This is a genomic window from Pseudomonas sp. BB438 (genome assembly GCF_057180225.1).
The window spans coordinates 4040706-4264332 of the sequence record NZ_CM170001.1 but is presented as its reverse complement, the minus strand read 5'-3'; the positions used below and the strand labels follow the sequence as shown (position 1 = coordinate 4264332).

205 protein-coding genes, 1 other RNA gene and 1 pseudogene are annotated in these 223627 nt (G+C 66.3%); 97 read left to right on the top strand and 110 right to left on the bottom strand.

Annotated elements, in window-relative coordinates:
* Positions 1-25 precede the first annotated feature (25 nt).
* Positions 26-304, top strand: a complete 279-nt coding sequence (locus tag AC1ZV1_RS19475) for an HU family DNA-binding protein (RefSeq protein ID WP_024763913.1) — start codon at positions 26-28, stop codon at positions 302-304.
* A gap of 74 nt (positions 305-378) precedes the next feature.
* Positions 379-756 carry a hypothetical protein gene (locus tag AC1ZV1_RS19470; protein WP_484293190.1) on the top strand — a complete coding sequence of 126 codons (378 nt, stop codon included), beginning with the start codon at positions 379-381 and terminating at the stop codon, positions 754-756.
* 5 nt (positions 757-761) lie between these two features.
* On the opposite strand, the gene AC1ZV1_RS19465 is transcribed toward AC1ZV1_RS19470, so the two are convergent.
* Positions 762-1130, bottom strand: a complete 369-nt coding sequence (locus AC1ZV1_RS19465) for a hypothetical protein (protein WP_484293189.1) — start codon at positions 1128-1130, stop codon at positions 762-764.
* A gap of 241 nt (positions 1131-1371) precedes the next feature.
* Between AC1ZV1_RS19465 and ffs the strand changes: the two genes are divergently transcribed.
* Positions 1372-1468, top strand: an RNA gene (ffs, locus tag AC1ZV1_RS19460) — signal recognition particle sRNA small type.
* A gap of 59 nt (positions 1469-1527) precedes the next feature.
* Here ffs and AC1ZV1_RS19455 read toward each other — a convergent pair.
* Complete coding sequence (locus AC1ZV1_RS19455; RefSeq protein WP_484293188.1) at positions 1528-2250, bottom strand: substrate-binding periplasmic protein; 723 nt, start codon at positions 2248-2250, stop codon at positions 1528-1530.
* 152 nt (positions 2251-2402) lie between these two features.
* Here AC1ZV1_RS19455 and dnaX point away from each other — a divergent pair, with 152 nt between their 5' ends.
* From dnaX to recR, 3 genes are all read left to right on the top strand, one after another.
* Entirely contained in the window at positions 2403-4550 is a 2148-nt protein-coding gene (gene dnaX, locus AC1ZV1_RS19450; protein ID WP_484293187.1) for a DNA polymerase III subunit gamma/tau, read from the top strand.
* Between the two features lie 37 nt (positions 4551-4587).
* Complete coding sequence (locus AC1ZV1_RS19445; protein WP_017516839.1) at positions 4588-4914, top strand: YbaB/EbfC family nucleoid-associated protein; 327 nt, start codon at positions 4588-4590, stop codon at positions 4912-4914.
* Positions 4915-5049: 135 nt separating this feature from the next.
* A complete protein-coding gene (recR, locus tag AC1ZV1_RS19440) occupies positions 5050-5649 on the top strand; it encodes a recombination mediator RecR (RefSeq protein WP_301535084.1) in 600 nt (199 codons plus the stop codon).
* Here recR and AC1ZV1_RS19435 read toward each other — a convergent pair.
* Together AC1ZV1_RS19435 and AC1ZV1_RS19430 are read right to left on the bottom strand one after the other, a co-directional pair.
* Positions 5646-6125, bottom strand: coding sequence for an N-acetyltransferase family protein (locus AC1ZV1_RS19435; protein WP_484293186.1), 480 nt, complete (start codon positions 6123-6125; stop codon positions 5646-5648). The two genes, recR and AC1ZV1_RS19435, sit on opposite strands and share 4 nt — an antisense overlap.
* Positions 6113-6556: a rhodanese-like domain-containing protein gene (locus tag AC1ZV1_RS19430; protein ID WP_484293185.1), complete on the bottom strand. Its 444-nt coding sequence runs from the start codon at positions 6554-6556 to the stop codon at positions 6113-6115. The genes AC1ZV1_RS19435 and AC1ZV1_RS19430 overlap by 13 nt, the downstream gene beginning before the upstream one ends.
* A gap of 93 nt (positions 6557-6649) precedes the next feature.
* Between AC1ZV1_RS19430 and ftrA the strand changes: the two genes are divergently transcribed.
* A complete protein-coding gene (gene ftrA, locus AC1ZV1_RS19425; protein WP_484293184.1) occupies positions 6650-7618 on the top strand; it encodes a transcriptional regulator FtrA in 969 nt (322 codons plus the stop codon).
* Positions 7619-7693: 75 nt separating this feature from the next.
* The gene (locus AC1ZV1_RS19420; RefSeq protein ID WP_484293183.1) at positions 7694-8842 is read left to right on the top strand and encodes an acyl-CoA dehydrogenase family protein; all 1149 of its coding nucleotides are present in this window, start codon (positions 7694-7696) and stop codon (positions 8840-8842) included.
* 24 nt (positions 8843-8866) lie between these two features.
* Here the strand turns inward: AC1ZV1_RS19420 and AC1ZV1_RS19415 are convergent, their stop codons facing one another.
* The 3 genes and pseudogenes from AC1ZV1_RS19415 to AC1ZV1_RS19405 all read right to left on the bottom strand — a co-directional run bounded on the left by AC1ZV1_RS19415 (position 8867) and on the right by AC1ZV1_RS19405 (position 12062).
* Entirely contained in the window at positions 8867-9406 is a 540-nt protein-coding gene (locus AC1ZV1_RS19415; protein ID WP_484293182.1) for a CbrC family protein, read from the bottom strand.
* Between the two features lie 177 nt (positions 9407-9583).
* Entirely contained in the window at positions 9584-10474 is an 891-nt protein-coding gene (locus AC1ZV1_RS19410; RefSeq protein WP_484293181.1) for an SDR family NAD(P)-dependent oxidoreductase, read from the bottom strand.
* Positions 10471-12062: pseudogene (locus AC1ZV1_RS19405) on the bottom strand (flavin-containing monooxygenase). The gene AC1ZV1_RS19410 and the pseudogene AC1ZV1_RS19405 overlap by 4 nt, the downstream one beginning before the upstream one ends.
* Positions 12063-12138: 76 nt before the next feature.
* Between AC1ZV1_RS19405 and AC1ZV1_RS19400 the strand changes: the two are divergent.
* Both AC1ZV1_RS19400 and AC1ZV1_RS19395 read left to right on the top strand, forming a co-directional pair.
* A complete protein-coding gene (locus tag AC1ZV1_RS19400; protein WP_484293180.1) occupies positions 12139-12834 on the top strand; it encodes a TetR family transcriptional regulator in 696 nt (231 codons plus the stop codon).
* Positions 12835-12863: 29 nt separating this feature from the next.
* Complete coding sequence (locus AC1ZV1_RS19395; RefSeq protein ID WP_484293179.1) at positions 12864-13259, top strand: GFA family protein; 396 nt, start codon at positions 12864-12866, stop codon at positions 13257-13259.
* A gap of 16 nt (positions 13260-13275) precedes the next feature.
* Here AC1ZV1_RS19395 and AC1ZV1_RS19390 read toward each other — a convergent pair whose 3' ends face one another.
* From AC1ZV1_RS19390 to ccoN (AC1ZV1_RS19285), 22 genes are all read right to left on the bottom strand, one after another.
* A complete protein-coding gene (locus AC1ZV1_RS19390; protein ID WP_484293178.1) occupies positions 13276-13575 on the bottom strand; it encodes a cyd operon YbgE family protein in 300 nt (99 codons plus the stop codon).
* Complete coding sequence (gene cydX / locus AC1ZV1_RS19385; RefSeq protein WP_484293177.1) at positions 13562-13669, bottom strand: cytochrome bd-I oxidase subunit CydX; 108 nt, start codon at positions 13667-13669, stop codon at positions 13562-13564. The genes AC1ZV1_RS19390 and cydX overlap by 14 nt, the downstream gene beginning before the upstream one ends.
* 12 nt (positions 13670-13681) lie before the next feature.
* Positions 13682-14818, bottom strand: a complete 1137-nt coding sequence (gene cydB / locus AC1ZV1_RS19380; protein WP_484293176.1) for a cytochrome d ubiquinol oxidase subunit II — start codon at positions 14816-14818, stop codon at positions 13682-13684.
* 10 nt (positions 14819-14828) lie between these two features.
* Positions 14829-16406, bottom strand: a complete 1578-nt coding sequence (locus AC1ZV1_RS19375; protein WP_484293175.1) for a cytochrome ubiquinol oxidase subunit I — start codon at positions 16404-16406, stop codon at positions 14829-14831.
* Positions 16403-16609: a cytochrome oxidase putative small subunit CydP gene (gene cydP / locus AC1ZV1_RS19370; RefSeq protein WP_484293174.1), complete on the bottom strand. Its 207-nt coding sequence runs from the start codon at positions 16607-16609 to the stop codon at positions 16403-16405. The genes AC1ZV1_RS19375 and cydP overlap by 4 nt, the downstream gene beginning before the upstream one ends.
* A 171-nt stretch (positions 16610-16780) precedes the next feature.
* The gene (locus AC1ZV1_RS19365; RefSeq protein ID WP_484293173.1) at positions 16781-17611 is read right to left on the bottom strand and encodes a metal-dependent hydrolase; all 831 of its coding nucleotides are present in this window, start codon (positions 17609-17611) and stop codon (positions 16781-16783) included.
* Positions 17612-17896: 285 nt separating this feature from the next.
* Positions 17897-18445: an adenine phosphoribosyltransferase gene (locus tag AC1ZV1_RS19360; protein ID WP_138521687.1), complete on the bottom strand. Its 549-nt coding sequence runs from the start codon at positions 18443-18445 to the stop codon at positions 17897-17899.
* 116 nt (positions 18446-18561) lie between these two features.
* Positions 18562-19296: a transcriptional regulator Anr gene (gene anr / locus AC1ZV1_RS19355; protein ID WP_484293172.1), complete on the bottom strand. Its 735-nt coding sequence runs from the start codon at positions 19294-19296 to the stop codon at positions 18562-18564.
* Positions 19297-19555: 259 nt separating this feature from the next.
* A complete protein-coding gene (hemN, locus tag AC1ZV1_RS19350) occupies positions 19556-20938 on the bottom strand; it encodes an oxygen-independent coproporphyrinogen III oxidase (RefSeq protein WP_484293171.1) in 1383 nt (460 codons plus the stop codon).
* A gap of 72 nt (positions 20939-21010) precedes the next feature.
* Positions 21011-21736: a sulfite exporter TauE/SafE family protein gene (locus AC1ZV1_RS19345; RefSeq protein ID WP_484293170.1), complete on the bottom strand. Its 726-nt coding sequence runs from the start codon at positions 21734-21736 to the stop codon at positions 21011-21013.
* Positions 21729-21950, bottom strand: coding sequence for a cbb3-type cytochrome oxidase assembly protein CcoS (gene ccoS, locus AC1ZV1_RS19340; protein WP_484293169.1), 222 nt, complete (start codon positions 21948-21950; stop codon positions 21729-21731). The genes AC1ZV1_RS19345 and ccoS overlap by 8 nt, the downstream gene beginning before the upstream one ends.
* A gap of 1 nt (position 21951) precedes the next feature.
* Entirely contained in the window at positions 21952-24429 is a 2478-nt protein-coding gene (locus AC1ZV1_RS19335; RefSeq protein ID WP_484293168.1) for a heavy metal translocating P-type ATPase, read from the bottom strand.
* Entirely contained in the window at positions 24426-24971 is a 546-nt protein-coding gene (locus AC1ZV1_RS19330; protein WP_484293167.1) for a FixH family protein, read from the bottom strand. Before AC1ZV1_RS19330 ends, AC1ZV1_RS19335 begins: the two co-directional genes overlap by 4 nt.
* Before the next feature lie 130 nt (positions 24972-25101).
* A complete protein-coding gene (ccoG, locus tag AC1ZV1_RS19325; protein ID WP_484293166.1) occupies positions 25102-26517 on the bottom strand; it encodes a cytochrome c oxidase accessory protein CcoG in 1416 nt (471 codons plus the stop codon).
* A 210-nt stretch (positions 26518-26727) separates the two neighbouring features.
* Complete coding sequence (gene ccoP / locus AC1ZV1_RS19320) at positions 26728-27693, bottom strand: cytochrome-c oxidase, cbb3-type subunit III (protein ID WP_484293165.1); 966 nt, start codon at positions 27691-27693, stop codon at positions 26728-26730.
* Positions 27690-27881 (bottom strand): cbb3-type cytochrome oxidase subunit 3, encoded by a 192-nt coding sequence (locus AC1ZV1_RS19315; protein ID WP_024763940.1) that lies wholly within the window; start codon positions 27879-27881, stop codon positions 27690-27692. The genes ccoP (AC1ZV1_RS19320) and AC1ZV1_RS19315 overlap by 4 nt, the downstream gene beginning before the upstream one ends.
* A 5-nt stretch (positions 27882-27886) precedes the next feature.
* The gene (gene ccoO, locus AC1ZV1_RS19310; RefSeq protein WP_017516817.1) at positions 27887-28495 is read right to left on the bottom strand and encodes a cytochrome-c oxidase, cbb3-type subunit II; all 609 of its coding nucleotides are present in this window, start codon (positions 28493-28495) and stop codon (positions 27887-27889) included.
* A complete protein-coding gene (gene ccoN / locus AC1ZV1_RS19305; RefSeq protein ID WP_484293164.1) occupies positions 28495-29937 on the bottom strand; it encodes a cytochrome-c oxidase, cbb3-type subunit I in 1443 nt (480 codons plus the stop codon). The genes ccoO (AC1ZV1_RS19310) and ccoN (AC1ZV1_RS19305) overlap by 1 nt, the downstream gene beginning before the upstream one ends.
* 341 nt (positions 29938-30278) lie before the next feature.
* Positions 30279-31202 carry a cytochrome-c oxidase, cbb3-type subunit III gene (ccoP, locus tag AC1ZV1_RS19300; protein WP_484293163.1) on the bottom strand — a complete coding sequence of 308 codons (924 nt, stop codon included), beginning with the start codon at positions 31200-31202 and terminating at the stop codon, positions 30279-30281.
* Positions 31199-31390: a CcoQ/FixQ family Cbb3-type cytochrome c oxidase assembly chaperone gene (locus AC1ZV1_RS19295; RefSeq protein ID WP_017516305.1), complete on the bottom strand. Its 192-nt coding sequence runs from the start codon at positions 31388-31390 to the stop codon at positions 31199-31201. The genes ccoP (AC1ZV1_RS19300) and AC1ZV1_RS19295 overlap by 4 nt, the downstream gene beginning before the upstream one ends.
* Positions 31391-31394: 4 nt before the next feature.
* Entirely contained in the window at positions 31395-32003 is a 609-nt protein-coding gene (ccoO, locus tag AC1ZV1_RS19290) for a cytochrome-c oxidase, cbb3-type subunit II (RefSeq protein ID WP_017516306.1), read from the bottom strand.
* Positions 32004-32013: 10 nt separating this feature from the next.
* Positions 32014-33438 carry a cytochrome-c oxidase, cbb3-type subunit I gene (ccoN, locus tag AC1ZV1_RS19285; RefSeq protein ID WP_484293162.1) on the bottom strand — a complete coding sequence of 475 codons (1425 nt, stop codon included), beginning with the start codon at positions 33436-33438 and terminating at the stop codon, positions 32014-32016.
* A 122-nt stretch (positions 33439-33560) separates the two neighbouring features.
* Between ccoN (AC1ZV1_RS19285) and AC1ZV1_RS19280 the strand changes: the two genes are divergently transcribed.
* Positions 33561-34259 (top strand): alpha/beta family hydrolase, encoded by a 699-nt coding sequence (locus tag AC1ZV1_RS19280; protein ID WP_484293161.1) that lies wholly within the window; start codon positions 33561-33563, stop codon positions 34257-34259.
* A 90-nt stretch (positions 34260-34349) separates the two neighbouring features.
* A complete protein-coding gene (gene cprA, locus AC1ZV1_RS19275) occupies positions 34350-35522 on the top strand; it encodes a cationic peptide resistance protein CprA (protein ID WP_484293160.1) in 1173 nt (390 codons plus the stop codon).
* Between the two features lie 79 nt (positions 35523-35601).
* Here cprA and AC1ZV1_RS19270 read toward each other — a convergent pair whose 3' ends face one another.
* Both AC1ZV1_RS19270 and acnA read right to left on the bottom strand, forming a co-directional pair.
* Complete coding sequence (locus AC1ZV1_RS19270) at positions 35602-37167, bottom strand: methyl-accepting chemotaxis protein (protein WP_484293159.1); 1566 nt, start codon at positions 37165-37167, stop codon at positions 35602-35604.
* Between the two features lie 195 nt (positions 37168-37362).
* Positions 37363-40095 (bottom strand): aconitate hydratase AcnA, encoded by a 2733-nt coding sequence (acnA, locus tag AC1ZV1_RS19265; protein ID WP_484293158.1) that lies wholly within the window; start codon positions 40093-40095, stop codon positions 37363-37365.
* 359 nt (positions 40096-40454) lie between these two features.
* Here acnA and rlmM point away from each other — a divergent pair, with 359 nt between their 5' ends.
* Entirely contained in the window at positions 40455-41522 is a 1068-nt protein-coding gene (gene rlmM, locus AC1ZV1_RS19260) for a 23S rRNA (cytidine(2498)-2'-O)-methyltransferase RlmM (RefSeq protein ID WP_484293157.1), read from the top strand.
* A gap of 100 nt (positions 41523-41622) precedes the next feature.
* Positions 41623-42501, top strand: coding sequence for a MaoC family dehydratase (locus AC1ZV1_RS19255; RefSeq protein ID WP_484293156.1), 879 nt, complete (start codon positions 41623-41625; stop codon positions 42499-42501).
* Positions 42502-42618: 117 nt separating this feature from the next.
* Here the strand turns inward: AC1ZV1_RS19255 and AC1ZV1_RS19250 are convergent, their stop codons facing one another.
* A complete protein-coding gene (locus tag AC1ZV1_RS19250) occupies positions 42619-44175 on the bottom strand; it encodes an alpha/beta hydrolase (protein WP_484293155.1) in 1557 nt (518 codons plus the stop codon).
* 175 nt (positions 44176-44350) lie between these two features.
* Here AC1ZV1_RS19250 and tusA point away from each other — a divergent pair, with 175 nt between their 5' ends.
* Positions 44351-44590, top strand: a complete 240-nt coding sequence (gene tusA / locus AC1ZV1_RS19245) for a sulfurtransferase TusA (RefSeq protein ID WP_015477744.1) — start codon at positions 44351-44353, stop codon at positions 44588-44590.
* A gap of 130 nt (positions 44591-44720) precedes the next feature.
* On the opposite strand, the gene AC1ZV1_RS19240 is transcribed toward tusA, so the two are convergent.
* The 8 genes from AC1ZV1_RS19240 to AC1ZV1_RS19205 all read right to left on the bottom strand — a co-directional run bounded on the left by AC1ZV1_RS19240 (position 44721) and on the right by AC1ZV1_RS19205 (position 53916).
* Positions 44721-45536 carry an ABC transporter permease gene (locus AC1ZV1_RS19240; protein WP_484293154.1) on the bottom strand — a complete coding sequence of 272 codons (816 nt, stop codon included), beginning with the start codon at positions 45534-45536 and terminating at the stop codon, positions 44721-44723.
* Positions 45537-45548: 12 nt separating this feature from the next.
* Positions 45549-46385 (bottom strand): ABC transporter permease, encoded by an 837-nt coding sequence (locus AC1ZV1_RS19235; RefSeq protein ID WP_484293153.1) that lies wholly within the window; start codon positions 46383-46385, stop codon positions 45549-45551.
* 15 nt (positions 46386-46400) lie between these two features.
* Positions 46401-47516, bottom strand: coding sequence for an ABC transporter substrate-binding protein (locus tag AC1ZV1_RS19230; protein WP_484293152.1), 1116 nt, complete (start codon positions 47514-47516; stop codon positions 46401-46403).
* Positions 47517-47572: 56 nt separating this feature from the next.
* A complete protein-coding gene (locus AC1ZV1_RS19225; RefSeq protein WP_484293151.1) occupies positions 47573-48658 on the bottom strand; it encodes an ABC transporter ATP-binding protein in 1086 nt (361 codons plus the stop codon).
* Positions 48659-48798: 140 nt separating this feature from the next.
* Positions 48799-49722, bottom strand: coding sequence for a LysR substrate-binding domain-containing protein (locus AC1ZV1_RS19220; RefSeq protein ID WP_484293150.1), 924 nt, complete (start codon positions 49720-49722; stop codon positions 48799-48801).
* Positions 49723-50658: 936 nt separating this feature from the next.
* Positions 50659-51972: an NAD(P)/FAD-dependent oxidoreductase gene (locus AC1ZV1_RS19215; RefSeq protein ID WP_484293149.1), complete on the bottom strand. Its 1314-nt coding sequence runs from the start codon at positions 51970-51972 to the stop codon at positions 50659-50661.
* 217 nt (positions 51973-52189) lie between these two features.
* The gene (locus tag AC1ZV1_RS19210; protein ID WP_484293148.1) at positions 52190-53554 is read right to left on the bottom strand and encodes a glutamine synthetase family protein; all 1365 of its coding nucleotides are present in this window, start codon (positions 53552-53554) and stop codon (positions 52190-52192) included.
* Positions 53555-53727: 173 nt separating this feature from the next.
* Positions 53728-53916: a hypothetical protein gene (locus AC1ZV1_RS19205; protein ID WP_484293147.1), complete on the bottom strand. Its 189-nt coding sequence runs from the start codon at positions 53914-53916 to the stop codon at positions 53728-53730.
* A 232-nt stretch (positions 53917-54148) separates the two neighbouring features.
* On the opposite strand from AC1ZV1_RS19205, the gene AC1ZV1_RS19200 reads away from it, so the two are divergent.
* Positions 54149-54418, top strand: a complete 270-nt coding sequence (locus tag AC1ZV1_RS19200) for a MoaD/ThiS family protein (RefSeq protein WP_484293146.1) — start codon at positions 54149-54151, stop codon at positions 54416-54418.
* Between the two features lie 28 nt (positions 54419-54446).
* Entirely contained in the window at positions 54447-55544 is a 1098-nt protein-coding gene (locus tag AC1ZV1_RS19195; protein ID WP_484293145.1) for a WD40/YVTN/BNR-like repeat-containing protein, read from the top strand.
* Here the strand turns inward: AC1ZV1_RS19195 and AC1ZV1_RS19190 are convergent.
* Positions 55523-55666 carry a hypothetical protein gene (locus AC1ZV1_RS19190; protein WP_156160346.1) on the bottom strand — a complete coding sequence of 48 codons (144 nt, stop codon included), beginning with the start codon at positions 55664-55666 and terminating at the stop codon, positions 55523-55525. The genes AC1ZV1_RS19195 and AC1ZV1_RS19190 overlap by 22 nt on opposite strands.
* 22 nt (positions 55667-55688) lie before the next feature.
* A complete protein-coding gene (locus tag AC1ZV1_RS19185) occupies positions 55689-57269 on the bottom strand; it encodes a RimK family protein (RefSeq protein WP_484293144.1) in 1581 nt (526 codons plus the stop codon).
* A 93-nt stretch (positions 57270-57362) separates the two neighbouring features.
* Here AC1ZV1_RS19185 and AC1ZV1_RS19180 point away from each other — a divergent pair, with 93 nt between their 5' ends.
* The 5 genes from AC1ZV1_RS19180 to AC1ZV1_RS19160 all read left to right on the top strand — a co-directional run bounded on the left by AC1ZV1_RS19180 (position 57363) and on the right by AC1ZV1_RS19160 (position 59940).
* Complete coding sequence (locus AC1ZV1_RS19180; protein ID WP_484293143.1) at positions 57363-57812, top strand: GNAT family N-acetyltransferase; 450 nt, start codon at positions 57363-57365, stop codon at positions 57810-57812.
* Between the two features lie 76 nt (positions 57813-57888).
* Positions 57889-58218, top strand: a complete 330-nt coding sequence (locus tag AC1ZV1_RS19175; RefSeq protein WP_484293142.1) for an ArsR/SmtB family transcription factor — start codon at positions 57889-57891, stop codon at positions 58216-58218.
* Positions 58215-58649, top strand: coding sequence for a YeeE/YedE family protein (locus AC1ZV1_RS19170; protein WP_484293141.1), 435 nt, complete (start codon positions 58215-58217; stop codon positions 58647-58649). The genes AC1ZV1_RS19175 and AC1ZV1_RS19170 overlap by 4 nt, the downstream gene beginning before the upstream one ends.
* On the top strand, positions 58646-59080 hold the full coding sequence (locus tag AC1ZV1_RS19165) for a DUF6691 family protein (RefSeq protein ID WP_484293140.1): 435 nt from the start codon (positions 58646-58648) through the stop codon (positions 59078-59080). Before AC1ZV1_RS19170 ends, AC1ZV1_RS19165 begins: the two co-directional genes overlap by 4 nt.
* Entirely contained in the window at positions 59077-59940 is an 864-nt protein-coding gene (locus tag AC1ZV1_RS19160) for an MBL fold metallo-hydrolase (protein ID WP_484293139.1), read from the top strand. Before AC1ZV1_RS19165 ends, AC1ZV1_RS19160 begins: the two co-directional genes overlap by 4 nt.
* 88 nt (positions 59941-60028) lie before the next feature.
* On the opposite strand, the gene aceF is transcribed toward AC1ZV1_RS19160, so the two are convergent.
* Both aceF and aceE read right to left on the bottom strand, forming a co-directional pair.
* Positions 60029-61960 (bottom strand): dihydrolipoyllysine-residue acetyltransferase, encoded by a 1932-nt coding sequence (aceF, locus tag AC1ZV1_RS19155; RefSeq protein ID WP_484293138.1) that lies wholly within the window; start codon positions 61958-61960, stop codon positions 60029-60031.
* Positions 61961-62166: 206 nt separating this feature from the next.
* Positions 62167-64815 carry a pyruvate dehydrogenase (acetyl-transferring), homodimeric type gene (gene aceE, locus AC1ZV1_RS19150; RefSeq protein ID WP_484293137.1) on the bottom strand — a complete coding sequence of 883 codons (2649 nt, stop codon included), beginning with the start codon at positions 64813-64815 and terminating at the stop codon, positions 62167-62169.
* A 417-nt stretch (positions 64816-65232) separates the two neighbouring features.
* On the opposite strand from aceE, the gene AC1ZV1_RS19145 reads away from it, so the two are divergent.
* Positions 65233-67812, top strand: coding sequence for an autotransporter family protein (locus AC1ZV1_RS19145; protein WP_484293136.1), 2580 nt, complete (start codon positions 65233-65235; stop codon positions 67810-67812).
* Positions 67812-68672 (top strand): alpha/beta hydrolase, encoded by an 861-nt coding sequence (locus tag AC1ZV1_RS19140; RefSeq protein WP_484293135.1) that lies wholly within the window; start codon positions 67812-67814, stop codon positions 68670-68672. Before AC1ZV1_RS19145 ends, AC1ZV1_RS19140 begins: the two co-directional genes overlap by 1 nt.
* Before the next feature lie 2 nt (positions 68673-68674).
* On the opposite strand, the gene AC1ZV1_RS19135 is transcribed toward AC1ZV1_RS19140, so the two are convergent.
* On the bottom strand, positions 68675-69646 hold the full coding sequence (locus AC1ZV1_RS19135; protein WP_484293134.1) for a diguanylate cyclase: 972 nt from the start codon (positions 69644-69646) through the stop codon (positions 68675-68677).
* Positions 69647-69927: 281 nt separating this feature from the next.
* Here AC1ZV1_RS19135 and pmrG point away from each other — a divergent pair, with 281 nt between their 5' ends.
* Complete coding sequence (gene pmrG / locus AC1ZV1_RS19130) at positions 69928-70587, top strand: lipopolysaccharide core heptose(II)-phosphate phosphatase PmrG (RefSeq protein ID WP_484293133.1); 660 nt, start codon at positions 69928-69930, stop codon at positions 70585-70587.
* On the opposite strand, the gene AC1ZV1_RS19125 is transcribed toward pmrG, so the two are convergent.
* From AC1ZV1_RS19125 to AC1ZV1_RS19115, 3 genes are all read right to left on the bottom strand, one after another.
* Complete coding sequence (locus tag AC1ZV1_RS19125) at positions 70574-71161, bottom strand: COG3904 family protein (protein ID WP_484293132.1); 588 nt, start codon at positions 71159-71161, stop codon at positions 70574-70576. The two genes, pmrG and AC1ZV1_RS19125, sit on opposite strands and share 14 nt — an antisense overlap.
* A 70-nt stretch (positions 71162-71231) precedes the next feature.
* Complete coding sequence (locus AC1ZV1_RS19120) at positions 71232-71606, bottom strand: NUDIX hydrolase (RefSeq protein WP_484293131.1); 375 nt, start codon at positions 71604-71606, stop codon at positions 71232-71234.
* Between the two features lie 239 nt (positions 71607-71845).
* Positions 71846-72751, bottom strand: a complete 906-nt coding sequence (locus tag AC1ZV1_RS19115; RefSeq protein WP_484293130.1) for a LysR family transcriptional regulator — start codon at positions 72749-72751, stop codon at positions 71846-71848.
* A 100-nt stretch (positions 72752-72851) separates the two neighbouring features.
* Between AC1ZV1_RS19115 and AC1ZV1_RS19110 the strand changes: the two genes are divergently transcribed.
* The 3 genes from AC1ZV1_RS19110 (at position 72852) to ycaC (AC1ZV1_RS19100) (ending at position 75180) form a co-directional block, all read left to right on the top strand.
* Complete coding sequence (locus AC1ZV1_RS19110) at positions 72852-73718, top strand: pirin family protein (RefSeq protein ID WP_484293129.1); 867 nt, start codon at positions 72852-72854, stop codon at positions 73716-73718.
* 97 nt (positions 73719-73815) lie between these two features.
* The gene (locus tag AC1ZV1_RS19105; protein WP_484293128.1) at positions 73816-74502 is read left to right on the top strand and encodes a hydrolase; all 687 of its coding nucleotides are present in this window, start codon (positions 73816-73818) and stop codon (positions 74500-74502) included.
* A 51-nt stretch (positions 74503-74553) separates the two neighbouring features.
* Positions 74554-75180 (top strand): isochorismate family cysteine hydrolase YcaC, encoded by a 627-nt coding sequence (ycaC, locus tag AC1ZV1_RS19100; protein WP_024763520.1) that lies wholly within the window; start codon positions 74554-74556, stop codon positions 75178-75180.
* 97 nt (positions 75181-75277) lie between these two features.
* On the opposite strand, the gene AC1ZV1_RS19095 is transcribed toward ycaC (AC1ZV1_RS19100), so the two are convergent.
* Positions 75278-76564: an OprD family porin gene (locus AC1ZV1_RS19095; protein WP_484293127.1), complete on the bottom strand. Its 1287-nt coding sequence runs from the start codon at positions 76562-76564 to the stop codon at positions 75278-75280.
* Positions 76565-76758: 194 nt separating this feature from the next.
* Between AC1ZV1_RS19095 and AC1ZV1_RS19090 the strand changes: the two genes are divergently transcribed.
* Complete coding sequence (locus AC1ZV1_RS19090) at positions 76759-77049, top strand: DUF6021 family protein (protein WP_484293126.1); 291 nt, start codon at positions 76759-76761, stop codon at positions 77047-77049.
* A gap of 10 nt (positions 77050-77059) precedes the next feature.
* Here the strand turns inward: AC1ZV1_RS19090 and AC1ZV1_RS19085 are convergent, their stop codons facing one another.
* From AC1ZV1_RS19085 to phnD, 12 genes are all read right to left on the bottom strand, one after another.
* A complete protein-coding gene (locus AC1ZV1_RS19085) occupies positions 77060-77632 on the bottom strand; it encodes a hypothetical protein (RefSeq protein ID WP_484293125.1) in 573 nt (190 codons plus the stop codon).
* Positions 77633-77645: 13 nt separating this feature from the next.
* On the bottom strand, positions 77646-78272 hold the full coding sequence (locus AC1ZV1_RS19080; RefSeq protein WP_484293124.1) for a hypothetical protein: 627 nt from the start codon (positions 78270-78272) through the stop codon (positions 77646-77648).
* A gap of 10 nt (positions 78273-78282) precedes the next feature.
* The gene (locus AC1ZV1_RS19075) at positions 78283-86535 is read right to left on the bottom strand and encodes a two-partner secretion domain-containing protein (RefSeq protein WP_484293123.1); all 8253 of its coding nucleotides are present in this window, start codon (positions 86533-86535) and stop codon (positions 78283-78285) included.
* A 43-nt stretch (positions 86536-86578) separates the two neighbouring features.
* On the bottom strand, positions 86579-87097 hold the full coding sequence (locus tag AC1ZV1_RS19070; RefSeq protein ID WP_484293122.1) for a toxin-activating lysine-acyltransferase: 519 nt from the start codon (positions 87095-87097) through the stop codon (positions 86579-86581).
* Between the two features lie 10 nt (positions 87098-87107).
* A complete protein-coding gene (locus AC1ZV1_RS19065) occupies positions 87108-88835 on the bottom strand; it encodes a ShlB/FhaC/HecB family hemolysin secretion/activation protein (RefSeq protein ID WP_484293121.1) in 1728 nt (575 codons plus the stop codon).
* 429 nt (positions 88836-89264) lie between these two features.
* Positions 89265-90092: a phosphonoacetaldehyde hydrolase gene (gene phnX, locus AC1ZV1_RS19060; protein WP_484293120.1), complete on the bottom strand. Its 828-nt coding sequence runs from the start codon at positions 90090-90092 to the stop codon at positions 89265-89267.
* Between the two features lie 98 nt (positions 90093-90190).
* A complete protein-coding gene (locus AC1ZV1_RS19055) occupies positions 90191-91051 on the bottom strand; it encodes a LysR substrate-binding domain-containing protein (protein ID WP_484293119.1) in 861 nt (286 codons plus the stop codon).
* A 56-nt stretch (positions 91052-91107) separates the two neighbouring features.
* The gene (locus AC1ZV1_RS19050) at positions 91108-92403 is read right to left on the bottom strand and encodes an MFS transporter (RefSeq protein WP_484293118.1); all 1296 of its coding nucleotides are present in this window, start codon (positions 92401-92403) and stop codon (positions 91108-91110) included.
* Positions 92404-92529: 126 nt separating this feature from the next.
* A complete protein-coding gene (psrA, locus tag AC1ZV1_RS19045) occupies positions 92530-93618 on the bottom strand; it encodes an iron-containing alcohol dehydrogenase PsrA (protein ID WP_484297590.1) in 1089 nt (362 codons plus the stop codon).
* 216 nt (positions 93619-93834) lie between these two features.
* Entirely contained in the window at positions 93835-94653 is an 819-nt protein-coding gene (gene phnE, locus AC1ZV1_RS19040; RefSeq protein ID WP_484293117.1) for a phosphonate ABC transporter, permease protein PhnE, read from the bottom strand.
* The gene (phnC, locus tag AC1ZV1_RS19035) at positions 94650-95450 is read right to left on the bottom strand and encodes a phosphonate ABC transporter ATP-binding protein (RefSeq protein ID WP_484293116.1); all 801 of its coding nucleotides are present in this window, start codon (positions 95448-95450) and stop codon (positions 94650-94652) included. Before phnC ends, phnE begins: the two co-directional genes overlap by 4 nt.
* Complete coding sequence (gene phnD / locus AC1ZV1_RS19030; RefSeq protein ID WP_484293115.1) at positions 95447-96319, bottom strand: phosphonate ABC transporter substrate-binding protein; 873 nt, start codon at positions 96317-96319, stop codon at positions 95447-95449. The genes phnC and phnD overlap by 4 nt, the downstream gene beginning before the upstream one ends.
* Positions 96320-96430: 111 nt before the next feature.
* Here phnD and AC1ZV1_RS19025 point away from each other — a divergent pair, with 111 nt between their 5' ends.
* From AC1ZV1_RS19025 to AC1ZV1_RS19010, 4 genes are all read left to right on the top strand, one after another.
* The gene (locus AC1ZV1_RS19025; RefSeq protein WP_484293114.1) at positions 96431-97288 is read left to right on the top strand and encodes a LysR substrate-binding domain-containing protein; all 858 of its coding nucleotides are present in this window, start codon (positions 96431-96433) and stop codon (positions 97286-97288) included.
* An 85-nt stretch (positions 97289-97373) separates the two neighbouring features.
* On the top strand, positions 97374-98501 hold the full coding sequence (locus AC1ZV1_RS19020; protein WP_484293113.1) for an MFS transporter: 1128 nt from the start codon (positions 97374-97376) through the stop codon (positions 98499-98501).
* A 39-nt stretch (positions 98502-98540) separates the two neighbouring features.
* The gene (locus AC1ZV1_RS19015) at positions 98541-98918 is read left to right on the top strand and encodes a c-type cytochrome (protein ID WP_484293112.1); all 378 of its coding nucleotides are present in this window, start codon (positions 98541-98543) and stop codon (positions 98916-98918) included.
* Between the two features lie 119 nt (positions 98919-99037).
* On the top strand, positions 99038-99934 hold the full coding sequence (locus AC1ZV1_RS19010; RefSeq protein ID WP_484293111.1) for a sterol desaturase family protein: 897 nt from the start codon (positions 99038-99040) through the stop codon (positions 99932-99934).
* A gap of 200 nt (positions 99935-100134) precedes the next feature.
* Here AC1ZV1_RS19010 and AC1ZV1_RS19005 read toward each other — a convergent pair whose 3' ends face one another.
* From AC1ZV1_RS19005 to AC1ZV1_RS18995, 3 genes are all read right to left on the bottom strand, one after another.
* Positions 100135-100818 carry a helix-turn-helix domain-containing protein gene (locus AC1ZV1_RS19005; protein ID WP_484293110.1) on the bottom strand — a complete coding sequence of 228 codons (684 nt, stop codon included), beginning with the start codon at positions 100816-100818 and terminating at the stop codon, positions 100135-100137.
* A complete protein-coding gene (locus AC1ZV1_RS19000; protein WP_484293109.1) occupies positions 100805-101365 on the bottom strand; it encodes a GNAT family N-acetyltransferase in 561 nt (186 codons plus the stop codon). The genes AC1ZV1_RS19005 and AC1ZV1_RS19000 overlap by 14 nt, the downstream gene beginning before the upstream one ends.
* A gap of 85 nt (positions 101366-101450) precedes the next feature.
* Positions 101451-102341, bottom strand: coding sequence for a LysR family transcriptional regulator (locus AC1ZV1_RS18995; RefSeq protein ID WP_484293108.1), 891 nt, complete (start codon positions 102339-102341; stop codon positions 101451-101453).
* A gap of 171 nt (positions 102342-102512) precedes the next feature.
* Between AC1ZV1_RS18995 and AC1ZV1_RS18990 the strand changes: the two genes are divergently transcribed.
* Positions 102513-103502, top strand: coding sequence for a zinc-dependent alcohol dehydrogenase family protein (locus tag AC1ZV1_RS18990; RefSeq protein WP_484293107.1), 990 nt, complete (start codon positions 102513-102515; stop codon positions 103500-103502).
* Positions 103503-103507: 5 nt separating this feature from the next.
* Here the strand turns inward: AC1ZV1_RS18990 and AC1ZV1_RS18985 are convergent, their stop codons facing one another.
* Genes AC1ZV1_RS18985 through AC1ZV1_RS18975 form a run of 3 tightly spaced genes read right to left on the bottom strand, consistent with a single transcriptional unit; the run spans position 103508 to position 105752 of the window.
* Positions 103508-104569: a flavin monoamine oxidase family protein gene (locus AC1ZV1_RS18985; protein ID WP_484293106.1), complete on the bottom strand. Its 1062-nt coding sequence runs from the start codon at positions 104567-104569 to the stop codon at positions 103508-103510.
* Positions 104570-104628: 59 nt separating this feature from the next.
* A complete protein-coding gene (locus AC1ZV1_RS18980; protein ID WP_484293105.1) occupies positions 104629-104964 on the bottom strand; it encodes a carboxymuconolactone decarboxylase family protein in 336 nt (111 codons plus the stop codon).
* A gap of 14 nt (positions 104965-104978) precedes the next feature.
* A complete protein-coding gene (locus tag AC1ZV1_RS18975) occupies positions 104979-105752 on the bottom strand; it encodes an SDR family NAD(P)-dependent oxidoreductase (protein WP_484293104.1) in 774 nt (257 codons plus the stop codon).
* Positions 105753-105931: 179 nt separating this feature from the next.
* On the opposite strand from AC1ZV1_RS18975, the gene gcvA reads away from it, so the two are divergent.
* Entirely contained in the window at positions 105932-106864 is a 933-nt protein-coding gene (gene gcvA, locus AC1ZV1_RS18970; protein WP_484293103.1) for a transcriptional regulator GcvA, read from the top strand.
* Here gcvA and AC1ZV1_RS18965 read toward each other — a convergent pair.
* The 7 genes from AC1ZV1_RS18965 to AC1ZV1_RS18935 form a co-directional block, all read right to left on the bottom strand.
* Complete coding sequence (locus AC1ZV1_RS18965; RefSeq protein WP_484293102.1) at positions 106853-107494, bottom strand: cupin domain-containing protein; 642 nt, start codon at positions 107492-107494, stop codon at positions 106853-106855. The genes gcvA and AC1ZV1_RS18965 overlap by 12 nt on opposite strands.
* Positions 107491-108234: an SDR family oxidoreductase gene (locus tag AC1ZV1_RS18960; RefSeq protein WP_484293101.1), complete on the bottom strand. Its 744-nt coding sequence runs from the start codon at positions 108232-108234 to the stop codon at positions 107491-107493. Before AC1ZV1_RS18960 ends, AC1ZV1_RS18965 begins: the two co-directional genes overlap by 4 nt.
* A 124-nt stretch (positions 108235-108358) precedes the next feature.
* Positions 108359-109297 (bottom strand): LysR family transcriptional regulator, encoded by a 939-nt coding sequence (locus tag AC1ZV1_RS18955; protein WP_484293100.1) that lies wholly within the window; start codon positions 109295-109297, stop codon positions 108359-108361.
* Positions 109298-109346: 49 nt separating this feature from the next.
* Positions 109347-110321 (bottom strand): quinone oxidoreductase family protein, encoded by a 975-nt coding sequence (locus AC1ZV1_RS18950; RefSeq protein ID WP_484293099.1) that lies wholly within the window; start codon positions 110319-110321, stop codon positions 109347-109349.
* Positions 110322-110436: 115 nt separating this feature from the next.
* Entirely contained in the window at positions 110437-110781 is a 345-nt protein-coding gene (locus AC1ZV1_RS18945; RefSeq protein ID WP_484293098.1) for a VOC family protein, read from the bottom strand.
* A 30-nt stretch (positions 110782-110811) separates the two neighbouring features.
* Positions 110812-111222 carry a hypothetical protein gene (locus tag AC1ZV1_RS18940; RefSeq protein ID WP_484293097.1) on the bottom strand — a complete coding sequence of 137 codons (411 nt, stop codon included), beginning with the start codon at positions 111220-111222 and terminating at the stop codon, positions 110812-110814.
* Positions 111223-111318: 96 nt separating this feature from the next.
* Positions 111319-111978 (bottom strand): hypothetical protein, encoded by a 660-nt coding sequence (locus AC1ZV1_RS18935; protein WP_484293096.1) that lies wholly within the window; start codon positions 111976-111978, stop codon positions 111319-111321.
* 279 nt (positions 111979-112257) lie between these two features.
* On the opposite strand from AC1ZV1_RS18935, the gene AC1ZV1_RS18930 reads away from it, so the two are divergent.
* Complete coding sequence (locus AC1ZV1_RS18930) at positions 112258-114183, top strand: LTA synthase family protein (RefSeq protein ID WP_484293095.1); 1926 nt, start codon at positions 112258-112260, stop codon at positions 114181-114183.
* A gap of 89 nt (positions 114184-114272) precedes the next feature.
* The gene (locus tag AC1ZV1_RS18925; protein ID WP_484293094.1) at positions 114273-115220 is read left to right on the top strand and encodes a LysR family transcriptional regulator; all 948 of its coding nucleotides are present in this window, start codon (positions 114273-114275) and stop codon (positions 115218-115220) included.
* On the opposite strand, the gene AC1ZV1_RS18920 is transcribed toward AC1ZV1_RS18925, so the two are convergent.
* The gene (locus tag AC1ZV1_RS18920; RefSeq protein ID WP_484293093.1) at positions 115211-115654 is read right to left on the bottom strand and encodes a GlcG/HbpS family heme-binding protein; all 444 of its coding nucleotides are present in this window, start codon (positions 115652-115654) and stop codon (positions 115211-115213) included. The two genes, AC1ZV1_RS18925 and AC1ZV1_RS18920, sit on opposite strands and share 10 nt — an antisense overlap.
* Positions 115655-115656: 2 nt before the next feature.
* The gene (locus tag AC1ZV1_RS18915; protein ID WP_484293092.1) at positions 115657-117000 is read right to left on the bottom strand and encodes a metal-dependent hydrolase family protein; all 1344 of its coding nucleotides are present in this window, start codon (positions 116998-117000) and stop codon (positions 115657-115659) included.
* A gap of 262 nt (positions 117001-117262) precedes the next feature.
* On the opposite strand from AC1ZV1_RS18915, the gene AC1ZV1_RS18910 reads away from it, so the two are divergent.
* Positions 117263-117643, top strand: a complete 381-nt coding sequence (locus AC1ZV1_RS18910; protein ID WP_484293091.1) for a nuclear transport factor 2 family protein — start codon at positions 117263-117265, stop codon at positions 117641-117643.
* Between the two features lie 382 nt (positions 117644-118025).
* On the opposite strand, the gene AC1ZV1_RS18905 is transcribed toward AC1ZV1_RS18910, so the two are convergent.
* Positions 118026-119183 carry an alpha/beta hydrolase family protein gene (locus AC1ZV1_RS18905; protein ID WP_484293090.1) on the bottom strand — a complete coding sequence of 386 codons (1158 nt, stop codon included), beginning with the start codon at positions 119181-119183 and terminating at the stop codon, positions 118026-118028.
* A gap of 181 nt (positions 119184-119364) precedes the next feature.
* Complete coding sequence (locus AC1ZV1_RS18900) at positions 119365-120303, bottom strand: LysR family transcriptional regulator (RefSeq protein WP_484293089.1); 939 nt, start codon at positions 120301-120303, stop codon at positions 119365-119367.
* A gap of 281 nt (positions 120304-120584) precedes the next feature.
* Here AC1ZV1_RS18900 and AC1ZV1_RS18895 point away from each other — a divergent pair, with 281 nt between their 5' ends.
* The 20 genes from AC1ZV1_RS18895 to AC1ZV1_RS18800 all read left to right on the top strand — a co-directional run bounded on the left by AC1ZV1_RS18895 (position 120585) and on the right by AC1ZV1_RS18800 (position 141100).
* Positions 120585-121526, top strand: a complete 942-nt coding sequence (locus AC1ZV1_RS18895; protein WP_484293088.1) for a VOC family protein — start codon at positions 120585-120587, stop codon at positions 121524-121526.
* Between the two features lie 3 nt (positions 121527-121529).
* A complete protein-coding gene (locus AC1ZV1_RS18890; protein WP_484293087.1) occupies positions 121530-121877 on the top strand; it encodes a Rieske (2Fe-2S) protein in 348 nt (115 codons plus the stop codon).
* Between the two features lie 140 nt (positions 121878-122017).
* Complete coding sequence (locus AC1ZV1_RS18885) at positions 122018-123142, top strand: FAD-dependent oxidoreductase (protein WP_484293086.1); 1125 nt, start codon at positions 122018-122020, stop codon at positions 123140-123142.
* A gap of 100 nt (positions 123143-123242) precedes the next feature.
* Complete coding sequence (locus tag AC1ZV1_RS18880; protein WP_484293085.1) at positions 123243-124913, top strand: DUF1302 domain-containing protein; 1671 nt, start codon at positions 123243-123245, stop codon at positions 124911-124913.
* A 14-nt stretch (positions 124914-124927) separates the two neighbouring features.
* On the top strand, positions 124928-126295 hold the full coding sequence (locus AC1ZV1_RS18875) for a DUF1329 domain-containing protein (RefSeq protein WP_484293084.1): 1368 nt from the start codon (positions 124928-124930) through the stop codon (positions 126293-126295).
* 103 nt (positions 126296-126398) lie between these two features.
* Positions 126399-127460 carry a WD40/YVTN/BNR-like repeat-containing protein gene (locus AC1ZV1_RS18870; RefSeq protein ID WP_484293083.1) on the top strand — a complete coding sequence of 354 codons (1062 nt, stop codon included), beginning with the start codon at positions 126399-126401 and terminating at the stop codon, positions 127458-127460.
* A gap of 3 nt (positions 127461-127463) precedes the next feature.
* On the top strand, positions 127464-129950 hold the full coding sequence (locus AC1ZV1_RS18865; protein WP_484293082.1) for an efflux RND transporter permease subunit: 2487 nt from the start codon (positions 127464-127466) through the stop codon (positions 129948-129950).
* A 120-nt stretch (positions 129951-130070) separates the two neighbouring features.
* Positions 130071-131261 (top strand): MFS transporter, encoded by a 1191-nt coding sequence (locus AC1ZV1_RS18860; protein WP_484293081.1) that lies wholly within the window; start codon positions 130071-130073, stop codon positions 131259-131261.
* Positions 131258-132031 carry an SDR family NAD(P)-dependent oxidoreductase gene (locus tag AC1ZV1_RS18855; protein ID WP_484293080.1) on the top strand — a complete coding sequence of 258 codons (774 nt, stop codon included), beginning with the start codon at positions 131258-131260 and terminating at the stop codon, positions 132029-132031. Before AC1ZV1_RS18860 ends, AC1ZV1_RS18855 begins: the two co-directional genes overlap by 4 nt.
* Positions 132032-132042: 11 nt before the next feature.
* Positions 132043-132615, top strand: coding sequence for a cupin domain-containing protein (locus tag AC1ZV1_RS18850; RefSeq protein ID WP_484293079.1), 573 nt, complete (start codon positions 132043-132045; stop codon positions 132613-132615).
* Positions 132612-133604 (top strand): fumarylacetoacetate hydrolase family protein, encoded by a 993-nt coding sequence (locus AC1ZV1_RS18845; protein ID WP_484293078.1) that lies wholly within the window; start codon positions 132612-132614, stop codon positions 133602-133604. The genes AC1ZV1_RS18850 and AC1ZV1_RS18845 overlap by 4 nt, the downstream gene beginning before the upstream one ends.
* A complete protein-coding gene (locus AC1ZV1_RS18840) occupies positions 133595-134578 on the top strand; it encodes an NAD-dependent epimerase/dehydratase family protein (protein WP_484293077.1) in 984 nt (327 codons plus the stop codon). Before AC1ZV1_RS18845 ends, AC1ZV1_RS18840 begins: the two co-directional genes overlap by 10 nt.
* Entirely contained in the window at positions 134575-135357 is a 783-nt protein-coding gene (locus AC1ZV1_RS18835; protein WP_484293076.1) for a cyclase family protein, read from the top strand. Before AC1ZV1_RS18840 ends, AC1ZV1_RS18835 begins: the two co-directional genes overlap by 4 nt.
* Positions 135358-135427: 70 nt before the next feature.
* Entirely contained in the window at positions 135428-136006 is a 579-nt protein-coding gene (locus tag AC1ZV1_RS18830) for an NAD(P)H-dependent oxidoreductase (protein ID WP_484293075.1), read from the top strand.
* Positions 136007-136073: 67 nt separating this feature from the next.
* A complete protein-coding gene (locus AC1ZV1_RS18825; RefSeq protein ID WP_484293074.1) occupies positions 136074-136454 on the top strand; it encodes a MerR family transcriptional regulator in 381 nt (126 codons plus the stop codon).
* A gap of 85 nt (positions 136455-136539) precedes the next feature.
* Complete coding sequence (locus AC1ZV1_RS18820; protein WP_484293073.1) at positions 136540-136884, top strand: cupin; 345 nt, start codon at positions 136540-136542, stop codon at positions 136882-136884.
* A 96-nt stretch (positions 136885-136980) separates the two neighbouring features.
* Entirely contained in the window at positions 136981-137640 is a 660-nt protein-coding gene (locus AC1ZV1_RS18815) for a hypothetical protein (RefSeq protein ID WP_484293072.1), read from the top strand.
* 153 nt (positions 137641-137793) lie between these two features.
* Positions 137794-138687 carry a LysR substrate-binding domain-containing protein gene (locus tag AC1ZV1_RS18810; RefSeq protein WP_484293071.1) on the top strand — a complete coding sequence of 298 codons (894 nt, stop codon included), beginning with the start codon at positions 137794-137796 and terminating at the stop codon, positions 138685-138687.
* 178 nt (positions 138688-138865) lie between these two features.
* Positions 138866-139792 carry an AEC family transporter gene (locus AC1ZV1_RS18805; protein ID WP_484293070.1) on the top strand — a complete coding sequence of 309 codons (927 nt, stop codon included), beginning with the start codon at positions 138866-138868 and terminating at the stop codon, positions 139790-139792.
* Positions 139793-140074: 282 nt separating this feature from the next.
* The gene (locus AC1ZV1_RS18800; protein ID WP_484293069.1) at positions 140075-141100 is read left to right on the top strand and encodes an ATP-grasp domain-containing protein; all 1026 of its coding nucleotides are present in this window, start codon (positions 140075-140077) and stop codon (positions 141098-141100) included.
* 14 nt (positions 141101-141114) lie between these two features.
* Here the strand turns inward: AC1ZV1_RS18800 and AC1ZV1_RS18795 are convergent, their stop codons facing one another.
* Complete coding sequence (locus tag AC1ZV1_RS18795; protein WP_484293068.1) at positions 141115-141984, bottom strand: LysR substrate-binding domain-containing protein; 870 nt, start codon at positions 141982-141984, stop codon at positions 141115-141117.
* A gap of 156 nt (positions 141985-142140) precedes the next feature.
* Here AC1ZV1_RS18795 and AC1ZV1_RS18790 point away from each other — a divergent pair, with 156 nt between their 5' ends.
* The gene (locus tag AC1ZV1_RS18790; protein WP_484293067.1) at positions 142141-142794 is read left to right on the top strand and encodes a DUF998 domain-containing protein; all 654 of its coding nucleotides are present in this window, start codon (positions 142141-142143) and stop codon (positions 142792-142794) included.
* A 59-nt stretch (positions 142795-142853) separates the two neighbouring features.
* Here the strand turns inward: AC1ZV1_RS18790 and AC1ZV1_RS18785 are convergent, their stop codons facing one another.
* The 7 genes from AC1ZV1_RS18785 to AC1ZV1_RS18755 all read right to left on the bottom strand — a co-directional run bounded on the left by AC1ZV1_RS18785 (position 142854) and on the right by AC1ZV1_RS18755 (position 154311).
* Entirely contained in the window at positions 142854-145325 is a 2472-nt protein-coding gene (locus AC1ZV1_RS18785; RefSeq protein WP_484293066.1) for a TonB-dependent siderophore receptor, read from the bottom strand.
* 113 nt (positions 145326-145438) lie between these two features.
* Positions 145439-146395, bottom strand: a complete 957-nt coding sequence (locus tag AC1ZV1_RS18780; RefSeq protein ID WP_484293065.1) for a FecR domain-containing protein — start codon at positions 146393-146395, stop codon at positions 145439-145441.
* Positions 146392-146901: a sigma-70 family RNA polymerase sigma factor gene (locus AC1ZV1_RS18775; protein ID WP_484293064.1), complete on the bottom strand. Its 510-nt coding sequence runs from the start codon at positions 146899-146901 to the stop codon at positions 146392-146394. Before AC1ZV1_RS18775 ends, AC1ZV1_RS18780 begins: the two co-directional genes overlap by 4 nt.
* 883 nt (positions 146902-147784) lie before the next feature.
* Positions 147785-148474, bottom strand: a complete 690-nt coding sequence (locus AC1ZV1_RS18770; RefSeq protein WP_484293063.1) for a GNAT family N-acetyltransferase — start codon at positions 148472-148474, stop codon at positions 147785-147787.
* A 110-nt stretch (positions 148475-148584) separates the two neighbouring features.
* Positions 148585-149964 carry an efflux transporter outer membrane subunit gene (locus AC1ZV1_RS18765; RefSeq protein WP_484293062.1) on the bottom strand — a complete coding sequence of 460 codons (1380 nt, stop codon included), beginning with the start codon at positions 149962-149964 and terminating at the stop codon, positions 148585-148587.
* The gene (locus tag AC1ZV1_RS18760; protein WP_484293061.1) at positions 149964-153113 is read right to left on the bottom strand and encodes an efflux RND transporter permease subunit; all 3150 of its coding nucleotides are present in this window, start codon (positions 153111-153113) and stop codon (positions 149964-149966) included. The genes AC1ZV1_RS18765 and AC1ZV1_RS18760 overlap by 1 nt, the downstream gene beginning before the upstream one ends.
* A gap of 10 nt (positions 153114-153123) precedes the next feature.
* Entirely contained in the window at positions 153124-154311 is a 1188-nt protein-coding gene (locus AC1ZV1_RS18755; RefSeq protein ID WP_484293060.1) for an efflux RND transporter periplasmic adaptor subunit, read from the bottom strand.
* A 164-nt stretch (positions 154312-154475) separates the two neighbouring features.
* On the opposite strand from AC1ZV1_RS18755, the gene AC1ZV1_RS18750 reads away from it, so the two are divergent.
* The 3 genes from AC1ZV1_RS18750 to AC1ZV1_RS18740 all read left to right on the top strand — a co-directional run bounded on the left by AC1ZV1_RS18750 (position 154476) and on the right by AC1ZV1_RS18740 (position 157897).
* The gene (locus AC1ZV1_RS18750; protein WP_484293059.1) at positions 154476-155870 is read left to right on the top strand and encodes an ATP-binding protein; all 1395 of its coding nucleotides are present in this window, start codon (positions 154476-154478) and stop codon (positions 155868-155870) included.
* Positions 155867-156535 (top strand): response regulator, encoded by a 669-nt coding sequence (locus AC1ZV1_RS18745; protein WP_484293058.1) that lies wholly within the window; start codon positions 155867-155869, stop codon positions 156533-156535. Before AC1ZV1_RS18750 ends, AC1ZV1_RS18745 begins: the two co-directional genes overlap by 4 nt.
* Positions 156536-156802: 267 nt before the next feature.
* Positions 156803-157897, top strand: coding sequence for an NAD(P)-dependent alcohol dehydrogenase (locus AC1ZV1_RS18740; protein WP_484293057.1), 1095 nt, complete (start codon positions 156803-156805; stop codon positions 157895-157897).
* 600 nt (positions 157898-158497) lie between these two features.
* Here the strand turns inward: AC1ZV1_RS18740 and AC1ZV1_RS18735 are convergent.
* On the bottom strand, positions 158498-159514 hold the full coding sequence (locus AC1ZV1_RS18735) for an AraC family transcriptional regulator (RefSeq protein WP_484293056.1): 1017 nt from the start codon (positions 159512-159514) through the stop codon (positions 158498-158500).
* Between the two features lie 185 nt (positions 159515-159699).
* Between AC1ZV1_RS18735 and AC1ZV1_RS18730 the strand changes: the two genes are divergently transcribed.
* A complete protein-coding gene (locus AC1ZV1_RS18730) occupies positions 159700-160716 on the top strand; it encodes a PNPOx family protein (protein ID WP_484293055.1) in 1017 nt (338 codons plus the stop codon).
* 341 nt (positions 160717-161057) lie between these two features.
* On the opposite strand, the gene AC1ZV1_RS18725 is transcribed toward AC1ZV1_RS18730, so the two are convergent.
* The 7 genes from AC1ZV1_RS18725 to AC1ZV1_RS18695 all read right to left on the bottom strand — a co-directional run bounded on the left by AC1ZV1_RS18725 (position 161058) and on the right by AC1ZV1_RS18695 (position 167781).
* Positions 161058-163157 (bottom strand): TonB-dependent siderophore receptor, encoded by a 2100-nt coding sequence (locus AC1ZV1_RS18725; protein WP_484293054.1) that lies wholly within the window; start codon positions 163155-163157, stop codon positions 161058-161060.
* Positions 163158-163370: 213 nt separating this feature from the next.
* Positions 163371-163916, bottom strand: a complete 546-nt coding sequence (locus AC1ZV1_RS18720) for an arsinothricin resistance N-acetyltransferase ArsN1 family B (protein WP_484293053.1) — start codon at positions 163914-163916, stop codon at positions 163371-163373.
* Positions 163917-163923: 7 nt separating this feature from the next.
* Positions 163924-164625: an arsenical resistance protein ArsH gene (arsH, locus tag AC1ZV1_RS18715; protein WP_484293052.1), complete on the bottom strand. Its 702-nt coding sequence runs from the start codon at positions 164623-164625 to the stop codon at positions 163924-163926.
* 12 nt (positions 164626-164637) lie between these two features.
* A complete protein-coding gene (locus tag AC1ZV1_RS18710; protein ID WP_484293051.1) occupies positions 164638-165108 on the bottom strand; it encodes an arsenate reductase ArsC in 471 nt (156 codons plus the stop codon).
* Between the two features lie 27 nt (positions 165109-165135).
* A complete protein-coding gene (locus AC1ZV1_RS18705) occupies positions 165136-166419 on the bottom strand; it encodes an arsenic transporter (protein WP_484293050.1) in 1284 nt (427 codons plus the stop codon).
* Positions 166420-166440: 21 nt separating this feature from the next.
* Positions 166441-166788 (bottom strand): metalloregulator ArsR/SmtB family transcription factor, encoded by a 348-nt coding sequence (locus AC1ZV1_RS18700; protein ID WP_484293049.1) that lies wholly within the window; start codon positions 166786-166788, stop codon positions 166441-166443.
* Between the two features lie 225 nt (positions 166789-167013).
* Positions 167014-167781 (bottom strand): sulfite exporter TauE/SafE family protein, encoded by a 768-nt coding sequence (locus tag AC1ZV1_RS18695; RefSeq protein WP_484293048.1) that lies wholly within the window; start codon positions 167779-167781, stop codon positions 167014-167016.
* A gap of 105 nt (positions 167782-167886) precedes the next feature.
* Here AC1ZV1_RS18695 and AC1ZV1_RS18690 point away from each other — a divergent pair, with 105 nt between their 5' ends.
* From AC1ZV1_RS18690 to AC1ZV1_RS18670, 5 genes are all read left to right on the top strand, one after another.
* Positions 167887-168801, top strand: coding sequence for a LysR family transcriptional regulator (locus tag AC1ZV1_RS18690; RefSeq protein ID WP_484293047.1), 915 nt, complete (start codon positions 167887-167889; stop codon positions 168799-168801).
* Positions 168802-168984: 183 nt separating this feature from the next.
* Positions 168985-170967: a protease modulator HflK gene (hflK, locus tag AC1ZV1_RS18685; RefSeq protein WP_484293046.1), complete on the top strand. Its 1983-nt coding sequence runs from the start codon at positions 168985-168987 to the stop codon at positions 170965-170967.
* The gene (gene hflC, locus AC1ZV1_RS18680) at positions 170964-171995 is read left to right on the top strand and encodes a protease modulator HflC (RefSeq protein WP_484293045.1); all 1032 of its coding nucleotides are present in this window, start codon (positions 170964-170966) and stop codon (positions 171993-171995) included. Before hflK (AC1ZV1_RS18685) ends, hflC begins: the two co-directional genes overlap by 4 nt.
* Positions 171982-173022 carry a protease modulator HflK gene (hflK, locus tag AC1ZV1_RS18675; protein ID WP_484293044.1) on the top strand — a complete coding sequence of 347 codons (1041 nt, stop codon included), beginning with the start codon at positions 171982-171984 and terminating at the stop codon, positions 173020-173022. The genes hflC and hflK (AC1ZV1_RS18675) overlap by 14 nt, the downstream gene beginning before the upstream one ends.
* A 55-nt stretch (positions 173023-173077) precedes the next feature.
* Positions 173078-175039: a heavy metal translocating P-type ATPase gene (locus AC1ZV1_RS18670; RefSeq protein ID WP_484293043.1), complete on the top strand. Its 1962-nt coding sequence runs from the start codon at positions 173078-173080 to the stop codon at positions 175037-175039.
* Positions 175040-175329: 290 nt separating this feature from the next.
* Here AC1ZV1_RS18670 and AC1ZV1_RS18665 read toward each other — a convergent pair whose 3' ends face one another.
* Entirely contained in the window at positions 175330-175527 is a 198-nt protein-coding gene (locus AC1ZV1_RS18665; protein WP_484293042.1) for a hypothetical protein, read from the bottom strand.
* 517 nt (positions 175528-176044) lie between these two features.
* Between AC1ZV1_RS18665 and AC1ZV1_RS18660 the strand changes: the two genes are divergently transcribed.
* A complete protein-coding gene (locus AC1ZV1_RS18660) occupies positions 176045-176596 on the top strand; it encodes an ATP-dependent Clp protease proteolytic subunit (RefSeq protein ID WP_484293041.1) in 552 nt (183 codons plus the stop codon).
* A 131-nt stretch (positions 176597-176727) separates the two neighbouring features.
* On the opposite strand, the gene AC1ZV1_RS18655 is transcribed toward AC1ZV1_RS18660, so the two are convergent.
* Genes AC1ZV1_RS18655 through AC1ZV1_RS18640 form a run of 4 tightly spaced genes read right to left on the bottom strand, consistent with a single transcriptional unit; the run spans position 176728 to position 179095 of the window.
* Positions 176728-177195: a DoxX family protein gene (locus AC1ZV1_RS18655; RefSeq protein ID WP_484293040.1), complete on the bottom strand. Its 468-nt coding sequence runs from the start codon at positions 177193-177195 to the stop codon at positions 176728-176730.
* A gap of 10 nt (positions 177196-177205) precedes the next feature.
* Positions 177206-177961, bottom strand: coding sequence for an HvfC/BufC family peptide modification chaperone (locus AC1ZV1_RS18650; RefSeq protein WP_484293039.1), 756 nt, complete (start codon positions 177959-177961; stop codon positions 177206-177208).
* Complete coding sequence (gene bufB, locus AC1ZV1_RS18645; RefSeq protein ID WP_484293038.1) at positions 177958-178791, bottom strand: MNIO family bufferin maturase; 834 nt, start codon at positions 178789-178791, stop codon at positions 177958-177960. The genes AC1ZV1_RS18650 and bufB overlap by 4 nt, the downstream gene beginning before the upstream one ends.
* Before the next feature lie 16 nt (positions 178792-178807).
* Positions 178808-179095, bottom strand: a complete 288-nt coding sequence (locus tag AC1ZV1_RS18640) for a BufA1 family periplasmic bufferin-type metallophore (RefSeq protein ID WP_484293037.1) — start codon at positions 179093-179095, stop codon at positions 178808-178810.
* 229 nt (positions 179096-179324) lie between these two features.
* Here AC1ZV1_RS18640 and AC1ZV1_RS18635 point away from each other — a divergent pair, with 229 nt between their 5' ends.
* A complete protein-coding gene (locus AC1ZV1_RS18635) occupies positions 179325-179915 on the top strand; it encodes a sigma-70 family RNA polymerase sigma factor (RefSeq protein ID WP_484293036.1) in 591 nt (196 codons plus the stop codon).
* Positions 179902-180543 (top strand): DUF1109 domain-containing protein, encoded by a 642-nt coding sequence (locus tag AC1ZV1_RS18630; RefSeq protein WP_484293035.1) that lies wholly within the window; start codon positions 179902-179904, stop codon positions 180541-180543. Before AC1ZV1_RS18635 ends, AC1ZV1_RS18630 begins: the two co-directional genes overlap by 14 nt.
* A 114-nt stretch (positions 180544-180657) precedes the next feature.
* Here AC1ZV1_RS18630 and AC1ZV1_RS18625 read toward each other — a convergent pair whose 3' ends face one another.
* Positions 180658-181401, bottom strand: coding sequence for a class I SAM-dependent DNA methyltransferase (locus tag AC1ZV1_RS18625; protein ID WP_484293034.1), 744 nt, complete (start codon positions 181399-181401; stop codon positions 180658-180660).
* A gap of 484 nt (positions 181402-181885) precedes the next feature.
* On the opposite strand from AC1ZV1_RS18625, the gene AC1ZV1_RS18620 reads away from it, so the two are divergent.
* From AC1ZV1_RS18620 to AC1ZV1_RS18610, 3 genes are all read left to right on the top strand, one after another.
* Positions 181886-183265 carry an APC family permease gene (locus tag AC1ZV1_RS18620; RefSeq protein WP_484293033.1) on the top strand — a complete coding sequence of 460 codons (1380 nt, stop codon included), beginning with the start codon at positions 181886-181888 and terminating at the stop codon, positions 183263-183265.
* A 99-nt stretch (positions 183266-183364) separates the two neighbouring features.
* The gene (locus tag AC1ZV1_RS18615) at positions 183365-184267 is read left to right on the top strand and encodes a LysR family transcriptional regulator (RefSeq protein ID WP_484293032.1); all 903 of its coding nucleotides are present in this window, start codon (positions 183365-183367) and stop codon (positions 184265-184267) included.
* Between the two features lie 98 nt (positions 184268-184365).
* Positions 184366-185466 (top strand): M14 family metallopeptidase, encoded by a 1101-nt coding sequence (locus AC1ZV1_RS18610; protein WP_484293031.1) that lies wholly within the window; start codon positions 184366-184368, stop codon positions 185464-185466.
* Positions 185467-185475: 9 nt separating this feature from the next.
* Here the strand turns inward: AC1ZV1_RS18610 and AC1ZV1_RS18605 are convergent, their stop codons facing one another.
* Positions 185476-186384, bottom strand: a complete 909-nt coding sequence (locus AC1ZV1_RS18605; RefSeq protein ID WP_484293030.1) for a LysR substrate-binding domain-containing protein — start codon at positions 186382-186384, stop codon at positions 185476-185478.
* A 171-nt stretch (positions 186385-186555) separates the two neighbouring features.
* Between AC1ZV1_RS18605 and AC1ZV1_RS18600 the strand changes: the two genes are divergently transcribed.
* The 6 genes from AC1ZV1_RS18600 to mrdA all read left to right on the top strand — a co-directional run bounded on the left by AC1ZV1_RS18600 (position 186556) and on the right by mrdA (position 193870).
* Positions 186556-187854 (top strand): NAD(P)/FAD-dependent oxidoreductase, encoded by a 1299-nt coding sequence (locus AC1ZV1_RS18600; RefSeq protein WP_484293029.1) that lies wholly within the window; start codon positions 186556-186558, stop codon positions 187852-187854.
* A gap of 53 nt (positions 187855-187907) precedes the next feature.
* A complete protein-coding gene (locus AC1ZV1_RS18595; RefSeq protein WP_484293028.1) occupies positions 187908-189014 on the top strand; it encodes a polyamine ABC transporter substrate-binding protein in 1107 nt (368 codons plus the stop codon).
* Positions 189011-190279 carry an NAD(P)/FAD-dependent oxidoreductase gene (locus AC1ZV1_RS18590; protein ID WP_484293027.1) on the top strand — a complete coding sequence of 423 codons (1269 nt, stop codon included), beginning with the start codon at positions 189011-189013 and terminating at the stop codon, positions 190277-190279. Before AC1ZV1_RS18595 ends, AC1ZV1_RS18590 begins: the two co-directional genes overlap by 4 nt.
* A gap of 37 nt (positions 190280-190316) precedes the next feature.
* Positions 190317-191216, top strand: coding sequence for a DMT family transporter (locus AC1ZV1_RS18585; RefSeq protein ID WP_138214579.1), 900 nt, complete (start codon positions 190317-190319; stop codon positions 191214-191216).
* Positions 191217-191267: 51 nt separating this feature from the next.
* On the top strand, positions 191268-191666 hold the full coding sequence (locus AC1ZV1_RS18580; RefSeq protein WP_484293026.1) for a heme-binding protein: 399 nt from the start codon (positions 191268-191270) through the stop codon (positions 191664-191666).
* 311 nt (positions 191667-191977) lie between these two features.
* Positions 191978-193870: a penicillin-binding protein 2 gene (gene mrdA, locus AC1ZV1_RS18575; protein ID WP_484293025.1), complete on the top strand. Its 1893-nt coding sequence runs from the start codon at positions 191978-191980 to the stop codon at positions 193868-193870.
* Between the two features lie 44 nt (positions 193871-193914).
* Here mrdA and AC1ZV1_RS18570 read toward each other — a convergent pair whose 3' ends face one another.
* From AC1ZV1_RS18570 to AC1ZV1_RS18555, 4 genes are read right to left on the bottom strand one after another with little or no spacing between them, the layout of a single operon-like run.
* Entirely contained in the window at positions 193915-194136 is a 222-nt protein-coding gene (locus AC1ZV1_RS18570) for a formate dehydrogenase subunit delta (RefSeq protein ID WP_484293024.1), read from the bottom strand.
* The gene (gene fdhF / locus AC1ZV1_RS18565) at positions 194133-197024 is read right to left on the bottom strand and encodes a formate dehydrogenase subunit alpha (RefSeq protein ID WP_484293023.1); all 2892 of its coding nucleotides are present in this window, start codon (positions 197022-197024) and stop codon (positions 194133-194135) included. The genes AC1ZV1_RS18570 and fdhF overlap by 4 nt, the downstream gene beginning before the upstream one ends.
* Positions 197021-198580, bottom strand: coding sequence for a formate dehydrogenase beta subunit (locus tag AC1ZV1_RS18560; protein ID WP_484293022.1), 1560 nt, complete (start codon positions 198578-198580; stop codon positions 197021-197023). Before AC1ZV1_RS18560 ends, fdhF begins: the two co-directional genes overlap by 4 nt.
* Positions 198574-199056 carry a formate dehydrogenase subunit gamma gene (locus AC1ZV1_RS18555; protein ID WP_484293021.1) on the bottom strand — a complete coding sequence of 161 codons (483 nt, stop codon included), beginning with the start codon at positions 199054-199056 and terminating at the stop codon, positions 198574-198576. Before AC1ZV1_RS18555 ends, AC1ZV1_RS18560 begins: the two co-directional genes overlap by 7 nt.
* 383 nt (positions 199057-199439) lie before the next feature.
* Here AC1ZV1_RS18555 and AC1ZV1_RS18550 point away from each other — a divergent pair, with 383 nt between their 5' ends.
* From AC1ZV1_RS18550 to AC1ZV1_RS18520, 7 genes are all read left to right on the top strand, one after another.
* Positions 199440-199808, top strand: a complete 369-nt coding sequence (locus tag AC1ZV1_RS18550) for a c-type cytochrome (RefSeq protein ID WP_484293020.1) — start codon at positions 199440-199442, stop codon at positions 199806-199808.
* A 16-nt stretch (positions 199809-199824) separates the two neighbouring features.
* Positions 199825-201219: a D-arabinono-1,4-lactone oxidase gene (locus AC1ZV1_RS18545; RefSeq protein WP_484293019.1), complete on the top strand. Its 1395-nt coding sequence runs from the start codon at positions 199825-199827 to the stop codon at positions 201217-201219.
* Between the two features lie 85 nt (positions 201220-201304).
* On the top strand, positions 201305-202513 hold the full coding sequence (locus AC1ZV1_RS18540; RefSeq protein WP_484297589.1) for a DSD1 family PLP-dependent enzyme: 1209 nt from the start codon (positions 201305-201307) through the stop codon (positions 202511-202513).
* A 173-nt stretch (positions 202514-202686) separates the two neighbouring features.
* Positions 202687-203730: an AraC family transcriptional regulator ligand-binding domain-containing protein gene (locus AC1ZV1_RS18535; protein ID WP_484293018.1), complete on the top strand. Its 1044-nt coding sequence runs from the start codon at positions 202687-202689 to the stop codon at positions 203728-203730.
* Positions 203731-203820: 90 nt separating this feature from the next.
* Positions 203821-204273 carry a universal stress protein gene (locus AC1ZV1_RS18530; protein WP_484293017.1) on the top strand — a complete coding sequence of 151 codons (453 nt, stop codon included), beginning with the start codon at positions 203821-203823 and terminating at the stop codon, positions 204271-204273.
* A 157-nt stretch (positions 204274-204430) separates the two neighbouring features.
* Positions 204431-204682, top strand: coding sequence for a hypothetical protein (locus AC1ZV1_RS18525; protein ID WP_484293016.1), 252 nt, complete (start codon positions 204431-204433; stop codon positions 204680-204682).
* A 133-nt stretch (positions 204683-204815) separates the two neighbouring features.
* Positions 204816-205418, top strand: a complete 603-nt coding sequence (locus AC1ZV1_RS18520) for a hypothetical protein (protein ID WP_484293015.1) — start codon at positions 204816-204818, stop codon at positions 205416-205418.
* A gap of 9 nt (positions 205419-205427) precedes the next feature.
* Here the strand turns inward: AC1ZV1_RS18520 and AC1ZV1_RS18515 are convergent, their stop codons facing one another.
* Positions 205428-206327, bottom strand: a complete 900-nt coding sequence (locus AC1ZV1_RS18515; RefSeq protein WP_484293014.1) for an acetoacetate decarboxylase — start codon at positions 206325-206327, stop codon at positions 205428-205430.
* A gap of 121 nt (positions 206328-206448) precedes the next feature.
* A complete protein-coding gene (locus AC1ZV1_RS18510) occupies positions 206449-209256 on the bottom strand; it encodes an ATP-binding protein (protein ID WP_484293013.1) in 2808 nt (935 codons plus the stop codon).
* 462 nt (positions 209257-209718) lie between these two features.
* On the opposite strand from AC1ZV1_RS18510, the gene AC1ZV1_RS18505 reads away from it, so the two are divergent.
* A complete protein-coding gene (locus tag AC1ZV1_RS18505; RefSeq protein WP_484293012.1) occupies positions 209719-210129 on the top strand; it encodes a helix-turn-helix domain-containing protein in 411 nt (136 codons plus the stop codon).
* A gap of 183 nt (positions 210130-210312) precedes the next feature.
* Positions 210313-210942, top strand: coding sequence for an isochorismate family cysteine hydrolase YcaC (ycaC, locus tag AC1ZV1_RS18500; protein ID WP_024765864.1), 630 nt, complete (start codon positions 210313-210315; stop codon positions 210940-210942).
* A 130-nt stretch (positions 210943-211072) separates the two neighbouring features.
* On the opposite strand, the gene yghU is transcribed toward ycaC (AC1ZV1_RS18500), so the two are convergent.
* Entirely contained in the window at positions 211073-211909 is an 837-nt protein-coding gene (gene yghU, locus AC1ZV1_RS18495; RefSeq protein WP_484293011.1) for a glutathione-dependent disulfide-bond oxidoreductase, read from the bottom strand.
* Between the two features lie 252 nt (positions 211910-212161).
* Here yghU and AC1ZV1_RS18490 point away from each other — a divergent pair, with 252 nt between their 5' ends.
* The 7 genes from AC1ZV1_RS18490 to AC1ZV1_RS18460 all read left to right on the top strand — a co-directional run bounded on the left by AC1ZV1_RS18490 (position 212162) and on the right by AC1ZV1_RS18460 (position 221147).
* Positions 212162-213694 (top strand): sugar ABC transporter ATP-binding protein, encoded by a 1533-nt coding sequence (locus AC1ZV1_RS18490; protein WP_484293010.1) that lies wholly within the window; start codon positions 212162-212164, stop codon positions 213692-213694.
* Positions 213687-214730, top strand: a complete 1044-nt coding sequence (locus tag AC1ZV1_RS18485) for an ABC transporter permease (protein ID WP_484293009.1) — start codon at positions 213687-213689, stop codon at positions 214728-214730. Before AC1ZV1_RS18490 ends, AC1ZV1_RS18485 begins: the two co-directional genes overlap by 8 nt.
* A gap of 28 nt (positions 214731-214758) precedes the next feature.
* Complete coding sequence (locus tag AC1ZV1_RS18480; protein WP_484293008.1) at positions 214759-215814, top strand: substrate-binding domain-containing protein; 1056 nt, start codon at positions 214759-214761, stop codon at positions 215812-215814.
* Between the two features lie 3 nt (positions 215815-215817).
* Complete coding sequence (locus AC1ZV1_RS18475) at positions 215818-216501, top strand: sulfite oxidase-like oxidoreductase (RefSeq protein ID WP_484293007.1); 684 nt, start codon at positions 215818-215820, stop codon at positions 216499-216501.
* Positions 216502-216873: 372 nt separating this feature from the next.
* Complete coding sequence (locus AC1ZV1_RS18470; RefSeq protein ID WP_484293006.1) at positions 216874-219255, top strand: TonB-dependent receptor plug domain-containing protein; 2382 nt, start codon at positions 216874-216876, stop codon at positions 219253-219255.
* Positions 219256-219318: 63 nt separating this feature from the next.
* On the top strand, positions 219319-220695 hold the full coding sequence (locus tag AC1ZV1_RS18465; RefSeq protein ID WP_484293005.1) for an APC family permease: 1377 nt from the start codon (positions 219319-219321) through the stop codon (positions 220693-220695).
* A complete protein-coding gene (locus AC1ZV1_RS18460) occupies positions 220695-221147 on the top strand; it encodes a DUF3574 domain-containing protein (protein ID WP_484293004.1) in 453 nt (150 codons plus the stop codon). The genes AC1ZV1_RS18465 and AC1ZV1_RS18460 overlap by 1 nt, the downstream gene beginning before the upstream one ends.
* Here AC1ZV1_RS18460 and speE read toward each other — a convergent pair.
* Positions 221132-221998, bottom strand: a complete 867-nt coding sequence (gene speE, locus AC1ZV1_RS18455) for a polyamine aminopropyltransferase (RefSeq protein WP_484293003.1) — start codon at positions 221996-221998, stop codon at positions 221132-221134. The two genes, AC1ZV1_RS18460 and speE, sit on opposite strands and share 16 nt — an antisense overlap.
* On the bottom strand, positions 221998-222456 hold the full coding sequence (locus AC1ZV1_RS18450) for a DUF3574 domain-containing protein (protein WP_017519126.1): 459 nt from the start codon (positions 222454-222456) through the stop codon (positions 221998-222000). The genes speE and AC1ZV1_RS18450 overlap by 1 nt, the downstream gene beginning before the upstream one ends.
* 436 nt (positions 222457-222892) lie before the next feature.
* Between AC1ZV1_RS18450 and AC1ZV1_RS18445 the strand changes: the two genes are divergently transcribed.
* On the top strand, positions 222893-223408 hold the full coding sequence (locus AC1ZV1_RS18445; RefSeq protein ID WP_484293002.1) for a hypothetical protein: 516 nt from the start codon (positions 222893-222895) through the stop codon (positions 223406-223408).
* Positions 223409-223627 lie beyond the last annotated feature (219 nt).

Here is a 223627-nt window from a genome sequence, read left to right as displayed (position 1 = left end):
GATCAACGCATCAAGGAGTCATTCCATGCCCATGACCAAGGACCAACTGGTTCGCGACATCGCCGAATCCCTCGACCTGACCCAGGCCGCCGTGCGCGGCGTGTTCGAGCAACTGGCGCAGATCGCCCAGGACGCCCTGGAGAACGACGGTGAGCTGACCCTGCCGGGAATCGGCAAGCTCAAGGTCAGCGAGCGCGCCGCTCGTACCGGCCGTAACCCGCAGACCGGCAAGACCATCGAGATCGCCGCGAAGAAGGCGGTGCGCCTGGTGCCTGCCAAGGCCCTGGTCGACAGCCTGAACTGATCGGTCGGCCCGTTCCGCTTCAGCGTTGCGCTGCGATGCAGGGTGGGGCGGGCTATCCGTGAGCGGAGAGTCAGATGAGCAAGGCAAGAAAGCAGCGCCTGATGGGCGTGGCGGCGCTGGTACTGCTGTTCGGGGCCTACGTGGCCTGGACCGAGCGCCCGCAGATCGTCCTTCACTACGAAGGCGTGGGTGGCCCGGCGGTGAGCTACAGCTTCAAGGAAAACGGTGAGGAGACCCTCGCGGGCGATATCAAGCCGGGCGAGGCACGTGCCTTCCCGCTGCGCCTGCTGCGCTCGGGCGAATACCGCGTCGCCTTCCAGTTCCACCAGGGTGCGGAGCGCTACTCCACCTTCAGCACCCGTCCGGGCTACAGCAAGATGGACCTGTTCATCGGGCCGAACCTGGAAGTCTCCACCCAGCCACGGCCCGAAGGGATGTTCCAGGCGCAATAAGCCGGTTACAGGTACTCGGCCACCAGCACCACATTGCGCTGGCCTGCGGCGGCGCCACCCGTGGTGATCGCGCGGATCATGCTGTCGGTGTCGCCGGTGGTCGTGATGCCCTTGCCCAGGGGCTTGCCGTGGGCATCGGTGAGCCGGTAGGTCACGCTGGGTGTCGCGCTGTGCGGCTCGTTCAGTGTCATCTGCATGGGCTGCCGACAGCCATTCAGCTGCACATGCGCACTGCGGGCAGTCATGTCGGTCAGCTCGACCTGGCAGGTCGGCTCGACCACGGCGCCGCTGAAGTGAATGATGCCGTCGTAGGCCATCAGCGGGGCTGAGAAGAGCAGGGCAACGAGAGTAGTGGATCGCAGTGCAACGGACATGCTGGCATTCCTCGCTCGGTCATGACCCGTCTTTTACCGACGGGTTCTCCCTAAGCGTCGGCGCGACTGGAATTTTCTGAATGGCTTTCAGGATGATTCTTTCGAAGAGTCATCATTTTCGTGATTGGCATCAGGAATTGCTTGAAGGGCGCCGCTAAGTGCTTGAAGTACTTGTAACTTGCGCTCAAGCCGCTACAATGGCGCGGCTCGCTGATCTGGCGAGCTCTCGTGATGGTGGCCCTGTCGGTCCCCCCGCAACGATTACTCGCTTACCTGGTCAGGTCCGGAAGGAAGCAGCCAAGGCGGGGACATTGTGTGCCGGGGTGTGGCTGGCGGGGCCGCCTCCATTTCGGGGCCAGGAAAATCCATCGCCCCACCTGTCGATGCAGCTGTCGCCTCAGCGATAGTGATCCAGGATCTGCTCGATCTTCCCTGACGCCTTGATCTTCGCCAGCACCGAAAGCACCTCGTCGGCGAGGACTTCGGGCGTGTCCAGCACCATGCACGATAACGGCGTCTCATCGATCACGCTGGCGATTCTCAGGCGTTCCGCCTCCGGCAATTCACGATTGAACCAGTTCAGGGCGAACTCGCTGCTGATCGCATACTGGTAGCGGCCGATGCGCAGTTTCTTTAGCACCAGTTCCTGATTGCGTGCGTCGTCGCGGGCCAGCCAATGGCTGTCCAGCAGTGGTTGCAGGCGCGGGTAGTGGTAGCCCAGCACGGTGCCGACGGATTGGCTGGGAAGGGTTTCCAGCCGGTCGGCCGGAGCATCGCGGACCACCAGCAGATCGCGCTGCACCATCAGCGGTGCCGTCCACCGGTAGTCCGTGAACTCGTGCTCGATCCAGGTGCGCGAGACATAGCAACGCACGTCCACGGAATGAGTGAGCAGGGCCTGCTCGATGCGGGCCCGAGGCACGATGTGGAAGGCCGCCGGGCGGCCCAGTTCGTGGGCTGTCTCGTTGAACAGCTCGAACATGATGCCGCCGGTCAGTTCGCCATTCTCGATCTGCGCCAGCGGCATCGCCCAACTGTCGACCACCGAGAAGCGCAGGGGACGGTCGTCGGCCTGGGCGAGGGTGGCGGTCAGCAGCAGGGCGGTAGCAAGGAAGCGCATCAAGGCTCCGTTGATGGCAGAACGACGACACAATGCCGTGTAGCCCGGCCCTTGCCAAGATGCGACAGCGACCGGTGCGGACATCGGGTGCAATTTACGGTCCGCTTCGCTAGGATTAGCGCACTTCTGCTCACCTGTCGCGATGGATTTCAATGAGTTATCAGGTTCTTGCTCGCAAATGGCGTCCACGCTCGTTCCGCGAAATGGTCGGCCAGACCCATGTGCTCAAGGCCCTGATCAACGCGCTGGACAACCAGCGACTGCACCACGCCTATCTGTTTACCGGTACCCGTGGCGTGGGCAAGACCACCATTGCGCGCATCCTGGCCAAGTGCCTGAACTGCGAGACCGGCGTCAGCTCGACTCCCTGCGGCCAGTGTTCGGTGTGCCGGGAGATCGATGAAGGCCGCTTCGTCGACCTCATCGAAGTGGACGCCGCCAGCCGCACCAAGGTCGAGGACACCCGCGAGCTGCTCGACAATGTGCAGTACTCGCCGAGCCGCGGGCGCTACAAGGTCTACCTGATCGACGAAGTGCACATGCTCTCCAGCCACAGCTTCAACGCCCTATTGAAGACCCTGGAGGAGCCGCCGCCCCATGTGAAGTTCCTGCTCGCTACCACTGACCCGCAGAAGTTGCCGGTCACCATCCTCTCGCGCTGCCTGCAGTTCTCCCTGAAGAACATGCCGCCGGAGCGAGTGGTGGAGCACCTGACGCACGTCCTGGGCGCCGAGAACGTGCCGTTCGAGGACGATGCACTGTGGTTGCTCGGCCGTGCGGCCGACGGCTCTATGCGTGACGCCATGAGCCTCACCGACCAGGCCATCGCCTTCGGCGAGGGCAAGGTGCTGGCCGCCGACGTGCGCGCCATGCTCGGCACCCTCGATCACGGGCAGGTCTACGGCGTGCTCCATGCATTGCTGGAAGGCGATGCCCGGGCACTGCTGGAAGCCGTCCGCCACCTGGCCGAGCAAGGCCCGGACTGGGGTGGTGTGCTGGCCGAAATGCTCAACGTCCTGCACCGCGTGGCCATCGCCCAGGCGCTGCCGGAAGCGGTGGACAACGGTCAGGGCGATCGTGAACGCGTGCTGGCGCTGGCCCAGGCGCTACCGGCCGAGGACGTGCAGTTCTACTACCAGATGGGCCTGATCGGCCGTCGTGACCTGCCGCTGGCGCCCGATCCCCGTGGCGGCTTCGAGATGGTCCTGCTGCGCATGCTGGCGTTCCGCCCAGCCGATGCCGACGGCGCGCCCAGGTCGCCACTAAAGGACCTGGGGATCAGCAAGGCCACGGCTGATTCCAACCCGAACCCAGTGGCCGGCGCCGCCGTTGCAGCGCCGGTTGCATCCATTGCTCCTCTGCCGGGCGCTCCTGCAGCTCCGGTCGCCGAGGTTGCACCGACCGTTGCAGCACCGCAGCCTCAAGCGGCTCCGGCTCCGGCTCCGGCTCCGGCTCCGGCTCCGGCTCCTGTCGTGGAGGCCGAGTCTGTTGTTGCTACGCCTGCCGTCGAAGCGGCTCCCGAGCCAGTCGAACCGCAGCCGGAAGTGGCCGCAGTAGCAGAGCCTGTTGCTCCGGCTGTCGAGTCGCAGCCGCCGGTTGCCGAAGCGCCTGTCGACCTGCCGTGGGATGAGCCCGGTGCACCAGTTGCTTCCGCGCCCGCGCCGGTGGAGCCTGCTGCACCTGCACCTGCACCTGCACCTGCACCTGCACCGGTAGCGCCTGCCCCGGTGGAAACCCCCGCGTCGATCGTGGCTGAAGTCCCGGTCGATGACGATGACCGCGACGACGAGCCGCCGCCCGCCGAGGACTACTACGAAGTCGACATGGAGTCCTACGGCTACCTCGAGAATGAGGCGCCGCAGCAACAGGCCGAGCCGGAGCCCGAGCCCGCCGCCATGCCTGCGACCGGGCTGGCCGCCGAGTGGCTGGACCTGTTCCCACGCCTGGGCCTGGCTGGCCTGACCGCCAGCATCGGCGCCAACTGCACCCTGGTGGCCGTGGATGGCGACAACTGGCACCTGCACCTGGACCCGGGTCAAAGCGCGCTGTTCAACGCGACCCAGCAGCGCCGCCTGAACGATGCGCTGAACCAGTTCCACGGGCGTACCCTGACCCTGCAGGTCACCCAGCAGAAGCCCGAGCAGGAAACCCCGGCCCAGGCGGCCGCGCGCAAGCGCGCCGAGCGTCAGCGCCAGGCCGAGGCATCGATTGCCGCAGACCCGTATGTGCTACAGATGAAGCAACAGTTCGCCGCGGTGGTCCGCGACGGTACTATCGAACCCCTGGAGGTCAAGGCTTGAGCCTTGGCCGACGACTGAACGAATCGAGGAACTCGACATGATGAAAGGTGGCATGGCCGGCCTGATGAAGCAGGCCCAGCAGATGCAGGAAAAGATGCAGAAGATGCAGGAAGAGCTGGCCAACGCCGAAGTGACCGGTCAATCCGGCGCCGGCCTGGTGAGCGTGGTGATGACCGGTCGTCACGACGTCAAGCGGGTCTCCCTGGATGACAGCCTGATGCAGGAGGACAAGGAAATCCTCGAAGACCTGATCGCCGCCGCGGTGAACGACGCCGTGCGCAAGATCGAGCAGAACAACCAGGAGAAGATGTCCGGTATGACAGCCGGCATGCAGCTGCCGCCCGGCTTCAAGATGCCTTTCTGACCCAGGCATCCGGCTGACCTGTAGGAGCGAGCTTGCTCGCGAATGCTCTACCGGCCCATGTGGCCGAGCAGGGTTCGCGAGCAAGCTCGCTCCTACAGTCGTTCTACCCCCTGAAAAATATCCCGAGACCGCCCCATGAGCTTCACGCCGCTGATCCGTCAACTGATCGATGCCCTGCGCACCCTGCCCGGCGTAGGGCAGAAGAGTGCCCAGCGCATGGCGCTGCAGCTGCTGGAGCGTGATCGTAGCGGTGGCCTGCGTCTGGCCCAGGCGCTGACCCAGGCGATGGAGGGCGTCGGTCATTGCAAGCAGTGCCGCACGCTGTCTGAGGACGAGTTCTGCCCGCAGTGCACCGACCCACGCCGTGACGACAGTTTGCTGTGCGTGGTGGAAGGCCCGCTGGACGTATTCGCCGTTGAGCAGACCGGCTACCGCGGCCGCTATTTCGTGCTCAAGGGGCACCTGTCTCCGCTGGACGGCCTCGGCCCGGAGGCTATCGGCATTCCTGAACTGGAAGCGCGGATCAAGGCCGGCAGCTTCAGCGAGATCATCCTGGCCACCAACCCCACCGTGGAAGGTGAAGCAACCGCCCATTACATCGCCCAGCTGCTGGGCGGCGGCGACTTGGTGTTGTCGCGTATCGCCCACGGCGTACCGCTGGGTGGCGAGCTGGAGCTGGTGGATGGCGGCACCCTGGCCCATGCACTGGCAGGGCGCCGCCCCATCAGCAGCTAACCGCTGGCAAGACGCAGCAATTCCCGATCATCCATCCGGTACGCGATCCACTGGCTCTCTCGCCGGCCGCCCAGGCGCGAGTAGAAACGCTCTGCTGCATCATTGCCGGCCAGCACGTCCCACAGCAGGCGGCCCGCACCGCGTTCCAACGCCCATTGCGCGACGCGCCGCAGCAACGCTTCGCCGACGCCGCAGTTGCGCTGTGTCGGGACGACATACAGCTCCTTGAGTCGAACGCTCGGGCGTAGATCGTAGGTGAAGGCAAGCGTCTGCACGACGGCGTAGCCGCAGAGCGCGTCGCGCTCGGCGACGAACACCTGGCATTGCGCCGCTGTGCCGAAGGCGCGGGCGAGCAGGGCGTCGGCGTCTACCGCGAAGTCGTCGAGATAACCTTCAAACGTCGCCAGCGCGCGCATCAGATCGAGCACGCCGGGAACATCCTCTGGCCGAGCCTCGCGAATGCTCAGCAGGCGCATGAGATGCCTTCTGTCTGGCTACGTTGCTCGCGGCCCCCGGCGCCGACCAGTGCCAGGCCTTCGTCCAGCCAGCCGGTCACCCCGCCGATCATCTCCTTCACCGGCAAACCCAGCGCCGCGAGCTTCGCGGCAGCGCGATGCACGCCGTTGCAATGCGGCCCAGCGCAGTAGACGACGAATAAGGTGCCTGATGGAAACTGCGCCATGCGCCGCGCATCGATCTCGCGGGTGGGCAGGTTCAGCGCGCCGGGGACGTGCCCGCGAGCGAAGGCAGCAGCATTGCGCACATCGAGCAGGACGAAATCCTGCTCGCCGTTCTGCAGGGCGTCGTTGACGTCCGAGCAATCGGTCTCGAAGGCCAGGCGGTGGCTGAAGTGGGCGAGGGCGTCGACGGGGAGGGCGGCAGGGAACTGGCTGACGAGGCTGGGCATGGCAAGGCTCCTGTGAACGATGGGTGCACTGTATGTGGCCGGTCGATTCGGCTACAGTGGCGGTCTTGACAGTGATCGGAAGTTTTCCGCCAAATGCCGCGCAATCCCCTGGAAGTTGCCGTTCTTGCCTACGACGGCCTGTGCACCTTCGAATTCGGCATCGCCGTGGAGATCTTTGGTCTGCCGCGCCCCGAGTTCGACTTTCCCTGGTACAACCACCGGGTCGTTGCGGTCGATGAGGGACCAATGCGTGCGTTGGGCGGCATCCGCGTGCTGGCCGATGGCGGGCTCCAAGCGCTCGACAGTGCAGGCACCCTCATCGTGCCGGGCTGGCGCGATCGCGCCGAGGCGCCGTCCGCCGAGCTGGTGAAGGCACTGCGCAGGGCCCACGATGAAGGCGCGCGGTTGTTGTCGATCTGCTCCGGGGTCTTCGTTCTGGCCGCGACCGGATTGCTGGATGGACAGCGGGCGACCACGCACTGGCGCTATGCCGAGGAGTTGGCGGCGCGCTTCCCCGCGATCGAGGTTGATGCCCAGGTGCTCTACGTGGATGCCGGGCAACTGATCACCTCTGCCGGCAGTGCGGCGGGCATCGATGCCTGCCTGCACCTGGTAGCGCGGGACTTCGGCGCGCAGGTCGCCAATACCGTCGCCCGGCGCCTGGTGATGTCGCCACAGCGCGGCGGTGGCCAGGCGCAGTTCATCCCTGCGCCAGTGGCGCAGGCACCCCGGCATGACCTCGCCGGGTTGCTGGACTGGGCCCGGCAGCGGCTGGACCGGTCGATTGCCGTCGGGGAGCTGGCGAGCCGCGTGGCGATGAGCGAGCGCACCTTCCTGCGCCGGTTCAGCGAGGCGACCGGCATGACCCCAAAAGCCTGGTTGCAGCACGAGCGCATGTTGCGAGCCCGCGAGCTGCTGGAAAGCAGCGCGGACAGTGTCGAGCGGATTGCCGAGCAGTGCGGCTTCGGCACCGTGGAAAGCTTCCGCAACGCCTTTCGCAGCGCCGCGGGTCTGGCGCCCTCAGCCTACCGCGAGCGGTTCGGGACGGCGCATCTGTCCTAGCCGATGGCGGGTGTCTCGCCTTGAAAACCAAGCAAGCGCTCGGTAAGTTTCAGGCAAACCGTCTGGAGCCTTGCCATGTCCGTGTTCGCCGAGTACTTCGATGACAACCACCGCCTGGTCCGCGACAGCGTGCGGCGCTTCGTCGAGCGAGAAATCCTGCCCCACGTCGCCGACTGGGAGGAGGCCGAGGCGTTTCCCCGCGAGCTGTACCGCAAGGCGGGCGAGGCCGGCATTCTCGGCATCGGCTATCCGGAGGCGCTCGGCGGCAGCCATGAGGGCGACCTGTTCGCCAAGGTGGCGGCCAGCGAGGAGCTGATGCGCTGTGGTTCCGGCGGGCTGGTGGCGGGGCTGGGGTCGCTGGATATCGGCCTGCCGCCGCTGATCAAGTGGGGGCGCCCGGAACTGCGCGAACGCATTGCGCCGCAGGTGCTGGCCGGCGAGAAGATCATGGCGCTGGCAGTCACCGAGCCGTCCGGCGGCTCCGACGTCGCCAGCCTGAAGACCCGCGCCGTGCGTGACGGCGACCATTACCGCGTGAGTGGCAGCAAGACCTTCATCACCAGCGGCGTGCGTGCCGACTACTACACCGTGGCCGTGCGCACCGGCGGCGATGGGTTTGGTGGCGTCAGCCTGTTGCTGGTGGAGAAGGGCACGCCTGGCTTCACCGTCAGCTGCCAGCTGAAGAAGATGGGCTGGTGGGCGTCGGACACGGCCGAGTTGTTCTTCGACGACTGCAAGGTGCCGGTCGAGAACCTCATCGGCGCTGAAAACATGGGTTTTGCCTGCATCATGGCGAACTTCCAGAGCGAGAGGCTGGCGTTGGCGATCATGGCCAACATGACCGCGCAACTGGCGCTGGACGAGGCGCTGGCCTGGAGCCGCGAGCGCGAGGCGTTCGGCAAGCCGGTCGGCAAATTTCAGGTGCTCAAGCATCGGCTGGCGGAAATGGCCACGCAGGTCGAGGTTTCCCGCGAGTTCACCTACCGCCAGGCGGCGAAGATGGCCGCCGGCAAGAGCGTGATCAAGGAAATCTCCATGGCCAAGAACTTCGCCACCGACGTCGCCGACCGCGTGACCTATGACGCGGTGCAGGTCCTGGGAGGCATGGGCTACATGCGCGAAAGCCTGGTGGAGCGCCTGTACCGCGACAATCGCATCCTCTCCATCGGCGGCGGCACGCGAGAGATCATGAACGAGATCATCGCCAAGCAGATGGGGCTTTGAGCGGCCTGCGGCAACGCTTTCGGTTCAGGTGAAATCCATTCCGTAGTGCGTCTTGCCGCAGTGCAGGCAACTGAAATGGTAGATCGCCGGGTTGCCGGCTGGCTGGTAGTGCTCGACCACCTGTTGCCAGGTCTTCTCTGGCCAGCCGAAGTCGGGAAAGTGCCCGGCCAGCCCGTCGGTGCCAAGGTTGACGATTGCTTCGCGCCTGGCGTCGCCGTGGAAGGCGCAGGCGTCGCCGCAGCAGCTCAACCAGTGTTCCTGCTGCCAGGAGACGAACCCCGGCGTGCGCTCGCAGACCTCTCGCACCACGGCATCCGGCACGCCGGCATCCAGCAGCGGGTAGTCATCGGCGAAGCTCGCCTCGAAGCGTTCAGCCGCGCGTCCGTCAGCGATGCACCAGGGGCACAGGCAGTTTTCCGGCAGGTCGTGACGGGTGTAGATCGAGGCGGTATAGACGTAGCCGCGCTGCTGTTCGCAGCACAGGCAGGTATCGTCCGAGGCAATCAGACTGCCGGTGGCCAGCGGATCGGGGTGGTAGCGGAAGGTGGGGAGCGTCTGGCTCATGGTGGTCATCCTTGATCGTGTTCACGGGCAGCAGCGTGCCAGTATAAACAGCGATTCGCGGAAGGCAGAGCTCCTCCTGTGCAGGAAAAAAACGGCGCCCATCCGGGGGTAAAGGGGAGGGGCGCCGGCCCGACAGGGAAAAAGGGACTCGTTGTCTGGAGGCGTTGCGCAGACGCGTTACTTGGCCTCGTAGCCTTCAGCGGCGGATTTGCGCTTGGGCTTGGGCGCGAAACGCTTGGCCAGCTTCATGCTGCCGGTGACCACGTTCTGGTACCAGACCGGCAGCAGGCGCAGCATCACGTCGATGGCGTGGGCATCCGAGCCGATGAGGATGCGCCGCGAGTCGCGCTCGACACCGCGGATGATCACCTGCGCAGCTTTCTGCGGGGTGGTGCGCAGTAACTGGTCGTTGAACTGGGTGCGCGCCGCTTCCGCGTTCTGCCCGGTCACCTTGACCATGCTGTCGTTCATCCGCGCGGTCTTGGCGATGTTGGTCTTGATCCCGCCAGGATGCACACAGCTGGCGGAGACGCCGCTGCGCTCCATGTCCAGTTCCTGACGCAGCGACTCGGTGAAGCCGCGCACGGCGAACTTGGTGGCGTTGTAGGCGCTCATGCCCGGTTGGGAGAACAGGCCGAACACACTGGACACGTTGACGATATGGCCGTCACCGGATGCCTTCAGGTGCGGCAGGAAGGCCTTGGTGCCGTAGACCACGCCCCAGAAGTTGATGTTGGTGATCCACTCGTACTCTTCGTAGTCGCTGGCTTCCACGGTGCCGGCATGGGCAACACCGGCGTTGTTGAACACCAGGTTGATCTTGCCGTGCTCGCGGGCGGCCTTGTCCGCCCAGGCATGCACCTGCTCGCGGTCAGCGACGTTCACCGTGTCGATGGACACGCGCACGCCGGAGGAAGAGAGCAGTTGGCGGGTTTCCTCGAGGCCGGCGGCATTCACGTCCGCCAGGGCCAGGTGACAGCCACGGGAGGCGAGTTCCACAGCCAGGGCGCGGCCGATGCCGGAGCCTGCACCGGTGATGGCGGCGACCTTGTTCTCGAAGTGCTTCATGCCGGTACCTCCTCGGCGTGGCGTTGCGGTTGGACGACTGGACTGCTCAGGGGTTTGGCCTTCAGATGATAGGCGCTGGGGTCGAACTGGCTGGTCAGGGCCCGGAAGCGCCAGGTGAAGCCCGGCCACAAGGTGCAGTTGCGCCCGCTCACCGGGTGCAGGTACCAGCTCTTGCAGCCGCCGGTGTTCCACACGCTGTGGTTGAGGCCGCGCTGCAGTTTCTCGTTCCAGCGCTCCTGCACGTCTTCCTTCACTTCGACGCTCTGCAATTCGCGGCGATCCATCAGCTTGATGGCGCCGAGCACGTAGGCGATCTGCGATTCGATCATGTAGACCATGGAGTTGTGGCCCAGGCCGGTGTTGGGGCCCATGAGGAAGAACAGGTTGGGAAAGCCTCGGGTCATGGTGCCCTTGTAGGCTTCCGGGCCGTTCTTCCAGGTGTCGAGCAGGTCCACGCCGCCCCGGCCGAACACGACGCCGCGCGGGATCGGATCGTTGGCGGTGAAACCGGTGCCGAAGATGATGGCGTCCACCTGACGCTCGCGGCCGTCGGCGGTGATGATGCTGTTCGCTTTGATCTCGCGGATGCCGTCGGTGATTACCGAGGCGTTGGAGGCGGCCAGCGCCGGGTAGTAATTGTGCGACATGAGCACGCGCTTGCAGCCGATGGTGTAATCCGGGGTCAGCTTGCGGCGCAGGTCCGGGTCCTTGACCTGCTGGCGGATGAAACGCTCGGCCAGCTTGCCCACCAGCTTCATCGCCCAGGGCGCGAAGGTGAAGCCCAGCACGCGGCCTTCGAGCATGCTGTAGAGGGCGCCGCGCCAGAGTTTCTGCACCGCCGGGAAGTGGCGGAAGCGCGCGCGCTCCTTCTCGCTGATGGCACGGTCCGGCTTGGGCAGGATCCACGGTGCGGTGCGCTGGTAGAGCTCGAGCTTGGCCACCAGCGGCTGGATTTCCGGGACGAACTGGATGGCCGAGGCGCCGGTGCCGATCACCGCGACGCGCTTACCCTTGAGGTCGTAGTCATGGTCCCACTGCTGGGAGTGGAAGGCCTTGCCCTGGAACTTTTCCAGGCCCTTGAGCGCCGGGATCGACGGGATCGACAGCGCGCCCATGCCCGAAACCACGGCCTTGGCGGTGTAGTGGTTGCCGGCGGCGTCGAAGAGGTGCCAGAGCTGCTGTTCCTCGTTCCATTCGAAGCGCGCCATCTCGGTATTGAGCAGCGTCTTGTCTTCCAGGCGGTACTTCTTCCAGCAATTCTCCAGGTACGTGCGGATTTCCGGCTGACGGGCGAACATGCGCGTCCAGTCCGGGTTCGGCTCGAAGGAGAAGGAATAGACGTGGGATTGCACGTCGCAGGCGCAGCCCGGGTAGTTGTTGACCCGCCAGGTGCCGCCGACGCCGGCGTCCTTCTCGAACAGCAGGAAGTCGTTCTCGCCTTCCTGCTTCAGGCGGATCGCCATACCCAGCCCGGAGAACCCGGTACCGATGATGGCGACCTTGCAGTGTCTGGGGGCAGTCTTTGGTTGGGTACTCACAACCGTACTCATGGCCACGCTCCTGTTATGATTATTGCTGGCGTATACAACTGTCTACGTGGTGAAATGTAGACATCTGTATACCTCAGGAACAACCAACCTTAGATGGGGGCTGGCGCCAGGCACATGGAAATCGGACAGGAAGAACGACCAGCGGAAGCTGCTGGCAAGCGCGCGCTGATCGATGCAGCGCTGCGCCTGGCGGAGAGTCGGCGCAGCCTCAGCAGCCTCGGGCTGCGGGAGTTGGCGCGGGAGGCGGGGTTGAACCCGAACACCTTCTACCGGCACTTCGGCGACGTGGATGACCTGGGGTTGGCGATCATTCGCGACATTGCCACGCAGTTGCGCCAGCCGCTGCGTGACCTGCGCCGCGAAGCCGCCGAGCGCGCGCAGCCGGGGGCGACCGCTGCCAACGTGCCCTTTGGCCTGGACCTGGAGCGCGGCCAGCGCGTAACCCGCGAGACGGTGCGGCTGTTCTTCGACTTCGTGGCAGGCAACCCGCAGGCCTTCATTATCGGCGTGCGCGAACTGCACGGGCCGTCGCCGGCGCTGCGTGAAGCGCTGGCGCGAGTGATGGACGAGTTCGGCGACGACATGGCCGAGGATATCCGCCAGTTCCACCTGCTGCCGGATGTCGACGAGGGCGAGCTCAACCAACTGTCGCGGCTGATCAGCCGGCAACTGTTCCAACAGTCGCTGGATTATCTGGAGCGTCCGCCGGGCCAGCGCGAGGAAGTCTGCGCCCTGGCTGAGCGACAAATCCTGTTGCTCTTCACCGGCGTTGCGGTGCTGCAGACCTTCGGCATGCTGGCTAGGCTCTGAATCCTTCTCATCGAGCGGAGACCACAGCCATGTTGCCCTTGCCCCTGTTTGGCGGCTGCGCCTGCGGCGCGGTGCGCTACCAGGTAGAGGCCGAGCCGGAGGAGACCGGCTACTGTCACTGCCGCATCTGCCAACGCTCCAGTGCTGCACCGGCGGTGCCCTGGGCGGTGATTCCGCTGACGGGTTTCACCTACATTGCCGGCGAACTGGGGATGTGGCGCTCAAGCCCGGACGGTGAGCGGCGCTTCTGCGTGAAGTGTGGCACGCCCCTAGAGTTCCGCCTGCGCAATGGCGAGACGGTGGGGCTCAATACCGTGACCCTGGACGAGCCGGAACTGATCCAGCCGCAGTGCCATGTCTGGTGCTCATCGCAGCTGTCATGGTTCGACACGGCGGACACTCTGCCGCGTCGCTCCGAGGGCTGAGGCTGGCCTCTCGCTGCTAGTGGCCCATTTGTGCCGTCAGCAACAGGGCGTATCCCAGCGCCATGAGTGCCCAGCCGCACAGCGGCCCGAGCACCCAGCGCCAGGGGAGTCCGCGCGGGTCGAAGCCCACGCCGTGGACGAAGCCGGCGCTGACGCCGAGCATCGCCAGCATCAGCAGGCCATGGCTGTAGCGGCCCTGGGTGTCGAGCATGGCGGCGGGGTGGATGAGCAGCACCAGGGCCTGCGGTGCCGCCAGCAGCAACGACAAGGTGCGGCTGGCGGGATGGCGCAGCAAGGGCGCGTCAGTCCTCGTCACTGTCCAGGTCCTGGGTGGTTTCCAGCCACAGCGCGTTGATGATGCCGAAGCTGCAGGCCAGCAGGACGCCAAGTATCCAGGTGAAGTACCACATGCTCTCGCTCCTTCAGTAGAGGCCGTGGGAGTTGGCTTCGATGTGCTTGCGGGTCAGGCGGCCCCACATCTTCACGTAGCCCCACAGCGTGTAGCAGAGGATCAGTGGCACGAAGACACAGGCCACGGCAAACATGATGCCCAGTGTCTTGTGGCTGGACACTGCATCCCACACGGTGAGGCTTGCCGCCGGGTTTTCGCTGGACGGAAATACGAACGGGAACAGCGCGAAGCCTGCCGTGCACAGGGTGCCGACGATGGTCAGGGCGCTGCCGAGGAAGGTCAGTCCGCCGCGTCCGCCACTGGCCGCGGCCAGGGCCAGCAAGCCGCCAAGGATGCCGACGATGGGGGCGGCGATGGACGCGGGATAGGCGTGGTAGTTGGCCAGCCAGCCGGCGTTGGACAGCGCGACCTCCTTGTTCAGCGGGTTCATCACGGCGTTGCCGTCGATGGCCGAGAGCAGGGCGAAGCCGTTCATGCCCAGGCTGACCCAGACGCCGGCGCCGATGAAGGTCAGCAGGTAGACCAGCGCGCACAATTGTGCCGCTCGCCGCGAACGCTCCGCCAGGTCGCCGTCCGTGCGCAGCATCAGCCAGGCGCCGCCGTGCAGGCAGAGCATGCTCAGGCTGACCACGCCGGCAAGCAGGGCGAAGGGGTTGAGCAGGGCGAAGAAACTGCCGTGGTAGGACGGCCGCATCAGCTCGTCGAGGGTAAAGGGAAGGCCCAGGAACAGGTTGCCGAAGGCCACGCCGAACACCAGTGCCGGCACGAAGCCGCCGACGAACAGCGCCCAGTCCCAGACAGTGCGCCAGCGCTGGTTCTCCAGCTTGCTGCGGTAGTCGAAACCGACGGGGCGGCAGAACAGGGCGAAGAGCACCAGCAACATCGCCCAGTACAATCCGGAGAAGGCGGTGGCGTAGACCATCGGCCAGGCGGCGAACAGGGCGCCGCCTGCGGTAATGAACCAGACCTGGTTACCGTCCCAGTGCGGGGCGATGGTGTTGATCGCCACCCGCCGCTCGCTGTCTGTCTTCGCCACGAAGGGCATCAGCGCCATGGCGCCCATGTCGAAGCCGTCGGTGAGGGCGAAGCCGATCAGCAGTACCCCGATCAGCACCCACCAGGTCAGTTTCAGCGTTTCGTAGTCCATGGTCGTCTCCTTACGCCGTGGCCGCGCCGCTGCCGGCATGGCCCTGCTCGAAGTGATAGCGGCCGGTGTGCAGGCTGGACGGGCCGAGGCGGGCGAATTTGATCATCAGGTACATCTCCACCACCAGCAGCAGGCTGTAGAAGGCGATCAGCGCCAGCAGCGAGCCCCAGACATCGCCGGTACTGAGGCTGGAAGCCGACAGGTGTACCGGCAGCACTTCACCGATGGACCAGGGCTGGCGGCCGTGTTCGGCGACATACCAGCCGGTCTGTGCGGCCAGCCAGGGCAGTGGCAGGCTCCACAGCGCCCATTTGAGCAGCCAGCGCTTGCGCTCCTCGTTCTTGCGCGCCGAGGCGTAGAACGCGCAAGCGAACAGGGCGAGCATGAGGAAGCCGCAACCCACCATGATGCGGAAGCTGAAGAACAGGGTGAAGACGTCGGGAATGGTGTCGAGGGTGGCCAGGCGGATCTGCTCCTCGGTCGCGTCTACTACATCGGGCGTGTACTTCTTCAACAGCAGACCGTAGCCGAGGTCGTTCTTCACCTGATTGAACTGCGCCAGGGTGGCCTCGGACTTGTCGCCGGCGCGCAGCTTCTGCAGCAGGGCATAGGCCGTCATGCCGTTGCGGATGCGCGCCTCGTGCTGCACCAGCAGGTCCTTGATGCCGGTGACCTCCTTGTCCAGCGAGCGGGTGGCGATCAGGCCGAGCACGTAGGGAATCCGGATCGCATAGTCGGTGCGCTGCTCCTCCTGATTGGGGAGGCCGATCAGCGTGAAGCCGGCGGGGGCGGGATGGGTTTCCCATTCGGCCTCGATGGCAGCGAGCTTGGTCTTCTGTACGTCGCCGATCTCGTAGCCCGACTCGTCACCGAGGATGATCACCGAGAGTATCGAGGCCAGGCCGAAGGCCGAGGCGATAGCGAAGGAGCGCCGGGCGAAGCCCTGGTCGCGTTTCTTCAGCAGGTAGTAGCTCGAGATGGCGAGGACGAAGATGGCACCTGTGACGTAGCCGGCGGCCACGGTGTGCACGAACTTGACCTGGGCCACCGGGTTGAACAGCAGCGCGCCGAAGTCGGTGAGCTCCATGCGCATGGTCTCGAAGTTGAACTCCGCGCCCACCGGGTTCTGCATCCAGCCGTTGGCGATCAGGATCCACAGCGCCGAAAGGTTCGAGCCCAGCGCCACCAGCCAGGTCACCGCCAGGTGCTGGACTTTCGACAACCGGTCCCAGCCGAAGAAGAACAGACCGATGAAGGTGGACTCGAGGAAGAAGGCCATCAGGCCTTCGATGGCCAGCGGCGCGCCGAAGATGTCGCCGACATAGTGGGAGTAGTAGGCCCAGTTGGTGCCGAACTGGAACTCCATGGTCAGCCCGGTGGTGACGCCCAGCGCGAAGTTGATGCCGAACAGCTTGCCCCAGAACTGGGTCATGTCCTTGTATACCTGCTTGCCGGTCATCACGTAGACCGATTCCATGATCGCCAGCAGGAACGCCAGGCCGAGGGTTAGCGGCACGAACAGGAAGTGGTACATGGCGGTCATCGCGAACTGCAGGCGCGACAGGTCAACGACGGCTTCGGAAATCATCGGGCACTCTCCTTCTCGGTGTCGCTCGGGCGGCTGTCGCCGAGCAGGTGCTGGCTGGTGACGCGGGAACCGTCGTCGGGGACGGTGGGCTGGTCGAACCAGACGGCCTTGATGACCAGCAGCAGGGCCAACTTGATCAGCAGGATGACGGCCAGTTCGCGGACGAGCGGGGTCTTCCACGGGGAGGGGGCTTGGGCGGGCATCTAACCTCCTTGGTTCGCAATTCGTGATGTGGTTCTGCTTGAATTGCGCGCTCCATTGGGCTCCAGAAACCCTGCTCAGTGTAGTGACTGGTTGTCGCGGTGCGCGGTGAATAATGAAAAACGCCAGGCGATGCCTGGCGTTTTCCGAACTTCAGCGAGGTTTGGCGGGGTTCAGCCAGCGAAGTCCAGCTGCTCTTTCCAGCGGGTTTCCAGTGCTTTGGTGTCGTGGTCGAAGGGATGGAAGCCGGGGCGGAAGTAATCCAGCCATGGGCGGATCAGATTGACGAAGTAGCCGCGGCGCGGGTGCAGCAGCACGCCCAGACCATGCTTCCAGCTGCGCCAGTTGAACAGTTGGCCATCGCGGCGCAGCAGGTTGATCTGGAAGCCGCCTATGACACTGAGGAAGATCACGGTGGTCAGCAGCATCACCGCGGTGCGGGTGAAGTAGCCGCCGTAGACCTGCTGGTAGACGTCGTAGGCCACCGCCTTGTGCTCATTCTCCTCGACGGCGTGCCACATCCACAGCTTGTACATCTTGTCCGATTTCATCTGGCTGCTCAGGTCTTCGCGCTTGAGCAACTGTTCGGCCATGGTCGCGGTGAAGTGCTCCAAGGCGCAGGTGATCGCCAGTTGGTGCTTCTTGGTGGTGACCTTGCTGATGGATTCGAGCAGCACCTTGATGCGCAGTTCCAGGGTTTCCAGGTCGATCCCGTGTTCGTCGGCGTACTCGTTGTAGGCCGCGTGCTCCTTGGAGTGCATGGCTTCCTGGCCGATGAAGGCACTGACATCTTTCTGCAGTTGCGGGTCCTGGATGCGTTCGCGGACGGCGCGCACACTGTCGACGAAGAATTTCTCGCCGTAGGGGAACAGCGAAGACAGGTTGTTCATGAAATGGGTCATGAAGGGCTGATCGTCCCACCAGTACTTGGGTGTTTCGCTGAAGCTGAAATCCATGCGGCGGACTGGAAAGTTGGCGCGGATCGGCGTGGTACTGGCGTTCATGACTAACTCCTTCTTGTTGTTCGGGAGGTCGCGCGGCAGGTGCGCCGACCCAGGCAAGCCCTGTCGTTAGTGCGCGATGCCACCGTCGAATGTGTCATCGCTTGATGTCATGTTCGGAGTCTTGTCGGACAATCGCCAGGTCATATCCGGCCGTGGCTGGGTCGAATCAGGCCAAGCCGGTCACGACCAGCCATTGGATGGGGCGGCGCGTTCGGTTGATTGCGCAGGCGGTGGTGCGTAAATGAAAACGGGCGCCGAAGCGCCCGTTCTGCCACCAACGGCCTATCACGCCTCGTCGAGGGCGAAGGCAGTCAGGCTGTAGGTGGGAATTTGCGCGTCGTTGAGCTTGGTCGAGCCACCCAGTTCCGGCAGGTCGATGATTGCGGCAGCTTCGAACACGCTGGCGCCCATGCGGCGCACCAGTTGCGCGGCGGCCAGCAGGGTGCCGCCGGTGGCGATCAGGTCATCGAAGATCAGCACGCTGTCGCCTTCGCACAGGCTGTCGGCGTGCACCTCCAGCAGGGCTTCGCCGTATTCGGTCTCGTAGGCCTGCGCCAACACGTCGGCCGGCAGCTTGCCGCGCTTGCGGAACAGCACCAGGGGCTTGTTCAGTTCGTAGGCGATGATCGATCCAATCAGGAAGCCGCGCGCATCCATGGCGCCGATGTGGGTGAAGTCGGCCTCGACGTAGCGCTGAATGAAGCTGTCGGCGACGAAGCGCAGGGCTCGCGGCGACTGGAACAGCGGGGTGATGTCGCGGAACATGACGCCGGGCTTGGGAAAGTCGGGAACGGCACGGATCACGGACTTCAGGTCGAGTTGGTTGAGGATCATGCTGGATGTGCACCTGATGCGGTTTTTTGCAGAGGCCAAAGTATAACGGGCCCGCCAGTCGGCGAGCCCGTTTTCGATGACTGGAAAGTCAACCAAATGGTCAGCTTCCGTAGCTGTCAGCTTTCCAGCTGGCCGCCCGCCAGTGCGCACAGCTCGATGGAGTCGAGAATGTGCACTTCCTTGCCTTCGGCGGCGATCAGGCCGTTCTGCTGGAAGCGGGTGAACACGCGGGAAACGGTTTCCACCGCCAGGCCCAGGTAGTTGCCGATCTCGTTGCGCGACATGGCCAGGCGGAACTGCTGGGCCGAGAAGCCGCGGGCGCGGAAACGCGCGGAGAGGTTCACCAGGAAGGTGGCGATGCGCTCGTCGGCGGTCTTCTTCGACAGCAACATCATCATCTGCTGGTCGTCGCGAATTTCGCGGCTCATCACGCGCAGCAGCTGGCGGCGCAGTTGCGGCAGTTGTTCGGACAGTTCGTCCAGGCGCTCGAAAGGAATCTCGCAGACCGAGGTGGTTTCCAGGGCCTGGGCCGATACCGGGTAGCTCTCGGTGTCCATGCCGGACAGGCCGACCAGTTCGCTTGGCAGGTGGAAGCCGGTGATCTGTTCCTCGCCGCCGTCGGTGATGCTGAAAGTCTTCAGGGCGCCGGAGCGCACGGCGAAGACAGAGCCGAAGGCGTCGCCCTGACGGAACAGGAACTCGCCTTTTTTAAGCGGTCGGCCGCGTTTGACGATTTCATCGAGGGCGTCCATGTCGGTGGTGTTCAGCGACAGGGGCAGGCAGAGGGGAGCCAGGCTGCAATCCTTGCAGTGCGCCTGGGGAAGTGCGCGCACTTTGATGGTTTCGGCCATGAGTGTTCCTTGAATGGGATGGCACACAAAAACCAAGGGTACCGCAGACCACAAGTCGCGCGCCAGTTGGCGACCTGTCTGAATCGCTGGTTTCAGCGACGGGGATGAGTGTTTACGAGGGGTGTGTCGAGTCTCGAATCCTTTCGAAAAGTGCCGGTTCAGGGCTGTTCCTACACCATGGGACGACAGACATATCCTGTATCAATGGGGTGCGACAGTTGGCCCCGTACCGTCGGTCGTGCGAAGGGGAACCCGCGGGTCAGATGACCCGCGAGAAGCGTTGCAGGTTCTGCATTGGCAGGTAACGGTCGAACAGCATGCACAGCGAACGCACCAGCAACCGGCCAGACGCGCTGACATCGATGCCACGCGATCCGAGGGTGATCAGCCCGTCCCGCGCAAAGCGCTCCAGGTCGTCCCAGATCTCCGCGAAGTAGCCGCGGAAGTCGATGTTGTAAAGATCCTCGATGTCCTCGAAGTTCAGCTGGAAATGGCAGATCAGCTGCTGGATAACCGCGCGGCGGATCAGATCGTCCTTGTTGCAGTGCAGGCCGCGGCGGGTAGCGAGCTGGCCCTGGTCGAGGGTGTTCTGGTAGTCGGCGATGTCATTGCTGTTCTGGCAGTAGAGATCGCCGATCTGGCTGATCGAGGAAACGCCCAGGCCGACGAGGTCGCAATGGCCGTGGGTGGTGTAGCCCTGGAAGTTGCGCTGCAGGGTGCCATCTTCCTGGGCCATGGCCAGTTCATCGTCCGGCAGGGCGAAGTGATCCATGCCGATGTAGCGATAACCGGCGGCTTCCAGTTGCTCGGTGGTGCGGTGCAGCATTTCCAGCTTCTGGCCGGGGGAGGGCAGATCCTCGGCCCTGATCCGCCGCTGTGGCGGGAAGCGCTCTGGGAGGTGTGCGTAGTTGAACACGGACAGCCGGTTGGGCTGCAGCGCGATGACCTGCTCGACGGTGCGTGCGAAGGTGTCCGGGGTCTGTCGGGGCAGGCCGTAGATCAGGTCGATGTTGATCGAACGGAATTGCAGGGTGCGCGCCGCGTCGATGATGGCGCGGGTCTCGTCGAGGCTCTGCAGTCGGTTGATGGCCTGTTGTACGTCCAGGTTGAAGTCCTGCACACCGATGCTGGCGCGGTTGAAGCCTAGTTCGCGGAGCAGGCCCATGGTCGACCAGTCGGCCTCGCGTGGATCGATCTCGATGCCATAGTCGCCGAAGTCGCCCTCGACGAAATGGAAGTGGGTGCGCAATTGCGCCATCAGTTCGCGCAATTGGCCGGGGCTCAGGAAGGTCGGGGTACCTCCGCCGAAATGCAACTGCTCGACTTGCTGCTGGCGACCCAGGTGACGGCTGACGATCTCGATTTCATGGATGAGACGGGCGAGGTAGGGGGCGCTGCGGCCACGATCCTTGGTGATGACCTTGTTGCAGGCGCAGTAGTAGCAGATGTTCGCGCAGAACGGGACGTGCACGTACAGCGAGAGCGGGCGCTGGGCCTTCTGGCTATCGCGCAGCGCGTGCAGCAGGTCGAAGGGTCCGACTCCTTCGTGAAACTGCACGGCTGTGGGATAGGAGGTGTAGCGCGGGCCGGACAGATCGTATCGGCGTATCAGATCTGCGTCCCAGCGAATATTGTCGAGCATGCCGATGTTCCCCGGTGGCGAGCTTTTCCTGCGCAGTCTAGGGAGAGTCCGATAGAGGCCTGTTGACCTGTATCAAGCGGCTTTATGGTGGGGAATGCCGGTGCTCGCGTGCATGTCGTGGCCCATGATCCAGGTCTGGTGCGGTCCGGGAAGGGTCCACAGGCCGAAGAGGATCACCAGGATGCCGCCGGCCATGCGCACGCTGCGCTTGCGCAGCAGGGCGGTGATGCGCTCGGCGGCAAGCCCGGTGGCGAGCAGCACCGGCCAGGTGCCGAGGCCGAAGGCGAGCATCAGCAGGGCGCTGTCGATGGCCGATCCCTGGCTGGTGGCCCAGAGCAGAGTGCTGTAGACCAGGCCGCAGGGCAGCCAGCCCCACAGTGCGCCCAGCAGCAGCGCGCGCGGCAGTGTGGCGACTGGCAGCAGGCGGCTGGCGAAGGGCTGGATGTGCCTCCACAGGCCACGGCCCAGGGCTTCGATGCGGGTCAGGCCGCTCCACCAGCCGGCCAGGTACAGCCCCATGGCGATCAGCAGCAGGCCGGCGATGACCCGCAGTGCGGAGGCGAAGGGCGTGCGTGCCACGGCCCAGCCGGCGAGGCCGAGCAGCAGGCCGGCGCAGGCGTAGCTGAGGATGCGGCCAAGGTTATAGGCGAGCAGCAGGCGCAGACGTCGACCGCGCTGCTCCGGCGGGATGGCCATGGTCAGTGCGCCCATCAGGCCTCCGCACATGCCCAGGCAGTGACCACCGCCGAGCAGGCCGAGGATCAGTGCGGACGCCAGCAGCGGCGCCAGATCAGGCATCGCGCTTGTCCTGCTTCTGTCCGGCGTGGGAGTCGTCACCCTCGGCTTCGTCGATGCCGGCCTGGTGCTTGGGGTCTTCGTCGTCGAACAGGATGCTGTGGGCTGGCCCATCCATGTCGTCGTACTGGCCGCTGTTCACCGCCCAGAAGAAGATCGCGATGCAGATGCCGACGATCACCACGGCGACCGGAATCATGATGTAGAGAGCGGGCATTTCAACTCCGTGGCAGCGCTTGCGTCGCGTGCGGTGCGACTGGCAGGGCAGTGGTCGCTGGCGGGGCACCTGCGGCCCTGGGCAGTCGGGTCAGGCGCAAGGCGTTGAGTACCACGGTCAGCGAGCTGATCGACATGCCCACCGCGGCCCACACCGGCGTGATCCAGCCGAGGGCGGCGAAGGGCAGCATGAGCCCATTGTACAGGCCTGCCCAGACCAGGTTCTCGATGATGACTCGACGGGTGCGGCGGGCCAGACCGAAGGCCTGCACCACGCTGTCCAGACGGTTGGACAGCAGCACGGCATCGGCGCTGGTCTTGGCGAGATCCGTGGCTGAGCCCATGGCGACACTGATGTCGGCGGCGGCCAGCACCGGCACGTCGTTCACGCCGTCGCCCAGCATCAGCACGCGGTGGCCTTGCTGGTGCAACTGGCGCAGGACTTCCAGCTTGTCGTCCGGACGCAGGCCGCCGTGGCAGTCATCGATGCCCAGTTCGGCGGCAACGCGGCCGACCATCGGCGAGCTGTCGCCGGACAGCAGCAGCGTGCGCCAGCCACGGGCGCGACAGGCGTCGAGCAGGTCGGTGGCGTCTTCGCGGATGCGGTCGTCCAGCACCAGCCAGGCCAATGCCCCGCTGTCGTCACCCAACAGCAGCCACTGGCCGGGCTCCTGCGGGTGTTCGGGCGCGACGCTGCCGCTGAGGGCGCAGACGAAGGACGGTTCGCCGATGCGCAGGCGGCGCTCGCTGACCAGGCCTTCCAGGCCCAGCCCGGGATGACTTTCGACATTCTCGGCGGGCTGCGGGGCGCGACCGAAGGCGCGGGCGATGGGGTGTTCGGATCGGTTCTCCAGCGCGGCGGCGAGGGCCAGACAGGTATCGCTGTCCAGCGCGCCCAGCGGTCGGACGGCACGCAGCGTCAGCCGGCCCTCGGTGAGCGTGCCGGTCTTGTCGAAGATCACCGTGTCGATGTGGTTCAGGCCTTCCAGCACGTGGCCGCGGGTCACCAGCAGGCCAAGCTTGTGCAGGCTGCCAGTGGCGGCGGTCAGTGCAGTCGGCGTGGCGAGGGACAATGCGCAAGGGCAGGTTGCCACCAACATCGCCAGGACCACCCAGAAGGCGCGTGAAGCGTCGTGCTGCCACCAGAACAGGCCGACCACGGCGGCGAGCACCAGCAGGGCGATGAGGAACCATTGCGCGGCCTTGTCGGCGAGCTCGGCGAGGCGCGGTTTGTCCGACTGCGCGCGTTCGAGCAGGCGGACGATGGCGGACAGCCGGCTGTCGCCACCCAGTGCCTTGACCTGCACGGTCAGCGGGCCTTCGACATTCAGGGTGCCGCCGGTCACGCTGTCGCCGCTCTGGCGTGCCTGCGGCAGATACTCGCCGGTGAGGAGGGATTCGTCGACGCTGGACTGTCCGTCGAGAATCAGGCCATCGGCGGGAATCACTGCGCCGGGCTGAACCAGCACGCGGTCGCCGACGTTCAGTTCGCTGAGCAATACGCGGCTGCTCTGGCCACTGCCGTCGAGGCGCAGACAGGACGCGGGCAGCAGGTTGACCAGTTGGGCGGTGGCGGCGGCGGTTCGCTCACGGGCGCGGCGTTCGAGGTACCGGCCGGCGAGCAGGAACAGGGCGAACATGCCGACGGCGTCGAAGTAGAGGTCGCCATGGCCAGTGACGGCGGTCCAGATGCCGGCGAGGTAGGCGCCGCCGATGGCCAGGGACACCGAGACGTCCATGGTCAGGTGGCGGGTGCGCAGGTCACGCACGGCGCCGCGGAAGAAGGGCTGGCAGGAGTAGAAGACGATGGGCGTGGTGAGGAACATCGCGACCCAGCGCAGGATCTCGTGCAGCTCGGGGCTCAGGTCAATGTTGAATTCCGGCCAGGTGGCCATGGTTGCCATCATCGCCTGGAACCAGAGCAGGCCGGCGACACCCAGCTGGCGCAGGGACTTGCGGTTCTCCTGGTGCAGTTGCTCGGCGGCGCGGTCCGGCTGGTAGGGGTGGGCGGCGTAGCCGATCTTGCGCAGCTCGGCGAGCAGTTCGCTCAGTGGTAGCTCGCTGTCGGACCAGCGCACGTGCAGGCGATGGTTGGACAGGTTGAGGCCGGCCTCGGCGATGGCGGGCAGGCCCTTGAGGTGCTTTTCGATCAGCCAGCCGCAGGCGGCGCAACTGATGCCTTCCATGAGCAAGGTTGTCTCGGCCAGTTCACCCTGGTGCTGGACGAAGGGCTGCTGCACGTCCGGGCGGTCGAACAGCTTCAGCTCGTCGGCGAGCTGTTCGGGGAGGGCGTCAGGGTTGGGGGCAGCTTCGGTGCGGTGGCGGTAATAGCCTTCCAGGCCGCCGGCAACGATGGCCTCGGCGACGGCCTGGCAGCCCGGGCAACAGAATTCGCGGGGCTCGCCCAGTACAGGCGCAACGAAACGGCTGCCGGGCGGTACCGGCAGCGCGCAGTGGTAACAGAGCAGCGGGGCGCTCATGGGCGCTCGGCTTCATCTCCGCTGAGGGGCTCGTCGCCGAGGTCGAAGGAGGCGCCGGGGGCGACCTTTTCTTCCTCGAACAGACGCCACGTCTTGCCGTTCTCTTCGCCGAGCAGTTCGACGAAGCGGCGACCCGTCACGGAGGCATCCAGGCTGGCAGTGTAGCGGCCTGGTTCGGCGGGGCTGGCGCGCATTTCCAGGTGCTTGTCCTGGGATTCCAGGGTAGGGGAGAGCAGGTTCAGGATCAGCGTGGTCGGACGGCTGTCGCCGGTCAGGCGCAGGTCCACTTCGCCGGTCAGTTCGTCGAAGCTGATCTTCGCGCGCAGCTTGAGCTGCTGGGCCAGGTGCTCGCGGTCCAGCGAGCGATTGATACCCTTGCCGGCTTCGTAATAGTTGTCGCTGACCAGGGAGTCCTGATTGTTCACGGCGATGTTGACCATCGTCAGGCTGAGGAAAATCGACGTGGCCAGCATGGCGATGATGATCCACGGCCAGAGATGCTTGTACCAGGGTTCCACGGGCGTTTTCAGGGCCGATTGCATGGTCTTGTTCTCTCGCTGGCAGTACCCCCGCAGGGCGCTGCCCGGTGAAGGGGCGGGCGAAATTCTACGTGCTTCGATCAGTACTGGCACCCCATGCGCAACATGGGGTGCCAATTCGTTCAGCGTTGGTTCAACGAACGCGTGGGCCAATGAAGCGGCTGGTGGATTCCTTGCTGATGGACGGGTCGTCCACCGACTGGATGGTGAAGCTGATCTCGTTGGTGGTAGAGGGGAGTTTCTCCGGGTCGATGGAGAGTTCCACCGGCATGGTGAAGATGTCTCCGGCTGCGACCGAGATTTCCTTCTTGCCTTCCAGGATCAGGCCGTCCATGCCCTTGGCGCCGAGCACGTAGGTGTGGTCTTTCTGGTCCTTGTTCATGATCTTCAGGCTGTACACGTTCTCGATGCGGCCTTCGGCGTTCTCGCGGTAGAGCACGCGGTCCTTGCTGACGTCGAAGCCCACCAGCGGGCGGATGACGATGGCGGTGATCAGCAGGCCGATCATGATGCACAGGGCGATGGCGTAGCCGATCAGGCGCGGGCGCACCAGGTGGGTCTTCTGGCCCGACAGGTTGTGCTCGGTGGTGTAGCTGATCAGGCCGCGCGGATAGTTCATCTTGTCCATGATGCTGTCGCAGGCGTCGATGCACGCGGCGCAGCCGATGCACTCGATCTGCAGGCCGTCACGGATGTCGATGCCGGTCGGGCAGACCTGTACGCACATGGTGCAGTCGATGCAGTCGCCCAGGCCCTGGGCCTTGTAGTCGACGGTCTTCTTGCGCGGGCCGCGCTTCTCGCCTCGACGCGGGTCATAGGAGACGATCAGGGTGTCCTTGTCGAACATTACGCTCTGGAAACGCGCGTAGGGGCACATGTAGATGCACACCTGCTCGCGCAGCCATCCGGCGTTGCCGTAGGTGGCGAGGGTGAAGAAACCGACCCAGAAATAGGCCCAGCCGTCGGCCTGGCCGGTGATCAGGTCGCTCAGAAGCTCGCGCATGGGGGCGAAGTAGCCGACGAAGGTCAGGCCGGTGATCAGGCCGATCAGCAGCCAGAGGCTGTGCTTGGCGATCTTGCGCAGCAGCTTGTTGCCGCTCATGGGGGCCTTGTCGAGCTTCATGCGCTGGTTACGGTCACCCTCCGTGACTTTCTCGCACCACATGAAGATCCACGTCCATACGCTCTGCGGGCAGGTGTAGCCGCACCAGACCCGGCCGGCGAAGACGGTGATGAAGAACAGGCCGAAGGCGCTGATGATCAACAGGCCGGAAAGAAGGATGAAGTCCTGCGGCCAGAAAGTCGCGCCGAAGATGTAGAACTTGCGCTCGGGCAGGTCCCAGAGAACCGCCTGACGACCGTTCCAGGTCAGCCACACGGTACCGAAGTAGAGCAGGAAGAGGAGGGCGCCCCCGGCCATGCGGAGGTTGCGGAAGAACCCGGTGAAGGCTCGGGTATAGATCTTTTCCCGGGAGGCATAAAGGTCGACGCTTTCACCCTTGCCCTTGGTGGGCGGAGTGACGTCCTGGACCGGAATTTGTTTGCTCATCAGTGCATTCCACGGCAGCGGGAGGGCGCCCTGTCGATACATGCCGAGAGGGTCAGAAATATGCTTGCACGCCTAACAATGATACGGCGTGGTGGGTGTTGCAACCGTGCGACAGTTGGTCGCGCAAGGAATTATGGACCCAGAAATAGAGCGGCGCCGGTGTAGAAACCGGCGCCGCTGGGTGTCGCAATGGGTGTAGGAAGGAGAGGCTTATTCGGCGCTCTTCTCGCCTTCGCCATGGGACAGGCTGTACACGTAGGCAGCGAGCAGGTGAACCTGGTCTTTGCCCAGACGCTCCAGCTGAGCCGGCATCTGGCCCTGACGGCCGTAGCGGATGGTCTGCTGCAGCTGGGCGAAACTCGAGCCGTAGATGAACGCGGCCGGGTGGGTCAGGTTCGGCGCGCCCATTGCGGCGGTGCCTTTGCCTTCAGCGCCGTGGCAAGCCACGCAGTTGGTGGAGAAGATCTTCTGACCGTTGGCAACCTGGTCGTCCGTCACGCCTTCGGGCAGCTTGCGGCCGTCCAGCTTGGTGGTGACGAAAGCGGCCACGTCGTGAACACCCTGGTCGCCGATGACTTCGCCCCAGGCCGGCATGGCCGCGTGGCGACCGCCTTCGATGGTGGCGATGATGTCCTTCGGCTCGCCGCCCCAGCGCCAGTCTTCGTCGGTCAGGTTCGGGAAGCCGTGGGCGCCCTTGGCGTCGGAGCCATGGCAGACGGAGCAGTTGGAGGCGAACAGGCGGTTACCCATTTTCAGGGCCTGCTCGTCCTTGGCCACTTCCTCGATCGGCATGGCGCCGAACTTGGCGTACAGCGGGCCGTACTTCTCATCGGCCTTGGCCATTTCCTTTTCCCACTGGTGCACACCGGTCCAGCCTTTTTCGCCGTTGGCGAATTCGGCGTTGTCCTGGTAGCCCGGCAGCAGGCCCTTCCAGTTGCCCAGGCCCGGGTACAGGGCGAGGTAGGCGAGGGCGAAGACGAAGGTGGCCACGAACAGCATGAACCACCACTTCGGCAGCGGGTTGTCGTACTCCTCGATGCCATCGAAGGCGTGGCCGACGGTTTCATCGGTGGCTTCGTTGCGCTGACCGCGACGGGTGGCGAACAGCAGCCACGCCAGGGCGAAGATGGTGCCCAGGGTAAGTACGGTGACGTACAGACTCCAGAAGGTTGTCATTCTTTGTTGCTCCTAGAAGCTTGCTCTTGCTCGACGTGCTTTTTGGCGACCGGGTCATCCGCGAAGGGCAGCAGGGCGTCTTCGTCGAAGCGCTCCTTGCGTTTGCCGCCATAGGCCCAGAGCAGGACGCCGACGAAGGCGACCATGACTACTACAGTGCCGATACCGCGAATGGTCCCGATATCCATCACTGTCACCGTTTGCTCTTGATGATGGTGCCGAGGCCTTGCAGGTAGGCGACGACAGCGTCCATCTCGGTCTTGCCTTTGACGGCGTCACGGGCACCGGCGATGTCTTCGTCGGTATAGGGCACGCCCAGCGTACGCAGGGCTTCCATTTTCTTCGCCGTGTCCTTTCCGTCGAGCTTGTTCTCCACCAGCCAGGGGTAGGAGGGCATCTTCGATTCCGGCACTACGTTGCGCGGGTTGTACAGGTGCGCACGATGCCAGTCGTCCGAGTAGCGGCCGCCGACGCGGGCCAGGTCCGGACCGGTACGCTTGGAGCCCCACAGGAACGGGTGGTCCCAGACGCTTTCGCCGGCAACGGAGTAGTGGCCGTAGCGCTCGGTCTCGGCGCGGAACGGGCGGACCATCTGCGAGTGGCAGCCTACGCAGCCTTCGCGGATGTAGATGTCACGGCCTTCCAGTTCCAGCGCGGTGCGCGGCTTCATGCCTTCGACCGGCTTGTTGGTGACGTCCTGGAAGAACAGCGGAACGATCTGGGTCAGACCGCCGATGCTCACCGCAATGACCATGAAGAAGGCCAGAAGGCCGATGTTCTTCTCGACTACTTCGTGCTTCATCAGTGAGCTCCTACAGCGGGGATCTGGGCAGCGGCATCGGCGTCAGCCTGTTTGAAACCGCGCACAGTACGGAAGGTGTTGTAGGCCATCAGCAGCATGCCGGAGGCGAAGAAGGCGCCGCCCAGTGCACGGACGATGAAGCCCGGGTGGCTGGCCTGCAGGGCTTCCACGAAGGAGTAGGTGAGGGTGCCGTCGGCGTTGATGGCGCGCCACATCAGACCCTGGGTGATGCCGTTGACCCACATGGAGGCGATGTACAGCACGGTGCCGATGGTGGCCAGCCAGAAGTGCGCGTTGATCAGGCCAACACTGTGCATCTGCTCGCGGCCAAAGACCTTCGGGATCAGGTGGTACAGGGAGCCGATGGAGATCATCGCGACCCAGCCCAGAGCGCCGGCGTGTACGTGGCCGATGGTCCAGTCGGTGTAGTGCGACAGGGAGTTGACGGTCTTGATGGCCATCATCGGGCCTTCGAAGGTGGACATGCCGTAGAAGGCCAGGGAAACCACCAGGAAGCGCAGGATCGGGTCGGTGCGCAGCTTATGCCAGGCGCCCGACAGGGTCATCATGCCGTTGATCATGCCACCCCAGCTCGGAGCCAGCAGGATCAGGGACATCACCATGCCCAGGGACTGGGCCCAGTCCGGCAGGGCGGTGTAGTGCAGGTGGTGCGGACCGGCCCAGATGTACAGGGTGATCAGCGCCCAGAAGTGCACGATGGACAGGCGATAGGAGTAGATCGGACGCTCGGCCTGCTTCGGAACGAAGTAGTACATCATGCCGAGGAAGCCGGTGGTCAGGAAGAAGCCCACGGCGTTGTGGCCGTACCACCACTGGATCATGGCGTCGGTGGCGCCGGCATAGACCGAGTAGGACTTGAACCAGGTGACCGGCAGTTCAGCGCTGTTGACGATGTGCAGCATGGCGGTGACGAGGATGAACGCGCCATAGAACCAGTTGCCCACGTAGATGTGCTTGGTCTTGCGCTTCATCACGGTGCCGAAGAACACCAGTGCGTAGGTGACCCAGACGATGGCCAGCAGGATGTCGATCGGCCATTCCAGCTCGGCGTACTCCTTGGAGGAGGTGTAGCCCAGCGGCAGGGTGATGCCGGCCAGCACGATTACCGCTTGCCAACCCCAGAAGGTAAAGGCCGCGAGGCTGTCGGAGACCAGGCGGGTCTGACAGGTGCGCTGTACGACGTAGTAGGACGTTGCGAAGAGAGCACAGCCGCCGAAGGCGAAAATCACCAGGTTGGTGTGCAGCGGACGGAGGCGGCCGAAACTGGTCCAGGGCAGGTCCAGGTTCAACTGGGGCCAAACCAACTGTGAGGCGATGTAAACACCGAGCCCCATTCCAAGTATCCCCCAGACCACCGTCATGATGGCGAACTGGCGGACGACCTTATAGTTATAAGCAGTCGGACTGATTGCTGTGCTCATTCTAAGGTTCCACGGTTTTTGGATTTTATGGACAAAAAAACGGCGGCAAGTATGGAGAAAGCAGGTGGCCATTGCAACGCGCCGGGCCTTGGCGCGGTGCCGGTTCGACGCCTGCTCCGAAGCGCTTTGCGCCGCTGTTTGCGCCTGTTTCGGATCGCACGTACCAACCTGGGAAGTGGGGCAGGTTAGTCGCGTTGCAGGTTTGCGAATGGAATCCAGCTTAGACGTGAACCGGATGGGTGTGAAGAAAGGAGATAGAGAGGGTGCGACACTTCGTCGCGATATTGCGGAGGTAAGAAACTCGCGCCCGTTTTAATGGGCGCGAGTTGGGGGCGGGGAGTTTACTTCGCCTGGCCGGAGATGTTGTAGATGTAACCGGCAAGAATGTGCACTTTATCTTTGCCCAGGTATTGCTCCTGCGCCGGCATCTGGCCCTGGCGGCCGTGACGGATGGTCTGCTGCAGTTGCGCGTAGCTGGAACCGTAGATGAAGGCGCCCGGATGGGTCAGGTCAGGCGCGCCCATGATCGGGTTGCCCTTGCCTTCCGGACCGTGGCAGGCGACGCAGGTGGTGGCGAACAGCTTGCCACCGTTGTCGACGTTCTCCGCGGTCACGCCTTCGGGCAGCTTGCGGCCGTCCAGATTGGCAGTGACAAACGCGGCGACGTCCTGAACGCCTTTCTCACCCAGTACTTCGCCCCAGGCCGGCATGGCAGCATGGCGACCGCCGAGGATGGTGGTCTCGATGTCCTGGGCGGTGCCGCCCCAGCGCCAGTCGCTGTCGGTCAGGTTCGGGAAGCCCTGGGCACCCTTGGCATCCGAGCCATGGCAGATGGAGCAGTAGGTGGCGAAGAGGCGTTCGCCCATTTTCATGGCTTGCGGGTCTTTCGCCACTTCTTCCACGGGCATGGCAGCGTATTTGGCGAAGATGGGGCCGTATTTTTCCTTGGCCAGGGCTTCTTCGCGCTCCCATTGCTTGTCCTGGGTCCAGCCGCCGTCGTAGCCCGGCAGGATGCCTTTCCAGGTGCCCAGGCCCGGGTAAAGGACCAGGTAGCCGGCAGCGAACACGATGGTGCCGACGAACAGCAGGAACCACCACTTCGGCAGCGGGTTGTCGTACTCCTCGATGCCGTCGAAGGCGTGGCCCATGGTCTGGTCGGTGGTGTTCGACGACTGCCCGCTGCGGGTGGCGAATACCAGCCACAGCAGGGCGATCAGCGAGCCGACTGTTAGAACGGTGATGTACAGACTCCAGAAGGTAGTCATGCGTTGTTGCTCCTAGAAGCTTGCTCTTGCTCAGCGTGACGCTTGGCTGCCGGGTCATCCGCGAAGGGCAGCAGCGCATCTTCATCGAAGCGCTCCTTGCGTTTGCCGCCGTAAGCCCAGAGCAGTACGCCGACAAAGGCCACCATCACGATGACGGTGCCGAGGCCGCGAATGGTCCCGATATCCATGCTGTCACCGCTTGTTCTTGATGGAGGTGCCGAGGACCTGCAGGTACGCGACCACCGCGTCCATTTCGGTCTTCCCCTTGACGGAATCGCTGGCGCCAGCGATGTCGTCGTCCGTGTAGGGCACGCCCATGACACGCATCACTTCCAGTTTCTTCGCCGTGTCCTTGCCGTCGAGCTTGTTCTCGACCAGCCAGGGGTAGGCGGGCATTTTCGATTCCGGCACCACGTTGCGCGGGTTGTAGAGGTGCGCGCGGTGCCAGTCGTCCGAGTAGCGACCGCCGACGCGGGCCAGGTCCGGACCGGTACGCTTGGAACCCCACAGGAACGGGTGGTCCCAGACGCTTTCGCCGGCGACGGAGTAGTGGCCGTAGCGCTCGGTCTCGGCGCGGAACGGACGGATCATCTGCGAGTGGCAGCCGACGCAGCCTTCGCGGATGTAGACGTCACGGCCTTCCAGTTGCAGCGCGGTGTAGGGCTTCATGCCTTCCACCGGGGTGTTGGTGACGTCCTGGAAGAACAGCGGGACGATCTGGGTCAGGCCGCCGATGCTCACCGCGACAGCCATGCACAGAGCCAGCAGGCCGACGTTTTTCTCGAGTACTTCGTGTTTCATGTCGGTCTCCTCAGGCCATCTGCGCCGCGGCTTGCATTTCAGCCGGCTTGGCGGCAGCGACGGTACGCCAGACGTTGTAGGCCATGACCAGCATGCCCAGCAGGAAGATGGCACCACCGATCATCCGCACGATGAAGCCGGGGTGGCCGGCGGCCAGGGCTTCGACGAAGGAGTAGGTGAGGGTGCCGTCGGAGTTCACCGCACGCCACATCAGGCCCTGGGTGATGCCGTTGACCCACATGGAGGCGATGTACAGCACGGTGCCGATGGTGGCCAGCCAGAAGTGGGTGTTGATCAGGCCCACGCTGTGCATCTGCTCGCGACCGAAGACCTTCGGTATCAGGTGGTAAAGCGAGCCGATGGAGACCATGGCTACCCAGCCCAGAGCGCCGGCGTGTACGTGGCCGATGGTCCAGTCGGTGTAGTGGGAGAGGGCATTGACGGTCTTGATGGCCATCATCGGGCCTTCGAAGGTGGACATGCCGTAGAAGGCCAGGGAAACCACCAGGAAGCGCAGGATCGGGTCGGTGCGCAGCTTATGCCAGGCGCCGGAGAGGGTCATCATGCCGTTGATCATGCCGCCCCAGCTCGGAGCCAGCAGGATCAGGGACATCACCATGCCCAGGGACTGGGCCCAGTCCGGCAGCGCGGTGTAGTGCAGGTGGTGCGGACCGGCCCAGATGTAGACGGCGATCAGCGCCCAGAAGTGCACGATGGACAGGCGGTAGGAGTAGACCGGACGCTCGGCCTGCTTGGGAACGAAGTAGTACATCATCCCCAGGAAGCCGGCGGTCAGGAAGAAGCCCACGGCGTTGTGGCCGTACCACCACTGGATCATGGCGTCAGTGGCGCCCGAGTACAGCGAGTAGGACTTGGTCAGGCTGACCGGGATTTCCAGGTTGTTGACCACGTGCAGGATGGCCACGGTCAGGATGAAGCCGCCGAAGAACCAGTTGCCCACATAGATGTGCTTGGTCTTGCGCTTCATCAGCGTGCCGAAGAAGACGATGGCGTAGGAAACCCAGACGATGGTGATCAGGATGTCGATCGGCCATTCCAGCTCGGCGTACTCCTTGGACGAGGTGTAGCCCAGCGGCAGAGTGATGGCGGCACACAGGATCACCAGCTGCCAACCCCAGAAGGTGAAGGAAGCGAGCGGGCCTGCGAACAGGCGGGTCTGGCAGGTACGCTGCACCGAGTAGTAGCTGGTGGCGAACAGTGCGCAGCCGCCGAAGGCGAAGATCACCGCGTTGGTATGCAGCGGACGCAGGCGGCCGAAGCTCGTCCACGGTAAGCCGAGGTTAAGGTCCGGCCACACCAGTTGAGCGGCGATCAGGACACCGACGGCCATGCCGACGATCCCCCACACCACTGTCATAATGGCGAACTGGCGGACCACCTTATAGTTATAAGCGGTCTGATTGGTTGTGCTCATTTATGGGCTTCCATCCACGGTTATGGGCTATGCCCATCCCGGCAAGGTTTTTTACGGCTTACGGCGTATGCCGCCCCTCCCCCTTGGGATAGGTACTAATTTCGAAATTAGCGGAGTGAAGGATGGATAAAGGCACTTCCCGGAATATTGATTCGGATCAACTGGCGCCTGAGACCTCTGTCGCGCACGCCTGCGGTGCTTTGTCGCTGCTGCGGAACCCGGCACGCGGCGAACTGTCTGCGACGCTGGTTCTGGCCCATGGCGCAGGTGCGCCGATGGACAGTCCATTCATGGACGATATCGCCGCGCGGCTGGTCGAACGGGGTATCTCGGTGGTGCGCTTCGAGTTCCCCTATATGGCTATGCGCCGGGAGGACGGAAGGCGTCGGCCGCCGAATCCGCAGAACCAACTGCTGGCCTGCTGGCGGCAGGTCTACGCGCAGATGCGCGCCGAGGTGCCGGGCATGCTGGCGATCGGCGGCAAGTCCATGGGCGGACGGATGGCCAGCCTGTTGGCGGACGAACTGGGTGCCGATGCGCTGGTCTGCCTCGGCTATCCGTTCTATGCCGCCGGCAAACCCGAGAAGCCGCGCGTCGCTCATCTCGCCGAGCTGAAGACGCCGACCCTGATCGTTCAGGGCGAGCGTGATGCGTTGGGCGATCGCCCAACGGTAGAGGGCTACTCGCTGTCATCGGCAATCCAGCTTTACTGGCTGGCTGCCGCTGACCACGATCTGAAGCCGCTGAAGGCCTCTGGGCTCACCCACGAGCAGCATCTGGAAAGCACTGCCGCACGGATCGAAGCGTTCCTATTGCGCTAATCGGTCCTTAATGCAGGCGCTCCTATCCTCGCCGGCGTCGGCTCCCAGCAGTCGACGCCCCCGCTTCCAGAGGACAGGCTGAACGCTGCCATGAACCACGATTACGCTGAACGCATTGCCACCCAACCCCACCGATTTTCCCCCGGCGCCGCGCACAGCCTGTTGCTGACTGGCGCGACTGGCTTCCTTGGCGGGTCCGTCGCCGCCCACCTGATCGCCGACGGCCACAGTGCGGCGCTGCTGTTCCTGGTCCGTGCCGAATCACCGGCCCAGGGCCTGGAGCGGTTGCGCGACAACCTGCGCCTGCATTGCGTGCCGGAGGCCGCCCTGGATCGCCTGCAGGACAGCCAGATCCTCTGCGGCGACCTGCTCGACACCGCCTGGATGCAGGGCGAGCGTGCCCGCCTGATGCGCGTGGAGCAGGTAATCAACTGCGCGGCGGTGGCGTCATTCTCGAAGAACCCGAGCATCTGGCCGGTGAATGTCGAGGGGACCTTCGCGTTCGCACGCCTGCTCAGCCAGTCGCGCAATCTCAAGCGCTTCCTTCATGTGGGCACCGCCATGTGCTGTGGTCCGCAGCGTGAGTCGCCGGTGCGCGAGTCCTGGGATTTCCCCGACAGCGACGAGCAATTGGTGGACTACACCGCGTCGAAGGCGGAGATCGAACGCCGCATGCGTGAAGAGCTGCCGTCGCTGCCGTTGGTGGTGGCACGTCCCTCCATCGTGGTCGGCCATCGCGAGCTGGGCTGTCGCGCCTCGGGGAGCATCTTCTGGGTGTTCCGCATGGGCTTCGCCCTGGAGAGCTTCACGTGCGGCCTGGATGAGCAGATCGACGTGATTCCGGTGGACTACTGCGCCGAAGCGCTGGTCGCCCTGGCGCTCAAGCCGACGCTGAGCCACAGCCTCTACCACATCTCCGCGGGCAACGGTTCGGCGTGCACCTTCGGCGAGATCGACCAGGCCTATGCCGACGCCCGCGGCGAGGAGCCGGTGGGCCAGCGCTACCGCAAGGTCAGCAGCGAAGACCTGCGCGAACTGGCCGGCAGCTTCGAGAGCCGCATCGGCAAGGCCAACCCGCGCCTGGTGCTGCGGGCGCTGCGCCTGTACAGCGGTTTCGCCGACCTCAACTACCTGTTCGATAACCAGCGCCTGCTGGACGAAGGCATCGCTGCACCGCCGCGCTTCACCGACTACGTCGACGTGTGCGTACATTCCTCGCGGGACGTGAGCATTCCGGCGCAGATGCAGTGGGATTTCAAGTAGCGCTCAGACCCATGCCGTGGGAGCGGGCTTCGCCCGCGATCGCGCGCTGGGCTCGCTCCTACAGGTAGTCTCGACTGAATCAGCGGTTGAATCGCTCCACCAGCGAATACTGGCGGTGCGCCGTCTGCGTCAGCTCTTCGCTGAGCAGGGCCGTACGCTGAGCTTCGCCGGAGGTCTGGTCGGCGAGGTTGGCGATGGTGCTGATGTTGCGGTTGATCTCTTCGGCCACGGCGCTCTGCTCCTCCGCAGCGGCGGCGATCTGGGTAGTCATCTCGGTGATATTGGCGACCGCGTCGCTGATGCCCACCAGGGCGCTGTCCGCCTGCAGCACACGCTCCACGCCTTCGTCCGCCTGACGACGACCGGAGTCCATGGCGCGCACCGCCTCGGTGGCAGTGTTCTGCAGGTTGGCAATCAGCTGATGAATCTGCCCGGTGGACTCCGCGGTACGCTGGGCCAACTGGCGCACCTCGTCGGCCACCACGGCAAACCCACGTCCCATCTCGCCGGCGCGGGCCGCCTCGATGGCCGCGTTCAGGGCCAGCAGGTTGGTCTGGTCGGCGATGCCCTTGATCACGTCCACCACGCCGCCGATCTGCTCGCTGTCGCGGGCCAGTTGGCTGACCGCTTCGCCGGTCTCGCCCACGGAGCTGGACAGGCGCTGCATGGCCTCGCGCGTCTCGGCGGCGATCTGCCGGCCTTCGGTAGTCAGGTCGTTGGCCTGGCGGGTGGCGTCGGCGGTGCGCTGCACGTTGTCGGCCACCTCCTGGGTGGTCGCTGCCATCTGGTTGACGGCGGTGGCGACCTGCTCGGTTTCCTGGCGCTGGCGGTCCAGGCCGGCGGAACTGTGGTGGGCCAGCGAGTCGGCTTCCCGGGCCTGCTCGGTCAGGGTTTCGGCGGTGTCCTGTAGACGGGTCAGGCAGGTCTTGAGGCGTGCCTCCTGGCTGAGGATCGACATTTCCAGGCGTGCCTGGGCACCACGGCTGTCGGTGTACATCTGCGCGATCAACGGGTCGGAGGTGGTCTGCTCGGCCAGGCGCAGCAGGCGCTTGAGCCCCCGTTGCTGCCAGCCGAGGCCGGCCAGGCCCAGCGGAATGGAGAGCAGGGCGGCCAGCAGGAAGCCCCAGGAAGAGTTCAGCCAGACGCCGACGAGGAAGCCGATCTGGCCGACCAGGATGAACGGCAGCCAGTCCAGTAGCACCGGCAACCAGCGATCACGGGCGGGAATGGCCGACTTCCCGGCATTGATTCGCGCATACAGCGCCTCGGCGCGGCGTACCTGTTCGGCGGTGGGTTTCACCCGTACCGATTCATAGCCGACGATCTCGTTGCGCTCGTAGATGGGTGTGACGTAAGCGCTGACCCAGTAGTGGTCGCCGTTCTTGCAGCGGTTCTTGACGATGCCCATCCACGGACGGCCCTTCTTCAGGGTTGCCCACATGTGCGCGAAGACCGCCGAGGGCACGTCCGGATGGCGTACCAGATTGTGCGGCGCGCCGACCAGTTCCTCGCGGGTGAAGCCGCTGATGGCGGTGAAGGCGTCGTTGGCGTAGCTGATGACGCCGCGGGCGTCGGTGGTGGAGATCAGCCGCTGTTCGGCAGGGAAGGTGCGTTCACGCTGGGTGATCGGCTGGTTGTTGCGCATCAGGCTGGGATCCCGGAGAAAGGCGAATTGGTACGTCTGTCCAGCTTATCGGCCGCCGGATCGGAAATTTGATGGCAATCACAAAAAAATGTCAGAAGAGTGACGCCGAGAGAATGACGATAGCGCATCGCCACTGGTCACGGAAATGAAACGAAAGAAGGAGGGCGGCGGCCCGTTGCAGGCCGCCGCACCGCTTTAGATCAGGCTTCGCAGCACGTAGTGGAGGATGCCGCCAGCCTTGAAGTACTCGACTTCATTCTGGGTGTCGATGCGGCAGAGCACCTCGAAGTTGTCCTGGCTGCCGTCTTCGCGTTTCACGTCGACCTTGAGGTTCATGTGCGGCTTCAGCTCGGCCGACAGGCCGCTGATGCTGAGCACTTCCTTGCCGGTCAGCTTCAGTGCCTTGCGGTCCTGGCCGTCCTTGAACTGCAACGGCAGTACGCCCATGCCCACCAGGTTGGAGCGGTGGATGCGCTCGAAGCTCTCGGCGATCACCGCCTTCACCCCCAGCAGGTTGGTGCCCTTGGCGGCCCAGTCGCGGGACGATCCGGTGCCGTATTCCTTGCCGGCGACGATGACCAGCGGCGTGCCGTCCTGCTGGTAGCGCATGGCGGCGTCGTAGATCGCCAGCTTGTCGCCGGTGGGGACGTAGAGCGTGTTACCGCCTTCCTCGCCGCCGAGCATCTCGTTCTTGATGCGGATGTTGGCGAAGGTGCCGCGCATCATCACCTCATGGTTCCCACGGCGCGAGCCGTAGGAGTTGAAGTCGGCGTAGGCCACACCATGCTCGCTGAGGTAGCGACCGGCCGGGCTGTCCTTCTTGATGTTGCCGGCGGGGGAGATGTGGTCGGTGGTCACCGAGTCGCCCAGTACCGCGAGGATGTTGGCGCCCTTGATGTCCTCGACCTTTGGCGGTGCTTCGGCGATGTGCTCGAAGAACGGCGGATGCTGGATGTAGGTGGAATCGTTCTGCCAGGTGTAGGTCTTGGCGTCCGGCACCTGGATGGCGCGCCATTTCTCATCGCCCTGGAAGACTTCGGCGTACTCCTTGTGGAACATTGCCGTGTCGACTTTCTGAATCGCCTCGGCGATTTCCTGCTGGGTCGGCCAGATGTCCTTCAGATAGACCGGCTTGCCGTCCTTGCCGGTGCCCAACGGGTCTTTCGTCAGGTCGGTGCGCACCGTGCCGGCCAGTGCGTAGGCCACTACCAGTGGCGGCGAAGCCAGCCAGTTGGTCTTCACCAGCGGGTGCACGCGGCCCTCGAAGTTGCGGTTGCCGGAAAGCACCGAGGCGACGGTCAGGTCCGCCTGCTGGATGGCCTTCTCGATGGGCTCCAGCAGTGGGCCGGAGTTGCCGATGCAGGTGGTGCAGCCGTAGCCCACCAGGTCGAAGCCCAGTTCGTCCAGGTAGCGGGTCAGGCCGGCGGCATGGAAGTACTCGGTGACCACCTTGGAGCCTGGGGCCAGCGAACTCTTCACCCAGGGCTTGCGTTGCAGCCCTTTCTCCAGCGCCTTCTTGGCCAGCAGGCCGGCGGCCATCATCACACTGGGGTTGGAGGTGTTGGTGCAGGAGGTGATGGCGGCGATGGCCACGGCACCATTCTTCAGCCGGTAGGTATGACCGTCGTGCTGGTAGTCGGCCTCGCCGGTCTGGGCTGCCGCGCCCACGGCGGCGCCACCGCCACCTTCGCTGAGCAGACGGCCCTCCTCGGTGGAGGCGGGTTTGATCTGCAGACCGAGGAAGTCATCGAAGGCCTGGCTGACATGGCCGAGGGCGACGCGGTCCTGCGGGCGCTTGGGCCCGGCCAGGCTGGCTTCGACGTCGCCCATGTCCAGTTGCAGGGAATCGGTGAACACTGGCTCGTGGCCTTTCTCGCGCCACAAGCCCTGAGCCTTGCTGTAGGCCTCCACCAGTCTGACGGCGTCGTCCGGTCGGCCGGACAGGCGCAGGTAGCCCAGGGTGATGTCGTCCACCGGGAAGAAGCCACAGGTGGCGCCGTATTCCGGCGCCATGTTGGCGATGGTGGCGCGGTCGGCCAGTGGCAGGTCGGCGAGGCCGTCACCGTAGAATTCGACGAATTTTCCGACGACGCCTTTCTTGCGCAGCATCTGCGTGACGGTCAGGACCAGGTCGGTGGCGGTGATGCCTTCCTTCAGCTTGCCGGTGAGCTTGAAGCCGATCACCTCGGGAATCAGCATCGAGACCGGCTGGCCGAGCATGGCCGCTTCCGCCTCGATGCCCCCCACGCCCCAGCCGAGCACGCCGAGGCCGTTGATCATGGTGGTGTGGGAGTCGGTGCCGACCAGGGTGTCGGGGAAGGCGTAGGTGCGGCCGTCCTCGTCCTTGGTCCATACGGTGCGTCCCAGGTACTCCAGGTTGACCTGGTGGCAGATGCCGGTGCCCGGCGGCACCACGCGGAAGTTGTCGAAGGCGTTCTGTCCCCAGCGCAGGAAGGCGTAGCGTTCTCCGTTGCGCTCCATCTCGATCTCGACGTTCTGGGCAAAGGCGGACTGGCTGGCGAACTTGTCCACCATCACCGAGTGGTCGATGACCAGGTCGACGGGGGACAGCGGGTTGATCTTCTGCGGGTCGCCGCCGGCCTTGGCCATGGCGTCGCGCATGGCGGCGAGGTCGACCACCGCCGGCACGCCGGTGAAGTCCTGCATCAGCACGCGGGCAGGGCGGTACTGGATCTCGCGTTCGGAGCTGCGAGTCTTCAGCCAGCCGGCCAGGGCTTTGAGATCGTCGCCGGTGACGGTGTTGTCGTCCTCCCAGCGCAACAGGTTTTCCAGCAGGACTTTCAGGGACATCGGCAGCTTGCCCAGGTCCCCCAGGCTCTTCGCCGCTTCGGGCAGGCTGTAGTAGTGATAGGTCTTGCCGGCGACCTCCAGGGTGCGCAGGCTGTTCAGGCTATCCACTGCGGGCATGACATTCTCCTCAGGCTTGGATTCTGCTCGTGATCGGCAGCGCGGCCGATACGACGGTGCACTGGCGATACTTGGCGAAGCAGGGCGCTAACGTCCTGATCTATCGCAGGCCTGTTCCATCTGGACAGGCCGCGATCGGTGGCACTCTTCGCCAGGCAGGGCAATCTCGGGCAGTCTTCTGGCGGGCTGGGCCAGATCACTCAAGCTAGACCGCCCGAAGGGGTATTGCCATCTGTTCTGGACCCTCGGTTCTCGGCTGGGGTTCAGAACAAGTGACCTTGCTCGCGGGAGATTTCCGGCGAATCTGCATGAAACCTTCGCGGGCAGCCTCTATAGTGCGCGGCCGAGGAGACACGCCGATGAATACCCTGTTACTGCACTGCCGCCCGGGCTTCGAGAATGAGGTTTGCGCGGAACTGTCCGAGCACGCCGCGCGCCTGGACATTCCCGGTTACGCGCGGGCCAAGCCGGCCACCGCCTATGCCGAATTCATCTGCATGGACGAGGACGGCGCCGATCGCCTGATGCGTCAATTGCGCTTCTCCGACCTGATCTTCCCGCGCCAGTGGGCCCGTGGTAACGGCTTCACTGCGCTGCCGGAAACGGACCGCATCGGTGCGATCCTCGAAGCCCTGGCCGGCTTCCCGCCGTGCGGCAGCCTCTGGCTGGAGGTGTTCGACACCAATGACGGCAAGGAGCTCTCGACCTTCTGCCGCAAGTTCGAGAAGCCTCTGCGCACTGCGCTGATGAAAGCCGGCAAGCTGGTGGAAGACCCGAGCCTGCCGCGCCTGCTGTTGACCTTCCGCTCCGGCCGCGAGGCCTTCATCGGCCTGGCGGAGGCGCGCAACTGCGCCATGTGGCCGATGGGGATTCCGCGTCTGAAGTTCCCCCGTGAGGCGCCCAGTCGCTCCACGCTGAAGCTGGAAGAGGCCTGGCACCACTTCATTCCCCGCGCCGACTGGGACCGCCGCCTGGCGCCGGACATGCTGGCCGTGGACCTGGGCGCATCGCCCGGCGGCTGGACCTGGCAGCTGGTCAACCGGGAGATGCGCGTCGTCGCCGTGGACAACGGGCCGATGGCGGAGAACCTGATGTATTCCGGCCTGGTCGAGCACCAGCGCGTCGACGGATACGCCTTCCGTCCGCGCCAGCGCATGGACTGGATGGTCTGTGACATCGTCGAGAAGCCCGCACGCACCGGAGCGATGATCGAAACCTGGATCGGCGAAGGGCTGTGCCGCGAGGCCATCGTCAACCTCAAGCTGCCGATGAAGCAGCGCTACGCCGAGGTGCGACGCATCCTCGACCGCCTGGAGGAGTCCTTCCGCGAGCGTGGCCTGAAGGTGCAGGTCGGCTGCAAGCAGCTCTATCACGACCGCGAGGAAGTGACCTGCCACCTGCGTCGTCTCGAGAAGGGCGACCGCTAGCGACGCGGAACTGCCCGGTCACGCCACCCGACCTTCGGTGACTTGCCGTGCCGCCCGGCATTGCCCATGCTGTGCGGCGCGAGATCCTCCGGAGACCTTCGTGAAGCGAAAGTTGCCCTCCCTCCTGGGCAGTTACAGCCGCATGCTGCTGCCACGCCGCGGCCTCGGCCGCGATGAGCGCGTGCCCTACCTGGCGATGGACAGCCGCACCCTCACGTTCGACCTGCGCCACCTGCGCGCGTATCGCCAGCACTTCGGCCTCGACCCGGCGCTGGGCGTGCCGTTCCTCTATCCGCAGGTCATCAGCCTGCCGCTGCACCTGCGCCTGCTCAGTCGTTCGCGCATGCCGCTGTCGGTGGTCGGCCTGATCCACCTGCGCAGCCATATCCAGCGCTACCGCATGCTCGACGAAAACGAGCCGCTGCAGTTCGACTGCCGCATCCTCACCAGCCGTCGCAGCGAGTTGGGCCTGGAGGTGGATCTGGTCACCGAGGCCTGGCACCACGACATGCTTTACTGGCAGTCGATCACCACCTACCTGCGCCGCGGCGACTTCCTCGATGACGGGAGCGAGCCCGACCCGCTGCCGGAGCGCGCCCAGTGGCATACCCTGGACGCGCCAGTGCATTCCGGCGTGCAGTGGCGCGTGCCGAAGATCGTCGGCTGGCGCTACGCGGGGTTGAGCGGCGACTTCAACCCGCTGCACCTGTCGCGGCTGATGGCCTCTCACTACGGTTTCGGCAAACCCTTTGCCCACGGTATGTGGGGGCTGGCGCGCAGCCTGACCGGCCGCCGCCTGGCCGAGAACGTACGCCTGGATGCCCACTTCAAGGCACCGCTGCCGCTGGGCAGCCAGGTGAAGCAGAGCTACCGGCGACTGGGCAAGAAGGAGCAGTGGGCACTGCTGCCCGCCGAGGGCGACGGCCAGCCGATGCTGCTGGCACAGCTGGACGAGGCGCCGGACGGGCCGCTGCGCTAGTCGTATCTCAGGGACGAGCGGCTGCGGCTTTGTTCGCGAGCACGCTCGCTCCTAGGAAGAGCGTCCCGACGCACACCTGTAGGAGCGAGCGCGCTCGCGAACCACACGGCAGAGGCGTCAGCGGCGTGCGGCGACGCGAGGATGCAGCGGGATGAGGCTGGGTAGTTGCACTTCGCCCTCCAACTGCACTGGCGAGAAGCGCCAGGAACTGTTGAACAGGTACTGGTCGCTGAATCCGCTCAGCAGCAAGCCGATCTCATCCCCTGGCGCGAGGCTGGTGCTGACGGCGTTCAGGCGTGTGCTGCCCTGATTCACCAAAGGCTTCACCTGTTCGTCCAGGCGGCGCGTGCGGCCATCGACGCTGCGGATCGCCAGCGCTGCGAATACCTGCGCGTCGGGGCGCTCGGTCAGCGGCTGGCTGAGGTGGATTTCGGCGCTGCCGAGCAGGGCGCTGGGCTCGCTGACGTGCAGCAGGGGGACGAAGCGCGACGGTTGCAGCAGGCCGCTTACCGCCGGGCGGATGGCTGTGGCCGGTAATGCCACGGTGGGGCCGGGAGACGGCAGGTCGTCCAGTGCGACGCCCTGGTCGAGATCGAGGCTGATGCACAGGTCCGGTACGCCATCGGCGGCACCGGGGCGCTTGCGCAGTTTCTCCTCGTACCAGGCGACGATGCCGGTATAGAGGTTGATCGCCCGTGAGCCGCAATGGATCACCGGCTCGTTGTTGAACGGCGGCAGCCCGCTCCACGCTTGCAGCGGCGGTGGCAGGATGTGCCCGCCCTGCATGCCCAGCAGGCGCACGTCGGCCGGGCCCTGCTTCAGGCATTGGCGGATCTGCAGGCCCTGGTCCAGCGGGAACAGGGTGTCGCGCAGGCCCTGGATCAGCAGGGCGTCCGCATGGGGCAGGCGACCGGCCGCGCAATAGCTGGCGAGGCTGTTGGCGTGCAGCTCGGCCTGTACTGGTGGCGCCATGCGTCCGCCGGTGGTGTGCAGGTAATCGGCCTGGACAAACTTGCCCAGGTCATAGCCGGTGGCCAGGCCCAGGCTCACCAGCACGCCGCCCCAGCCGATCTTCAACTGGCCGTCCGGCGCCAGGGCATCGGCCAGGTCGTACCAGGTGGCAATGGGCACGATGGCGTCGATGCGCGGGTCTTCCGCCGAGGCCAGCAGTTGCACGGCGCCCCCGTAGCTTTCGCCGAGCATGCCGACGCGCGGATCGTTCGGGCCGTCCAGGGTCAGCCGCGCCAGGTGTGTCGCGGCCCAGTCGATTACCGCGCTGGCGTCCTGCACCTCGAACTGCGGGTTCATCATCTCGATGCGCCCGTCGCTGCCGCCCCAGCCGCGCTGGTCGTAGCTGACCACCCAGAAACCGGCCTTCCAGGCACGCAGCGCAGCGCGACCGGACATCATGTTCTTGCCGTAGTAGCCGTCCGGCCCGGTCACCCGCCAGCCGCCCCAGCCATGGGTGTGGACGATCAGCGGAGCGCTCTCGCCGGCTTTCAGCGCCGGCTGGAACACGGTGGCGGAGAGCCGGGTACCGTCGCGGGCGATGATGACGGCTTCGAACCAGCTGGCCGGCAGGTCCTGGCCGGCGCTGGCGTTGAAGTCGGGGACCTGGTCGCGGGCGGCGCAGCCGGCGAGCAGCACGAGACACAGGCAGAGGAGGGCGCGCATCGGGGCTCCAGTCGAGAGGCGGCTATCCGGGCGGACAGCGCAGGCGAATGCGCCAGCATGCCCGGCGTGCGCAGCGCCTACCCCCAACCAAGGTTCGGTGACCCGGACGGACGCGGGGTGACCGCGCGGTGCGCTTTGCGCGAGAATATGCCATTCGTTTTTCTGGAGTTCCGCGATGTCCCAGCCTGTCGATGCGATTCTCGACGCCACCGGCCTGAACTGCCCCGAGCCGGTCATGATGCTGCACAACAAGGTGCGCGACCTGCCGGCCGGCGGCCTGCTCAAGGTGATCGCCACCGATCCGTCCACCCGCCGCGACATCCCCAAGTTCTGCGTCTTCCTCGGCCACGAGCTGGTGGAGCAGCAGGAAGAGGCGGGCACCTACCTGTACTGGATTCGCAAGAAGGCGGAGTGAGTACTGCGCTGAATCTCAGCCGCAGGACCTGCCGGATTTTGTAGGAGCGAGCTTGCTCGCGAACCGCATAGCGCATGCGCCGCCAGGGAATATGTTCGCGAGCAGGCCCGCTCCTGCTGGGTTGGGTTCTTCAGCTGCCTACGGGCCGCGCGGCGATGCGCTGGGCGATCATCCGGCCGATCAGCGCGACGAAGGTCAGGGCGATCAGCACCACCGAGATGGCCGCCACGGCCGGGTCGATGTTGTCGCGCAGGCCGGACCAGATCTGCCGGGGCAGGGTGTTGACCTCGGTGCTGGTGACGAACAGGGTCACCGCGATCTCTTCCCAGGACAGCGCAAAGCACAGCAGCGCCGTGCTCGCCACGCCCAGCTTGAGGTTCGGCAGCACCACCATGAAGGTGGTCTGGCCCAGGCTCGCGCCAAGGTTTCGCGCGGCCAGCTCGATGCGCCGGTCCAGTTGGCTCAGCGCCACCAGCATGGTCACCACGCCGTAGGGCACGACCATCACGATGTGCGCGATGGTCAGGCCGAACAGGGTGTCATAGCCCAGGCCGGGGGCGAACTGGCTGACCTTGGTTTCCATGAAGTACAGGACCATCGCCGAGATCATCGGCGGGATCGCCATGGGCAGTAGCACCAGGCCGATCAGCAGGGTCGCCAGGCGCGAGCGCAGGTACCAGATGCCGAGGCTGAAGCTGACGGCCAGCGCCGTCGCAATCACACAGGTGGCGGTGGCGACGACCAGGCTCTGGCTGATTGCCGAGAGCCATTCCGGGCTGTCCAGCAACGCCTGATAGTGGCGCAGCGACCAGTTGCCATTGGGCATCGACAGGAAGCGCTTGCTGGTGAAGGACACCGGGATCACCGCCAGCAGCGGGAAGACCATGAAGATCATCGCCATGGTCGCCAGTAGGCGGCTCGGTGCCTTGGTTTCGTGTGCATTCATCTCTGCGGCTCCTTATCCCACCAGCTTGTCGACGCGGGTCATGCGCAGCAGCGCCCAGATCATCCCGCTGACCAGCGCCAGCAGCACCACCGAGAGCGCGGCGCCCAGGCCCCAGTTGCTGGTCTGGAACATCTGCAGGTAGACATACTCGGCCACCATCACGGTCTGTCCGCCGCCGAGGATCGCCGGGGTGATGAAGAAGCCCAGGCAGAACACGAAGACGATGATGAACGCGCCGAGGATGCCGGGGATGGTCTGCGGCACGAAGATGCTCCAGAAGGTGCGCATCTGCCCGGCGCCCAGGCCGCGCGCGGCCAGCAGCACGCGCGGGTCGAGGCGACGCATGGTGGAGACCAGCGGGAACAGCGCGAAGGGCACCATGAAGTGGACCATGCCGATCACCACGCCCAGCTCGTTGCGGGTGAGCTGCAAGGGCTCGCTGGTGATCCCCAGGTACTGCAGCCAGTCGTTGAGCAGCCCGTTGCTGCGCAGGGCGATCAGCCAGCCGAAGGCGCGCACCAGCACCGAGAGCCAGAACGGGATGAACACGCAGATTTCCACCACGCGCTGCCAGAACGGCGGGCTGTAGACCCAGCAGTAGGCCATCAGGTAGGCGATCAGCAGGGACACCACGCTGACCGTGGTGCACAGGCGGAAGGTCCGCCAGAGCACGTCGTGGATCGCCGGGTCCGTCATGATCCGCTGGTACTGCTCGATCCCCGGTTCCGGCAGGGTCACGCTCCAGCCGAGCACGCCGAGAAAGGGCAGTACGTAGAACACGAACAGGACGATCGGCAGCGGCAGCAGCAGGGCGCCCAGCTTCAGCCGCGAGGGGGCGTTATCGGCCATGACCTGCGCTCCGCATCACTTGGAAATGTGGGTCAGGTATTGCTCCAGGGTTGCCGCGTAATGGTCGGTGTACCACTCGTGGCTGAGCATTACCTGCTTGGGCAGGTTGGACGGATCGGTGCAGTTCAGGTGCTTGCGGTCGTCCGGGATCAGCGCGGCGGCGGCGGGGTTGGCCGGGCCGTTGCCGAACATCTTGAACAGCTCCACCTGAGACTGCGGGTCCTGGGCGTAGGCGATGAACTTCATGGCGGCTTCGGTGCCGGCCGGATTGCCCTTGAGCACGCCCCAGTTGCTGCAGCCCAGCAGGGCGTTGTCAAAGGTCCACTTGATGCGGTCTTCGCTGTCCTCGGTGATCACCTGGGCGCGGGTGTTCCAGATGGCACCCATGGAGACTTCGCCCTCGATCAGCAGTTGCTGGGTCTCCGCGCCCGAGCCCCAGAAGGCCAGCACGTGGGGCTTGAGCTCCTCGATCTTTTTCATGGCGCGCGGGACGTCCAGCGGGTAGAGCTTGTCCGGCGCCACGCCGTCGGCCAGCAGCGCGGCCTCGAGCATGCCGTTCATCCACTTGTAGAGGGTGCGCTTGCCGGGGAAGGTCTTCACGTCCCAGAAGTCGGCCCAGGTCTTGGGTGCCTTGTCGCCGAAGCGCTCGCTGTCGTAGGCGATCACGTAGCTGAGCATGTAGTCGGCGATCCCGTATTCGTAGGCGAAGCCGGGCAGCACCTTGTCCTTGGACACCACGTTGTAGTCGATGGGCTGCACCAGGCCTTCCTTGCCGAGGTTCTGCAGGATCGAGCTTTCCGCGTCGACCACGTCCCAGCTCACCCGGCCGCTGGACAGCTGGGTGCGGATGGCGCCCTCGGTCGGGCCGCTGCCGTCGATCTTGGTGGGAATACCGGTGGCCTTGGAGAACCCCTCGGTCCAGGCCTTGCCGAACGCCTTGATGGCGTCGCCGCCCCAGTTCACCACCACCAGCGGCTTGTCGCCGGCGGCGAAGCTCACACCGCTGCGCAACGCCAGCGGCAGGGCGGCCATCAGGCCCATGCCCTTGAGGAAGGTGCGGCGGTCGATCTGCCCGCGGCGGGTCTTTTCGATGAGGACTTCGATGCAGTCTTGCTGGTGCGGATTGAACATGGAGGCGGCTCCCGATCAGGTGGGATAGCAAATAAGGGACGAACGCGTTCGGCGAATCAGGCGATCAGCAGGCTTTTCTCGATGGGCCAGCTCAGCCAGACCTTCGCGCCCTGTTCCAGGCGTGAGGCCTGGTGGTCGGCGTGCACGGCCAGGCTCATCGGTTGCTTGCCCTCGGTGCCGGCACCCAGGCACAGCTCGGTGCTGGCACCCTGGTAGGTCTTGGCGGTGAGCACGGCCTGCACCACGTTATGGCCATTCACCTGGGGCGGCGCGCTGTGCAACTGCATGTGTTCCGGACGCACCGCCAGCAGCGGCGCATCGGCCTGCACGGCCGGGGAGTAGCCGGCACGCAGCTCGGCTTCGCCGAAGCGTCCGCAGGCCAGTTCGCCGGCACGGCCCACCTGGCTCAACGGGAACAGGTTCATCTTGCCGAGGAACTCGGCGACGAAGCGGTTGCTGGGCTGGTTGTAGATGGTCTGCGGGTCGTCGACCTGGGCCAGTTGACCACGGTTGAAGATGGCGATGCGGGTGGACAGGGCGAGGGCTTCGTTCTGGTCGTGGGTGACGAAGACGAAGGTGGTGCCGACCTGGCGGTGGATGCGCTGCAGTTCGGCCTGCAGCTGCTCGCGCAGGTTCTTGTCGAGTGCCGAGAGGGGTTCGTCGAGCAGCAGCATGTCCGGTTCGAACACCAGTGCGCGGGCGATGGCCACGCGCTGCTGCTGGCCTCCGGAGAGTTCGCCGGGGCGTTTGCCCAGGTGTTCGCCCAGGCCGACCACCTCGAGCATATGGCGCACACGGCGATTACGTTCTTCGGCCTTCACGCCACGGATCTTCAGCGGAAAGGCGACGTTGTCTTCGATGCTCATGTGCGGGAACAGGGCGTAGCCCTGGAACACCATGCCGAAGTTGCGTTTCTCGGCGGGGCGCCGGGTGATGTCGGCGCCGCCCTCTTCGAGCTTGCCGCGGGACGGGTCCTGGAAGCCGGCGAGGATCATCAGGAAGGTGGTCTTGCCGGAGCCCGAAGGCCCGAGGAGGGTGAGGAACTCGCCCTGCTGGATGTCGATGGACACGTTGTCCAGCGCGTTGAAACTGCCGTAGCTCTTGCCGATGCCGATCGCACGTAGTTGGGGCTGTCGCTCCACTGCATTTACCTCGATTTCTTGTTCTTGTTCGAGCAGCCGCCGGGTGAGGATCGGGGTAAAAATCAGCGGCCTTTTTTTAATGCAGTATTGTTAAATCTCTCTCCGCATCAATCGCGTTTTTTTGCCCTCATTGTTCGAAATCATTCACCTATCACCGCGCTGCGGCCGCTGTGGCGAAACTGCTCGGACATCCGCAGCTCGGCCTTCATCCAGGCCTTGAAGGCTCGCACGTCGGGGCGTTCGGACTTGGCCGGGTCAGTGACGAAGTAGTAGCGGTTGGGCGGTTCGATGGCGACGTTGAACAGCCGCACCAGTTGCCCCTTGGCCATGGCGTCGCCGCTGACCAGGGCGTCGCCCATGGCCACGCCTTGCCCGGCGATGGCCGCGGACTGCACCAGGTGCGCGTCGGAGAAGACGATGCCGTTGCGCACGTTGAGGTTCTTCACCCCAGCGGCGGCCGTCCACAGCAGCCAGTCGGAGTGATCGACCATGTGCAGGAAGGGCAGGCTGGCGAGGTCTTCCGGCGAATCGAGGCCGCCCACCGAGTTGATCAGCGACGGGCTGCACACCGGGAAGGTGTCGAGGGTAGCGATCAGGTCCACGTGCAGGTCGGTCCAGTCGCCCACGCCGTAGGCGATGAACAGGTCGACGTCGCGGTCGCTGACGTCGTCGGGTACCCGCGGCGAGACGAGGTTCAGCTCCACCTGCGGGTGGGCGCGCTGGAACTTGCCGATCTGGTGGCACAGCCAGTAGGTGGCGAAGCCGGGCGTGCAGCTCACGCACAGGCGGCCGGCGACTTCCTCGGCATTGGCGAAGCGCCGCGCTTCGTTGAGGATCGCCAGGGCGCGCTGGGTTTCGCGAGCGAAGCATTCGCCGTGGTAGGTCAGCGCAATGCCGCGGCCGACCCGTTCGGTGAGCGGGATGCCCAGGCAGTCTTCCAGGCTGTGCAACTGGTGGCTGACGGCGCTGCGGGTCAGGCTCAGTTCGCTGGCCGCGCCGGACAGGCTGCCCAGGCGGGCGACGGCGTCCAGCACGCGCAGGGCGGTCATCGAGGGGAAACGCATGGCTCACTCCAACGGCGAAGTGGAGCCTTTATCCCTGAGCGCGGCGGTGGTGTCGAGTGGCTGCGGGTGCGGGCGGAGATGCGGGGCGCTTCATTATGGGTACGCCGTTGTGTCAGGGCGGAACCGTGCGTGCGGCACGGAATCAACGCTTCTGCCAACCAGCGTAGGAGCGGAATCCGTCCGCGATGTGCCTGCCTCGCGCCAGGGTTTTCTGCGTCGCTTTGGCGTGCGCGTGGGATTTTTGGTTTCGCCCCCTCGGGCGACCCACTTTGGCAAACGACCCAAAGTGGGCAAAGGTCTTGCCCCCATCATCCGGTTTTTCGCTTGGGGCGAAAAATACCCTCGTTGAAGCGCAGTTTCAGGGGCGCGCCGCGAAGGGCCATCCCTGGCCCATCGCTGCTCTCGCGACATCCATGTCGCTCAACCCCTGAAACTGCGCTTCAACGAGGCCTCCTGAACGGGGCCGTTCGGAGTGCGCGGGTGTTTCTCTGGAAGACGTCAAGAGCAAGAGCTAAGCCCGAGTCGGGGCACTGCTTTCCTGTAGGAGCGAGCTTGCTCGCGAACCGCTTGGCACCGTTGTCTGCCTGTTGTCCGCAATCGGACTCCCCACTTGGTTCGACATAACGGCGAAGCACGAACGTAGGTTGGGTGGAGCTTGCGATACCCATGCTGCCGGATAGGCCGGCAGAGTTCGGTTCGCGAGCAAGCTCGCTCCTACCTGAAAATCTTGCCGGGACATGCCCTCTCCCCCCGCCTTGGCTGCGCGCCCCGCTCCGAAGGGAGAGGGAGTTGTTCGTGCCGGCTGACGCCATGGATACATCCTGCACCGACCGGTCCCCTCTCCCTTCAGGGAGAGGGTTAGGGAGAGGGAAAATCCCAGGCACAAACTGTCAGAGAAAGACAGTTGCTCCTACAGGTCGTTGTCGAAGCCGGCTATCAGCGCAGCTTCTCCATCATCTGGTAGTACCACATGCCCGCCGCCAGCATCGGGTTGCCGAACACGTCGCCCATCGGCACGCGGATGTGCTTGCACTGGGCGAAGGTGTCGAATTTCTCCAGGTCGCCGGTCATCGCCGTGGCCATGATCTCGCCCATGATGTGAGTGGTTGCTACGCCGTGGCCGGAGTAGCCCTGGCAGTACCAGACGTTCTCCGACAGCTTGCCCAACTGCGGGATGCGGTTCATCACGATGCCCATGGCGCAGCTCCACTGGAACTCGATGTCCACGCCCTTGAGTGCCGGGAAGGTGCGCTCGATGCACGGGCGCAGCTCGCCGGCGATGTCGCGCGAGTCGCGGCCGGAGTAGTTGGCGCCGCCGCCGAACAGCAGGCGACCGTCGCCGGTCATGCGGTAGTAGTCGAGCACGAAGCGACAGTCATAGACCGCCAGGTCCTGCGGGTTGATGCGCTTGGCCAGTTCGCCCAGCGGCCTGGTGGTGACGATGCCGCCCATGGCCGGGAAGATCATGCCCTTGAGCTGCTTGCGCTCCAGCTTGTGGTAGACGTCGCCGGCGAGCATCACCTGGGATGCGTTGATCCGTCCGCCCGAGGTGACCACCGCCGGGCGCGGGCCGTGGATGATGTCCAGCACCTCGGAGTGCTCGAAGATCAGCGCGCCCAGGCTGACGGCGGCCTTGGCTTCGCCGATGCACAGGTTGAGTGGGTGCAGGTGCATGTTGCGGGTGTTCTTGATGGCGCCACAGTAGAGGTCGCTCTCCAGGTGTGCGCGCACGCCGGCGCCATCCAGCAGGCTGATCTCGTCGCCCATGCCACGGCGCTTGGCGTCGTCGAAGGTGGCCTTCAGCTCGTCCATGTGCGAGGGCTTCATCGCGGCGTGCAGGTGGCCGAACTTCAGGTCGCACTGGATCCCGTACTTCTCCACGCGGCTCCTGATGATCTCGTGGCCGCGCCAGCGCAGGTGCCAGATGAAGTCGTCGACGTCGTCGCCCAGCCACTGGCGCATCTGCTTCTCCATGGCCGAATCGCCCGAGAGGCTGCCGGTGACCTGCCCGCCATTGCGCCCGCTGGCCCCCCAGCCGACCTTGTTGGTCTCGACGATGGCGACCTTGTAGCCGCGCTCGGCCAGTTCCACGGCGGTGGCGACGCCGGTGAAGCCGCCGCCGATGATGGCGATGTCGACGTTCACCTCGCCTTGCAGCGTGGGGTAGCTGGTTTCCTCGTTGAGGCTCGCGGAGTAATACGACTTCGCGCGCTCGGGGGCGGGAGTGGCGGGGTTCAGTGCAGCGTTCATTGTTCGTGTTTCCTCGTTGTTCCTTTCCCTCTCCCTGACCCTCTCCCTGAAGGGAGAGGGGACTGTTCGGAGCGGGTCGATAAATCGTCGTTTGCCGGCAGCGTGGTTGCATCGAGAGACGCAGATTTCCTCGCGGCTCGAATACTCCCTCTCCCTTCGGAGCGGGGCGCGCAGTCAGGGCTGGGGAGAGGGGCTCTCAAACTTGCGCACGAGTCCCTCACGCCTGCGTCAGGTACCAGCGCCAGTCCTGCTCGCCGACCTCGCCCATGAACTGGCGGTACTCGGCTTGCTTGACCTTCAGGTAGACGCCAAGGAATTCGTGGCCCAGCGCATCCCGCGCCCAGCTGGAACGCTCCAGCGCGCGCAGCGAGGTGAGCCAGTCGGTGGGCAGCAGCTCCTTGGCCTGGGCGTAGCCGTTGCCTTCCACTGGTGCGCCCGGGTCGATCGCATCGCTGATGCCGCGATGGATGCCGGCAAGGATGGCGGCGGCCGCCAGGTAGGGGTTGGCGTCGGCGCCGCAGATGCGGTGCTCCACGTGCCGGGTATTGGCCGGGCCGCCGGGCACGCGCAGGCTGACGGTGCGGTTGTCGCAGCCCCAGGTCGGTGCCAGCGGTGCATAGCTGTTGGCCTGGAAGCGGCGGTAGGAGTTGGCGTTGGGGCAGAACAGCAGCAGCGAGTCGAGCAGGCTCTTCAGCATGCCGCCCACGGACTGGCGCAGCAGCGGAGTGCCCGCCGGGTCTTCGCTGGCGAACAGGTTGTTGCCCTCGGCGTCGGCCAGCGATACGTGCATGTGCATGCCGGTGCCGGCCAGGTCGTCGAACGGCTTGGCCATGAAGCACGCCTGCATGCCGTGCTTGTGCGCCACGCCCTTCACCAGGCGCTTGTAGCGCACGGCCTGGTCCATGGCGAGCAGCGCATCGCCGTGCTCCAGGGTGATTTCCACCTGGCCCGGTGCGTACTCGGAGATGGCGGTGCGCGCTGGAATGCCCTGGGCCTTGCACGCGGCATAGAGGTCGGCGAGGAAGGGCTCGATCTGCTCCAGCTCGCGCAGGCCGTACACCTGCGTGGCGCGCGGGCGGCCGCCATCGGCGTCCAGGGCCGGTTGCGGGCGGCCATTGGCGTCGCGCTTGGCGTCCAGCAGGTAGAACTCCAGCTCGCAGGCCATGACCGGGTGGTAGCCAGCGGCCTTGAGGCCGTCGATCACGCGGATCAGGACATGGCGCGGGTCGGCGATGTCCGCCGGCTTGCCCTGCTCGGGGTGCATGCTGACCTGCACCGCCGCCGTGGGAATCTGCCGCCAGGGCAGGCGCACCAGGCTGCCTTGCAGCGGGTAGGCGCGGCAGTCGATGTCGCCGACGTCCCAGACCAGCCCGGAATCCTCCACATCCTCGCCGTGCACGGTGAGGCCGAGGATGGTGCTGGGCAGCGGCCGGCCGGACTGGTACACGGCGAGCAGTTCCTCGCGGTGCAGCAGCTTGCCGCGCGGCACGCCGTTGGCGTCGAGGATGAACAGCTCGACCATCTCGATATCGGGGTTCTGGGCCAGGAAATACTGGGCTTCTTGCACGGAGGCGAAATTCATGGGGCTCTCGTTAGCATCCACGCGGATGCGCTGACGACCTGCAGGCCAGGGCCGCGCCGAAGGACACGGGGTTGAAGGCAGGCAAGCGATGCAACGGGCTACGTCTTGTTCGAGAACGGCGTTTTGCCAGTCCTGAGCGTAGTTCCGTCGGGCGAGTTCGGGCGGGTGCCCGGTCAGCGAGAGGCGCTATCCGGCGGGCGCGCGTGGCGGCAATGCCAGAGCGCCCAGAAAGCCAGTTCCAGAGGCAGGGTCAGCGGTTGCAGTTCGAGCCAGCGGGCATGTTTGCGCGGCAGGCGGACGACGCTGCCGGCCTTGCGGGCGGCGACGGGTTCCAGCGGTGCGGGCGAAACGAGCAGGTGCATGTCGAAGGATTTGGCTGACGATTCCCGCAGACTCGCACGGCATATGGGTTTGTTAAATGTGATTTTCACGACGTTTGGTTTTGCCAAATCGAAACTGATTCTGCATTCCCGATTATCGTGAGGGCCGCCCCAGAGGTGTTCCGCTCGTCTTCGAGCATCCTGTCGAAGTGGCCGGAGTGCCCGGCGTGTCTGCCCTAGACTGGGGTAGTCAGGGTTCATCAAGGGCTTGTCCATGTGCCGCATCGTCTTCGCCCCGTCGATCCAGCGTCACGTTCCGCTCGAGGCGCTTGAGTTGCCTGCCGTGACCCTCGCCGGCGCGCTGGAAGCGGTATTTGCCGACGCGCCTGAACTGCGTGGCTACCTGCTCGACGACCAGGGCGCGCTGCGCCGGCACCTGACGATCTTCATCGACGGCCTGCGCCTGCGCGACCGTGCCCGGCTCAGCGATGCGCTGGCGGCGGACAGCGAGGTGTACGTGGTCCAGGCCCTGAGCGGCGGTTGAGAACCCAGCGGTATTTCAGGAGGGCAGGATGGACGATCGATTGCTGGTGGCGACCCGCAAGGGGCTGTTCACCTTCCAGCGTGGTGTGGATGGCTGGCAGGAAACCCGCCGAGACTTCATCGGCGAACCGCTCAGTACGGTGCTCGCGGACCCGCGCGACGAAACCCTCTACGCCGCCCTCAATCTCGGCCACTTTGGCTGCAAGCTTTGGCGTCAGCGCGCGGGGGAGGACTGGCAGGAAATCGCCGTGCCGATGTATCCGCCGCAGCCCGACCCGTTGCCGGCATCCAGCGAGGGCGAAGGCGCGCCCTGGGTCCTGCAACAGATCTGGTGCCTGGAGACCGGCGGCGCCGCCGAGCGCGGTGTGCTCTGGGCCGGGACCATTCCCGGCGGCCTGTTCCGCAGCGACGATGGCGGTGACAGCTGGGCGTTGAACCGCCCCTTGTGGGACCGCCCCGAACGTTCGCGCTGGATGGGCGGTGGCTACGACTGGCCGGGTATCCACTCGGTCAGCGTCGACCCGCGCGATAGCCAGCACCTGACCGTCGCGGTGTCCTGCGGCGGCGTCTGGCAGAGTGACGATGGCGGCGCCAGCTGGCGTGTCACCACCCGCGGCATGTACGCCGACTACATGCCGCCGGAGTTGCGCGAGGAGGGCGCCATCCAGGACCCGCACCGCCTGGTGCATTGTCCTGCGCAGCCGCAGCGGCTGTGGGTGCAGCACCACAACGGCATCTTCAGCTCTTCCGACGGCGGCGAACACTGGAGCGACGTGCAGGTCGAGCCGTCCAGCTTTGGCTTCGCGGTCGCCGTCCACCCGACCCAGCCGGACACGGCCTGGTTCGTTCCCGCCGTGAAGGACGTCTGCCGGATTCCGGTGGACGCCCGCTTCGTCGTTACCCGCACCCGCGACGGCGGTTCCAGTTTCGAGGTGCTCGACAGCGGCTTGCCGCAGGGCGCGGCCTTCGACCTGGTGTATCGCCACGGCCTGGCGGTGGATGACGATGGCGTGTGCCTGGCCATGGGCTCCACCACCGGCGGATTGTGGCTGTCGGAGAACAGCGGCGATCACTGGCAGTGCCTGTCGGCCAACTTGCCGCCGATCTACTGCGTGCGTTTCGGCTGAGCCTTGCGCCTGGCCTGCTCACGCACCTCGCGCGGCTTCATGCGATGGTCGAAATAGTTGATCGCGGTGCCGAATACGACGATGGCGATCAGGATGGTCAGGCCGATGTGCGTGGCTTCCATGGGAATCTCCTTGAGGGCTGGATCAGAGCGCCTGGCCGCGCCGCTTGAGTTCCAGGCGGCGGATGAATTCCTCCAGCACCTGGCGGTAGAGGTCGTCCTTGAGGCAGGCGTCCTCGATGCCGGCGTCGAGGTTGGGGTTGTCGTTCACCTCGATCACCACCACCTCGCCACCGACCTGCTTGAGGTCCACGCCATAGAGGCCGTCGCCGATCAGGCTGGCGGTCTTCAGCGCCAGCTCCACCACGGCGGGCGGCGCGCTTTCCACGGGCAGGGTGCGGCACTCGCCAATCACCTCGCCGCCGGCCTTGTGCTCGACGATCTGCCAGTGCCCGCGGGACATGAAGTACTGGCAGGCGAACACCGGCTTGCGGTTGAGGATGCCGATGCGCCAGTCGTACTCGGTGTAGAGATACTCCTGGGCGAGCAGCAGCACCGAGTGCTCGAACAGTTCGGCGCTGACGCTGCGCAGTTGCTGGGCGTCCTCGACCTTGTAGACGCCACGGGAGAAGCAGCCGTCGGGGATCTTCAGCACCAGTGGGAAGCCCAGCCGCGCGCCGACGCGCTCCAGTTCCTGGGGGTTGTCCTTGTAGAGGATTTCCGTGTCCGGCATGCCCAGGCCCCGGCTTCGCAGCAGGTCGGTCAGGTAGACCTTGTTGGTGCAGCGCAGGATCGAGGCCGGATCGTCCATCACGATCAGCCCCTCGCGCTCGGCCTTCTTGGCGAAGCGGTAGGTATGGTCGTCGACGCGGGTGGTCTCGCGGATCAGCAGCGCGTCGTACTCCGCCAGGCGCGCGTAGTCCTTCTTCCCGATCAGTTCGACGTCGACGCCCAGTTGCCGGCCGACGCGAACGAAGTTATCCAGCGCCGCGGCGTTGGACGGCGGCAGGGTCTCGGCCGGGTTGTGCAGGATGGCCAGGTCATAGCGCGCCAGGCGCCGCGAATTGGGCTGGCGCCAGACGCGCCGGCTGAAGCGGTCGAGGGCATCGGCGAAGTGGTCTTCCTGGTTTTCCCGCAGCTTGTGCAGGGCACCGGGGCGCACGCCGGCGATATGCCAGGCATCGGTGCGGCGGAAGTCCACCAGCAGGATGGGGCAGGGGAAGGCCTCGAACAGCTGGCGGGCAATGGGCTGCAAGGGCTCGAGGTCGGTGCGGCCGAAATACAGACGGAGGGTGAAGCCGTCGGTACTGGCGCAGGGATGCTGGTCGAGGGCTTTCTCCAGGGTCTTTTCCAGGCCGTCCAGGGCCAGCCCGTAGAGGGATTTCTTCGCCAGTTCGCTGATGGTGCGCACCGACGGAATGACCTTGTGCCCGCGTGCTTCGGCAAGCAGCGAACAATAATAACCGTGGCCAAGATACTTGTAGTTGCGACACAGGTTTATCACCTGGAAGCCTTTTCCCTGATCGAACTGTCGGGAATCTTCCAGATATTCCCGTGCGCTAAGCATATCTTCGCTGGGAATATACGACGCCCAGTCTTCCTTGCGCTCGACGATGATCAGGACCTGGCTGGAACGGGCTGAAGGCGGCTCCGTTGAGGCGTCTGAGACGATCTTGAGAGAACTTGCATTCAACTTTTCATGGAAGTTAGTGTGTAGCGAAGACATTGTTCACGGACCTGTCTGAAAGTTGCCGTGTGTCTATTAAGCAGTAACTTTCTGAAATGTCCCGGTTCATTACGAAAGTTTTACGGAGAACCCATGTCGCTGTTATATCGCCTTGCCACGCGTGCCGATTTACCGGCTCTCCTGGCGTTGGAGCAAGCCACGTTCGACGAGGACCGCCTGAGCGCACGCAGCTTCCGTCACCTGATTGCAGCGCCGAGCGCCGAACTGATCGTGGCAGAGGCAGGTGGTGAGCTGCTTGGCTACGCCTTGCTGCTGTTCCGCCGGGGCGCCACGACGGCGCGCTTGTACTCGCTGGCGATCTCGCTCCGGGCCCGTGGCCGGGGGCTGGGCAGTGGCCTGCTGGAGCAGGCGGAGCGTGGCGCCACCGGCCATGGCTGCAGGGCGCTGCGGCTTGAGGTGCGTGTCGATAACGGCATCGCCATCGGTCTCTATGAGCGGCGCGGTTATCGTCGGTTCGGCCAGATTGCCGGTTTCTACGAAGACGGCGCCGACGCCTGGCGCTACGAGAAGCCGCTGATCTGAGGAGCGGGCGAGGGGCTGGTCAGGAGGCGAAAAACAATCTATAAAAATATAGATTGTTTATTTGTAGATCATTGCCATGACCGCCACCCCGCGCGATTCCGCCGATGCACTGCGTCTGCACCAGTCCGCAGAATCCGCTTGCCAGTTGCTCAAGGCGCTGGCCAATTCCGATCGCCTCATGCTGCTCTGCCAACTGGCGCAGGGCGAGTTGAATGTCGGTGAGCTGGAAGCCCGTACCGGCATCGCCCAGCCGACCCTGTCCCAGCAACTGGCGGTGCTGCGCCGCGAGGAACTGGTGGAGACCCGCCGCGAGGGCAAACAGGTCTACTACCGCATTGCCAGCCAGCAGGCGCTGGCGGTGATCGAGACGCTGTACCGGCTGTTCTGCGCGGAGCAACCGGCATGATCGACTGGACACACTTCACGCCCTGGAGCGGCCTGGCCGGCGGCGCGCTGATCGGCCTGTCGGCCGGGCTCTATGCCGTACTCGATGGCCGCGTCGCCGGCATCAGCGGACTGCTCGGCGGGCTGTTCAAGAGCGCTGGCTGGCGCGGCGAAGGGCTGTTCTTCCTGCTTGGAATACTGGCAGCGCCGCTGTTGTGGGCGGCGCTGCGTCCACTACCGGAGATCCACGTCGAGGCCGGCTGGATGACCCTGGTGGTGGCAGGACTGCTGGTCGGTCTCGGCAGCCGTTTCGGCTCCGGCTGCACCAGCGGGCATGGTGTCTGCGGGCTGTCGCGATTGTCCGGTCGATCGCTGGTGGCGACGCTGTGCTTCATGGGTGCCGGCTTCGTCACCGTGTTCATTCTGCGTCACTGGCTGGGGAGTGGAGCATGAGCCGGATCGTTGCGTTGCTGGCTGGCCTGCTGTTCGGCTTCGGCCTGCTGCTGGCGGGCATGGCCAACCCGGCCAAGGTGCTGGGTTTCCTTGACCTGGCCGGGCACTGGGACCCGTCGCTGGCGCTGGTGATGGTGGCTGCCATCGCTGTTGGGCTACCGTTCTTCACGTGGGCGCGACGGCATGATCGTTCGCTGCTGGGTGGCCTGATGCAGTTGCCGCAGCGCCGCGACCTGGATGGCCGCTTGGTCGTCGGCAGCCTGCTGTTCGGCGTTGGCTGGGGTATTGCCGGCATCTGCCCGGGCCCGGCGTTGGTGACCTTCGCCGCCGGCTACTGGCAGGGCGCGCTGTTCTGCCTCGCCATGCTGGTGGGGATGGCACTCCACGCCGCCTGCGAATGGCAACGCAAGACCCAGAGGAGACCCGCATGAGCGCCACCATCCAGCACTTCTTCGATCCGGCCACGTCCACCTACAGCTACGTGGTGGCGGATCACAGCACCGGGTGCTGCGCCATCATCGATCCGGTGCTGGACTACGATGCCGCCTCCGGTCGTGTGAGCAACGCCAGTGCCCGGCGCATCCTCGAGTACGTGCGCGAGCAGGCGCTGACGGTGCAATGGTTGCTGGAGACCCATCTGCATGCCGACCACCTGTCTGCGGCCGCCTGGCTCAAGGCCGAGCTGGGCGGGCAACTGGCCATCGGTTCGAGCATCACCCTGGTGCAGCGCACCTTTGCCGGCCTGCTCAACCTGGGCGACGCGTTTCCCTGTGACGGCAGCCAGTTCGACCATCTGTTCGAGGATGGCGAGTGCTTCCGCATTGGCGAGCTTCAGGCCCAGGCACTGCACACGCCCGGCCACACGCCGGCCTGCATGACCTACCTGATCGGCGAGGCGGCATTCGTTGGCGACACGCTGTTCATGCCCGACTACGGCACCGCCCGCTGCGACTTCCCCGGCGGCGATGCGCGGCAGTTGTACCGCTCGATCCAGCGACTGTTCGCGCTGCCGGGCGAGACTCGACTGTTCCTGTGCCACGACTACCTGACGCCGGGGCGTGACGAGCACCAGTACGAGACCAGCGTGGCGCGCCAGCGCGAGGCCAATGTGCATGTGCACGATGGGATCGGGGAGGACGCGTTCGTTGCCATGCGCAACGAGCGTGATGCGACGCTGCAGGCGCCGGCGCTGATCTGGCCGTCGATCCAGGTGAACATGCGCGGTGGCGTGCTGCCGGAAGCGGAAGCCAACGGCATGCGTTACCTGAAGATTCCGCTGGACCGGATGTAACAGGCTTCCGGACGAGCGCGCTCCTGGAGCGGGGCGGACGTGCTTCGCACAGGAGCGAGCTGGCTCGCGAGCTGCGCCGAGAAGGGCGCTAGAGCAGCAGGCTGCGAATGTCTCCCAGCACCTCGCCCAGCCTACGGGTGAACCGCGCCGCCGCCGCACCGTTGATCACGCGGTGGTCGTAGGACAGCGATAGCGGCAGCATCAGCCGTGGCTGGAAGGTCTTGCCGTCCCACACCGGCTGGATGGCCGCCTTGCTCACGCCGAGGATCGCCACTTCCGGCGCGTTGACGATCGGCGTGAAGCCGGTGCCGCCGATGTGCCCGAGGCTGGAGATGGTGAAGCAGGCGCCCTGCATGGCGTCGGCGGAGAGCTTCTTGGTGCGCGCCTTCTCCGCCAGTTCGGCGGCCTCCAGCGCCAGCTGCAGCAGTCCTTTCCTGTCGACGTCGCGGATTACCGGCACCAGCAGGCCGTCCGGCGTGTCCACGGCGAAGCCGATGTGCACGTACTGCTTGCGGATCAGCGCCTTGCCACTGGGAGCCAGCGAGCTGTTGAAGTCCGGCAGCTCGCGCAGCAGGTGGGCGCAGGCCTTGAGCAGGATCGGCAGAATGGTCAGCTTGGTGCCGGCCTTCTCCGCCGCTGCCTTCTGTGCGAGGCGGAAGGCTTCCGCCTCGGTGATGTCGGCGGACTCGAACTGGGTCACGTGGGGTACATTCAGCCAGCTTCGGTGCAGGTTGGCGGCGCCGACCTGCATCAGCCGGGTCATTGCCACTTCCTCGGTTTCGCCAAACCTGCTGAAGTCGATTTCCGGGATCGGCGGGATGCCTGCGCCGCCGCTTGCGCCTGTCGGCGCGCCGGATTTGCTTCGTTGCAGTTGCTCCTTCACGAACGCCTGTACGTCTTCCTTGAGAATGCGGCCCTTGGGCCCGGTCCCGGTCACGTGCGCCAGGTCGACACCGAACTCGCGGGCGATCATGCGCACGGCAGGACCGGCATGGACCCTGGTGCCGTCGCGACTGGGCGCGCCCACCGGGGCGACGTCCGGTGCCTTCGGTGATTCGGCATTTGCGGCGGGTGCAGCCGCTGGTGTTTGTGCGGAGGCAGCCGGTACTGGCGCTCCGCCGGCGACCTCCAGGTCGAGAATCTCGTCACCCTCCCTGAGGGTGTCGCCGATCTTCACCTTGATGGCTTTCACCACACCGGCCTTCGGTGCAGGAATCTCCATGCTGGCCTTGTCGGACTCCAGCGTCAGCAGGCTCTGGTCGGCTTCGAGGATGTCGCCCACCTTGACCATCAGCTCGATGACATTGCCCTGGCCATTGCCGATGTCCGGCACGCGGATGGTCTCTACGCCACCGCTGGCAGCGGGAGCGGGAGCCGATTTCTCTTCCCTTGCCGGAGCCGACGCAGAGGCGGGTGCCGCCGCGGCTGGAATGTTGGCCGGCGTCGCGCCGCCCTCGGTCTCCAGTTCGAGGATGTCGTCACCCTCCTTGAGCGTGTCGCCGATCTTCACCTTGATGGCTTTCACCACACCGGCCTTCGGTGCAGGAATCTCCATGCTGGCCTTGTCGGATTCCAGTGTCAGCAGGCTCTGGTCGGCGTCGATGCGGTCACCGACCTTGACCATCAGCTCGATGATCTCGCCCTGGCCATTGCCGATGTCAGGCACCTTGATGGTTTCCGTGCCGCCGCCGCTCCTACCAGGTGCAACGTCTGGAGCGGCGGCCTTCTTCGGTTCCTCGGCGGCCGGCGCGGCCGGTTCGGCCGACTTGGCTTCGGCGGCGCCGTCACCGTCGGCTTCCAGTTCTAGGATGTCGTCACCTTCCTTGAGCGTGTCGCCGATCTTCACCTTGATGGCCTTCACCACGCCGGCTTTCGGCGCGGGAATTTCCATGCTGGCCTTGTCGGATTCCAGTGTCAGCAGGCTCTGGCCGGCTTCGACGCGGTCGCCAACCTTGACCAGCAATTCGATGACTTCGCCCTGGCCATTGCCGATGTCGGGTACGCGAATGGTCTCGCTCACTGTGCCTCTCCTCAGAACCTATTCAATGTCTGCCTGCGCTTGCTCATACGGCGTTGAAAGCAGGCTCAAAATGCGCATTTACCGCTCGTGAACTGGGCTTTTTCGCCTTCGCCTGACTCGCTACGCTCGCCCTTCGGGCCAGCCTTCGGCGGTTACTCCCGCTGGTCGTTTGCCTGAGCTGCGCTCGGCAAGACCTTGAACAGGTTCTAGCAGTCCAGCGGGTTGGGTTTTTCCGGGTCGAGACCGAACCTGGCGATGGCTTCCGCCACCACCTTCGGCTCGATGTCGCCACGATCGGCCAGGGCCTCCAGCGCAGCGAGCACCACCCAATGGCGGTCCACCTCGAAGAAGTGGCGCAGCTTGGCGCGAGTGTCGCTGCGGCCGAAACCGTCGGTGCCCAGCACCTTGTATTCCTTGTTCGGGACCCACTGGCGAATCTGTTCGGCGTAGACCTTCATGTAGTCGGTGGACGCCACCACCGGCCCGCGCCGTCCGCCCAGGCACTGCTCGACGTAGCTGGGCCTGGGTTTCTGCCCCGGGTGCAGGCGATTCCAGCGTTCCACCGCGAGTCCGTCGCGGCGCAGTTCGTTGAAGCTGGGCACGGACCAGACATCCGCACCAATGCCGAAGTCCTCGCGCAGCAGTTTCGCCGCCGCTTCCACCTCGCGCAGGATGGTGCCCGAACCCAGCAACTGGACGTGGTGCGCGGCGCCGCGCTTGTCCTCGTCGAGCAGGTACATGCCCTTGATGATGCCTTCCTCGACACCCTTGGGCAGGGGCGGGTGAGGGTAGTTCTCGTTCATCACGGTGATGTAATAGAAGACGTCCTGCTGCTCCTGCATCATCTGCCGCACGCCTTCCTGGATGATCACCGCCAGCTCGTAGGCGTAGGTCGGATCGTAGGTGCGGCAATTGGGGATGACCGAGGCGAGCACATGGCTGTGGCCGTCCTCGTGCTGCAACCCTTCGCCGTTGAGCGTGGTGCGTCCTGCGGTGCCGCCGAGCATGAAGCCGCGGGTCAGGCTGTCGCCGGCGGCCCACGCCAGGTCGCCGATGCGCTGGAAGCCGAACATGGAATAGAAGATGTAGAACGGCAGCATCGGCTGGCGATAGTTGCTGTAGGCGGTGCCGGCGGCGATGAAGGACGACATGGCGCCGGCCTCGGTGATGCCTTCCTCGAGGATCTGGCCCTTCTTGTCCTCGCGATAGAACATCAGCTGTTCCTTGTCGACCGGCTCGTAGAGCTGGCCCACCGAGGAGTAGATGCCAAGCTGGCGGAACATGCCTTCCATGCCGAAGGTGCGGGCCTCGTCGGGGATGATCGGCACGATGCGCGGGCCCAGCTCCTTGTCCTTGACCAACTGCGAGATGATCCGCACGAAGGCCATGGTGGTGGAAATCTCGCGGTCCCCCGAGCCGTCCAGCAGGGCCTTGAGCGTCTCCAGCGGAGGTGCCGGAATGCGCTGGCTGTTGCCGTGGCGATGGGGCATGAATCCGCCCAGGGACGCGCGGCGCTCCTTCAGGTAGCGCGCCTCGGCGCTGCCTTCGTCGGGGCGGTAGAAGGGCAGCTTGGGCAGGTCGGCGTCCTTGATCGGGATGTCGAAACGGTCGCGGAACGCGCGCAGGCTGTCCACATCGATCTCGTGGATATTGTGGGCGATGTTCTTCGCCTCGCCGGTGCCGGTGCCGTAGCCCTTGATAGTCTTGGCCAGCACCACGCTGGGCTGGCCGGTGTGGTTCACCGCCGCGTGGTAGGCGGCGTAGACCTTGTACGGATCGTGGCCGCCGCGGTTGAGCTTCCAGATTTCCTCGTCGGAGAGGTCCTTGACCATCTCCAGCAACTCGGGCCGTGCGCCGAAGAAGTGTTCGCGGACGAAGGCACCGTCCTTGGCCTTGTAGTTCTGGTAGTCGCCGTCCACCGCCTCGTCCATCCGCGCCTGCATGAGGCCGGCGTCGTCCTTGGCGAACAGTGGATCCCAGAAGCGTCCCCAGATGACCTTGATCACGTTCCAGTTGGCGCCGCGGAACACGCCTTCCAGCTCCTGGATGATCTTGCCGTTGCCGCGCACTGGGCCGTCCAGGCGCTGCAGGTTGCAGTTCACCACGAAGATCAGGTTGTCGAGCTTCTCGCGCCCGGCCAGGGAGATCGCGCCGAGGGATTCCGGCTCGTCGGTCTCGCCGTCGCCCAGGAAGCACCAGACCTTCTGCTTGCCGGCGGGAATGAAACCACGGCTTTCCAGGTACTTCATGAAGCGCGCCTGGTAGATCGCCTGGATCGGCCCGAGCCCCATCGATACGGTCGGGAACTGCCAGAACTGTGGCATCAGCCGCGGGTGCGGGTAGGAGGAGAGGCCCTTGCCGTCGACTTCCTGGCGGAAGTTTTCCAGTTGCTCGTCGCTGAGCAGGCCTTCGATGTAGGCGCGGGCGTAGAAGCCCGGCGAGGCGTGGCCCTGGAAGTAGATCAGGTCGCCGGCGTGTTCCTCGGTAGGGCCGTTGAAGAAGTAGTTGAAGCCAATGTCGTAGAGGGTCGCCGAGGAGGCGAAGGTGGAAATGTGTCCGCCCAGCGACGGGTCCTTGTGGTTGGCGCGCATCACCATGGCCAGGGCGTTCCAGCGCACCAGCGAGCGGATGCGCCGCTCCATGAACAGGTCGCCCGGCATGCGGGCCTCGTGGCCTACCGGAATGGTGTTGCGGTAGGGCGTGGTGATGGCGTAGGGCAGTTGCGTGCCGGTTCGGCTGGCCAGCTCGCCGAGGCGAGTCATCAGGTAGTGGGCGCGATCTTCGCCTTCTTTCTCCAGTACGGATTCCAGCGCGTCCAGCCATTCCTGGGTTTCGACGGGGTCGATGTCGTGCATGGTCAGAGATCCTGGTTACGGGGTCGGCTCTACGCAATGCCGGCTCCGGGCCAGGTCTACCACCAGCTTGGCGGGAGTGGCAGTGGCCCTCGTGAGGCCGCCGCGCTGCCGCCGGCACGCGCGTGTGGCTATAGAGCTTAGACAGCTCTGGCGCAGGTGCCCGGCTTAATGCCCCGCGGCAATCGGTCGCCTAGGTGGCAGAAGCTCCAGAATATCGGCGATGCCGCCCGACCTTGGTCGTATAGCCGGCATTTTGGCGTCAACAAGTGCTGGCCATAGGCCGGCACGTGCTCTATCTTCCTCCCCCGCTTCTGCTGTGTGGCAATGGGCCACTCTGCAATGCAACTGCATTTCGCGGCAAACCGGTCACGCATGGAAGCGTTGGAACCCCAAAAAGGTCATTGAAGGATCAAACCCGTGTCGCTCCCGATGTATCGCAAGACCCTGCTGGCCCTCGCCATCTCCGCCACCGCCTTGCCGGTTGCAGCCCTGCCGGTCGGCAACTCCGCCACCAGCCTGACGCTCACCAACGGCGGCCTTCACACCGAGTACGAACGCTACACCGCGCCCAGCGTCGAGCTGAATGGCAGCTTTACCAGCGGTGACAGCGCCCGCACCGCGTTCGAGTCCTATAGCGATTACTACGCGGGCGACCTGGTACTCAATGCCGCTATCAACGCCAATGGCGATGACGCTGGCGGCATCGACTTCACCATGGCCGGGGAGGACGGCGGCAGCGTCTTCGGTCCGTCTACCGAGATTGAAGGCAACCTGGTCAACAAGGGCAACATCAGCGTGCGCGGCAAGGGTGTCTCCGGTCTGCTCGCCGATGCCCTGAGCGTCCACGGCAACCTGGTCAACGAAGGCACCATCAGCGTCAAGGGCGATACGGTATTCGAAGGTTCGACCCGCGCCATCGAGTTCTCCGAACAGTCCAAGCTGGGCGGTGATTTCATCAACGCCGCCAGCGGCCAGATTCTCGCCGAAGGCTTCATGGCCACTGGCATCGAGCTGGCCGGCGGCAGCATCGGCGGCAAGCTGATCAACAACGGCCTGATTCAGGTGGTCGGTGAGAACGCCACGGGCATCTCGGCCTCGGACTATCGGTCCGACCGGGTCGATCTGGGCGGTATCGTCAACAACGGCCGCATCGTTGCCCGTGGTGACGACGCCTCGGCCATGGAACTGTTCGATGCAAACTACATCGGTGAAGGTCCGCAGATCGTCAACAATGGCGTGATCGAGGCGGACGATGCCGGCGTCCTCGTCGTCGACTACCACCTCGATGGCGCCAAGAACAGCGGCTTGTGGATCGAGAACACTGGCAGCATCATTGCCGGCGATGAAGCCATTGACGCTTCCCAGGCCACTCGTGGTGTCTACCTGTCCTGGAAAGGCGGCAACATCACCGGCAACCTGATCGATCTGAGCAACATCGAGGTCTATGGCACTGCGCTCTTCAACGGCACCGACGCCAGCGAAGACGGTGCCAACATCCGCATGAAGGATGACGGCTGGGTCGACGTCGGCAGCGACTACTCCAACCGTCCGGCGCACCTGGAGCTGGGGCAGCCGCACACCAGCCTGCAGGGCAATATCGACGTGGCCGGCAACTCCTCGCTGGATCTCAACCTGAGTGGCGCCACTGACCCCGCCAAGGCCGTGCTCACCGTCAGCGGCACCGCCGAATTCGCCCGGGGTTCGCAGATCCGCCTGGCCGCCAAGGGCGAGGACTTCCGCGCCGAAGGCAGCCGCTACACCCTGGTTGAGGCTAGCTCCCTGGACGACCGCGGTGTCAGCGTCACCAGCCGGTCCAGCCTGCTGAACGTCGACAGCTACAGCGTCGACGGCAAGCAGGTCGTCGCCACGGTCACCGCCAAAAAGGGCGAGGCAGTGGGCGAGGTGGTGCAGCAGATCGGCGGTTCGCGAAATGCCCAGCGCGCCAGCGGCGCATTCAGCAACGTGATCGCCGGCCTGGCAGGCAGTAACCCGAATGACCGTGTATTCCAGGCCTACGTGGCCGCCTCGGAAAATCCCGAAGCGCTGCGCAAGCTGGCTGAGCAGCTGAGCCCCGAGGTCAACCGTGGCGCCACCCAGGCTGCCACCACCGGCCAGAATCTCATCAGCAACGTCACCAGCAACCGCACCAGTTCGCTGCGCGGCGCCTCGTCGGGCGATGTGCTGAAGGACACCGGCGTCTGGGTGCAGACCCTGTACAGCGAAGCCAACCAGGACCTGCGCGATGGCGTCGAAGGCTACAACGCCTACAGCCGCGGCATTTCCATCGGTGCCGACGGCAAGCTCAACGACCAGTTCACCCTGGGCGTGGCCTACAGCAACCTGCGCTCGGACGTGAACAGCGAGGGTGGCAATACCACCGAGGTCGAGAGCAACGCCTTCACCGTCTACGGCAGCTTCGAGCAGGACAACTACTTCGTCGACGCCAGCCTGACCTACGGCTTCAACGACAACGAAAGCAAGCGCCACATCGTCGGCACCACCGCCAAGGGCGACTACGACAGCGACCTGCTCGGTGTGAACCTGGTCGGTGGCTACACCTACCACCTCAGCCCGCAGTTCCTGGTCGAACCGCGCCTGGCCGCGCGTTATAGCCTGGTAGACATCGACGGCTACCGCGAGAAGGGTTCCTCGGCGGCGCTCAAGGTCGACTCGCAGCGCTACGAAGTGGCTGAACTGGGCGCCGGCGTGCGCATGGCCGGCAGCTTCAACCTGGGCCAGGGCACGCTCGAGCCGGAAGCACGTCTGATGGCGTTCCACGACTTTGCCGCCGACGAAGCCAGCAGCACCTCCACCTACGTACTGGGCAACACGCCTTTCGTCACCTCCGGTGCGAAGGCCGTGCGCAACAGCTACGAAGCGGGCGTGGGGGCGGACTACAAGCTCGGCGCGGTGACCCTGGGTGTCAGCTATGACTACGTCGGCAAGACCGACTTCGACGCCGACACCTTCACCGCCAAAGTGCGTTACGACTTCTGATGAAGTCCGGAATGTTCGGCCTGCGTCTGCGGGCCGGCGTTCTGCGCTGGGGGATGGCGCTGCCGGGTGGCGCCATCCTCGCCGGTTGCCAGACGCCTCTGGACACCCTCCAGCAACTGGCCCACGAGCAGAACCGGCGACTGGAGCGCCTGCAGGCCGGTGATTTTCCCCTGGCCGTGCTGGAACCGCTGCAACGCCTGCCCGGTGAGCGTCTGCGCATCTATCTCGAAGGCGATGGCCATGCCTGGGCCACTGCCTGGCAGCCCAGTCTCGATCCCAGCCCAGGCAACCTGCTGGTTGCCCGGCTCGCCGCAGACGACCCGCAGCCCAGCGTCTACCTGGCGCGACCCTGCCAGTTTTACCGCGGGGCACTCTGCACGCCGGCGCTTTGGACCGACCAGCGCTATTCGCCGCAGGTGCTCGCGAGCCTGGACCAGGCGCTGGACCAGTTGAAAGAGCGCCACGGCAATCAGGATTTCGAGCTCATCGGTTATTCAGGCGGTGCCGCACTGGCGTTGTTGCTGGCGGCCACTCGGGACGATGTCAGCCAGGTGCAGACACTGGCCGGCAACCTCAGCCCACGCCTGTGGGCCCAACTCAAGCAGTACACGCCGCTGAGTGGTTCGCTGGAGCCGCTCGATTACCGTCAGCGCCTGGCGCGACTGCCGCAAAGGCATCTGGTGGGCCTGGACGACACTGTCGTGCCCACCGAGCTGTCGCGGCGCTATTACCAGGCACTGGGCAAGGCGCCTTGCCTGAGCGTGATCGATTTTCCCGGGGTCAGCCACGACCGCGGCTGGGAGGGTGCCTGGCGGCAGTGGCGCGGGTGGCCGCTGCGTTGCGAGCCGCCGCGCCGCTGAACTCAGCGCACTGAATCGTGCCGCAGGTCATCACCGCGGTTCCACTGTGCTGTCACCAGTCGATCGCGGCCGGCCTGCTTGGCCTGGTAGAGCAGGCGGTCGACCGCCGCGACGAAGTCCAGCGGGCGGTCGCTGGCGGAGGGTACGGCGGTGCCGACGCCCAGGCTGATGGTCAGCAGATCGGAGACGGCGGACTTCGCGTGGGCGATGTGCTGTTCGCGCAGTACGCTGCGGCAACGCTCGGCGATCTGCCGGGCGGCTTCGCTGTCGGTTTCCGGTAGCACCAGCACGAACTCTTCGCCGCCAAAGCGCGCGATGAAGTCGCGCGGACGGAGCAGGGCGCCCGCCAGCGCCTTGCCGACAGTGCGCAGGCAGTCGTCGCCCTGGATGTGCCCGTAGTGGTCGTTGAACTGCTTGAAGTAGTCGATATCCAGCAGCACCAGCGAGAGTGGCTGGCCGCTGCGCTGGGCGCTGCCCCATTCGGTGTCCAGCACCGAGTCGAACATGCGCCGGTTGGCGACACCGGTCAGGCCGTCCTTGTACGAGTATTCCTCCAGCTGGCGCTGCAGCATGATCAGCTGCTCTTCGGCGCGCTTGCGCTCGCTGATGTCGAACATGAAGCCGACCAGCGAATCCACTTCGCCGCTGTCGTCGCGCACGACGTGCACCACGTCGCGGATCCACACGTAGTCACCGGACGAGGTGAGTGCCCGGTAATCCGCCTCGTGGTCGGTACCCTCGCGGGACTGCGATACGCAGAAGTTCACCACCCGCTCGCGGTCCTCCGGGTGCATGCGCTCCGCCCAATCGTTGGCGCTGATCCAGCTCTCCTGGCTCCAGCCCAGCAGTTCTTCGATCTGCGGGCCGATGTAGGCAAAGGTCATGGATCGCCAGTCGATCTTCCAGGGAATGGCGCGGGTCGATTCGAGGAGGGTCTGGTAGATGGGGTTTTCCGGGGAGGCGTCGTACGGCATGGCGGCGGCACTCTGATGGCACTGTGCCTTGTTCTACCACGAAAGCCATGACGCCACGTGGGCCGAACGCGCCCGCCGGGCGCCTGAGGGCGACAGGTCGACCAACGGTCATTTCCCGGGGATACGGATTCTTCAGTAATTCATAACGGGATCTTCACGATTCCGGCGATAGGGTTTGATCGCCCGCCATCTGACAACCCCGCAGTGCGATGGAAACCCCAGGGATGGGTCGGGCCTCCCGTGCTTGTTGGCGGGAGACGGATAGCGGATCACTTCCCTGCATGACGGCCAAACCTATGCCCATCCCGAAACTGTTCAGATCTCTGCCGCGCGGTTGGCTGTCGCTGCTGGCGATCGTTCCGGTCATCGCCTTGCTCAGTGGTTTCCTGCCCCTGGACTTCTCGCGACCGACCCCGCTGGTGGGCGATGCCCAGCGCCAGGCGGAGCTGCGCGAGCACTGGCAGCAGGGTGACCTGATCGTCCTGGTGCGCCACGCCGAACGTTGTGACCGTTCCAGTGCGCCCTGCCTGGACAAGGCCAGCGGTATTACCGTGCGCGGCGGCGAGAGCGCCCACGCGATCGGCCAGGACTTCGCCGCCCTTGGACTGGCCAACGCCGACATTCTCAGCAGCGAACAACTGCGCGCCGTGCAGACCGCCACCTCGATGTTCGGCCAGGCGCCGCAGGAGCAGGAATGGCTGTACAACTGCGAGGGTTCGATGCTGAGCCAGGCGTTGCAGCACAAGATCGCGCACCGCAACCTGATCCTGGTGACCCACAGCGAATGCATCGAGGATCTGGAGCATTCGGTGAGCGTCAAGGACCCGGCAACCCCGGACTATGCCTCGACACTCTTCGTGCTCACTGCCGCGGACCAGTCACCGCGCCTGCTCGGCTACCTCGACGCGGACCAGTGGCCGCTGAACCTCAGCGGGCGCTGATCTGGCTGGGCGTTGCGCCCAGTCCGTAGCGCTGCAGCTCCTGCGGCGTCAGCACGCGCATGCGCTGCGGGTCGATGCCCTGCATGGCGTCGGCCAGCTCCAGCGGAATGTCCATGTCGCGGAAATAGGTTCGGGCGTTGTAGCTGCCCACTGCCTGGGACGAATCGCCCGCGGGGTAGTAGGGGCGGTGCAGGCCCACGTAACCGCGCACCGTGCGGTGCTTGCCGGCGGCCAGCAGGTAGACGCAGGAGCCCTGGCAGACGCTGTTGGTCGGTACCAGGGTCTCGAAGCCTGATTCGCGCAGCAGGCGACCCATCTTGATCGACTCCGCAGCGCTGCCACCGATGCTGTCCAGCAGCGCCACCTTGCGCGCAAACTTGCCGGGGTTGGCCATCAGCCCGCGGAACAGGCGCTCATAATCGCCCGGAGCGATGTCCTCGCTGATTCGTACCGCCAGTACCTGGCCGACCTTGGAATGCTGCACCGGCTTCACCTCGACCTGGGCGAAAGCCAGGCCGGAACCCATCGCAGTGGCAAAAAGCGCAGTGGTGCAGAGCAGGGCAGCGCGAAGCATGGGCGAGCGAATCCTGGGGCGTTGTAGGAAGGCGCTGAAGATACCTTGATCCGCGCCGTCCGTCAGCCGGTCAGCCGGCCTTCAGGCAGGTACGCAGCAGGCGACGTGCCGATTTGTTGACCCGTCGACGCTCCAGCTCTTCGGGGGCGAACCAGCGGCAATCGGCGATTTCGTTCAGCGGAGTGGGTTGCAGCGTCGGATCGACCGGCGTCTCGAACACGTAGTGCAGCGTCTGGTACAGCTCCAGCGGCGCCACGTAGTTCATCTGCTCGATGGCCAGCCCGGTTTCCTCTATCAGCTCGCGCGTGGCGGCCTGGCCGGGGCGTTCGTCGTCCTCGATGCGGCCACCGGGAAGGTTCCACTTCGACTTGGGCTTGCGCACGAAGAGGATCTTGTCGTCGAGGCGGCAGATGACCGTTGCACGCTCTTTCAAATTCTTAGCCATTCCGGCTGCTCCTCGATCCTCTTCCAACAATTTTCAGGGTAGACATTAATCAGAGATTCCCAACCAGATGAACTGGTTACGGCGGTTATGTCGACAAATGGTAAGGATTGGTCGCTGGAAAGGTATGTCAGACCTTTCTGAAGAAAAGCTCGTCGAATTCTCGACTCGCATTTGCTTCAGGGTGGACCGGTGTCTGGGATTGAAGTGCGAACTTTCTCTCCTGTGAGAAGGACGCCTACTCAGGACATGTCGCTCTTCTCGAATTCTTCTCCCAGAAAGTCCAGCAAGGTCCGTACCGACGGCAGCAGCCCGCGTCGCGACGGAAACACCGCATGGACCACGCCAGTGCGCGGCGCCCAGTCCGGCAGCAGGTTCACCAACTGGCCGGTGTTCAGGTCGTCGCACACCACGACAGCGGGCAGGTGCGCCGCGCCTGCGCCTGCCAGTGCGGCCTGACGCAGGGCGACCAGATCGTCGGTGACCATCCGCGGCTGATAGCGCACCTGCGCGCTGGCGCCCTCCGGGCCGTCCAGTAGCCAGTGGTACTCGCGCTGCACCACGCCCCAATGCAGCGTTGGCAGGGCGGCCACATCGGTGGGTGTCGGTCGCGCGGGCAGGCGCTCGCGCAGCGCCGGGGCACCCACCACGCGCTGCCGGCTTTCGCCCAGCACCTTCATCACCAGGTCGCTGCTTTCCAGGGGCGGGAAGCGCACCCGCAGGGCGATATCGATCCCTTCCTGAATCAGGTCGACCTGGCGATTGGTGCTCTGCACATGCAGCTCCACCAGCGGGTACTGCACCATGAAGCGCGCCAGCATCGGGCCGACCCAGAAATTCAGCAGCGCCGTGGGGCAGCTCAGGTTCACCACCCCGCGCGGTTCGGAGCGGTGCTGTTCGATGGCTTCGGTGGCTGCCGCCGCTTCCACCAGCATCGCCACGCAGTGCCGGTAGAACACCTGGCCGATCTCGGTCACCGAGAAATGCCGCGTCGAACGCTGGATCAGCCGCACGCCCAGACGCTCCTCCAGCGCGGCGATACGCCGGCTGAGCTTCGACTTGGGCTCGTCCAGAGCGCGGCCGGCCGGGGTGAAACCGCCGTGTTCCACCACCTGGGCGAAGTAATAGAGGTCGTTGAGATCGTCCATTCCGGTGTTCCTTATATGGAACACTGATAGTAGTTTTTGCCAGCTACCGGTGCAATTGTTGCGCCCGTATCGTGGCCTCCATGCATAACAGGAGGCATCCATGAAACAGATTCTTGGCATCTACAGCGCCGCGCGGCCGCACTGGGTCGGCGACGGTTTCCCGGTTCGCACGTTGTTTTCCTACGACAGCCTGGGCGTACACCTCAGCCCGTTCCTGCTGCTCGACCACGCCGGTCCCCACGCATTCGGCCCCAGCACGGTGCGCCGTGGCGTCGGCCAGCACCCGCACCGCGGCTTCGAGACCGTGACCCTGGTCTATGAAGGCGAGCTGGAACACCACGACTCCAGCGGCGGTGGCGGCCGGATAGGCCCCGGCGACGTGCAATGGATGACGGCTGGCGACGGCATCCTCCACGAGGAATACCACGCACCGGACTTCACCCGCAGCGGCGGCAACCTGCACATGGCCCAGCTCTGGGTGAACCTGCCGGCGCGCCACAAGCGCACTGCTCCGGCCTACCAGACGCTGCTGGCCGGCGACATCCCGCGCATCGAGCTGGCCAACGGCGCCGGCAGCCTGCGGGTGATCGCCGGTGACTACGCCGGTCAGGCCGGCCCGGCCCATACCTTCAGCCCGCTGGATGTCTGGGACCTGCGCCTGCAGCCCGGCTGCCCGCTGGACCTGGCAGTCAAGGCCGGACGCAACACCGCCCTGGTGGTCTTGCGCGGCAATGTCCGGCTGGGCAGTGGTGAAGCGCTGCATGAAGGGCAACTGGCGCTGTTCGACCCGCGCGGCGACAGCCTGCTGCTGGAAGCCGAGAGCGACGCCCTGGTGCTGCTGCTCAGCGGTGAGCCGTTGAACGAGCCCATCGTCGGCTACGGCCCCTTCGTGATGAACAGCGAAAGCGAAATCCGGCAGGCCATCGACGACGTCCAGAACGGACGTTTCGGACAGATGACTCGCTGATGTCATACCCCCGACTCAGGCGTCGCCTAGTCTGGATAAACGCCCGCGCAGGAGGCGCGGGCTACATGGGCCGGATGCCCTTCGTGGAGACCCCGAAATGAGCCACTTCTCCCAGATTGCCAACTTCCATGGCCAACGTCCGGTGATCGATCCCGCCGACACCGCCATGCTGCTCATCGACCACCAGAGCGGTCTGTTCCAGACGGTCAAGGACATGCCCATGACCGAGTTGCGCAACAACGCCATCACCCTCGCCAGGATCGCTACCCTGGCGAAGATCCCGGTGATCACCACCGCCTCGGTGCCGCAGGGCCCCAATGGGCCGCTGATTCCCGAGATCCACGAGGCCGCGCCCCATGCGCAGTACGTGGCGCGCAAGGGTGAGATCAACGCCTGGGACAACCCCGAGTTCGTCGCCGCGGTGGAGGCGACCGGCAAGAAGACCCTGGTCATCGCCGGCACCATCACTAGCGTGTGCATGGCCTTCCCGGCGATCGCCGCGGTCAATGCCGGCTACCGGGTGTTTGCGGTGATCGACGCGTCCGGCACCTATTCCAAGGCCGCGCAGGAAATCACCCTGGCCCGTGTCGTCCAGGCCGGCGTGGTGCCGATGGATACCGCCGCGGTGGCCTCGGAAATCCAGCGCACCTGGAACCGCCCCGACGCCGCGCAATGGGCCGAAGCCTACAGCCTGATCTTCCCGCACTACCGCCTGCTGATCGAAAGCTATGCCAAGGCCCAGCAGGTAGTGACCGAGCACGAAGTGCTGGATTCCCAGCGCTGATATAACCCTTGCCCGGCCGCGACCGGGCTTTCACTGCAACGAGGAAATGCCATGAGCAAGCCCTACGTCCGTCTCGACAAATCCCAGGCCGCTGTGTTGCTGGTCGACCACCAGGCCGGTCTGCTCTCGCTGGTGCGCGACATCGAACCGGACAAGTTCAAGAACAACGTCCTGGCCCTGGCCGACCTGGCCAAGTACTTCAAGCTGCCGACCATCCTCACCACCAGCTTCGAGAACGGTCCCAATGGCCCGCTGGTTCCCGAGCTGAAGGATCTCTTCCCTGACGCGCCGTATATCGCCCGCCCCGGCAACATCAACGCCTGGGACAACGAGGACTTCGTCAAGGCGGTGAAGGCCACCGGCAAGAAGCAGCTGATCATCGCCGGCGTGGTAACCGAGGTCTGTGTGGCGTTCCCGGCGCTATCGGCGCTGGAGGAGGGCTTCGACGTGTTCGTGGTGGCCGATGCGTCGGGCACCTTCAACGAAGTCACCCGTGACGCCGCGTGGCGCCGCATGGAAGCCGCCGGCGCGCAGATGATGACCTGGTTCGGTGTGGCCTGTGAGCTGCACCGCGACTGGCGCAACGACATCGAGGGTCTGGCCGCGCTGTTCTCCAATCACATCCCCGACTACCGCAACCTGATCACCAGCTACAGCACGCTCACCGCCAAGAAGTGACGGGCTGCTCGCCGGGCCGGCGCGTCGACGCCGGCCCGGCGGGGCACCTCTTCCATGCGAAACCGCGCCATGCCTAATGGCGCGCTCCTGGCTCGCCTCAGAGAATCGAGAAGTTGTAGCTGGCGATCAGTCGCACCTCATCCACGTCGCGCGCCGACTGCTCGTAGTTGGTGCGGTAGGTGGCGTTGCGCAGGCGCAGGCTGAGGTCCTTGAACGTGCCGGTCTGGATGACGTACTTGAACTCCACGTCACGCTCCCATTCCTTGCCTTCGTTGCCGTTGGCCAGGGCGATGTGGTCGCCGTTGACGTAGCGGGTCATGAAGCTCAGGCCGGGCACGCCGACGCTGCGCAGGTCGAAGTCGTAGCGCAGCTGCCAGGAGCGTTCCTGGGCATTGGCGAAGTCGTTCACCTGCACGTAGTTGGCCAGGTAGGGGTTGCTGCCGTCGAGGTAGGGCATGGAGCTGTCGCCGGTCATGCGTTGCCAGCCGGCGCTGACGATGTGGCCGCCCTGGGCGTAGGACAGCAGCAGGCTGAGGGCGCGGTTGTCGATCTCGCCGGCGCGGGCCGAGCCGTCGTCGTCGCTGTCGAACCAGCGCAGGTCGGCGGTGACCTTGCCGGCGCCGACTGCCTGCTTGCCGACAACACCGACGTAGCGCTGGCGGTAGACGTTTTCCAGCCCGCCCTGGGCGTATTGCAGCAGGAGCTGGTCGTTGACCTGGTAATCGGCCTGGTAGGAGTCGAAGCGGTTGCCGGTGGTGTCGCAGGCGTAGCGCTTGTTCTTGCAGTTCAGGCGCACGTCCTGGGCGTCGGTGGAGTCGCGGGCGGTGTAGCGCTCCAGACGCGTGGCGGTGAGCTTGAGGTGGGCGATGTCCTCGCTGGTCAGCTGCGCACCGTGGAACATGTTGGGCAACAGGCGGCCGTCGTTGTACTTGAGCAGCGGCATGTCCGGCAGCATGGCGCCGTACTTGAGCTGGGTGTGGGAGATGCGCAGCTTGCCGGTGACGCCAGCCTTGGCGTACTGGTCCTCGGAGTGCCGCGGGTCGTGGCCGCTGGAAGGCAACAGGCCGCTGTTGCTGTCGGCCGGACTGGAGTCGAGCTTGACGCCAAGCATGGCCAGCGCATCGACGCCGAAGCCGACGGTACCTTCGGTGTAGCCCGATTGCAGGTTGAGGATGAAGCCCTGTGCGGTTTCCTCGCGCTTGGAGGCGCCCTGCGGGTTGGACGAGCTGCCGTCGCGGAAGTCGCGGTTGAAGCAGACGGTGCGCGATTCCAGGCGCGCGCTGCTGTCCTCCAGGAAGTCGGCGCTGGCCGGGGCGGCGAAGCCACCGATCAGGGCGAGGGCGCTCAGGCGGGTGAGCTGGCTGGAGGAGAGGGGCGAGGGCATGCGGTGACTCCGGGACGCTAAAAAAGCGCGCGAAGGTGTCACAGATGCGTGGTCGGGTCTTTGCGACCATGGTCTAGATCGCGGGTTCTGCGCTTAGGCGAACCGCCCGGCAGAACCGTCCGACCATCGGCTGAAACCTTCTCGGTATCCCCGCGTCCACCGCCAGGCCATTGCCCGAATCGCTGGAGGTGAACATGAAAGGCCACGGTGAAATCAGCCAACGTCCCTCGGTCGCGCCCGAGCGCTGGCCGGCACAGTCCGGCCCCGGCGCCAGTCGTGGACTGCCGGGCTACCCACAACGCCCGGGGCCGTTGGGCGGCTCGCGGCACATCGACCCTGAGCTGGGCTTCGACCCGGATTCGCCGGACCTCGCCGACCCGCAGATCGATCCGCCGCATCCACCGCACGTTCCTCAGGACGGCCCCGATCCGCAGGGCCAGCGGCGTGTTCCGGGGGATCGCTATCCGCCGTATTCGCGCCCGTGAGGCCGCTCGCTCAGAGCGCGTCGGACGCCTTGCACAGCCGGGTGTCCTGCAGGCTGCCGCTGAGGTTTTTGCCATCGCCCAGGCGCACCAGGCGAGCCAGGCACTGGCCGCTTTCCATCAGCAGCAGCTCGTAGTCCTGTCCGGCTTCGGGGATGAAGGTCATGGATTGCTGGCAGCTGTACGAGTAGCCGCTGCTGACCATGCCCTGGCTCTGGAAGTTGACCGCGAAGGGCTGGTTTGCCGGGACGTTCACCTCGCTGCTGGCGAACCCGCCCTGGCGCAGCTGCTCGGCCTGACGGCTGGGCGGCATGCCGAGGCTCTGGCCGTTGCGGCTGGCGAAGCCGGATTGCGCGACGGCGATCACCCCGGCGCCGTCGCGGCGCCAGTCGATGCAGGCGCTGGCGGGCACGCCGCGCGCCATGCCGTTGGTGATCACCCGCAGTCGCGCGGTTTCGCCACCGCTGGGCGCGGAGTAGGGCGTGGAATACGACTGCACATTGGCGAGGTTGCCGCAGCCGGATAGCAGCAGGGCGGAGCCGAGCGCGATGGCGCTGGCGTGGTAGGTAATGCGGGGAAGGGCCATGGTGATTCCTGGATCAGCGCTGCCCGGCGGCCTTGGGCGGCGCGCAGCAGGATCGCGTGTCGATGACCTGTCCGCGGCATGCCGGCAGCATGGGTGGGTTCTTGCACAGCAGGTAGTTGGCCGGCCGCGTGAAGTGGAAGCCACGGTCGAGCATGCACAGCTGCGCGGCGGCGATATCGTTGAGCAGCATCTGGTCGACGGGCTCGATCACCGTGGTGTAGCCGCAGGCCTTCATGGCCTGCTGCACGCCCTGGCTGTCGGTGCCGGTTTGCGTCCACTGCGTGTAGGCGGGCGGGCGCTGTGTCGGGCTGGCTTTCTGCGTGGCGCCAGCGGACGTGCAGGCGGGCAGCTGCGGGCGGCTCTCGCAGAGGGTGTAGCGATCCTGGTAGACGAATCCCTTGCCGAGCATGCACTGCTCGCCACGGGCGTAGTCGTTGCTGGTGATGGTGGTGCCGTCGACGTAGGCGGCGTCCGGGAACCCGCAGTCCAGCAGGGCGTTGCGCACACCCTGCTGGTCGACGCCGGACCTGGCCCACAGCTCGTACAGCGGCGGTGTCGGCTGCAATGGCCGGGCCTGGCTGCAGGCAGCCAGGAGGAGGCAGGGCAGGAGCAGCCCCAGGGCGCCGTGGCGCGTCAGCATGTCAGCGCTCTCATGGGGTCTGCGGGTAGCTCTTCACGGGCGTCAGCACCGGCTTCTGGTCGGGCATGTCCTGCCAGAACTTCTGGCAGGCGGCGTCGCCGTTGCCATAGCAGTTGTGCACGGTGTACTTGCCGCCCGCCACGTTCTTGATCTCCTTGAGCGCGTTGCTGTCCTCGGGAATGGTGCCGCCGGTGGCGGGGTTCCAGCCAATCCAGCCGCCCACCGGGTCGGTCTTGTGGTTCTGCAGCTGGACGACCATCTCGTTCTTCTTCTCGTCGCTCATCGCGTCGCGATTCTGCAGCATGGCCAGCAGGTCGTCAGCCTTGGCGGCGTTGTAGGCCGGGCCGTAGAAGTTGAGGGTGGTGTTGCTCAGGCTGCCGCTGGGGTCGGGCAGGCGGGCGATGGACTCCATGGCGTTGCCGGTGGTCATCGAACCGCGGCTGTGGCCGTCGATGTGCAGGCCGGTCTCGCCGTAGCGCAGCAGGGCGTCGCGGGTCTCGACGGTGGCGTTGGCCAGACCCCAGAAGTCGTTCTCCAGGTACTTCTGGTAGCCGGCGATGAGCAGCTCGGCCACGGAGTTGCTGGCGTCGGGGAACCAGATGAAGTACTGCGGGCCGTCGGAGGTGCTGTGCTGCGCCGCGTATTTGGCCGCGCCGTCCTCGTCGTTGAAGATGCCGTTGTTGGCGATGTGCACGCGACCGTCGGAGCCGGCCTGCAGGTTGGCCTTCTCGGTGTCGTTGAGCTCGCGACGCAGCGGTACGCCGTCCTTGTCGCGCCGCACGTTGCCCTCGTCGTCGGTGAGGATGACGAACATCCGCGCCTTCTCCAGGAACATCTTGCGGTAGGCCTCGTCGGTGAACTGCACGGCCTGGCGGTAGGTCTCGTTCTTGATCGCCTGCTCGGCTTCGGCGGTGCGGCGCATCTCGTCGACGTCCTGGCGCTCGGCGGCGGTGTGGGCGTTGGCGGTGTCGCGGTTGAGGCCGGCGACGGTGTCGGCCGCATTCTTGCCGGTGAGCTCCTGCTGCAGGGCGTCGTCGGTGATGACCACGGTGCCGGCGCTGATCGCGCTGCGGGTATCGCCGGAGGACGAGCCCGAATCCTTGCCCGAGTTCAGCGCGTTGCCGACGATGGCCTTGCCGACGCCGTACTTGCCCTGGGTGACCATGTCGGTGCTGAGGTTGATGCCGCTGCTGGTGGCCTTGGCGTCCGCCGCGTTGTGGATGTCCGACTGGGTCAGGGTGCCGGTGCTGAGCTGGTTGCGGCCGGCCGCGATAGCGGCGTCGCTGCTGGCGATCAGGCCGCCCTTGAGGTCGGTGTTGCCATTCACGCGGATGTCGAAGCCGCCGTCTCCGGCCTTGATCCCCGACTGCTCGGTGACGCTGGCGTAGTTGGCGTTCTGCTTGGCGGTGTTGCTGCTGACGCTGCCGCTGGAGGCGCCATAGCAGAAGGGCGGGATACACAGGCTGACGCCCACGCCCTTGCTCGACTGCTTGGCGTCGTAGGTGCTGGTGTCCTGCAGGCTCTCGATGCTCAGGTTGCCGCCGACGTCGGCGGTGACCTGCGGGGCGCTGACCACCGCGCCGTGCAGCTGGGTATCACCGCCGGATTGCAGGTTGACCTGGCGGCCGCCGTCGACGTGGGTGTTGCTCCAGACCAGGTCATTGCCATCGGCGTTGCCGCGACTCTGCGAGGCGCCGGCGTTGATGGTGAAGCCGTTCTGCGTGCCGCCCACGGCGAAGCCGATGCCGATGCTGGCGCTGCTGCCCTTGCTGGTGCTGTGCTGCTCCACGGTGTTCTTCGCCGCGAGCAGGGCGATGTCGCCTTCGGCCTTGAGGTTGGCGTCGCGCCCGGCGCTGATCTGGCTGCCCTGCACGGTGATGTCGCTGTCCTTGCCGGCGCCGCTGGCAGCGATGTTCACATCACGCCCGGCGCTCACGCTGGAGCCGGCGGCAGTGCTGCCGCGCTGTTCGCTGTGGCTCTCGTTCTTGCTCGCGCCAATGGAGATGCTGATGTTGATGCCGCCGGCCTGGGCCGGGTTCGCCATGACGGCGGAGGCGGCGCCGGCGCCTTCCATCGCGACGTTGGCCGCGGCCAGGGCCTTCATGCGGTTGTCGTCGGTGCGTTCAGCGGATTTCTTCATCTGCTGTGCGGTCTGCACGGCGGTGATGATCGGGTTGGTCAGCGTGACGGAGAGGCCGCTCTGCTTGAACTTGCTCTCCTGGGTGCTGAGGTGGGCGTTCTGCGCCTCGACGATGTCCACCGTGCGGCCTTCGATGTTCACGTCGCCGTTAGGCGCGCTGACCTTGCTGCCGACCTGGCGGTAGGCCTCGCCGGCCTTGATGTTGACGTTGCCGTTGATCGAACCGACGGTGCTGGCCGCAGCGCTGTCGCCGTCGTCGGTGTTCTTCACCGATTGCTGCTGGCTGCCGATGGTGAAGCCGATCCCGCCGCCGCTGAACAGGCCGCTCTTCTTCTCGTCGCGGCTGTGCGCTTCGTTGAGGTGGTCGGTGGCGGAGGCGATGGTCACGTTGCGCCCGGCCACCAGCGTGGTGTCGCCGTTGGAGACCACGTTGCTGCCTTCCACCTTGAGGTCGTTGCCGGCGCTGACGTAGGTCGTCTCGCCGCTGAAGGTGCTGCCCTGGGACAGGGTCTCGTTGACCGTGTCGCGGGTCACGATGGTCTTGGACGAGAGCCAGCCGGTCTTGCTCTTGACCTTGTGCGCCTCGTCGGCCATGGCGCTGTTCTGGCTGGCGGTGAGGTTGACGTCGTGGTCGGCGGAGGCCTGCACCGCGCCCTGTTCGCTGGTCACGCTGGCGCCACGGGCATTGAGGTCGTGGCCGGCGATCAGGCGCACGTCGCCCTGGCCCTGCACGCTGCTGCCCACTTCGCCGGCGCTGGACTCTTTGCGCCAGTTGCTGGAGTTCCAGGTCATGCTCTGCTGGTCCTGGACGGCCACGGTGCCCAGGTTGATGTCGTTGCCGGCGCCGAGCGTGGTCTTGCCGCCTTCGCCGTTGTTGACCACCTGCGCGGCGTTGAGATTGAGGTCACGGCCGGCAGTGGCGATGAGCTCGCCGGCCGGGTCGGAGACGAACAGCCCGGCGACCCGCGACACGCGCGTGGCGCTGCCCTGGGCACTCTGGGTGTCCCGGGTGCTGGAGGTCAGGTTGATGTCGCGGCCGGCCACGGCGGTGAGGCTGTGGCTGGCGTCGATCAGGCCGCCGAGGTTGTTCAGGTCGCCGCTGGCCTTCACGGCCACGTCGGTGCCGGTCAGGCGGCCACCCAGGTTCTGGATGTTCTCCGAGGTGATTGACAGCACGTTGCGACCGCCGAGGGTGCCGCTGTTGACCAGGTCGTGCTGGATATTCAGGTCGACGTTCTGGCCGGCCATCAGTGCGCCGGAGCCGTCGATATCACCCTGGCGAACGCGTACGTAAACCTGCGGTACCAGCGCACGGGTCACGCTGCCGTCGGGCAGGGTGACGTCCTTGGCCACCAGCCAGACGATATCGCTGGTCAGTTGCGCCATCTGCTCGGAGGTGAGGGCGACGCCGGGCACCAGGTTCCACGCCTGGGCGTAGGTCAGGCCGTTGTCGAGCAGCGCCTGGTACTGGGTTTCGTCGTTGCCGTAGCCGTCGAGGAAGCGTCGGCCGGTGAGCTGGGCGATCTGCTCGCGGATCAGCTTCTGCTCGTAGAAACCGTCGCCCAGGCGGGTCAGGGTCAGGCCGGGGTTCAGGCTCAGGCGGTCGAGCATATAGTCCGAGGAGAGCCAGGCGCGGTAGTTGGTGAAGCGCGGGTCGCTTTCGATCAGGTAGCCGCTGGTGGCCTGCGGGTTGACGTGGAACAGACTGTTGTCCGGCACGCGGGTGTCGATGCCACCGGTGCGGATGCTCTCGGTGACGCCGGCGTTGTTCTTGGTCTGCACCGCGGTGACTTCCAGTACCGGGCTGATCACCCGGCCGTTGCCGACGTTGACCTGGGCGCCGCTGGCGCCGGAGGCCGGCTGGTCGACGCGGCCCAGGTTGAGGTCGCCGACCTGGGTGCCGCTGCCGGCATGGGCGGTGTTCTGCTGGTAGGCGCTGGGCTTGAGGAAGATGTCGACGATGCTGGCGGCGGGGTTGTACGCCGCACCGTCGGCACCCTGGTTGTCCCGGCCCTTCTTCTGGATACGGTAGAAATGGGTAACGATGCCGCTTTCGGTGGTGGTGCGCGCGCCGGGCACCTCGGTGTTTTCCAGGCGGCCCAGGTTACCGCTGATCGTGCCGCCGGCGATGATCCGGCTCTTGTCGTTGAGCGCGTCGGCGACGTCCAGGCGCAGGTTGCCGCCGGCGAGGATCTGCGCCGGATCGGAGCTGAGGATCTGGGTTTCGCGGGTCACCCGGGTGTAGCTGTAGAGGTTCCAGTCGTCGCGGACGCCTTCCGGGGTCACCAGGTGATCGACCTCGGAGTTGTAGATGGAAATCTGCTCCGGCTTGTAGCGGGTGGTGGAGCCGGTGAGCTGGTACTCGAGGACGCTCTCGCGGCTGACTTCCACTTCCTGGGTGCTGAAGTGCTCGTTGGTGTTGCGCAGCACGGCGCTGGCCAGGCCCATCTCGCCCAGGGCCTCGATGGTGGCGCTGGCGTTGCGGATTTCTCCGGCGCTGCCGGTGGCGTGGCCGTTGGCGTCCAGCGCGCCGCCGATATAGAGATCGCCGGCACTGAAGAGCAGCGCATGTTCGCGGTTGAGCAGCGAGCCGACGCCGAGGTCCAGGCGGTTGCGCGCGGCGATCACCGCGGCCTTGCCGTCTTCCACGTCGTTGCGCAGGGTGCCGGCGGAGACCGACAGTTGGTCGCCATAGATGCGCCCGGTGCCCAGGTTGTTCAGGGTGCCGGCGTTGACGCGGGTGGCCTGGCCGTCGAGCAGGCCGCGGTTGTTCAGGGTGCCGCTGGCGTCGACGGTCAGGTGGGTGGCGCTGAGCTCACCGTTGGCGCTGTTGTTCACGTCGCCGGCATCGACGTTCAGTGCCTGGCCGGCGACCAGCCGGGCCTGGTTGTCCAGGTTGCCGGCGGTCTGCAGGTCGATGGTGCCGTTGGCCTGCAGCTGCCCGCTGTTGACGTAGCTGTCACGCAGTTTCAGGCTGATGTCGCCCAGGCTCAGGGTCTTGCCGTCGCCGCCCAGGCTCTTGCTGTCGATGCTCAGCTTCTGCCCGGCGATCAGCTTGCCGTCGTGGTTGAGGATGGCGAGGGACTTGCTGGCCGCGCCATCGAGGATGTTCAGGTCCTTGCTGGAGCTGATCAGGCCGCCGCTGTTGTCGAGCTGGCCGCTGCTGTTGAGGGTGAGGGTCTCATCCGCGCGCACTGCTCCCGCCTGGTTGTCGATCTGATGGGCGTTGAGTGTCAGCGAGTGGCCTTCGAGGCCCTGGTCGGTGCCCAGGGTGTTGCGGTTGTCCAGGGTGCCGGCGCTGACCACCAGCTTGCCGCCGGCGCGCAGCAGGCTGCCGGCGTTGTCCAGGCGGCCGCTGGTGAGGTCGAGGGTTGCGTCGCCCAGGGTCTGCAGCTGGCCGCCGCGGTTGTCCAGCCCGCTGGCCTTGATCCGCACGTTGCCTTCGCTGGTCAGCAGTCCGCCGCGGTTGTTGGCAATCTGTGCGCTGCTGAGGTCGAGGTCGCCCTTGCCGCCGATGAAGCCGGCGCTGTTGTCCAGGTTGCCGCTGGCGAGAATCACGCCGCCCTTGCCGAGCAGGCCGCCGCTGATGCCGGAGTCGGTGTTGATGATGGCCTGGCCGTGCGCGTCGATGCGCAGCAGGCCGTCGGCCTGGACCAGGCCACCCTGGTTGTTCAGGGCGCCGGTCTGCAGCTCCACGCCATTGGTGGCGATCAGCACGCCGCCCTGGTTGTCGAGGGTCGCGCCGCTGCTGTCGAGTTTGAGGTTGCCGGCGCTGATCAGCCCGTTTCCATTGAGCACGCCCTGGCCGGACAGGGTGATCTGGTGCTGGCCTTCGATGCGGCCACCCCGGTTGTCGAGACGGCCCTGGGTGGCGTCGATGGCGACCGTGCCGTCCACCGAACCGAGGGTGCCGCCCTGGTTGCTGATTGAACCGCCACGGGCGGTCAGGGCGCCTTTGGCGGCAAGGGTGCCGGTGTCGTTGTTCAGGGTGTCGGCGCGGACGTCGAGCGTACCGCTGGCGGTGACCTTGCCCTTGGCGTTGACCAGCTCGCCGGCCTCCAGGCGCGAGTTGCCGGTGGCCGCGAGCGTGCCGGCGCCGTTGTCCAGCTTGCCCTTGACCTTGGCTTGCAGGTCGCCGCCGGCAGCCTGGACAGTGCCGGACTGGTTCAGCAGGGTGCCGGCGTCCAGCTGGACGCCGCCGTTGCCGGCGAGGGTGCCGCTGCTGTTGTCGAGCAGGCCGCTGGTGCTGACGCGCAGGGTGCCGGCACCGGTCTGCAGGATTTCGCCCTGGCGGTTGGACAGCGAGGCGGCGTCGATGCTGATCTGCCGGGCCACGGTGCTGGCGCCGTCGAGCAGTGCGTCGTTGAAGCGGGCCTGCAGCTGGCCGTTGCTGGCGAGCGAGCCGTCGCGGCCGTCGAGGGAGTTGGCGCTGACGTTCAGCGTGCCGTTGCCGGCGTGTTCGACCTTGCCGCGACGGTTGTTCAGGTTCAGCGCGTTGAGCGTCAGGTTGGTGGCGTTGCTGGCGATTCGGCCGTCGCTGTTGTCCAGGGTGCCGGGGAGGGCGAGGGTCATGTCGCCGTTGCCGGTCTGGATGATCTCGCCCTTGCGGTTGGACAGGTCATGGGCCTGCAGCTGAACGCTGGCCCCGGCGAGCTTGGCCGCGTCGCTGGTGAGCGTCTGCGTGGCGCTCACCGCCAGCGCGTTGCTGGCGTCCACCTGGGCGCCGGCGAGGTTGGCGTTGCCATTGCTGGCGGTGAGGCGGACGTTCTGCGCACCGGCCTGGCCCTGGCTCAGGTCGAGGCTGGCGCCGCCGATGTCGAGGTCGCCACCTGCAAGGGTCGCCCCCTGGCTCTTCACCTGCCGGGTGGCCTTGATGTCGAGTCGACCGCTGCTGCCGACACTGCCATCGGCCTGCACGCCGGCGGCGAGGGTGGCCTTGCTGTCGTTGACGATGCCGCTGGCGTTCAGGCTGACGTTCTGCTGCGCCGCCGCGATGCCGCTGTTGTGGATGTCGCCGCGGCTGCTCAGGGCGGTATCGCCCTTGGCGTACAGCGAACCGCTGTTGTCGATGCCGCCCTGGCTGTCCAGGCGGACGTTGGCGGTGGCGTTGATCTGGCCGCTGTTGCCGAGGCGGCCATCGGCGCTGATCACCACGTCGCCGGCGCTGGCGCCGATCTGCCCGGCATTGCGCACGCCGACGCCGGATTCGGTACCGACCAGCATGATCTTGCCGGCGTACATGCCGCCAAGCTGGGCAACGTCGATGGCCACCGAGGGCTTCTCGCCATTGCCTTCGATGGCTCGTGCGCTGGTGTTGTCGGCGTTGACCTGGTTGGCCCCGGCGGTGACACGCAGGTCCTTGGCCCAGACGCCGGCATTGACCTCCACGGAGCGGGCGATCACGTCGGTGAAGTCGGTCTGGCTCGCGTCCAGGCCCTTGCCGGTGATCGCGATGTGGCCGCCGCGGACCTCGTAGCCTTGCAGCTGGCCGTCGACGATCTGCGCGGTGCCGGTGGTGAGGGTCGCGCGGTTGGCGTTGATGAAGCCGCAGCCGTCACAGGCGATGCCGGCGGGGTTGGCGATTACCACCTGGGCGCGGTCGCCGGCGACTTCCACGTAGCCGCGCAGCTGACTGGGATTGCTGCCGTTGACCTCGTTGAGGATCACCCGCGCGGTGCCGTTGGCCAGGTTCTGGTTACCGTCGATCCAGCCGCCAAGCTGGGTCTGCACGCTGTTGCGCGAGTTGTTCAGGATCGCGCCCTGCTGGTTCACGTCGAACTGGCTGTAGGTGTTGCGCGAGACGCCGGCGGCGCTGGGCGTCTGGATGTTGACCTGGGGCACGCCGTTGGCGGAGTTGATCACGCCCGGCTGCTGGTTCTGCGGAGCACCGCGGTCGGCGACGATGTCGGCGTGGGCCAGCGGGGCGGCCAGGCTGACCAGCCCCAGTGTTGCCATCAGCGCGAAGCGCAGCGGACGCAGGCTGACCAGCAGCGAAGCGCCCGGCGCACCCAGCGGGCCGTCGGTGGTGCCCGGTGCCTTGCCCTGGCTGGTGACGTTCTCGGCGACGACCATCAGCTGGCCGCGAGCCTTGTTGAAAACGATGCGGTAGAGGTGCTTGTTCATACAAATCCCTTTGTCGGTTCAGGGCGCAGGCCGCGGGGCGCGCTCAGAGCTGGATGGCCAGCGGGTGGTCGGAGAACCATGCGCGCCCTTCGGCGGGCATGACCGCGACACCCTGGAACTTCTTGATCCTCAGGCCGCGTTGTTCGCCACGGTGGTACAGCGCCCGGCCGCAGCGGTTGGCGAAGAAGTGCCGCTGCAGGACGCGCGACACCGGTACGGAGTGGCCGAACGGCGCCACCCAGTCGTTGAACCAGATGCGCTCGCCGCTGTTCCAGTCGGCGGCCGGCATGCAGATCGCCGGCTGGCTCAGGTAGCGCGCCTCGGCCTCCAGGCTCAGGTTGCTGAAGGCGACGTAGAACACCGGCCGGCCGTTCTGCCGGCCGAGGATGAACTGGCGGTGGCTGATCGCCGGCAGCAGCAGGGCATTCAGGGCATGCAGCGGGATGTCGCGGTGGGACGCCGAGTGCAGCCACAACCAGACCGCCGAACCCAGTACCTCGGCTTCGCTCCAGGGCTCGTCGACGAAGCCCGGCGCGGTGATGTCGAATCCGTCGATATGCATGGGCGCCTCCTCAGAAGGACCAGGTCAGGTTGAAGCCGCCGGTGGTGTTGGCGGTATCGAAGCCGCTGGGCTTGCTGATCGGCTGGCCGACGAAGACGTCGTAGGAGACGCCGCGATAGCCGCCGCGCAGGCCCAGCACGTAGCCGGCCAGGTGGGTGCCGATCAGGTACTTGCTCGATTGCCCGCCGACCTCGCCGTAGTCCACGCCCACGTAGGCTTCCTGGCCGCTCTGGCCGAGGGCCAGGCCCAGATCGTTGCGGGTCAGCCAGCCACGGTCGGCGGAGAGGATCTGCTCGCCATCGAAGCCGCGCACGCTGTAGCGGCCGCCGATGGTGAAGCGGTCCTGGGGCACCAGTGGCGTGCGGTTCCATTGCGCACGCCAGGAGCTGCTGTAGCGCAGGCGCTGGTCGCCCAGGGCGAACGGCACGCTGAGCTGTGCTTCGGCGGTGATGATCTTGGAGCGCGAGGTGCCTTCGTCGAAGGGTTCCTCCGGCGCCGCCATGGCGTTGCGCGCACCGGTGCCGCGACGGTAGCCGGTGCTCAGGTAGAGGGTGGAGGCGCCGATGAATTCGGTGTGGGTCAGGCCGAACGACCAGCCGGCCATGCGCCGACGCTGGATCTCGATCTCGGTGTCGTCGATCCAGTTCTTCGAGCGCCGGCTCCAGCCGCCGAGGCTGGCGGTGGTCTTGCGCACGGCGTCGCGGTAGAGCATGCGGGTAAGGGTGATCTCGTCGTTCTTGCTTTCGCCGCTGTAGCTGTAGTCCTGGTTCGCTCCGGAGATGGTCTGATGGTAGTCGTACTCGCTGGAGGTCACCCCCAGCAGCCAGTAACCGAAGGGCACCGAGTAGTGCAGGGTATGGCCGCGCGAGCCGCGATCGCCGGAGTCGCCGCCGCCCAGGTCGTGGTTGTAGCTGAAGTAGAAGAGGTCGCTCAGGGTCAGGAAGTTGTCGAAGGACACCGAGGTGGTGCCCAGGTACTTGCCGGTCTCGTCGGTGCCCGAGTCGTCGACCGAGAGGCTGAAGCGGACCGGGAATTTCTGCCGCCAGGCGATAACCAGGTCGCTTTCGCCGGGCTGTGCGCCGGCGCCTTCGGCGGCGGTGATCTGAATGTCGGCATCGGCGGTTGGCACCCGCTTGAAGTTCTCCAGCGCCTGTTCGATGTCGCGCAGGTTGAGCAGGTCGCCGGGCTTGGCCGGAACGGTATTCCAGGCATTGGCGCGGTGCGACGTGCCCTCGGCGAAGCGGATCGAGCGGATGCGTCCGGGCACCAGGGTCAGCTCCAGGGCGCCGCTTTTCAGGTCCTGGGGTTGCGCCAGCACACGGGAGGTGACGAAGCCGCGTTCGATGATGGCGTTCTGGATACGCTTCATTGTCAGGTTGATGCCCTGGGCACCGAGGCAATGGCCGGTCGCCGGGTCATCCTTCGGGTCGGCGGCGCGCAGCGCCCACTGGAATCGCTCGGCCGAGTCGCCGACCAGGGTGATCTGGCGGATCGCGAAGCAGGGGGCCTCTTCCTTCGGCAGGCGATTGGCTTCCAGGCCGCTGGGCGGCAGTTTCAGGCGTACGTCGGGCGAAGGCTCCATCTGCTCGCGCAGCGCGCGATCGCGCTCCTGCTGCTGCAGCAGTTGCTGGGCCGGCAGTGGATCGGCGGCGAAGGCGACGCCGCTGCAGGCGCCCAAGGTCAGCGGAGCCAGGATGGCCAGGCGCAGCGCGCTTCGCAGGGGGAGATCGATGCCCATCCATGGGGCTCGCGGAGCAGGTCCGGTATCCACCGGTAGCTCTCTACGGCAAGAGAGAAGAGCCATTTCGCGTCCTTGTGAAATATTTTGCAAAAACTCGCCAGATTATGGCGATGGGTCCGAAATACGACCGTGAATCCGTTCTAATCGCTGTAAATCTGTTGATACATCGCTATCAGATATGTATCGCGCGTAAGACAGTTCCGACGGTTCGAGATGAAAGGACGGAAATTTGTTCCGAGTTTTTACCAAGGGCTGACGAATGGTCTGAAGTGCTATTGCAGTGATGTCACGGGGTGGCATGGCCGATCTTTGAACGAGCGAGCTGGCTCACGAGCGCATTGGTCACGGTGATGTTCGCGAGCAAGGTCGCTCCGACAGAAAGCAGAAGGCCCGCACTGGGCGGGCCTTCTTCATTGATGCCGGGCGTCAGCTGCTCTGCGGCATCTCACCCCGCGCCAGGCGCGCGTTGATGTCGGCGATCACCGCCGGCAGTTCGGCGATGGTGTCGATCAGGTAGTGCGGGCGCGAGCCTTCCAACATCTGGCCGATGCGGCGGCGCTCCTGGTCCAGCTTCTCCGCCGGCAACGCCTTGTACTGCTCGTAGGTCAGGCCCAGGGCGTTGCCCGAGCAGGTCAGTGCCACGGTCCACATGCCGGCGCTGCGGCCTTCGAGGATGCCCGGCCAGGTGTCGTCGACTTTCACGCAGGCGGCCACGTCGTTGATGCCCAGGGCAATCACGTTGGCCAGGGCCTGTGCCGGATGCGGTCGGCCGTTGGGCACGTCATCGGTGGCCACCACGTGGTCGGCGACGTAGCCGTTGGTCTTGGCCAGGGCAACGACCTTTTCCATCACCACGGCCGGGTAGCCGGAGCAGGAACCGATCTTCAGCCCCTGCTTGCGCAGGGTGGCGATGGCGTCCAGCGCGCCGGGGATCAGCGCCGAGTGCTCGGCGATCTTCTCGATCTGCAGCGGCATGAAGCGTTCGTAGATGGCGGTGACGTCATCGTCGCTCGGCACGCGACCGAACTTCGCCTTGTAGCGCTCGGCGATGGCCGGGATGTCGCACAGGGTGCGGATGTGGTCCCACTTGCCCATGCCCATCGGGCCGCGGGCTTCTTCCAGGCTGACCTGGACGCCGAACTCGGCGAAGGCTTCGACGAAGATCTGGGTCGGCGCGAAGGAGCCGAAGTCGACCACGGTGCCGGCCCAGTCGAGGATGACGGCTTGCAGTTGCTGGGGTTGCTGGTAGTGCATGGTGATGCTCCTGTGAGGGGACTATTTGTGGAAATCGAGGTGAGCGCGGCCCGCCCGGCGTCGTGGCAGGCTCGCGGATTCAGCGGGCAGGGCGAGGATCAGGCCGTGGTGTCGAACAGCTCGGCGATGATCGGCCGTTTGCGGCGGATGCCCAGGCAGCACAGGTAGTAGCTGATGTGGAATGGGTCCTCGGCGAAGGCGATCGAGCGCGTGCCCGGCCGGTCGGCATACTCCACCGCCGAGACGAAGCCCACGCCGATACCGTGCACCACCGCATGGACGATGGCCTCGCGGCTGTTCAGCTGCATCGCGCAGTCCAGCGCCACTCCGTGCCGGCGGCAGCCTTCTTCGACCAGTTGGCGGGTACGCGAGGCCGGCTCGCGCAGCACGACGCGTTCCCTGGCGATCTCCCGCACGCTGACCGACTCCTGCCGCGCCCACGGATGGTCGTCGCGCACCACCGCGAGGATCGGGCAGGTGCGGTACAGCTGTGTGCTCAGGCGCTGGTCGAACTCCGAGAGGGCGAGGATCGCCACGTCGATGTCGAAGTTGTACAGCCGCGCCAGGGTGCCGGCCTCGCTGGTGAAGGAGGTCTCCAGCTCGATGTCCGGATAGCGCTGCATCAGCGAGTAGGTCAGGCTCATGGCGATCGGCGGCGATACCGCGCCAAGGCGCAGCATGCCCTGCTTGCGCTGTTGGAAGCTCTGCAGCAGTTGCAAGGCTTCGTCCTCCTGGCCGAACAGGCCCTGGGTGATCGCGTAGAGCTGTTGCCCGGCCGTGCTCAGCTCGATGAAGCGGCCGCGGCGGTGAAACAGCTCTACCGAGAAGCGTTTCTCCAGCCCGCTGACCTGTTCGCTGATGGTCGGTTGGCCGACGCTCAGCAGCGCTGCCGCCTGGGTGAAGCTGCCGGTGCGGGCCACGGCATGAAACGAGCGCAACCACTTGTGGTACTGGTACATGGCTTCTCTTTGTATGGGAGGCGCCTGGCACGAGGGCTTGCAGCATGGCCGTACCCTCAGCGCCGGACGAACAGGGCGACCACCGCGCTGCACACGCAGGCCGTGGTGACCACGATGAAGATCAGGGAAGTATTGCCGGTCGTATCCAGCATGCGACCGATCAGGGGTTCGGCCAGACCCGCAAAGAGGTAAGAGGAGAAGTTCATGATCCCGGTGGCGGTGCCGGCGCGGCGTGCGCCGACCAGGTCCGGGCAGAGCGCCCAGAAGCTCGACGCCGGGCCGTAGACGAAGAATCCGCAAAGGAACAGTGCGAGCAGGCCGACACCGCTGTGCGCCGGCAGGCTCCACATCCACAGGCTGGTGAGGGCGCCCAGCACCATGTAGAGCATGATCGCGCGGTAGCGCTTGCTGCCGAACAGGCGGTCGGAGACCCAGCCGTTGCTCAGCGCGCCGACGGCCATGCCGACCGGCAGGGCGATGGTGATCCACTTCGGGTCGATGAAGCTCTGGCCCTTCTGCCAGTCGGCGCCGAGGAAGTGCACCGGCACCCAGACGATCAGCCCGTAGCGCGCAGCGTTCTGGAAGCCCAGCGACAGCGCCGCCACCAGCAGGCGCGGGTTCTTCAGCACGGCGAGGTAGCGTTGCGTCGAGGTTTCTTCCTCGCCGTGGGCGGCCTCGCTGGCGCGGTCCTCGGCGTTCGCCACGCCGGTGTCGGCGAGCGGTTCGAAGCCCATGTCCTGCGGGCGCTCACGGGCCACCAGGTAGAACACGATGCCGCCGGCGAGCATCAGCAGCACCGGCAGGCGGAAGATCCAGCGCCACTCCAGGTGCATGACGTCGATCACCACCACCGAGGTGACGTAGGACAGCACCGACGCGCAGCCGGCGGCGAACACATAGAAGCCGTAGACCTTGCCGCGCTCGGCGGCGCTCCACCAGTTCGACAGCAGGCGGCTGCCCGGCGCCCAGCCCAGGGCCTGGAAATAGCCATTGATGCCCCACGGCAGGATCAGGCTGCCGAAGCCGCCGGCGAAGCTGGTGACCCAGTTGGCCGCGCAGGACAGCGCTGCGCCCAGGCTCATGATGCGCCGGCCGCCGAACTTGTCGGCGAGGTTGCCATTGATGGCCTGGCCGATGGCGTACATCCACAGCATCGCGCTGGAGGCCCAGCCGAGGGTTTCCTTGCTCAGGCCGAACTCGGCCTGGATGCCGGGAATGGCGAAGCCGAAGGTCTGGCGACCGGTATAGAAGAACAGGTAGCAGAACATCGCGGCGAGCAGCATGCGCCACTGGGCGGCGCGGAACGGGGTGACGGCGGAGACTGGCCCCGACAGGGTTTGGGCACGGTTCATGGCGTTTTCCTTCTTGTTCGCTCGCGCCGGCGCAAGGCTCGGCGTGTCGGCACTCTTCTTCGGTGCGATAGGTTTTCGGTGCAACAGGAGGAGGCGGCCACCGGGGCCGCCCGGTGACGGACGGCGTCAGGCGGCCTGCGAGCCGATGAAGTTGCGTCCGCGGGCACCCTGCATGGCGAAGTCGATCATCGCTTCGGCTTCCGTGGCCGTCACGCCGTAGTCGCCGAACTCGGTCTTGACCCCGAGCCGATGGAGGAATTCACGCAGGCGCTTCTGCGCGCCGGCCAGGTCGCTGCCGAACACTCGTTGCAGGGTGCGGTCGCGATCGGCGTCGCGGCCCCAGGCCAGGCCCAGGACCAGCGGCAGGGTGAAGGAGCAGGCGATGCCGTGCGGCAGGCCGTGGCGCAGGGTCATCTCGTAGGAGATGGAGTGGGCCAGCGCGGTCTTGGTGTTGGAGAAGGCCATGCCGGCCTTCAGTGCGGCCAGCGCCATGCGCGAGCGCAGTTCGCGGTTGGCCAGGTCCTGCTGCAGGCGCGGCAGGCAGTCGAGGATGTCCTCGATGGCGGAGAGGGCGAAGGTGTCGGAGATCGGGTTGGCGTTGTGGTTCCAGATCGATTCCAGCGCGTGGGACAGCGCGTCCAGCCCGGTGGAAACCGTCACGCCGGCGGGCACGCTGAGCATCAGGTCCGGGTCGATCAGCGCGACCTTGGGCCAGGTACAGTCCAGGTGCAGGGAGTACTTCTTCTGCTGTTGCGCGTCCCAGAGGGTGGCCCAGGGCGTGACTTCGCTGCCGGTGCCGGCGGTGGTCGGCGCGGCGATCAGTGTCTTGTGCCGCGCCGGGACGAAGGGCTTGCCGGCGGCCAGCAGGTCGAGCAGTTCGTCGAAGCGCCCGGACGCGGTGCCGACGATCAGCGCCTTGGCAGTGTCGATGGCGCTGCCGCCGCCGAGGGCGAAGACGGTGCTGCAGTCCGCTGCTTCGCGCCAGAAGCGCTCGTGCACATCGCGCAGCCAGGCTACGTCGGGGTTGGGCTGCACGTTGTCGATGACATAGCCGAGGCGCTCGCCGAGCAGGCCGCGGACGCGGTCGATCAACCCCAGTTGCGCGGCTTCGGGGAAGGTTACCAGGGCGACCTTGCCTTCGCAGAGGTCGGCGATGCGGTCCAGGCTGCCGCCGCCGAAAACGGTGGCGACCGGATTATGGAATCGGGCAGGCATGGGCAGTTCCTTGTTGTTGTTTGAACGTGCGGCCATGCTCGGGGCCTCGTCGGTTTCGTTCCAATCGATTGATTGCAGGTGGGCATCGGCCAGACCGATAACGGCGGGTGCGGGCATCGTGCATGAACTCCGGGCGTGAGCCTGCCCGGCGCGCGCCCGGAAGGCGCACGCGGCAGGAAGTTGGGGCGGAAGGGCGAGCGGTTGGGGACGGGGCGGTCAGTGCCGCCCGTTACCCTGGATGGCGTGGCGCAGGCGGTTGGAGAGCAGGTCGGCGAGCACCACCATGACGGTGATGACGACGATGCAGGTGGCCGTCTCCTGGTACTTGAACAGTTTCAGGCTGCTGACCAGTTCGAAGCCCAGGCCGCCGGCGCCGACCATGCCGAGCACGGTGGCCGAGCGCAGGTTGACCTCGAAGCGGTAGAGCACCACGGCGATCCACGCGGTGATCACCTGCGGCAGCACGCCGAAGACGATCACCTGCAGCGGCCGAGCGCCGGTCGCCTGCAGTGCTTCGAGGGGGCCCTGGTTGATTTCCTCGATGCTCTCGGCGAAGAACTTGCCGAGCATGCCCACGCCGTGCAGCGCCAGGGCCAGCACGCCAGGGAAGGGGCCCAGGCCTACGGCGGAAACGAACACCAGGGCAAGGATCAGTTCGTTGATGCTGCGGATGACGTTGAGCAACTGGCGTGTGGCGAGGTACAGCCAGCGGTTGCCGTGCAGGTTGCGCGCGGCGAGGAAGCCCAGCGGCACGGCCAGCACGATGCCCAGCAGGGTGCCCCAGAGGGCGATCTGCAAGGTCTCCAGCGCCGGGCCCCAGAGGCTCGGCAGGATGCTCATGTCCGGCGGCAGCGAGCGGCTGAGGAAGTCGCCGATCTGCGGCAGGCCGCTGGCCAGTTCGCTCCAGCTCAGCTGCGCGCCCGCGGCGCTCCAGTGCAGCAGGTAGAGCACCGCCAGCACGGCGGCGCCGGTGGTCAGCCAGCCGCGCTTGCTCTGTGGTGTGTCGACCATCCACTGGTGGCTGCGCAGGTTCATGCTCCGGCTCCTGTTTCGCTGGCGTAGACCGCGCGGGCGGCCGCCTGGTAGGCGGTTGCCTCGCTGTTCGGGCGTTGCGGGTAGATACGCTGCAGGGCGGCGTCATCCAGTTGCTCGCGGCCGCCGTCGAACACCAGGCGGCCGTTGGCCAGGCCGACGATGCGGTCGCCGAATTCCCGCGCCAGGTCCACCTGGTGCAGGTTGCACACCACGGTGATGCCCAGGGTGCGGGTGGCCTCGCGCAAGTAGTGCATGATCAGCTGCGCGGTCTTCGGGTCGAGACTGGCCACCGGTTCGTCGGCAAGGATCACCTGCGGCCGCTGGGCCAGCGCGCGGGCAATGCCCACGCGTTGCATCTGCCCGCCGGAGAGCGAATCGGTGCGCGCCTCGGCCTTGTGCTCCAGCTCCACCCGGCGCAGGCATTCGCGGGCCAGGGCGACGTCGTCGCGGCTGAACAGCTGCAGCACCGAGGCGAGGGTGCCGACGCAGCCCAGGCGCCCGGTCAGTACGTTCTTGAGCACCGACAGGCGTGGCACCACGTTGTGGTGCTGGAAGATCATCGCCACCCGCCGGCGCAGCTCGCGGGTATCGCGCGCCTGCATGGCGTCGACGCCGGCCACTTGCAGCTCGCCGCCATCGGCCTCGGCCAGGCGGTTCATGCAGCGCAGCAGGGTGGACTTGCCGGCGCCGGACTGACCGAGGATCACCACGAACTCGCCGGCCTCGATGCGCAGGTCGATCCCGCGCAGCACCGGGTTTTCGCCGTAGCCCTTGGTCAGTTGGGCGACACGGATCATTTCAGGCTCCGCAGGTCGAGATCGAGCACCTTGGCGGTGTCGCGCACGACGTTGTAGGCAGCGTCGTCGGTGGGCTGGAAGCCATTGAGCAGGCCCTGGTCGCCCCACGGCACATCCTTGATCGAGGCGAACGCGGCGACCAGTTTCTTCTGCAGTTCCGGGTCGAGGTTCTTGCGCCAGACCATGGGCGACTCGGGGATGTCGTCGGACTTCCACACGACCTGGAGATCGTCCTGCTGCACCTGGCCCGAGCTGATGGCGCCGGCGAGGATGCGGTCGGCGACGGCGGCGGCATCCACCTTGCGGTTCGCCACGGCGAGGATGCTGGCGTCGTGGGAGCCGGAGAAGATCACCCGCGAGAACAGCGTCTTCGGGTCATGGCCCGACTGTTCCAGACCGGCCTTGGGGAACAGATGGCCGGAGGCGGAGCTGGGGTCGACGAAGGCGAAGGTGTGGCCCTTGAGGTCGTCCAGGCTGCGGATGCCGCTGTCCTTACGGGCGATGATCAGGCTGTGGTAGGCGCTGGTGCCGGTCTTCCTGGTCACCGCCACGGCGAAGGCGTGGGCGCCGGCGACCTTGTTCGCCAGGACGTAGGAGAACGGGCCGAGGTAGGCAACGTCGAGCTTGCCGGCGCGCAGCGCTTCGATCACGCCATTGTAGTCGGTGGCCACGAAGGGCTTCACCGGCATGCCCAGGCGTTCCTGCAGCTGGTCGAGCACCAGCTGGCTGCTCTTGATCATGGCCTGGGAATCCTCGGAGGGGATCAGGCCGACGGTGAGGGCGTCCTGTGCCTGGGCGGTCGGCAGCAGGGCGGCGGTGAAGGCGAGCGGCAGCACGGCGAAGCGGAACAGTCTGGTCAGCGAAGTCATGGCGTTACCCGGAGGTTGTGTTCGGTAGCGCCAACGCTAGGGCTGTCATGTGACAGTCACGCCATCAAATCAATATGGGTTAACGCACTAATCCATTGATAGGAGCTATGGATGTCCACTGCCCGCCTGCGTACCTTCCTCGCCGTGGCCCGCCATGCCAGCTTCAGCGGCGGAGCGCGGGCCATCGGCCTCAGCCAGCCGACCGCGACCACCCAGATCCAGGGCCTGGAGCGCGAGTTCAACGTCGAGCTGTTCCACCGCCGTGGCCGACGCATCGAGTTGACCGCCGTGGGCCGGGCGCTGCTGCCCATCGCCCAGCAGATGTCGATGCTCGAATCCGAGGCGACCAACCTGCTGCGTGACTCCGGACAGCTCAACCGTGGCCAGCTGAAGGTCGGCGCCGTGGGGCCGTTCCATGTGATCGAGATGGTCGACCTGTACCGCCGCGACTACCCGCAGATCGATGTGTCGATCCGCATCGGCAACTCCGCCTCGGTGCTGGCCGACCTGGAAAACTACGTCACCGACGTCGGCGTGCTCGCCGGCCTGCATGACGACCCGGCGTTTGTCGCGCAGCTGTACGCGCGGCACCCGGTGATCCTCTTCGCCCACGTCGACCACCCGTTCGCGCGCCACGCCGAGGTACGCCTGCAAGCCCTGCAGGGGCAGCCGCTGCTGCGCCGCGAGCAGGGTTCGACCACCCGCGTAGCGCTGGAACGCGAACTGGACAAGGCCGACGTCACGCCGCGCATCGCCATGGAAATCGGCAGCCGCGAGGCCCTGCGCGAGGCGGCAATCCGCGGCATCGGCATCGGCGTGGTGTCCGAGGCGGAGTACATCGCCGACCCGCGCCTGAAGGCGATCCGCATCAGCGGCGACCCGGTGTGCACCGAGACCTACCTGTACTACCTCGCCGAGCGCCGCAGCAGCCAGGTGATCGCCTCCTTCCTGCGCTCGCTCGCGCCATAGCACAGCTGCCGGCACTGGCGTAAGGCTTGTCCTGCGGGGCGGGGCGCGGGTTATCCTGCGGCCCCGTCGTTGTCACGAGGCTGTCATGTCGTCCGCTACCGCGCCTGCCCTGCAGCGAGCCGACCGAGATTCGCGCAACTCCGCCCAGGTGCTCAGCCTGTGCCTGCCCAGCGACGTGCTGCTGTACCTGCTGCTGCCGATGTACGCAGCGGATTTCGGCGTGACCCTGGTGGAAGCGGGCATCCTGCTGGCGGCCAACCGGCTGGTGCGCATCGTCGGCTACGGCTGGGTGGTGCGCTTCTACGGCCGCCATGGCGACCGCGCCGCGTGCAGCCTCGCGGCCTTCGCGGCGGCGGCCTGTGCGCTGGGCAACGCGACCCTTTCCGGCTTCGCCGCGCTGCTGGTGCTGCGGCTGGTCTGGGGTCTGTGCTTTGCCACGTTCAACCTCAGTACCCAGACCCTCGCCACCGCCGAGGCGCAGGGTGCCGCGCGCCGCGCCGGCCGTTCGCGGGCGACGTTGTCCATCGGGCCGATGCTGTTCCTTCCGCTGGGCGCGGTGATGGCCCAGGCGGTGGGCCCGCGCAGCATCTTCTTCGTCCTCTGCGTCAGCGCCCTGTGCGGTCTCTGGCGTGCCCGCGCGCTGCCCGACAGGGGGCACGACATCCCCAGCAACAGCGGCCGCCGCCTGCGCCTGCCGGACAGCATCGCCACCTGGTCCTTCATCGAAGGCGTTACCCTCGACGGCCTGTTCATCTTCGGCCTGTCGCTCTACGCGCAGACCCACCTGGGCGGCACCGGCGTGCTGGTGGCGGGCGTGCTGATGGCGGTGCGGTACCTCAGCGAGATGCTCTTCAGCCCCTTCGGCGGGCGCCTGGCGGATCGCTTCGGCGCGCTGCGCATGCTGGTGGTGCTGTCGCTGGCCACCTCGCTGGCGCTGCTGATGTTCGGCAGCTACTGGCTGTTCGTCGGCGCCTTCCTGGTGCTGGTGCTGCGCGCGCTGCAACTGCCGCTGGTGGTCACGCTGGTGGCGCAGCGCAACCCGCAGGCGCGCATCCAGGCGCTGGCGGGCAACGCGGTGTGGCGCGACATCGGTGCGGGGCTCGGGCCGATCCTGGCCGGTGTTCTGCTGCCGCAGGTGCCGGCGCTCTGGGCCTATGCGGGCGCGGCGGCGATACTGGCGCTCAGTGCGCTGGGGTGTGCCTGGCGGCGCTGAGTGACTCAGGACTAATTCGTAGGGCAAGGAAGCACGGACGTGAAAGCATTGTTCATCGGTTTGACGGGGATTCTGTCGCTGGCTCAGCTGTCGCCGGCCGGGGCGGATACGCTCAACGGCAAGGCTCTCTTTACCCAACGCTGCGCCGTCTGCCACGGCGCGGATATCAAGGCGACCGGGCCCCTGGCCCACAAGAGCAGTCCGCCCACGCCCGACCTCACGACGCCCGCGTTCAAGAAGCGCCTGAGCGAGTATCCGGGCGTCATCGTGTCCTCGGTGGTGCTGCGCCCCAACGGCAGCCTGATCCCCCGGACCTTGCGTGAGAACGGCGTGAAGATACCGCCGCACGCCTGGAGCATCGACGATCTGCGCGACCTGAACCAGTACATGGTCGGGGTTATCGCCAAGAGCCGCTGAGGCTGCCCGTGGGGCACGGAAATCCGCGCGCGATGGCGGCGCCGAATGCGCGGATTGTTCAAGCGCGACTGACGGCGCGGCGGGAACACTGGCGGCTCTTTCTGACCTGGAGCTGCCCCATGCGACACCTCTACGCCCCCGCGTTCTTCTTCGGCTTCATCGGCCTGGCCCTGTACCTGGTCAGTGAAGGCGTATCGCTGGTGTGCCTGCCGGCGTTGTTGCCGTTGGCGATCCTGCTGGCCTTCCTCGCCGAGCGGTTCTGGCCCTATCGCGCAGGCTGGAACGAGGGCCACGACGACGTTGCCCGCGACCTGATTCACGCGCTGGTCAATGAGACGCTGAATGCGCTGGGCATCGCTGCGATTCCGCTGCTGGCCTTGTGGCTGCCGCACTTCGCGCTGTGGCCAAACGACTGGCCGCTGGCGCTGCAACTGCTGGCGGCGCTGCTGATCGCCGATCTCGGCATCACCCTGGTGCATTACGCCAGCCACCGTTCTGCGCTGTTGTGGCGGCTGCATGCGGTGCACCACAGCGTCACGCGCATGTATGGCTTCAACGGGCTGATGAAGCATCCGTTGCACCAGATGCTCGAAGCCCTCGGCGGAACGCTGCCGTTGCTGTTGCTGGGGATGCCGGTCGAGGTTGCGGCGCTGCTGGCGTTCGCCATCGCCATCCAGTTGCTGCTGCAGCACAGCAATGTCGACATGCGTATCGGCGCGCTGCGCCACCTGTTCGCCTGGGCGCCGCTGCATCGCTTGCACCACTTGAAGTACGGCACGGCGGGGGATGTGAACTTCGCGCTGTTCTTCAGCGTCTGGGATCGTCTGCTGGGGACTGCGCTGTACCTGCCGGACTATGTGCTGGCGGAGGATGATTTGGGGATCGGCGACCGGCCGGATTATCCCATGGCGTATCTCGATCAGTTGGCCGAGCCGTTCCGTCGTGTGGATGTGGCGCATCCGCCGGCGCCGTTGCCGGCGGAGCTTCAGCGTGCGGGAATTGGTGTGCGCGGATAACCCGGTTCGCGAGCAAGCTCGCTCCTACAGGCCAGCTCCGCAGCGACCGTTGGCGTAGGGGCGGACCTTGTTTGCGAAATCTGTCGCGGCGGAGTCCGTCCTCAACGGATGCATCGATTGGCAGGCGTCAATTGTAGGAGCGCGCCATGCGCGCGATCGCGGGCATGGCCCGCTCCTACAGGGGAACTCCGGCGCTGGATTCAGCCCAGCAGTCGTAGCCTCAACTGGCGCAATGTCAGGTCAGCCCGAATCCCGAACTGACTGCGGACACTCCGCGAGAAATGCGCGGAGTCGGCGAAGCCTGCTGCGATGGCGGCGCTGGTCAGGCTGTCGCCGGCCATGGCCAGTCGCAGCGCCTGGCGCAGCCGCTGCCAGAGCACCAGCCGGCGCACCGACAGCCCCAGCGTGCCGCTGAACAACCGCTCCAGCTGGCTCAGCGAGAGCGACGCTGCTTCGGCCAGCGCCTGGGCGGGCAGGGCGCCATCGTCCAGTGCGCGGATGCGTTGCAGGGCCTTCGCCAGGCGCGGGTCGAGCTCGCGGCGCGGCAGCTCGCACAGCCCCGCTGCGAGGTTTTGCAGGTCTGGCCCGGCCTGCCGGCAGAGTCGCTCAAGATCGCCCAGTTCGAAGGCGAGCGGCTCGGCGAACAGGGTGACGGCGCGCTGGTCGCTGTCGCTGATCGCGTGGCGCTGGTTGGACGCGATCACCAGCAGTGAAGCCTGCTGCGGTTGATCGTCGACCAGCGCCGTCACTTCGCCTTCGCAGGCCATCAACAACTGGTGCGCGTAGTGGGCGTGGGCGCGTGCGTGGCCGGTGGTGCCGGCGACCAGGCAGAAGTCCGCACCGAGCCAGAGTTCGCCCTGCCAGGCCTGTTCAGTCGGCTGCATGGCGCGCCAGCCACTCTTCGCGGGTCAGCTCCCAGGTTTCCCGTGGCAGCACGCCGCTGACGAAGTGGCCTTGGTCGCGGCTCACCAGACGCATGCCCTCGCGTTCGGAGATGCGCCGCGAACCCTGGTTGGGGACGGCCTTGGGCACCTGCATCAGCGGTTTTTCCAGCGTCTGGAACCAGAAGCGGCTGACCGCCTTGCAGGCCTCGCTCATGTAGCCGTGCCCCTGCCAGGCGGGGGCCAGCCAGAAGCCACGGTGATTGCCCGGCTGATCGAACAGCGAGATGTTGCCGATGGCGTCGTCCGGGGCGCTGGCGAGGCGGATCATCCAATGCCATTCCTCGCCACGGGCCATGGCTGGCAGCACCACGTCGCGCACATAGACCCGTGCGCCATCGGCCGGGTAGGGCCAGGGCACACGGCGGTCGAGGTAGCGCACCACGTCCCAGTGCGGGAACAGGCGCTGGATGACCTCCGCGTCGGCCAGTTCCATCGGCGTGAGCAGCAGGCGCGCGGTGCGCAGGGTGGGTGTGGGTTGGCAGTCCATGGCAGGTTCCTCGAGGCTTCCGGGACAGTCTGCCGTTCCTCGGAAAGGTAGGCCAGTGCTCCGTTCAGCCCCTGGCCTACCGGCTTCAGACCGGGCGCCCGAAAGCGGCGATGGCGAAGTCGAGGAAGCTGCGCAGCTTGGGTGTCAGGCGCCGGTCCGGGGCGTAGAGGATGTGCATCGGCGAGGTCGGCACGCTGTAGTGCGGCAGCAGTTGCACCAGCGTGCCGCTGCGCACTGCATCACCGACCAGTTCCTGCGGCTGCAGCACCACGCCCAGCCCGGCGATTGCCGCTGCCAGCAGCGGGTCACCCTGATTGATCGTCAAACGGCTTGTAATCGGTACCTCGATGCGGCCGTCCGGACCGTCGAAGGTCCAGCTGGAGCGGCCATCGGAAAAGGCGAAGCCCAGGCATTCGTGCTGGCTCAGGTCTTCCGGCGTGCAGATCGCCGGACGTCGCGCGAGGTAGGCCGGCGCGGCGCACAGGACCAGACGATAGGGTGTCAGCGGCACGGCCTTGAGGCGGTTGTCGGCCAGCTCGCCGATGCGGAACACCACGTCGTAGCCGTCGTTGATCAGGTCCACCAGTTCGTTGGACAGCGTCAGGTCCACCGACACCTGCGGGTAGCGCACCATGTACTCCAGCAGGCGCGGCGACAGGGTGCGCATGCCGAAGGTCACCGGCGCGTTGATCCGCAGGCGTCCGCTGGGCGTGCCACGGGTGACGGCGGCGAGATTCTCCGCCGCCTCCATGTCCGCCAGGATCAGCTTGGCACGCTGGTAGAAGGCCCGGCCGAAGTCGGTGAGGCTCTGCCGTCGCGTGGTGCGGTTGAGCAGCGACAGGCCCAGGTGCTGCTCGAGCATCTTCACCTGCTTGCCCACCAGTTGCGACGACATCTGCAGCTCGTCGGCCGCCGCGCTGAAGGAGCCCAGCTCCACCGCCTTGACGAAGGTGGCCATCTGTTCGAGACGGTCCATTGCAAACCCTGTGTTTCAAGTGTTCGGCCATCCTAGGTCTTTATCCGGCTTCGGCCAACGCCTAGATTTTCCCTCCATGCCGCAGACGGTCGAACATCGCTCCGCGGACTTTCTACACTCCCATTCCGGCCGGCGTTTTGGACGCAGGCCTTTGCTTGAAGAGAGGTTGCCATGGCCCGCATTGTCAGAATCCACCAATACGGTGACGCCAGTGTCCTGAAACTGGAGGCGGTGGACGTTCCCGCGCCGGCGGCGGACGAGGTGCAGATCGCCGTCAAGGCCATAGGCCTGAACCGCGCCGAAGTGATGTTCCGCAACCATGCCTACCTGCAGGAGGCCGAGTTCCCCAGCCGCCTGGGCTACGAGGCATCCGGCGTGGTGAGCGCGGTGGGCAGCGCGGTGAAGGACGTTGCGATCGGCGACGCCGTGAGCCTGATTCCGCCGCTGGATATCGCCCGCTGGGGCACCTACGGCGAAGTGGCCAACGTGCCGGCGTACCTGGTGGTGAAGCACCCGGGCAACCTCAGCTTCGAGCAGGCCGCCGCGTCCTGGATGCAGTACGTCACTGCCTGGGGTGCGCTGGTGGAACAGGCGAAGCTGTCGCAGGGCGAGTTCGTGCTGGTCACCGCGGCGTCCAGCAGCGTCGGCCTCGCAGCCTTCCAGATCGCCCGCATGGTGGGCGCCACCTCGATTGCCGTGACCCGCACCCAGGCCAAGAAGCAGGCATTGCTGGACGCTGGCGCGGATCATGTGATCGTCAGCGACGACGAGGACATCGTCGAGAAGGTGATGGCGCTGACTGGCGGGCAAGGTGCCCGCGTGGTGTTCGATCCCATCGGAGGCCCCGGCTTCGAGGCGCTCACCCAGGCCATGGCGCGTGGCGGCATCCTCCTCGAATACGGCGCACTGAGCCCGGAGCCGACGCCATTCCCGCTGTTCACCGTGCTGGGCAAGAGCCTCACGCTGAAGGGCTACCTCTACGCCGAGATCGTCGCCGACCCGGCGGCGCTGGCGCGCGCCAAGGCGTTCATCGTCGAGGGGCTGGAGTCCGGCGCACTGAGCCCGGTGATCGCGCGGACATTCACGCTGGACGAGATCCAGGACGCGCACCGCTTCCTCGAAGCCAACCAGCAGGTGGGCAAGATCGTCGTCACGGTCTGACGCGATCAGTTCGGCGGTAGCGCCTGGACGGCCCGCTCGACGGCCAGCAGCGCGCCCTCCATGTAGCCGGCCTGCTCGCCGCCGGCTTCGCTGCCGATCAGGCGCAGGCGATGTTGCGCATGGCCATCGAACAGGCCGGTCAGGTCCGGCAGGCCGTGCCAGCGTGGCGGAATCTGGTCGTCCTCGGTGGCGGTCAGCGGTTCTGCCGCCCAGTCCTGCAGGCGGTCATCGAGGGGGTGCGCGGCCGCTTCGCCGAACAGCCGGACCAGCTGCGCACGGCAGGCCGCCACGAGCGCCGGGCCATCCAGCGCCCGGCGCTGTGCGGCGCTCAGCCCGAGGAAGCCGAACAGCGCTGCGCCACCCATATGGCCGGCGTCATGCACCTCGGCCAGCGGGCCGACGCCGCTGAAGGCATCACCGGAGAGTCCTGACTCACGCCAGAACGGCCGCGCATAGCGGGCCACGTACTTGGCGTGGGAGGCCATCCAGGTCGGTACCTTGGCAAGCTGCTTTATCACATCAGCTGGCAATGCCGGGACAAACCTCAGGCGCGCCGCCAGACGTGGTGGAACGGCGAGCCAGATGGCACGAAAGTCACCCTGCATGGGGGCCGAGCCGGCAAGGTGCAGACGCGCTCCCTCGTTATCCAGTTCGATCTGTTGCAGTTCGCTCTGCAGGAAAATACGTTGCGCCGGCAAGTGCTCCGCCAGTGCCTGAACCAGGCGTTCGGTACCGCCCTCGATGCGTAGCGAGAGGTTGCCGGAGGTATAGCCGGGTCGGCGGATCGCCGGGGCGCCCCAACGTTCGACCAGCGCATCGCCGTCTTCGTACTGCGCGAAGGTTGACAGTCCCAGTTCGCCCGCCAGGGCCTGCAGGCGCGGCTGGCAGTCGGGCCAGAACCAGGTCGGACCGAGGTCGATGCCACCGGCAGGCGTCGACAGGATGCGCCCACCAAGGCGCGGACGCGCCTCGAACAGCTCCCAGTCGATACCCAGCCGTTGCAGGCGATAGGCAGCATACAGACCGGCCAGCCCGCCACCGACGATGGCGATCTTGCGCGAGGACATCAGGGCTCTCCGCTTCATGACGATGGATGACCGGGCGCCTGGCGGCGCCCGGTGCATTTTCAGGGCTTGTCGAACGCCGCCACGGCGTCGAACACCCGGGTCGTGTAGGTCAGTGCAGCCCCTGCGTTCAGTGCGATGGCCACGCCCAGCGCCTCGGCGATTTCCTCGCGGGTTGCGCCGTGCTTGAGGGCCGCCTGCACGTGGGTGGCGATGCAGCCGTCGCAGCGGGTGGTGATGGCCACCGACAGGGCGATCAGTTCGTGGACCTTGGGCGCCAGGTGCGTGGCCGGCAGGTTGCCGAGGGTGTTCAGGCCGCGCATGGCGGCCGGGGCCAGGCCGGCGAACTCGCCGACGCGCTCGATCAGGCTGGTGAAGTAGTCGTTCCAGTTCATCATGTTCGGTTCTCCTGTCATTGACGCCCGGCGGTCACGCCGCCATCCACCGGCAACACGGTGCCGGTAATCCACGACGCTTCATCGGAGGCGAGGAACAGGATCGCCGCCGCCACATCACCCGGCTGGCCGTTGCGGCCCAGTGGATGGAAGGCGTTGAAGGTCGGCAGCACCTGCTTGACCTGCTCGGCGTCCATGAAGGTGCCGTAGACGGGGGTCTCCACCACGGCCGGGGCCACGGTGTTGATGCGGATGTTCGAGCCGGCCAGTTCGATGGCCAGGTTGCGGGTCAGCGCGTGCACGCCGGCGTTGGCGGCGGAGTAGGCCGCCGACGGCGTGGCGCCGATGGCCTGGATGGCCCATAGCGAACCGGTCTGCACGATGGCGCCGCCACCGCGTTGCAGCATGGCCCTGGCGGCGGCCTGGGCCATGAAGAACTTGCCCTTGAGGATGGTGTCGAGGAAGGCGTCGTACTCCTCCGGGCTGACGTCCAGGAACGGCTTGGGCGTGAAGATGCCGGCGTTGTTGATGAGGATGTCGACGCCGCCGAACTCGCGTTGCGCCAGGTCGACCAGGGCCTGGGCGGTGGCCGGGTCGGCGATGCTGCCGGCAAGGGTGCGCACACGCTGGGCGCTGGGGTCGATCTCACGGGCTGCTTCGCTCAGCTTAACGCTGTCGCGGCCGCCGATGACGACGCTGGCGCCGGCTTCGACGAGTCGCCGCGCGACTTCCTTGCCGATACCCGAACCGCCGCCGGTGATGATCGCAACCTTGTTAGAAAAACTATTCATGGTGGGAGTCCTCGTTGTGTCTGGGAGGAAAGCTGCTGTTGATCGTCGGAGTCTGTCTGGAGATCCTGTATCTGCTATCTTTCAGGCTCCAACTGGCTCCGGCCTGGTGCGCATTGTCGAACCGGGCGGAGGCCGCAACAACGCAGAAGATCTTCGCTGGCGGAATAGAAAAACTATCCATGACAACACCGGCCTACCTGAATGCACTGCGCGCCTTCGATGCAGCGGCGCGGCACCAGAGCTTTTCTGCTGCGGCGGCGGAGCTGAACGTCACCCCGGCCGCGGTCGGCCAGCAGGTGCGCAATCTCGAGTCGTGGCTGGGCATCGCCCTGTTCGCCCGCGCCAGCAGCGGCAGCGCGCGTCTGGTGCTGACCGATGCGGCGCGCGCGGCGTTGCCGGATATTCGCGAAGGCTTCGAACGGTTGACGGTGGGCCTGGCGCGGCTGAAGGACGCCGGCGTGCATGCCGGGCTGACTATCACCGTCAGCCCGGCTTTTGCCGCCAAGTGGCTGTTGCCGCGCATCGAACGCTTCCAGCAGGCCTATCCGGACCTGGACGTGCTGCTGGACACCAATGCGCGTTCGGTGGATTTCCAGGCCGAGCGGATCGATGTCGGCGTGCGCTACGGCGGCGGCCGATGGCCGGGGTTGACGGCAGTGCGGCTGATGGAAGAGGTGATGTTCCCGGTGTGTTCGCCGGACTTCGCACCGCTCAAGGGCGGCACGCTCTCCGCCGAGGCGCTGCAGGGCTGCACGCTGATCCATGACCTGTCGATGGCCAACGAGCCGGACTACCCGACCTGGCGCATGTGGCTGGATGCGTCGGGCTACCCGCTGATCAAGGCGAACCACGGCCTGCGTATCAACAACTCGGCGGCGGTGTTGCAGGCGGCGATGGAGGGGCAGGGACTGGCGCTGGCGCGCAGCGTGATGGTGCGCGACGACCTGGCAGCGGGGCGGCTGATCCGCCCCTTCGCCGACAAGGGCCTGGATTGCCCGCTGACCCAGGCCTATTACGTGGTCTATCGCCCGGAGTGCGGCGAACTGCCCAAGGTGCGGGCATTCCGCGACTGGGTGCTCGGTGAAGCCGGGGCGTTGGCGTCAGAAGCCTAGGTCGGGCGCCGCGTCCTTGATCCACAGGCGGGCGCCCCGCGTGCCCGCCACGCCGGTCAGGCCCATTCCCGGTGGCAGGCGCATCCAGCTCAGGGGGTGCAACCGCAGCTCGCTGAGCGTCATCCAGCCCTGCAGGACCAGCACTTCCAGCCCGCGCGGATTGGCGTGTCGCCAGTGCCCGCCGGGTTCGATGGCCTGCAGCCAGACCCGTTCATCGTCACTTGCGAACAGCGGCTGGCCATTCCCTGGCAGTGCCGGCACGACCACCCGTTCGCGGTCGTGGTCGGGGAATTGGCGCAGGCGGACGAAGATCACACAGCCCTCGGCCGAGCCCGGCGCGTGCCGGCTGCCGGGCGGGTTGCGCACATAGGTGCCGGCTGGGTAACGGCCGTGCTCGTCCTCGAAGGTCCCTTGCAGCACGAGGAATTCCTCGCCGCCGGGATGGCCGTGGGCGGTGAAGCGGCTGCCCGGTGCGTAACGCACCAGGCTGGTGGCGCGGGCACGCTCGCCGCCCACGCGATACAGCGGTAGCCGCGCCACACCGGGCTGCGGGGAGGCGATCCAGGGCAGGGCGGCACCGTGGCGGATCGCCCGTTGCGACAGGTCATCGTGGAGGCGTTCGGGGATCACAGTTCGGCCCTGCCTCCATCGACGACGATCTCCGCGCCCAGCATGTAGCTGGAGGCGTCGCTGGCGAGGAACAGTACCGCGGCGGCGACTTCCTCGGGACGCCCCATGCGTCCGATCGGCGCCTGGCGGCCGACGCGCTCGGCATAGGCGCGGAAGTCCTCCTCGGTCTGCCCCGGACTGCGGTGGATCGGTGTGTCGATGGCGCCGGGGCTGACCGCGTTGACCCGGATATGCCGCTCCAGCAGCTCCGCCGACAGCGTGCGGGCCAGCGAGCGCACCGCCGCCTTGGATGCCGACAGCAAGGCGCGGCCGGGCGCACCCACCTGGTTGAGCCAGGAGGTATTGAGAATGATCGAGCCGCCGTTGCGCAGAATCGGCTCGACGGCCTGCACGGAGAAGAACAGGCCCTTTACGTTGATGTCCATCAGGCCGTCGTACAGCGCCTCGGTGGTGCTCGCCAGGGGCGTCGCGTAGGCGACGCCGGCATTGGCGAAGAGGATGTCCAGGCCACCGAAGGTTTCTCGGACCTCGCTGGCCATGTGCTGCAGTTGCGCACGCGATCGCACGTCGCAGGCCAGCGTGAGCAGGTCGGGCCCGAGTTCCTCGCGGGCGGCGTCCAGTCGTGCGCTATCGCGGCCGGTGATGGCGACGCGGGCGCCGTTGTCGAGGAACAGGCGGGCCGTGGCCAGGCCGATACCGGAACTACCGCCGGTGATGAGGGCTGTCTTGCCGGTGAGCATGGAAATCTCCTGTCGAGTGGGAAACCGGCGCGAGTCCGGTGCAGGAGCCATGATCGACAGGGGCGGGCCAGGTCGCGACCGATGAAATCTTCGCGCCCGGCATAGAAAAGCTTTGCCGTGCGGACTAGGCCAGGGTGTCCGGCTCACTCGCCCAGGGCGCGCCGGCCGCGAATTGCTGCTCGATCCACGCCTTGAACGCTGTGCCGGTGGCTGAGCTGTAGCGCGCCGAAGGGCGCACGAAATAGATGCCGGCGGCGGCATCCAGCTGCCAGTCCGGCAAGACTCGCACCAGGCGGCCGGCGTCGAGGTCGTGCTTCATCAGCCATTCACCGCCGGCGAGGATGCCCACACCCAGGCGCGCCGCCGAGAGCAGGGCTTCGTTGTCGTTGCTATGCAGGTTGCCGCTGACCCGGACGGCGTGCTGCCGGCTGCCGTTGGCCAGCTTCCAGTCCGGCCAGGAGTGCAGGCCGGTGAAGCCCAGGCAGTTGTGGTGGGCAAGCTCCGCGGGGTTGCGCGGCGCGCCGTAGTGTTCGAGGTAGCCGGGCGCCGCGCAGAGGATGCGGCGCAGGTCGCAGAGCCGCCGAGCCACGAGGCGGCTGTCGGCGAGCTCACCGATACGGATGGCGGCGTCGAAGCCTTCGGCGACGATGTCGACGAAGCGCTCCGAGTACTCCACCTCCAGCGTCACCTGCGGGTGCTCGAGCACGAAGCGCGAGAGGATCGGGCTCAGCCACAGGCGGCCCATGGCCGCCGGAACGGCAACCTTCAGGCGGCCCTGAACCTGGGCCGCGCTGCGGGTGGCTTCATCCTGGGCCTCGGCGATCAGGCTCGCGGCCTGGCGCAGGCGTTCCACCAGGCGCAGGCCCTCGTCGGTGAAGCGCAGGTGCCGTGTGGTCCTTTCCACCAGCCTGACGCCCAGGCGTTGCTCCAGCGCGCCGAGCCGCTTCGACAGCACCGATGGGTGACGCTGCAGGGCGCGGCCAGCGGCGGCGAAGGAGCCGTGCTCGGCCAGCGCCAGGAGGGTGGCGAGTTCGTCGGCCTGGCGACTATCGAACAGATCCATAGGGTTCCCAATTCGGCAAATCCGTCCACGCGGCGGTGCGTGGCGCAGATCAAGGGGTTAGCACGATGGCCCCTTCGGAGCGGCCTTCCTGCAGGTCGGCGTGGGCGCGGACGACATCCGCCAGCGGGTAGCGACGCCACACGCGAGGCTGGATGATACCGTCCGCGACGGCTTGCAGGACGTCCTTCGCGCGCTCCTGGTATTCCGCCGTCGTGGCGGTATGCGCGGCGAGCGAGGGGCGGGTGAGGTACAGCGAGCCCTTGGCGTTGAGCGTGGCGAGTTCCACCGCCGGCGGTGCACCGGAGGCCATGCCGAAGCTCACCAGCAGGCCGCGGGGACGCAGGCAATCCAGCGAGGCGTCGAAGGAGGCGCGGCCGATAGGGTCGTAGACCACGTCGACCTTTTGCCCGCCGGTGATCTCGTGCACCTGATCGGCCAGTGTCGCGGCATCGAACACCAGAACTTCATTGCAACCGGCGGCGCGGGCGCGTTCGACGCTCTGCGGTTTCGACACCACGCCGATGACAGTGGCGCCCAGGTGCCTGGCCCAGGGCACCATGAGTTGGCCCAGTGCGCCGGCGGCGCCGTAGATCAGCACGCGGGAGCCGGGCCCGACCGGGTAGGTGGTCTTGAGCAGGTAGTGCGCGGTGATGCCCTTGAACAGCACGGCGGCGGCCGCCTCGAAGCTGACCGAGTCCGGCAGCTTCACCAGGCGCTCCGCCGGGTAGAGGCGCGCGCTGGCATAAGCGCCGAGGGGCCCGGTGGCGTAGGCGACGCGGTCGCCGACCTGCACGTGGCTGACGCCTTCGCCGATAGCTGCCACCGTACCGGCGCCTTCCAGGCCCAGCGAGGAGGGCAGCGGCACCTTCGCCGCACCGAAGCGTTGGCTCAGGTCCAGTGGGTTGACGCCGATGGCGGCCTGCTCCAGCCACACGCAGCCGGGGCCGGGTCGCTGTGCCGGGGCCTGCTCGGGCTGGAGTACTTCGGGGCCGCCGAAGGCTGCGAACGTGATGCGGGTAATCATGTGGGTGTCCCTGACAGGTGATGGTGCTCACCAGTCTAGGGACGTCGCTCTTTTGCACCAGATGGGCAGGGCGCAGTACATAGCTGCACCTTGTGCAGCAATCGTGAATGCCTGCTCAGGTGGTGGCCAACTCGGCGAATGCGAGGTGATAGCCGTTGCAGTCGCGAATGCCGAACTCCCGCGAGCCATAGGGCATGTGCTGCAGAGGCCAGGCGATCTGCGCCCGGTCCTTCACGGTGTCGAAGTAGTGCGCGACGTCGGTCAGTTGCAGGTAGAGGGTGCCGGAGCAGCCCACGTCGCGGTCCCAGAGATCCTGGGCGGTGAACAGCAGGCGGCAGTCCTGCAGCCGGACGGTGAGGGTTCCATCGGCGGAGTCGCTTACGATGAAGCCGAGCACACCGCGGTAGTGCTCGCGGGTGAGGTTCAGGTCATGGCAGCGCAGCAGCGGGGTCAGCGGCATGGGAGCTCCGGACGGGGGGTGAGGCCGCGATCAGCGCAGTATCACCCGTAGCAATGTGACCAGCGCCGCGCCGAACACCGGCGAGAGCCAGATGCCGAAGGTTCGCAGGAAGAACTGCCGGGCATAGGCGAGCAGGTTCATGTCCGGGGAAGGTACGCCCAGGCTGTGCCGGCAATACGCCAGGATCGCCACGATGAAACAGGCACCGGCGACAACCCCGATCAACCGCCACGCCAAGCCCCGTTCGCTGGCGTAGGCCAGTAGCGCGCCGCAGCAGATGCCGCTGAGGGCCACCAGAATCTCGAAGGTGATTTCCGGTTCGACGAACCACTGTTTACCGTTGAGTCCCAGTACATCGCCGATGAGCCAGCCGCCAAGGCTGCCCAGCAGCAGCGACACGGCGAACCAGGGGAGCGCGCGCAGGGCCGTACCGTTCCGCACAGTCAGGGTCCCCCTGAATCAGGTGGGTGATGGCGATGCAGCAGTATAGCCAGCGTTATCGAAGGCGCCGCGTCCAGCCCGCGAGCGGGCCGGGCGTCACTTGCGCAGGATGTAGACCCGGATGCCGTCCATGCCGGGAATGGCGTTGTAGTGGTGGATCTGGGAGAAGCCCAGGCGCTGGAACTCGCGCTCCAGGGCGCGGGAGCTGGCGAAGTCTGGACCGCCAGGATGCGGGTCGGAGCCGCAGGGGCAGGTGTCTGGGGCGGGCAGGGACGTGCTCGAATGATCCACGCGGGCGAAGAGAATCACGCTGTCGCGGGTCACCGGGATCCACTGGTTCAGCAGCCGGATGTTCTGTCGGTTGCAGGCGCTGCGCGGGATTTCCGGAAGCAGCAGGCAATCGACCGAGCCCTTGCGCAGTTCGGCGTGTTCCTGAGGGGCGGGAAGGTCACGGATGCGTCGCTTCATGGCCTCGGGCAGCTTGCGATGGGCCTCGGCCAGCGAATCGAGGGACGGGCAGGTCGTCACGATGATGCGGTTGCTGTGCTCCAGCAGTACCGGCCAGGCGGCGCCGGGCGACTGCGAGACCTCCAGCATCAGGATCGGCTCCTCGGCCGTGCGCAGCGCGAGGCGCAGCAGACGTTTTTCCCGCCACTGGCGAATCCGCTGGCGCATGGCGCTGCCAAACGAGCTGCCGGCATGGGCATCGTGGTCGCGATGGGAAGCAGAGGCGAACAGGCGTTGTGGGTCGTTCATGGGAGCGGACTCGTCAGTTACCGTCATTGTCGAGTTACGCGATCAAGGACTCGTCAAGGGCGTGTGAAAAAGACGTCGTGAAGCTCGGCGACGACGCTATGCGAACGTTGGGCGCCGGCGTCACCGGTTTCTGCTAGCAGCAGCGGTGAAATTCAGCGATCTGCTCCGCGCTTTTGACAATTTTTTTTCCTTTCACCGAATAGAGTCTCGGCCGAGTGCCGGCCGCTGCGTTCTCCTGCGTTGCCTCGCCCAAATACGGATTACTACAAGGGACACCCCATGCAACTTTTCCGCTCGGCCCCGATGCGCTTCCTGGCGCTGGTTGCCTTGCTCTGGCTGATCGTCTTCTTCCTCACCCGATTGGTCCTTCTGGTTGGCCATTTGCCCGAAGTGGGCGCGGGCCATGTGACGCTCTTCTTCATCGGCCTGCTCTATGACCTGAGCTTCCTCGTCTATGCCCTGTTGCCGATGGGGGTGATCCTGCTGCTGATGCCCGCACGGCTGTGGCGCGCGGCGTCGTGGCGGTGGGTGCTGACAGCCGGGCTGTTCGTCAGTGTCTACGTGATGCTCTTCACGGCGGTGGCCGAGTGGCTGTTCTGGGATGAGTTCGGCGTGCGCTTCAACTTCATCGCGGTCGACTACCTGGTGTATTCGGACGAGGTGCTGAACAACATCCTCGAGTCCTATCCGATCGGCTTGCTGCTGAGCATCCTGGCACTGGTTTCGCTGGGCGTGACCCTGGCGGTGTTCAAGGTGCTGGGCCGTCTGCGCGACGCCGACGTGCCTTCCTTGCCGCGCCGTCTGCTGGGCTGCGTCGGCCTGGTGGTGCTGGCGCTGCTGGCCGGCTTCCTGGTGGATCAGGATTCCCCGCGCGGCCAGGGCGGCAACACCTACGCCCGCGAACTGGCGAGCAACGGGCCGTACCAGTTCTTCGCCGCCTTCCGTAACAATGAGCTGGACTACCCGCAGTTCTACGCCACCCTCCCGGCGCAGCAGGTGACCCGGCAGATTCGCGCGGAACTGACCGAGCCCAACGCGCGCTTCACCGGCACCGAGCCGATGGACATCCGCCGCACCATCACCAGCGACGGCGCGCCCAAGCGCTACAACATCGTGCTGGTCACCATCGAGAGCCTGAGCGCCAAGTACCTGGGCAGTAACGGCGATGAGCGCGACCTCACGCCGAACCTGGACGAACTGCGCCGCAACAGCCTCTACTTCAACAACTTCTACGCCACCGGGACCCGCACCGACCGTGGCCTGGAAGCCATCACCCTGTCGATCCCGCCAACGCCCGGCCGCTCCATCGTCAAGCGCGTCGGCCGCGAGAGTGGTTTCGCCAGCCTCGGCCAGCAATTGAAGAACGTCGGCTATGACGCCGTGTTCCTGTATGGCGGCCGCGGCTACTTCGACAACATGAATGCCTTCTTCGGTGGCAACGGCTACCGCATCGTCGACCAGTCCAGCGTCCAGGAGTCGGATATTCACTTCAAGAACGCCTGGGGCATGAGCGACGAAGACCTCTACGCCCAGGCCATCAAGCTGGCGGATGAAGACCATGCGCGCCAGCAGCCGTTCCTGCTGCAACTGATGACCACCTCGAACCACCGCCCGTACACCTACCCGAACGGTCGCATCGACATTCCCTCGGGCAAGGGGCGTGAAGGCGCGGTGAAGTACACCGACTACGCGATCGGCCAGTTCCTCAAGGAGGCCAAGGGCAAGCCCTGGTTCGACAACACGCTGTTCGTGTTCGTCGCCGACCACACGGCGGGCAGTGCCGGCAAGGAAGACCTGCCGGTGGCGAACTACCAGATCCCGCTGTTCATCTACGCGCCCAAGCTGCTGCCGACCGGGGAGCGCGCGGAGCTGGCCAGCCAGCTGGACCTGGCGCCGAGCCTGCTGTCGATCCTCAACCTGAGCTACACCTCGACCTTCTACGGCCGCAACCTGATGGCGCCGAACACCCTGCCGCCGCGGGTGGTGATCGGTAACTACCAGCACCTGGGCCTGTTCGACGGCCAGGACCTGGCGATCCTCAGTCCGCGTGGCGAGCTGCGCCGGCACAACCAGGCGCTGGGTGAGAGCACGGAAGTCACGGCGACGGCAGACGACCCGCTGGTGGCGCGTGCGATCAGCTACTACCAGTCGGCGAGCTACGGCTTCACCCATCACCTGCTCGACTGGAAACCGGCGGCGAAGTAAGCCCCGGGCCCGGCAGGTATCGCGCGACGCGATACCTGCCAGCGCGAAATACGCCACGTCCGTGCTCGGCGCTTGGGTATAAGTCGCCCATGCGCTACCGACGTCTGGACCTCAACCTGCTGGTCGCCCTGGATGTGCTGCTCGAAGAGTGCAGCGTCAGCCGGGCGGCGCAGCGCCTCAATCTCGGCCAGTCGGCGACCAGCGCCGCGCTGGGCCGCCTGCGCGAACATTTCCAGGACCCGCTGCTGGTGCCGCTGGGGCGAGGGCTTGAGCTGACCGCCCTGGCACGCCAGCTGGCGCCCAAGGTGCGCGAGGTGCTGAGCCTGGCCGGGGAAGTGGTGGAAACCGCTGTCGCCTTCGATCCCGCCGGCTGCGACCGGTGCTTCACGCTGGTGGCCTCGGACTATGTCGCGGCGACGTTGCTGCCGGCTGTCAGCCGTGAACTGGCGCGCCAGGCTCCCGGTGTCTCGCTGGTGCTGCGCGACCTGCCGTTGCCGCGCGATGGCGATGTGGTGGCCGAGGCGCTGGAGTACCGGCGCAGCGACCTGGTGATCGTGCCGCAGCGTCGCATCAATCCGCGCTATCCCCATGGGGCGCTGCTCAGCGACCAGCTCTGCTGCATCGTCTGCGCGTCTCATTCGGCGCACGATGATTCGCCAAGCCTTGGCGACTATTGCGCGGCCGAGCACGTGGTGCGCGAGTTCACCGATGGCCAGAACCTCTCCCTGGATACCCAGCATTTGCGGGAGATCGGCATCGAGCGGCGCGTTGCGGTGGCGGTGCAGAGTTTCTCCCTGATGGCCGAATTCGTCGTCGGCACGCCACGGATCGCAACGCTGTTCCGCCGCCAGGCCGAAGCGCTGGCGCGGCGTTATCCGCTGCGCGTGTTGCCGGCGCCCATCGAGTTCCCGGCGGCGGCGCAGGTGTTGCAGTGGCATCCACAGCAGGCGTTCGACCCGGCGCTGGCCTGGCTCCGGCAGGTGCTGACGGAGCAGGCCGCCGTCCTCGATCGGGCCGCGCTACTCGATCAGGATTGAGTCTCGCCCGTCTCGCCGTACAGGCCGAGTTCGGCGATGGCCAGCAGGGCGCAGCGCTCATCGTTGTCCGAGGTATCGCCGCTGACGCCGATGGCGCCCAGCAGTCGGCCTTCACCATCGCGCAGGAGTATGCCGCCGGCCACCGGGATCACTTCGCCGCCGGTGAGGCTGTTGATCGCATCGAAGAATGCCGGCATGGCCTGGGCGCGGCGCGCCAGTTCGCGGCCGCCGAAGCCCATGCCCAGGCAACCGCGTGCCTTGCCGGTAGCGATCTGCGGGCGGAGGAAGCTGGCCTGCTCATCGCGCAGTACCGCCAGCGGATGTCCGGCGGCATCCAGCACGGCGGCCGCCAGCGGTCGCACGCCCTCGGCGCGGGCGTGTCGCAGGGTGGTAGCGGCCAGGCGCGCGGCCAGTTCGACGTCGAGGGTAGTCATGTTCACTGGCTCCATTTGCCCAACTGGGCGACTCGGTCGCGGGTATAGAGATCGGTCCATTTCAGCGAGTTGAAGTCCGACACCTGCTTGGGGTTGTAGGCGGTGCGTTGCAGGCGTACCGGCTCGCCGGCCTTGTACACGGCCTGCAGGCGGTTGCGGTCCTGAAGGATGCGGATGTCTTCCAGCGGCGAGCCGTCGAGGATCAGCAGGTCGGCCTGCTTGCCCGGTTCCAGGGTGCCCAGGGTTTCGCCGCGAGGCATCAGGCGCGAGCCGACATGGGTGGCGGCATAGAGCGCTTCGGCGGGCGTGAAGTCCAGCCGGCGCACCAGCAGCTCCAGTTCGCGGGCGTGCCATTCGCCATAGGGCGTCACGGCGAACCCGCTGTCGCTGCCACAGGCGAAGGGAATGCCGGCGGCCTTGGCGCGCTTGAGCACCGGGGTGCCCAGTTCCAGCGTCCGTGCGCAATAGCCGGCGTAGCCGGTGGCGATAGCCGGGTCGTGGGGCTGACAGAAGTCCACGGTGTTCTGCGGGAAGGTCATGGTCGGGGCGAGCACGCTGCCGGCGTCGAGCAGCGCCTCGATGCAGGCGTCGTCCATGTAGAAGGCGTGGAAGACCAGGTCGACACCGGCCTTGGCCGCGTACATCACCGCCTCGCGGCCGTAGGCGTGGGTGGCCACGCGACAACCCAGGCGATGGGCTTCCTCGACCATCTCGCGGGTTTCGTCGGCGGTGAAGGCGGCGATGATCTCGCCATTGGGGCGACGGTGCGTGCCGTCCATGGCGATCTTGATCAGGTCGACGCCATCCTTGGCCTGCTTGCGGATTTCCGCGATGGCCTCGGTACGGCTGGTGACCAGTGCGGCAGTGAAGTACTCCGGGGCACCGACGCGGCTGGGGAACCAGTCGTTGAGGCTCTGCCGGTTGGTGATCACGCGGCTGCTGGCGGCTATGCGCGGGCCTTCGAAGAGCCCGGCGTTGACCGTGTTGCGCACGGCGATGCTGAGCTGGCCGCTGTCGCCGGGGCAGACCATGGAGGTGACGCCCGCGGCGAGCACGTGCTGGGCGAAGAACAGGCCCCGCAGGGCGCGGAATTCGTCGCTGGTCCAGATATCGATGTCTTCCTCGCTCTGGGCATTGCCGAAGGCCAGGTGGGTGTGCACGTCCACCAGGCCGGGCATGACGAAATCGCCGCGGACTTCGCGATCACCCGCTGCCGGCCGCGGCGCTTCGGCGGTGGGGCCGACGTGGCGGATCACGCCGTTCTCGATGATCAGCGTCTGCTGTTGGCGGGCCTCCAGGCCGGTGCCATCGAACAGGGTGGAGCAGTGCAGGTGCAGGGCGCCCATGGACGGACTCTCCTCGTCGTGTTGTTTGCCGGCAGGCTAGGGCGGGCGTGGTGGCTGGCACCATCAGATGCTGTCGATGGGCGCCCATCGACGCCGTCGATACCTGGCGGAGGCCACGTGGTGCATGGGATGCAGAGGACGGAGAGGCCTCGCCGGCCGGGTATCGGGAGTGGCGATGCCTGGCATGGCGATCGGCGATTTTTCCTGCGGCCGTGGCGAAGGCGAGGATGCGCCCGCCCATCAACCACCAAGGGAAACTCCCATGAAGGCTATTCGTGATCTGTTGTTGAATCTGGAAGCCGAACGCCAGCGCGCCCTGGTCGAGGAAGACCACGCGCGGCTGGACGAACTGTTCGCCGATGAGCTGCTGTATGTGCATACCACCGGGCTGGTACAGGACAAGACGCAGTACCTGGACTATGCCCGCCACGCCGTGCGCTACCTGGCAGTGGAGCGCGGCGAGCTGGCGGTCCGTCTGTTCGGCGATGGCCTGGCGCTGATGAGTGGCCCGCAGTGCAACCTGCTGCAGAAACGTGGCGGCGGCGAGCCGGTGCGCGCCGAGGGCTTCGCCTCGCAGCTCTGGGTGAAGGGCGAGAGAGGCTGGCGCATCGCGTCGTTCCACGGTACACGCACGCCAGCCTGACCCGGCATTCCCTGTAGGAGCGGGCCATGCCCGCGATCCGCGGACAGGGTCCGCGCCCGGAAGCGCTCGAATGCTTTACTTGGGCCGCTGCTGCCGGTCAGCAATCGCGGATGGAGTCCGCTCCTACGCCTATGGCCTGGGTGGCGTGGGGCGAAGGCGGACTGCGTCCGCGCTGGTTCGGTGCCAGGATCGTCGCAGGCATGGCCAGCTCCTACAGGGCAGCTTCGGCGACAACCGCAGGAGCGGGCCATGCCCGCGATCGCGCCCATGGGGCGCTCCTGCAGGGGGGACTGTGCAGCAGGAAAAACGGCGCCGAGGGGCGCCGTGGAGGGCGGGGCCGACACCCCGCAGGAGCAGCGCCGGACGACCGGCGCAAGGGAGGTCAGGCGGTGTGGCCGCCGAGGGTTTCGGCGATCCAGTCGGCGATGTAGTGGCCGGCGTTGATGCTGTTGTCGAAGCTCGAATGCTGCACGCCACCTTCGCGCTCGGTGAAGATCTTCAGCTCGCGCCGGGGACTGTTCACCAGTTGCTCGTAGGTGCGGTGCGCCCACTTGAGCGGAATCTGCGAATCCTTCTCGCCGTGGGTGACCAGGAAGGGCACGCGGATGCGGTCCAGCACGCCATCCAGGTGCACGTTCTCGGCGATCGCCATGAACTCGTCCATGTCCTTCGCGCCCCAGACCCATTGCACGTGCGCCCAGTAGTGCGGCACCGGGAAGTTGCCTTCCTTTTCCAGGCGGCGCTTCTGCACGTCGCGCCAGTCGTGGTTGGCGCCCCAGACCACGCCGCAGGCGAAGCGTGGCTCGAAGGCCACCGCCCGCGGGCAGTAGTAACCGCCCAGGGAGACACCCTCCAGGCCGATGCGCCTGGGATCGACTTCCGGGTGGGTTTCCAGCCAGTCCACCACGCGGCTGGCCCAGTGTTCGCTGTCGTAGCGTGCGGTCAGGCCGTGCAGGCGCAGTGCCTCGCCGGTGCCGGGCTGGTCGATGATCAGCGAGGACACGCCACGCCTGGCCAGCCAGGCCGGCAGGCCGACGCGGTACTTCATTTCCTTGGTCGAATCCAGGCCGTTGACCTGCACCAGCAGCGGCGCCGGGCCGTCCACACCGTCGGCGCGGACCAGCAGGCCGGAGAGGTGCTTGCCTTCATAGGGAATCTCCACGCGCTCGCAGTTTTCCTTCGACAGGTCGATACCGCGGGCGAAGGTTTCCAGGAAACGCTGGTACAGCGCCTCGCGGCCCGGCGCACCGTGGGCCTGCAGGCGTTCGCAGGTGAGGTAGTAGGTGGCGGCCCGGTTGTACTTCTCGCCGGCGGAGAGGCGTCGGCCGGCGGCTTCATCTTCCTCGGCCAGGGCGCAGAGCTTGTCGGCCATTGTCGACCAGGTTTCGCGGAAGGCCCGGGTGCCGGCGGCGTCGGGCTGCTTGGCGGCCTCCTGCAGCGGAGCGCACATCTCCTCGATCTCGCCCAGGCGGGCGCCCATCTCGATGGCCAGGTCCACCGAGAGATTCCAGACGTAATTGGTGGGGAAGTAACGGAACATTCTTCTTATCCTTCTGCGGTCGTTGAGTCCGGCGCCCGGAAACAGCGGCAGGCACGCAGGGCGCGGTTCGACGGCAAGGTACGCAGGCGGGAAGGGGCGGGGCCAATCGCGAGTGGGGATGCGAGGTATCGTGAAATGCGATGCCCCGGCGCCGTTGCGGCGGCCGGGGCGATAACTGGCGTCAGGCGCTGGCGCGTAGGGCGTCTGGCTGCTGGTCGACGCTCTGGATGAACGCGCGGATGCGCTCGCGCAACCAGCGGTGCATGGGGTCGCCTTCCATGCTGCGGTGCCAGAGCATGAATTCGCGCATTACCGGGATCTTCACCGGCGGCGGCAGGATGCGCAGCGGCAGGTAGCGCGCGTACAGCTCGGCCAGACGCCGATGCATGGTCGCCACGCGCTGGGTGCCGACCAGCAGTTGCGGCAGGGTGTTGAAGTCGTTGGTGATCACTTCCAGGCGGCGGTTGAAGCCGTACTGGTTCATGAACCAGTCCTCGATGCTCAGGTGCCGGTTGCGCCCGAAGCCGACCGAGATGTGGCCCATCTGCATGTACTGCTCCAGGGTCAGGGAGTCGCCGACCGCGGGGTTGTCGCGCCAGACCACGCAGACGTGGCCCTCCTCGAACAGCAGCTGCGCCGGGTGGCCGTCGATGATGTAGCGCTCGGGCACGATCATCATGTCCACCTCGCCGCGCATCAGCAGCTCGGCGCTGTTGTCGCCGGGGCTGACCATCTCGAAGGTGATGTGCGGCGCCTCCTGGTGGATTTTCTGGATCACCTGGGCGAACAGCACGCTGATCAGGTAGTCCGAGGTCACCAGGCGGAAGTGGCGCTTGCTGGTGGAGGGGTCGAACACCGGTTTGGCGGTGATCGAGGAGCGGATGGTCAGCAGCACCTCGCGCACCGGGGTGGCCAGCTCCAGGGCGTATGGCGTGGGCTGCATCTTGCGCCCGACCTGCACCAGCAGTTCGTCCTCGAAGAAGGTGCGCAGGCGCCCCAGCACGCCGCTGGTGGCCGACTGGGTCATGTGCAGGCGTTCGGCGGCGCGGGTGATGTTCTGCTCTTCGAGCAGTACATCCAGCGCCACCAGCAGATTCAGGTCCAGGTGGTGAAAACGCATGGCGATGGCTCACGGTTCTTGTAGTTATTTTCGCGATACCTTCCCGCTGCATTCCCGATACGTCAATAGCACTCTGCCTCCTCTGTGCGGCTAACGCCCCGCGATTCGGGCCGCCAGGCAGGTATCGCGATTGCCGATGCCTCGCATCCCTACACGCGATTGGTCAGCCCGCCGGGCGAGCCATCAACCTGCGCTCCAGTCGAGCGGCCAACGAGCCGCGGCGACCCACCACCGGCGACCCCCTGCCCGGCGCCGAACATAATTTCAATGGAGTGGTAGCCATGAACATTCTTGGACTCGACGCGCTGGTATTCGGCGTCGACGATATCCAGGCCTGTGCCGATTGCCTGCGTGACTACGGCCTCACGGCCGCCCAAGTGGATGCCGACGGAGGCCGGTTCGAGGCGCTGGACGGCACCGCGATCATCATCCGTCGCGGCGATGATCCGAGCCTGCCGCCGGCACTCGGGCCAACCCCGTCGCTGCGCGAAACCATTTACGGCGTGGCATCGACCGCGGACCTGGAGGCCATCGCCGACGAGCTGGGGCGTGACCGTGAGGTGCGCCGAGATGAGAACGGCGCGCTGCACAGCGTCGACGACCTGGGCTTCGCCATCGCCTTCCAGGTTTCCTGGCGCCGCGCCTTCGAGGCGCCGGCCGACCTGACCAACGCCCCCGGCAGCGCGCCGCAGCGCCCGCTCAACCAGCTGGGCATTACCCCGGACATGCCGGCGCAGCCGCGCAGCCTGTCCCATGTCGTCTATTTCGTGCCCGACGCGGCCAAGGGCGAAGCCTTCTACCGCGACCGCCTGGGCTTCGTCACCACCGACAGCTTCGTCGGCGTCGGCCCGTTCATGCGCAGCGCCGGCATGGACGACCACCACTGCCTCTTCATGATCCAGACCCCGCCGCACATGCAGGGCTGCGAGCACTTCACCTTCCATATGGGCAGCGGCACCGAAGTGCTGCTGGCCGGTACGCGATTCCAGCAGAAGGGCTGGACCAGCTTCTGGGGGCCAGGCCGCCACCTGCTGGGCTCCAACTGGTTCTGGTACTTCAACAGCCCGCTGGGCTGCCACATCGAGTACGACGCCGACATGGACAAGCACGACGACGCCTGGGCCGCACGCCAGGCGCCGATGTCGGCGGACAACTCGCAGCTGTTCCTCTTCACCTCGCGGGAGAAATGGGCGCCCAGCGGCCCGCCGCCCAAGCAGGGCTGAGCCGTGGATTGCGTGGCGCTGTGCCGGCTCGATGAGCTGGGCGAGGGGCAGTCGCGCGGCTTCGACCCGCAGGACAGGGGAGCGGACAGCCTGTTCGCTCTCCGTCACCAGGGTCAGGTGCGCGTGTATGGCAATCGCTGCCCGCATCTGTCGGTGCCGCTGGAGTACCGCAAGGACCGCTTCCTCAGCGCCGATGGCCAGTGGGTCATCTGCTACGCCCACGGCGCGCGCTTCCGCCCGGAGGACGGCACCTGCGTGCACGGCCCCTGTCGCGGGGAAGTTTTGCCGGCGCTGCAACACCGCGAGGCGGACGGTTGGCTGCTATTGCCGCTGGCGCAACTGGACGCCTGAGGTATCGCGCCGCGCGATAGGTCGCATCCGCGGACTCGATTAGTCAAAGCCCGGCCCCGCCGGGAAGCTGTGCCCCGGGCACGCAGAACGGCCGCCGCGCAGAGCGGGGCGGACAACAAGAACAAGACGTGAGAGATGCCATGAATACTGTGAGCAATGTGCTGATCGTGGGCGGCGGGATTGGTGGGCTGTGCGCCGCCATCGCCCTGCGCCGCAAGGGCGTCGCGGTCGATCTGGTCGAGCTGAAGACCGAGTGGACGGTCTACGGCGTCGGCATCATCCAGCAGAGCAACGTGGTGCGCGAGATGCATCGCCTCGGTCTGCTCGACGCCTACCTGGACGCCGCCTACGCCTTCGAGGATGTGGCCATCTACACCACGCAGGGCGAGCAACTGGCGCGCATTCCCGGCCAGCGCCTGGCCGGCCCGCAGTACCCGGCCAACGTCGGCATCTCCCGTCGCGCCCTGCACAAGGTGCTGAGCGAGACCGCCATCGAGCTGGGCACCCAGGTGCGCCTGGGCACCTCGGTGGAAAGCCTTGAGCAGGACGCCAGCGGCGTCGACGTGCTGTTCAGCGATGGCGGCCAGGGCCGCTACTCGCTGGTGGTGGGCGCCGACGGCCTGTTCTCCAAGGTGCGTGGCCTGCTCTTCAGCGACCGCTACCAGCCGTGCTTCACCGGGCAGTCGGTGTGGCGCCACAACTTCCCGCGCACGGCCGGCATCGATCACCTGGCCAACTACCAGGGGCCGTCGGGCAACGCCGGGCTGGTGCCGCTGGCCGACGACCTGATGTACCTCTTCACCACGTCCCATGAGCCGGGCAATCCCTGGATGGACCCGGCCAGCCTGGCCGACGGCCTGCGCCAGCGCCTGGCCGGCTTCGGCGGGCTGATCGGCGAGCTGCGCGAGCAGATCGGTGACAGTGCCGAGGTCGTCTACAAGCCACTCGAAGCCGTGTTCGTCGACGAGCCCTGGTACCGCGGCCGCGTGCTGCTGATCGGCGACGCCGCCCACGCGACCACGCCGCACCTGGGGCAGGGCGCCGGCATGGCCATCGAGGATGCCGTGGTGCTGGCCGAGGAGCTCACCGCCGGCGGCGAGCTGGAGGACCAGCTGCAGCGCTTCATGGGCCGCCGCTTCGAACGCTGCAAGTTCATCAGCGAGATGTCCCTGCTGGCCGGCGAAAAGGAAATCCAGCGCGACCCGTCCTTCGACCGTATCGGCCTGGTCAAGCAGATGCTGGAGGTCACCGCGCGCCCCATCTGATCGATCGCGCCCGGCGCGTCCTGCCTTGATGGCGCGCCGTGACCCAGGTCACCCACAACCGCCAACACCGACGCACAAGAACAAGAAAGAGGAAACCCCGATGTTGACTCGCACGCGTGCAACCGCGCGGCCACTGCCGCCGCTCAAACCCATTACCCTGGCGATCCTCGCGCTGGCTGCCAGCCACGCCCAGGCCTTCGAATTCGACACCGGCAACCCAGACCTTCGGGCGCGCTGGGACAATACGCTGAAGTACAGCGCCGCCTGGCGCACCCAGGACCCGAGCAGCAAGCTCACCGAAGGCCAGACCGCGCTGAACCTCGACGACGGTGACCGCAACTTCGACAAGGGCCTGATCTCCAACCGCCTGGACCTGCTCTCCGAGCTGGACATCACCTACGGCAACGTTGGCGCCCGGGTCAGCGGCGCGGCCTGGTATGACGACGTCTACAACCGCGGCACCGACAACAACGATCCCAGCCGCGCCAACAGCTACTCGGTGGACTACGACGAGTTCACCGACGACACCCGCAACCTGCACGGGCGCAAGGGCGAACTGCTGGATGCCTTTGTCTTCGGCAAGACCGAGATTGGCGAGATGCCGGTGTCCGGCCGCCTGGGTCGCTACGCCATGCAGTGGGGCGAGAGCCTGTTCTACGGCATGAACGGCATCGCCGGCGGCATGGCACCGATCGACGTGGTCAAGGGCCTGTCGGTGCCCAACACCCAGTTCAAGGAACTGATCCGCCCGGTGCAGCAGGTCTCCGGCCAGCTGCAGCTGACCCCGGACGTGTCCCTGGGCGCCTATTACCAGTTCGAGTGGGAAGCCAACCGCCTGCCCGCTGCCGGCAGTTACTTCTCCAACGACGACTTCTTCGGCGACGGCGGCGAGCGCATGTTCGTCGGCACACCGGTGATGCCCGGCGGCCAGCCGCTGGCCTTCTACCGCGGCAACGACAAGGAGGCCAAGGATTCGGGGCAGGGCGGCCTGCAGCTGCGCTGGCGCAGCGAGACGGTGGACTGGGGCGTCTACGCCATCCGCTTCCACGACAAGAGCCCGCAGCTCAACGTGCGCCCGGACTTCGCCAACCTCAACCCGTTGACCGGCAAGGCCGGCGAGTACTACTGGGTCTATCCCGAAGGCATTGAGGCGCTGGGGGCGAGCTTCTCCACCACCCTGGGCAACTTCAACGTGGCGGGTGAGCTGTCCACCCGCTGGAACCAGCCGTTGGCCTCCACCAGCCAGCACGCCCTGGCGCCGGGCGAGGCAATCGACAACGACGACGACCCGGTCTACGCCACCGGCCGCACGCTGCACGCCAACTTCTCCTGGCTGGCGAGCCTGGAGCCGAACTTCGTCGCCGCCGAGTCGAGCTTCCTCGGCGAGATCGCCTGGAACCGGGTGATGAGCGTGAGCCAGAACGCCGATGCGGTCGACCCCAACGCAGACCGCGACGCCACCAGCCTGCGCCTGGTGTTCGAGCCCATGTACCGGCAGATCTACCCCGGCCTCGACCTTTCGTTGCCCATCGGTGCGAGCTACACCAACGGCGCCTCCGAGGCGCTTGGCACCGGCTTCGGCACCGACCACGGCGGCGACCTGAACATCGGCCTGAAGGGCAACTACCTCAACACCTGGAGCCTGGGCCTGACCTACACGCACTACTACGGCCCGGAGAACACCTTCCTCGACGCCGACAACCACTACACCTTCGAACAGTCGCTGAAAGACCGCGACTTCATCGCCTTCACCGTCAGCCGCACCTTCTGACCGAGGACTGCCCGATGAAACACAACAAGAAAGTCGTTTCCCTGCTCACCGCCTTGAGTGCCTCCCTGCTGTTTGCCCATGGCGCCTTCGGCGCTGTGTCCGCCGAAGAGGCGGGCAAGCTGAAAACTACACTGACCCCGCTGGGCGGCGAGCGCGCCGGCAATGCCGACGGCAGCATCCCGGCCTGGACCGGCGGCTACACCCAGGTCGACCCGGCCTACCAGGACGGCGGCAAACGCGGCGATCCCTTCGCCAGCGAGAAGCCGCAGCTGACCATCACCGCGCAGAACATGGCGCAGTACGCTGACAAGCTGACTCCCGGTATCCAGGCGATGCTGAAGAAGTACCCGGACAGCTACCGCCTGGAGGTCTACCCGACCCACCGCAGCGCCGCCGCGCCGCAGTCGGTGTACGACGCCACCTTCGCCAACGCCACCAGCGGCAAGCTGGTAGACGGCCCTGCCGGGCCGATGCCCGAAGGCGCGGCCGGGGGCATTCCGTTCCCGATTCCGGCCAACGGCGTGGAGGCCATGTGGAACCACCTGCTGCGCTGGCGCGGCGCCTCCTGGCACGCCAGCTTCAACCAGTACCTGACCACCGCCGACGGCAAGCACGTGCTGACCAACGACTCGCGCGGTGATTTCCAGATGCCCTGGTACCTGCCCGGTGGCAGCGGCGAGAAGGGTGTGTTCTGGTCCATCCGCATGATCAACGATGGCCCGCCGCTGCGTGCCGGCGAGGCCATCACCGGCCTGGAGAACCTCAACGCCGACAAGGCTGCCGTGTGGACCTACCTGCCCGGCCAGCGACGCGTGCGCCGGTTGCCCAACGCTTGTTGCGACACCCCGACACCGGCCACCGCCGGGGTCATGAGTTTCGACGAGCTTTACGTGTTCAACGGCCGGGTCGATCGCTTCGACTGGAAGCTGGTGGGCAAGAAGGAGATGTACATCCCCTACAACGCCAACAAGGTCTTCACCGCCGCCAGCGCCGAGTCGATGCTCGATGCACACCACCTGAAGTCCGACGCCATCCGCTGGGAGCTGCACCGCGTGTGGGTGGTGGAAGCGACCCTGAAGGACGGCCAGCGCCACGTGATGCCGAAAAGCACCTACTACCTCGACGAAGACACCTGGGCCGCCGTGCTCGGCGAGCGCTACGACGCCCGCAACCAGCTGGCCAAGGTGGTCTGGACCTCGCCGGTGGTGATGCCCGACCTGCCCGGCGTGGTGACCCTCACCAACGGCTTCTACGACTTGCTCTCCGGGGCCTGGTTCGCCGGTGACCTGTTCGCTGGCAAGAACGAGCAGTACCGCATCGTGCCGCCCTACAAGGACTCGGTATTCACCGCCGACGCCATGGCGGGTGAGGGCGTGCGCTGATCGTCCGCGGGGCGGGCCCGACGTCTCGGGCTTCGCCCAGCTACAGGGAGCTCCCTAGCGAAACCGTTGTACCGATTACAAGAAAAAAGAAAGGTTGCGTGCGATGAAGAAGAGTCTCTCCGCCTGGCTGCTGGCAGCCTGTTGCGCGGTGCCCGCGGCGTTTGCCGGTGGCAGCGTGGATGTCCTGGCGCAGCCCGCCGTGCATGGCCCGCAGGCCCTGCGCGCGGTGCTGCAGGATGTGGCCCGCGCTGGCGAGCGTCTGGTGGCAGTGGGGGAGCGTGGCGTGGTGCTGCTCTCCGACGACAACGGCACGACCTGGCGCCAGGCCACGGCGGTGCCGGTGAGCGCCGGCCTGACTGCCGTACAGTTCATCGATGCGCAGAGTGGCTGGGCCATCGGCCATGCTGGCGTGGTGCTGCACAGCTCGGACGGCGGCGAGCACTGGACCCTGCAACTCGACGGCAAGCGTGGCGCTGCCCTGGAGCAGCAGGCCGCCGAGGCTTCCGGAGACGCTGCGCGCGTCGCCGCTGCGCAACGGCTGGTGGCCGACGGCGCCGACAAACCGCTGCTGGCGCTGAGCTTCGCCGATGCCCATCACGGCCTGGTGGTCGGCGCTTACGGCCTGGCGCTGAGCACTGCCGACGGTGGTCGCAGCTGGCAGTCCGAGATGGGCCGGCTGCCGAACCGGCGTGGTCTTCACCTGTACGCCCTGGCCCGCGCCGGCAGTGACCTGTACGTCGCCGGCGAACAGGGCCTGCTGCTGCGTTCGCGCGATGACGGCGCCCACTTCGATGTCCTGCCAAGCCCCTACGACGGCAGCTACTTCGCCGCCGCCGTGCTGCCCGGTGGACGCCTGCTGGTGGGTGGCCTGCGTGGCACCCTGTTCGTCTCCGACGATGCCGGTGAGAGCTTCCAGCCGCTGGCCAATCCGATTCCCGCATCGCTCAACGGCATCCGCGTCGCCGACGGCCAACTGCTGCTCGCCAACCAGGCCGGGATGCTGCTGCGCAGCAGCCTGGAGCATTTCGTCGCGCAGCCCGTGCCGGTGTCCGACGGCCTGCCGCTGACGGCCGCCATCACCGCCGCCGACGGCGCCATCGTCGCCGTCGGCATGGCCGGTGTGCGCCGCCTGGCGCCTTCTTCCCAACCCCTTCGCGCGGACTGAGCCATGCACGCCACGAACTCCTCTGCGCCGTCCAGCGGCCGCCTCGACGACTTCGACAGTGCTTCCGGCTCGCTGCTGGAACGTGCGCTGTTCAACCATCGCGCCCTGGTCCTGCTGCTGTGCCTGGCGGCAACCCTGCTGCTGGCCTGGCAGGCCACGCGCCTGACGCTCAACGCCAGCTTCGAGAAGACGATCCCGCGCGAGCACCCGTTCATCCACAACTACCTGGAGCACCGCCAGGAGCTGGCCGGGCTGGGCAACGCCGTGCGCATCGCCGTGGCCAACCCGCGCGGCAGCATCTACGACAAGGACTACCTGCACAGCCTGCAGCAACTCAACGACGCGGTGTACTTGCTGCCCGGCGTCGACCGCGCGGCGATGAAATCGCTGTGGACGCCCTCGACCCGCTGGACCGGCGTGACCGAGGACGGCCTGGAAGGCGGCCCGGTGATTCCCGACGGCTACGATGGCGGCGCCGCGAAACTGGATGAGCTCAAGCGCAACGTCGAGCGCTCCAACGAGATCGGCCAGCTGGTGGCCTTCGACCAGCGTTCGAGCATCGTCTACGTGCCGCTGCTGGAGAAGACCCCGGACGGCCAGGCGCTGGACTACACGGCTTTTGCCCATGAGCTGGAAAATCTGCGCGCGCGCTTCCAGGGGCAGGGCGTGGAGATCCACATCACCGGCTTCGCCAAGGTGGTGGGCGACCTGATCGACGGGCTGAGGCAGATCCTGCTGTTCTTCGCCGCCGCCATCGCCATCACCGCCGTGGTGCTCTACTGGTACACCCGCTGCGTGCGCAGCACCGCGCTGGTGGTGATCTGCTCGCTGGTGGCGGTGATCTGGCAGCTGGGCCTGCTGCCGCTGCTGGGCTACGAGTTGGACCCGTACTCGGTGCTGGTGCCGTTCCTGGTGTTCGCCATCGGCATGAGCCACGGCGCGCAGAAGATGAACGGCATCATGCAGGACATCGGCCGCGGCATGCACCGCCTGGTGGCGGCGCGCTTCACCTTCCGCCGGCTGTTCCTCGCCGGGCTCACCGCGCTGCTGTGCGACGCCGTGGGTTTCGCCGTGCTGATGATCATCCGTATCCAGGTGATCCAGGACCTGGCGGTGATTGCCAGCCTGGGCGTCGCGGTGCTGATCTTCACCAACCTGATCCTGCTGCCGGTGCTGCTCTCCTACCTGGGCGTCAGTGCTCGGGCGGCGCGCCGCAGCCTGCGCGCCGAAGAGGCCGAGGCGAGCGGGGCGGACAAGCACGCGCTGTGGCGCTTCCTCGACCTGTTCACCCGTCGCCGCTGGGCCGCCGCGTGCATCGCCGTGGCCGCGCTGATGGCCGCCGGCGGCTATGCCGTGAGCCTGCATCTGAAGGTCGGTGACCTCGACGCCGGCGCTCCCGAGCTGCGCCCGGACTCGCGCTACAACCGCGACAACGCCTTCGTCACCGCGCACTACGGCGCCAGCAGCGACGTCTTCGCGGTGATGGTGCAGACCCCGGCCGGCGCCTGCTCGGCCTACGACCTCCTCAAGCGCGTGGATGACCTGGACTGGCAACTGCGTGGCCTGCCGGGCGTGGACTCGACCAACTCGCTGGCGCTGCTCAATCGCCGGGTACTGGTCGGCCTCTCCGAGGGCAGCCCGAAGTGGTACGAACTGGTGAACAACCAGGCGACCCTGAACATGGTCACCGCCAACGCGCCCCGTGGCCTGTACAACGACGATTGCAGCCTGCTGACACTCTACGCCTACCTCACCGACCACAAGGCCGACACCCTCGCGCGGGTGGTCGACAGCGTGCAGGCCTTCGCCCACGACAACGACAGCGAGCAGGCGACGTTCCTCCTCGCCGCCGGCAGCGCCGGCATCGAGGCGGCCACCAACCAGGTGGTGAAACAGGCCAACCGCGACATGCTCTGGTGGGTCTACAGCGCGGTGATCCTGCTCTGCCTGGTGACCTTCCGCTCCTGGCGCGCGGTGCTCTGCGCGGTGTTGCCGCTGGTGCTCACCTCGATCCTCTGCGAGGCCCTGATGGTGGCGCTGGGCATCGGCGTGAAGGTCGCAACCTTGCCGGTGATCGCCCTGGGCGTCGGCATCGGCGTGGACTACGCGCTCTACGTCATGAGCATCGTGCTGGCGCAGCTGCGCCAGGGCGCCAGCCTGTCCGAGGCGTATTACCGCGCGCTGCTGTTCACCGGCAAGGTGGTGATGCTCACCGGTGTGACCCTTGCCATCGGCGTGGGCACCTGGATCTTCTCGCCCATCAAGTTCCAGGCCGACATGGGCGTGCTGCTGGCCTTCATGTTCGTCTGGAACATGGTCGGCGCGCTGATCCTGCTGCCGGCGCTGGCGTATTTCCTCCTGCCGCAGCGCCAGGCCCGCGAAGAGGTGCAACCGACCGTGGCAGCGCACCACCTGCAGGAAGTCCACCACGACCGCGACGGCTGCCAGCAGCACGCCACCGCGCGCCTGGCATGCGGCCAGGCGCGCTGAGTCCACACAACGACAACAAGAGGACGAGCCCATGCCCTGCCTGAAGACCCTGTGGCGCGAATTGCGCGCCGGCCTGATCCAGTACGGCGCCACCCACTGCCTGCTGGTGGGAGGTCCGTCATGAGCGCTGAACGCCGCGCCGGCGGCGCGCAAGCCCTGTTGCTGCTGTTCGGCAGCTGCCTGCCGGTGCTCGGTGCGGTGCTCATCGCGCCGGTGCTGCCACGCATGCAGACGCACTTCGCCGAGACCCCCGGTGCCGCCGTGCTGGTGCCGGTAGCGCTGACCCTGCCGGCACTGGTGATCGCCTTCCTGGCGCCATTGGCCGGTGTACTGGCCGACCGTGTGGGACGGCGACCGCTGCTGCTCGCCAGCATGCTGCTCTACAGCCTCTGCGGGGTGCTGCCGCTGTGGCTGGATTCGCTCGGCCTGATCGTCGCCAGCCGTGCCGGTATCGGCCTGGCCGAAGCGGGAATCATGACCTGCTGCACCACGCTGATGGGCGACTACTTCGACGGCCAGCGCCGCGAGCGGCTGTTCGCCCTGCAGATGGTTGCCACCTCGCTGTCCGCTGCGCTGTTCATGGGCCTGGGCGGTGCGCTGGGGGAGAGCGGCTGGCGTACGCCGTTCGTGCTCTACGCCGTGGGCGTGCTGTGCCTGCCGCTGATGGCGCTGCTGCTCTGGGAACCGCAGGCGCGCCGTGCCGAGCAGGAGCCGTCGAGTACCTCGCGCTTCCCCTGGGGGACGCTGGCGCCGCTGTACCTGCTCACCGGGCTGGCCGGCGTCAGCCTGTTCATCGTGCCGGTGCAGGCGGGCTACCTGCTGCAACTGCTGCACGTCGACGGCCCGCAGCAGATCGGCCTGACCATGGGCGCCAACCAACTGGGCGTGCTGGCCGGCGCACTGACCTTCCGCCTGCTGGCGGAGCTGTCGGCACGCCGACTGCTGGCGCTGGGCTTCGCCACGGCGGGCCTGGGGGGCGGTCTGATGGCGCTGTCGTCCAGCCATGCACTCGTGGTCCTCGCCGTGCTGCTCAACGGACTGGGCGTGGGCCTGCTGCTGCCGACGCTGATCACCCAGGTGATGCAGCAGGTCGGCTTCGACCAGCGTGGCCGCGCCACCGGTGGCTTCACCGCGTCGATCTTCGCCGGCGAGTTCGTCAGCCCGTTGCTGGTGCTGGCGCTCACCGGCGGCATCGCCACCCAGCTGCCGCATGCCCTGCTGCTCATCGCAGTTGCTCAGCTGGCGCTGGCGCCGCTGTGCCTGGTGCTGCTGCGCGGTCGCCGCGCGGCATCGGTGGCGGGGGCGCTATGAACGAACTGTTTTCCCTGGCCGGCAAGACCGCGCTGATCACCGGCGCCACCCGCGGCATCGGCCTGGCCATCGCCCGCGCATACGGCCGCGCCGGCGCGCGCCTGGTGATCAGCAGCGAGAATGCCGAGGACTGCGCGCGAGCGGTCGAGACGCTGGCGGAGGAGGGCATCGATGTCATCGCCGTGCCCGCCGACCTGTGTGACGCGCACGCCGTGCACACCCTGGCACAGCAAGCCCTGGCGCACCTGGGGCGTCTCGACGCACTGGTTTGCAATGCCGGTGTCGCGCCGCACATGGGGCCGCTCGGCACGGTCAGCGACGCCGACTGGGAGCTGACCTTCACCGTCAACCTGCGCAGTGCGCTGTGGCTGACCACGGCGCTGCTGCCGGCCATGGCCGAGAACGGCGGCGGCAGCGTGGTGCTGATGGCGAGTATCGCCAGCGTGCGCGGCAATAAGGGCCTGGGCCTGTACGGATTGTCCAAGGCGGGCCTGGCGCAGCTGGCGCGCAACCTGGCGGTGGAGTGGGGGCCGGCGAACATCCGTGTCAACGCCATCAGCCCCGGCGTGATCCTCACCGAATTCGCCCGCCCGCTCACCGATCACCCGGACGTCATGCAGCGCCGCCTGGCGCTCACGCCGCTGCGCCGGGTCGGACGACCCGAGGAAGTGGCGGCCCTGGCATTGCTGCTGGCCGCTCCCGGCGGCGCCTTCATCAGTGGACAGAACCTCATCGTCGACGGTGGTACGACCATCGGTGACGGCAATTGAAAGGAGACACCATGCACCCGCTTCCCACCTTCAAACGCGTGGTCACCGGCCACGACGCCCAGGGCCAGGCGGTGGTCGCCAGCTGCGGCCCGACGCCGAACAACTTCCCGCTCAAGGCCGTGCCGGGCACCCTGTTCTACGAGGTGTGGAACAGCCTCGGCAGCCCCGCCCCGCTGGACAACGGCGACGACCCCACCGCCCAGCCGCTGCAGCTCAGCCCCGGCCCGCTGGGCAGCGTCATCCGCGTAGTCGACATTCCGCCGGACAGCGTGCAGAACCAGGTCAGCGCGGCAGACGCCGCGGCGGTCTTCGCCGAAATCGGTGAATCCCATGCCGGTACCGGCAAGGCCGACTCGAAGCACAAGCTGATGCACCGCACCCAGACCCTGGACTACGGCATCGTCACCGAGGGTGAGGTCTGGCTGGTGCTGGACGATGGCGAGGTGCATCTCAAGCGCGGCGACATCGTGGTGCAGCGAGGCACCAACCACGCCTGGAGCAACCGCACCGAAGCGATGGCGCGGATGGTCTTCATCCTCCTCGACGGTCGTTACGCCGCCGACCTGCAGGAGCTGCTGCCATGAAGCTCGCCACCCTCGACGACGGCAGCCGCGATGGCCGGCTGCTGGTGGTCTCCCGCGACCTGACGCGGGCGGTGGACGCCAGCGGCATCGCCGCCACCCTGCAGGCCGCGATGGACAACTGGGAGCTGCGGGAATCCGACTTGCAGCGCCTGTACCAGCGCCTCAACGCCAATGCGGTCGCCGGCGCCTTCGACCTCGACCCGGCGCAACTCGCGGCGCCGTTGCCGCGCGCCTGGCAATGGCTGGACGGTTCCTGTTTCCTCAGCCACGGCGAGCTGATGCAGAAGGCCTTCAACCTGGAACCCATCGACGGCGTCGAGCGCATCCCGCTGATCTACCAGGGCGCCGGCGACGACTTCCTCGGCCCGCGCGCCGACATCCCGCTGCCCAGCGAGGCCCACGGCATCGACTTCGAGGGCGAATTCGCCGTACTGCTCGGCGCCGTGCCCATGGGCTGCCCGGCGGACCGGGCGCTGAAGCACGTGCGCCTGGTGCTGCAGCTCAACGACGTCAGCCTGCGCGCCCTGGCGCCACGGGAAATGAAGACCGGTTTCGGCTTCCTCCAGGCCAAGCCGGCGTCCAGCTTCGCCCCGGTGGCGGTGACCCCGGACGAGCTGGGCAGCGCCTGGCGCGACGGCCGCGTGCACCTGCCGCTGAGCGTGGAGTGGAACGGTGAATGGTTCGGCCATCCGCACGGCGGTGCCATGCACTTCGGCTTCCATGAGCTGATCGCCCATGCCGCCCTGACCCGACGCCTGAGCGCCGGCACGCTGATCGGTTCGGGCACCGTGTCCAACGCCGACCGCTCCGTGGGCTCGGCCTGCATCGCCGAACGCCGCGCCATCGAGACCATCGCCCATGGCTCGCCGCGCACGGCCTTCATGCAGTTCGGCGACCGCGTACGCATGGAAGCGCGTGGCAGCGAAGGCGAAGTGCTGTTCGGCGCCATCGACCAGCGCGTGGTGCAAGGGGGCTGGCCATGCGCGTGATGGTCAGCGGGGCCAATGGCTTCGTCGGCCGCCTGCTGGTGCGTCGCCTGCTGGAGGCGGGGGTGCTGCGCGGGAAACGGATCGAAGCCTTGCTGTTGCTGGACCAGAAACTCGAAGGCCTGCCCGACGATTCGCGCCTGCGCCGGCATTACGGCAGCGTCACCGATCCGGCCCTGCTGCGCCGCGTACTGGCCGATGGCGTCGACGTGGTGTTCCACCTGGTGAGCGTGCCCGGCGGCGCCGCCGAGGCGCAGTACGAGCTGGGTTACCAGGTCAACCTGCAGGCCAGCCTGGAACTGCTGCATCAGTTGCGCGATGCCGCGCGGCCGCCGGTACTGGTGTACGCCAGCAGCGTGGCGGTCTACGGCGGCGAGTTGCCGGCGCGGATGGACGAGGAGCAGCCGGCGTCACCGCAACTGTCCTACGCGGCGCACAAGCGCATGGTGGAGATTGCCCTGCAGGACCTGTCCCGCCGTGGTGAAGTCGACGGGCGCGCGCTGCGCCTGCCCGGCATCGTCGCCCGGCCGCGCGAGCCCAACGGACTGCGCTCGGCCTTCATGAGCGACCTGCTGCACGCCTGCGCGGCAGGGGACAGCTACACCTGCCCGGTGTCGCCGGACGCCAGCGCCTGGTGGATGTCGGCCCGCTGCTGCGTGGACAACCTGCTGCACGCCGCCGAGCTCCGGGACCCTGGTAGCCAGCGGGTGTGGCAGCTGCCGGTGCTGCAACTGACCATCGCCCAGGTGCTCGCCGGGCTTGCCGCCTGTTTCGGCGACGCCAATTGCGAGCACATCACCTTCGCTCCCGACCCGCAGCTGGAGGCGCTGTTCGGCGCTTACCCGCCGCTGCGCACCCCACACGCCCGCGGACTGGGCTTCTGCCACGACGGTTCGGTGGCCGGCCTGCTGCGCAACGCCCTCGACCTTCCGCCGCGCCGCAGCCGCGCGGCCGCCCGCAAAGGAATTTCCGCATGAGCCTGAACCAACGCCGCCTGCTGGACCTGTCCGTCACCCTGGACAACAACCCCTACACCGACCCGCCGCCCTTGCTGCCGAAGATCGACTACATGGACCACCAGCAGGGCTGGCCGGAGATGGCCGCGATGTTCCCCGGCCTGCGCAAGGAGGACCTGCCCGGCGACGAGTCCTGGGCAGCGGAGCGCCTGCAGGTAACCACCCACAGTGGTACCCACATGGACGCACCGTGGCACTACGCGTCCACCACCGACGGCGGCAAGCCGGCCTTCGGCATCGACGAACTGCCGCTGGAGTGGTGCCTGCAGCCGGGCGTGAAGCTGGACTTCCGCCACCTCCGGGACGGCCACGTGGTGACCGCGGCCGAGGTCGAGGCGGAACTGGCGCGCATCGGCCATGCGCTGCGGCCGCTGGACATCGTGCTGGTGAATACCCGCGCCGGCAGCCTGTTCGGCCAGCCCGGCTATCTCGACGCCGGTGTCGGCATGGGCCGCGAGGCGACGCTCTATCTGCTGGAGCGCGGTGTGCGGGTGGTGGGCACCGACGCCTGGAGCTGGGATGCGCCCTTCAAGTACACCCGTGAGCGCTTCGCTGCCAGCGGCGATGCGTCGATCATCTGGGAAGGCCACAAGGCCGGGCGCGACATCGGCTATGGGCAGATGGAGAAGCTCGCCAACCTCGAGCATCTGCCTGACCACGGTTTCCTGGTCAGCTGCTTCCCCTACAAGATCCGCCACGCCTCTGCCGGTTTCGTGCGCGCCGTGGCGATCCTCGAGTGATTGCCGGCGTTGACTCTCCCCTCAGGGGAAGGCTTTAGGCTCGACGCGCTTTCACAAGGAGTCGAGCAGCATGCAACAGAAACGGATTCTCCTGATCCTCGGGCATCCCGGCGACGACAGCTTCTGTGGCGCCATCGCCGAGCGCTACCGGGAAGCAGCCAGTAGCGCCGGGCATGACGTCAGGCTGTTGCGCCTGAGCGAGCTGGCCTTCGACCCGCTGTTGCGCAGCGGCTACGACGGCGAGCAGCCGCTGGAGCCGGATCTGCTCCAGGCGCAGCAGGCGATTGCCTGGGCCGATCACCTTGCGCTGGTGTTCCCGGTCTGGTGGGGCGGGGTGCCCGCGCTGCTCAAGGGTTTTCTCGACCGGGTGTTGCTGCCCGGTTTCGCCTTCCGTTACCGAAAAGGTTCGCCTTTTCCGGAAAAGCTGCTCAAGGGCCGCACCGCTCATCTGCTGGCGACCATGGATACGCCACCCTGGTACTTCCGCTGGGTCCAGCGCATGCCGGCGCTGCAGCAGATGCGCCGGACCACCCTGGAATTCTGTGGCATCCGGCCGACCCGCACACTGATGCTCGGGCCAGTCATCCATTCTCGGCCGCAGCGACGCGAGGGCTGGCTGCGGCAGGTGCAGCTGCTCGCCGGCGAGTGAATCGCGCTCTGGGCTTTTCTCCCCGGCTGCCGCATCCTTGCCGCCGTCTGCACCGGGAGTGGATCAGATGTACATCGGAAAGGTAGCCGAGCTGTCCGGCACCACGGTCAAGTGCATTCGTCACTACGAAGCCATCGGCCTGCTGCCCACGCCGCGCCGGGAGGGCAAGTACCGCGTCTACACGCAGGAGACAGTCGAGCTGCTGGTGTTCATCAAGTGCGCCCAGCAACTGGGCTTCCGCCTCAAGGAGATGCAGGACATCTTCGAGCGCGGCGACGAGCTGGCGCGCTGGGACCTCGTGCGCGAAGCGATTGCGGCGAAGAAGCAGGAGCTGAGTCGGCGCATCGAGGCACTGCAAAGCCATTACAACGGCCTAGAGGATTTCGAGAAAAGCCTGCTGGACGCCACCGCGCTCTGCGACCTGGAACGCCTGCCAATCGTGGGCTGAACGACCCTTTGTCGCCTCGCTTGGGGCGGTGCCACGCAGCGTCTTTACTGGCACAGAGAACCTGTCGCACAGCGAGGCCAGCGTGATGAACCGCGAAGAGGTGGCACCCGAGACCCGGGGCGTGACGGTGGAGCTGCTGTCCTCGGTTGACCTCGGCCCGGAGATCGACGGCATGGCAGGCCGCCAGCTGCGGATGCGCCGGGTGACCATCGAACCCGGCGGCGTCTTCGGGCCGGTGCATGACCACGTGGACCGGCCCGGCACGGTGTTCATCCTGCAGGGCGTCATCACCGATCACCGCAACGGTATCGCCACGGACTACGGGCCGGGCGTCGGCTGGCCCGAGGACCACACCACCGTGCACTGGCTGGAGAACCGCGGCAGGGTGAGCGCCGTGGAAATCTCGGTCGATATCGTCCGGCAGGGCTAGGCACGGCCGGGCACATTGCTCGCGTTACCGCCCACCCGCGCGCTCAAGGGCACAAAAGACGACCGACGAGCCTCGTCGGCCATCAGGAGGCAAGCGATGGACACAGCGGAGAAGGGCACCTGGCAGCGGGTGCTGGAACCGGTGGATCGCATTACCGAAGTGATTTTCGGCCTGCTGATGGCCATGACCTTCATCGGCTCGCTGAGCGTGGCGACCTCGGGGCGGGAAGAGGTGCGCACCATGCTGATCGCCGCCCTGGGCTGCAACCTCGCCTGGGGGCTGGCGGACGCGGTGATCTTCCTGATGCGCACCTGGACCGAGCGCACCCGCAGCCGCACCCTTATGGAGCGCCTGCGGGGTGGCATTGATTCGCCGGTTGGGCAGCGCCTCATCGCTGCCGAACTGCCGCCGCGTATCGCCATGGCGGCGGGTGCGGAGGGCCTGGAGATGCTGCGCCTTCGCCTGCTGGACGCGTCCGCCCCGGTCAAGGCGCGGATCGGCTGGGAAGACGTGAAGGGCGCGCTCGCAACCTTCCTCCTGGTGGTGCTGGCGACCTTCCCGCTGGTCATCCCCTTCCTGCTGATCGGCCAGACCGGCCCGGCCATCCGTGCGTCGAACGCGGTGGCGCTGGCCATGCTGTTCATCTCCGGCTGGATGCTCGCCCGCTACGCCGGTGGCACGCCCTGGGCGGGCGGCCTTGCGCTGGCGGTGGTGGGGACTGCGCTGCTGTTCGCGATCATCGCCCTAGGCGGCTGACGGCAGCCGGCGCTCGCGCGCGCCCTGCAATGCCCTCGCGCCCGTCGGGGCGAGCTGGCCAGCCGCCAATCCCCCCTGTGTCCCAACGCCGGTCCCCCTGTATCCGGGCGTGCGGGCAGGTATGCTGGGGCGTCCTTCCTGCTTGGAAATCCCATGTCGCTACGAGCCCTTCGCACCCTGGTCGCCATCGCGCAGCATGGTTCATTCGCGCGCGCGGCCGAGGCGGTGCACCTCACGCAGTCGGCGGTCAGCCTCCATGTGCGCAGCCTGGAAGAGGCGTTCAACGCCCAGTTGTTCGACCGCACCCGGCGACTGCCGGTGCTGACCGAGGCGGGGCATCTCGCGGTTGAACGCGCGCGGGAGATCCTCGCGTTGTACGAGAGCATCGCAGCCGAGCTGGGAGACGGCAGCGAGCTGCGTGGCCGCCTGCGCCTGGGAGCGATCCAGACAGCCCTGGCCGGCTTGCTGCCGGCGGCGCTGGCCGCCCTGAGCCAGCAGCATCCGAACCTGCGGGTGAACGTCGCATCCGGTATGTCGGCGGAGTTGGCCATTCGCATCGAGGCAGGGGAACTGGACGCCGCGATCACCACCGAACCGGTCAAACCCTTCCCCCACGGGTTGGTCAGTACGCCGCTCTACGAAGAAGGTTTCTGGATCATTGCCCCGGCCGGCGTCGACGCCAGCGATCCGCGCCATATGTTGCAGCACCAGCCGTTCATCCGCTTCGACCGGCGTGCCTGGGCTGGCCGCACGATCGAGCGCGAGCTGCGGCGCCTGCGCCTGCGCGTGCAGACCAGCATGGAACTGGATAGCCAGGAGGCGATCCTCCAGATGGTCGCCAGCGGCCTGGGCGTGGCGGTCGTGCCGCTGTCCAGGCACAACCTGCGCAACCTCAAGAGCCTGCAGTGCATTCCGTTCGCCGAGCCCCAGTGCAAGCGCCGTGTCGTGTTGCTGGAGCGCACCGACCGACCCGCAGGACGGCTGGTCGGCGCACTCGCCCAGGCGGTGAGGAAGAAGGCGGGGAAGGCGGCCATTCATGAGAATTAATTGAGTCATTGACGATTTAAAATCGTTTTTTCTCAAGCCTGACCGCCGATAACGTGGCCCCCATCATTCCGTGAGAAGAGGGTGCCATGCTCAGCGACGTTTCCCTACCGGCGGAGCCTGCCTCGGCTCCGCGATCCTCCCTCGCGGTCGCACTGGCGCAGTCGGTGGGCAGCGGGTCATGACCGCGACCCTGCTGCTGGCCCTGGTGCCGATTGCACTGCTGATCGCCCTGGGGGCCTGGTTGCGCCAGGCGGGCTTTATGGCCGAAACGTTCTGGCCGCAAGCCGAGCGGCTCGGCTACTACGTCCTGCTGCCCGCCCTGTTCCTGCACGGGCTGGCCACCGCGCAGCTGGGCGAGGTGCCGGTGCGCGAGATGGTCCTGGCGCTGGTGCTCTCCACCGTTGCGGTGTCGCTGGCCCTGGTGCTGGCGCGACGGCTGTTTCCGTTGGATGACGCGGCCTTCACGTCACTGTTCCAGGGCGGTGTGCGCTTCAACAACTATGTCGGCGTCTCCGCCGCGGCCGGGCTGTTCGGTGCCCACGGCATCGCCCTGGCGGCGGTGGCCAATGCGGCGATCGTGCCGACGGTGAACATCCTCTGCGTGCTGGTCTTCGCCCGCTACGGCAACGCCGGCCGGCCGTCGCTCAAGGGCATCCTGAAGCAGCTCGCGCTGAACCCGCTGGTGGTCGCCTGTTTCGTCGGCATCCTGCTGCAGAGCAGCGGCCTGGGCCTGCCGCCGGGGCTGGAACCGCTGTTCAAGGCGCTGGGCCAGGCGTCGCTGCCGCTCGGTCTGTTGTGCGTGGGCGCGGCGCTGAACCTGTCTTCCGCCGGCAGCTGGCTGCGGCCCATCGGCGTGTCCTCGGTGGCGAAGTTTCTCCTGATGCCTGCGGTGACGGTGCTGAGCTGCCACGTCCTCAACCTGCGCGGAGAAGCGGCGATCGCGGCAATCCTTTTCCAGGCGCTGCCGACGGCGTCGTCGTCCTACATCATGGCTCGCCAGCTGGGCGGGGATGCGCCGCTGATGGCGGGAATAATCGCCGGGCAGACGGTGCTCGCCGGCGTCGCGCTGCCCGCCGTCGTCATGGGGCTGGCGGGATTTGTCTGAGGCCCGCCGGCTGCCCGAACCCTGGCCGCTCGGGTTCCCCCGCACGGTTGTTGCGCCGTCACGCGACTGCAATATCCCAACCAGTTCTTCACGCTTTCTTAAGCAACCCGCGCGCAGTCTTCACCCTACAGCGCAATCTTGGACGGCAGGAGTGCCAGGCTGGAGAACTCGGGTTCCGCCTGTTCCATCACGGATGGGGCAAGGGGAGCCAGGTGAGGGTGTGAAAAGAGGGATGCCGTTGTTCTGCCCTGTTTATTGGCGTACTGCTGGCAGAGAATTCGAGTGGACATACATTCGCGCACCGGTCGCTCGCCGACCTATCTCGTGACCGCCATTGGATCGTTCTGTGCCGAGGCGGTCATCCGTTCCCTTCGCCGAGTGACTCCGTCACGGGTGGTGGGGGTCAGTACCCTGCCACGGGAGTGGAGCGCCACGTCGGTCATGCTGGACGCGTTCCACCGTGTTCCGCCCGCCCGTGAAGTCGCCGCCTGCATTGCCCGTGTACTGGAGATCTGCCAGGCGGAGCAGGTGACCCACGTGATTCCGCTCATCGACCTTGAAGTCGATGCCTTCTCGCCACATCGGCAGGCGTTCTCCGAGCGCGGCATCAGCCTGTGCATGGCGCCTGCCGAAACCGTTCGCATCGCCCGCGACAAGTGGCTGGTCTACGAGACGTTCCGCGATCATCCCGTCGTGCACCCGATCCCGACCTGGCGAATGGAAGACCCCGCGGTGGACAGCCTGCCGTTCCCGCTGCATGCCAAGCCGCGTGACGGCCGAAGCAGCGAGGGGCTGGCGCGGATCCTCGATAGCGACGACCTGGCCTACCTGAGAAAGAAGTTGAGGGCGCGTCCCTACGTCGTGCAGCCGTTGCTGGACGGCGAGGTGTGCGTCGTGGACATCGTCCGACGGCGTGCCACCGGGCAGTCGGCGGCGATGGCGCGGCAGGAACTGGTGCGTACCTCCAACGGGGCGGGCGTGACGGTCAGGATGCTGGACGAGCCGGTGCTGATCGAGGCAGCGAATCAGATCGCCGCGGCGCTGGATCTCGACGGCTGCATCAATATCGAGTTCCTGGTCGGTGGTGACTGGCCGCTGGTGATGGACATCAACCCGCGCTTTTCCGGTGGGGTCGGGTTCAGCCACCTTTCCGGTTACGACATGGTGGCCAACCACCTGCGCTGCTTCTCGGGGGAAACCCTCGACCTGCCCGTGATCCCGGCGCCGGCCATCCATGCGCGCCGTTACGTGGAGACTACCTTTGCCATGCCCGACGACCTGAAGAGGCCTTCGTTGCTGGCCAGCTGAACGGTGCCGCTGGTTCAGCCGGCGTGCGCTTCTTCCATCAGCCAGTGCTGGAACTGCGTCAGTGCCGGCGCGATCTCCGTGCCCGGTCGGGTCACCAGCACATAGCGCTCGCACAGCTCTTCGATGGCGGGCCAGGGCGCGACGAGCCGGCCGCCGAGCAGCTCTTCCTCGACGTAGCGGCCGGGCACCAGGGCCATGCCGATGCCGGCCTTCGCCGCCTCGATGAGCAGGGCGTAACGGTCGTAGGTGGGGCCGCTCGCTTCGGCGCTCAGCGACAGTCCCGCGAGATGCGCGTAGCGCGTCCAGCTGTAGGGGCTGGCAAGCTTGTGCAGCAGCGGCATGGTCTCGGGCGGATGACCGGCCAGACGGGGATGACATACCGCGACCATCGGCTCCTCGAACAGCGGTTGCACGTTCATCGTCTGCCAGACGGGATGGTCGTAGTTGATCGCCGCGTGCAGGCCGCTTTCCTCCAGTGGGAAGGGCTGCGTCCGTTCGCGGAGGTTGATCTCGATATCGGGGTGGCGCGCCTGGAAGCGTGTGAGCCGGGGGATCAGCCAGCGACTGGCCAGGGTGGGGATGACGCCGATTTCCAGCGAGGTGGTGCCGCGCGCGTCGGCAATGACCTGGCGGGTGTGCCGTTCGATATCGGCCAGGGAGGTGCGAATCTGCGCTGCGTAGCGCGCGCCCGGGCCCGAGAGCTCCACGCGATTGCCGACGCGGTTGAACAGCCGTATGCCGAGAAAGGCTTCGAGCTTGGCGATCTGCCGGCTGATGGCGCCTTCGCTGAGCGACAGTTCCTGTGCCGCCCTGGCGAAGCTCTGGTGGCGTGCGGCGGCTTCCAGCGCGAGCAGTGCGGAGGTGCTGGGCAGGCGTCTGCTCATCGGGACCATCCAGGGTTCGAGGGGGGCGACAGGATGACGCATGCGCAAGCTGCCTTGCAAAAAAATCGGTAACGCACCGGCAGGCGCGCTCCCTAGCATGGGGCCACGTCGCGAGAGACGACGTCGACCATCGCCATGACAAGGGAGTGCCGTACCGTGAGAACCGTTGACCGGACTTTTCTGGGCCTGGGGCTGTTGATTCCGCTCTGGCTGTTTGCCGGTGTCGCGCTGACTGCGCTGGGCTATCCGGGCTACAGCCATCTGGACCAGGCGATGAGCCAGCTGGGGGCGGTCGGCGCCCCCACGCGTGGCTACTCCGCGTGGGTGAACAACGTTCCCCTGGGTGTGCTGTTCGTGCTCTTCGCCATGGGCGTGGCGCGGCGATTCGCGGGATCGCGCCCGGCCCTGTGCAGTGCTGTCCTGATCCTGCTCCACGGTCTGGCGAGCTTCGCGACCGGGCTGTTCTCCTGCGACCAGGGATGCGCACCGGCGCAACCGTCGGTCTCGCAGCAGGTACATAACCTGGCGGGGCTGACGATGTTCCTTTCACTGACGCTGGCCAGCGCACTGTGGGCTTTCCTGGGTGGGCGACTGCTGTCGTCGCCAGGGTTCGGCAGGTTCTCGGGGCTCTGCGTGATCCTGGCCGTCGTGACAGTCGGCATGATGGGCAAGGCCTTCGCCGATGGGCACGGCTTCGGGCTGTACCAGCGGCTCAACTACGCCGTCTCCGTCATCTGGATCGCCGGCCTGGCGTGGATGGCGTTGCGCGACGGGCCCCGGCGTACCGTGATCGAGCCTGGCCAGGCCTGAAGGGCGTGGGCAATCCCCCCTCGCGCGCGTCGTCAGGGGATTGCCGCGCCGATATCACTTCAGAAGTCGGCCTTCAGGGTGACGGTGTAGTTGCGTGGGTCACCATACTGGTTGCTCGCGTTCAGCCAGCCGATGGAGGAGTAGTACTTCTTGTCGAACAGGTTGTTGCCGTTCAGTGCGACGCTGAAGTTCTTGTTGATCTGGTAGCCCAGGCGGGCGTTCCAGATGGCGTAGCCGGACTGCTTGATATCGCCGACGCCGCCGGTGCCCCCGAAGTTGGTGTTGTAGTTCTCGCTCTGGATGCTGGCGCCCGCGCCGGCGCTCCACTGGCTCAGCTCGCCGGGCAGGTTGTAGTCACCCCAGAAGCGCAGCAGGTGGCGCGGCGTGTAGCTGTTGAAGGTGGAGCCCGATGATGAGGTGCCGTCGCCCGGATCGTTGAGGAACTTGGTCGAGGTGTAGGTGTAGCCGGCGAACAGTTGCAGGCCCCTGAGCACTTCGCCGCTGATCTCCGCATCGAAACCTTCGGCGCGAACCTTGCCGCCGTCTACATAGCAGTTGTCTTCGCCGTTCTGCCCGCACTCCGAGGCATAGTCGTACTGCGCCCGGTTCTCCTGGTCCACGCGGAAGATCGCGAAGCTGGTGTTCACCCGGCCATCCATCAGCTCGCCCTTCAGGCCGATTTCGTAGTTCGAGCCTTCGATGGGCTTGAGCGGGGCGCTGTCCTGGGTCAGTTCGGTCTGTGGCTTGAAGATGTCGGTGTAGCTGGCATAGACCGACCACTGGTTGTTCAGCTCGTAGATGAGTCCGCCGTAGGGGGTGAACTCGCCGGTCTCCTTCGAGTGGGCGGGGGCGGGCGACGAGGTGGTGAAGCGGCTCAACTCATAGTCGTACTGGTAATTGCTGGTTCGTCCACCGACGACCAGGGTCAGCGGCTCCGCCAGCTTGTAGCGCACCACGCCGTACAGCCCGTTCTGGCGGATCCTGCCTTCGGAGGCGCCGGCATAAGTGGTGCTCAGCATCTCTTCGTCGGTCGGTTTTCGCGGGGATACCGGGTCGTAGAGGTTGATCGGACCGAGGTTGAGCAGACCTCCCTGCACATCGTCGGTCTTCAGGTCGCTGGCGTTGGCGCCGACCACCACCTGGTGCTCCAGGTCGAAGGCGCGCCACTTGCCGGCGAGGTTGATGTCGGCGCCCTTGTTGACGTTCTCGAAGTCGTAGAGGTAGGCGCGCGACTGCATGCCATCACCGGTCGCCGGGTCGACCGCACCGCGGCCGAAGCTGTAGAGGATGTCGTTGGTCTCGCGGATGTAGCTGCCCGAGGCGTTCAGGCGCCAGTCAGCGTTGAAGTCATGGGTGACGTCGGCGAAGTACGTGGTCTGCTTGTTGTTCCACTTGTTCCAGTCCGCGCCAGTGAAGGTGGAGCGGCCGGCATGCACCGCGCTGCCATCCTTGTTGCGTGGCAGGCCGCCGAAGGACGGCGTCGAGTGCAGGTCTTCCACGCTGGCGCCCGCGGCCACCCGGGTGTCGTCGGTGAGGTCGTACTCGAGAATCCCGTAGAGCACGTTCTTGCGGCTTTCCGCCGTGTCGTAGAAGTAATCCCGATCCTCGTGGGCGGCGACCACGCGACCACGCAGCCTGCCGTCGGCGGTGAGCGGAGCGCTGCCATCAAGGGTCTGCCGGTAGGTGTCCCAGGAACCCGCGCTGGCGGTGAGCGAGAGCGAGGGCTCGGCCTTCGGGCGCTTGCGCACGAGGTTGATGGCCGCGCCGGGGTTGCCGCTGCCCTGCAGCAGGCCGTTGGCGCCACGCAGCACCTCTACGCGGTCGTACAGCAGCGTGTCGGAGGTGAAGCTGCTGCCGATGGCGTAGTAGCGGCGGTCGAGCGGGACGCCGTCGTACTGGATGGTTTCCACCTCGAAGCCGCGCGAGTAGATGTACTTGCCGCCGGACGGGCTCTGGTAGGTGGTGATGCCGGTGGTTTTCTCCAGTACCTGGTCCAGGGTGTCGAGGCGCTGGTCGTCCATCGCCTTGCGCGTGATGACGGTAACGGACTGCGGGATGTCCTTCAGGCGCTGGGTCGACTTGCCGATGGTGGCTTCGGTGGCGGTGTAAGCGCCGGAGCCCTCCGTCGTTGGCCCCAGGCCCTGGCCGGTCACGACGGTGTCGCTCATTTCGAGGGCTGCCGGGACTTCCTCCAGCACGTAGCTGCCACCCTGATCGATCGCACGCAGGCCGGTGCCGGAGAGGAGGGCGGCGAACCCGGCGTCCCGCGAATAGCTGCCGTGCAGGCCGTTCGATTGCCGGTTGGCGGTCTTGCTGGCATCGAACGAGAGCGCGACCCCGGCCTCGCTGGCGAAGCGGCTGAGCACTTCGGTCAGCGAGCCGGCGGCGATGTCGTACTGCCGGATGCTTTGCACCGCGCCGGACGGCGCCGGCTCTGCGGCCTGAACGGCAGGGACGCCCACGACGGCGATGCTGAAGACGGCGGCCTGCACATGGATGGCGAGCCGATGGCGAACGAACGGATACAGCATGGTCTCTCCCCGGTAATGGTGACCAAGTGGGTCACTGATGCCGGGAAAGCCGAACCAGGGACGAAGAAAGTGCACGGTGGTCAGAAATTTTTTTCGGCGGAATCCGCGGAGCATCAGCGGCGCGGAATCACGGTCACCCAATACCCCGTTCGATACACCGCCGCGACCGGGAAGCTGCGTTCCAGGGCTCGCAGCGCGAGGTTCGTGTCATCCAGCGGGAAGGCGCCGGAAATGCGCAGGCCGCTGATGCGTGGGTCGCACCTCAGCCAGCCGTGGCGGTAACGCCCCAGCTCTTCCAGCAACTCACCGAGCGGGCGGTCGATCGCGATCAGGCTGCCCTGTTCCCAAGCGCCCACCGAGGCATTGTTGGCCTGCGCAGCACCGATGACGCCGGAGGTGATCCGGGCGTGCTGGCCCGCCTCCAGGCGCAGGGCCGTGCGTTGGCCCGGTACGCTGACTTCGACGGCTTTCTCCAGTACCGCCACCTCGGTGCCGCCGTTCCAGCGGCGCACGGTGAAGCGAGTCCCCAGCGCGCGCACGCTGGCATCGGGGCTCTGCACGCGGAATGGCCGGTCGAGCGCATCGCTGGCGGTGCTCACCAGCACCTCGCCGGCGCGCAGGATGATCAGGCGCTGGTTCGCGTCGAAGCGCACATCCACCGCGCTGTCGGTGTTGAGCAGCATCTGGCTGCCGTCCGCCAGGGTGAAGCGGCGACGCTCGCCCACGGCGGTCTTGTAGCCAGCGGTGAAGCGTTGGCGTGCATCGCTGCGCCAGCCCAGGGTCGCCAGTCCGCCCAGCGAGGCGAGCACCACGACGCTGCGCAGTACCTGGCGTCGCGATTGTCCGGCCGAGGCCAGGGTTGCTGCAGCCAGGCGCCCCGGTACCCGGGACATCTGCAGGTTCACCGATTCGATGCGCTGCCAGGCTTGCTGATGGATCGGGTCGGCCGCCAGCCAGCGCTGCCAGGCCTGCTGGTCGCCGGCTGTGGGGGATTCACTGGCGAGTCGCGCATACCATCGCGCCGCTTCGCTGATGGCCTCGCGTTCATTCGGCTTGAGGGTGTCGCTCACGAGATGCCCGCCATGGCCAGGCAGCAGTGTTCCATGGCTTTGGCCATGTATTTGTTGACGGTGCGGATCGAGATGCCCAGCCGCTCGGCAATCTGGCTGTAGGTCAGTCCTTCGAGCTGGGACAGGATGAAGGCCTGCCTGGTCTTCTGCCCCAGCCCCTCCAGCATCCGGTCGATCTCCGTCAGCGCTTCGAGGAGCAGGGCCTGCTCTTCAAGGGACGGCTGGACTGCCTCGGGAAGCAGGGCGAGCGCGTCCAGATAGGCGCGCTCCAGCGAGCGCCGCCGGTACAGGTCGATCACCAGTCCGCGGGCGATGGTCTGCAGGTAGTGCCTGGGTTCGCGAATCACCCCGGCGCTCTTCGCCATTAGCACGCGCACGAAGGTGTCCTGCGCCAGGTCGGCCGCATCGGCGGAGTCGTTGAGGCGTTTGCGCAGCCAGCCGCGCAGCCAGCCGTGATGGTCGCGGTAAAGCATCCCTACCGCCTGCAGCGACGAATCTCCCTGCATTGCAATCCCCTAAGAACAGTTTGCAAACGACAATCGTTATCAAATATACGGGATGTGCGAATGCTTGAAAACTGCAGGGTGGGGCGCCCGTTTCTGGCGGGTCTTCATCCGTCTCGTAACGGCCGGATGGCGGCATACCTTCCAGGCGCAGGACGGGCCGCCAGCCTATCGCTGCCGGCCATGGCTGCTTCGGCGTGGAAGGCGTACCGGTGGCGCAACATTGAAGGGGGACCATACGTCGATCTGTCAGCCTGCGGCTGACAAGCCTCGTTTCAGTGACTCTGCCAAACAGCAGGCGCCCTATGCCCGGTCTCTGGCTGATTGTGTTTCAGGGCGGCTGCAGAGGGGCAGTCATCTTCTGGAGTTCTGCCGGCCCAGTGCCATGGCGCTTTCAACCTGTCAGGCATGCCGCCTGTTGGTGGCGAGGTTACCCACGGTGTGACGCCAAGTCGTCCACGGGAAGCTGTCGGCTGATGAACATCAAGGCTCCGTTGCTGCCGTTGCGATGTGCGATCGTCGAGCGCTTGGACCCCGCTGCGACGATATCGCAGCCATACAGGCTCAAGGCGCGGCCGTTTGGCAGACGCCAGTTTCGGGGCGGCTGGCGGTAAAGGGCGGCGGACCTGCGTTGAAAAACCGGTCCGTGTGCCTTGGGAAGAGGCGACCGCCCGCGTATCGGTCAGTTAGATCGTTACCGCTACGCTGTCATGCCAGCTTCGCCCTGATGCTGGCACTGCGGTCTCCCTGACGCCGATCCGGCGTCGCCCCAGTCGCCCTGCAATTCGAAAGCACTCGTTGAGCCTTTGGCGACCAGGCGCAGGCGGGGGGCGGCGATGGCCTTCTGGCCCGCAGCGGGTGCTCGGGGCTTTGAGTCTCTGGGCTTTCAGTGAACCGTGGGAAAGCGCTCTTTCAGCAGGGATTGGGCCTGCCAGGTCATCTGGTCGAGCAGGCGGTCGCGTTTTTTCTCGGCCTCGCGCATCGCCTTGCTGCCGTTCTGCTTCACCAGGTAGGTGTGGATCTGCCGCACTTCCCTGGATTGGTAGATCGGTGCCAGGTCCTGCACCGCGACCATGCCGTTGGAACGATGGTCGCGGGTGTTCATCAGGACGTGCGGCCCCTGTGCGGCCAGTACCTGGAAGCCCATCGCCTCGAAGACCGGCACCTTGCCGGCCGCGCACGCCAGTTCCGCGTGGGGGCGGTGCTCGATCATCTTCTGCAGCATGGCGCGGGCGATGCCGTGGCGGCGGTGGTGGGGCTGCACGGCAATGTAGGGGAGGGTGCAGGCCTCGGTGTCGTCCTGGCTCGGCAGGTAGAGGGCGAAGCCCAGTACGCGGGACGGGTCCTCATCGTCCAGGGCAAGGATCAGGCGCGCGCTGCTGTCGGCCGTGCCATCCATCGCCTGCAGATACAGGTGCACCTCGAAGCCGATCACGTACTGGTACAGCTGGAACAGCGGGTTGCTTGGCGTCAGCGGCACCGGGCTGATGTCGCGGAAGTGGTCCACCACCATCTGCAGCACCTGGCTTTTCAGGGATTCGGGGGGCGAGGTGTCGAGGGTTACGAGGGTGAACATCTGAAGCGGGCTCCGGGCGTGCCCGATCCGGGGGAATCGGGCTGGGTGCCATTGTAACCTCCGCGGGCGCCGAGCGATTCACCCCGTTCAGCGATGGCACGGCCGGCTGCTCAACCCTGCCAGCCGCCGCCGAGGGTCTTGTACAGGGTCACGCGGTTGACCTGCTCGGACAGCTCCAGGCTGATCAGTGTCTGCTGTGCGGAGTAGAGCGAACGCTGCGCATCGAGCACCTCGAGGAAGCTCTGCGAGCCCTGCTTGTACAGCGCAAGCGACAGGTCGTAGCTCTTCTCGGTGGCCTGGGTCAGGCTGCGCTGGGCGTCGAGGCGCTCGCTGATGTGGCCGCGCACCGAGAGCGCGTCGGCGACTTCGCTGAAGGCGGTCTGCAGGGTCTTCTCGTACTTGGCCACGTCGATGTCGCGGGTGATCTTCGCTGCGTCCAGGCTGGCGCGGTTGCTGCCGGCGTTGAAGATCGGCAGGTTGATCGACGGGGCGAAGCTCCAGGCGCGGCTGCCGGACTTGAACAGCCCGGACAGCTCGCTGCTGGCGCTGCCACCGCTGGCGGTCAGGGTCACGCTGGGGAAGAAGGCCGCACGCGCGGCGCCGATGTCGGCGTTGGCGGCCTTGAGCGTGTGTTCGGCAGCCAGTACGTCGGGACGGCGCTGCAGCAGGGTCGAGGGCAGGCCGGCGGGAACATTGACCAGCAGCGCCGCATCGAGCTTCGCGTCGCCGGGCAGCAGGCTGTCGTCGAGGCGTTCGCCCACCAGCAGTTCCAACGCGTTGCGGTCCTGCTCGACGAGGCTTGCGTAGTTGGCCACGTCGGCGCGCGCCGATTCCACGGTGCTCAGCGACTGCGCCAGGCTCAGCCCGGACTGACCGCCCAGGCCATGGCTCTTTTGCGTCAGCTCGTAGGTCTTCTGCTGGCTGGTGTAGGTTTCTTTCGCCAGGGTCAGGAGCTGCTGGTCGGCGGCCAGGGTCATCCAGGCGCTGGCGACTTCCGCCACCAGGCTGATCTGCGTGCTGCGCCGAGTCTGCTCCAGGGACAGGTAATCCTCCAGCGCAGCGTCCTTGAGGTTGCCCAGGCGACCGAACAGGTCCAGCTCATAGCTGCTTACACCCAGGCCGACGCTGTACTGGCTGCTCACCGCGTTGCTGCCTTCGGACACTGAGCGCTGGCGAGTGCCGTCGGCCGTGGCGGAGACTGCCGGGAACAACGTCGAACGCTGGATGCGGTACTGCGCCTTCTGGTACTCGACGTTCAGTGCGGCGACGCGCAGGTCGCGATTGTTGGCCAGGGCACGGGCCACGGTGTCGCGCAGCCGCGCATCGACGAACAACTCGCGCCAGGCGATATCGGCGCTGGCCTGGCCGGTCGGCGTCGTGCTGGACCACTGGCTGGCCACGGGCGCTTCGGGACGCTGGTAGTCGGGGGCGAGGTTTACGCATCCTCCCAGGGCCAGCGCAAGGATCAAGGGAAGGGGAGTGAGGCGCATCAGGCTTCTCCTTCAGCGGTTTCGGTGGCGTCGGGTGCAGCGTTGGCGGCGGCCATCCGCGCGGCCAGGCGTTGCACCAGCACATAGAACAGGGGAATGAAGAACAGACCGAGCAGGGTGGCGGCAAGCATCCCGCCAAGCACACCGGTGCCGATGGCCTGGCGTCCGCCGGCGCCGGCGCCGCTGGAGAGGGCCAGCGGCAGCACGCCGAGGATGAACGCCAGCGAGGTCATCAGCACCGGGCGCAGGCGCACGCGCACGGCTTCCAGGGTCGCTGCGATCAGTTCCTGGCCGCGCTCAAGGTTTTCCTTGGCGAACTCGACGATGAGGATCGCGTTCTTCGCTGCCAGGCCCACGGTGGTCAGCAGGCCGACCTGGAAGTACACATCGTTGGACAACCCGCGCACGCCGGTCAGCAGCAGCGCGCCGAGGATACCCAGTGGCACCACCAGCATCACCGCGAAGGGAACCGACCAGCTCTCGTACAGTGCTGCGAGACACAGGAATACGAAGAGGATGGAGATGGCGTAGAGCAGCGGCGCCTGGTTGCCGGCCATGCGTTCCTGGTAGGACTGACCGGTCCACGCATAGCCGATGCCTTCGGGCAGCTGCGCCATGATGTCTTCCACCGCGGCCATGGCCACGCCCGAGCTGACGCCGGCCGCCGGCTCGCCCACCAACTCGTAGGAACCGAAGCCGTTGTAGCGCTCCAACAGGGGGGAGGCGGTGCTCCAGCGGGTACTGATGAAGGTCGACATCGGCACCATGGCGCTGTCCGAGTTGCGCACGTACCAGTCGCCGATGTCCTCGGCCTGCATGCGCTTGTCGATATCGCCTTGCATGTACACCTTCTTCACCCGGCCGGCGTCGAGGAAGTCGTTCACATAGCTGCCGCCCAGGGCAACGCTCAGGGTGTCGTTGATGTCACCGGCGGCAACGCCCATAGCGCCGGCCTTGCGATCGTCGATGTCGACGTTGAGCTGCGGGGTGTCTTCCAGGCCCTGGGCGCGCACGAATGACAGGCGCGGGTCCTGGTTCGCCAGTTCGAGGAACCGGTTGCGCGCCTTGAGCAGCTCGGCGTGGCCGAGACCGCCCAGGTCCTGCATCTGAACGTCGAAGCCGGAGCTTTCGCCCAGGCCCATGATGGCCGGCGGCGACATGACGAACACCTGTGCGTCGAGGATCTTCATCAGCGCCATGTTGGCTCGGCGCGCCACCGAGGCAGCGCTGTGCTCTTCGCCCTGGCGTTCGCTCCAGTCCTTGAGCTTGACGAAGGCGCGCCCGGAGTTCTGCGCGTTGCCGCCGTTGCCCAGGCCGCGTACAGCCATGATTGACGCGACTTCAGGCTGCTTGAGCATGTAGTCCTGCACCTGGCGGGTGACTTCCTGCAGGCGTTCATCGGTGCCGCCCACCGGCAGAGTCATCTGCATCATCAGCATGCCCTGGTCCTCGTCGGGGAGGAATGAGGTGGGCAGCTTGTGGAACAATATCGCCACGCCGCCCAGTACCAGCGCGTACACCACCAGCGCGCGCACTGGCCGCCCCAGCACGGCGCTGACGCCGCGTTGGTAGCGGCGGGCACCGCGGTCGAAGGTGCGGTTGAACCAGCCGAAGAAGCCGCGGCGACCGTCGCCATGGTTCTGGCTCGGCTTGAGCAGGCTGGCGCACAGCGCCGGGGTGAGAGTCATGGCCACCAGCACGGAGAGCTCCATGGCGGCGACCATGGTCACCGAGAACTGCCGGTAGATCACCCCGGTGGAGCCGCCAAAGAAGGCCATCGGCACGAATACCGCCGAGAGCACCACGGCGATGCCGATCAGCGCACCGCTGATCTCGCCCATGGACTGGCGCGTGGCTTCGCGTGGTGACAGGCCTTTCTCGACGATGATCCGCTCGACGTTCTCGACCACCACGATGGCGTCGTCCACCAACAGGCCGATGGCCAGCACCATGCCGAACATGGTCAGCGTGTTGATCGAATAGCCCATCAGCGAGAGCACGCCGAAGGTGCCCAGCAACACCACCGGCACGGCGACCGCCGGGATCAGCGTGGCACGCCAGTTCTGCAGGAAGAGGTACATGATCGCGACGACCAGGGCGATGGCCTCGAACAGCGTCATGACCACTTCCTGGATGGAAATCTTCACGAAGGGCGCGGTGTTGTAGGCCACTTCGGTGCGCAGTTGCAGCTTGCTGGGGAAGAACTTCTCCAGCTCGGCCATCTTGTCCTGTACGCCCTGAGACACGTCCAGCGCGTTGGCGCCAGTAGCCAGACTCACGGCCATGCCGCCGGAAGGTCGGCCATTGTGCTCGGCGACCACATCGTAGCTTTCGCTGCCCAGCTCCACACGGGCCACATCGGCCAGGGTCACCACGGCGCCGTTGCTGGAGTGCTTGAGCACCAGCTCGCGGAACTGCGCGGCGGTGGTCAGCTTGCTGCGTGCACTGATGGTGGCGTTGAGTTGCTGGCCGGGCCGCGCGGGAAGGGCGCCGAGCTGGCCGGCGGAGGTGTCGACGTTCTGCGCCTCCAGTGCGGTGGTGATGTCCGAGGGCATCAGCGCGTACTGCTTGAGCTTGTCCGGGTCGAGCCAGACGCGCATGGCGTAGCTGGAGCCCAGGGTGGTCACCTGGCCGACGCCGTCCACGCGGCTGATCTGGTCGTACAGCGTGCTGGAGATGAAGTCGCTGATGTCGGTGGCGCTGACGTTGGGGTTGTCCGACACCAGCGAGAGGATGATCAGGAAGTCGCTGGACGAATTGCGGATCTCGATGCCCTGTTGCTGAACGGTCTGCGGCAGTCGTGCCTTGGCCTGTTCCAGCTTGGTCTGCACCAGCATCTGCGCGGTATTGACGTCGGTGCCGGCCTCGAAGGTCAGGGTGATGCTGGCGCTGCCCGCCGAGCTACTGCTGGAAGACATGTAGACCAGGCCGTCGAGCCCGGTCATCTGCTGCTCGATGACCTGGGTCACCGAGTCTTCCATGGTCTTGGCCGAGGCGCCGGTGTAAGTGGCGCTGAGGGTGATCTGCGGCGGCGCGATGTTGGGATACTGCGCCAGCGGTAGCTGGGTGATGGCCAGGCCGCCACCGAGCATCACCAGGATGGCGATGACCCAGGCGAAGATCGGCCGGTCGATGAAGAAGCGTGCCATGGGTTCTGCCTCAGTCGTGGCTGTCGGTCTGTGCGGTCAGGCTGTTGCTGGAGCTGCCTTCGACGGCCTGGACTTCCTGGCCGACGCGCACCTTCTGCAGGCCCTGGACGATCAGTTGGTCGCCCTCATTCAGGCCCTTGCTCACCCACCAGCGGTTGCCCACCGCGCGGGCCAGGGTCAGCTCGCGCTGCTCGACCTTGCCGTCCACCACCACCAGCGCGGTGGCGTCGCCGCGTTCGTCGCGGCTCACGCCTTGCTGCGGCACGAGGATGGCGTCCTGCTGCACGCCCTCCTGCAGCGTTGCCTTGATGTACATGCCCGGCAGCAGCAGGCCGTCCGGATTGGGCACCAGGGCGCGAAGGGTGACGCTGCCGGTGCTTTCGTCGACGCTCACGCCGTTGAAGGTGAGGGTGCCTTCGTGGCCGTAGGTGCTGCCGTCTTCCAGCTCCAGGCTGATGCGCGTGGCGTCCTTCTGCTCGGCGGGGGCGAGCTTGCCCTCGGCCAGTTCGCGCTTGAGGCGCAGCAGGGTGCTGCTGGGCTGGGTGAAGTCGACGTAGATCGGGTCCAGCTGCTGCACGGTGGTCAGTGCAGTAGTCTGCTCGGCGGTGACCAGCGCGCCCGGCGTGACCGACGAGGTGGCGGTGCGGCCATCGATGGGCGCATTGATCTTCGTGTAACCCAGGTTGATCCGCGCAGTGCGCAGCGCGGCCTGGGCCGATTGCAGGCTGGCGCGAGCTTCGAGCAGGGAGGCCTGGGCGCTTTCGTTGTCCTCGGCGCTGATGGCGTCGATCTTCACCAGTTGCGCATCGCGCTTGGCTTTCAGTTCGGCGGCCTTGAGTGTCGCGCGGGAGGAGGTGACGGTCGCCTCGGCCTGGGCCAGTGCTGCTTCATAAGGCTGCGGGTCGATCTGGTACAGCGGCTGGCCTGCCTTCACCGTGGCACCTTCCTCGAACAGGCGCTTGAGCAGGATGCCGCCCACCTGCGGGCGGATTTCCGCAACCAGATGCGCGCTGGCGCGGCCCGGCAGGGTCATGCTCAAGGCTTGCGGGCCACTGCTGACGTGATACACGCCGACCTGCTGGACGACGGCGGGAGGCTGGACGGGGCCCGAGTCGTGGCAACCGGCCAGGGCCAGCAGGCCGGCGCCCAGCAGGACGGCGCGGGAAAGCGGGGAGAGGTTAAGCGCGAAGGTAGACATCCGAGGGGCTCCGGACCTAATGATTTTCAGGCTCCCAGGCTGCTCGGAGAATGTGCAGGGAATGTGCAGTCATCTGGGAGAAACCGCGGAGATTGCCTGCCGCGCCTTGCTGCGCGCGGGGCGGCGCGCTTCAATGACGGCAGTTTCGATTGCCCGGCGGTGCCATGAAAATCAGCCTTTCCAGCAAGTTCTTCCTGGCCATGCTCGCGGTCTGCGCCTTCGCCGTGCTCGGCATGGTGTTCGCCGCGTACCTGAGCCTGAAGTACGGCTTCCTCGGCTACCTCAACCAGCAGGGCGAGGAGCGCATGGACCTGGTGGTACCGCGCATCGAACGGGCCTATGCCCAACACCGCAGCTGGGACTTCATCCGGCAGGACAAGGAACAGTGGTTCGAACTGCTGCGTCCGGACGACATCTCCCCGGACAAGGCCTTCGACGCCAGCCTGCTGACGGTGTCGGACCTCACCGGCGCGTTCGTCCGTTTCGCGCTGCTGGACGAGCAGCGCCGCCCGATCATCGGCTACCAGGCGGCGCCGGAGGACATGCTGCTACGGCCCATTCGCTTCCAGGGGAGCACGGTCGGCTGGATGGCCCTGGCGCCGTTGCAGTCAGTCACCAGCGTGGGCGACCGGCGCTTCCAGCTCAACCAGCTGCGCTCCAGCCTGCTGGTCGGCCTGGCCTGCCTGCTGGGCACGGCGGTGATCGCCTGGTGGCTCAGCCGCGCGCTGCTGCGGCCCATCCGCGAGGTGGCACGCGGCACCCATCGACTGGCTGCCGGCGACTATGCAATCCAGGTACCGGTGCGCTCCGATGATGAGGCCGGGCAGTTGGCCGGGGACTTCAATCGCATGGCTTCCACACTTGCCAGCAACGAACGCATGCGCCGCGATTTCATGGCCGATATCTCGCATGAACTGCGCACCCCGCTGGCGGTGATGCGCGCCGAACTCGAAGCGCTGGAAGATGGCATCCGCCCGTTGGACGGCGCCGCGATCCGCTCGCTGCAAGCGGAAGTCGGTTCACTGGCCAAGCTGGTGGACGACCTGTTCGACCTGTCGCTGGCCGAAGTCGGCGGGCCGACCTATCGCCGCGAACGCATCGACCTGCGGGTACTGCTGCCGGTGGTGGCAGAGGCCTTCCAGGCAAGCTTCGCCGAGCGCGGCCTGACGCTGCGCGTGGAGCTGCCGGAGCAGCCGCTGTGGGTACTCGGTGATGAATCGCGCCTGGGCCAGTTGCTGCACAACCTGCTGGAAAACAGCCGCCGCTATACGGATCGAGGCGGGCAGACGGTGCTGCGTGCGCTGCGTGACGGCGAGCGCGTGCTGGTGCAATGCGAAGACAGCGCGCCGGGCGTGGATGCCGCCTCGCTGGAGCGCCTGTTCGAGCGCTTCTATCGCGCCGAGCGCTCGCGCAATCGCGCCAGCGGCGGCACAGGGCTGGGGCTGGCAATCTGCCGGGGCATCGCCGAGGTACATGGCGGCAAGCTGAGCGCCAAGGCATCGACGCTGGGGGGATTGCTGCTGACACTCGAACTGCCGGTCGCCGGAGGTGAAGCATGAGCCAGGGACAAATCCTGCTGGTGGAAGACGAACCCAAGCTGGCCGCACTGGTGGGCGACTATCTGCGTGCCGCGAGCTTCGAGGTGGAACATATCGCCGACGGCCTGGAAGTGGTCCCGGCGGTCCGTGGCAAGCATTACGACCTGATGCTGCTCGACCTGATGCTGCCAGGGCGCGACGGCCTCGATATCTGTCGTGAACTGCGTGGCTTCAGCCGCTTGCCGATCATCATGATGACCGCCCGTGTCGACGAGATCGACCGCCTGCTCGGCCTGGAACTGGGCGCCGACGATTACATCTGCAAACCTTTCTCGCCCCGCGAGCTGGTGGCGCGGGTGAAGGCCGTGCTTCGGCGTACCGGCACCCAGGCGTCGAGCTTCGGGCTGGAGCTGGACGCGCGCACCTTCCACGCGCGCTACCAGGGCATCGCGCTGGACCTCACGCCGGTGGAGTTCCGCATGCTCGCCGCGCTGGCGGCGCGACCGGGGCAGGTGCTGTCGCGCGACCAACTGATGAACCACATCTACCAGGACCATCGCGTGGTCGCCGACCGCACCGTGGACAGCCACGTGAAGAACCTGCGACGCAAGCTGACGGCGATCACCCCGGAGGTCGACCCGATCCGCTCGGTGTACGGCGTGGGCTACAGCCTGGAGTGCGAATAGGGGTGTGAATCGCCCCTTGTTTTCTGGCGATCCCGGTCAATGCTCTATCAGGTCGCCAGCCGCCGGCTGGCGCTGCCTGCACGCGTTTCGTGGCAGGCAGGCCGATGACAGAGCGTCCCCCGCGCTTGATATGCATCAACGGGATTTCGCTCCGGCCAAGCACACTGGCGCTGTCGGCCGGGGCCGCGCGGGTCGCTGTGAGCAGTTGCTTTCCGCTGTCTCCGGCCATGTGCACCCATGGCACATTCCAAGCAAGGAGAAAGAACGATGGCAATGATGAAGGCTGCGATCTTCGTGGAACCCGGGCGTATCGAACTGGCGGACAAGCCCATTCCGGAGATCGGCCCCAACGACGCGCTGATCCGGATCACCACGACCACCATCTGCGGTACCGACGTCCACATCCTCAAGGGCGAATACCCGGTTGCCAAAGGGCTGACCGTGGGCCACGAGCCGGTCGGGATAATCGAGAAGCTAGGCAGTGCCGTCAAAGGCTACCGCGAAGGCCAGCGGGTCATTGCCGGTGCGATCTGTCCCAACTTCAACTCCTATGCCGCGCAGGATGGCGTGCCCTCGCAGGACGGCAGTTACCTGGTCGAGAGCGGCCGCTGTGCCTGCCATGGCTACAAGGCCACCGCCGGCTGGCGCTTCGGCAACCTGATCGATGGCACCCAGGCCGAATACGTGCTGGTGCCGGACGCCGAAGGCAACCTCGCACCGATCCCTGACAGCCTCACCGACGAACAGGTGCTGATGTGCCCCGACATCATGTCGACCGGCTTCAAGGGCGCCGAGAACGCCAACATCCGCATCGGTGACACCGTGGTCATCTTCGCCCAGGGGCCGATCGGCCTGTGCGCGACGGCGGGTGCGCGTCTGCTGGGTGCCTCGACCATCATCGCGGTGGATGGCAACGCGCACCGGCTGGATATCTCCCGCAACATGGGCGCCGATGTCACCCTGGACTTCACGACGTGCGACGTGGTGGAGGAAGTGATGAAGCTCACCGGCGGACGCGGCGCCGATTCGTCGATCGAGTGCCTGGGCCTGCCGAGCACCTTCGAACAGGCGATGAAAGTGCTCAAGCCGGGCGGGACCTTGTCGAGCCTGGGCGTGTACTCCAAGGATGTGCAGATACCGCTTTCCGCCTTCGCGGCGGGCCTGGGAGACCACCGGATCAACACCGCCCTGTGCCCTGGCGGCAAGGAGCGCATGCGCCGGCTGATGAGCATCATCGAGTCGAACCGTGCCGACTTCGGCTCGCTGGTGACGCACCACTATGCGCTCGACAACATCGTCGAGGCCTACGACCTGTTCGCCCACCAGCGCGATGGTGTGCTGAAAATCGCCATCAAGCCCTGAGGCGGGGCAGGGCATGACCTTCTGCCGGGTCTCGTTGCCGGCAGAGGGGCTCTTCCCGCCAAGGTTCGCCCAGAGCTTCGAGGCGCGGCAGAAGCTGCCATGCAGGGAACGTGGTCGGCAGACTTTCTGCTCCGGGCCGGCGTCGCCCACCAGGGGCGCGCCCATGTTGCCGCAAAAGGGAGTTTGGCTGACGGCGATACCACCGCGTCGGCGAACCCCAGACCGGTCCCCAGAAGATCGGGATCGCTGCGATGAAGGAGGCAGAAGATGAACTGGAGATATCGTCCCGACCGGGCGCAATACGCATGATCCCGCAGGGCGCGCCGATTTCCAGTTCGATCTGTTCGCCTTGAAGCCTCGGCCCGGCCTCTGCCACCGTGAAGGTGAGCTGCGACACCACTTCGTCGGGGCGTCCCCCAAACTGTCCGCCACGGTTCAGCTTCGATAGCTACCCTGACGAGCGGCTGCACGTGGCCAAAAACGGACCATTTCGCTGCGGGCCAGTCGCCTGCGTCGAGGTTTGCAGGTGCGTACCCTTTCAGGGGCACTTCAGTCGCCTCGCTGATCGTGCCATCGATGCCGAATGCGGCGAGCCTGTCGCTAGACACGAAAGGCTCCCGGGGGGCGATCGAACCAGCGCTTGAAGGCTCGGTGGAACGTGCTGGTATCCCTGAAGCCCAGCCGTTCGCTGACCGTCGCCACCGGCAACCCCTGGCGAAGCAACTCCGCGGACAACTCGCGACGTACCTCACCCACCAGCGTGCTGAAACTGGTGTTCTCGTCCTTCAGGCGTCGGTAGAGCGTGGTGCGGCTGACGTGCAACGCCTGGCAGATTGGCTCGATGCTCATGCCATCGGGCAAGCTTGCGTGAATCAGGCGACGCACTGTGCCGGCAAGCGTCTCTGTGTCTTGCAGCTGTGCAAGTGTCGCCCTGGCACGAGACTCCAGCATCTGTCGCAGGTAGTCGCTGGCACCGCGAATGGGACGCTGCAGGAAGTCGCGCGGCAGGTGAAGGCTGTTTCTATCGCTCTCGAAGTGCAGCTTGCTGCCGAACAGTTCGACATAGCGCGCGCGGTAGGCCGGAGACGGGAAAGCGAACTCACAGGCCAGCGGTCGCAGCTCTACGCCGGTCATCTCCCGGCTCCAGCGCAGCACTGCACTCATGCTGCGTTCGATGGCGGCCTGCGGGTAGGTCTTGCCGGGGGCGAAGGCGATCTCCAGGACAAGGGCATCTGCCGTTTCATGGTACTGCCAACGCTCAGATGGGTTCATCAGCGCTATATGCCGCTGGAACACCTCCAGCGCCTCGCTCACCCGACCGCATTGGCACAACCAACTGGCCAGCACGCCATGGGTGGCGGGGTTGAAGGTCTGCCCGATCAGAAGGCCGATATGCGGCAATTGCGTGTTGTTCGCCGCGAACTGCCACAGGGTCAGCAACTGGGCCTCCTCGGTGCGCTGCTCCTGGATCGGCGACGCAGCAGGCCGCTGGTCAAGAAGCTTGGCACCGTCCACCCCGGCCTCTCGCAGTTGGGTGGCGCTGGCCACGCCCAGATGCAGCAGCTGGTCGTGCAGTTCCAGCACGGCGAGGGCTGATACGCTGGTACTCCTGAGCATCTGGCTGGCTCTTGGTAATTGCCTGGAGAGCGACTCTAACGCACGGTACAGAGCGACGGCCAGCCGCTGGCGTGGCACGTACAGGTTGCAACCAAAAGCCATGCAGATTGAACCGCAGGGCCATGGCCAGCCGTCATCGGACTACCTAGCATCGGCGACACGACCCTGGCACAGGACGGCCTGCCATGCCCGAGCACAGAATAGAATCGCTATCTGCCTTGCGCGCACTGATTCCGCCACCCCCGGCGATGATGCACAAACGCCTGCAGCGCAGGTTGGATGAGTACTGCCTGCTGATGATCCGCCAAGCGGCGGTATGCGCCGTCGGCTTTGCCGACCCGCGGTTGGATATCGAGTACCTCGATCTGCGCCACCATCCAGTGCTGGGGGCGGAGGGCCAGGACATCCTGCTGCCCTGGCCGGCAGACAAAGCGGTCCCTCAGCAGCCGATAGAGAATGTGGCCTGCAGCCTGTACTTCATCCTGCCCGGCGTGGGATTCACCCTGCGCGCCAATGGCCGGGGTTCTCTGCACGCAGGAAAGCGGCTGGAGTTTCGCGCCGAGGCGGTGTTCCTGCACTGCTCGCGAGCCAAGGTGCGCGCCGATTTCTGGCGGGCCAGAGAGCATACCGCGCCCTTTTTATCGGACACCGGGCAGGCATTGTCCGAGCTGGCCCAAGCCTTTATCGCCGCCTCGCCCTACCTGCTGATGCTCACGCAGCGTCAAACCGACGCCACCGAGTTGTCGCCACGAGGTGACCCGGCGGGTTTCGTCCAGGTGCTGGATCGCCATACGCTGCTGGTGCCGGAACGCCCCGGCAACAAGGTTGCCTGCAGCCTGAGCAATATCCTCGTCGATGGCGCCTTGCGCCTGTCCTTCCTGCTGCCCGGCAGCGACACGGTATTGTCCATCGCCGGGCGCGCCGGGTTGAGCAATGATCCGAGCTTGCTCACGCCACTGGCGATCAACGGCAAGTCGCCGCGGGTCGCTACCATCGTGAACGTCGAGCGTTATCGCTTCCAGCATTGCCCCGAACTGCTGGCCGCGGGCCTGTGGGATCGCGCCACACACCTGGATGAAGGGCAGATTCCAGCCTTCTCCAAGATGCTGTCCGAGCACATGAACGGTACGGGGCTGTTGGGCAAGGCGACCACTCTGGTAGTCGATGCAGTGGTCAAGCACGACCTGCGCCATCTGTACTGAAGCGAGGCGCGTACGTTGCACCTCAAGTGCCCTTGCGTATCTTGCCCGGCCGGAACCCTCACACGTTCTTGCGAGGATCTGCTCCAGGCCGTCATCTGGGCACACGGCTGGCTGGTACTGGCAGATTCAGATTGTTCACGGACGACTGCAATGGGTCGAGAAAAGACCAGCGACACACCGGCAGCCGTCATGCCGAGCGCATTCGGGCAAATCAGTACGCATCGATCTGCTGCGTGTCTGCAGCCCTGAGCGCAGGAAAAAGCCCCTGAAAAGGGGCTTTTTCTGGTGCGCGACTCGCCGTGACCGGGTTCGCTTGCAGCGAGCCCGGCTCCATGCGTGGATCAGTACTTCCAGGTGACCGAGGCAGTGAGGTTGCGCGGGGCGCCGTAGTTGGACGTACTGCCGCTTTCCAGCGAGAGCAGGTACTTGCGGTCGGTGAGGTTGTTCAGGTTCAGCGAGGTGCTCCAGTTCGAGTCGATGTCGTAGCTGGTCATCAGATCAACCAGTGCATAGGCGCTCTGGTGCACTGCGCTGTAGGTGTCGCTGTCGACGCCGCTCTGCCAGCTGACGCGCGAGCCGATCTTCACCTTTGGCAGGCTGGGCAGGCGGTAGGTCGCGGTGCCGCGCACGGTGTGCTTGGGCACATACTTGCGAGTGCGGTCGCCGTTGTCGTCATCGATGCGCACATAGGTGTAGCCGGCCAGCAGGTCCAGGCCCGGCAGTACCTCGCCCGACGCCTGCAGCTCGATACCTTTGCTCTTGTTATCGACGCCGTTGTAGACGTAGTGACCGTCCACCAGCCCTGCGTATTCCTGGACATTGCGCTGCTCGGTCTTGAACAGGGCGGCGCTGACGCTCATGCGGCTGTCCAACAGGTTGCCCTTGATGCCGACTTCCTTGCTGGTGCCTTCCAGCGGGTCGAGCAGGCTGCCATCGGTGCCGATCACGTACTGCGGCGAGAAGATCCGCGTCCAGCTGCCGTAGACGGCCCATTCCGGGGTCAGGTCGTAGACCAGACCGGTGTACGGAGTGACCTTGCCGTGCTCGCGGGTGTCGTGGGCGGCGCCATAGCTGTCGCCACTGCCGTCGGCGCTGAGCATGCGCGCACCGACGATCCAGTGCAGGTCATCCATCAGGCTGAAGCGCGCGCCGGCGTAGACGCTCTTCTGGGTGTCCTCGAAGTTCTGCGCGTTGGTGGTGTCGTTGGTGTAGTTCATGTCCGGACGCTGCAGATTGCCGGCCAGGGCGTCGGACAGGTTGGCGCTGTAGTAGCCGTTGGCGCCGATGGTGTTGGCGCCGGCCTTGAGGTGGGTACGGCCGTAGTTCACGCCCAGGGTCAGCTCGTGCTCGCGGCCGAGCAGCTGGAACGGTCCGGAGAGCTGGCCCTCGCCGATCACCTGGTGCTGGGTGCTGGCGGTCTGGTTGGAATAGGCGGTGCCGGCGTCGTCGGTAATGCCGTAGAGGTAGAACAGCTGGGTGTCCTGGTACTGGGTGATGCCGGTCAGCGTGAGCTTGCCGTTCCAGCCGTTGCCGAAGTCGTGGTTCAGCTCGGCGAAGGCCCGCTGAGTGTGCAGGTTCCAATAGGTCCAGTCCTGGCCGACGCTGGAGCTGCGGCTGCTGTAATGGATCGGATTGCCGCTGCTGTCGACCAGCGGCAGGTTGCCCCAGGTGGTGCCGTTGGAGTCGGTGTTGTGCTGGGAGAAGCCGACGGTCAGGGTGTCCGCATCGGACAGGTCGAAGGCCAGCAGGCCGGCGGCGACATTGACCTCGTGGCTGTAGCGGTCGAGCCAGGAATTGCCCTTGTCGTGGGCGTAGATGAAGCGCCCGCGGACGTTGCCGCTGTCGGTGAGCGGGCCGGAGACATCGGCTTCCACCCGGCGGTTGTCCCACGAGCCGACGCTGGCGCCGATCTTCGCCTGGAAGGTGTCGGTGGGGCGCTTGCGCACGAAGTTGATGGTGGCCGAGGGGTTGCCGGTGCCACTCATGAGACCGTTGGCGCCGTGCAGCACGTCGATCTGCTCGTATTCGGCCATGTCCTGGCCGCCGCCCATGAGAGTCTGGGCGAAGGGCAGGCCCATGCCGTCGTACTCGAAGGTGTCGATCTGGTAGCCGCGCGAGGTGAAGATGGTGCGGTCGGTCTCGAATTGTTCCACGGTCACCGTGGGCGCCGAACGCAGTGCATCGCGCACGTCGTTGAGGCCAAAGTCGTTCATCTGGTCGCGGGTGATGGTGGTGATTCCCTGCGGCGTCTCCTGGTCGGTCAGCTTCATCCGCGTGGTAGTGCTGGCCGGCTTGGTCTGGTAGCCCTCGCTCGGTGCATCGGAGCGATCGGGCGCCTGGATCACGCTATCGGACATGTTCAGCACGTCGTCCGCAGCGTATGCCGCAGGGATGGCGCTGCAGGCTCCAGTGAGCAGGAGAGCAGAGAAACGGGGTTTCATGGATGGCGACCTTGTGTCGAAGAAATGGCAGGTAGTGATTATTTGTTGCAAATGGTAATACATCCCATTTGATATTTTCGCCTGCATTTCTTCCTTTTCGTGTATCGGTGCCGATACATGCCATTGCGCGGTCGTTTGTGGGTTTCCGGAATCCGCTGGTTTCACGGCGCGGCGGTCGTCGGAGCCATCGCCGCTCAGGATCCGGGCAACTGCTCAGTCCGACAGTTCCGTGTACCGACGAGGTTCGCTGGGCGGGTTGCCGGGGGCGCAGAGTTCCAGGCGCCAGTAACCCACGTCGTGCCACTGGCCCAGCTTGAAACCGACGCTCGGGAAGGTGCCGATGTGCCGGAACCCCAGTCGCTCATGCAGGCCGACGCTGCCGGCGTTGGGCAGCGCGATTCCGGCGTAGGCGGCATTGAATCCCTGGCGGGAGAGGAGGGGCAGCAGCCGGCTGTAGAGGCTTCGACCCACCCCCGTGCGGCGCTCGCCCTGGGCGACGTAGACCGTGACATCCACCGCCCAGCGATACGCGGCGCGCGCTCGGTGCTGGCTTGCGTAGGCGTAGCCGACAACGCGCTGGTCGCGCACGGCAACGAGGTATGGATAGGTCGGCAAGGTCGTGGCGATCCTTTCGCGCATCTCGTCGATGGTCGGTGGCACTTCCTCGAAGGAGATCGCCGTGCCGGTCACGACCGGTGCGTAGATGGCCTGAATCGCTGCAGCGTCCTCGGGGCGGGCTTCCCTGATTTCGATGGGCATGGCGACCTCAGATCGAACGCTGATTCACGCGCGCGGAAAGTTGCTCGGCGCTTTCCTTGCGCTCCGAATAACGATCCACCAGGAAGTCCTGGCGATCGCGCAGCAGCAGGGTGAACTTCACCAGTTCCTCCATGACGTCTACCACGCGGTCGTAGTACGCCGAAGGCTTCATGCGTCCCGCCTCGTCGAACTCCAGGTAGGCCTTGGGCACCGACGACTGGTTGGGGATGGTGAACATGCGCATCCAGCGGCCGAGCACGCGCAGTTGGTTGACCACGTTGAACGACTGCGAGCCGCCGCAGACCTGCATCACCGCCAGCGTCTTGCCCTGGGTGGGGCGCACGGCGCCGAGCGCCAGGGGAACCCAGTCGATCTGCGCCTTGAACACGGCGGACATTGCACCGTGGCGCTCGGGGGAGCACCAGACCTGGCCCTCTGACCACTGCACCAGATCCCGCAGCTCCTGCACCTTGGGATGCTCCACCGGTACGTCGTCAGGTAGCGGCAGGCCGGAAGGATTGAAAATGCGCGTCTCGGCGCCGAAGTGCTCCAGCAGCCGCGCCGCTTCCTCCACCAGCAGGCGGCTGAAGGAGCGTTCGCGGGTCGATCCGTACAGCAGCAGGATGTGCGGCTTGTGCTCGCTGGTACGGGCTGCCGCTGGCGGCAGGTCGAACAGCGAAAGGTCGAGGTTGGGCAGTTGCTCGGACATGTTTCCTCCTGCTCAGAGCGCGCCGATACGATCCAGCTCACGCTTGAGTTCGTCGCGGCCAAGGGTGTCGAAGGGAAGGGCGAAGAAGGCCCGGCAGCGCAGCTCGATGCGGGCCAGCGTCGTTCGGAAGGCGGCGTCGATGGCGGCTTCGTCGCCGTCCACATCGGATGGGTCTGCCAGTCCCCAGTGCGTTTTCAGCGCCGGGCCGAAGTACACCGGGCAGGCCTCGCCGGCGGCCTTGTCGCAGACGGTGATGACGATGTCCGGCGGATTGCCTTCGAAGGCATCATTACCTTTGCTGCTCAGGCCCTCGATGGAGATGCCGGCCTGCTGCAGCGTGGTGAGGCTGCGAGGCAGCACGTGGCCCTTGGGGAAACTGCCGGAGCTGACCGCCTCGAAGCCTTGAGGCGCCAAGTGGTTGAACAGCGCTTCGGAGAGGATGCTGCGGCAGCTGTTGGCCGTGCACATGAACAGGACTCGCATGGAGGACTCCTCCGCTCAACGCGGACTTCAGAGGCTCAGGCGCAATGCCAGGGCCGACAGGGTGATCAGCAGGACGGGGAGGGTCAGCAGGATGCCGACCTTGAAGTAGTAACCCCAGGTGATGCGCATGCCCTTGCGCGCCAGCACATGCAGCCAGAGCAGTGTGGCGAGGCTGCCGATGGGCGTGATCTTCGGGCCGAGGTCGCAGCCGATGACGTTGGCGTAGATCATCGCCTCGCGTACCAGGCCTTCCGCGCTGCTGCCCTGGATCGAGAGGGCGCCGACCAGCACGCTGGGCATGTTGTTCATCACCGAGGAGAGCAGCGCCGAGAGCAGGCCGGTACCGATGGCGGCGCTCCACACGCCGTGTTCGGCAAGGCGGTCGAGCAGGTGGGTGAGGAAATCGGTGAGGCCGGCGTTCTTCAGGCCATACACCACGAGGTACATCCCCAGGGAGAAGATCACCACCTGCCACGGCGCTTCGCGCAGTACACGGCGGGTAGAGATGCGGTGCCCGCGCGCGGCCACGGCAAACAGGATCGCCGCACAGGCGGCGGCCACGGCGCTGACCGGGATGCCCAGCGGCTCCAGGGCGAACAGGCCGATCAGCAGCACCAGCAGCGTCCACCAGCCGACGATGAAAGTGGCGCGGTCATGGATCGCCGCTTTCGGCTCCTTCAGCGCCTCGAGCGCGTATTGTCTCGGGATATCACGGCGGAAGAACAGGAACAGCATCAGCAGGGTGGCGGCGACGCTGGCGAGGTTCACCGGCACCATCACCGAGGCGTACTTGGCGAAGCCCAGGCCGAAGTAATCGGCTGAGACGATGTTCACCAGGTTGGAGACCACCAGCGGCAGGCTCGCGGTATCGGCGATGAAACCGGCGGCCATGACGAAAGCCAGGGTCGCCGCTGGCGAGAAGCGTAGGGCGAGCAGCATCGACATGACGATGGGCGTGAGGATCAGTGCTGCACCATCGTTGGCGAACAGTGCCGAGACCGCCGCGCCAAGCAATATGCAGAAGGCGAACAGGCGGTAGCCGCTGCCATTGGCCCAGCGCGCTACGTGCAGTGCAGCCCATTCGAAGAAGCCCGCCTCATCCAGCAGCAGGCTGATGATGATGACGGCGATGAAGGTGGCGGTGGCGTTCCAGACGATGGCCCATACGACCGGGATGTCGTGCAGCGAAACCGCGCCCGCAGCCAGCGCGATGATTGCGCCCAGCGCGGCGCTCCAGCCCACGCCGAGACCTTTGGGCTGCCAGATGACCAGAACGAGGGTGAAGACGAAGACAGCAACGGCGACCAGCATGCGGAACTCGCTTGGAAGGGATCAGCAGCACGCAGCGTCACGGACGGGGCGGCCGTCCATGTTCTGCAAACGGAGGGTGTTGTCGGCCAGCCACTGCGCGTTGGCCTGCAGCGTGACCTGCAGCATCTCGTGTACCCAGGCGGGCAGCTCGGGATTGAGGCGGTAATACACCCACTGGCCCTGACGGCGATCCAGTAGCAGGCCGCTGCTGCGTAGCTGCGCCAGGTGACGGCTGATCTTCGGCTGGCTGTCGTCCAGTGCGCACATCAATTCGCAGACGCAGAGTTCGCCAAGGCTGGCGATGAGCAGGGTGGCACGGGCGCGGGTCTCGTCGGCCAGGCTCTTGAAGACTTCGGGTGGAGTGATCATGGTGTCACCTTACATATGGAAATTCGAATATACGGATTTCCATATGCAAGGCGCAAGCCCTGGTCGACCTTGCGCGTTCTCGCCTGGTTGAGCGCATCGCCCAGAAACTCACAGCGGGCGCTACGGGAGCCACCGCCAGCGGATGCACGGGTGCAGTCAGCAGCGCAAGTGAATGCCTGGAAGTGTTTGCCGATCGTCGACGGGACGCTCGATTCCTTCGCGCCTCTACAGGCTCAGATAGCGACCAATCAACGCCAGTCCGCTGGCGAGCACCAACCAGGTCACCAGTCGAATGAACGCCTCACGGGACAACCGCTGCGTCAGCCGTCGCCCAATCCACACGCCCAGCGCCATGACGGGCAACAACACCAGCGCAAGCATCAGCAGCGCGGTGTCGGCATACACCCCCGCCAGCAGGAACAGCCCGAGTCGCACCACCGTGCTGCAACTGATCAGCGCACTCTGAGTGGCGCGTGCCTGCTCGGGAGCGGCCAGTCGCGCATTCAGGTACAGCGCATAGAGAAAACCCCCGCTACCAAACAAGGCGCCGAACAAGCCGCCCACGGTGCCGGCCGGTAGCGCCCACCAGGCATTCAACTGAGCAGGGCGCACCTTCATCGCCAGGCTGTAGATCGCATAGCTGCTCACGAACAGCCCCATCAGCAACAGCAGTACCTGGGCGTTCAGCTTCAGCAGGAACACCACGCCGGCTGCGCAGCCCATGGCCATGCAGGGCAGTAACCGCAGCAGTTCCGCCCGCGCGACAGCCTCGCGGGTGGGCAGCCAGTTGCCAAATGCGGCGACGAAATCCAGCAGTACCAGCAGCGGGATGATCCGCGACAGCGGCATGAAGTGAATCAGAACCGGCCCGGCTACCAGCGCCGTGCCGAAGCCGGCAATGCCAAAGACCACATAGGCCGCTGCAATACCCGACACGACCAGCAACCAGTCGATGGCGGAGAAGGGCAGCAGTGCGAGAGCGGAAGCCAGCATGGGAAACCTGTCGCAAGGAGGAGGAGAGCTGAGGTTAGCCAGGACGAAGCCATGCCGACTAATATGAAAATCAGTCGATAGTCATCTTAAAAAGAGATATCACCCATGACCTCCATTCGCCAGTTGCGCTACTTCGTCGACATTGTCGAATACGGGAGCTTTACCGCCGCCGCCGAGAATCTGTTCATCGCCCAATCCGCCCTTAGCCGGCAGATCAAGGAGCTCGAGCAGCACCTCGGTACCCCGCTATTCGAGCGTACGGCGCGCCAGCCCCGGCTGACTCCAGCCGGCCAGGCCTTTTACGAGCGCGCCCGCAAGCTGCTGGTCGACCTCGACAAGACCGAGCGCCTGACCCGGGAGGTCGGGCAGGGCCTGCGCGGCAGTCTGCGTCTGAACCACTCCAGCACCGTGCCCATTACCGGTCTGCTGCTGGAGCGCATTGGCACTTACCTGGGTGATAACGCCGATGTCTCCCTGGAAATCGCCCAGCAATCCTCCGAGGCGCAACTGCAGGACATTGCCGAAGGCAATCTCGATATCGGCCTGCTGCGCTTACCGGTATTGCGCCAGCACGACGGCGTGGACATTCATATGCTGTTCGAGGAGCCGATGTACCTCGCCGTGGCGGCCCATCACCCGCGCGCGCAGCGTGCCAGCGTGCGACTGGGTGAGCTCAGCGACGAGCGTTTCATCTCCATCCCTCATGGCCAGCGGGGCGGCCTCAGCTACCAGTCCGCCGCCCTGTGCATGCAGGCCGGTTTCTTTCCTCGCGCGGCGCAGGTCGTGTCGCGCAAGACCACGCAACTGCAGTTGATTCAGGCGGGTTTCGGCGTGGCGCTGCTGCCGGAGAGCATGCGCGCGCTGGCTCATGAATCGGTGGTGTTCGTGCCGATCGAGGACAAGGGCTGCACCACCACCGTGGCGCTGGCGTGCACGCGAGCGCGCGGGGAAACGGTGGGTCGGTTCGTCGAGGCCATGAGCGCTGGCGATGTTGCCCGCTGTCGCAATCCGCAAGACTGAAAGGCACGTCAACCTGGATACTGATGCGCTTCGAGTGTCAGGGTGACGTCCGGTTCTGCCTGCCGCGGCGTGTTGCAGACAGATTTTTTACATCTGTTGTTATAACGTTACGGCGCTGGTCGCACAGGTCCACCCGCTCCTTCGAGTGATGCCGAGCGACAGCTGGTATTTCCTGGAGTCTTCATGAGAGTCGATCTAGACAGCGAGGCCCCCGACCTCGATGGATTTCCCCGTTTCCAGCGCGCGAAGATCCACACGCGCTGGTTGGTACTGACCACGTACCTGGCGCTGGCTGTTGTGGTGCTGTTCGCGATGCTGCAGGGGCTGGTCGGCGTCTTCAGCCCTGACTCCCATTGGCTCGTACTGCTGGCCGTCAATGCCGCCGCGCTGCTCTTGCTGGCCGCGACAGCACAGTCGGCCTGGCAGGTGGCGAGCTGGCGCGTGAACGCGATGGGGCAGGAGCCCACGTCGCTGTACGTCTGGCGCAATGCGGCCAACGAGGCGGTTCCCGGCGAGTCGCTCAGCCTGATCGAGCGCTGGTTCGCCCGGATCGGTGGCGCCTTTCGACGGCAGCTGCGCAAGCTCGGCGCCGAGACGCCCTGGCTCATCGGCTTGGCGGGGCTGGCGCTGCTGCTGGTCAGGAGTGCCTGGCGACTTGACCTGCCGCTACCGCAGGCGGCAGGCCGGGTGACCTGGGTTGTCATTGGTGTGCTGGCTGTATTCGCCTTCTGCCTGGTCGTGGTCGAGCGCCACCTGATGGCGGAAAGCGAGACGACGTGGCCAGAGGCGGAATCGCTCGCGGCCATGCTGCGGATGGTCATTGCGGTGCAGGTGCTCACCATTGCCTGCCTGGTGTGCGTCGATGGCGAGCGGCTGTGGCCGGCGCGGATGGCGGTGTTGATCGGCGTACTGCCTGGGCTGGTGGCCATCGAGTTGCTGATGCGGGCGGTATTGGCGATGTTTCGTCCCTCGCGCCCGCGTGAAGAACCCGCCATTGTCGCGCGCAGCCTGATTGGCGGCCTCCTGCAATGGCCACCCCGGCCGCTGGCCGTGCTGCAGAGCGAACTGCACCAGCGCCTGGGCATCGACCTGCGCCAGGTGTGGGCCTTCTCGTTCATGCGCCGGGCATTTCTGCCCGTGGTGGCATTGGTGGCGCTGGTCGGCTGGCTGCTGACCGGTGTCGTTGAGGTACCCATGAGCAATCGTGGCGTGTACGAGCGCTTCGGCAAGCCGGTGGCGGTCTACCAGCCGGGTCTGCACATCGGCCTGCCATGGCCATTGGGCAAGGTGCTGAGCGTGGACAACAGCATCATCCACGAGCTGGCGACCTCGGGCGACGAGGGCGCAGCGGAGCCGTTGGCCGCGGCGGAAGGAGCGGCGCCGGCGACGGCCAATCGGCTGTGGGATGCCACCCACCTGAGTGAGAACTCCCAGGTCATCGCCGGCACCGATGGCGGCCGCCAGGGCTTCCAGATCGTCAACATGGACGTGCGCTTCATTTACCGCATCGGCCTGAGCGACGCGGCGGCACTGGCGGCAACCTACCAGAGTGCCGATGTCGCACAGCTGCTGCGCAGCGTCGCCAACCGCGTGCTGGTCCACGACTTCGCCGGGCGATCGCTGGATGGTCTGCTGGGCGCCGAGCGTGAAGCACTCGGCCGCGATATCGGCCGCGCGGTGCAGGCCGACCTGGACCGCATGGACAGTGGTGTGGAGCTGCTGGCGACCTCGGTGGAGGCCATCCACCCGCCGGCGGGGGCGGCTAACGCCTACCACGCCGTGCAGGCCGCGCAGATCACGGCCCAGGCGCTGATCGCTCGCGATCGGGGACAGGCCGCACAGCAACTCAACCAGGCCCGCCTGACCGCCACCTCAGTCACCGACAAAGCCACGGCGGCCGCCCATGAAACCGCAACCGCCGCCAGCACTGCCGCACTGCGCTTCGACGCCGAGCGCACGGCCTGGCAGCACGCTGGCCAGGCCTTCCTCCTCGAACAGTACCTGGCGCGACTGTCCCAGGGGCTGGCGGGGGCGAACAGCCTGATCATCGACCATCGCCTGGCGGCAAGCCAGGCGCCGACCCTGGACCTGCGCAGCTACACAGCGCCTGTTGACCCTACGCCGTCCAATCCAGCAGCGGGACGCCCGCAGGAGCGTAACCATTGAGTTCCCAGACCTCACACGGCCATGACCATCACCACGACCACGACCACGACCACGACCACCATGATCGTGATCATGATCATGACGGTTCCCACGATCATGCCCGCCCGGCCTGGCTGCGCGTTGGTGCGGCGCTGCTGCTGGTCCTGGTGATGGCGGCGACGGCGTGCTTCGTCCAGGTTCGCGTTGGCGAGGCCACGGTGATCACCCGCTTCGGCAACCCTTCGCGCGTGCTGATCGAACCTGGGCTTGCCTGGCGCTGGCCGGTGCCGTTCGAGACGGCGGTGCCGGTGGACCTGCGCCTACGCACGACATCCAGCGGGCTGCAGGATGTGGGCACGCGGGATGGCCTGCGGATCATCGTGCAGGCCTATATCGCCTGGCAGGTGGCGCCCGATCCGCAGAGCATCCAGTTGTTCATGCGCGCGGTGCAGAACCAGCCTGACGAGGCGGCACGACAGATCCGCACACTGGTGGGATCGGCGCTGGAAACCACCGCCAGCGGATTCGAACTGGCTGACCTGGTCAACGTCGATGCCAGCCGGGTGCGGATCGATGCGTTCGAGCAGCGTCTGCGGGAGCAGATCGAGCAGCAACTGATCAACACCTACGGGGTACGTGTCGTGCAAGTGGGGATCGAGCGCCTGACCTTGCCCAAGGTCACTCTCGACGCCACCGTCGACCGCATGCGTGCCGAGCGCGAGACCATCGCCACCGAGCGCACCGCCGAAGGCAAGCGCAAGGCTGCCGAGATCCAGTCCGCTGCCGAGCGCGATGCGAGGATCCTGGAGGCCGACGCGAACGTCAAAGCGGCGCAGATCCAGGCCCAGTCCCAGGTCCAGGCGGCGGAGATCTACGGCAAGGCCTATTCCGGTGCCCCGGAGCTCTACACCCTGCTGCGTTCACTCGACACCCTGAGCTCGGTGATCAACCCCGGCACACGTCTGGTGTTGCGGACCGATGCGGCGCCGTTCCGTGCCCTCGTCGATGGGCCCGCGCTACCCGCTGGAGCTGCACGTGAGCAGAAATGACAAATCGTCCACCCGACAGCCCGGTGGACCCTGGCTGCAGTCCGGGCGCATCGGCTTCCTGGCGCTGTATGCAGTGACGCTGCTGGCAGCGATCGGCTGGCTATTCGGCAACGTACGCCAGGTGGGGCCCGAAAGCCGCGCGGTCGTGCTGCGGCTGGGCGCGGAGCAGCGCATCCAGAATGCTGGCTTGTTGCTGGCCTGGCCGCGGCCATTCGAGCAGGTGGTCATGCTGCCCTCGTCCGGACGGGTCACCGAACGGCGGGTTGAACTGCTGCTGCGCTCGGAGCTTGCGCAGAAGTCCGATCGGGACGGCTCGCTGGCCAGTGACGCCACGGCGGGTTCCGGCTATCTGCTGACCGGCGATTCCGGGGCGGTGCAGCTGGACGTCCGGGTGTTCTACACGGTGAACGATCCGTATGCCTTTGCACGCCAGGGGCAACACGTTGAGCCTGCCCTGGACCGTCTGGTGGAGCGTAACGCGGTGCAGATCTGCGCCTCGCGCGACATGGATGCGATCCTGGTTGCACGCCCCGAACTGGTCGGTGGAGACGCCGAGTTGGCCGCGCACCGCGAGCAGCTGCGCGGCGACCTGCAGCAAGGCATCAATGCCAGCCTTGCACGCCTGCGCTCGGCCGGTGTCAGCCTGGGCATCGAGATCGTGCGGGTCGATGTCCAGTCGTCCCTGCCCTGGTCGGCGGTCAGCGCGTTCAACGCGGTGCTCACGGCCAGCCAGCAGGCCGAGCAGGCCGTGGCGAAGGCCCGAAACGACGCCGCTCGCCAGTTGCAGCAGGCGACCCAGTCGGCGGACCGGACGGTCCAGGTGGCGCAGGCGGAAGCCAGCGAACGGCTGTCCCGCGCCCAGGCCGAGACCGCCACGATCGTCGGCCTGACGCAACAGCAGGACCCCCAGTTGTTGCTGCGCCTCTACCGCGAGCGGGTGCCGGCGATTCTTGCGCGCGCGGGCTCGGTCACCACCGTCGACAAGGATGACGCCGGCCGCATGATCCTGCCGGGGCCCAAGCCATGAGCGCCATGCCTCGCCGATCCGTTCCGACCCACCGTTACTCCGGGAGCTGCTCGCGATGAGTACTCATCACTGTCATGGCGATCACCACCATGTTCATGCGCACCTGACGTCCGGCTTGCTGTCGCAGGCGGAACGCCGCACTGCGGCGCGCCAGCTGAGCCTGGCAATGCTCGCGCTGGGGCTGCTGGGGCTCGGGCTGGTCTGGCGCTGGCTGGTACCGACGCAGGAGGGCGTAAGCCAATTGCTGCTGGGTATCGCCTCGTTGCTGGTGGCCATCCCGGTCTTGCGCTCGGCCTGGTACAGCCTGATGAAACCCAGTCTGCACGGCCTCACCGACCAGCTCATCGCCCTGGCCATGCTGGGCGCGTGGGCGACCGGTGACCTGGCGACCGCGGCGCTGCTGCCCATCATCATGATCTTCGGCCACATCCTCGAAGAGCGCAGTGTGCTGGGCTCCCAGGAGGCCATCGCCGCGCTCGGGCAACTGACGCGCAGTCACGCGCGACTGATCGACGCCGATGGCCAGGTACGCGAGGTTGACAACGCCAGCCTCAAGCCGGGCGACCAGGTCGAAGTCCGCGCCGGTGACCGCGTTCCGGCCGACGGCCGCGTCCTTGATGGACAGGCCAGCCTCGACACCGCTCCGATCACCGGAGAGGCGGTCCCGCTGGAGGTTTCCAGCGGCATGGATATCCATGGCGGCTCGATCAATCTGGATGGCCTGCTGCGGGTAGAAATCACGCGCGTCGGCGATGACTCCACGCTGGGCAAGGTCATCGCGCTGATGCAACGGGCCGAGCAGGCCAAGCCGCCAATCACGCGTCTGCTCGAACGCCATGCCGGGCGTTACCTGGTATTGGTGCTGCTGATTGCCGCCGTGACCTGGTTCATTACCAGCGATGCGCAGGCCATGCTGGCGGTGCTGGTGGCTGCCTGCCCGTGCGCTCTGGTGCTGTCGGCGCCGGCGACCGCGGTGGCGGGCATCGCCGTTGCCGCTCGGCATGGCATCCTCATCCGCGGCTCTGCCTTCCTTGAGGAATTGGCCGACCTGTCGTCGCTGGTGATCGACAAGACCGGCACGCTGACCTACGGCGACCTGCGCCTGCACAGCGTGGTCGGCACGTCGGATACGATGCCGCGGGCCGGGATCCTGATGCTTGCCGCCAGCCTGGGAGCTGCCAGCAGCCACCCGGTCAGCCGGGCGCTGGCGGCCCTGGTATCGCACGAGCAGCACCTGCCGCTGGGGGAAATTCACGAACGCCAGGGGTTCGGGGTAGTGGCGCGTACGGCGGACGGCGAAGCGGCGCTGGGGCGCCCGGAGCTGTTCCGCCAACTGGGTCTGGAGGTTCCTGCGGTCCCCGAACACGATGGCCCGATTGCCGGCCTGGCGCTGAACGGATGCTTCCTCGCCTGGCTGTTGCTGGCCGACAACGTGCGCGTGGAGTCGGCCGAAGCCATGCAGCAATTGCGTGACCTGGGTCTGCAGCGTCAATTGCTGCTGACCGGCGACCGCCGCCGCGTGGCCGAAACCATTGCGGCGCAGGTCGGTATTACTCGCGTGGTGGCCGAGGCCCTGCCCGAAGACAAGATGCGCGAGGTCAACCAGGAGCTCCAGGCCGGTTTCCGCCCCCTGGTGGTGGGCGATGGCATCAACGACTCACTGGCGCTCAAGGCCGGGGTCGTGGGCGTCGCAATGGGAGCGGGCGGTGCTGACATCGCGCTGGCAGCGGCGGACATCGTGCTGATCAATGGCGATCTGCGACGCCTGGGCACCTGCATCCGCCTGAGCCGCCAGTGCCGCCGCACGCTCCAGGTGAATGTGCTGATCGGTCTGGGCTGGACCCTGGCGATCGTCGTGGCGGCGGCTTTCGGCCTGCTGGGTGCGGCGGGAGCCATGATCGCAGCACTCTTGCACAACCTCAGCACGCTGCTGGTACTGACCAACGCCGGGCGCCTGTTGCGCTATGACGAAAGAATCGTGGAGAACCGTACTACGCAGGCAGCGCAGCCAGCGTAACGCCCGTGCGCAACAGACGATAAAGGCCCGCCGGGGGCGGGCCTTTGCGTACCACTACTGGACGGGCATATCACCCAGATGAGCCTTGGACAATCTATCGCTTCTAGCCAGCGACACTCATGACGGATCCCTCACCCCCTCTCGCTGACACCCTCATTCAAGACGCAGCGCATCTCCTGCGAACGCGCCGGAGGAGTGTGGCTGTGAGCGAGGAGAGAGGTTTTTTCTCTGCTTCCGGCGAATCGTTGCTCTTGGCGAGGGGCAGCTACCGACCCGGAGCGGACGCTCGCTCAATGGGCGCTGCGATGAATCAGCCAGGTAATGAACGCTACGAACGGGGCGAACAAAATCAAACCGCCGACAACGACTGCCCAGCCCCAGGCAAAGCCATTTTCGCCCCTGAACCGGCCACCGCTCAGTAAGCGCAATACGCGGACACCAAGGCGGTGTGCCAGATGGTTGAGTACGAAGTCTTCGAGGAAGTCCATCTGATATCCGGGTTCGCGATTTCCAAGTGGGCGAATGGAGTAAAGCTCAGATTTTAGTTGGTCGGTGGCAGCCGTCCGCTCCTGGCCGATTGCTGACGCTGGTGAGAGGCCGCTACCGACCATAGCGGACGTCCGGTAAGGACCGCGGGGCTGGCTCGTCCTGGCGTGGCGAATAGTGCGGTCTTCCGAGCGCTCGTCCGCTTTCAGGGTTGGTTGCTGGCGATTTCCGCGGGCCAGCTGCCGGCTTCCGCCTCTCCCTGCATTGCCTGAAATCCAGCCGCGCCTCTCGACCGCACAGCTCATGGCGATTCGGGTTCGCAGCGGGTCAGTTTCGAGGCGATTCAGCGTCAGTTATCACGCGCTCCGCTTGGGCCCAGGGAGGCGCGCCGTAGCGTGCGGCAGAAACAGGATGAGTGAGGCTCGAAGGATTGCAACCGCACCATTCGTCGTGACGTTGGTGTGCTTGGGCGATCCACGGACTCAGCAGTACACACCTCTGCCTGACAGGGAGCATGCGATGGCCCGGCACATCATCCATTTCACCGGCCCGATCAATTCGTCTACTTGCGGCAACCTCATCGGCACCTGCACCAAGGCGATTCAACAGGGGGCTACACGCCTGCAATTGAACATCGCAACCATGGGCGGCGACTGCGCCTATGGCTTCAGCTTGTACAACTACCTGCTAGCGCTGCCGATTCCCGTTGATACCCACAATCTGGGCACGGTCGAGTCCATGGGAAATATTCTGTACCTCGCCGGTGAACGGCGCACCGCTTGTCCATTGAGCAAGTTTCTCTTCCATCCTTTTCACTGGACCTTGCACGGCGCCGTCGACCACACGCGGATGCTGGAGTACGCCTTGAGCCTGGAACATGACCTCAAGTTGTATGAAGAGATTGTGCGCCAGCGCACCGGGGGAGCGCCGAATCAGGTGGATGTGCGCCGCTGCCTCACTGCGGAGTCGACGATCATTGAGCCCCTAGAGGCCCTGGCGTGCGGATTGATCCACGCCATCGACCTGGTGCCAATCCCCGAGGGCGCGTCCCAGTGGAGCGTGCATTCCTGAGGGTCTCGGAATGAACGGATGTGGAGCAACCGACAGTTCGAACGATCACCATCACGTGCTTTCAACCTCAGGACAGGCATGTTGACGGAGGCAATGTCTGAGAGACCAAGCCCGAAGCGGCGGATGCCGCGTTACCCTATTCCCAGAGCACGATCCAGCGACCACCTGCCTGCTCCGCGTCCGATCAGCAAGAGCAGCAAGCCCGCCCACACCAGGTGGGTGGGCCAGGCGTCCGGATAGACGAACACTTCGATCACCGTGGTCATCCCGAGCAGTGCCAGCGCCGAAAGGCGGGTGAACAGGCCCAGCACCAGCAGCAGCGGAAAGAGGTGCTCCGCGTAGGTGGCCAGATGGGCGGCGATGTGCGGCGGCACCAGCGGCAGCATGTACTCGGTGCGGAACAGCTCGTAGGTGCTCGGGGTGATGCTCAGGAGTCCCTCGACCTTCGTGCGTCCGGAGAGGAAGAAGGTGGCGGCAATCCCGACGCGCGCTACCAGGCAGAGAAACGCATCGCCGAGCAGGCGCTGCAGGCAGTCGGCAATGCGATTCCAGCGTTGGCGCAGGCCGCTGCCGGGAAGGGTGCTGTGGACAATGTCCATGATGGCCTCCTCATGCGAGGTTGATGGGACGGAAGACGCCGGCGCCGAGCAGGCGGCCGAGCAGATCGTGGAAGTCGAGATCGGGTTGCGCGTCGAGTGCCAGGGCTGAAGCCTGATCGAGGTTGTTGCCGGCCGCGCAGGCGTCGAGCAAGGCACAGCCACCCACTTCCAGGGCCTGCCAGGCGACGCCGTTGGCATGGCCAACCAGTAACGCCCCTTCGCCTTGCCAGGGCAGCTCTTCCGGTATCGGCAGCGCTTCGCGGTTGTGGCGCCAGATGCTGTAGATGGGCTGCTCGGCGAACCAGCGCCAGCGCACGCAGGCGCGTGGCGCCAGGTGGCAGGCGGCAAAATCCGAGGCGGTCATGCCGGCCAGGCTGGCGAGGTCGAGCAGTGCTTCCTGGGGGGCGACGAAGGCCTCTGTCCAGAGTCGGTCCAGGCGCGCGACGGCGCTCAGGTAAGGCAGCTCCCGTGCGGGCTCGAACGTCGCGAGGAAATCGGCAAAGTGCTTGCCGTAAAGGACCAGACGAGCGTCGCCTGGCGGCGTTTCGCGGGCGTGGATGGCCGATGCTGCGCGCATCCACTGCGCTCCGACCAGGCGTTCGACCGTGGGGAAGTTGTCGCACAGGGCGTCGATACACCCCTTGAGCACGGTGTTGCGATACACCTCGAAGGCCGCCTGGGTGGTGACGCTTTGCAGGGCTGGAGCAGGGCGCTGGTAGAGGGCTTCGACAAAGGCATCCTGGAACGCGCCGAGCGAGTTCTTCATGGGTCCACCTCCGCCAGATTGAGGATCGCCTGTGCCAATTCGCGCTCCGCCAGCAGGACGTCGAAGGCCGGCAGGTGATCATCGCGTTCGATCAGTGTCGGCCTCGGACCGATACGCTGGATCAGGTGCTCATAGAGCGCCCAGACCGGTTCGGCGACCGGTGCGTCGTGGGAGTCGATCAGCAGTTCGCCTCCCTCGTCGCAACTGTGCCCGGCCAGGTGGATCTCGAGGATGGCCGCTGCCGGGAAGCGGTCGAGATAGCGTTGTGCATCGAAGCCGAGGTTGTGTGCGCTGACGTGCACGTTATTGACGTCGAGCAGCAGGCCGCAGCCGGTGCGCAGGGTGAGCTCCGTGAGGAATTCGATTTCGTCCCAGTCGTGGCCTTCGAGGTGGAGGTAGTGGCTGGGGTTCTCAATGGCGATGCGCCGGCCCAGGGCTTCCTGGGTACGCTGGATGTTCTCGGCAATGCGTACCAGGGCCGCCTGGCTGCGCGGGAAGGGCAGCAGGTCCGGCAGGTACTGGCCGCGCCAGGTCGACCAGGCCAGGTGTTCGGAAATCAGCGGCGGCTGAACGCGCTCGACCAGCGCGCGCAGGCGCTGAAGGTGTGCCTCGTCAGGTGCGGAGTCCGCCGCCAGGGACAGCGAAACGCCGTGCAGCGACAGCGGATGCCGCGCGGCGATCCGCTCCAGCCAGGCGAGGCGGGGGCCGCCGACCATGTAGTTCTCCGGATGCACTTCGAACCAGAGACCCTCGGCGGAGCAGGCGAGGGCCTGGGCGTAGTGTTCGCCCTTCAGCCCGAGCCCGGCGCCCGGTTGATGGAATGCGCTCATGGTCGGCGGCCTTGGCTCAGGCTTTGGTCGGCGTCAGCGAGCCCATGCCATTGGGCGTCTTGATCGTGGTGCAGGTGCCGGCCGGGACGTTCTTCCAGTGCATGCCGTCATAGTCCTTCTTGGCGCTACCCGCGCAGGTGGTGCCGGCACCGGCCTTGCAGTCGTTCTTGCCGGCCAGGGCTACGCCGTAGCACTTCTCCATGGCCGCGCCGTTGCTGGCCTTGGTGTTCATGTCGTCAGCCAGGGCGCTACCGGTGATGGCGGCAAGGGCGAGGGCGGCGGTGGCGAGGGTCAGGGTTTTCATGGTGCGGTCTCCCGTTCGGTTGAGGGGCCGCGGAAGGCTTTCCGGCGGCTCGATGAGTAGTTCGATGGGGGAGGCGATCCGGTTACAGCACCGCAAAATTATTTTGAGAATTCTTCGGTGCGGCCCTAACGTATTGAACGACGGCCTGTTTTTTCGCGGGCCAATGGCACGCCAGCAGGCTGGGGCGAGATCGGTAAAGAATTCACCTTCGGTGTAACCAGGACGGCCGATGCAACGAACTACCAGCCAGGAAGCGTTGATCGCACGTGAGGCGCAGCTGCAGGCGTTGCTGCTGCGTGGCATGGACGGCGACGGCAAGGCCTACCGTGAGTTCCTCGGCGCCCTCGGCCTGCACCTGCGGGCGTTCCTGGGCCGGCGCTTGAGCCAGCGCCCCGGCGAGGTCGAGGACCTGCTGCAGGAAGTGCTGCTGGCAGTACACAATGCGCGCCACACCTACCGCGCCGATCAGCCACTGACCGCCTGGGTCCAGGCTATCGCACGCTACAAGCTGGCCGACCACTTTCGCGCCTTTGCGCGCAGGGAGGCGCGTCACGATCCGCTGGCGGATGACGAGGGAGAGCTGTTCGCCGTCGAAGATGGCGAGCCGGCACAGGCCAGCCGCGATCTCGGCAAACTGCTGCAAAAGCTCCCTGACAAGCAGCGCCTGCCGATTGTTCATGTGAAGCTGGAGGGGCTGTCCGTGGAGGAAACCGCCACTCTGACCGGGCTGTCCAGCTCCGCCGTGAAGGTCGGCATCCACCGCGGGCTCAAGGCCCTGGCGAACATCATCCGAGGGTTGCGAAGCGATGAAGACCAATGAACTGATCGACCTGCTGAGCGCTGGCGAGGGCGCAGTGGACCGTCACGTCTCGGGCAAGCGCTTCGCCATCGCCCTGCTGGCCGGCGCGTTGGGGGCGTTGCTGCTGATGGCTGCGCTCTTCGGCGTGCGGCCCGACCTGACCGAGGTCGCGCGCACGCCGCTCTTCTGGGCCAAAGTCGCGCTGCCCGGCAGCCTTGCACCGCTTGCCCTCTGGCTGAGCAGCCGCCTTGCGCGACCAGGCGTGAGCGGAGGCGCCGCCTGGGTGCTGCTGGCGTTGCCGGTGCTGCTGGTCTGGATTGGCGGCGCCGTGGAGCTGGCCGGAGTACCCGCCGACGCTCGCGCCAGCCTGATCCTGGGGAAGACCTGGCGCACCTGTCCGCTGAACATTGCGCTGCTCTCGGTGCCGACCTTCGTCGGCGTGTTCTGGGCGCTGCGCGGCCATGCGCCAACCCGCTTGCGTATTGCCGGTGCCGCCGGTGGTTTGTTGGCGGGAGCCACTGCAACCCTGGCTTACTGCCTGCATTGCCCCGAGATGGGCATTCCGTTCTGGGGCGTCTGGTACCTGCTTGGCATGCTTGTGCCGACCGTGGTTGGCGCGGCGCTCGGACCAAGGCTGTTGCGCTGGTAGACGACAAGCACGCCGCGAGATGTGCCCCTTGGGTGGCTGTGGGATGGCGCTGCAGAACGCCAGCATGGCCCGGAGGAGGGCGCATCGAGTGGCGCGTTGCCGCGCGGGCGGGACTCAGCGCTTCACGCAGACGAACAGCGCATTGCCCGAGGTGCCGTTCCACGGCGTGATCCGCTCGTAATCGTGCTCGAACACCTGCACCTCGAAGCGCGGTTCCAGCAGGCGCTGCATCTCGGCAAAGCTCTGCGCGACCATGCGGTGCTCGTCCTGCCAGTTCCGGGTTTCGCCGTCCGTGGCCCTTTCGATGCTCAGGCGCAACGCCTGCTGCTCGCCTGCACCCTCGTAGTACCAGCCCGAGCCGAAGGTGAACTGGCTGCCGTCATGCTCCAGCGAATGGCGCACGAAGGAGCGGTTGTCGATCAGCCCCTTGTCCACGCTGTTGAAGCAGAACACGCCGCCGTCCGCCAGTGCGTCGTGCACGCTCGCCAGGCATGCCCGCAGTTGTTCCACGCCGGGGTTGTAGTGGATCGAGTAGAGGAAGCAGGTGATCAGGTCCAGCGGCTGGTCGACGTGGAAGTTCGCCATGTCCTGTCGGCTGAACTGTGCGTCGGGGCAACGCTGCCGGGCGATGTCCAGCATCGGCTGGTTGATGTCCAGGCCGGCACTCTGGTAGCCGAAATCGAGGAAGTGATGCACGTGCGGCCCGGTCCCGCAGGCGAGATCCAGATGCCTGTTTCCCTGGTTGCCGAACAACTGGTGCAGGCGGCGCACGCAGTGACTCTGCGCCTGGTAGTCGATGTCGGCGCACATCAGGTCGTAGTAGGAGGACAGGTCGGTGTACAGCGCGTTGGAGGACATAGGCAGCCAGAGAGAAGATTCGCCGGAGGTTTCGGCGCGGCATGGTACATCAGCCGCGGGCGTTCTCCGTTGAAATCGGACTGACGCGCAGCGTGCGCGACGGGCCGATACGCGCCCACGTTGCGGTGGAATCGTCTCGATCGGCAGCGCGCGTGGACGGCCGCTCCCGACAGCGAAGCTGCGCAGCGGGTCCGCCATGGACGGCCATTTTTTTCATTGGGCTCGAAGATATTTTTACTAATTTTCCTCGGCCACGCGCTGAAGCACCATGCCGCCTCATTCGAACAACAAGGTCCTTCGAGGCGGTTCAGCAGGAGTGTTTCGCCGCGCCGATAGACCCTCGCTGAATCCCTCCGGCAGCGGCTGCATGGCGTTTCAGATCGGCTGAAACCGCCGCGCAACTACCGCCGCGCAGGAAGCCTCGACCGGCATCACAGCGGTCCTGTCCAACGAGCGCCACACGCTCGCAGTCCAAGAGTCAGCCATGAAAAAAACAACAATCGCCTCTGATACATCCTTGCCTGCCCATCAACCCCACGAGTCGTCTTCACGGTCCTTCCGCAAATCGCTGGGCATCCCGGCGCTGGTGCTCTTCGGTCTCGCCTACATGGTGCCGCTGGCGGTCTTCACCACCTACGGCCTGGTCACCCGCATGAGCAAGGGGCACCTGCCGGCGGCCTATCTCTTCACGCTGGCCGCCATGCTGCTGACCGCCTACAGCTATGGGCGGATGGTCCAGGCGCACCCGTATTCGGGCTCGGTCTACAGCTACACGCGCAAGACCTTCGGCGCGGCCTTCGGCTTCCTGGCGGGATGGACGCTGCTGCTGGACTACATTTTCCTGCCGCTGCTGAGCTACCTGCTGATCGGCATCTACATGACCGACTATTTCCCCTCCGTGCCGCTGTCGGTGTGGATCCTCGGGTCCATCGTGCTGGTGACCCTGCTCAACCTCGTCGGCATCGAATCCATCACCCGGGTCAACTGGGTGCTGATCGTCGCCCAGATGGTGTTCGTGGTGGTGTTCATCGCCCTCTCGCTGAGCCACCTGGGCGCCCAGGCCGAGCCGGTGCCGCTGGTCCAGCCTTTCTACGACGAACATTTCAGCCTGCCGCTGGTGATGTCCGGCGCGGCGGTGCTGTGCCTGTCCTTCCTGGGCTTCGACGCCGTCTCGACCATGGCCGAGGAAACGCCGGAGCCGCGCCGGCAGATCCCCGCGGCGATCATGCTGGTGACCCTGATCGGCGGCGTGCTGTTCATCGTCATGGCCTACTTCGGCCAACTGGTGTTTCCCGAGTGGCAGGCGCTCACCGATGCCGACTCCGCGTCGCTGGACGTACTGCGCCGGGTCGGCGGCGAGTGGCTGGTGACCTTCTTCACCGCCACCTACGTGGCCGGCTGCTTCGCCTCGGCGATGGTGTCCCAGGCCAGCGTCTCCCGCGTGCTGTTCGCCATGGGGCGGGACGGCGCGCTGCCCCGCGTGTTCGGCAAGCTGGTGACGAAGAAGCGCGTACCGGCCACCGCGATCGTGGTGATCAGCCTGCTGTCGCTGATCGCCCTGTTCGTCACCCTGGATACCGTCGCCAACATGATCAGCTTCGGCGCGCTGTTCGCGTTCTCGGCGGTGAACCTCGCGGTGATCAAGCACTACCTGGTCGACGAGCGCCTCACCGGCAGAGGCAACTACCTGCGCTACGGCGCGCTGCCGGCGGTGGGCTTCCTCAGCACCATCTGGCTCTGGTCCAGCCTGTCGGGCATGTCCTTCATGATCGGCTTAGGCTGGATGTGCCTGGGCCTCATTTGCCTGGCCAGCGCCACGCGGATGTTCCAGCAGCCGTTGCCGGACCTGAACATGGCGGAGTGATCGCCGGCCAGCAGGAAGCCGGGCGATGCCCGGCTTCTTTCCTGTGGGACCGATACTGGTTAAGGTGGCGCGACTTCGAGGAACTGGCCGGATCTCGCCATGAAACTGCATCAATTGCGCGCCTTGCGCACCATCGCCGAGAGCGGCAGCCTCCAGGAAGCCTCGCGGCTGCTCGACGTCACCCAGCCGTCGCTGTCGAAGGCGGTGAAGGAGTTGGAAGGCGAGCTGGGCGTGCCGTTGCTGGTGCGCTCGAACCGCGGTGTGACGGTCACGCCCTACGGCGAGCGGCTGGTCAGCATGGCCCGGCTGGTTACCGAGGAAGTGCGTCGGGCCCGCGACGAGATCGATACGCTCAAGGGCGAGATGGCCGGTCGCGTGGCGATCGGCGTGTCGCCGGTGACGCCCAACCGCGCCTTCGCCAACTGCTTCAGGCGTTACCGCGAGTTGTACCCCCATGTGCAGCTGCAGATCTTCGAGCTGCGTTCGGTGCAGCTGTTCGAAGGCCTGAAGGAGGGTCGGCTGGACCTGGTGCTGACCACCCAGCCGTTGCAGGACTCGATCGATGGGCAGGTGTGGTGCGAGCTGGCGCCGCAACCGTCGGCCCTGGCAGTGCGCAAGGGGCATCCCCTGGCCGGTGCGCAGTCGCTGCACGAGCTTCTGGATCTCGAATGGCTGCTCTCCGATCCGCTGGAGGTCGCCCTGGCCGGCCAGTTCTTCCGTGAGCGACAGGTGGAGCCGCCCCGGCGCATCACCGAGTGTTCCTCGTCGCTGCTCTATCTCGAGCTCGCGGCCAGTACCGATGCGGTGAGTTTCTGGTCGCAGCGCATGCTTCACCTGCCCATGGTGGCCCAGGTGCTGGTGCCGCTGCAGATCGCCGAGGCCACGCCGGTGGCGAGCCTGTCCATGGTTACCCGGCCGCAGGAACTGATGACCCGCGAGGCGCAGCTGCTGGCCGAGGAAATGGTGGCGGCGTTCAGCGCGGAGCGCGTGCCGCTGGCATAACCAGCCTCAATGCTCATGTGTAGAGATCATTACGCCGCGTTTTCGCGCTGATGCATCCTGCCGGCCGCCAGATCACCCACGAAACGGCCGGAGTCGCCATGAATGCATCGTCGTATTTCTCCCAGAGCTACGCCCAGGCGCGCAGCACGTTCCTCGACGCCTGCGCGGCCGCTGGCCTGCCGGTGGAGTCCCACGTCCATCCGCTCACCGGGCGCGACGGCGAGACACTGGCGGTGGACGTCGCCCGGGAAGGACCGCTGGACGCAAAGCGCCTGCTGATCATCAGCAGCGGTTGCCATGGCGTCGAAGGCTTCTGCGGCTCGGGCGTGCAGAGCGCACTGCTTGCCGACACGGCATGGCGCGAGCACGCGCTCCGCAATGACTGCGCGGTGCTCTACCTGCATGCCGCCAACCCCTACGGTTTTTCCTGGTGGCGTCGCTGGACTCAGGAGAACGTCGACCTCAACCGCAACTTCCGCGACTTCACCCAGGCCGCGCCGGAGAACCCCGGTTATGCGCAACTGCACACGGTGCTCGCACCGCGTCGCTGGCCCAGTCCGCTGGGGCGTCTGCGGCTGCTCGGCTATGCGCTGCGCCACGGGCGCTGGGAGTTGCAGAAGGCGATCTCCTCCGGCCAGGCCAGCCATCCCGATGGCCTGTTCTATTCCGGTGCGCAGCCCACCTGGAGCAACCGCACCGTGCGCGAGATACTGCGCCAGCACGGCCGGCAATGCCGCGAAATGGCCTGGATCGACGTGCACACCGGGCTCGGCCCGAGCGGCTACGGCGAGTACATCTACTCGGGCGACCCGCGCCCGGAAGCGCTGGTCCGCGCCCGTGCCTGGTGGGGCGATGATGTGCGCTCCACGGAGGAGGGCAACAGCGTCTCGGTGAAGCTCAGCGGCAAGTTGGTCCACGCGGCGTTCGAGGAGTGCCCTCAGGCACTGATGATTTCCATGAGCCTGGAATTCGGCACCGTGCCCGGCCCGCAGGTCCTCGAAGCGCTGCGCGCGGACCAGTGGCTGCACCAGACGCCCGATGCACCGGCCGCCAAAGTGCGGCGGATCAAGCAGCAGCTGCGCGATGCCTTCTACATCGACACGGACGAATGGAAGAGCGCGGTGCTGACGCGCGCGCGGGACGCAGCCTGGCGCGCGGTGGAAGGTCTGTGCAGCGAGATTCCGCCGGGGTTGGCCTGAGACGGCGGGTCAACCCTCCAACTGGCTGCGCTGCTCCTCGAACCAGTCGAGCACTGGCTGGCAGGCCGGGTGGGCGGCGCCGCTGTCGCGCAGCCAGAGGGCATAGCGGCCGCCGGTTTTCAGGGCTTCGCCGAAGGGCACGATGAGGTCGCCGCGCTGCAGGGCGTCATGGGCCAGCAGGCGGTCGGTCATGGCCACACCCAGGCCACGGGCGGCGGCGTCCAGCGCCAGGTCGTCGAGGTTGAACAGCATGTGCTTGAACGGCGTGGGCGGCGGAGCAGCCTGCGCGCGTAGCCATTGCGGCCATTCCAGGCCGCCGCTGGAAGCGTGGATCAGCGGATGGCGGGCCAGTTCTTCCAGCGAGCGCGGAGGTTTCTGGCCGTCGTCCAGGCGCGGGGCGCAGACCGGGATCAGGTACTCATCGTACAGCGGCATCAGCGTGCGGCCCTGCGGGTCGCTGCCGCTGGGCAGGTAGAGCACGTAGGCGTCGCAGTCGCCGCCGTCGTCCACCACGTCACCGCCCACCGTCTCGATGGACAGGCATAACTCCGGGTGCCGCGAGTAGAAGGAACTCAGGCGCGGCAGCAGCCAGCGCACCGCCAGCGAGACGAAGATGCGGATGCGGAAGGGGCGTTCCGCCGAGGGTGGCGCCAGACGCTCCTCCAGGCGCAGCAGTTGCTGCAGCATGCTCTCGGCTACCGCGTAGACCTCGCGGCCGGCGTCGGTCAGCGCCACCTTGCGGCTGGTGCGGTCGAACAGCGGCACGCGGTAGTACTCCTCCAGGTGCTGGACCTGCCGGCTGATGGCGCTCTGGGTCAGGTGCAGCTGTTGCGCGGCCGCTGTGAAGCTGCCGGATTCGGCGACCTGGACCAGGGCCTGCAGTGCCTGCAGGGAGGGAACGCGAAGCAGTTTGTCCATGACCCTTCCGTAGCTGATTCATGCGGCCATCTATGCGAGATGGGAATACAAGGATGAAAAATGAGCGTTGGTGAGATCGGCGCAACTGCCCGTAGATTCTGCTCATGACGCGCCATCGGGGAAATTCGTTTGGATACGCCCGGCGCATGGATTGTGAAGGAGTGCCGGGCAATGAACAATCACTGTGGCTGGATCGCCCTGGCGGGCGAGCTGCCCGTCCGACCGCCGTTGAGCGGAACACAGCGGGCGGACTGGCTGATCATCGGCGGCGGTATCACCGGGCTGTCCGCTGCCCATGCGCTGGCGGCACGTTTCCCACAGCAGCGCGTGGCGCTGCTGGAGCGCCAGCGTATTGCCCAGGGCGCCTCGGCGCGCAATTCCGGGTTCGTCGTCGCGCATGAGTTGCCGGCGGCCAGCGAGCGTCTGGGGCAACCCGGCCATGCTGCCTACCAGGTGGCGTCGCGCATCGGTATCGCTGCTGCGCAGGAAGTCCGCCAGCGCATCGCCGAACTTGGCATCGACTGCGAGCTGTACGACGACGGTTATCACTTCGCCGCGCACCGCGCCGAGCACCTGGGCGATATCGACGGCATTCTCGCCACGCTGGCCTCGGTCGGCGCGAGCGCTCGCTACTACGAAGGCGCGGCGCTGGAGCAACGACTCGGCAGTGCCTTCTACGCGCGGGCCATTCACTGCGCGGGCGGCAATGCGCTGCTGCAACCGGGGCGCTACGTGAAAGGCCTGGCCGAGAGCCTGCCGGCATCGGTGGATGTCTTCGAGCAGAGCGGTGTGACCGACCTGCGCCGCATGGGCCAGGGCTGGGTCGCGCGTACCGCACAGGGCGAAGTCCATGCGCCCCAGGTGCTGGTCTGCCTGGGCGCCTTCATTGCCCGCGCCTGCCTTCACGACAGCGGCGCCTTCCCGCTGGAACTGAGCGCCAGTATCACCCGCCCGCTGGACGAGCCGCGCTGGCAGTCGCTGTTCGGCGAAAGCCAATGGGGCGTGCTTGCGCCATTACCCGGCGGCGGCACCGTGCGCCTGCTGCCGGGGCGCCGCCTGCTGATCCGCAACACCGTCGAGTACCGCCATCGCGACCTCGACCACCACGCGCTGGCCGAGCGCCGTCGTCGTCATCTGGTCGGTTTGCAGAAGCGCTTCCCCGGCATCGTCGACGCCGACATCGCCTACACCTGGACCGGCCACCTCAGCGGCACCCGTTCCGGCGAGCCGTACTTCGCCCGCGTCGACCAGGGCCTGCACGCCGTGGCCGGCTGCAATGGCTCGGGCGTGGCGCGCGGCACCCTGTGGGGCCGCCTGCTGGCGGAAATGGCGGCGGGCGACAGCTCGCCCGTGCTGGCCGATGTGCTGGCACAGGCCAGCCCCGGCTACCTGCCGCCCAGTCCGTTCTTCGATATCGGCGCGTCGCTGCGCATGGCCTGGGAAGTGCGCCGCGCGCGCGCCGAGGCCTGATCCATCGCTTTACCCACGCAAAACAATCCCTACAAAAGAAAAACGAGGGCAGCATGATCAATCGTTCCAAGACTCTGGCCGGCTTCACCCTGGCAGGCCTCGCACTTGTCGCCGCCGCTGGCACCTCCCAGGCGGTACAGACCGTCACCATCGCCAACTGGAGCGGCTACATCGCCGAAGACACCCTGGCGAACTTCACCAAGCAGACCGGCATCCAGACCACCTACGACCTGGTGGACAGCAACGAGACCACCGAAGCCAAGCTGATGACCGGTGCCAGCGGCTACGACCTGGCCAGCCCGTCCAACCACTTCCTGCCGCGCCTGATCAAGGCCGGCGCCATCCAGGAACTGGACAAGAGCAAGCTGCCGAACTGGAAGAACCTCGACCCCAAGCTGATGAAGATCCTCGAGGCCAACGATCCGGGTAACCGCTACGCCATTCCCTACCTCTGGGTGACCGTCGGCATCGGCTACAACGAAGACAAGATCAAGGCCATTTTCGGCAACACCGACGTCACCCACAGCTGGCAGCTGCTGTTCGATCCGAAGAACGCGGAGAAGCTCGCCCAGTGCGGCATCGCGGTGATCGACAATGCCACCCAGATGGTGCCCATCACCCTCAAGGTGCTTGGCCGCGACCCGGCGAGCCAGAACCCGGACGACTTCAAGGCAGCCGAAGCTGCGCTGCTGGCGGTACGCCCGTCGATCCGCTACTTCCACCAGTCGAAATACGTCAGCGACCTGGCCAACGGCAATATCTGCGTCGCCATCGGCTTCAGCGGCGACGTGCTGCAGGCCATGACCACCGCCAGGCAGGCCGGCAATAACGTGAAGATCGGCTACAGCCTGCCGCGCGAAGGCAGCACCATCGCCGTGGACACCGTGACCATTCCCAAGGGCGCGCCGCACCTGGACAATGCCTACGCCTACATGAACTACCTGCTGCAGCCGGAAGTGATCGCCAACATCAGCAATGCCGTGCAGTACCCCAACGGCAACGCCGCCGCGACCCAGTACGTCGACCCGGAACTGCGCAGCAACCCGGCCGTCTACCCGCCGCAGGAAGTGCTCGACACCCTGTTCCCGATCAAGACCCTGTCGCCGTCCGGGATGCGCATGAGCACTCGCCTGTGGACCCGCGTGATGAGCGGCAAATGACCCAGCCCAACGACCTGCGCCGCCACGCCCTGGTGGTCGGCGCCGGCGTGGTCGGCCTGGCCACCGCGCTGCAACTGCAACGCCGCGACTTCCGCGTGACCCTGCTGGACCGCAACCCGCCCGGTCTCGCCACGTCGTTCGGCAATGCCTGCACCTTCGCCACCTACTCGGTGGAGCCGGTGGCCACACCCGGTATCTGGCGCAAGGCGCCGGGCATGCTGCTGCGCCCGGACAGCCCGCTGGCGATCCGCCCGGCCTACCTGCCGCGCATCGCGCCCTGGCTACTGCAGTTCCTGGCGGCCTCGCGGCGCGATCGCGTGGAAGCCATCGGCCACGACCTCAACACCCTGCTGCGCCCCTGCATGGGGGCCTGGCAGGGGCTGTTCGACGAGGCCGGCGCCAACGACCTGATCCGCCACGATGGCTCGCTGTACATCTTCGAAGCCCACGAGCGCGGCGACGCGCAGGCCATGGTGGATTACCACCGACGCTTCGAGGTGCCGATCCGATTCGTCGAGGGCGCCGAATTGCGCGAGCAGGAACCGGCGCTCAACGCCCGAGCGAGCTGTGCGGTGGAGCTGCCCGGCGTGAGCCGCACGCTCGATCCGTACGCGCTGAGCCTGCGCCTGTTCGATCGCTTCCTGGCCATGGGCGGCGAGTTCCGCCGTGGCGAGCTGCTGGGCCTGGAACCGGCCGGGCAGGGCAGGGATGCCGTGCAGGCACAGTTGGCAACCGGTGAGCGACTGGCTGCCGACCGCGTTGCGCTGTGTACCGGGGCCTGGTCGCGCACGCTGGTGGATCAACTCGGCGATGCGGTGCCGCAGGATACGGAGCGCGGTTACCACGTGCTCTTCGGGCATGCCGGGCAGGTGCTCAATCGCCCGGTGTGCTGGGGGGCCGGCGGTTTCTACATGACGCCGATGGCGCAGGGCCTGCGGATCGCCGGCACGGTGGAGTTCGCCGGGCTGGACGCGTTGCCGAGTCCGGCCCGCTACCGCTACCTGACCCGCGGTGCACGGCGCTTCCTGCGCCTGCAGCACGAGCCGGTGTCGCAGTGGATGGGCTTCCGCTCCTCGGTGCCGGATAGCATGCCGGTGCTCGGTCCGTCCCGGCGCCTGCCGCAGGTCTTTTACAACTTCGGCCACGGCCACATCGGCCTGACGCTCGGCGCGATCACCGGCCAGCTGCTCGCCGAGCAGGCCAGCGACGTCGTCACCAGCGTACCGGTGACGCCCTTCCTCGCCAGCCGCTTCAGCGCTCGCTGAAGCGCCGGCGTTCACCCAGCAGCCAGGAGATAACGACATGCCCCAGCTGACCCTCGTCGCCCCCCGCAGCCATGCCATGCGCAGCGTGGGCCTGATGCTGTTGTCGATGTTCTGTTTCGCAGTGGTGGACGCACTGGCCAAGGTCGTGGCGCTGAAGTACCCGGCCAACGAGGTGACCTTCTTCCGCATGGCCTTCGGCGTGCTGCCGGCCTTTCTCCTCTGCCTGCGCGGCCGCCCGCTGGCGGAGCGCTGGCGGCAACTGGACGTGCGCGGACAGAGCATCCGCGCGGTAACGCTGCTGGGGTCTTCGGCGCTGTTCTTCGCCGGGCTGCCCTACGTGGCGCTGAGCGAGGCCATTTCCATTGCCTACTCCGAGGCGCTGCTGGTGATCGTGCTGGCGCCGCTGCTGCTGGGCGAACGCCTGCTGCCGCGCAATGCGCTGGCGGCAGTGCTCGGCTTCATCGGCGTGCTGATGGTGGTCAAGCCGGACAACGCCGAGGCCAGCCTGGTCGGGCCGGGATTGCTGGTGGCCAGTGCCTTCTTCGGTGCGCTGTCGATGATCCAGATCCGCCGCATCCGAGAGACCGACGACTCCACCACCACGGTGCTGTATTTCACCGTGGTCGGCACCCTGGTTACCGGCGCCACGCTGCCGTTTTCCTGGAGCACGCCGAGCCTGCCGGACCTTGGCTTCATGCTCGCACTCGGGTTGCTCGCGACCCTCGGGCAGTTGCTCTTTACCATCGCCGTGCGCCGCGCCCACGCCGCCACGCTGGCGCCGTACACCTACACCAGCATCATCTGGGCGAGCCTGTTCGGCTACGTGATCTGGGGCGAGGTGCTCAGCCTGCTGTCGCTGGTCGGCATCGTGCTGATCGTCGGCAGCGCCGTGGTCGTGGCGGTGCTGGAGCAGCCGCCGGAAGGCTCGGTGGTGTGATTTTTCCGGCTTCCCACTGGGCGCTACGCGCCGTTTCACAAGAGAGATTTCATGCAACAGAAAGCCGTACTCGACCAGGCTGACGTCACCCGCATTGTTGCCGCCGCCACCGACGAAGCCCGGCGCCAGGGCTGGGCCGTATGCATCGCCGTGGCCGACGACGGCGGCCACCCACTGGCGCTGGTGCGCCTGGACGGCTGCGCGCAGGCCAGTGCCTACATCGCCACCGAGAAGGCCCGCAGCGCGGCCATCGGCCGCCGCGAGACCCGCGAGTACGAAAACATGGTCAACGGTGGCCGCACGGCTTTTCTCAGTGCGCCGCTGCTGACCTCCCTCGAAGGTGGCGTGCCGATCCTGGTGGCCGGGCAGGTGGTGGGCGCGGTCGGCGTCTCCGGCGTCCGCGCCGAGCAGGATGCGCAGATCGCCAAGGCGGGGATCGCCGGACTCTGAGGTACATCTTGGGTTTTCCCTGCAGGAGCGGTGTCAGCCGGCTGTGCAGGGGCGCCTGACCGAGCACGTTGCGCGAGGGGAATGATAAAAAAGCGCAAGGGCTGCGCCTCGACTACCGGTCAGAATCCGGCCCGTCAGTCTGGTACCATGCCGCGCCGGTATGCCAGCTGACGCGTGGTCGCTCCGCGCCCGGTGGCGCCTGCTTTTTCGTTCCTACTCTGCTGCAACAAGGCCACATCGATTGGAAAGCCCCCCTGCACGGCAGGGGCGAAGCGCTTTCCGCAGGGTCGATGGGGGCTTCTGGAATCCCGATGCACGATCCGATCAAACTCAAGGACCACCAGCAGGAGTCCACGCTGGTCAATCGCCGCCTGATTGCCTGCGGCGTGCTGGTAGCCCTGATGAGCGTGACCCTGGTGGCGAGGATGTACTTCCTCCAGGTCACCGACTACGCGACCAACGCCACCGTCTCCGAGAACAACCGCATCCACGTCCTGCCGATCCCGCCGGAGCGCGGGCTGATCTTCGACCGCAACGGCAAGGTGCTCGCCGAGAACCTGCCCAGCTTCAACCTCACCCTGACCCGCGAGCGCGCCGGCAATTCCCGGGCGGTGCTGGACCAGGTGACCGATATCCTGCACCTGAGCCCCGAGCAGCGCCTGCAGTGTGACAAGGCGCTGAAGAAGAGCCGTCATCCCTTCGAACCGGTCACCCTCCTGCATGACCTGAGCGAGGAGCAGATCGCCCTCATCGAGGTCAACCGTTACAAGCTGCCGGGCATCGACGTGGACGCCGAGTTCGTTCGCCACTACCCGTATGGCGAGCACTTCGCCCATTCGGTCGGCTTCGTCGGGCGGATCAACGAGCGCGAGGCCGCGCGCCTGGACAGCACCGAGTACCGCGGCACCGAGTACATCGGCAAGACCGGCATCGAGCACTTCTACGAGCCGCAGCTGCACGGCCACGTGGGCTACGAGGAAGTCGAGACCAATGCCCAGGGCCGCGTCATGCGCGTGCTGAAGAAGGTGCCACCAGTGGCCGGCGAGAACATCGTGCTGGGCCTGGACGTGGACCTGCAGATCGCCGCCGAGAAGGCGCTGGGCGATCGCCGCGGCTCCGTGGTGGCGCTGGACCCGAACACCGGCCAGGTGCTGGCCATGGTCAGCAACCCGAGCTTCGACCCGAACCTGTTCGTCAACGGCATCAGCTCGGCGCAGTACGCCGAACTGCGCGACTCCATCGACCGACCGCTGTTCAACCGGGCGCTGCGCGGGCTGTATTCGCCGGGCTCGACCATCAAGCCGGTGGTGGCCATCGCCGGGCTGGACACCGGCACCATCACGCCGGCCACGCGGGTCTTCGATCCGGGCTACTTCCAGCTGCCCAACTACGACCACAAGTACCGCAACTGGAACCACAGCGGTGATGGCTGGGTGGACCTGGACACGGCCATCAAACGCTCCAACGACACCTACTTCTACGATGTCGCGCACAAGCTTGGCATCGACCGCATGCACGACTACCTGACCCGCTTCGGACTGGGCAGCAAGGTGTCCATCGACATGGCCGAGGAGTCGCCCGGGCTGATGCCGTCCCGTGAGTGGAAACGTGCGACCCGGCGCCAGGCCTGGTTCCCCGGTGAAACGGTGATCCTCGGCATCGGCCAGGGCTACATGCAGGTGACGCCGCTGCAGCTCGCCGAAGCGACCTCGCTGATCGCCAGCAAGGGCGCCTGGCACCGTCCACGACTGGCCGAGACGGTGGGAGGCGAGGACGTTGTCGATGCCAATCCCATGCCGGACATCCACCTGAGCAATCCCCGCGACTGGGATGCGGTGAACTACGGCATGCAGCTGGTGATGCACGATCCGGGCGGCGGTGCACGCGCCGCGGGGCAGGGCGCGCAGTACCGGATCGCCGGCAAGAGCGGCACCGCGCAGATCGTCGCGATCCGCCAGGGCGAGCGTTACAACCGCCTGAAGACCAAGGAGCGCCACCGCGACAACGCGCTGTTCGTCGGCTTTGCGCCGGCGGCCGAGCCGTCCATCGTGGTCTCGGTGACCATCGAGAACGGCGAGGCCGGCGGTCGCGTGGCCGGCCCGGTGCTGCGCGAGATCATGGATGCCTGGCTGCTCGACCAGGATGGCAAGCTCAAGCCACAGTACGCCGTGCCCGCCGATACCGCATCGGGCAAGCACGCCTGAGACCTGCTGCGGCCCAGCCCGGTGCGCGGGCTGGGTGCGGCCGGCTAGGCCTGTGCCAGCGTCTCCGTCAGCGCGGCCTGCACCAGGGCATGCAGTGCCGTGCCTGGATGCTCGGCGTGCCAGGCCTTCAGCTCACGGCGCATGGCCGGCGTCCAGAAGTTCTGCAGGTGCTGCTGCACGCCACGGATCGCTACGTTGCGGTCCGGCTCGCTGGCGAAGTACAGGCCGATCTGGTTGGCCATCTTGATCAGGTTTTCGGTGCTCATCGACGGACCTCGGCTCTTTCCTGGCGGCGCTCCTTGAGCAGGCGTCGCTGTTCGTCGCTGAACGCCTGGTAGCGCTTCTGCCATTCCGACGGCTGGAACACGCGCACCACTTCCACCGCGGTGACCTTGTATTCCGGGCAGTTGGTGGCCCAGTCGGAGTTGTCGGTGGTGATCACGTTGGCGCCCGACTCGGGGAAATGGAAGGTCGTGTAGACCACCCCCGGCGCGACGCGCTCGCTGACCTTGGCACGCAGCACCGTCTGCCCGGCACGGCTGCCGACACCCACCCAGTCGCCGTCGCTGATGCCACGGCTCTCGGCGTCGCTGGCGTGGATTTCCAGGCGGTCTTCCTCGTGCCAGGCGACGTTGTCGGTGCGCCGGGTCTGCGCGCCGACGTTGTACTGGCTGAGGATGCGCCCGGTGGTGAGGAGCAGCGGATAACGGGCGTTGACCTTCTCCTCGGTCGGTACGTAGCCGGTGAGCATGAAACGCCCCTTGCCGCGTACGAACTGCTCGATGTGCATGGTCGGCGTGCCGTCCGGTGCGGCGTCGTTGCAGGGCCATTGCAGGCTGCCGTGGCGGTCCAGTTCGGCGTAGCTGACGCGGGTGAAGGTCGGCGTCAGGCGGGCGATCTCGTCCATGATCTGCGCCGGGTGCGTGTAGTCCATCGGGTAGCCCAGGGCGTTGGCCAGGGCCACGGTGGCTTCCCAGTCGGCCTTGCCGCCCAGCGGCTCCATCACCTTGCGCACGCGGGAGATGCGGCGCTCGGCGTTGGTGAAGGTGCCGTCCTTCTCGAGGAAGGAGCTGCCCGGCAGGAACACGTGGGCGAACTTGGCGGTTTCGTTGAGGAAGATGTCCTGTACCACCACGCATTCCATGGCGGAGAGCGCGGCGGTGACGTGCTGGGTGTTGGGGTCACTCTGGGCGATGTCCTCGCCCTGGCAGTACAGCGCCTTGAAGGTACCGCCCAGCGCCGCTTCGAACATGTTGGGAATGCGCAGGCCGGGATCGGGCTGCAGGGTCACGCCCCAGGCCTGTTCGAACTGGCTGCGCACGGTCTCGTTGGAGATGTGCCGGTAGCCGGGCAGCTCGTGAGGGAATGAACCCATGTCGCAGGAGCCTTGCACGTTGTTCTGCCCGCGCAGCGGGTTCACCCCGACGCCCTCGCGACCGACGTTGCCGGTGGCCATGGCGAGGTTGGCGATGCCCATCACCGCGGTGCTGCCCTGGCTGTGTTCGGTGACGCCCAGGCCGTAGTAGATCGCCGCGTTGCCGCCGGTGGCGTAGAGGCGGGCGGCGGCGCGGATTTCCTCGGGCTGCACGCCGCACACCGGGCCGAGCACTTCCGGGGCGTTTTCCGGCAGGCTGACGAAGTCGCGCCAGCGGATGAAGTCGCTGGTCTCGCAGCGCGCGTCGACGAAGTCCTGCTTGACCAGACCTTCGGTGACGATGACGTGGGCCAGCGCGTTGAGCATGGCGACGTTGGTGCCGGGGCGCAGTTGCAGGTGCAGTTCGGCGCGGGCGTGGGGTGAGTCGACCAGGTCGATGCGTCGCGGGTCGATGACGATCAGCTGCGCGCCCTGGCGCAGGCGGCGCTTGAGCTGCGAGCCGAACACCGGGTGTGCGTCAGTGGGGTTGGCGCCCATGACCAGCACCACGTCCGAGTGCATCACCGAGTCGAAGCTCTGGGTGCCGGCGGACTCGCCCAGGGTCTGCTTCAGACCGTAGCCGGTGGGCGAGTGGCAGACCCGCGCACACGTATCGACGTTGTTGTTGCCGAACGCTGCGCGCACCAATTTCTGCACCAGGTAGGTTTCTTCGTTGGTGCAACGGCTGGAGGTGATGCCACCGATGGAGTCGCGCCCGTATTTTGTCTGGATACGCCGGAATTCGCTGGCGGCGTAGGTGACCGCTTCGTCCCAGCTGACTTCCTGCCAGGGGTCGCTGATGTGCTTGCGGATCATCGGCTTGCTGATGCGGTCCGGGTGCGTGGCGTAGCCCCAGGCGAAGCGGCCCTTGACGCAGGAATGGCCGTGGTTGGCCTGGCCGTTCTTGTCCGGGACCATGCGCACCAGCTGGTTGCCTTTCATCTCCGCGCGGAACGAGCAGCCCACGCCGCAGTAGGCACAGGTGGTGATGACCGCGCGCTCCGGCTGGCCGATCTCGACCACGCTCTTTTCCATCAGCGTGGCGGTGGGGCAGGCCTGCACGCAGGCGCCGCAGGAGACGCACTCCGAATCGAGGAAGTTCTCGCCGCCGGCCGCCGCCACGCGGGACTCGAAGCCGCGCCCTTCGATGGTCAGGGCGAAAGTGCCCTGGGTTTCCTCGCAGGCGCGCACGCAGCGGTTGCAGACGATGCACTTGCTCGGGTCGTAGTCGAAGTAGGGGTTGGAGACGTCCTTGGCGTCCGTCAGGTGGTTGGCGCCGTCATAGCCGTAGCGCACTTCGCGCAGGCCGACCTGGCCGGCCACCGTCTGCAGCTCGCAGTTGCCGTTGGCCGAGCAGGTCAGGCAGTCCAGCGGGTGGTCGGAGATGTACAGCTCCATCACGTTGCGGCGCAGGTCCGCCAGTTTCGACGTCTGCGTGCGCACCACCATGCCGTCGCTCACCGGCGTGGTGCAGGAGGCCGGGTAGCCGCGCATGCCGTCGATTTCCACCAGGCACAGGCGGCACGAGCCGAAGGCTTCCAGGCTGTCGGTGGCGCAGAGTTTCGGGATGGTCGTGCCCAGCAGGGCGGCAGCGCGCATCACCGACGTGCCGGCCGGGACGCTGATCGGGCGGCCGTCGATGCTCAGGCTGACCTGCACGTCGCTGTCGCGTGCGGGCGTGCCGAAGTCGATGTCGCTGGTGTTGCCAGCGGAGGTAGAGGGATCGAAGTAGTTGATCACTGGTCGGCCTCCGAAGTCGCCAGACCGAAGTCGGCGGGGAAGTGCTTGAGGGCGCTGGCCACGGGGAAGGCGGTCATCCCGCCGAGCGCGCAGAGCGAGCCGTATTGCATCGTGTCGCAAAGGTCTGTCAGCAGCCGCGCCTGTTCCTCGCGGGCGCTGAGGTCGGTGGCGGCGATCAGCCGGTCCACCACCTCCACGCCGCGGGTGGAACCGATGCGGCAGGGCGTGCACTTGCCACAGGATTCCTCGGCACAGAATTGCAGGGCGAAGCGTGCCATGCGCGCCATGTCCAGGCTGTCGTCGGCGACCACCACGCCGCCATGGCCGAGCATGGCGCCGACGGCGGCGAAGGCCTCGTAATCCAGGGGAGTATCGAACTGCGAGGGCGGCACCCAGGCGCCGAGCGGGCCGCCGACCTGTGCGGCCTTCAGCGGACGGCCGCTGGCGGTGCCGCCGCCGTAGCCTTCCACCAGCTCGCGCAGGGTCAGGCCGAAGGCGCGCTCCACCAGCCCACCGTGGCGGACGTTGCCGGCCAGCTGGAAGGGCATGGTGCCCAGCGAGCGGCCCATGCCGAAGTCGCGGTAGAACGATGCGCCCCTGGCCAGGATGATCGGCACCGAGGCCAGGGTGAGCGCGTTGTGCACCAGCGTCGGCAGGCCGAACAGGCCCTGCAGCGCCGGCAGTGGCGGCTTGGCACGGACCACGCCGCGCTTGCCTTCCAGCGAATCCAGCAGGGCGGTTTCCTCGCCGCAGATATAGGCGCCGGCGCCGACGCGCACCTCCAGTTCGAAGGCACGACCGCTACCGCAGACGTCGTCACCCAGGTAGCCGGCTGCGCGGGCGATCTTCATCGCCTGGTTCAGGGTGGCGATGGCGTCCGGGTACTCCGAGCGCACGTAGACATAGCCGATGCTCGCACCGACGGCGAGGCCGGCGATGGCCATGCCCTCGATCAGCAGGAAGGGGTCGCCCTCCATCAGCATGCGGTCGGCGAAGGTGCCGGAATCGCCTTCGTCGGCGTTGCACACCACGTACTTCTGGCTGCCGGCCGCATCGCGCACGGTGCGCCACTTGATGCCGGCGGGGAAGGCCGCGCCACCGCGGCCGCGCAGACCGGAGTCGAGCACGGCGGCGACGATGTCGGCGCCGTCCATGCCGATGGCCCGGGCCAGGCCCTCGAAACCTCCGTGGGCGCGATAGTCGTCCAGCGACAGCGGCCGGGTGATGCCGGCGCGGGCAAAGAGCAGGCGCTGCTGGCTCTTCAGGTAGGGAATCTCCTCCACTCGCCCCAACGCCAGCGGATGGCTGGCCGGGTCACCGGAAAGCGCATCGAGCAGGGCGGGTACGTCGTCGACCGTGAGCGGGCCAAAGCCCAGCCGGCCGATGTTGCTGTCCAGCTCCAGCAGAGGCTCCAGCCAGTAGAGGCCACGGGAGCTGGTGCGCTGGATGTCCAGCGGCAACTGGCGGCGCTCGGCTTCGGCGACCAGGGCGTCAGTGACCTCGTCGGCGCCCACCGCGCGGGCCACCGAGTCGCAGGGGATGAACAGCGTCAGCATGTGGCGTCCCCCTGGCAGCCTTTCACCAGCTCGCGCAGGCGCTCGGGAGTGAGGCGGGCGTGTACGCGGCCGTCCAGTTCCAGTGCCGGCGAGCAGGCACAGGCGCCCAGGCAGTAGACCGGGCGCAGGGCGATGCGGCCGTCGGCGCTGGTGCCGTGGTCGTCCAGTGCGAGCTGCTTGCGCAATTGTGCGGCCAGGGCTTCGGCGCCCCGGCTCTGGCACGACTCGGCCCGGCACAGGCGCAGTGTATGGCGTGCCGGGGGCGCGGTGCGGAAGTCGTGGTAGAAGCTGATCACCCCGCGCACCTCGGCGATGCTGAGGTTCAGGGCGTGGGCGATTTCAGGGAGGGCATCGTCGGGAATGTAGCCGACGTAGTCCTGGATGGCGTGAAGCACCGGCAGCAGGGCGCCGGGCGTGGCCTTGAGACGTTCCAGCACATCGTGGATCAACGGCAGGTGAAGCGAATCATCAGGCATACAGCGCACCTCGACATCACGGGCGCCACCTGCCGGCGGCGAACCGGAATCCTTCGGCTGCGGCGTACCGGCCACGTCACGGTTTGCGTGGCTCTGCGGAGCGCCATTGTTGTTATGGGGTGTTGCAGTCCGGCCGGGCATCTGTGCGCGCCCGGTCCTCGACAGTAGGAAAGATTGCCATCCCTCTGGATAAGGGATAGCACTCGAACGACCCTTCGCATCCTGAAACCGACAGGGGACCCGAACGCCACCTTGTCCGCACAGAGCCCCCTTGTTGGCCGGCAAAGCCCTCGGGGATCGCAGGTGCCCGACTTAACCTGCCTGCTACCCATGACAACAAGAATCCGCGCAGCCGGTCCGCGCGGGAAGAAAAGGGGAGCACCATGCACAAACTCGCAACACCCTGGCTGCCGCTTGCTTTGCTGGCGCTGTCCGGCTTGCTCGCTGGCTGTGGCGACGATGCGGCGCCGACACCACCGCACAACGCTGCCGCCCTGGCGCCGACTGACCCCGCCTTGGCGAAGATCTACGACAGCAGCTGCAAGCTCTGCCACGCCAACCCGGCTTCCGGCGCGCCGCAGGCCGGCGATGTGAAGGCCTGGCAGCCGCGCGTCGCCCAGGGCGCGGACAGCTTGCTGGACCACAGCATCAATGGCTTCAAGGGCATGCCGCCGATGGGCATGTGCATGCAGTGCTCGGAGGACGAGTTCCTCGCGCTGATTTCCTTTATGTCCGGCCAGTCGGTCCAGTAAGCACGGGGTCCCTTCGATGCCTATTCAACTTACCCGGCGCCAGCTCCTGCAGAGCGCCGGTATCGCCGGCGCCTTCGCCGCGCTGTCGACCAGCCCGCTGGCGGCCGAGCTGGCTCGCGCGCCGCGGCTGATCCCCTGGCGCAACTGGTCCGGCGGGCAAAGCTGTCTGCCGGCGGCGCGCCTGGCGCCGCAGAGCCTGGACGAGCTGGTGCAGGTCATCCGCCAGGCACAGGGCAAGGTCCGCCCGGTGGGCTCGGCGCATTCCTTCAGCGCCCTGGTGCCCACCGATGGCACGCTGGTCTCGCTGGCCTACTTCAACGGCCTGCTCAGCCACGATGCCGCCACGCTGCAGGCGGAGTTCGCCGCCGGCACGCCCATGTCGCTGATGGGGGCGGCCTTGAAGGAGGTCGGCCAGGCGCTGCCGAACATGTCGGACATCGACTACCAGACGCTGGCCGGGGCGATCTCCACGTCGACCCACGGTACCGGCGTCGGCTTCGGCTCGTACTCCTCTCGCGTGAGCGGCCTGCAACTGGTGACCGCCGGTGGCGAGGTGCTGGACTGCGACGCCCAGCGCCACCCCGAGGTGTTCAGCGCTGCACGGGTGTCCCTCGGCGCCTTCGGCATCGCCACCCGCGTACGACTGCAGAACCGCCAGGCGTTTCGCCTGCACGAACGGCAGTGGATCGCCAGTACCGAGGAGCTGCTGGAGGACGTGGAGAAGAACACCCGCGAGAACCAGCACTGGGAAATGCAGGTGCTGACCCACTCCGACTACGCACTGTCCATCGCCCTGAACGAGACCACCGACCCGGCCACGCCGCCGCTGGACCCGGCCAAGGAGGGCGGCAACGAGTACGTCAGCATCATCGAGAACCTCGACAAGTACGGCAGCGACTTCCCCGCCGCGCGGCGCTTCCTGCTCAACAGCCTGCGCCATGTTGCCAGCTTCGACGACCGGATCGGCGACTCCTACGACATCTTCGCCAACGTGCGCAACGTGCGCTTCAACGAGATGGAATATTCGGTACCCGCCGAACACGGCCCGGCCTGCCTGCGCGAGATCCTCAAGCTGATCAACGACAAGGACCTGCGCACCTGGTTCCCCATCGAGTACCGCTACGTGAAGGCCGACGACATTCCCCTGAGCATGTTCGAGGGGCGCGACAGCTGCTCCATCTCCGTGCACCAGCACTACAGCATGGACCACCACAACTTCTTCGCCGCCGTCGAGCCGATCTTCTGGAAGTACGCCGGCCGGCCGCACTGGGGCAAGCTGCACACGCTGAACGCGCGCACCCTGCAACCGCTGTATCCGCGCTGGAAGGAATTCACCGAGGTGCGCCGCGAGCTGGACCCGCAGGGCAAGTTCCTCAATGCCCACCTGTCATCGATCCTGGGCGTGGCCTGACAAGGAAGAACAACCCATGAAACGACGCAATTTCATCGTGGGCGCGGCCGGTGCGGGCGTGCTGCTCGCCGGAGCCGGCGCCTGGCTGCGCCCGACCGACCACGGCGCCCCGTACGACGACTACTTCGCCCGCCTGAACCGTGAGCTGCGCGAGCACGGGCCGATGCGCCCGGTGATGCTGATCGACCTCGACCGGCTGGATCACAACGTCGACGTGGTGATGCAGTCGGTGGCGCGCACCGGCAAACACCTGCGCGTGGTGGAGAAGTCCCTGCCGTCGCCGCACCTGCTCGACTACATCGCCAGGCGCGCCGGCACCCGGCGGATGATGTCGTTCCACCAGCCCTTCCTCAATCATGATGCCGAGCGCTTCCCCGACTCCGACCTGCTGCTGGGCAAGCCGCTGCCGGTGGGCTCGGCGCAGCAGTTCTACGAGAACCTGCGCGGCCCCTTCGACCCGACCACCCAGCTGCAGTGGCTGCTCGACACCCCCGAGCGCCTGCAGCAGTACCTGGCGCTGGCGCAGGGGCGCAATACACGGCTGCGGATCAACATCGAACTGGATGTCGGGCTGCACCGGGGCGGCGTGGCCGATCACGAGACCCTGGGGCGAATGCTCACGATCATCGGCGCCAACCCGCAGCACCTGGAGTTCGCCGGCTTCATGGGCTATGACCCCTTCGTCGGCATGGGGGTCCCCGAGATTCTGGGGTCGTCGCAGGAACTCTTTGCCAAGGTCATGACGATCTACGACGGCTTCGTCGACTACGCCCGCACCCAGCATGCGACCCTGTGGACGCCGGGCCTGACGCTCAATACCGCCGGCAGCCCCAGCTACAAGATGCACGAGAATGAGCGCACCAGCACCGAGGTGTCGGTGGGCTCGGCGCTGGTCAAGCCGACCCACTATGACTTGCCGTCGCTGGTAGAGCACCAGCCTGCCGCCTTCATCGCCACGCCGGTGATCAAGAGCACCGGCGCGGTGCGCATTCCGGCACTGGACGACAAATCGAAAGTGTTCTCCTGGTGGGACCCGAACCAGCGCGAGACCTTCTTCGTCTACGGCGGCAACTGGATGGCCGAGCCCGAGTCGCCAGCGGGCCTGCAGTTCAACGGCTTGTATGGCCGCAGCTCCAACCAGGAAATGGTCAATGGCTCCAGCGCCGTCGGCCTGAAGGTGGACGACCAGATGTTCCTGCGGCCAACCCAGTCCGAATCCATCCTGCTGCAGTTCGGCGACCTGCTGGCGGTGCGTGGAGGGCGCATCGTCGATCAGTGGCCGGTCTACAGCTGACCGGCGGAGCGCCGGCGCAGGACGGGGAGCCTTGCGCCGGCGCTGTTTCACTAGCGGCCTGTAATATTCTGTTACGCCTGCTCTTGGCGGGCCTGTGAACGCGTTATGATGCGGCCATCGTGCGCCAGCCACATAACAAGAATCGCCGGCGCCACCGATCGAGAGCAGCCTGCATGCCCAGTACAAGCATCGATGCGCAATTCGACCTGGCCCTGGTTTCGCCCTTTTTGCTGCAGACCCTGGCCGACGTAGCTGGCGACGAAGGCGTCAGCGGCGAGCGACTGTGCCGCGGACTTGGCTTCACCGCCGAGGAGTTGCAGGACCCGGCCCAGCGCGTCACCTACCGGCAGACGGTGGCGATGATCCAGCGTGCCCTCGCGGCACTCCCCGAGCGCGGCCTGGGGCTATGGGTCGGTCATCGCAACGTGTTGGGCACCCTCGGCCTGCTCGGCCATGTACTGTCCCTGTGCAAGACCCTGCGCGATGCTTTCGAGCTGGGCCGGCGCTTCCAGCACACCACCGGCGGCATCGCGGTCTGCAACCTGATCGAGGGGCCCGAGGAGAGCTTCATCGAAGTCGAATGCCGGCTGCCCTTCGCCGATATCCAGGTGTTCGCCGTGGAGGAGTTCTTCGCCAGCCTGCTGGTCTACAACCGCACCCTGGTCGGTCCCCAGTTCCAGCCGCTGCGCTTCGAGTTCACCCATGCCGCGCCCAGCTATGAAGCCGAGTACCGCCGCCTGCTCGGGCCGAACCTGCAATTCGGCTGCCTGCACAACCGCGTGGCCATCGCCAGTCACTGGCTCGACGTGCAACTGCCCAGCCACCACCCCGTTGCCCTGCGCCAGGCGCTCAACCTGCTGGAGACGGAATCTGCCCAGGTACAGCAGAAGACTGGCCTGCTGGACACGGTGGAGCGCGCCATCGCCCGCGACCTCGCCCACGGCAGCGCGATCGACAAGGTGGCCGGCGAGCTGAACATGAGCAGCCGTACCCTGCGCCGTCGCCTGAGCGAGCATGGCATCACCTTCGACGCCTTGCAGGAGCAGGTGCGCCATGCTCGCGCCATGAGCCTGCTGAACAACCCGGAGATGCCCATCGAACGCATCGCCGAGGCGCTCGGCTACAGTGATGTGCGCGGCTTTCGCCGGGCGTTCAAGCGCTGGACCGGGCAGAGTCCGTCCGCCTGCCGCGACGAGGCAATGGCTCCGGCACCCTGACGGCCGCTCGGCGATTACATTGACGCGGCACAAGGGCGTTAGCGGCCCACGCGGTTAAGGTCGTGTCGACACATCAACGAGGAGCACAGCATGTACGAGCACGTACTGGCCGCCGTCGACGGCAGCCCCGTTTCCTTCCGAGCCCTGGCCGAGGGTGCAAGACTGGTCCGCATGAGTGGCGGCGAACTGCACGTCATCACCATCGTCGACCGCCCCCTCGGGCACCTGCCTTATTACGCCAAGTACTATGACGCCGAGGCCTTGCACGCCGCGGCGCTAAAGGCTGCGGACGATATCCTGGGCAAGGCGCGGGAAGTGGTCGCCGAGTACGCCGTGCCGGCGACTTACCAGCGGGTCAACATGGAAACCACCGGTGAAGAGGTGGCCGATCGCATCGAAGTCGAGGCCGACGCCGTCAAGGCCGATGCCATTGTCATGGGTACCCACAGCCGTCGTGGTGTGCATCGCCTGATGCTGGGCAGCGTGGCCGAAGGGGTGTTGCAGTCGAGCAAGCGTCCGGTACTGCTGGTGCGCGATCACTGACGCTTCAGGTCGGCTGCGGGTGTCGCAGGCACCCGCTGTCGCAGCCGGGACTGCCTTTCGTCGACCTACGCGGCGAACGCTGCGCCGCTAACGGCAAGCCTTCGGGAAATCGGCTGTACTGGATATTCCCGATCCCTGCACGGCAGGAGGTGATGCCATGACCCGTTCCCTGTTCACCGCGATCCTGGCGGCGACGCTGCTTGTCGCCTCGATCGGCTCTGCCTGGGCGACCGAGCAGGCGGATCAGCGACGCCAGGCGCGGGACGTACGCCAGGAAACCCGGCAGGACGCCCGGCAGACCAAGCAGAACTGCCGCGCCGCTGACCAGAAGTACAACGCCCAGTGCCGCCAGGACAAACGCCAGACCAAGCAACAGGGTCGCGAGACCGCGCGGGATATCAAGTACTGAGTAACCCGCGTGGCGCATCAGCGGGCAACGGCTACGCTCGGTGAATTCGTCCGGCCGCGGTGGCCACGCCCGCTCGCCCTGCCTCATGTTCCCGTTACCCGACAGCAAACACCCTGACGCAAGGAGTCGCCCGATGCGTGTGTCCCGTTGGATCTGCCTGTCCCTGGCTGCTGGCGCGCTGGTTGGCTGCCAGAGCCAGAAGAACGATGAGTTGAGCTACCAGTTCGACAGCACCGAGTCGGTCGCCCAGGGCGTGCCGGGCGGTGCCATGACCGAGACGGAGGAGATGCAGGCCAGCGTCAGCGCCATCGATCGCACCAAGCGAACCTTCACCCTCAAGGACGACCACGGCAACAGCCGGACCCTCCAGGCTCCGCCGGAAATGCGCAACTTCGACCAGCTCAAGGTGGGCGACCGGGTCCGCGCCATCGTCGCGCTGGAGCGCCTGGTCTACCTGCGCGAGCCGGGCCAGGAGAGTGGCAGCGGCGCCGCCGGCCTGCTGGCAACCGCACGGCCGGGCAACAAGCCGGGCATGCTGGCGGCCGACACGGTGGAGATCACCGCCACGGTCAAATCCATGGACACCGCCAAGCGCACGGCCACCCTGCAATTCGCCGACGGCAGCCAGCACACGGTCAAGGTTCGTCCCGACGTGGTGATGAAGCCCGAGTACCTCGGCCGGCAACTGGTGATGCGGGTGAGCTCCGCCGTCGCCGTCAGCGTCCAGCCGCAATAGGTCGCCTGCTCAGGGCTGGCTTTCCAGTGGCGCAGGAAGGTGCAGGACGATCTGCGCGTCCTTGACCACGTCCAGGCGCAGGATGCGCGACGCGCCCAGGCCATCGAGCAACTGGCTCAATGGCCCGCCGTTGCGGCTGAGGCGGACGCCGCGCGGCAGCAGCTTCTGTGCGTACGACAGGGTGTTGCTCTGCACGCGGGTCTGGTGCCAGCGGCCGTCGACCTGATGGACCATGGTGGTGGTGCCCAGGCGCGATTGCGGGGTGGCGATCTCCAGGGCGGGCAACGCTGCCTCGAGGACCAGGTCCGCCTTGCCATTGGGCCCCAGGATGCTGGCGGCCACATTGCTGTCGATCTTCACCTCGATGCCGGTGCGCCATTTGGGCAGTTGGTAGCCGTGCACGCCGCGCACCCGCGCAATCTCGGTGGAGACCGGCAGGGCCAGCACGTGGGCGTTAAAGCTGCGCCGGCGCATCGAGTCGAGCAGCTCCAAGGCATGACTGCCCCTGGCGCCCGGTTTGCGGATGACGATGGCGACCGAGACCTCGTCGTACGGGTCGTTGTCGCACACCGCGTAGGAGAAGAAGGTCAGCGCCACCAGACCCTGGCCGAGCAGGGCGCGCAACGGCTCCAGCGGGGCTGGCAACGTGGCGCGCAGACGATCGATGGGCGCGAGGAACAGTAGCTGGATACTGCTGGTGCGGTAGTAGAAGTTCGGCGCCCAGGTATGTCCGACGCGCGAGGCGACCCTCTGCTTGGGAATGCGCCGGAAGTAATCGATGTTGCCTGCGGCGGGGTCCTTCGCTACCTCGTTCAGGTCCGGGTTCATCCGGTAGCGGTCGTAATAGCCGCCCTCGATCACTTCAACGCTGTGGGTGCCGAACTCGACTTCCTTGAACCGCGCCTGCATCTGTTTGACCTTCTGGTTGATCCCATGAGAGCCGCCCGGCGTTTCGAGCCGGGCGGCGAATGGGCTCACCCTAGGTTTAAAGTTAACTTTAATGTCAAGCGGGTTTCGCCAGCGTTGCGCATCATGGGCCCTCGCCAGCGAGGCAGCGTTTCAGGCAGTCGTTGGCGCGGCGCAGGTCGGGCAGGTCGAGGCCTTCAGTGAAGCGCTGGCAGACGGGCTCCAGCAGTTGCCCGGCGTCTACCGGTTTGCCCTGCCTGCTCCAGAGCTCCGCCAGGCAGGTGGCCGAACGCAGCTCCCACGCCAGTGCACCTTGCTGTTGAGCGAGTGACAGCGCGCGCGTGAGCAGGGTTTCGGCGCCCGCAAGGGATTCGCGATCGCCGCGCTGTCGTAGGACGAGCGCCTCGTTGCGCAGGATTTCCGGCGCGCACCAGCCGGCCGCGCCGGTTCGTGCGCGCATCAGTTGCGCCTGGTCGGCGGGCAGCGGACGACCGCCGAGGGTCTGCACGATGTCGCGCACCAGGCCGACGGCGGGCACCGTGGCGTCGGCGGTCTCGTCCAGTTGCATGGCCCATGCGTAATGCCGTGCCCAGTCGGTGAACAGCGGTACGCGGTGGCGCTCGGAGACCTCGATCATTTGCCGGACGCGCTGCCGTGCCTTGTCGAACTCGCCGTTGTAGAAGGCGATGACGCAGCCCGCCACCGCGAGGCTGTAGGCGATGGAGGCGCTGTGGTCCATCTCGCAGGCCAGTTCGATGGCTTGCGCGGCCATGCGTTCTGCCTGCTCGGGCAGGCCGCGCAGCCACAGGGTGCGTGCCTGGGTGGCGAGGGAGGCAACCTGCTGGTCGTACTGCACGCCCAGGCAGGGAGCGAAACGGTTGGCCCGGCGCTGTTGCTCCAGTCGCAGCAGGACTTCATCACCGGCGGCCTGGGCGAGCACCTGATTGCCCGAGTAATGCAGCGCCAGCACCCTCAGGCGCAGGGCGCTGGTGGCGAGCATCTCGCCCTGGCCATTGCTCAGCCGGTCGAAGTGCTGGCTCCGCTCGGCCGCCTGCTGGTATTGGCCGGCCCACAGGAGCACGGCCAGGCCGCCGGACAGCGCGGTGAGTTCGCCATTGAGGTCGCCGATCTGCTGGGCGAGGAAGCGGGCGCTCTGGAAGGCTTCATCCGCCTGGCTGTTGCGCACGTCGTGGTAGGTCGTGTTGCCCAGCGCCAGTTCCAGGCGCATGGCCAGTGGCAGCGATGATGCGGATTCGGCGCTGAGCAGGCCGAGCGCGGCGCTCACGTAGGGGCCGTACTCGTGCAGCAGCGACAGCTCCTGCCAGAGTGGCGACGAGCACGCCGCCAGATGGATCGCCTGGGTGTGTCGAACCTCGCTGTGCAGCCCCCAGTCGAGCGCGGCGCGAATTTCCGCGAGCCAGGGGGCGTGCTGCTTCAGCCAGCCCTCGGAGGCGGAGCGTTCCCATTCGTTCTGCGCGGCCTGCATCACGTTCAGGCAGAGCTGCAGATGGCGCTCGCGGGCCTCATGCAGTTCGCCGGCGGCCTGGAGTTTCTCCAGTGCGTAGAGACGGGTTGGTTCGAGCAGCCGGTAGGTCACCTCGTCGCCGCGAATCTCGGTGGTCAGCAGCGATTTGGCGGTCAGGTGGTTGACCAGCAGGAATGCAGCGCCAGAGTCAGTCGACTGGCCGAGCACCGCGGCGACGGAGGCCAATGGGAAGCTGCCGCGGAACACACTGAGGCGGCGCAGGCAGGATTGCTCCGCCGGACGCAGTAGCGCGTAGCTCCAGTCGAGCATGGCGCGCAGGTGTTCGTGGCGACTGGGGGATTCCTCCGACTGCAGCGGAAGGTCGAGGTAGCCACCCTGCAGCAGTGCATCGATGCTGCCGTCGGCCTGGCCCAGGTGCCCGGCGGCCAGTTCCAGGGCCAGCGGGATGCCTTCCAGGCGCCGGCAGATTTCGCCGATCCGCGGCAGGTCCTCGGGACCCAGTTCGAAGTCCTCGTGGGTCTCTTTCGTCCGTTCGACCAGCAGCGCCACGGCGGGGTAGGCGAGGGCCTCCGTGACACTGCCCACCTGTACCGGCGGGCAGTCGAGCGGCCGCAGCGGCTGGATGTGTTCGCCCGTGGCGCGCAGGCTCTCTCGGCTGGTGGCGAGGATGTGGATCTGCGGCGCGTGGCGCAGCAGGCACTCCACCAGATGGGCAGCGGCCTCGATCAGGTGCTCGCAGTTGTCGATGAGCAGCAGCATCTGTCGGTCGGCGACCTGGGCACAAAGGTGCTCCAGTGATTCACCGGCCAGCCCCGGAATGCCCAGGGCAGCGGCGAGGGTGCTGTTCAGCGGCCGCGCGTCCTGCAACGGGGTGAGGTCGAGCATGCGGATGCCGTGGGGATACTGGCCGATGAAGCGCTCGGCGGCCTGCAGGGCAAGGCTGGTCTTGCCGATGCCGCCGCTGCCCACCAGGCTGATACAGCGACGTCGCGGCAGCTCGGTGAGCAGGCGCTCCAGCTCGGCCTCGCGGCCCAGCAGGCGATTGCGCCGGGGCGGCAGGTTGTGGTTCGTCGCCGCGCCGTCATCGGCGGTTGGGGTGGCCTGCGCCGACGTGGTCAGTGGTTCGACGAAGCTGTAGCCGCGCAGCGCGATCGTGATGATGAAACGCCGGCCGTTCTGACCGTCGCCCAGCGCCTTGCGCAGGGCTGTCATGTGCACCCGCAGGTTGCCTTCGTCGATGTCCTGCCCGGGCCAGGCACGGGCCAGCAGCTCGCGCTTGCTGACCACTTGGCCGGCGCGCTCCAGCAGCGCCAGCAGGATGTCCAGTGCCCGCTGGCCGAGGCGCAGCGGGCGGCCGGCTTCGAGGATCACGCGGGACACGGGGTAGATCTGGTAGGGGCCGAAATGAAGCACGGTTTCGACCGTGGCCACGGACTCGGGAATCATTGTCTGGTAATCGCTTTCGCACGCTGGGGGCAGGTTCCGCGCCGGCCCAGGCGTCAGCCCTGGTGGCGCACGACCATCGACTCTCCGGTCAATTGGCCATTCTTCTGTGAATGACCGTCAGGTTAAACGACGGTCAGCCGTTGGGCCATCCTGCACGGTGCGTGTCGCGCTGGGCCATGGGTTTAATAACGATTAACGCCGGGCATGCCCTATCGCTGTCGCTCCGGGTGTCCCCAGCGGTCCTGTCTCACGCTGGAAGCCCCGTTCGGTAGGGGATGGCGACCGATCCCCGACCACTTTCCGGTAGTCGCAACAGGTCGTGCGGGCCCGTCGAGTGCGTTGTCGGGCCCGCTGGAGCAAGGCCTTGTTCGCCCCCAGGGTTAATGCGGTTTAACCAGCTTTAACTCGCCGTCCCCCCGGCGCCCTCAAAGAATGGGGGCAGACTGCAGGGGAGTGACCAGCATGCTTCAGAGACTTATCAGCCCGATTCCGGTGGAAGCCCCCAAGCGCGATCTGGCGCCCTGGCAGCGGGAGCGCGCGCAGGGGCTGTTGCTCAAGCACCTGGACACTGGCATCACGGTCAGCGACCTGGCCGCCGCCTGCGCTCTGTCACGCAGTGATTTCAGCCGCAAGTTCAAGGTCACCACCGGCCATTCGCCGCAGGCCTGGATGCGAATCCTGCGGGTGGAGAAGGCCAAGCAACTGATGCGCGAATCAACCTTTGCGCTGGCGGAGATAGGCCTGCAATGCGGCTTCTGCGACCAGGCGCATTTCTGCCGGATCTTCTGCCGCATCGAAGGGATCACGCCGCTGAGCTGGCAGCGCCGCTTTCTCGACGGGGAACGCGAGTCGACCTGGCGGCATGCGGGCTAGCTGGCTTCCCTGGCGGCATGCCGTCATATCGTTCTGAAAATAGAACGCTAGAGGCGAATTTTGCAGTCTGGTGCATCAAGGGTGTCGAAATTAATCTTTGTTCCATGCAGTGACGCACTGCACACCGAGTCCAAACCTTCCGGCACTGCCGGTACCCACTGAAAGCAAATCGAGGATTTCACCATGACCAACGCCACCTACAACCGCCTGGACAAAGACAACGCCGCCGTACTGCTGGTCGACCACCAGGCCGGTCTGCTCTCGCTGGTTCGCGACATCGATCCGGACAAGTTCAAGAACAACGTGCTGGCGCTGGGCGACCTGGCGAAGTTCTTCAACCTGCCGACCATCCTCACCACCAGCTTCGAAACCGGCCCCAACGGCCCGCTGGTTCCCGAGCTGAAAGCCCAGTTCCCGGACGCGCCGTACATTGCCCGTCCCGGCCAGATCAACGCCTGGGACAACGAGGACTTCGTGAAGGCGGTGAAGGCCACCGGCAAGAAGCAGCTGATCATCGCCGGCGTGGTGACCGAGGTCTGCGTGGCGTTCCCGGCGCTGTCGGCCCTGGCGGAAGGTTTCGATGTGTTCGTGGTGGCGGATGCGTCCGGCACCTTCAATGAGATGACCCGCGACGCTGCCTGGCGCCGCATGGAAGCCGCCGGTGCCCAGCTGATGACCTGGTTCGGCGTGGCCTGTGAGCTGCACCGCGACTGGCGCAACGACATCGAAGGCCTGGCTGCGCTGTGCTCCAACCACATCCCGGACTACCGCAACCTGATCACGGCCTACAGCACCCTGACCGCTGGCAAGTAATCGCGCGCTGAAATGAAAAACCGGAGCCTCCCGCGAGGCTCCGGTTTTTTATTGCGCGTTGCAGGGACCTCCCTGCAGGAGCGGGCCATGCCCGCGATCCGTCGGCATGGCCGACGTCACGCAGAGGTACTCAGCGCGCGAAGTCCTCCGCGCTGTGCCGCTCCGGCAGGGCGTCGTCGCCCCAGCTGCGGTTGACCCGGCGGCCGCGCTGCACCGCGGGGCGTGCGGCGATTTCGTCGGTCCAGCGGCGCACGTGGGTGTAGCTCTCCACGTCGAGGAATTCGGCCGCCTCGTACACCTGGTTGTTCAGCAGCGCGCCGTACCAGGGCCAGATCGCCATGTCGGCGATGCTGTATTCGTCGCCAGCGATGTAGCGGTTCTCGGCGAGCTGGCGGTCGAGCACGTCGAGCTGGCGCTTGACCTCCATGGCGTAGCGGTTGATCGGGTATTCGTACTTCTCCGGCGCGTAGGCGTAGAAGTGGCCGAAGCCGCCGCCGAGGAAGGGCGCGCTGCCCATCTGCCAGAACAGCCAGTTCAGCGTCTCGGTGCGTTTGGCCAGGTCCCGGGGCAGGAAGTGGCCGAATTTCTCCGCGAGGTACACCAGGATCGAGCCGGATTCGAAAACGCGCTGTTCCGGCGTGACGCTGGTGTCCAGCAGGGCCGGGATCTTCGAGTTCGGGTTGATCTCGACAAAACCACTGCCGAACTGGTCGCCGTCGCCGATCTTGATCAGCCAGGCGTCGTATTCGGCATCGGTCACGCCCAGCTCAAGCAGTTCTTCGAGCAGGATGGTGACCTTCACGCCGTTGGGCGTGGCCAGCGAGTAAAGCTGCAGCGGGTGCTTGCCGCGTGGCAGCTGCTTGTCGTGGGTCGGGCCGGCGATGGGCCGGTTGATGCTGGCGAAGGCGCCGCCGTTGCCCTTGTCCCATGTCCAGACGCGGGGGGGAGTGTAGGTATCGTTCGCCATCTCGAGTGCTCACCGTGTGGGTTGAATGCTGTGGATGCTAACCGCCGGATCCGCTTCGCGTCAGCCGTTTTTCCGGACTGCTGTTGCTGGGCAAACAGTGCGCGTCGTCGCGCTCGGTCGGTTGTTAGCTTATGCATAAACGATATTAAAAATTAGTTGATGCATGGTTTGAGATTATAAAAGAATCGCCGCTCAGTCCAATGGCGAAGCTCTGAATCGGCGCTTTCGCTCTGCCGATTTTTCGAGAGCCCCATGTCCGCCCAGTCCGTTGCCACTCCATTTCTTCGCCTCGAAGGCGTCGGCAAGTCCTTTGCCGAAAACCGCGTGCTGGTCGACCTGGACCTGGAGATTCGCGCCGGCGAGGTCCTTGCCCTGCTCGGCGCCAACGGCGCGGGGAAGTCGACGCTGGTGAAGATCATCGCCGGCTCCCACGGCCACGACGCCGGGCAGTTGCTGATCGATGACGTAGCGGTCCGTTTCGCCTCGCCCCACGACGCCCGGCGCCACGGCATAGTCGCCGTTCACCAGCAGGTGGAGCAGGGCGTGGTGCCCGGCCTGAGCGTCGCCGAAAACCTCCTGCTGGACGAACTCTGCGGCGCCGTCGGCTCCCTGATCTTCCGTCCGCGTGAAGCCCGCAAGCGCGCCGCTGAAATCGCTGCCGGCCTGGAACTGCACCTGCCGTTGCAAGCGCCCATCGAAACCCTCGGCACCGCCGAGCGGCAGCTGGTGATCCTGTCCCGCGCGCTGGCGCTGAAACCGCGTCTGCTGATCCTCGACGAACCCACTGCATCGCTGTCGACCCACGAAGCCGAGCGTCTGTTCCAACTGATCGACCGCCTGCGCGAACACGGTGTGGCGATCCTCTATATCTCCCATCGGCTGTCCGACCTGCAGCGCGTGGCCGACCGCGCACTGGTGCTGCGCGATGGTCGTCTGGCCGGCGAGTTCGCGGCGCCGCTGGACCTGGGTGCGGCGGTGGAAGCCATGCTCGGTACCGCGCTCGGTGACGTGCAGTTGCAGCCGCCGGTGCGCGGCGAATCCGTGTTGTCCCTGCGCGACTGGCAGCTCGAACCCGACAGCGCGGCCTTCGACCTGGACCTGCATGAAGGCGAGGTCGTTGCCCTGACCGGCCTGCTCGGCGCCGGCAAGAGCGAGATCGCCGACGTGCTGTTCGGCCTGCGCAAGCATCACGCCGGCTCGGTGCGTCTCGACGGGCACGACTGGCTGCCGCGCACACCGCGTGAAGCCATCTCCGCCGGCGTGTTCTTCGCCGCCGAGGACCGTGCGCGCAATTCGCGGGTACCGGGCTTCTCGGTGCGCGCGAGCATGACCCTGCCGTTCCTGCACCGCTTCACCCGTTTCGGCTTCATCGACCGCCACGCCGAGCGCGCCGAGGTCGCGGCGCAGATCGACGCTCTCGGCATCAAGGGGCCCGGCGCTGAACATCCTCTGGAGCTGCTCTCCGGCGGCAACCAGCAGAAGGTCATTCTCGCTCGCTGGCTGCTCGGGCAGGGCCGCGTACTGATCCTCGATGAACCCTTCCAGGGCGTTGACGTACGCGCTCGCCGCGATATCGGCCAACGCATCCGCGCCAGCGCCCGCGGCCGCGCCACGCTGGTGATCTGCAGCGATCCGGACGAAGCGCTGGAAATCGCCGACCGCATCCTCGTCGTGCGTGACAGGGCGGTGGTTGCCGAACTGCCACGGCACGACCTGCAACGCAGCGAAATCGTCGCCCACCTCACTCCAACTCACCCTCCACGCCAAGAAACGTTGCATGTCTGAAAAGGAGCCGTGCGTGTCCAGAACTACCGCGGGCAGCCCAGCGTCGCCTTCCGTCGCCCGCTTGCTCGACTTCCTCATCCACTATGCGTTGCTCCTGCTGCTGGCCCTGCTGGTGCTGGTGTTCGCCTTGCTGGAGCCGGCCTTCCTGCGGGTCGGCAACCTGTTCCTGGTGCTGCAATCGGTGTCCATCGTCGCGCTGCTCGCCCTGGGCGTGACCCTGAGCATGGCGGTGGGTGGGCTCGACCTGTCCATCGGTGCGGTCGCGGCACTGAGCCTGATGACCGCCAGCTACGTGATGGTGGTGCTGGACTGGGGGCCGCTCGCGGCGATCCTCATCAGCCTCGGCCTCGGCACCCTGGTCGGGCTGCTCAATGGCTGGCTGATCGTGCGCATGCGTGTGCCGGACATCCTCGCGACGCTCGGCAGCATGTTCCTGGTGGTTGGCGTGCAGCTGATTCCCACCGGTGGCCGTTCCATCGCCGTCGGCATGACCCTGCCCAACGGCGATGAAGCACCGGGTGCCTTCGCCAGCGGGTTCCTCGCCCTCGGCCGCGCGCAGTTGTGGGACCGCGTACCGGTGCCGGTGGTGATCATGCTCGGTTGCGCGCTGCTGGTCTGGCTGTTCCTCGAACGTACGCGGCCTGGGCGGCTGTTCTATGCCATCGGCGGCAATGAGCAGGCCGCGCGCCTCGCCGGCGCGCCGGTGGAGCGCTACAAGCTGCTGGCCTACGTGCTCTCGGCGCTGCTCGCCTCGCTGGGGGGATTGCTGCTGGCGGCGCGCCTCGGACGTGGCGACGTCAGCTCCGGCAACGGGCTGGTGCTCGATGCCCTCGGCGCCGCGCTGATCGGCTTCGCCGTGCTCGGCGCACAGAAGCCCAACGCCTTCGGAACCCTGGTCGGCGCGGTGTTGGTGGCGACCCTGCTGAACGGCCTGACCATGCTCAATGCGCCGTACTACGCACAGGATTTCGTCAAGGGCGCCGTGCTGGTCTCGGCCCTCATGTTCACCTTCGGTCTGGCCCGGCGCGGGCGCTGATCGTCACCTTGTTTCGGAGATCCAACCGATGAAGTTCACCCCCGCAAAATCCCTGCGCGCGCTGTTCGCCGCCAGCCTGTTGTTGTCCGGCGCAGCCTCCGCCGTCGCGGCCGGGTTGCCCGGCGCGCCCGCACCCTTCGACAAGGGCGGCGTGCAGATTGCGCTGGTCGGCTACCTGTTCTCCGGCGACTTCCCCGAGGCCTATCTGCGCGGCGTGGAGAAGCAGGCCAACGCGCTGGACGTGAAACTGCGCGTGTTCGATGCACGCCAGCAGGCGGCCACCCAGCGCGAGATGCTGGAGCAGGCCATCGACCTGGGCGTGGACGGCATCATCGTCCAGCTCGGCCTGGCGGAAACCCTCAAGGATTCCATCGACAAGGCCCTGGCCAAGGGCATCAAGGTGGTGACCTTCGACGTCGACGTGAACGACCCGCGCATCACCCGCGTCGAGCAGGACCACCGTGAGCTGGCGCGGCTGGCGCTCAAGCAGGTGCTGCAGGACAACGGCAACACGTTCGACGCGGGCTACGTGTACATCGACGGCTTCACCCCGATGGAGCGCCGCGACGAAATCTGGCGCCAGGTGAAGGCCGAAAACCCCGGCATCGTCGAAAAGGCGCGCTTCGGCACGCTCAATGCCCCCATCGCCAACTCGGTGGCCGACCAGGCCAGCGCGGTGCTGCGCGCCAACCCGGACATTACCGTGTTCTTCGCGCCCTTCGACGAGTTCGCCAAGGGCGTGAAGATCGCCGTGGACGAAGCGGGGCTGGGCAAGCAGGTGAAGATCTACAGCGCCGACATTTCCACGGCCGACATCCAGATCATGAAGGAGCAGGGCAGCGCCTGGAGCGCCACCGCCGCGGTCAACCCGGAAGTGGCCGGCGCCATCAGTGTGCGCAGCCTGGCGCTGCGCATCGCCGGTGAGAATCCGGGCGAGCAGGTGCTGGTGCCGCCGACCCTGATCACCCGCCAGCAATTGCTCGACCTGGACGTGAAGAACGTCCGCGACCTGGCGCGCAAGGTGCCGGCCTTCGGCGAGGCGCAGAAGGTGGCGCAGGCGCCGTGGATTCCACTGGCGAACTGACGCATGAGCCTGCACGACAAGGCCCGGCGCCTGAAGAAGGCGCGCTCGCCGGCTGGCGATCCGCGTTATGGCGAGCGCCTGCCACCGGGGCAGGTGCTGACCGAGCGCTTCCCGATTCTCCATGAAGGCGAGGTGCCGGAGTACGCGCGCGAAACCTGGCGCCTGCGCCTGTCCGGCACGCTGTCTCGGCACGGGCAGCAACCGCTGGAGCTGGGCCTGGACGATCTGCTGGCGTTGCCGCAGCGCGAACTGGTCTGCGATATCCATTGCGTCACGCGCTGGTCGAAGTTCGACACCGCGTGGCGCGGCGTGCACCTGTCTGACCTGCTTGCCCACTACGGCGTGGAGCCGCCCGGCCCGTTCGTCATGGCCTACGCCGATCATGATTACGAGACCAACCTGCCGCTGCAGGACCTGCTGCGTCCGGACAGCCTGCTTGCCACGCATTACGCCGGCGAGCCGCTGACCCCGGTGCACGGCTGGCCGCTGCGGCTGGTGATCGCCGGGCGCTACTTCTGGAAGAGCGCGAAGTGGCTGCGTGAGCTGCACTTCAGCGACAGCGACCGCCCTGGATTCTGGGAACGCAATGGCTTCCACAACGAGGCCGATCCGTTCCGCGAGGAGCGGTTTTCCGGCGAGGCCCTGGCTATTCCCGAGGACGAGTGGACCCGCAAGGCGTTCGATTGAGCGTCGTGCTGTTGCTGCAGGAACAGCAGCCAGTGTTGCGCTGGAAACATAGGTAAATGGTTATAACCAAAGTATTTTTTATTCGTTTGAAAGCACTCTGCCACTAGCTAGGATGACGCCTTCCCCATCGGGTCACGGATGACCCGCGATACCGAGAGCCGCGCCTTTTCGCTCATCACGAAGAGTGACCGGCCGTGACACCTGGAGCGTTTTCCCGAGCACTGTTTTCGCCCGCCTGAGGGGAACAGTCGCTCGCGGTTTCCGGACTTCCGACACCAACCGCTCGAGCCCATCAGAAAAACACACCAGCGGAGTTCCGGACTCGCCGCCAACGGCGAGTGGCGCTCTTTAAGCGAGACAGGAGTACTTCGCGTGTTATCCCGTTCCCTCATTGCCGTTGCGGTGGCCTCCGTCATCGCCCAGTCCGCCGCGCACGCCGACGAAACCTCGTCGAGCCCCGAAGCCACCACCAAGCTGGAGACCGTTCTGGTCACCGGCACCCGCGGCAACAACCGCACGCTGCTGGATTCGCCGGTGCCGGTGGACGTGCTCACCGCCGACGACCTCAAGTCCACCGGCGCTGTCGGCGGCGAGCTGGGCCAGGCCCTGACCACGCTGCTGCCCTCGTTCAACTTCCCGCGTCAGTCCAACTCCGGCGGCGCCGACCACGTGCGCGCCGCCCAGCTGCGCGGCATGAGCCCCGACCAGGTGCTGGTGCTGATCAACGGCAAGCGCCAGCACACCTCGGCGCTGGTCAACGACTCGTCGAAGATCGGCCGCGGCACCGCGCCGGTGGACTTCAACTCGATCCCCATCAGCGCCATCAAGCGCATCGAAGTGCTGCGCGACGGTGCCGGAGCGCAGTACGGCTCCGACGCCATCGCCGGGGTGATCAACATCATCCTCGACGACGCCCCCGAGGGCGGCGAGGTGACCACCAGCTACGGCGCCTACCACACCCATCAGGACGCCATCGGCAAGACCACCACCGACGGCCAGAACTCCTACACCGCGGCCAAGGCCGGCACTCGGCTGGGCGAGGACGGCTTCGTCCGCGGCGGCGCCGAGTTCATCAACCGCGAGCCAACCAACCGTGCCGGCTACGACGGCTTCGCCGACACCCCCGGACAACGCAACTATGTGATGGGTGACGGCCTGGCGCGTGACGTCAACGCGTGGTTCAACGGCGATGTGGCCCTGGGCAGCGGCAAGCTCTATTCCTTCGGCCTGTACAACGAGCGCCACACCACCGGCGCGGAGTTCTACCGCTACCCGGACGAGCACCCGGAGATTTACCCCAACGGCTACCTGCCGCAGTCCCTGGGCGACAACACCGACCTCTCCGGGACGGTGGGCTACAACGGGCTGATCGCCGAGACCTGGGACTACGACGCCAGCGTCACCCACGGTCGCAACCGCTTCGAATCCTCCACCCGACGCACGCTCAATCCCTCCCTGGGCGAGGACACGCCGACGCGCTTCGACACCGGCGACTACGAGCTGCGCCAGAGCGTCGCCAACCTTGACCTCAGCCGCGAGCTGAGCCTGGCCGGGCGGCCTTTCGTGCTCGCGCTCGGTGGCGAGTACCGCTACGAAAACTACCTCACCACCGCCGGCGACGCGGCCTCCTACTACGGCGTTGGCGCGGACGGCGCGAACGGCCTGCGCCCCAGCGAAGAGTCGGATATCGACCGCAATGTCTTCGGCACCTACATTGACCTGTCCGGGGATCTCACCGACCAGTTCTTCGTCGATGCCGCCGCCCGCTGGGAGCGCTACGACGATGCGGGCAGCAAGCTCACCGGCAAGCTCAGCGGGCGCTACCAGCTGACTCCGGTACTGGCCCTGCGCGGCGCGGCGTCCACCAACTTCCGTGCGCCATCGCTGGCCCAGGTCGGCTACCAGAGCACCACCAGCAACTTCGGCGACGGCGGCACGCTGACCGATATCCGCGTGCTCTCGGTGAACGATCCGATCGCCCGCGCACTGGGTGCCGAGAAGCTCGACCCGGAGACCTCGAAGAACTTCAGCCTGGGCCTGACCGCGCAGCTCAACGAGCGCTTCGACCTGTCCTTCGATGTGTTCCGCATCGACGTCGATGACCGCATCACCCTGTCCCAGCGCATCGGCAGCGACGCCATGGAGCAGTTCATCCAGGACAACTTTGGCGTGGCCGGCGTGCATGACGTGAACTTCTTCACCAACGCCGCCGACACCCGCACCGATGGCGCCGAGCTGGTGCTCAACTACCACCAGCCCTTCGTTGGCGGCCAGTTGGGCGTGACCACCGCGTACACCTACAACCACACCAAGGTGCGCAGCACCAAGGCGACCCCGCAGCAGCTGTCCAATCTCGGCATCGGCGAGGACGCGCTGGTCGGCGTGGAGGAGCGCAACACCCTCACCGACGCCGCGCCCAAGGACCGCTTCATCCTCACCACCACCTGGAGCGATGCGCAGTGGAACCTGCTCGGCCGCCTGACCCGGCAGGGCGAGACCACCCGCGTGTTCGACTTCGGCGACGGCTACCACCCGGAGCAGACCTATGGGGCGGTGTGGCAGCTGGATGCCGAGGTGGCCTACAAGTTCACACCGCAGTTCAGCCTGGCGGTGGGCGGCAACAACCTCACCGACAACTACCCGGAACGCTCCAGCTCGGAGATCAACTACGGTGGCAACCTGCCGTACGACGTGCTCTCGCCGATCGGCTCCAACGGCGCGTATTACTACGCCCGCGCGAGCTATTCGTTCTGATCGTCTCTTCTGAAAATCCCAGGGGCCGCAGCATGGCCCCGACTCCTTTTACGGAGCCGACTCATGGCTGACAACTTCGCCGCCGACCAGCCGGCCGGCCCGCGCCGGCACCTGGGCGCCGTCCACGCGCTGCTGCTGACGCTGGGCATGGTGATCACCAGCGACATCCTCAAGACCGCGCCCACCGTGGCGCTCAACGTCGGCCAGGATCACTTCTACCTGGTGTGGATTCTCGGCGGCGTGCTGTCGATGGTCGGCGCGCTGTGCTACGTGGAGATGGCCTCGGCCTTCGCCCATCCCGGCGGCGACTACCACTTCCTCGAACGCGCCTACGGCCAGCGGGTGGGCTTCCTGTTCGCCTGGTCGCGCTTCGCCATCCTGCACACCGGCTGGATCGCGCTGATGGCCTTCCTCTTCGCCGATCACTTCAGCGCCTTGCTCGGCCTCGGCCAACTGGGCAACGTGCTGCTGGCGGGCGGACTGGTCGCCGCGCTGGTGGCGCTCAACCTCGTCGGCTGGCGGACCAGCTTCGGCACCCAGGCCGGCCTGGTGCTGCTGGTGGCGGCGGGTTTCCTCGGCATCGTCGGCGCCGGCCTGTGGCTGGCGTGGCGCGGCTTCGTTCCCCCCGTTGCGCCGCCGGTGGAACCGGAGCAGGTCGGCGTGGCCGGCTTCTCCGCCGCGCTGATCTACGTGTTCCTCGCCTTCGGCGGCTGGAGCGATGCGGCCACGCTGTCGGCGGAACTGCGCGACAACCGTCGGGGCATCTTCACCGCCATGCTCGGCGCGCTCGCCGCCTTGCTGCTGATCTACCTGGCGCTGAACTGGGCGTTCATCCGTGGCCTGGGTTTCGATGGCCTGGCCGCCAGCGGCGCGCCGGCACTGGAACTGCTCGGGCTGGCCTTCGGTGCGCCGGGCATCGGCCTGATCATGGCGGTGGTGGTGGTGTCTGCCGTCGCCAGCATCAATTCCACGCTGATCGTTGGCAGCCGCACCACCTACGCCGCTGCCAGCGATGTGCCGGCGCTGCGCGTGCTCGGCCGCTGGGATGTGCGCCACGGCGTTCCACGCGCCGCGTTGCTGGCCGAGGGTGTGGTGGCTCTGTTGCTGATTGCGGTCGGCGGCTGGAGCGGCCACGGTTTCAACACCATGGTGGAGTACATGACCCCGGTGTACTGGCTGTTCCTCAGCCTGAGCAGCGTGGCGCTGATCGTCCTGCGCCGTCGTCACCCGGAAGTGCCGCGGCCGATCCGCGTGCCGCTCTATCCGTGGCTGCCGCTGGGCTTCCTCGCGGTGTGCCTGTACATGCTGTATTCCAGCGTCGCCTATGTCGGCTGGGGCGCGGTGCTCGGCGTGGGCGTGCTGGCGTTGGGAGCGCTGTTGCAACTGGTCCTGCGTCCGCGAACGGGGCAGGCGCCAGGCTGGTCGCAGGAGGGCGTGTGATGCGCGCACAAGCACTGTGGCGCAACGGCGCCGTGGCGGTATTGCTCGCGGCGCTGGTCGGGCTGTGGCTCAACGAGCCGTCAGCCAGCGCCAGTGGCGAAGCCAGCGGCCGGCGCATGCTGCGCACCGAGCTGTATCTGGAAGCAGTGGAGCTGTCGCAGTGGGAGGACTTCCTTGCCCGCGAGGTGACGCCGCGCTTCCCCGATGGCCTGAGCTGGCTCGACCTGCACGGCCAGTGGCGCGGCCCGAGTGGCGGGCCGGAGAAGCTGCCGTCGCGGATGCTGATCCTCATCCACGCCGACAACCCCTACACCCGCCAGGCACTCACGGAGATCGGCGCGCACTTCAAGCAGCGCTTCGGCACGGCGGTGCTGCAGGTCAGCAGCCCGGTTCGCGCCCGCGACCCGGACTGGACGGCGCAGCGGCTGGACAACCCTCAGCTGTCGCGCTGAAGCCCGGCCTCGATCAGGTCGAGCATGTAGCGCGGCAGGGCGAACGCTGCCTGGTGCACCTCGGGCGTGTAGTAACGGGTCACCAGGCGGCTCTTCGCGAAGCGCTGGCGCAAGGTGTCCAGGTCAGTGCGGCGCACCTTCTCGCTGTTCGACGCCCAGCCGAAGGCCATGCTGCCGCCGATGTAGGTCGGTACGGCCGCATGGAAGAAGCCCCAGTCGGCAAAGGTATCGGCCAGCCGTCGCGCCGTGCCGCCCAGTTCCTCTGGCTGGAGGAAGGGCACGCCGTTCTGCGTGGCGAGGATGCCGCCGGTGCCCAGGCGCTGCTGGCAGTTTCGGTAGAAGGCGTCGGTGAACAGGCTGGCGGCCGGGCCACCCGGATCGGTCGAATCGCAGAGGATCAGGTCGAAGCTCTCGCGGCTCTGCGCGAGGTACTCCAGGCCATCGGCGTAGACCAGCCGCAGGCGCGGATCGTCCAGCGCGCCGGCCGAATGATTCGGCAACAGCTCGCGGCACAGTTCGACCACCTGCGGGTCGATCTCCACCGCGACGATTTCCTCGATGCCGGCGTGCCGCACGATCTCCCGCAAGATGCCGCCATCGCCCACGCCGATCACCAGCACGCGGCGCACCGATCCGTGGGCGAGGATCGGCACATGGGCAAGCATCTCGTGGTAGACGAACTCGTCCGCCTCGGTGGTCTGCACCACGCCATCCAGCGTCAGCACGCGGCCGAAGCGGCGGTTGCGGAATACCTGCACGGCCTGCTGGCCGGTGTGGCCCTGGTAGATCGGCTCATCGATGGTCAGCGCCTGCGTATAACCCTCGTGCAGCGACTCGCGGAATTCGCTCATCAGAAAGACACCTGCGCCGGTTGCGACAGGCGCAACACGGAGAGATCGCCGGTGATGCGCTTCCACGCCAGGCGGATCGCCTCGATGTCCTTGCCACGCGCGGCGGAGTCCTCATGCAGGATCACGATCACCTTGGTACTCAGCCGCTCCGGCGCCGACGCGCCGTGGTCCTTCCACTGGCCGTAAGCGTCGTAGGCGGTGAAGCCGTCCGGGAAGCGCGGCGTCACTTCCTGGTCGAGGAACTGACGCCAGCGCTGCTCGCTGATCGTCTCCTTGCCGTTCTCCTGGCCCAGCGCGAAATACAGCTCGGTGCGCAGCCATTGCGCCTGTGCCGGCCGCGTCGGATCACCCTGCAGGGTGGACGTGGAAGGGTTGGTGGTATGGACGGAAGGAGCGGGCGGGGTGGCGCAGCCAAACAGCGCCAGGGCGAGACTGGCGGCGAGCAGGTGGCGGAGCATGGGACTTCCTTGCTGTGATGAGAGTTGAGCCAAACCGCCACTATAGGTCGCCGCTGGTTATTTCTTTAAATATTAAAAACGCATTCTCATATGCTCGTTTAGGAGCTTCGTCGAGTGGGGCGCGAGCGCTCTAGGTCGAGCATCTGCGCCGAGGCGGAATATCTTCCGGGCTGGTTAGATTCAATATTCACTACGGTTCTTTGCTCAGTACTGGATGTGATATCCATATCGCTGAAATAGAGGCTATTTGTTCTGGCGTGTTCGCTATGGCGCCATTGTTGAAAGTATTACGAATAACTTCGCCGACATCGAATCCGAATCGCGGGTCGACACGGCGAAACCCGCCGTTCCCCCGCCATCTTGTCGCGCCGCTGCACCTACCTAGAATCGGCCCCATTCGCAGCACTTCATTCCAATCGATTCAGGGAGCCCCACCATGATGAACGCCATGCAGATGCCGATGAACACCAACGCCATGATGCCGATGATGGGCATGCCCATGATGATGGCGACCATGGAATGCGAGATGCTCGACGACGGCATGATGTGCAAGATGAAGCCGGCCATGGGCATGGAAATGGCCATGTTCCGCAACAGCGCCGAGATGATGGCGATGATGATGAATTGCGGCATGCCGATGATGATGCATTGCGGCAACATGATGATGATGGGTATGTCCCAGTCCGCCATGGCCATGATGCCGATGATGGGCATGATGAACCCGATGATGCAGATGCCAATGATGGGCATGAACATGGGCATGCCCGCCATGAAGTGCATGATGGAGTGCTCCCTGCAGGGCGACATGATGATGTGCAAGATGATGCCGATGCAGGGCATGAACATGGAGATGTTCAAGAACTGCTGCATGCTGATGAACAAGATGATGGAATGCGGCATGCCGATGATGATGAGCTGCAACGGCATGCCCATGATGTGCTGCACCTGCTGATCGCAGGGCACGGAAATGAAAAGGCCCGGCGGGGGAACCTGCCGGGCCTTTTGTATTCTTCGAGATCGAAAATGAGGGCGGATTTGTCATTGCTGCAGGCAATGTTTGTATTAGGGAAAGGTGGTGGTAAATAAATATCTCCCCCTTTGGGGTCCCATCTCCACATACAGGTTGCCTTCCGCCATGGCCTCGAGGCGCTCCAGCGCTTCTGGACCACCC

Excerpts from the sequence above, each read along its gene's own strand:
- AC1ZV1_RS18825 (WP_484293074.1), top strand. The coding sequence starts at position 136,074 with ATGTACATCGGAAAGGTAGCCGAGCTGTCCGGCACCACGGTCAAGTGC.
- AC1ZV1_RS18705 (WP_484293050.1), bottom strand. The coding sequence starts at position 166,419 with ATGCTGGTCGCCGTTGCTGTCTTCGTCTTCACCCTCGTTCTGGTCATC.
- AC1ZV1_RS19210 (WP_484293148.1), bottom strand. The coding sequence starts at position 53,554 with ATGAATTTCGCCTCCGTGCAAGAAGCCCAGTATTTCCTGGCCCAGAAC.
- AC1ZV1_RS18460 (WP_484293004.1), top strand. The coding sequence starts at position 220,695 with ATGCGCGCACAAGCACTGTGGCGCAACGGCGCCGTGGCGGTATTGCTC.
- AC1ZV1_RS19345 (WP_484293170.1), bottom strand. The coding sequence starts at position 21,736 with ATGCCTGATCTGGCGCCGCTGCTGGCGTCCGCACTGATCCTCGGCCTG.
- cydX (WP_484293177.1), bottom strand. The coding sequence starts at position 13,669 with ATGTGGTACTTCACCTGGATACTTGGCGTCCTGCTGGCCTGCAGCTTC.
- cydB (WP_484293176.1), bottom strand. The coding sequence starts at position 14,818 with ATGGACTACGAAACGCTGAAACTGACCTGGTGGGTGCTGATCGGGGTA.
- AC1ZV1_RS18545 (WP_484293019.1), top strand. The coding sequence starts at position 199,825 with ATGCCTATTCAACTTACCCGGCGCCAGCTCCTGCAGAGCGCCGGTATC.
- AC1ZV1_RS19180 (WP_484293143.1), top strand. The coding sequence starts at position 57,363 with ATGTCGCTGTTATATCGCCTTGCCACGCGTGCCGATTTACCGGCTCTC.
- ycaC (WP_024765864.1), top strand. The coding sequence starts at position 210,313 with ATGACCAACGCCACCTACAACCGCCTGGACAAAGACAACGCCGCCGTA.
- AC1ZV1_RS18445 (WP_484293002.1), top strand. The coding sequence starts at position 222,893 with ATGATGAACGCCATGCAGATGCCGATGAACACCAACGCCATGATGCCG.
- AC1ZV1_RS19455 (WP_484293188.1), bottom strand. The coding sequence starts at position 2,250 with ATGCGCTTCCTTGCTACCGCCCTGCTGCTGACCGCCACCCTCGCCCAG.
- AC1ZV1_RS18955 (WP_484293100.1), bottom strand. The coding sequence starts at position 109,297 with ATGGATCTGTTCGATAGTCGCCAGGCCGACGAACTCGCCACCCTCCTG.
- AC1ZV1_RS18750 (WP_484293059.1), top strand. The coding sequence starts at position 154,476 with ATGAAAATCAGCCTTTCCAGCAAGTTCTTCCTGGCCATGCTCGCGGTC.
- AC1ZV1_RS18580 (WP_484293026.1), top strand. The coding sequence starts at position 191,268 with ATGCAACAGAAAGCCGTACTCGACCAGGCTGACGTCACCCGCATTGTT.
- phnE (WP_484293117.1), bottom strand. The coding sequence starts at position 94,653 with ATGAACCTGCGCAGCCACCAGTGGATGGTCGACACACCACAGAGCAAG.
- AC1ZV1_RS19165 (WP_484293140.1), top strand. The coding sequence starts at position 58,646 with ATGAGCCGGATCGTTGCGTTGCTGGCTGGCCTGCTGTTCGGCTTCGGC.
- AC1ZV1_RS18935 (WP_484293096.1), bottom strand. The coding sequence starts at position 111,978 with ATGAACGACCCACAACGCCTGTTCGCCTCTGCTTCCCATCGCGACCAC.
- AC1ZV1_RS18465 (WP_484293005.1), top strand. The coding sequence starts at position 219,319 with ATGGCTGACAACTTCGCCGCCGACCAGCCGGCCGGCCCGCGCCGGCAC.
- AC1ZV1_RS19085 (WP_484293125.1), bottom strand. The coding sequence starts at position 77,632 with ATGGCCCTTCCCCGCATTACCTACCACGCCAGCGCCATCGCGCTCGGC.
- AC1ZV1_RS18990 (WP_484293107.1), top strand. The coding sequence starts at position 102,513 with ATGGCCCGCATTGTCAGAATCCACCAATACGGTGACGCCAGTGTCCTG.
- AC1ZV1_RS18895 (WP_484293088.1), top strand. The coding sequence starts at position 120,585 with ATGAACATTCTTGGACTCGACGCGCTGGTATTCGGCGTCGACGATATC.
- AC1ZV1_RS18960 (WP_484293101.1), bottom strand. The coding sequence starts at position 108,234 with ATGCTCACCGGCAAGACAGCCCTCATCACCGGCGGTAGTTCCGGTATC.
- anr (WP_484293172.1), bottom strand. The coding sequence starts at position 19,296 with ATGGCCGAAACCATCAAAGTGCGCGCACTTCCCCAGGCGCACTGCAAG.
- AC1ZV1_RS18570 (WP_484293024.1), bottom strand. The coding sequence starts at position 194,136 with ATGAGCACCGAAAACCTGATCAAGATGGCCAACCAGATCGGCCTGTAC.
- ccoP (WP_484293165.1), bottom strand. The coding sequence starts at position 27,693 with ATGACAACCTTCTGGAGTCTGTACGTCACCGTACTTACCCTGGGCACC.
- AC1ZV1_RS19230 (WP_484293152.1), bottom strand. The coding sequence starts at position 47,516 with ATGTTCAATCCGCACCAGCAAGACTGCATCGAAGTCCTCATCGAAAAG.
- AC1ZV1_RS19190 (WP_156160346.1), bottom strand. The coding sequence starts at position 55,666 with ATGGAAGCCACGCACATCGGCCTGACCATCCTGATCGCCATCGTCGTA.
- AC1ZV1_RS18720 (WP_484293053.1), bottom strand. The coding sequence starts at position 163,916 with ATGCCCATCGAAATCAGGGAAGCCCGCCCCGAGGACGCTGCAGCGATT.
- AC1ZV1_RS19160 (WP_484293139.1), top strand. The coding sequence starts at position 59,077 with ATGAGCGCCACCATCCAGCACTTCTTCGATCCGGCCACGTCCACCTAC.
- AC1ZV1_RS18630 (WP_484293035.1), top strand. The coding sequence starts at position 179,902 with ATGAAGACCAATGAACTGATCGACCTGCTGAGCGCTGGCGAGGGCGCA.
- AC1ZV1_RS19415 (WP_484293182.1), bottom strand. The coding sequence starts at position 9,406 with ATGAGCCAGACGCTCCCCACCTTCCGCTACCACCCCGATCCGCTGGCC.
- AC1ZV1_RS19375 (WP_484293175.1), bottom strand. The coding sequence starts at position 16,406 with ATGATTTCCGAAGCCGTCGTTGACCTGTCGCGCCTGCAGTTCGCGATG.
- AC1ZV1_RS19250 (WP_484293155.1), bottom strand. The coding sequence starts at position 44,175 with ATGCGCGCCCTCCTCTGCCTGTGTCTCGTGCTGCTCGCCGGCTGCGCC.
- AC1ZV1_RS19295 (WP_017516305.1), bottom strand. The coding sequence starts at position 31,390 with ATGGATATCGGGACCATTCGCGGCCTCGGCACCGTCATCGTGATGGTG.
- AC1ZV1_RS18745 (WP_484293058.1), top strand. The coding sequence starts at position 155,867 with ATGAGCCAGGGACAAATCCTGCTGGTGGAAGACGAACCCAAGCTGGCC.
- AC1ZV1_RS18850 (WP_484293079.1), top strand. The coding sequence starts at position 132,043 with ATGCACCCGCTTCCCACCTTCAAACGCGTGGTCACCGGCCACGACGCC.
- AC1ZV1_RS19195 (WP_484293145.1), top strand. The coding sequence starts at position 54,447 with ATGGACGATCGATTGCTGGTGGCGACCCGCAAGGGGCTGTTCACCTTC.
- AC1ZV1_RS18610 (WP_484293031.1), top strand. The coding sequence starts at position 184,366 with ATGAATGCATCGTCGTATTTCTCCCAGAGCTACGCCCAGGCGCGCAGC.
- ccoG (WP_484293166.1), bottom strand. The coding sequence starts at position 26,517 with ATGAGCAAACAAATTCCGGTCCAGGACGTCACTCCGCCCACCAAGGGC.
- AC1ZV1_RS18885 (WP_484293086.1), top strand. The coding sequence starts at position 122,018 with ATGAATACTGTGAGCAATGTGCTGATCGTGGGCGGCGGGATTGGTGGG.
- AC1ZV1_RS19000 (WP_484293109.1), bottom strand. The coding sequence starts at position 101,365 with ATGGACTGCCAACCCACACCCACCCTGCGCACCGCGCGCCTGCTGCTC.
- tusA (WP_015477744.1), top strand. The coding sequence starts at position 44,351 with ATGTCCCAGCCTGTCGATGCGATTCTCGACGCCACCGGCCTGAACTGC.
- AC1ZV1_RS18550 (WP_484293020.1), top strand. The coding sequence starts at position 199,440 with ATGCACAAACTCGCAACACCCTGGCTGCCGCTTGCTTTGCTGGCGCTG.
- AC1ZV1_RS18690 (WP_484293047.1), top strand. The coding sequence starts at position 167,887 with ATGACCTCCATTCGCCAGTTGCGCTACTTCGTCGACATTGTCGAATAC.
- AC1ZV1_RS19185 (WP_484293144.1), bottom strand. The coding sequence starts at position 57,269 with ATGTCTTCGCTACACACTAACTTCCATGAAAAGTTGAATGCAAGTTCT.
- AC1ZV1_RS19420 (WP_484293183.1), top strand. The coding sequence starts at position 7,694 with ATGTCCGTGTTCGCCGAGTACTTCGATGACAACCACCGCCTGGTCCGC.
- hflK (WP_484293046.1), top strand. The coding sequence starts at position 168,985 with ATGAGAGTCGATCTAGACAGCGAGGCCCCCGACCTCGATGGATTTCCC.
- AC1ZV1_RS18830 (WP_484293075.1), top strand. The coding sequence starts at position 135,428 with ATGCAACAGAAACGGATTCTCCTGATCCTCGGGCATCCCGGCGACGAC.
- dnaX (WP_484293187.1), top strand. The coding sequence starts at position 2,403 with ATGAGTTATCAGGTTCTTGCTCGCAAATGGCGTCCACGCTCGTTCCGC.
- AC1ZV1_RS18820 (WP_484293073.1), top strand. The coding sequence starts at position 136,540 with ATGAACCGCGAAGAGGTGGCACCCGAGACCCGGGGCGTGACGGTGGAG.
- AC1ZV1_RS18605 (WP_484293030.1), bottom strand. The coding sequence starts at position 186,384 with ATGGACAAACTGCTTCGCGTTCCCTCCCTGCAGGCACTGCAGGCCCTG.
- AC1ZV1_RS18640 (WP_484293037.1), bottom strand. The coding sequence starts at position 179,095 with ATGAAAACCCTGACCCTCGCCACCGCCGCCCTCGCCCTTGCCGCCATC.
- AC1ZV1_RS19055 (WP_484293119.1), bottom strand. The coding sequence starts at position 91,051 with ATGTACCAGTACCACAAGTGGTTGCGCTCGTTTCATGCCGTGGCCCGC.
- AC1ZV1_RS18590 (WP_484293027.1), top strand. The coding sequence starts at position 189,011 with ATGACCCAGCCCAACGACCTGCGCCGCCACGCCCTGGTGGTCGGCGCC.
- AC1ZV1_RS18945 (WP_484293098.1), bottom strand. The coding sequence starts at position 110,781 with ATGCCGCTGACCCCGCTGCTGCGCTGCCATGACCTGAACCTCACCCGC.
- AC1ZV1_RS19175 (WP_484293142.1), top strand. The coding sequence starts at position 57,889 with ATGACCGCCACCCCGCGCGATTCCGCCGATGCACTGCGTCTGCACCAG.
- AC1ZV1_RS18765 (WP_484293062.1), bottom strand. The coding sequence starts at position 149,964 with ATGCGCCTCACTCCCCTTCCCTTGATCCTTGCGCTGGCCCTGGGAGGA.
- AC1ZV1_RS18760 (WP_484293061.1), bottom strand. The coding sequence starts at position 153,113 with ATGGCACGCTTCTTCATCGACCGGCCGATCTTCGCCTGGGTCATCGCC.
- AC1ZV1_RS18880 (WP_484293085.1), top strand. The coding sequence starts at position 123,243 with ATGTTGACTCGCACGCGTGCAACCGCGCGGCCACTGCCGCCGCTCAAA.
- AC1ZV1_RS18740 (WP_484293057.1), top strand. The coding sequence starts at position 156,803 with ATGGCAATGATGAAGGCTGCGATCTTCGTGGAACCCGGGCGTATCGAA.
- AC1ZV1_RS18770 (WP_484293063.1), bottom strand. The coding sequence starts at position 148,474 with ATGTTCACCCTCGTAACCCTCGACACCTCGCCCCCCGAATCCCTGAAA.
- AC1ZV1_RS18695 (WP_484293048.1), bottom strand. The coding sequence starts at position 167,781 with ATGCTGGCTTCCGCTCTCGCACTGCTGCCCTTCTCCGCCATCGACTGG.
- AC1ZV1_RS18450 (WP_017519126.1), bottom strand. The coding sequence starts at position 222,456 with ATGCTCCGCCACCTGCTCGCCGCCAGTCTCGCCCTGGCGCTGTTTGGC.
- mrdA (WP_484293025.1), top strand. The coding sequence starts at position 191,978 with ATGCACGATCCGATCAAACTCAAGGACCACCAGCAGGAGTCCACGCTG.
- yghU (WP_484293011.1), bottom strand. The coding sequence starts at position 211,909 with ATGGCGAACGATACCTACACTCCCCCCCGCGTCTGGACATGGGACAAG.
- AC1ZV1_RS19270 (WP_484293159.1), bottom strand. The coding sequence starts at position 37,167 with ATGCGCAACAACCAGCCGATCACCCAGCGTGAACGCACCTTCCCTGCC.
- AC1ZV1_RS19315 (WP_024763940.1), bottom strand. The coding sequence starts at position 27,881 with ATGGATATCGGGACCATTCGCGGTATCGGCACTGTAGTAGTCATGGTC.
- AC1ZV1_RS19335 (WP_484293168.1), bottom strand. The coding sequence starts at position 24,429 with ATGAGCGCCCCGCTGCTCTGTTACCACTGCGCGCTGCCGGTACCGCCC.
- AC1ZV1_RS19475 (WP_024763913.1), top strand. The coding sequence starts at position 26 with ATGCCCATGACCAAGGACCAACTGGTTCGCGACATCGCCGAATCCCTC.
- AC1ZV1_RS18915 (WP_484293092.1), bottom strand. The coding sequence starts at position 117,000 with ATGGGCGCCCTGCACCTGCACTGCTCCACCCTGTTCGATGGCACCGGC.
- AC1ZV1_RS18725 (WP_484293054.1), bottom strand. The coding sequence starts at position 163,157 with ATGAAACCCCGTTTCTCTGCTCTCCTGCTCACTGGAGCCTGCAGCGCC.
- AC1ZV1_RS18480 (WP_484293008.1), top strand. The coding sequence starts at position 214,759 with ATGAAGTTCACCCCCGCAAAATCCCTGCGCGCGCTGTTCGCCGCCAGC.
- AC1ZV1_RS18655 (WP_484293040.1), bottom strand. The coding sequence starts at position 177,195 with ATGGACATTGTCCACAGCACCCTTCCCGGCAGCGGCCTGCGCCAACGC.
- AC1ZV1_RS18810 (WP_484293071.1), top strand. The coding sequence starts at position 137,794 with ATGTCGCTACGAGCCCTTCGCACCCTGGTCGCCATCGCGCAGCATGGT.
- AC1ZV1_RS19140 (WP_484293135.1), top strand. The coding sequence starts at position 67,812 with ATGAAGTCCGGAATGTTCGGCCTGCGTCTGCGGGCCGGCGTTCTGCGC.
- AC1ZV1_RS18530 (WP_484293017.1), top strand. The coding sequence starts at position 203,821 with ATGTACGAGCACGTACTGGCCGCCGTCGACGGCAGCCCCGTTTCCTTC.
- AC1ZV1_RS18920 (WP_484293093.1), bottom strand. The coding sequence starts at position 115,654 with ATGACTACCCTCGACGTCGAACTGGCCGCGCGCCTGGCCGCTACCACC.
- speE (WP_484293003.1), bottom strand. The coding sequence starts at position 221,998 with ATGAGCGAATTCCGCGAGTCGCTGCACGAGGGTTATACGCAGGCGCTG.
- AC1ZV1_RS18515 (WP_484293014.1), bottom strand. The coding sequence starts at position 206,327 with ATGCAGGCGCGGTTCAAGGAAGTCGAGTTCGGCACCCACAGCGTTGAA.
- AC1ZV1_RS19215 (WP_484293149.1), bottom strand. The coding sequence starts at position 51,972 with ATGAACGCTGCACTGAACCCCGCCACTCCCGCCCCCGAGCGCGCGAAG.
- AC1ZV1_RS19330 (WP_484293167.1), bottom strand. The coding sequence starts at position 24,971 with ATGCAATCGGCCCTGAAAACGCCCGTGGAACCCTGGTACAAGCATCTC.
- AC1ZV1_RS18755 (WP_484293060.1), bottom strand. The coding sequence starts at position 154,311 with ATGTCTACCTTCGCGCTTAACCTCTCCCCGCTTTCCCGCGCCGTCCTG.
- AC1ZV1_RS19135 (WP_484293134.1), bottom strand. The coding sequence starts at position 69,646 with ATGCCGTACGACGCCTCCCCGGAAAACCCCATCTACCAGACCCTCCTC.
- AC1ZV1_RS18485 (WP_484293009.1), top strand. The coding sequence starts at position 213,687 with ATGTCTGAAAAGGAGCCGTGCGTGTCCAGAACTACCGCGGGCAGCCCA.
- AC1ZV1_RS18840 (WP_484293077.1), top strand. The coding sequence starts at position 133,595 with ATGCGCGTGATGGTCAGCGGGGCCAATGGCTTCGTCGGCCGCCTGCTG.
- AC1ZV1_RS19005 (WP_484293110.1), bottom strand. The coding sequence starts at position 100,818 with ATGCAGCCGACTGAACAGGCCTGGCAGGGCGAACTCTGGCTCGGTGCG.
- AC1ZV1_RS18505 (WP_484293012.1), top strand. The coding sequence starts at position 209,719 with ATGCTTCAGAGACTTATCAGCCCGATTCCGGTGGAAGCCCCCAAGCGC.
- AC1ZV1_RS18670 (WP_484293043.1), top strand. The coding sequence starts at position 173,078 with ATGAGTACTCATCACTGTCATGGCGATCACCACCATGTTCATGCGCAC.
- AC1ZV1_RS18735 (WP_484293056.1), bottom strand. The coding sequence starts at position 159,514 with ATGCTCAGGAGTACCAGCGTATCAGCCCTCGCCGTGCTGGAACTGCAC.
- AC1ZV1_RS18930 (WP_484293095.1), top strand. The coding sequence starts at position 112,258 with ATGCAACTTTTCCGCTCGGCCCCGATGCGCTTCCTGGCGCTGGTTGCC.
- AC1ZV1_RS18510 (WP_484293013.1), bottom strand. The coding sequence starts at position 209,256 with ATGATTCCCGAGTCCGTGGCCACGGTCGAAACCGTGCTTCATTTCGGC.
- AC1ZV1_RS18775 (WP_484293064.1), bottom strand. The coding sequence starts at position 146,901 with ATGCAGGGAGATTCGTCGCTGCAGGCGGTAGGGATGCTTTACCGCGAC.
- AC1ZV1_RS19410 (WP_484293181.1), bottom strand. The coding sequence starts at position 10,474 with ATGAAGCACTTCGAGAACAAGGTCGCCGCCATCACCGGTGCAGGCTCC.
- cydP (WP_484293174.1), bottom strand. The coding sequence starts at position 16,609 with ATGCCCGCCCAAGCCCCCTCCCCGTGGAAGACCCCGCTCGTCCGCGAA.
- ccoN (WP_484293162.1), bottom strand. The coding sequence starts at position 33,438 with ATGAGCACAACCAATCAGACCGCTTATAACTATAAGGTGGTCCGCCAG.
- ccoP (WP_484293163.1), bottom strand. The coding sequence starts at position 31,202 with ATGACTACCTTCTGGAGTCTGTACATCACCGTTCTAACAGTCGGCTCG.
- AC1ZV1_RS18520 (WP_484293015.1), top strand. The coding sequence starts at position 204,816 with ATGCGTGTGTCCCGTTGGATCTGCCTGTCCCTGGCTGCTGGCGCGCTG.
- AC1ZV1_RS19470 (WP_484293190.1), top strand. The coding sequence starts at position 379 with ATGAGCAAGGCAAGAAAGCAGCGCCTGATGGGCGTGGCGGCGCTGGTA.
- AC1ZV1_RS18665 (WP_484293042.1), bottom strand. The coding sequence starts at position 175,527 with ATGGACTTCCTCGAAGACTTCGTACTCAACCATCTGGCACACCGCCTT.
- AC1ZV1_RS18980 (WP_484293105.1), bottom strand. The coding sequence starts at position 104,964 with ATGATGAACTGGAACGACTACTTCACCAGCCTGATCGAGCGCGTCGGC.
- AC1ZV1_RS18870 (WP_484293083.1), top strand. The coding sequence starts at position 126,399 with ATGAAGAAGAGTCTCTCCGCCTGGCTGCTGGCAGCCTGTTGCGCGGTG.
- phnD (WP_484293115.1), bottom strand. The coding sequence starts at position 96,319 with ATGACTTCGCTGACCAGACTGTTCCGCTTCGCCGTGCTGCCGCTCGCC.
- AC1ZV1_RS18635 (WP_484293036.1), top strand. The coding sequence starts at position 179,325 with ATGCAACGAACTACCAGCCAGGAAGCGTTGATCGCACGTGAGGCGCAG.
- AC1ZV1_RS19430 (WP_484293185.1), bottom strand. The coding sequence starts at position 6,556 with ATGCCCAGCCTCGTCAGCCAGTTCCCTGCCGCCCTCCCCGTCGACGCC.
- AC1ZV1_RS18585 (WP_138214579.1), top strand. The coding sequence starts at position 190,317 with ATGCCCCAGCTGACCCTCGTCGCCCCCCGCAGCCATGCCATGCGCAGC.
- AC1ZV1_RS18975 (WP_484293104.1), bottom strand. The coding sequence starts at position 105,752 with ATGAATAGTTTTTCTAACAAGGTTGCGATCATCACCGGCGGCGGTTCG.
- AC1ZV1_RS18700 (WP_484293049.1), bottom strand. The coding sequence starts at position 166,788 with ATGATCACTCCACCCGAAGTCTTCAAGAGCCTGGCCGACGAGACCCGC.
- ccoS (WP_484293169.1), bottom strand. The coding sequence starts at position 21,950 with ATGCCCGCTCTCTACATCATGATTCCGGTCGCCGTGGTGATCGTCGGC.
- AC1ZV1_RS18995 (WP_484293108.1), bottom strand. The coding sequence starts at position 102,341 with ATGGACCGTCTCGAACAGATGGCCACCTTCGTCAAGGCGGTGGAGCTG.
- AC1ZV1_RS19240 (WP_484293154.1), bottom strand. The coding sequence starts at position 45,536 with ATGAATGCACACGAAACCAAGGCACCGAGCCGCCTACTGGCGACCATG.
- AC1ZV1_RS19200 (WP_484293146.1), top strand. The coding sequence starts at position 54,149 with ATGTGCCGCATCGTCTTCGCCCCGTCGATCCAGCGTCACGTTCCGCTC.
- AC1ZV1_RS18875 (WP_484293084.1), top strand. The coding sequence starts at position 124,928 with ATGAAACACAACAAGAAAGTCGTTTCCCTGCTCACCGCCTTGAGTGCC.
- ycaC (WP_024763520.1), top strand. The coding sequence starts at position 74,554 with ATGAGCAAGCCCTACGTCCGTCTCGACAAATCCCAGGCCGCTGTGTTG.
- AC1ZV1_RS19095 (WP_484293127.1), bottom strand. The coding sequence starts at position 76,564 with ATGCCCTCGCCCCTCTCCTCCAGCCAGCTCACCCGCCTGAGCGCCCTC.
- AC1ZV1_RS19090 (WP_484293126.1), top strand. The coding sequence starts at position 76,759 with ATGAAAGGCCACGGTGAAATCAGCCAACGTCCCTCGGTCGCGCCCGAG.
- AC1ZV1_RS18710 (WP_484293051.1), bottom strand. The coding sequence starts at position 165,108 with ATGCGAGTCCTGTTCATGTGCACGGCCAACAGCTGCCGCAGCATCCTC.
- AC1ZV1_RS18900 (WP_484293089.1), bottom strand. The coding sequence starts at position 120,303 with ATGCGTTTTCACCACCTGGACCTGAATCTGCTGGTGGCGCTGGATGTA.
- AC1ZV1_RS18855 (WP_484293080.1), top strand. The coding sequence starts at position 131,258 with ATGAACGAACTGTTTTCCCTGGCCGGCAAGACCGCGCTGATCACCGGC.
- AC1ZV1_RS18860 (WP_484293081.1), top strand. The coding sequence starts at position 130,071 with ATGAGCGCTGAACGCCGCGCCGGCGGCGCGCAAGCCCTGTTGCTGCTG.
- AC1ZV1_RS19395 (WP_484293179.1), top strand. The coding sequence starts at position 12,864 with ATGTTGCCCTTGCCCCTGTTTGGCGGCTGCGCCTGCGGCGCGGTGCGC.
- AC1ZV1_RS18795 (WP_484293068.1), bottom strand. The coding sequence starts at position 141,984 with ATGAGCAGACGCCTGCCCAGCACCTCCGCACTGCTCGCGCTGGAAGCC.
- AC1ZV1_RS18620 (WP_484293033.1), top strand. The coding sequence starts at position 181,886 with ATGAAAAAAACAACAATCGCCTCTGATACATCCTTGCCTGCCCATCAA.
- AC1ZV1_RS18475 (WP_484293007.1), top strand. The coding sequence starts at position 215,818 with ATGAGCCTGCACGACAAGGCCCGGCGCCTGAAGAAGGCGCGCTCGCCG.
- AC1ZV1_RS19220 (WP_484293150.1), bottom strand. The coding sequence starts at position 49,722 with ATGCGTTTCCCCTCGATGACCGCCCTGCGCGTGCTGGACGCCGTCGCC.
- AC1ZV1_RS18805 (WP_484293070.1), top strand. The coding sequence starts at position 138,866 with ATGACCGCGACCCTGCTGCTGGCCCTGGTGCCGATTGCACTGCTGATC.
- AC1ZV1_RS18950 (WP_484293099.1), bottom strand. The coding sequence starts at position 110,321 with ATGATTACCCGCATCACGTTCGCAGCCTTCGGCGGCCCCGAAGTACTC.
- acnA (WP_484293158.1), bottom strand. The coding sequence starts at position 40,095 with ATGCCCGCAGTGGATAGCCTGAACAGCCTGCGCACCCTGGAGGTCGCC.
- AC1ZV1_RS19110 (WP_484293129.1), top strand. The coding sequence starts at position 72,852 with ATGAAACAGATTCTTGGCATCTACAGCGCCGCGCGGCCGCACTGGGTC.
- AC1ZV1_RS18595 (WP_484293028.1), top strand. The coding sequence starts at position 187,908 with ATGATCAATCGTTCCAAGACTCTGGCCGGCTTCACCCTGGCAGGCCTC.
- AC1ZV1_RS19170 (WP_484293141.1), top strand. The coding sequence starts at position 58,215 with ATGATCGACTGGACACACTTCACGCCCTGGAGCGGCCTGGCCGGCGGC.
- AC1ZV1_RS19465 (WP_484293189.1), bottom strand. The coding sequence starts at position 1,130 with ATGTCCGTTGCACTGCGATCCACTACTCTCGTTGCCCTGCTCTTCTCA.
- psrA (WP_484297590.1), bottom strand. The coding sequence starts at position 93,618 with ATGCCTGCCCGATTCCATAATCCGGTCGCCACCGTTTTCGGCGGCGGC.
- AC1ZV1_RS18910 (WP_484293091.1), top strand. The coding sequence starts at position 117,263 with ATGAAGGCTATTCGTGATCTGTTGTTGAATCTGGAAGCCGAACGCCAG.
- AC1ZV1_RS18925 (WP_484293094.1), top strand. The coding sequence starts at position 114,273 with ATGCGCTACCGACGTCTGGACCTCAACCTGCTGGTCGCCCTGGATGTG.
- AC1ZV1_RS19050 (WP_484293118.1), bottom strand. The coding sequence starts at position 92,403 with ATGAACCGTGCCCAAACCCTGTCGGGGCCAGTCTCCGCCGTCACCCCG.
- phnC (WP_484293116.1), bottom strand. The coding sequence starts at position 95,450 with ATGATCCGTGTCGCCCAACTGACCAAGGGCTACGGCGAAAACCCGGTG.
- AC1ZV1_RS18985 (WP_484293106.1), bottom strand. The coding sequence starts at position 104,569 with ATGTCCTCGCGCAAGATCGCCATCGTCGGTGGCGGGCTGGCCGGTCTG.
- AC1ZV1_RS19365 (WP_484293173.1), bottom strand. The coding sequence starts at position 17,611 with ATGAACGCCAGTACCACGCCGATCCGCGCCAACTTTCCAGTCCGCCGC.
- AC1ZV1_RS18815 (WP_484293072.1), top strand. The coding sequence starts at position 136,981 with ATGGACACAGCGGAGAAGGGCACCTGGCAGCGGGTGCTGGAACCGGTG.
- AC1ZV1_RS18650 (WP_484293039.1), bottom strand. The coding sequence starts at position 177,961 with ATGAAGAACTCGCTCGGCGCGTTCCAGGATGCCTTTGTCGAAGCCCTC.
- AC1ZV1_RS19205 (WP_484293147.1), bottom strand. The coding sequence starts at position 53,916 with ATGCACCTGCTCGTTTCGCCCGCACCGCTGGAACCCGTCGCCGCCCGC.
- AC1ZV1_RS18615 (WP_484293032.1), top strand. The coding sequence starts at position 183,365 with ATGAAACTGCATCAATTGCGCGCCTTGCGCACCATCGCCGAGAGCGGC.
- bufB (WP_484293038.1), bottom strand. The coding sequence starts at position 178,791 with ATGAGCGCATTCCATCAACCGGGCGCCGGGCTCGGGCTGAAGGGCGAA.
- AC1ZV1_RS19075 (WP_484293123.1), bottom strand. The coding sequence starts at position 86,535 with ATGAACAAGCACCTCTACCGCATCGTTTTCAACAAGGCTCGCGGCCAG.
- AC1ZV1_RS18490 (WP_484293010.1), top strand. The coding sequence starts at position 212,162 with ATGTCCGCCCAGTCCGTTGCCACTCCATTTCTTCGCCTCGAAGGCGTC.
- AC1ZV1_RS19070 (WP_484293122.1), bottom strand. The coding sequence starts at position 87,097 with ATGCATATCGACGGATTCGACATCACCGCGCCGGGCTTCGTCGACGAG.
- ccoN (WP_484293164.1), bottom strand. The coding sequence starts at position 29,937 with ATGAGCACAGCAATCAGTCCGACTGCTTATAACTATAAGGTCGTCCGC.
- AC1ZV1_RS18905 (WP_484293090.1), bottom strand. The coding sequence starts at position 119,183 with ATGTTCCGTTACTTCCCCACCAATTACGTCTGGAATCTCTCGGTGGAC.
- hemN (WP_484293171.1), bottom strand. The coding sequence starts at position 20,938 with ATGCTCGACAATATTCGCTGGGACGCAGATCTGATACGCCGATACGAT.
- rlmM (WP_484293157.1), top strand. The coding sequence starts at position 40,455 with ATGAATACCCTGTTACTGCACTGCCGCCCGGGCTTCGAGAATGAGGTT.
- AC1ZV1_RS18555 (WP_484293021.1), bottom strand. The coding sequence starts at position 199,056 with ATGCCTGATGATTCGCTTCACCTGCCGTTGATCCACGATGTGCTGGAA.
- AC1ZV1_RS18865 (WP_484293082.1), top strand. The coding sequence starts at position 127,464 with ATGCACGCCACGAACTCCTCTGCGCCGTCCAGCGGCCGCCTCGACGAC.
- AC1ZV1_RS18525 (WP_484293016.1), top strand. The coding sequence starts at position 204,431 with ATGACCCGTTCCCTGTTCACCGCGATCCTGGCGGCGACGCTGCTTGTC.
- ftrA (WP_484293184.1), top strand. The coding sequence starts at position 6,650 with ATGCCGCGCAATCCCCTGGAAGTTGCCGTTCTTGCCTACGACGGCCTG.
- AC1ZV1_RS19080 (WP_484293124.1), bottom strand. The coding sequence starts at position 78,272 with ATGCTGACGCGCCACGGCGCCCTGGGGCTGCTCCTGCCCTGCCTCCTC.
- pmrG (WP_484293133.1), top strand. The coding sequence starts at position 69,928 with ATGACGGCCAAACCTATGCCCATCCCGAAACTGTTCAGATCTCTGCCG.
- recR (WP_301535084.1), top strand. The coding sequence starts at position 5,050 with ATGAGCTTCACGCCGCTGATCCGTCAACTGATCGATGCCCTGCGCACC.
- AC1ZV1_RS18730 (WP_484293055.1), top strand. The coding sequence starts at position 159,700 with ATGCCCGAGCACAGAATAGAATCGCTATCTGCCTTGCGCGCACTGATT.
- AC1ZV1_RS19235 (WP_484293153.1), bottom strand. The coding sequence starts at position 46,385 with ATGGCCGATAACGCCCCCTCGCGGCTGAAGCTGGGCGCCCTGCTGCTG.
- phnX (WP_484293120.1), bottom strand. The coding sequence starts at position 90,092 with ATGCACTACCAGCAACCCCAGCAACTGCAAGCCGTCATCCTCGACTGG.
- AC1ZV1_RS18785 (WP_484293066.1), bottom strand. The coding sequence starts at position 145,325 with ATGCTGTATCCGTTCGTTCGCCATCGGCTCGCCATCCATGTGCAGGCC.
- AC1ZV1_RS19020 (WP_484293113.1), top strand. The coding sequence starts at position 97,374 with ATGTCGTCCGCTACCGCGCCTGCCCTGCAGCGAGCCGACCGAGATTCG.
- AC1ZV1_RS18535 (WP_484293018.1), top strand. The coding sequence starts at position 202,687 with ATGCCCAGTACAAGCATCGATGCGCAATTCGACCTGGCCCTGGTTTCG.
- AC1ZV1_RS18835 (WP_484293076.1), top strand. The coding sequence starts at position 134,575 with ATGAGCCTGAACCAACGCCGCCTGCTGGACCTGTCCGTCACCCTGGAC.
- AC1ZV1_RS19445 (WP_017516839.1), top strand. The coding sequence starts at position 4,588 with ATGATGAAAGGTGGCATGGCCGGCCTGATGAAGCAGGCCCAGCAGATG.
- ccoO (WP_017516306.1), bottom strand. The coding sequence starts at position 32,003 with ATGAAACACGAAGTACTCGAGAAAAACGTCGGCCTGCTGGCTCTGTGC.
- AC1ZV1_RS19065 (WP_484293121.1), bottom strand. The coding sequence starts at position 88,835 with ATGGGCATCGATCTCCCCCTGCGAAGCGCGCTGCGCCTGGCCATCCTG.
- AC1ZV1_RS19400 (WP_484293180.1), top strand. The coding sequence starts at position 12,139 with ATGGAAATCGGACAGGAAGAACGACCAGCGGAAGCTGCTGGCAAGCGC.
- AC1ZV1_RS19360 (WP_138521687.1), bottom strand. The coding sequence starts at position 18,445 with ATGATCCTCAACCAACTCGACCTGAAGTCCGTGATCCGTGCCGTTCCC.
- AC1ZV1_RS19125 (WP_484293132.1), bottom strand. The coding sequence starts at position 71,161 with ATGCTTCGCGCTGCCCTGCTCTGCACCACTGCGCTTTTTGCCACTGCG.
- aceE (WP_484293137.1), bottom strand. The coding sequence starts at position 64,815 with ATGCACGACATCGACCCCGTCGAAACCCAGGAATGGCTGGACGCGCTG.
- cprA (WP_484293160.1), top strand. The coding sequence starts at position 34,350 with ATGAACCACGATTACGCTGAACGCATTGCCACCCAACCCCACCGATTT.
- ccoO (WP_017516817.1), bottom strand. The coding sequence starts at position 28,495 with ATGAAGCACGAAGTAGTCGAGAAGAACATCGGCCTTCTGGCCTTCTTC.
- AC1ZV1_RS19025 (WP_484293114.1), top strand. The coding sequence starts at position 96,431 with ATGTCCACTGCCCGCCTGCGTACCTTCCTCGCCGTGGCCCGCCATGCC.
- AC1ZV1_RS19280 (WP_484293161.1), top strand. The coding sequence starts at position 33,561 with ATGGATAAAGGCACTTCCCGGAATATTGATTCGGATCAACTGGCGCCT.
- AC1ZV1_RS19435 (WP_484293186.1), bottom strand. The coding sequence starts at position 6,125 with ATGCGCCTGCTGAGCATTCGCGAGGCTCGGCCAGAGGATGTTCCCGGC.
- AC1ZV1_RS18660 (WP_484293041.1), top strand. The coding sequence starts at position 176,045 with ATGGCCCGGCACATCATCCATTTCACCGGCCCGATCAATTCGTCTACT.
- AC1ZV1_RS19105 (WP_484293128.1), top strand. The coding sequence starts at position 73,816 with ATGAGCCACTTCTCCCAGATTGCCAACTTCCATGGCCAACGTCCGGTG.
- AC1ZV1_RS18560 (WP_484293022.1), bottom strand. The coding sequence starts at position 198,580 with ATGCTGACGCTGTTCATCCCCTGCGACTCGGTGGCCCGCGCGGTGGGC.
- AC1ZV1_RS19010 (WP_484293111.1), top strand. The coding sequence starts at position 99,038 with ATGCGACACCTCTACGCCCCCGCGTTCTTCTTCGGCTTCATCGGCCTG.
- AC1ZV1_RS19115 (WP_484293130.1), bottom strand. The coding sequence starts at position 72,751 with ATGGACGATCTCAACGACCTCTATTACTTCGCCCAGGTGGTGGAACAC.
- AC1ZV1_RS19120 (WP_484293131.1), bottom strand. The coding sequence starts at position 71,606 with ATGGCTAAGAATTTGAAAGAGCGTGCAACGGTCATCTGCCGCCTCGAC.
- AC1ZV1_RS18625 (WP_484293034.1), bottom strand. The coding sequence starts at position 181,401 with ATGTCCTCCAACGCGCTGTACACCGACCTGTCCTCCTACTACGACCTG.
- AC1ZV1_RS18600 (WP_484293029.1), top strand. The coding sequence starts at position 186,556 with ATGAACAATCACTGTGGCTGGATCGCCCTGGCGGGCGAGCTGCCCGTC.
- gcvA (WP_484293103.1), top strand. The coding sequence starts at position 105,932 with ATGACAACACCGGCCTACCTGAATGCACTGCGCGCCTTCGATGCAGCG.
- AC1ZV1_RS18845 (WP_484293078.1), top strand. The coding sequence starts at position 132,612 with ATGAAGCTCGCCACCCTCGACGACGGCAGCCGCGATGGCCGGCTGCTG.
- arsH (WP_484293052.1), bottom strand. The coding sequence starts at position 164,625 with ATGTCCGAGCAACTGCCCAACCTCGACCTTTCGCTGTTCGACCTGCCG.